This window comes from Pseudomonas sp. 14P_5.3_Bac1 (assembly GCF_025466135.1).
GTDB lineage: Bacteria > Pseudomonadota > Gammaproteobacteria > Pseudomonadales > Pseudomonadaceae > Aquipseudomonas.
The window spans coordinates 1-196,163 of the sequence record NZ_JANLOF010000082.1; the positions used below are offsets into that span (position 1 = coordinate 1).

General features: G+C 60.6%; 183 protein-coding genes, 7 tRNA genes and 2 pseudogenes. 100 read left to right on the forward strand and 92 right to left on the reverse strand.

The window, feature by feature from the left end; translation table 11 throughout:
- Positions 1–249: 249 nt before the first annotated feature.
- From NTD89_RS23595 to NTD89_RS23605, 3 genes are read left to right on the forward strand one after another with little or no spacing between them, the layout of a single operon-like run.
- Complete coding sequence (locus tag NTD89_RS23595) at positions 250–909, forward strand: paraquat-inducible protein A (RefSeq protein ID WP_145165466.1); 660 nt, start codon at positions 250–252, stop codon at positions 907–909.
- Complete coding sequence (locus NTD89_RS23600) at positions 896–1,519, forward strand: paraquat-inducible protein A (protein WP_145165468.1); 624 nt, start codon at positions 896–898, stop codon at positions 1,517–1,519. The genes NTD89_RS23595 and NTD89_RS23600 overlap by 14 nt, the downstream gene beginning before the upstream one ends.
- Positions 1,512–3,815: a PqiB family protein gene (locus tag NTD89_RS23605; RefSeq protein WP_106578504.1), complete on the forward strand. Its 2,304-nt coding sequence runs from the start codon at positions 1,512–1,514 to the stop codon at positions 3,813–3,815. The genes NTD89_RS23600 and NTD89_RS23605 overlap by 8 nt, the downstream gene beginning before the upstream one ends.
- A gap of 170 nt (positions 3,816–3,985) precedes the next feature.
- On the opposite strand, the gene mksF is transcribed toward NTD89_RS23605, so the two are convergent.
- The 3 genes from mksF to mksB are packed head-to-tail and all read right to left on the reverse strand — an operon-like array spanning position 3,986 to position 8,797.
- On the reverse strand, positions 3,986–6,826 hold the full coding sequence (gene mksF / locus NTD89_RS23610) for an Mks condensin complex protein MksF (RefSeq protein ID WP_106578505.1): 2,841 nt from the start codon (positions 6,824–6,826) through the stop codon (positions 3,986–3,988).
- On the reverse strand, positions 6,823–7,530 hold the full coding sequence (gene mksE / locus NTD89_RS23615; RefSeq protein WP_119736366.1) for an Mks condensin complex protein MksE: 708 nt from the start codon (positions 7,528–7,530) through the stop codon (positions 6,823–6,825). Before mksE ends, mksF begins: the two co-directional genes overlap by 4 nt.
- Positions 7,520–8,797, reverse strand: coding sequence for an Mks condensin complex protein MksB (gene mksB / locus NTD89_RS23620; RefSeq protein WP_145165474.1), 1,278 nt, complete (start codon positions 8,795–8,797; stop codon positions 7,520–7,522). The genes mksE and mksB overlap by 11 nt, the downstream gene beginning before the upstream one ends.
- A 187-nt stretch (positions 8,798–8,984) precedes the next feature.
- On the opposite strand from mksB, the gene NTD89_RS23625 reads away from it, so the two are divergent.
- Both NTD89_RS23625 and rimI read left to right on the forward strand, forming a co-directional pair.
- Positions 8,985–9,728 (forward strand): energy transducer TonB, encoded by a 744-nt coding sequence (locus NTD89_RS23625; protein ID WP_145165603.1) that lies wholly within the window; start codon positions 8,985–8,987, stop codon positions 9,726–9,728.
- On the forward strand, positions 9,721–10,173 hold the full coding sequence (rimI, locus tag NTD89_RS23630; RefSeq protein WP_262209982.1) for a ribosomal protein S18-alanine N-acetyltransferase: 453 nt from the start codon (positions 9,721–9,723) through the stop codon (positions 10,171–10,173). The genes NTD89_RS23625 and rimI overlap by 8 nt, the downstream gene beginning before the upstream one ends.
- 150 nt (positions 10,174–10,323) lie before the next feature.
- Here the strand turns inward: rimI and NTD89_RS23635 are convergent, their stop codons facing one another.
- Positions 10,324–10,728: a serine kinase/phosphatase gene (locus NTD89_RS23635; RefSeq protein ID WP_242195005.1), complete on the reverse strand. Its 405-nt coding sequence runs from the start codon at positions 10,726–10,728 to the stop codon at positions 10,324–10,326.
- A 139-nt stretch (positions 10,729–10,867) separates the two neighbouring features.
- Here NTD89_RS23635 and can point away from each other — a divergent pair, with 139 nt between their 5' ends.
- Complete coding sequence (gene can, locus NTD89_RS23640; protein WP_010213394.1) at positions 10,868–11,512, forward strand: carbonate dehydratase; 645 nt, start codon at positions 10,868–10,870, stop codon at positions 11,510–11,512.
- Here the strand turns inward: can and NTD89_RS23645 are convergent.
- The 4 genes from NTD89_RS23645 to NTD89_RS23660 all read right to left on the reverse strand — a co-directional run bounded on the left by NTD89_RS23645 (position 11,509) and on the right by NTD89_RS23660 (position 16,794).
- Positions 11,509–12,033 (reverse strand): SET domain-containing protein-lysine N-methyltransferase, encoded by a 525-nt coding sequence (locus tag NTD89_RS23645; RefSeq protein WP_262209984.1) that lies wholly within the window; start codon positions 12,031–12,033, stop codon positions 11,509–11,511. The genes can and NTD89_RS23645 overlap by 4 nt on opposite strands.
- Before the next feature lie 144 nt (positions 12,034–12,177).
- Positions 12,178–13,347, reverse strand: coding sequence for a hypothetical protein (locus NTD89_RS23650; protein WP_242194999.1), 1,170 nt, complete (start codon positions 13,345–13,347; stop codon positions 12,178–12,180).
- Positions 13,348–13,469: 122 nt separating this feature from the next.
- Positions 13,470–15,170 (reverse strand): acid phosphatase, encoded by a 1,701-nt coding sequence (gene acpA / locus NTD89_RS23655; RefSeq protein ID WP_262209986.1) that lies wholly within the window; start codon positions 15,168–15,170, stop codon positions 13,470–13,472.
- A 205-nt stretch (positions 15,171–15,375) separates the two neighbouring features.
- A complete protein-coding gene (locus tag NTD89_RS23660; RefSeq protein ID WP_262209987.1) occupies positions 15,376–16,794 on the reverse strand; it encodes a short-chain fatty acid transporter in 1,419 nt (472 codons plus the stop codon).
- A 185-nt stretch (positions 16,795–16,979) separates the two neighbouring features.
- Between NTD89_RS23660 and NTD89_RS23665 the strand changes: the two genes are divergently transcribed.
- Positions 16,980–18,269: an MFS transporter gene (locus NTD89_RS23665; protein ID WP_262209988.1), complete on the forward strand. Its 1,290-nt coding sequence runs from the start codon at positions 16,980–16,982 to the stop codon at positions 18,267–18,269.
- 3 nt (positions 18,270–18,272) lie between these two features.
- Here NTD89_RS23665 and NTD89_RS23670 read toward each other — a convergent pair whose 3' ends face one another.
- Entirely contained in the window at positions 18,273–19,643 is a 1,371-nt protein-coding gene (locus tag NTD89_RS23670; RefSeq protein ID WP_106578515.1) for a gluconate:H+ symporter, read from the reverse strand.
- A 216-nt stretch (positions 19,644–19,859) separates the two neighbouring features.
- On the opposite strand from NTD89_RS23670, the gene NTD89_RS23675 reads away from it, so the two are divergent.
- The 4 genes from NTD89_RS23675 (at position 19,860) to NTD89_RS23690 (ending at position 26,377) form a co-directional block, all read left to right on the forward strand.
- Positions 19,860–20,765, forward strand: a complete 906-nt coding sequence (locus NTD89_RS23675) for a cation diffusion facilitator family transporter (protein WP_106578516.1) — start codon at positions 19,860–19,862, stop codon at positions 20,763–20,765.
- A 110-nt stretch (positions 20,766–20,875) separates the two neighbouring features.
- The gene (locus tag NTD89_RS23680) at positions 20,876–22,096 is read left to right on the forward strand and encodes a TolC family protein (protein ID WP_262209990.1); all 1,221 of its coding nucleotides are present in this window, start codon (positions 20,876–20,878) and stop codon (positions 22,094–22,096) included.
- An 18-nt stretch (positions 22,097–22,114) separates the two neighbouring features.
- Positions 22,115–23,224 carry an efflux RND transporter periplasmic adaptor subunit gene (locus NTD89_RS23685; protein WP_262209991.1) on the forward strand — a complete coding sequence of 370 codons (1,110 nt, stop codon included), beginning with the start codon at positions 22,115–22,117 and terminating at the stop codon, positions 23,222–23,224.
- 18 nt (positions 23,225–23,242) lie between these two features.
- Positions 23,243–26,377, forward strand: coding sequence for a CusA/CzcA family heavy metal efflux RND transporter (locus NTD89_RS23690; protein ID WP_262209993.1), 3,135 nt, complete (start codon positions 23,243–23,245; stop codon positions 26,375–26,377).
- A gap of 252 nt (positions 26,378–26,629) precedes the next feature.
- Here the strand turns inward: NTD89_RS23690 and NTD89_RS23695 are convergent, their stop codons facing one another.
- The 3 genes from NTD89_RS23695 to NTD89_RS23705 all read right to left on the reverse strand — a co-directional run bounded on the left by NTD89_RS23695 (position 26,630) and on the right by NTD89_RS23705 (position 30,356).
- Positions 26,630–28,009, reverse strand: a complete 1,380-nt coding sequence (locus NTD89_RS23695; RefSeq protein WP_262209995.1) for a heavy metal sensor histidine kinase — start codon at positions 28,007–28,009, stop codon at positions 26,630–26,632.
- Entirely contained in the window at positions 28,006–28,680 is a 675-nt protein-coding gene (locus NTD89_RS23700) for a response regulator transcription factor PcoR (protein WP_119736387.1), read from the reverse strand. The genes NTD89_RS23695 and NTD89_RS23700 overlap by 4 nt, the downstream gene beginning before the upstream one ends.
- A gap of 356 nt (positions 28,681–29,036) precedes the next feature.
- Positions 29,037–30,356, reverse strand: a complete 1,320-nt coding sequence (locus NTD89_RS23705) for an OprD family porin (protein WP_262209997.1) — start codon at positions 30,354–30,356, stop codon at positions 29,037–29,039.
- 225 nt (positions 30,357–30,581) lie between these two features.
- Here NTD89_RS23705 and NTD89_RS23710 point away from each other — a divergent pair, with 225 nt between their 5' ends.
- The 4 genes and pseudogenes from NTD89_RS23710 (at position 30,582) to NTD89_RS23720 (ending at position 32,972) form a co-directional block, all read left to right on the forward strand.
- Complete coding sequence (locus NTD89_RS23710; RefSeq protein WP_145165503.1) at positions 30,582–30,914, forward strand: DUF2790 domain-containing protein; 333 nt, start codon at positions 30,582–30,584, stop codon at positions 30,912–30,914.
- 195 nt (positions 30,915–31,109) lie between these two features.
- A pseudogene (locus tag NTD89_RS29600) lies at positions 31,110–31,796 on the forward strand (PAS domain-containing protein); the annotation flags it as partial.
- A 108-nt stretch (positions 31,797–31,904) separates the two neighbouring features.
- Positions 31,905–32,336 (forward strand): annotated as a pseudogene (locus tag NTD89_RS29605) (methyl-accepting chemotaxis protein); the annotation flags it as partial.
- Between the two features lie 60 nt (positions 32,337–32,396).
- Positions 32,397–32,972, forward strand: a complete 576-nt coding sequence (locus NTD89_RS23720) for a flavin reductase family protein (protein ID WP_145165507.1) — start codon at positions 32,397–32,399, stop codon at positions 32,970–32,972.
- A 3-nt stretch (positions 32,973–32,975) separates the two neighbouring features.
- On the opposite strand, the gene NTD89_RS23725 is transcribed toward NTD89_RS23720, so the two are convergent.
- Positions 32,976–33,860 carry a LysR family transcriptional regulator gene (locus NTD89_RS23725; protein ID WP_262210003.1) on the reverse strand — a complete coding sequence of 295 codons (885 nt, stop codon included), beginning with the start codon at positions 33,858–33,860 and terminating at the stop codon, positions 32,976–32,978.
- 121 nt (positions 33,861–33,981) lie between these two features.
- Here NTD89_RS23725 and NTD89_RS23730 point away from each other — a divergent pair, with 121 nt between their 5' ends.
- Positions 33,982–35,325, forward strand: a complete 1,344-nt coding sequence (locus NTD89_RS23730; protein WP_410017228.1) for an MFS transporter — start codon at positions 33,982–33,984, stop codon at positions 35,323–35,325.
- A 113-nt stretch (positions 35,326–35,438) separates the two neighbouring features.
- On the opposite strand, the gene NTD89_RS23735 is transcribed toward NTD89_RS23730, so the two are convergent.
- Positions 35,439–36,248 carry an AraC family transcriptional regulator gene (locus NTD89_RS23735; protein WP_262210006.1) on the reverse strand — a complete coding sequence of 270 codons (810 nt, stop codon included), beginning with the start codon at positions 36,246–36,248 and terminating at the stop codon, positions 35,439–35,441.
- A 195-nt stretch (positions 36,249–36,443) separates the two neighbouring features.
- On the opposite strand from NTD89_RS23735, the gene NTD89_RS23740 reads away from it, so the two are divergent.
- Genes NTD89_RS23740 through ddlA form a run of 4 tightly spaced genes read left to right on the forward strand, consistent with a single transcriptional unit; the run spans position 36,444 to position 39,041 of the window.
- Positions 36,444–37,004: a DUF2975 domain-containing protein gene (locus NTD89_RS23740; RefSeq protein WP_145165513.1), complete on the forward strand. Its 561-nt coding sequence runs from the start codon at positions 36,444–36,446 to the stop codon at positions 37,002–37,004.
- 7 nt (positions 37,005–37,011) lie between these two features.
- The gene (locus tag NTD89_RS23745) at positions 37,012–37,230 is read left to right on the forward strand and encodes a helix-turn-helix domain-containing protein (protein WP_145165515.1); all 219 of its coding nucleotides are present in this window, start codon (positions 37,012–37,014) and stop codon (positions 37,228–37,230) included.
- 33 nt (positions 37,231–37,263) lie between these two features.
- Complete coding sequence (locus NTD89_RS23750; protein ID WP_242194952.1) at positions 37,264–37,902, forward strand: LysE family transporter; 639 nt, start codon at positions 37,264–37,266, stop codon at positions 37,900–37,902.
- 44 nt (positions 37,903–37,946) lie between these two features.
- Positions 37,947–39,041 carry a D-alanine--D-alanine ligase gene (ddlA, locus tag NTD89_RS23755; RefSeq protein WP_262210008.1) on the forward strand — a complete coding sequence of 365 codons (1,095 nt, stop codon included), beginning with the start codon at positions 37,947–37,949 and terminating at the stop codon, positions 39,039–39,041.
- A gap of 169 nt (positions 39,042–39,210) precedes the next feature.
- Here ddlA and pgeF (NTD89_RS23760) read toward each other — a convergent pair whose 3' ends face one another.
- The 7 genes from pgeF (NTD89_RS23760) to NTD89_RS23790 all read right to left on the reverse strand — a co-directional run bounded on the left by pgeF (NTD89_RS23760) (position 39,211) and on the right by NTD89_RS23790 (position 45,215).
- Positions 39,211–39,933 carry a peptidoglycan editing factor PgeF gene (gene pgeF, locus NTD89_RS23760; protein ID WP_262210009.1) on the reverse strand — a complete coding sequence of 241 codons (723 nt, stop codon included), beginning with the start codon at positions 39,931–39,933 and terminating at the stop codon, positions 39,211–39,213.
- A 23-nt stretch (positions 39,934–39,956) separates the two neighbouring features.
- Positions 39,957–41,786, reverse strand: coding sequence for a gamma-glutamyltransferase (gene ggt / locus NTD89_RS23765; protein ID WP_262210010.1), 1,830 nt, complete (start codon positions 41,784–41,786; stop codon positions 39,957–39,959).
- A gap of 36 nt (positions 41,787–41,822) precedes the next feature.
- Positions 41,823–42,602, reverse strand: a complete 780-nt coding sequence (locus NTD89_RS23770) for a PhzF family phenazine biosynthesis protein (RefSeq protein WP_262210011.1) — start codon at positions 42,600–42,602, stop codon at positions 41,823–41,825.
- A 95-nt stretch (positions 42,603–42,697) separates the two neighbouring features.
- Positions 42,698–43,531: a DMT family transporter gene (locus tag NTD89_RS23775; protein ID WP_262210012.1), complete on the reverse strand. Its 834-nt coding sequence runs from the start codon at positions 43,529–43,531 to the stop codon at positions 42,698–42,700.
- A complete protein-coding gene (locus NTD89_RS23780; RefSeq protein WP_262210014.1) occupies positions 43,531–44,094 on the reverse strand; it encodes a GNAT family N-acetyltransferase in 564 nt (187 codons plus the stop codon). The genes NTD89_RS23775 and NTD89_RS23780 overlap by 1 nt, the downstream gene beginning before the upstream one ends.
- 95 nt (positions 44,095–44,189) lie before the next feature.
- Positions 44,190–44,266: transfer RNA gene (locus NTD89_RS23785), tRNA-Met, on the reverse strand.
- A 397-nt stretch (positions 44,267–44,663) separates the two neighbouring features.
- Entirely contained in the window at positions 44,664–45,215 is a 552-nt protein-coding gene (locus NTD89_RS23790) for an RNA polymerase sigma factor (protein WP_106578536.1), read from the reverse strand.
- A gap of 262 nt (positions 45,216–45,477) precedes the next feature.
- Here NTD89_RS23790 and NTD89_RS23795 point away from each other — a divergent pair, with 262 nt between their 5' ends.
- Genes NTD89_RS23795 through sctU form a run of 11 tightly spaced genes read left to right on the forward strand, consistent with a single transcriptional unit; the run spans position 45,478 to position 55,587 of the window.
- Positions 45,478–46,533 (forward strand): TyeA family type III secretion system gatekeeper subunit, encoded by a 1,056-nt coding sequence (locus NTD89_RS23795; protein ID WP_178119746.1) that lies wholly within the window; start codon positions 45,478–45,480, stop codon positions 46,531–46,533.
- Entirely contained in the window at positions 46,530–48,623 is a 2,094-nt protein-coding gene (gene sctV, locus NTD89_RS23800; RefSeq protein WP_262210017.1) for a type III secretion system export apparatus subunit SctV, read from the forward strand. The genes NTD89_RS23795 and sctV overlap by 4 nt, the downstream gene beginning before the upstream one ends.
- 37 nt (positions 48,624–48,660) lie before the next feature.
- The gene (locus NTD89_RS23805; RefSeq protein WP_262210018.1) at positions 48,661–49,554 is read left to right on the forward strand and encodes an FHA domain-containing protein; all 894 of its coding nucleotides are present in this window, start codon (positions 48,661–48,663) and stop codon (positions 49,552–49,554) included.
- The gene (locus NTD89_RS23810) at positions 49,551–50,909 is read left to right on the forward strand and encodes a FliI/YscN family ATPase (RefSeq protein WP_315975618.1); all 1,359 of its coding nucleotides are present in this window, start codon (positions 49,551–49,553) and stop codon (positions 50,907–50,909) included. Before NTD89_RS23805 ends, NTD89_RS23810 begins: the two co-directional genes overlap by 4 nt.
- On the forward strand, positions 50,896–51,333 hold the full coding sequence (gene sctO / locus NTD89_RS23815) for a type III secretion system stalk subunit SctO (protein WP_262210019.1): 438 nt from the start codon (positions 50,896–50,898) through the stop codon (positions 51,331–51,333). Before NTD89_RS23810 ends, sctO begins: the two co-directional genes overlap by 14 nt.
- On the forward strand, positions 51,305–51,763 hold the full coding sequence (locus NTD89_RS23820) for a type III secretion system HrpP C-terminal domain-containing protein (protein WP_262210020.1): 459 nt from the start codon (positions 51,305–51,307) through the stop codon (positions 51,761–51,763). Before sctO ends, NTD89_RS23820 begins: the two co-directional genes overlap by 29 nt.
- The gene (locus tag NTD89_RS23825) at positions 51,760–52,773 is read left to right on the forward strand and encodes a FliM/FliN family flagellar motor switch protein (protein ID WP_262210021.1); all 1,014 of its coding nucleotides are present in this window, start codon (positions 51,760–51,762) and stop codon (positions 52,771–52,773) included. Before NTD89_RS23820 ends, NTD89_RS23825 begins: the two co-directional genes overlap by 4 nt.
- Positions 52,770–53,423, forward strand: coding sequence for a type III secretion system export apparatus subunit SctR (gene sctR, locus NTD89_RS23830; RefSeq protein WP_145165544.1), 654 nt, complete (start codon positions 52,770–52,772; stop codon positions 53,421–53,423). The genes NTD89_RS23825 and sctR overlap by 4 nt, the downstream gene beginning before the upstream one ends.
- A 7-nt stretch (positions 53,424–53,430) precedes the next feature.
- Positions 53,431–53,694 (forward strand): type III secretion system export apparatus subunit SctS, encoded by a 264-nt coding sequence (gene sctS / locus NTD89_RS23835; protein ID WP_058411467.1) that lies wholly within the window; start codon positions 53,431–53,433, stop codon positions 53,692–53,694.
- A 10-nt stretch (positions 53,695–53,704) separates the two neighbouring features.
- On the forward strand, positions 53,705–54,493 hold the full coding sequence (gene sctT / locus NTD89_RS23840; RefSeq protein ID WP_145165604.1) for a type III secretion system export apparatus subunit SctT: 789 nt from the start codon (positions 53,705–53,707) through the stop codon (positions 54,491–54,493).
- Positions 54,490–55,587 (forward strand): type III secretion system export apparatus subunit SctU, encoded by a 1,098-nt coding sequence (gene sctU / locus NTD89_RS23845; protein ID WP_262210042.1) that lies wholly within the window; start codon positions 54,490–54,492, stop codon positions 55,585–55,587. Before sctT ends, sctU begins: the two co-directional genes overlap by 4 nt.
- A 94-nt stretch (positions 55,588–55,681) precedes the next feature.
- Here sctU and hrpT read toward each other — a convergent pair whose 3' ends face one another.
- The 17 genes from hrpT to NTD89_RS23930 all read right to left on the reverse strand — a co-directional run bounded on the left by hrpT (position 55,682) and on the right by NTD89_RS23930 (position 69,563).
- A complete protein-coding gene (hrpT, locus tag NTD89_RS23850) occupies positions 55,682–55,885 on the reverse strand; it encodes an HrpT family type III secretion system protein (protein ID WP_119736448.1) in 204 nt (67 codons plus the stop codon).
- Positions 55,882–58,014, reverse strand: coding sequence for a type III secretion system outer membrane ring subunit SctC (gene sctC, locus NTD89_RS23855; RefSeq protein WP_262210043.1), 2,133 nt, complete (start codon positions 58,012–58,014; stop codon positions 55,882–55,884). The genes hrpT and sctC overlap by 4 nt, the downstream gene beginning before the upstream one ends.
- Before the next feature lie 263 nt (positions 58,015–58,277).
- Entirely contained in the window at positions 58,278–58,511 is a 234-nt protein-coding gene (locus NTD89_RS23860) for a hypothetical protein (protein WP_145165552.1), read from the reverse strand.
- A 91-nt stretch (positions 58,512–58,602) separates the two neighbouring features.
- Positions 58,603–59,208: a type III secretion system stator protein SctL gene (sctL, locus tag NTD89_RS23865; RefSeq protein ID WP_145165554.1), complete on the reverse strand. Its 606-nt coding sequence runs from the start codon at positions 59,206–59,208 to the stop codon at positions 58,603–58,605.
- The gene (locus tag NTD89_RS23870; RefSeq protein ID WP_145165556.1) at positions 59,186–59,767 is read right to left on the reverse strand and encodes a type III secretion protein; all 582 of its coding nucleotides are present in this window, start codon (positions 59,765–59,767) and stop codon (positions 59,186–59,188) included. The genes sctL and NTD89_RS23870 overlap by 23 nt, the downstream gene beginning before the upstream one ends.
- Complete coding sequence (sctJ, locus tag NTD89_RS23875; protein WP_262210044.1) at positions 59,760–60,545, reverse strand: type III secretion system inner membrane ring lipoprotein SctJ; 786 nt, start codon at positions 60,543–60,545, stop codon at positions 59,760–59,762. Before sctJ ends, NTD89_RS23870 begins: the two co-directional genes overlap by 8 nt.
- 4 nt (positions 60,546–60,549) lie before the next feature.
- Positions 60,550–60,915 (reverse strand): hypothetical protein, encoded by a 366-nt coding sequence (locus tag NTD89_RS23880; RefSeq protein WP_262210045.1) that lies wholly within the window; start codon positions 60,913–60,915, stop codon positions 60,550–60,552.
- 86 nt (positions 60,916–61,001) lie between these two features.
- Positions 61,002–61,169, reverse strand: a complete 168-nt coding sequence (locus NTD89_RS23885) for a hypothetical protein (protein WP_157986803.1) — start codon at positions 61,167–61,169, stop codon at positions 61,002–61,004.
- 259 nt (positions 61,170–61,428) lie between these two features.
- Entirely contained in the window at positions 61,429–62,343 is a 915-nt protein-coding gene (locus NTD89_RS23890) for a sigma 54-interacting transcriptional regulator (RefSeq protein ID WP_262210145.1), read from the reverse strand.
- Between the two features lie 304 nt (positions 62,344–62,647).
- A complete protein-coding gene (ychF, locus tag NTD89_RS23895; RefSeq protein ID WP_101266309.1) occupies positions 62,648–63,748 on the reverse strand; it encodes a redox-regulated ATPase YchF in 1,101 nt (366 codons plus the stop codon).
- 21 nt (positions 63,749–63,769) lie between these two features.
- Entirely contained in the window at positions 63,770–64,354 is a 585-nt protein-coding gene (gene pth / locus NTD89_RS23900) for an aminoacyl-tRNA hydrolase (RefSeq protein ID WP_262210047.1), read from the reverse strand.
- 168 nt (positions 64,355–64,522) lie between these two features.
- The gene (locus tag NTD89_RS23905; RefSeq protein ID WP_106578554.1) at positions 64,523–65,125 is read right to left on the reverse strand and encodes a 50S ribosomal protein L25/general stress protein Ctc; all 603 of its coding nucleotides are present in this window, start codon (positions 65,123–65,125) and stop codon (positions 64,523–64,525) included.
- A 138-nt stretch (positions 65,126–65,263) separates the two neighbouring features.
- Positions 65,264–66,205: a ribose-phosphate pyrophosphokinase gene (locus tag NTD89_RS23910; RefSeq protein WP_003208392.1), complete on the reverse strand. Its 942-nt coding sequence runs from the start codon at positions 66,203–66,205 to the stop codon at positions 65,264–65,266.
- 46 nt (positions 66,206–66,251) lie between these two features.
- Positions 66,252–66,326, reverse strand: a tRNA-Gln gene (locus NTD89_RS23915).
- Positions 66,327–66,362: 36 nt separating this feature from the next.
- On the reverse strand, positions 66,363–67,166 hold the full coding sequence (ispE, locus tag NTD89_RS23920; protein WP_256676513.1) for a 4-(cytidine 5'-diphospho)-2-C-methyl-D-erythritol kinase: 804 nt from the start codon (positions 67,164–67,166) through the stop codon (positions 66,363–66,365).
- 50 nt (positions 67,167–67,216) lie between these two features.
- Positions 67,217–67,834 (reverse strand): lipoprotein insertase outer membrane protein LolB, encoded by a 618-nt coding sequence (gene lolB / locus NTD89_RS23925; protein ID WP_177016585.1) that lies wholly within the window; start codon positions 67,832–67,834, stop codon positions 67,217–67,219.
- Between the two features lie 4 nt (positions 67,835–67,838).
- Positions 67,839–69,563: a tetratricopeptide repeat protein gene (locus tag NTD89_RS23930; protein WP_262210049.1), complete on the reverse strand. Its 1,725-nt coding sequence runs from the start codon at positions 69,561–69,563 to the stop codon at positions 67,839–67,841.
- Between the two features lie 182 nt (positions 69,564–69,745).
- On the opposite strand from NTD89_RS23930, the gene hemA reads away from it, so the two are divergent.
- The 6 genes from hemA (at position 69,746) to NTD89_RS23960 (ending at position 75,111) form a co-directional block, all read left to right on the forward strand.
- Complete coding sequence (gene hemA, locus NTD89_RS23935; RefSeq protein WP_106578558.1) at positions 69,746–71,035, forward strand: glutamyl-tRNA reductase; 1,290 nt, start codon at positions 69,746–69,748, stop codon at positions 71,033–71,035.
- Complete coding sequence (gene prfA, locus NTD89_RS23940) at positions 71,032–72,114, forward strand: peptide chain release factor 1 (protein WP_262210051.1); 1,083 nt, start codon at positions 71,032–71,034, stop codon at positions 72,112–72,114. The genes hemA and prfA overlap by 4 nt, the downstream gene beginning before the upstream one ends.
- A complete protein-coding gene (gene prmC / locus NTD89_RS23945; RefSeq protein WP_262210053.1) occupies positions 72,115–72,945 on the forward strand; it encodes a peptide chain release factor N(5)-glutamine methyltransferase in 831 nt (276 codons plus the stop codon).
- A complete protein-coding gene (gene moeB / locus NTD89_RS23950; RefSeq protein WP_262210054.1) occupies positions 72,939–73,694 on the forward strand; it encodes a molybdopterin-synthase adenylyltransferase MoeB in 756 nt (251 codons plus the stop codon). The genes prmC and moeB overlap by 7 nt, the downstream gene beginning before the upstream one ends.
- Entirely contained in the window at positions 73,687–74,481 is a 795-nt protein-coding gene (gene murI / locus NTD89_RS23955) for a glutamate racemase (protein WP_242194843.1), read from the forward strand. The genes moeB and murI overlap by 8 nt, the downstream gene beginning before the upstream one ends.
- Before the next feature lie 111 nt (positions 74,482–74,592).
- The gene (locus NTD89_RS23960) at positions 74,593–75,111 is read left to right on the forward strand and encodes an acyloxyacyl hydrolase (RefSeq protein WP_145165577.1); all 519 of its coding nucleotides are present in this window, start codon (positions 74,593–74,595) and stop codon (positions 75,109–75,111) included.
- 134 nt (positions 75,112–75,245) lie between these two features.
- Here NTD89_RS23960 and NTD89_RS23965 read toward each other — a convergent pair whose 3' ends face one another.
- The 12 genes from NTD89_RS23965 to NTD89_RS24020 form a co-directional block, all read right to left on the reverse strand.
- Positions 75,246–75,551 carry a YkgJ family cysteine cluster protein gene (locus NTD89_RS23965; RefSeq protein ID WP_016977069.1) on the reverse strand — a complete coding sequence of 102 codons (306 nt, stop codon included), beginning with the start codon at positions 75,549–75,551 and terminating at the stop codon, positions 75,246–75,248.
- A gap of 54 nt (positions 75,552–75,605) precedes the next feature.
- On the reverse strand, positions 75,606–76,097 hold the full coding sequence (locus tag NTD89_RS23970; RefSeq protein ID WP_145165578.1) for a DUF2878 domain-containing protein: 492 nt from the start codon (positions 76,095–76,097) through the stop codon (positions 75,606–75,608).
- A complete protein-coding gene (locus NTD89_RS23975; RefSeq protein WP_262210056.1) occupies positions 76,090–77,361 on the reverse strand; it encodes an SAM-dependent methyltransferase in 1,272 nt (423 codons plus the stop codon). The genes NTD89_RS23970 and NTD89_RS23975 overlap by 8 nt, the downstream gene beginning before the upstream one ends.
- Positions 77,348–78,157: a DUF1365 domain-containing protein gene (locus NTD89_RS23980; RefSeq protein ID WP_262210057.1), complete on the reverse strand. Its 810-nt coding sequence runs from the start codon at positions 78,155–78,157 to the stop codon at positions 77,348–77,350. The genes NTD89_RS23975 and NTD89_RS23980 overlap by 14 nt, the downstream gene beginning before the upstream one ends.
- Positions 78,154–79,401, reverse strand: coding sequence for an NAD(P)/FAD-dependent oxidoreductase (locus tag NTD89_RS23985; protein ID WP_262210058.1), 1,248 nt, complete (start codon positions 79,399–79,401; stop codon positions 78,154–78,156). The genes NTD89_RS23980 and NTD89_RS23985 overlap by 4 nt, the downstream gene beginning before the upstream one ends.
- A complete protein-coding gene (locus tag NTD89_RS23990) occupies positions 79,398–80,180 on the reverse strand; it encodes an SDR family NAD(P)-dependent oxidoreductase (protein WP_106578568.1) in 783 nt (260 codons plus the stop codon). The genes NTD89_RS23985 and NTD89_RS23990 overlap by 4 nt, the downstream gene beginning before the upstream one ends.
- A complete protein-coding gene (locus tag NTD89_RS23995) occupies positions 80,177–80,599 on the reverse strand; it encodes a nuclear transport factor 2 family protein (protein WP_262210060.1) in 423 nt (140 codons plus the stop codon). Before NTD89_RS23995 ends, NTD89_RS23990 begins: the two co-directional genes overlap by 4 nt.
- Positions 80,592–82,034 (reverse strand): deoxyribodipyrimidine photo-lyase, encoded by a 1,443-nt coding sequence (gene phrB / locus NTD89_RS24000; RefSeq protein WP_262210061.1) that lies wholly within the window; start codon positions 82,032–82,034, stop codon positions 80,592–80,594. Before phrB ends, NTD89_RS23995 begins: the two co-directional genes overlap by 8 nt.
- Complete coding sequence (locus NTD89_RS24005; protein WP_262210063.1) at positions 82,035–82,964, reverse strand: MerR family transcriptional regulator; 930 nt, start codon at positions 82,962–82,964, stop codon at positions 82,035–82,037. It abuts the gene before it with no gap.
- A gap of 17 nt (positions 82,965–82,981) precedes the next feature.
- The gene (locus NTD89_RS24010) at positions 82,982–83,941 is read right to left on the reverse strand and encodes a YbgA family protein (RefSeq protein WP_262210064.1); all 960 of its coding nucleotides are present in this window, start codon (positions 83,939–83,941) and stop codon (positions 82,982–82,984) included.
- 113 nt (positions 83,942–84,054) lie between these two features.
- A complete protein-coding gene (locus NTD89_RS24015) occupies positions 84,055–84,270 on the reverse strand; it encodes a TIGR02450 family Trp-rich protein (RefSeq protein WP_106578573.1) in 216 nt (71 codons plus the stop codon).
- Positions 84,267–85,253 carry an NAD(P)/FAD-dependent oxidoreductase gene (locus NTD89_RS24020; protein ID WP_106578574.1) on the reverse strand — a complete coding sequence of 329 codons (987 nt, stop codon included), beginning with the start codon at positions 85,251–85,253 and terminating at the stop codon, positions 84,267–84,269. The genes NTD89_RS24015 and NTD89_RS24020 overlap by 4 nt, the downstream gene beginning before the upstream one ends.
- A 211-nt stretch (positions 85,254–85,464) precedes the next feature.
- Here NTD89_RS24020 and NTD89_RS24025 point away from each other — a divergent pair, with 211 nt between their 5' ends.
- Together NTD89_RS24025 and hemH are read left to right on the forward strand one after the other, a co-directional pair.
- Complete coding sequence (locus NTD89_RS24025; protein WP_262210066.1) at positions 85,465–86,364, forward strand: TIGR01777 family oxidoreductase; 900 nt, start codon at positions 85,465–85,467, stop codon at positions 86,362–86,364.
- Between the two features lie 14 nt (positions 86,365–86,378).
- On the forward strand, positions 86,379–87,404 hold the full coding sequence (hemH, locus tag NTD89_RS24030; RefSeq protein ID WP_106578576.1) for a ferrochelatase: 1,026 nt from the start codon (positions 86,379–86,381) through the stop codon (positions 87,402–87,404).
- Positions 87,405–87,536: 132 nt separating this feature from the next.
- On the opposite strand, the gene NTD89_RS24035 is transcribed toward hemH, so the two are convergent.
- From NTD89_RS24035 to algW, 3 genes are all read right to left on the reverse strand, one after another.
- Positions 87,537–88,256, reverse strand: coding sequence for a DUF4198 domain-containing protein (locus NTD89_RS24035; protein WP_262210068.1), 720 nt, complete (start codon positions 88,254–88,256; stop codon positions 87,537–87,539).
- Between the two features lie 12 nt (positions 88,257–88,268).
- Positions 88,269–90,380, reverse strand: a complete 2,112-nt coding sequence (locus tag NTD89_RS24040) for a TonB-dependent siderophore receptor (RefSeq protein ID WP_262210070.1) — start codon at positions 90,378–90,380, stop codon at positions 88,269–88,271.
- Between the two features lie 108 nt (positions 90,381–90,488).
- A complete protein-coding gene (gene algW / locus NTD89_RS24045; RefSeq protein WP_106578579.1) occupies positions 90,489–91,643 on the reverse strand; it encodes a Do family serine endopeptidase AlgW in 1,155 nt (384 codons plus the stop codon).
- 102 nt (positions 91,644–91,745) lie between these two features.
- Here algW and NTD89_RS24050 point away from each other — a divergent pair, with 102 nt between their 5' ends.
- From NTD89_RS24050 to cysN, 3 genes are all read left to right on the forward strand, one after another.
- A complete protein-coding gene (locus NTD89_RS24050; RefSeq protein WP_262210074.1) occupies positions 91,746–92,504 on the forward strand; it encodes a Nif3-like dinuclear metal center hexameric protein in 759 nt (252 codons plus the stop codon).
- A 270-nt stretch (positions 92,505–92,774) separates the two neighbouring features.
- Positions 92,775–93,692, forward strand: a complete 918-nt coding sequence (gene cysD / locus NTD89_RS24055; protein ID WP_017137614.1) for a sulfate adenylyltransferase subunit CysD — start codon at positions 92,775–92,777, stop codon at positions 93,690–93,692.
- A 13-nt stretch (positions 93,693–93,705) separates the two neighbouring features.
- On the forward strand, positions 93,706–95,604 hold the full coding sequence (gene cysN, locus NTD89_RS24060) for a sulfate adenylyltransferase subunit CysN (protein WP_262210075.1): 1,899 nt from the start codon (positions 93,706–93,708) through the stop codon (positions 95,602–95,604).
- Positions 95,605–95,718: 114 nt separating this feature from the next.
- Here cysN and NTD89_RS24065 read toward each other — a convergent pair whose 3' ends face one another.
- The 3 genes from NTD89_RS24065 to NTD89_RS24075 form a co-directional block, all read right to left on the reverse strand.
- Positions 95,719–96,618: an acyltransferase gene (locus NTD89_RS24065; protein ID WP_262210077.1), complete on the reverse strand. Its 900-nt coding sequence runs from the start codon at positions 96,616–96,618 to the stop codon at positions 95,719–95,721.
- Complete coding sequence (gene pta, locus NTD89_RS24070) at positions 96,619–98,718, reverse strand: phosphate acetyltransferase (protein ID WP_106578583.1); 2,100 nt, start codon at positions 98,716–98,718, stop codon at positions 96,619–96,621.
- Positions 98,719–98,797: 79 nt separating this feature from the next.
- Positions 98,798–99,088: a DUF3565 domain-containing protein gene (locus tag NTD89_RS24075; protein WP_242195076.1), complete on the reverse strand. Its 291-nt coding sequence runs from the start codon at positions 99,086–99,088 to the stop codon at positions 98,798–98,800.
- On the opposite strand from NTD89_RS24075, the gene NTD89_RS24080 reads away from it, so the two are divergent.
- Positions 99,087–99,572, forward strand: a complete 486-nt coding sequence (locus NTD89_RS24080) for a peptidylprolyl isomerase (protein ID WP_003188398.1) — start codon at positions 99,087–99,089, stop codon at positions 99,570–99,572. The genes NTD89_RS24075 and NTD89_RS24080 overlap by 2 nt on opposite strands.
- Positions 99,573–99,855: 283 nt before the next feature.
- Here NTD89_RS24080 and rpsT read toward each other — a convergent pair whose 3' ends face one another.
- Positions 99,856–100,134 carry a 30S ribosomal protein S20 gene (gene rpsT / locus NTD89_RS24085; protein ID WP_003171647.1) on the reverse strand — a complete coding sequence of 93 codons (279 nt, stop codon included), beginning with the start codon at positions 100,132–100,134 and terminating at the stop codon, positions 99,856–99,858.
- 253 nt (positions 100,135–100,387) lie between these two features.
- On the opposite strand from rpsT, the gene murJ reads away from it, so the two are divergent.
- The 6 genes from murJ to ispH all read left to right on the forward strand — a co-directional run bounded on the left by murJ (position 100,388) and on the right by ispH (position 107,909).
- Positions 100,388–101,926, forward strand: a complete 1,539-nt coding sequence (murJ, locus tag NTD89_RS24090; RefSeq protein WP_145165592.1) for a murein biosynthesis integral membrane protein MurJ — start codon at positions 100,388–100,390, stop codon at positions 101,924–101,926.
- A gap of 119 nt (positions 101,927–102,045) precedes the next feature.
- Positions 102,046–102,984 (forward strand): bifunctional riboflavin kinase/FAD synthetase, encoded by a 939-nt coding sequence (gene ribF, locus NTD89_RS24095; protein ID WP_064450635.1) that lies wholly within the window; start codon positions 102,046–102,048, stop codon positions 102,982–102,984.
- Between the two features lie 14 nt (positions 102,985–102,998).
- Positions 102,999–105,830, forward strand: coding sequence for an isoleucine--tRNA ligase (gene ileS / locus NTD89_RS24100; RefSeq protein WP_262210079.1), 2,832 nt, complete (start codon positions 102,999–103,001; stop codon positions 105,828–105,830).
- On the forward strand, positions 105,823–106,332 hold the full coding sequence (gene lspA, locus NTD89_RS24105) for a signal peptidase II (RefSeq protein WP_106578588.1): 510 nt from the start codon (positions 105,823–105,825) through the stop codon (positions 106,330–106,332). The genes ileS and lspA overlap by 8 nt, the downstream gene beginning before the upstream one ends.
- A 7-nt stretch (positions 106,333–106,339) precedes the next feature.
- Positions 106,340–106,777, forward strand: a complete 438-nt coding sequence (gene fkpB / locus NTD89_RS24110) for an FKBP-type peptidyl-prolyl cis-trans isomerase (RefSeq protein WP_010213263.1) — start codon at positions 106,340–106,342, stop codon at positions 106,775–106,777.
- A 184-nt stretch (positions 106,778–106,961) separates the two neighbouring features.
- On the forward strand, positions 106,962–107,909 hold the full coding sequence (gene ispH, locus NTD89_RS24115; RefSeq protein ID WP_083360219.1) for a 4-hydroxy-3-methylbut-2-enyl diphosphate reductase: 948 nt from the start codon (positions 106,962–106,964) through the stop codon (positions 107,907–107,909).
- On the opposite strand, the gene NTD89_RS24120 is transcribed toward ispH, so the two are convergent.
- Positions 107,863–108,444, reverse strand: a complete 582-nt coding sequence (locus NTD89_RS24120; protein ID WP_262210080.1) for a GspH/FimT family pseudopilin — start codon at positions 108,442–108,444, stop codon at positions 107,863–107,865. The two genes, ispH and NTD89_RS24120, sit on opposite strands and share 47 nt — an antisense overlap.
- Before the next feature lie 206 nt (positions 108,445–108,650).
- On the opposite strand from NTD89_RS24120, the gene pilV reads away from it, so the two are divergent.
- From pilV to thiO, 5 genes are all read left to right on the forward strand, one after another.
- A complete protein-coding gene (pilV, locus tag NTD89_RS24125) occupies positions 108,651–109,136 on the forward strand; it encodes a type IV pilus modification protein PilV (RefSeq protein ID WP_262210082.1) in 486 nt (161 codons plus the stop codon).
- On the forward strand, positions 109,133–109,840 hold the full coding sequence (locus tag NTD89_RS24130; protein ID WP_262210084.1) for a PilW family protein: 708 nt from the start codon (positions 109,133–109,135) through the stop codon (positions 109,838–109,840). The genes pilV and NTD89_RS24130 overlap by 4 nt, the downstream gene beginning before the upstream one ends.
- Before the next feature lie 7 nt (positions 109,841–109,847).
- On the forward strand, positions 109,848–110,378 hold the full coding sequence (locus NTD89_RS24135; protein WP_262210086.1) for a PilX N-terminal domain-containing pilus assembly protein: 531 nt from the start codon (positions 109,848–109,850) through the stop codon (positions 110,376–110,378).
- 11 nt (positions 110,379–110,389) lie between these two features.
- Positions 110,390–110,791, forward strand: a complete 402-nt coding sequence (locus NTD89_RS24140; protein ID WP_262210088.1) for a type IV pilin protein — start codon at positions 110,390–110,392, stop codon at positions 110,789–110,791.
- 62 nt (positions 110,792–110,853) lie between these two features.
- A complete protein-coding gene (thiO, locus tag NTD89_RS24145; RefSeq protein ID WP_262210089.1) occupies positions 110,854–111,963 on the forward strand; it encodes a glycine oxidase ThiO in 1,110 nt (369 codons plus the stop codon).
- Here the strand turns inward: thiO and NTD89_RS24150 are convergent.
- Together NTD89_RS24150 and NTD89_RS24155 are read right to left on the reverse strand one after the other, a co-directional pair.
- A complete protein-coding gene (locus NTD89_RS24150) occupies positions 111,950–112,183 on the reverse strand; it encodes a PP0621 family protein (protein ID WP_092240641.1) in 234 nt (77 codons plus the stop codon). The genes thiO and NTD89_RS24150 overlap by 14 nt on opposite strands.
- Positions 112,184–112,308: 125 nt before the next feature.
- Positions 112,309–113,334, reverse strand: a complete 1,026-nt coding sequence (locus NTD89_RS24155; protein WP_106578596.1) for an outer membrane protein assembly factor BamD — start codon at positions 113,332–113,334, stop codon at positions 112,309–112,311.
- Between the two features lie 149 nt (positions 113,335–113,483).
- Here NTD89_RS24155 and rluD point away from each other — a divergent pair, with 149 nt between their 5' ends.
- The 9 genes from rluD (at position 113,484) to NTD89_RS24200 (ending at position 120,440) form a co-directional block, all read left to right on the forward strand.
- On the forward strand, positions 113,484–114,446 hold the full coding sequence (gene rluD, locus NTD89_RS24160) for a 23S rRNA pseudouridine(1911/1915/1917) synthase RluD (protein ID WP_005784662.1): 963 nt from the start codon (positions 113,484–113,486) through the stop codon (positions 114,444–114,446).
- Positions 114,443–115,168, forward strand: coding sequence for a peptidoglycan editing factor PgeF (gene pgeF, locus NTD89_RS24165; RefSeq protein WP_262210093.1), 726 nt, complete (start codon positions 114,443–114,445; stop codon positions 115,166–115,168). The genes rluD and pgeF (NTD89_RS24165) overlap by 4 nt, the downstream gene beginning before the upstream one ends.
- A gap of 170 nt (positions 115,169–115,338) precedes the next feature.
- Positions 115,339–117,903: an ATP-dependent chaperone ClpB gene (clpB, locus tag NTD89_RS24170; protein ID WP_242194788.1), complete on the forward strand. Its 2,565-nt coding sequence runs from the start codon at positions 115,339–115,341 to the stop codon at positions 117,901–117,903.
- Between the two features lie 302 nt (positions 117,904–118,205).
- Positions 118,206–118,281 (forward strand) — tRNA-Asn (locus NTD89_RS24175).
- 10 nt (positions 118,282–118,291) lie between these two features.
- Positions 118,292–118,368: transfer RNA gene (locus NTD89_RS24180), tRNA-Pro, on the forward strand.
- A 5-nt stretch (positions 118,369–118,373) separates the two neighbouring features.
- A tRNA-Lys gene (locus NTD89_RS24185) sits at positions 118,374–118,449 on the forward strand.
- Between the two features lie 94 nt (positions 118,450–118,543).
- Positions 118,544–118,620: transfer RNA gene (locus NTD89_RS24190), tRNA-Pro, on the forward strand.
- Positions 118,621–118,786: 166 nt separating this feature from the next.
- Positions 118,787–119,521: a cysteine hydrolase family protein gene (locus NTD89_RS24195; RefSeq protein ID WP_242195074.1), complete on the forward strand. Its 735-nt coding sequence runs from the start codon at positions 118,787–118,789 to the stop codon at positions 119,519–119,521.
- 31 nt (positions 119,522–119,552) lie between these two features.
- The gene (locus NTD89_RS24200; protein ID WP_178119740.1) at positions 119,553–120,440 is read left to right on the forward strand and encodes a LysR family transcriptional regulator; all 888 of its coding nucleotides are present in this window, start codon (positions 119,553–119,555) and stop codon (positions 120,438–120,440) included.
- A 59-nt stretch (positions 120,441–120,499) separates the two neighbouring features.
- Here the strand turns inward: NTD89_RS24200 and NTD89_RS24205 are convergent, their stop codons facing one another.
- From NTD89_RS24205 to NTD89_RS24215, 3 genes are all read right to left on the reverse strand, one after another.
- Positions 120,500–121,798: an NAD(P)/FAD-dependent oxidoreductase gene (locus NTD89_RS24205; protein WP_145165303.1), complete on the reverse strand. Its 1,299-nt coding sequence runs from the start codon at positions 121,796–121,798 to the stop codon at positions 120,500–120,502.
- Positions 121,799–121,858: 60 nt separating this feature from the next.
- A complete protein-coding gene (locus tag NTD89_RS24210; RefSeq protein ID WP_064450648.1) occupies positions 121,859–122,032 on the reverse strand; it encodes a DUF3094 family protein in 174 nt (57 codons plus the stop codon).
- Positions 122,033–122,121: 89 nt separating this feature from the next.
- On the reverse strand, positions 122,122–122,751 hold the full coding sequence (locus tag NTD89_RS24215; RefSeq protein WP_145165302.1) for a DUF1780 domain-containing protein: 630 nt from the start codon (positions 122,749–122,751) through the stop codon (positions 122,122–122,124).
- A 100-nt stretch (positions 122,752–122,851) separates the two neighbouring features.
- On the opposite strand from NTD89_RS24215, the gene NTD89_RS24220 reads away from it, so the two are divergent.
- The 3 genes from NTD89_RS24220 to NTD89_RS24230 all read left to right on the forward strand — a co-directional run bounded on the left by NTD89_RS24220 (position 122,852) and on the right by NTD89_RS24230 (position 124,287).
- The gene (locus tag NTD89_RS24220) at positions 122,852–123,319 is read left to right on the forward strand and encodes an FAD/FMN-containing dehydrogenase (RefSeq protein ID WP_145165300.1); all 468 of its coding nucleotides are present in this window, start codon (positions 122,852–122,854) and stop codon (positions 123,317–123,319) included.
- The gene (locus tag NTD89_RS24225; RefSeq protein WP_262210096.1) at positions 123,316–124,005 is read left to right on the forward strand and encodes an energy-coupling factor ABC transporter permease; all 690 of its coding nucleotides are present in this window, start codon (positions 123,316–123,318) and stop codon (positions 124,003–124,005) included. The genes NTD89_RS24220 and NTD89_RS24225 overlap by 4 nt, the downstream gene beginning before the upstream one ends.
- Positions 124,006–124,071: 66 nt before the next feature.
- Positions 124,072–124,287 carry a hypothetical protein gene (locus NTD89_RS24230; protein WP_003171680.1) on the forward strand — a complete coding sequence of 72 codons (216 nt, stop codon included), beginning with the start codon at positions 124,072–124,074 and terminating at the stop codon, positions 124,285–124,287.
- Here the strand turns inward: NTD89_RS24230 and yacG are convergent.
- The 4 genes from yacG to NTD89_RS24250 are packed head-to-tail and all read right to left on the reverse strand — an operon-like array spanning position 124,284 to position 127,172.
- Positions 124,284–124,484, reverse strand: coding sequence for a DNA gyrase inhibitor YacG (gene yacG, locus NTD89_RS24235; RefSeq protein WP_145165296.1), 201 nt, complete (start codon positions 124,482–124,484; stop codon positions 124,284–124,286). The two genes, NTD89_RS24230 and yacG, sit on opposite strands and share 4 nt — an antisense overlap.
- Entirely contained in the window at positions 124,481–125,104 is a 624-nt protein-coding gene (coaE, locus tag NTD89_RS24240; protein ID WP_262210097.1) for a dephospho-CoA kinase, read from the reverse strand. The genes yacG and coaE overlap by 4 nt, the downstream gene beginning before the upstream one ends.
- A complete protein-coding gene (locus tag NTD89_RS24245; RefSeq protein WP_315975620.1) occupies positions 125,101–125,967 on the reverse strand; it encodes an A24 family peptidase in 867 nt (288 codons plus the stop codon). Before NTD89_RS24245 ends, coaE begins: the two co-directional genes overlap by 4 nt.
- Complete coding sequence (locus NTD89_RS24250) at positions 125,964–127,172, reverse strand: type II secretion system F family protein (protein ID WP_262210099.1); 1,209 nt, start codon at positions 127,170–127,172, stop codon at positions 125,964–125,966. Before NTD89_RS24250 ends, NTD89_RS24245 begins: the two co-directional genes overlap by 4 nt.
- Positions 127,173–127,374: 202 nt before the next feature.
- Here NTD89_RS24250 and NTD89_RS24255 point away from each other — a divergent pair, with 202 nt between their 5' ends.
- The 3 genes from NTD89_RS24255 to NTD89_RS24265 all read left to right on the forward strand — a co-directional run bounded on the left by NTD89_RS24255 (position 127,375) and on the right by NTD89_RS24265 (position 128,403).
- Positions 127,375–127,788, forward strand: coding sequence for a pilin (locus tag NTD89_RS24255; protein WP_262210148.1), 414 nt, complete (start codon positions 127,375–127,377; stop codon positions 127,786–127,788).
- Positions 127,789–127,852: 64 nt separating this feature from the next.
- Positions 127,853–127,925 (forward strand) — tRNA-Thr (locus NTD89_RS24260).
- A gap of 172 nt (positions 127,926–128,097) precedes the next feature.
- A complete protein-coding gene (locus tag NTD89_RS24265) occupies positions 128,098–128,403 on the forward strand; it encodes a DUF6388 family protein (RefSeq protein WP_106578609.1) in 306 nt (101 codons plus the stop codon).
- A 44-nt stretch (positions 128,404–128,447) separates the two neighbouring features.
- Here NTD89_RS24265 and nadC read toward each other — a convergent pair whose 3' ends face one another.
- Positions 128,448–129,296, reverse strand: coding sequence for a carboxylating nicotinate-nucleotide diphosphorylase (gene nadC, locus NTD89_RS24270; protein ID WP_145165288.1), 849 nt, complete (start codon positions 129,294–129,296; stop codon positions 128,448–128,450).
- A 245-nt stretch (positions 129,297–129,541) separates the two neighbouring features.
- Here nadC and NTD89_RS24275 point away from each other — a divergent pair, with 245 nt between their 5' ends.
- The 5 genes from NTD89_RS24275 (at position 129,542) to NTD89_RS24295 (ending at position 135,934) form a co-directional block, all read left to right on the forward strand.
- Positions 129,542–131,698, forward strand: coding sequence for a DUF1631 domain-containing protein (locus NTD89_RS24275; protein WP_262210100.1), 2,157 nt, complete (start codon positions 129,542–129,544; stop codon positions 131,696–131,698).
- A gap of 61 nt (positions 131,699–131,759) precedes the next feature.
- The gene (ampD, locus tag NTD89_RS24280; RefSeq protein ID WP_145165284.1) at positions 131,760–132,323 is read left to right on the forward strand and encodes a 1,6-anhydro-N-acetylmuramyl-L-alanine amidase AmpD; all 564 of its coding nucleotides are present in this window, start codon (positions 131,760–131,762) and stop codon (positions 132,321–132,323) included.
- Positions 132,320–133,156 carry a regulatory signaling modulator protein AmpE gene (ampE, locus tag NTD89_RS24285; protein WP_106578613.1) on the forward strand — a complete coding sequence of 279 codons (837 nt, stop codon included), beginning with the start codon at positions 132,320–132,322 and terminating at the stop codon, positions 133,154–133,156. The genes ampD and ampE overlap by 4 nt, the downstream gene beginning before the upstream one ends.
- A gap of 1,517 nt (positions 133,157–134,673) precedes the next feature.
- Positions 134,674–135,378, forward strand: a complete 705-nt coding sequence (locus NTD89_RS29610; RefSeq protein ID WP_370004722.1) for a methyl-accepting chemotaxis protein — start codon at positions 134,674–134,676, stop codon at positions 135,376–135,378.
- Between the two features lie 127 nt (positions 135,379–135,505).
- Positions 135,506–135,934, forward strand: coding sequence for a hypothetical protein (locus tag NTD89_RS24295; protein ID WP_124416411.1), 429 nt, complete (start codon positions 135,506–135,508; stop codon positions 135,932–135,934).
- On the opposite strand, the gene NTD89_RS24300 is transcribed toward NTD89_RS24295, so the two are convergent.
- Together NTD89_RS24300 and cra are read right to left on the reverse strand one after the other, a co-directional pair.
- Entirely contained in the window at positions 135,881–136,657 is a 777-nt protein-coding gene (locus tag NTD89_RS24300) for a TatD family hydrolase (protein WP_262210105.1), read from the reverse strand. The two genes, NTD89_RS24295 and NTD89_RS24300, sit on opposite strands and share 54 nt — an antisense overlap.
- A 2-nt stretch (positions 136,658–136,659) precedes the next feature.
- Positions 136,660–137,655, reverse strand: a complete 996-nt coding sequence (cra, locus tag NTD89_RS24305; protein ID WP_145165276.1) for a catabolite repressor/activator — start codon at positions 137,653–137,655, stop codon at positions 136,660–136,662.
- A 294-nt stretch (positions 137,656–137,949) separates the two neighbouring features.
- Between cra and ptsP the strand changes: the two genes are divergently transcribed.
- The 4 genes from ptsP to NTD89_RS24325 all read left to right on the forward strand — a co-directional run bounded on the left by ptsP (position 137,950) and on the right by NTD89_RS24325 (position 145,213).
- On the forward strand, positions 137,950–140,808 hold the full coding sequence (ptsP, locus tag NTD89_RS24310) for a phosphoenolpyruvate--protein phosphotransferase (RefSeq protein WP_262210107.1): 2,859 nt from the start codon (positions 137,950–137,952) through the stop codon (positions 140,806–140,808).
- Positions 140,809–141,750: a 1-phosphofructokinase gene (gene pfkB, locus NTD89_RS24315; protein ID WP_262210108.1), complete on the forward strand. Its 942-nt coding sequence runs from the start codon at positions 140,809–140,811 to the stop codon at positions 141,748–141,750.
- Between the two features lie 11 nt (positions 141,751–141,761).
- Positions 141,762–143,477: a PTS fructose-like transporter subunit IIB gene (locus tag NTD89_RS24320; protein ID WP_262210110.1), complete on the forward strand. Its 1,716-nt coding sequence runs from the start codon at positions 141,762–141,764 to the stop codon at positions 143,475–143,477.
- A gap of 194 nt (positions 143,478–143,671) precedes the next feature.
- Positions 143,672–145,213, forward strand: coding sequence for an alkaline phosphatase D family protein (locus tag NTD89_RS24325; RefSeq protein WP_262210112.1), 1,542 nt, complete (start codon positions 143,672–143,674; stop codon positions 145,211–145,213).
- Between the two features lie 132 nt (positions 145,214–145,345).
- On the opposite strand, the gene NTD89_RS24330 is transcribed toward NTD89_RS24325, so the two are convergent.
- Together NTD89_RS24330 and NTD89_RS24335 are read right to left on the reverse strand one after the other, a co-directional pair.
- A complete protein-coding gene (locus tag NTD89_RS24330) occupies positions 145,346–147,871 on the reverse strand; it encodes a sulfite reductase flavoprotein subunit alpha (protein WP_262210113.1) in 2,526 nt (841 codons plus the stop codon).
- Between the two features lie 136 nt (positions 147,872–148,007).
- A complete protein-coding gene (locus NTD89_RS24335) occupies positions 148,008–150,293 on the reverse strand; it encodes a TonB-dependent receptor (protein ID WP_262210114.1) in 2,286 nt (761 codons plus the stop codon).
- A 207-nt stretch (positions 150,294–150,500) separates the two neighbouring features.
- On the opposite strand from NTD89_RS24335, the gene NTD89_RS24340 reads away from it, so the two are divergent.
- Positions 150,501–151,181: a Fe2+-dependent dioxygenase gene (locus NTD89_RS24340; RefSeq protein WP_262210116.1), complete on the forward strand. Its 681-nt coding sequence runs from the start codon at positions 150,501–150,503 to the stop codon at positions 151,179–151,181.
- 1 nt (position 151,182) lies between these two features.
- Positions 151,183–151,932 (forward strand): tetratricopeptide repeat protein, encoded by a 750-nt coding sequence (locus NTD89_RS24345; protein WP_262210118.1) that lies wholly within the window; start codon positions 151,183–151,185, stop codon positions 151,930–151,932.
- Between the two features lie 47 nt (positions 151,933–151,979).
- Here NTD89_RS24345 and NTD89_RS24350 read toward each other — a convergent pair whose 3' ends face one another.
- From NTD89_RS24350 to NTD89_RS24370, 5 genes are all read right to left on the reverse strand, one after another.
- Positions 151,980–153,143 carry a type III PLP-dependent enzyme gene (locus tag NTD89_RS24350; protein ID WP_053254366.1) on the reverse strand — a complete coding sequence of 388 codons (1,164 nt, stop codon included), beginning with the start codon at positions 153,141–153,143 and terminating at the stop codon, positions 151,980–151,982.
- 466 nt (positions 153,144–153,609) lie between these two features.
- Positions 153,610–154,767 carry a betaine/proline/choline family ABC transporter ATP-binding protein gene (locus NTD89_RS24355; protein WP_053131666.1) on the reverse strand — a complete coding sequence of 386 codons (1,158 nt, stop codon included), beginning with the start codon at positions 154,765–154,767 and terminating at the stop codon, positions 153,610–153,612.
- Positions 154,764–155,417: an ABC transporter permease gene (locus NTD89_RS24360; protein ID WP_027604864.1), complete on the reverse strand. Its 654-nt coding sequence runs from the start codon at positions 155,415–155,417 to the stop codon at positions 154,764–154,766. Before NTD89_RS24360 ends, NTD89_RS24355 begins: the two co-directional genes overlap by 4 nt.
- Positions 155,418–155,428: 11 nt before the next feature.
- Positions 155,429–156,325, reverse strand: coding sequence for a glycine betaine ABC transporter substrate-binding protein (locus NTD89_RS24365; RefSeq protein WP_242194740.1), 897 nt, complete (start codon positions 156,323–156,325; stop codon positions 155,429–155,431).
- A gap of 20 nt (positions 156,326–156,345) precedes the next feature.
- The gene (locus NTD89_RS24370) at positions 156,346–157,062 is read right to left on the reverse strand and encodes an ABC transporter permease (protein ID WP_025856261.1); all 717 of its coding nucleotides are present in this window, start codon (positions 157,060–157,062) and stop codon (positions 156,346–156,348) included.
- Between the two features lie 332 nt (positions 157,063–157,394).
- Between NTD89_RS24370 and NTD89_RS24375 the strand changes: the two genes are divergently transcribed.
- From NTD89_RS24375 to NTD89_RS24385, 3 genes are all read left to right on the forward strand, one after another.
- Complete coding sequence (locus NTD89_RS24375) at positions 157,395–158,978, forward strand: peptide chain release factor 3 (RefSeq protein WP_145165255.1); 1,584 nt, start codon at positions 157,395–157,397, stop codon at positions 158,976–158,978.
- A 188-nt stretch (positions 158,979–159,166) separates the two neighbouring features.
- Entirely contained in the window at positions 159,167–159,424 is a 258-nt protein-coding gene (locus tag NTD89_RS24380) for a hypothetical protein (protein ID WP_262210120.1), read from the forward strand.
- A 97-nt stretch (positions 159,425–159,521) separates the two neighbouring features.
- The gene (locus NTD89_RS24385) at positions 159,522–159,782 is read left to right on the forward strand and encodes a hypothetical protein (protein WP_106578629.1); all 261 of its coding nucleotides are present in this window, start codon (positions 159,522–159,524) and stop codon (positions 159,780–159,782) included.
- Positions 159,783–159,867: 85 nt separating this feature from the next.
- On the opposite strand, the gene NTD89_RS24390 is transcribed toward NTD89_RS24385, so the two are convergent.
- From NTD89_RS24390 to NTD89_RS24440, 11 genes are all read right to left on the reverse strand, one after another.
- Positions 159,868–161,004 (reverse strand): hypothetical protein, encoded by a 1,137-nt coding sequence (locus NTD89_RS24390; RefSeq protein WP_145165251.1) that lies wholly within the window; start codon positions 161,002–161,004, stop codon positions 159,868–159,870.
- A gap of 253 nt (positions 161,005–161,257) precedes the next feature.
- Positions 161,258–162,229, reverse strand: coding sequence for a peptide ABC transporter ATP-binding protein (locus NTD89_RS24395; protein ID WP_106578631.1), 972 nt, complete (start codon positions 162,227–162,229; stop codon positions 161,258–161,260).
- Positions 162,229–163,197 (reverse strand): ABC transporter ATP-binding protein, encoded by a 969-nt coding sequence (locus NTD89_RS24400; protein ID WP_145165249.1) that lies wholly within the window; start codon positions 163,195–163,197, stop codon positions 162,229–162,231. The genes NTD89_RS24395 and NTD89_RS24400 overlap by 1 nt, the downstream gene beginning before the upstream one ends.
- A gap of 10 nt (positions 163,198–163,207) precedes the next feature.
- The gene (locus NTD89_RS24405; protein WP_145165247.1) at positions 163,208–164,119 is read right to left on the reverse strand and encodes an ABC transporter permease subunit; all 912 of its coding nucleotides are present in this window, start codon (positions 164,117–164,119) and stop codon (positions 163,208–163,210) included.
- Between the two features lie 10 nt (positions 164,120–164,129).
- Entirely contained in the window at positions 164,130–165,140 is a 1,011-nt protein-coding gene (locus NTD89_RS24410) for an ABC transporter permease subunit (protein WP_010565541.1), read from the reverse strand.
- A gap of 76 nt (positions 165,141–165,216) precedes the next feature.
- Positions 165,217–166,815, reverse strand: a complete 1,599-nt coding sequence (locus NTD89_RS24415) for an ABC transporter substrate-binding protein (protein ID WP_145165245.1) — start codon at positions 166,813–166,815, stop codon at positions 165,217–165,219.
- A gap of 80 nt (positions 166,816–166,895) precedes the next feature.
- Positions 166,896–168,290 (reverse strand): OprD family porin, encoded by a 1,395-nt coding sequence (locus NTD89_RS24420; RefSeq protein ID WP_145165243.1) that lies wholly within the window; start codon positions 168,288–168,290, stop codon positions 166,896–166,898.
- Positions 168,291–168,460: 170 nt separating this feature from the next.
- Positions 168,461–170,005: an ABC transporter substrate-binding protein gene (locus tag NTD89_RS24425; RefSeq protein WP_370004724.1), complete on the reverse strand. Its 1,545-nt coding sequence runs from the start codon at positions 170,003–170,005 to the stop codon at positions 168,461–168,463.
- 365 nt (positions 170,006–170,370) lie between these two features.
- A complete protein-coding gene (locus NTD89_RS24430) occupies positions 170,371–171,999 on the reverse strand; it encodes an ABC transporter substrate-binding protein (protein WP_262210123.1) in 1,629 nt (542 codons plus the stop codon).
- Between the two features lie 258 nt (positions 172,000–172,257).
- Positions 172,258–173,859 carry an ABC transporter substrate-binding protein gene (locus NTD89_RS24435; RefSeq protein ID WP_262210125.1) on the reverse strand — a complete coding sequence of 534 codons (1,602 nt, stop codon included), beginning with the start codon at positions 173,857–173,859 and terminating at the stop codon, positions 172,258–172,260.
- Positions 173,860–173,949: 90 nt separating this feature from the next.
- The gene (locus tag NTD89_RS24440) at positions 173,950–174,666 is read right to left on the reverse strand and encodes an SIMPL domain-containing protein (protein WP_145165237.1); all 717 of its coding nucleotides are present in this window, start codon (positions 174,664–174,666) and stop codon (positions 173,950–173,952) included.
- Positions 174,667–174,884: 218 nt separating this feature from the next.
- On the opposite strand from NTD89_RS24440, the gene NTD89_RS24445 reads away from it, so the two are divergent.
- From NTD89_RS24445 to NTD89_RS24455, 3 genes are all read left to right on the forward strand, one after another.
- The gene (locus NTD89_RS24445) at positions 174,885–176,147 is read left to right on the forward strand and encodes an ATP-binding protein (RefSeq protein WP_106578640.1); all 1,263 of its coding nucleotides are present in this window, start codon (positions 174,885–174,887) and stop codon (positions 176,145–176,147) included.
- Positions 176,140–176,700: a response regulator transcription factor gene (locus tag NTD89_RS24450; protein WP_003171731.1), complete on the forward strand. Its 561-nt coding sequence runs from the start codon at positions 176,140–176,142 to the stop codon at positions 176,698–176,700. The genes NTD89_RS24445 and NTD89_RS24450 overlap by 8 nt, the downstream gene beginning before the upstream one ends.
- Before the next feature lie 99 nt (positions 176,701–176,799).
- The gene (locus NTD89_RS24455) at positions 176,800–178,524 is read left to right on the forward strand and encodes an ABC transporter ATP-binding protein/permease (RefSeq protein WP_262210127.1); all 1,725 of its coding nucleotides are present in this window, start codon (positions 176,800–176,802) and stop codon (positions 178,522–178,524) included.
- A 193-nt stretch (positions 178,525–178,717) separates the two neighbouring features.
- On the opposite strand, the gene NTD89_RS24460 is transcribed toward NTD89_RS24455, so the two are convergent.
- Positions 178,718–179,155, reverse strand: a complete 438-nt coding sequence (locus NTD89_RS24460) for a YhcB family protein (RefSeq protein ID WP_145165233.1) — start codon at positions 179,153–179,155, stop codon at positions 178,718–178,720.
- A gap of 147 nt (positions 179,156–179,302) precedes the next feature.
- Between NTD89_RS24460 and NTD89_RS24465 the strand changes: the two genes are divergently transcribed.
- The 3 genes from NTD89_RS24465 to zapE all read left to right on the forward strand — a co-directional run bounded on the left by NTD89_RS24465 (position 179,303) and on the right by zapE (position 182,486).
- Positions 179,303–179,932, forward strand: a complete 630-nt coding sequence (locus NTD89_RS24465; protein WP_262210129.1) for an alpha/beta hydrolase — start codon at positions 179,303–179,305, stop codon at positions 179,930–179,932.
- A 24-nt stretch (positions 179,933–179,956) separates the two neighbouring features.
- Positions 179,957–181,312, forward strand: a complete 1,356-nt coding sequence (locus NTD89_RS24470) for a tryptophan--tRNA ligase (protein ID WP_262210131.1) — start codon at positions 179,957–179,959, stop codon at positions 181,310–181,312.
- Between the two features lie 79 nt (positions 181,313–181,391).
- Entirely contained in the window at positions 181,392–182,486 is a 1,095-nt protein-coding gene (gene zapE, locus NTD89_RS24475) for a cell division protein ZapE (protein WP_145165227.1), read from the forward strand.
- Between the two features lie 129 nt (positions 182,487–182,615).
- On the opposite strand, the gene NTD89_RS24480 is transcribed toward zapE, so the two are convergent.
- The gene (locus NTD89_RS24480; RefSeq protein WP_262210149.1) at positions 182,616–183,536 is read right to left on the reverse strand and encodes a GlxA family transcriptional regulator; all 921 of its coding nucleotides are present in this window, start codon (positions 183,534–183,536) and stop codon (positions 182,616–182,618) included.
- A gap of 220 nt (positions 183,537–183,756) precedes the next feature.
- Between NTD89_RS24480 and NTD89_RS24485 the strand changes: the two genes are divergently transcribed.
- Complete coding sequence (locus tag NTD89_RS24485) at positions 183,757–184,893, forward strand: acyl-CoA dehydrogenase family protein (RefSeq protein ID WP_262210133.1); 1,137 nt, start codon at positions 183,757–183,759, stop codon at positions 184,891–184,893.
- 112 nt (positions 184,894–185,005) lie between these two features.
- Here NTD89_RS24485 and NTD89_RS24490 read toward each other — a convergent pair whose 3' ends face one another.
- Positions 185,006–186,046, reverse strand: a complete 1,041-nt coding sequence (locus tag NTD89_RS24490; RefSeq protein ID WP_242194720.1) for an NADP(H)-dependent aldo-keto reductase — start codon at positions 186,044–186,046, stop codon at positions 185,006–185,008.
- Between the two features lie 248 nt (positions 186,047–186,294).
- On the opposite strand from NTD89_RS24490, the gene rplM reads away from it, so the two are divergent.
- The 8 genes from rplM (at position 186,295) to NTD89_RS24530 (ending at position 192,094) form a co-directional block, all read left to right on the forward strand.
- Positions 186,295–186,723 carry a 50S ribosomal protein L13 gene (gene rplM, locus NTD89_RS24495; protein ID WP_003171742.1) on the forward strand — a complete coding sequence of 143 codons (429 nt, stop codon included), beginning with the start codon at positions 186,295–186,297 and terminating at the stop codon, positions 186,721–186,723.
- Positions 186,724–186,737: 14 nt separating this feature from the next.
- Positions 186,738–187,130 (forward strand): 30S ribosomal protein S9, encoded by a 393-nt coding sequence (gene rpsI, locus NTD89_RS24500; protein ID WP_003171743.1) that lies wholly within the window; start codon positions 186,738–186,740, stop codon positions 187,128–187,130.
- Positions 187,131–187,395: 265 nt separating this feature from the next.
- Complete coding sequence (gene petA / locus NTD89_RS24505; RefSeq protein ID WP_262210135.1) at positions 187,396–187,992, forward strand: ubiquinol-cytochrome c reductase iron-sulfur subunit; 597 nt, start codon at positions 187,396–187,398, stop codon at positions 187,990–187,992.
- Positions 187,992–189,203: a cytochrome b gene (locus NTD89_RS24510; RefSeq protein WP_145165219.1), complete on the forward strand. Its 1,212-nt coding sequence runs from the start codon at positions 187,992–187,994 to the stop codon at positions 189,201–189,203. The genes petA and NTD89_RS24510 overlap by 1 nt, the downstream gene beginning before the upstream one ends.
- Positions 189,203–189,982 carry a cytochrome c1 gene (locus NTD89_RS24515; RefSeq protein ID WP_145165217.1) on the forward strand — a complete coding sequence of 260 codons (780 nt, stop codon included), beginning with the start codon at positions 189,203–189,205 and terminating at the stop codon, positions 189,980–189,982. The genes NTD89_RS24510 and NTD89_RS24515 overlap by 1 nt, the downstream gene beginning before the upstream one ends.
- A 149-nt stretch (positions 189,983–190,131) precedes the next feature.
- Complete coding sequence (locus tag NTD89_RS24520; RefSeq protein ID WP_106578651.1) at positions 190,132–190,749, forward strand: glutathione S-transferase N-terminal domain-containing protein; 618 nt, start codon at positions 190,132–190,134, stop codon at positions 190,747–190,749.
- A 17-nt stretch (positions 190,750–190,766) separates the two neighbouring features.
- Positions 190,767–191,186, forward strand: coding sequence for a ClpXP protease specificity-enhancing factor (locus tag NTD89_RS24525; RefSeq protein WP_159954235.1), 420 nt, complete (start codon positions 190,767–190,769; stop codon positions 191,184–191,186).
- Positions 191,187–191,344: 158 nt separating this feature from the next.
- Positions 191,345–192,094 carry a FadR/GntR family transcriptional regulator gene (locus NTD89_RS24530; protein WP_106578653.1) on the forward strand — a complete coding sequence of 250 codons (750 nt, stop codon included), beginning with the start codon at positions 191,345–191,347 and terminating at the stop codon, positions 192,092–192,094.
- Between the two features lie 163 nt (positions 192,095–192,257).
- On the opposite strand, the gene NTD89_RS24535 is transcribed toward NTD89_RS24530, so the two are convergent.
- Positions 192,258–193,415, reverse strand: coding sequence for a phospholipase (locus NTD89_RS24535; protein ID WP_262210140.1), 1,158 nt, complete (start codon positions 193,413–193,415; stop codon positions 192,258–192,260).
- A gap of 233 nt (positions 193,416–193,648) precedes the next feature.
- Between NTD89_RS24535 and kdgD the strand changes: the two genes are divergently transcribed.
- Positions 193,649–194,560: a 5-dehydro-4-deoxyglucarate dehydratase gene (gene kdgD, locus NTD89_RS24540; protein WP_064450699.1), complete on the forward strand. Its 912-nt coding sequence runs from the start codon at positions 193,649–193,651 to the stop codon at positions 194,558–194,560.
- 54 nt (positions 194,561–194,614) lie between these two features.
- Positions 194,615–196,060, forward strand: coding sequence for an aldehyde dehydrogenase family protein (locus tag NTD89_RS24545; RefSeq protein ID WP_262210142.1), 1,446 nt, complete (start codon positions 194,615–194,617; stop codon positions 196,058–196,060).
- The last annotated feature ends 103 nt before the right edge of the window (positions 196,061–196,163 follow it).

Below are 196,163 nucleotides of genomic sequence, written 5' to 3' on the forward strand. Positions count from 1 at the left end.
GCTGGCAACGAACGCCAGCAAAACGCGCATTCTCCGAATAACGCGAACGTTCTGATATCGAGCGAAAGCCCAACCTTCTCCCCGAGATCGCCAATATCAGCGAACGCTCCATCAGCCCATTATTCGCGCCGCATGCCGCAACCGCCCCTTGACCAGTGGCTCAATCCCGGCCGACAAATTTGCACAGTTATTTCTGAACCAGACCATTAGAATAGGCACCTAACCTTTTTTAGAGTTCGAGCCCTAACTATGCCCGATCCGGTTGATACCCCAGCGGTGTCGGATTTACCCCTGGACGATCTGGTGGCATGCCATGAGTGCGACTTGCTGATGCGCAAGCCCACGCTCGCTCGAGGCGAAAAGGCTCAATGCCCACGCTGCGGTTACGAGCTCTATGCTCACCGCTACAATGTCGTTGAGCGAAGCCTCGCCTTGGTAATTGCCGCGTTATTGCTGTACATCCCTGCGAACTTTTTACCCATCATGCAGCTCAATCTACTCGGGCAGTCCTCAGAGGACACCGTTTGGAGCGGCGTTGTAGGTCTGTTCGATACCGGCATGCAAGGTGTCGCAGCAGTGGTGTTTCTGTGCAGCATGGGCATCCCATTGCTCAAATTGCTCTGCCAATTGGCTGTGCTGCTGAGCATTCGCTGGAAGATCGGCCGCAGCTATGGGTTGTTGCTCTACCGCATTTACCATCACTTGAAAGACTGGGGAATGTTGGAGGTCTACCTGATGGGCGTGCTCGTGGCGATCGTCAAACTCGCCGACATGGCCTCCATCACGGTCGGCCTGGGGCTTATCTGTTTCGTCAGTCTATTAATGGTTCAGGTGCTGCTTGAGGTGGTGATGTCGCCCCACCAGATCTGGCAAGCGTTGTCAGGAGAGGATGATCATGCGGGCGATTGATGCAGGCATTCTGATTTGTACCGAATGCCATGAGCTGAACAAGCAAGAGGCCGACACCGATGAGCAGCTCTGCACCCGTTGCGGTGCGCTGATCCACGCCCGTCGTCCCAACAGCCTTACGCGTACCTGGGCGTTACTGATCACGGCGGCGATCCTGTATATCCCCGCCAACCTGTTACCAATCATGACCGTTAACTCCCTTGGCCAGGGCGATCCAAGTACCATCATGGCCGGCGTGATCCAGCTGGTGCAGCACGGCATGTTCCCCATTGCTGCTGTGGTGTTTATTGCCAGTATTCTTGTACCGACATTCAAGCTGGTGGGCATTGGCCTGCTGTTGTTCTCGGTGCAGCGTCGCCAGCCGCTGTCCGCGCAACAACGCATTATCATGTACCGCTTTATCGAATTCATTGGCCGCTGGTCCATGCTGGATATCTTCGTGATCGCCATCCTGGTAGCGGTTGTTAACTTTGGGCGACTTGCCAGTGTCGAGGCTAATCTCGGTGCTGCAGCGTTCGCCAGTGTGGTGATCTTGACGATGCTTGCCGCAGTAACTTTTGATCCCCGACTGATTTGGGACAACACGGAGTCGGACGACGACCATGAGTGATTTGCCAAAAGCTAAAACCCGCCCGGCCTCCAACTGGTCGGCCATTTGGGTGTTGCCCCTGATAGCCCTGATCATCGGTGGTTGGCTGGGATGGCGTGCCTATTCCCAACAAGGCATCGAGATCCAGGTGCGCTTTGAAAGTGGCGAAGGCATCCAGGCCAACAAGACCGAAGTGGTCTACAAAGGCATGCCCGTGGGCAAGGTCAAGACCCTGGCCCTGGACGACGAGGGCAACAATCGCGGGGTGATCGCCACCATCGAGATGAACAAGGATGTGGAGCAATACCTCAAGACCAACACCCGTTTCTGGCTGGTCAAACCCAGTGTCAGCCTCGCCGGTATCACCGGCCTGGAAACCCTGGTCTCGGGTAACTACATCGCCGCCAGCCCTGGAGACGGCGAGCCGTCCCGCAAATTCAAGGCCCTTTCCGAAGAGCCGCCTTTATCCGACGCCAAGCCCGGCTTGCACCTGACCATCAAGGCTGATCGCCTGGGCTCGCTCAACCGTGGCAGCCCGGTGTTCTACAAGCAGATTCAGGTTGGCCAGGTCAAAAGCTACTTATTGTCCGAAGACCAGAGTACGGTCGAGATCAAGGTCTACATCGAGCCCACTTACGCCAGCCTGGTGCGCAAACATACGCGCTTTTGGAACGCCAGCGGCATCAGCATCGACGCCAACCTCTCCGGCGTGAAGGTGCGCAGCGAGTCTCTCTCGAGCATCGTTGCCGGCGGCATCGCTTTCGCTACACCCGAGAACCGCAAGGACAGCCCTCCCACCGATCCAAGCCTGCCGTTTCGCTTATACGAAGACTTCGACGCAGCGGCGGCCGGTCTCAAGGTCAAGGTCAAACTCACCGACTTCGAAGGCCTGCAGGCCGGGCGCACACCGGTCATGTACAAAGGTATTCAGGTCGGTAGCCTGAAAACCCTGAAGATTGACCCCGACCTGTCCAGCGCCAATGCCGAGCTCACCCTCGACCCGCTTGCCGAAGACTACCTGGTGCAAGACACCCAGTTCTGGGTGGTCAAACCGTCCATCTCGCTTGCCGGTATCACCGGCCTGGAAGCGCTGGTCAAAGGTAACTACATTGCCATTCGCCCTGGCGATAAAGGCAGTGCGCCGCAGCGCGAATTCGTCGCTCGGGCCAAGGCACCACCGTTGGACCTGCGTTCCCCCGGCCTGCACATGGTGTTGTTCACCGACAGCCTCGGCTCGCTGGATGTCGGCAGCCCGATCCTCTACAAACAGGTCAAGGTGGGTTCGGTACAGAGCTACCAGTTCTCGCGCAAGAACAAGCAATTGGTGATCGGTGTTCACATCGAGAAGGAATACGAAAACCTGGTTAACGGTTCGACGCGCTTCTGGAATGCCAGCGGCGTCACGCTGACGGGCGGGCTCACCGGGGGCATCCAGGTCAAGAGTGAATCCCTGGCCAGCTTGATGGCCGGCGGTATTGCCTTCGAGACCCCGGAACCGAACGTGCCGCTGAAAAAACGTATCCCGCGCTTCCGTCTGTTTGCCGATCGCGAGGCCGCCAATCAACACGGCACGCTGGTGACCATCAAGGTCGATCGCGCCGACGGCCTGCGCCCCGGCACCGCGGTACGCTTCAAAGGCCTGGACGTGGGCAAGATCGAGAGCGTCGACCTCAGTGCCGATATGCAGTCGGTGTTGCTCAGCGCGCGCATCACCCAAGTGGCCGATCGGATCGCCCGCGCCGGCAGCCAGTTCTGGGTGGTCAAGCCCGAATTGGGCCTGATGAAAACCTCGAACCTGGAAACCCTGGTCACGGGCCAGTACATCGAGGTGCAGCCATCCGCGAAAAACGCCGGCCCACAAAAGAGTTTCGTCGCGTTGGACAAGCCACCGGAGGCGGCCCGTCAGGAGGAAGGCCTGAGCCTGGTACTCAGCGCCGCACGCCGTGGCTCGTTGAAGGAAGGCGTGCCGGTCACCTACCGTGAGGTCACCGTCGGCAAAGTCACCGGCTACGAGCTGGGGCAGACCGCCGACCGCGTGCTGATCCATATCTTGATCGAGCCCAAGTACGCGCCACTGGTGCGCAGCGGCAGCCGTTTCTGGAACACCAGCGGTTTTGGTCTAGACTTCGGCCTGTTTAAAGGCGCGACAGTGCGCACTGAATCCCTGGAGACGCTGGTCGCCGGCGGTATCGCTTTCGCCACGCCAGACGGCGAGCGTATGGGCAATGCTGCCCGGCCGCAGCAGACCTTCCCGCTGTTCGACAAGTTTGAAGATGAATGGCTGACCTGGGCGCCTAAGATTTCGCTCGGCAAGTAAACCGAGGCGCGGCCATCGCGGGCAAGCCCGGCTCCCACATTCAAGCGCATTTATCCTGTAGAAATGCGCTCACCTGTGGGAGCGGGCTTGCCCGCGATGAGGCCATAACAGGCGAAAAAAAGGCCCCTGGGTGCTCACCCAGGGGCCTTTTTTAATTTCAGCTCAGTGGATCAAACCTCATCCAGCTCCGGCTCATCCGCCTGCACATTCACGGTCGCCTTCACCGCATCGTGACGACGGATGTACTTCCAGTCCGCCTCATCAATGTAGATGCCGTTCGGTCCACTGCCACCTTCCAGGTCAATCGCCACCTGGGCGGACACCTGCGGCTTCACACTGGCCAGAATCGGCACAAAACCCAGCTGCAAACTGGTTTCCAGCAGCGCCGCCTGGTTCTTCTCATCGATGTCCGCTGCCTCATCGAGGTAATACGGCAAACGCACACGCCCGGCCTGATCACGGTCCATCAAGTGCAGCAACAAGTACATGTTGGTCAGCGCCTTGATGGTCATGGTGGTGCCGTTGGATGCCGCGCCGTCGATGTCGGTGTGAATCACCGGCTGGCCATGCACCTTGGTGATCTCGAACGCCAGCTCGAACAGGTCCTTGAGGCCCAACTGGTTGTGGTTGGCGGCTACCAGGCGCGCCAGGTACTCCTTGGCTTCCTCGTTCTTGTTGTCTTGCTCGGCGCTCTGGCTGAGGTCAAACACCGACAACGTCTCGCCTTCTTCATATTGACCGGCACTGTGGATGATCTGGTCGATATGCTTGAGGGCTTCCTTGTTCGGCGCCAGCACAATGCGGAAGCTTTGCAGGTTGGACACCTGACGCTTGTTGATCTCGCGGTTGAACAAGGCCAACTGGTGTTCCAGGCTGTCGTAGTCGCTGCGGATATTGCGCAGGGTGCGCGCAATATCGGTGACGGCTGCACGGCGCGCCTTGCCCAAGGTCAGGGCTTCGTCAGTGCGGTGCGCATACGCGTTGATCAGCAGTTGCAGGCGACGTTCGACGTCATCCTCGCTGTCAAACTTGGCCACGCCTTTAAGGCGAACCTGCGCATACAAGGCTTCGATCTGGCCATCGGCGCGCAGTAAACCCTGCCAGCTGTCCTGATAGTCATTGAGCAGCGGCAGCAGGTTATCCATGGAGTCGTCGACCGGGTCCATGAACGGCGTGCCGAACGGCAAGTCCGCCGGCAACAGCTGGCGACGGCGCAGTGCGTCATCCAGGGTGCGTTGCTTGGCTTCCATGTCGCCAATCTGGCGCCCAACCAATTGCAGCTTGGCCGACAGTTGCTGCACACGCTCGGTGAAGGCGTCGCTGGAGCGCTTCAACTCATCCTGGGCGGCTTCCATTTGCGCCAGGTTTTCCAGCTTCTCGCCTTCTTCAGCGCTCAGGGTCTGAGCACGACGGAAGTCTTCCAGTGCCTTCTGCGCATCCAGCACTTGCTGGTACAGCGCTTCAGTCTGGGTCTTGCTCGCTGCGCGGTCGGAGGCCACGGCTTGCTGGGTCTTGAGTTGCTTGAGTTCTTTTTCCAGGCGCTCTTTCTGGTCGCGCAATGCCGCGCGGTCCGCCAGGGCCTGCAACGCCGGTGGCTCGATGTGCGAGATGTCGATGGACAGCCCCGGCACTTCGAAGCGCTCGCCTTTGAAGCCGTCGAGGATCTGCTCCAGGGATTTGACCCACTGGCCGTCCTCATCCAGCGTGATGCCGTGCTCGCCCAATGGCAGGCTGAACAACGAGCTGTTGAACAGGCGCATCAGACGCTCGACATCCTGCTGCGAAAACTCTTCGCGCAGTTTGGCGTAGCTGTTGTTGTCCGCGTGGTCGAGCTGCTGCTTGACCGACTTCAAGCGTTTTTCCAGATCGCGCAAGCGCTCGTCCAAATCCTCGGCGCTGAACTGCCGCGACTGCGCCAGGGCGCCCGCCAATTCATCGTGAGCATCCTTGGCCGCCAGCAGCTGCTGCTCCAGCACCTTGACGTCATCCACCAGGGCGAAGCGATGCTTGAGCACCGACAGCTCGCCCAGCCAACGCTGGATGCCGCTGATTTCGCGCTCCAGGCGCATCAGCTCCTGGGTGCCACCGCGCTGATCGTTTTGCAGCGCGTCCTGCTCATTGCGGTAATGCTCGGCCTGGATCGTCAGCTCTTCCTTGCGCGCACTGGCGTAGTCCGACCAGGTGCCCAGCAACGAATCCAGCAAGGGCGACAGGCGATGCAGTTTGCCGCGCAGAACATCGCGCTGCCGAACGCCATTGGCCAACGCCTCAACCAATGGGCCGGCCGCCACCAGCGAGTTGTAATCCTGCTCCATGCGTCGTACATCGCGGAAGGCTTCTTCGCACGCCGCGATGTAGTCCACGCTGCCGGAACGCAGGCTGTGTTCGAAGGCATCCAGGAACAATTGCTTGAGCTTGGCGGCGGTGATTTCGCGCATGTGCAGCAGGTTGATAAACAGTGCGCGGAAGGTCTTCAGGCTCTGCTCGCTGGTAGAGCGCAGTGGAATCAGGGTCAGGTCCAGCGGGATCGACGTGTGGCCGCCCACCAGCAAGCGGCGCAGTTCGTCCGGCTTGAGCTCGTAGGCTTTCAAGCCTTCGCGCTCAAGGTTGGTGAACAGCTCTTTCTGACGCAGGCAGGTGTCGTTTTTCTGGTAATGCGCCAGGTCCAGCTTGCCGGCATAGGCAAAGAACTGGTGCCCGAAACCACCGCCGGGGCCACGCCCGACCACGCCGATCACGTGCGGGCCGTGGGGCAGCGAGACTTCCACGAGGATGTAGCTGGTGTCGGTGGCAAAGTAGAAGCGCCGCGATTGCTCCAGGGTGTACTTGCCGAAACTCATGTCCGACATGCGCGCCAGAATCGGGAACTGCAGGGCGTTGATCGAGGCGGATTTACCCAGGTTGTTCGCGCCGTACACCGACAGCGGTTCTTCCAGCGGGAACAGGCCCAAACTGTAACCGGCGGTGTTCAATAGGGCGAAGCGGCGGATGCCGTAGCGTTCCTTGCTCATGCGTCGGTCTCCTGTTCTTCGGCAATGGCGCGGGCCAGGGCGTCTTCTTCGCTTTCTTCGTCAAAGTCGCTCAAGTCCAACGGGTCGTCGGTCTTGAGCAGTTTTTCATCGCTGTCTTCGTCGATGATCACCGGCGCCGGCAAAGGCAGCACGCTGTGCACACTGGCGGCGAGGTCGCGGTCCTGCTGCACCGACAGGCACACGTCGAGGAAACGGTGCATCGGCGGCAGGAAGCGATACACGCCGTTGTCTTCGCTGGCAAAACCCAATTGGGTCATGCGGCGCATGATTTTTTCTTCAAGTTCTTCCTGGGTCTGCACTTCGGCCTGGATAAACAGGTCGCGGTACTTCTCCAGCAACGACGGCAATTCGTCACGACCCAGGCTGCCGCCGTCGAGCACGGCGATCGGGTCGCGGCCCTGGTCGGCCAGGTGCTCGACAAGGATGAAGGTGAACAGCGCCAGGCGCTGGGCGGTCTTGTTCACTTGCGCGCTGGCAATCGCCGAGTCCGGCACAAAGTAATAGAAGCCGCGTGTATCGCACACCAGTTCAAAACCCAGCGCCTTGAACAGCGTGCGGTACTGGTCCTGGAAGTTCGACAGTTGCGCGTACAGCTCCGGGTCGCGGCGGCTGACGTGGTAACCCTTGAACAGCTCGCGAAAGATCGGCGCCAGCTGGGACAGTTCGGATAGATCAAGATGCATGAGGTGTACTCGCAGAATTCTCGGCCATATCAGCGCCGGCCGGGAGCAGGGCGAAGGAGCGCAGGCTGACCTGGTGCTCGTGTGTGTGGTAGTCGCGGCGTTCCAGGCGTTCGCGCTTGAAGCGTTTTTCGCGGGACAGGCGTGAGAACCAGTACAACAATTCGTCGGTGGCGCCGTCCGGTTCCTGCTCCAGCAGCCAGGTCATCAGGTCTGGCATCGGCAGCGCGTCTTCGCAGCGCTCGAGCATTTCCTTGACCGTGCGCGGTGCACGCTGGGCGTCGCCCTTGTGGGATTTGTGCGCCTTGGGGAAGCGCGCCGGTTTCGGCTCGAAATTCGCCAGCGCGTACACATAGGCTTCGACCTGGCTGGCACTGCCGAGAAAGGTGCTTTGCGGCCGAGTGAACATCGGCATCGCCGCTTGCGGCACGGCGTCCAGGCCTTTACGGCGGATGGCCGACAAGGCCAGCGCGGCGCCACGGGTCACGGCGTTGTGCCGGCGCGCTTCTTCACGCAGCGGCAGCAGCAATTCGCGCGCATGACGCAAGGTCAGTTGGGCGCTGGTCTGCATTTCGAGGATGCGCGCGTGGGTGCGCAGCAGCATGTCGTCATCGACCAGGTGGCCGAGGCGTTGTTGCTCGGTGAGCATGCGCAACAGCACGTTTTCGACCTTGCGCACGCCTTGCTCGAAGGCGCCGTCGGCGTTCACCAGCTGGATCATCGGCTCGACGTATTCGTCCCAGGTCGCCAGCACTTCGGCGTAACGCTGGCGCAACGGGATCTGCCGGTCGCTGGTCTTGGCGCGGTCGGCCACGGCGGCCAGGGCTTGCTCGTCGTTGGCGAGTTTTTTCAATACATCGCGTACGCGCATGTCCAGCAGGCGCAGCTGGCGGGCCAGGTCGTGGCCATCGCGGATGTCGAAAGCGTCCTGAATGTAGCCGGCCAGGCGCTCGAGGTGGCGCAGGTAGGCTTCGATTTCCAGGCACAGGCCAAGCCGGTGCTCCTTGCGAAGATAGGCCAGGAAGTCGTGGATCTGTGCGTTGAGCTCGAAACGGTTCGGGCTTTTGGCGACAGGCACCAGGATGTCCAGGCGAATCCACACGTCCAGCAGGCTGGTGATGTCCTGGGGCGTGCTGTCCAGTTGTTGGGCGGCCAGTTGCGCGCGCAGTTCGCCAAGGCTCAAGGTGCCTTGGTCGAAGTGTTCGCACAGTGGCTCAAGTAAGGCCCAGTGTTCGGCGAGGGCGCGCAGGACGCGCTTGGGTTCGATCATGGGAATGGCCGGCTGGTTGGCGATTAAAAGTCGCGATTGTACTGCATCAGGCGCGGGATTTATCCACAGCCGGTCAGTGCGCAGTGGGCGATTGTTACCGAACAGCGGTAGAATCCCCGCTCTTTAGTTATCCACAAGTGGCCGAGCTGTGCTTATCGAGTCCCGACGTCGCGCTTACTTGACCGCCATGCAGGTGGTCAACTGGCTGCCCCGCACCGAACTGCCGTTTGCCGCCCCGTCGCGGCCCGAGCTGCTGCAGGCGCTTGAGCCTTATGAGGCGTTTGACGTGTCGGGGGAAGAAGCGGCTGCGCCGGTGGCCGTGGTCAAGCCCACGCCCGAATCGCGCCCTGTCGTCGAGCGGGCGAAGGTCGAAGTGCCGCGCCCGGCGCCAATGGCCAAGCCAGTGGTGGCCGAAACGGTTGCGCCGGTAGCCAAGGCGCCGGTGGTGCCGCCGCCGCGCTTTGCCCTGCAATTGCTGCGCGCCGGGCGTTGCCTGCTATTGGTGGAGTTACCCACAGGCGAGCGCTTCCAGACCCGCGACCCGGCCTACATGTTGCTCAAGGACATGCTGCGCGCTGCCGGCTTGCCCGACAGCCCGCAAATCGTCGGCGACCCGGTGCGCTGGCCGCTGCTGGTGCGTGGCAACATGGACCAGGGCCCGGAAGCCGCGCGGGATTTTGTGCAAGGTTTTGTTTCGGCGCGCCTCGAAGACGAGCCATGCGTGTGCCTGTGGCTGATCGGCCTGCCCGCCGTGCGGTTTGCCGGCGAGGCGAATGCCGAGGCCTGGTACCGTGAACTGCAGGTCGAGGGTCTTGGGTCGGTGTGGGCCCTGCCGGGCCTGGAATTATTAATGGAAGAGCCACAGCGTAAGGCTGATGTATGGCAAGCCATGCGCCGGCTGATGGCGCGCTGGAAAAGTACCGATGAGTGAAGCTTTATCTTTCCGCCCAATGACCGAGGCGGACCTCGACGCTGTACTGAAGATTGAATACGCGGCGTTCAGCCATCCGTGGACCCGCGGGATTTTTCTCGACGGCTTGGGCAAGTACCAGATCTGGTTGATGTTTGAAGGTGAGCAGCAGGTAGGCCACGGCGTGGTGCAGATCATCCTCGATGAGGCGCATCTGCTGAACATTACCGTCAAGCCGGAAAACCAGGGCCGTGGCTTGGGCCTGGCGTTGCTGGAACACTTGATGTCCCGCGCCCATGCCGCCAATGCCCGGGAATGCTTCCTGGAAGTGCGCGACAGCAATACGGGGGCGTTCCGCCTGTATGAGCGTTACGGCTTCAATGAAATAGGCCGTCGGCGCGATTACTACCCTGCGGTAGGTGGCCGCGAAGATGCCGTCGTGATGGCCTGCACGCTGGTCGATTGAACACAAAACTCCCTGTGCAAGCAGGCCTCTGTGGGAGCTGGCTTGCCTGCGATAGCATCACCACGGTGTCACTGAGACACTGAGGCGCCTGTATCGCGGGCAAGCCCGGCTCCCACAGAAGGCGCTGCGTACTGTTGGGGCCGTGTTGTATCAGCGGTTACCGTCAACCGGGTCGATATCGGCCAGCTCGGCCTCATCCAGCCCATTGCCGCCACCAATCTCATCTTCATCGACGATGCTCAGATCGTAATCCGCCGGATTATCCTCGCCTTCTTCCCGCGCATCCCGCGCACCGTCCTCATGGATCAGCGTTTCCGGGCTCATATCATCATCAGTCGGCTCATGGTCCGCCGTCGAAGCGCCAGTCATGCCCGCTTCGCGCACCCGTTCGTCGGGCATCAATTGCTCGCGCTCTCCCGGCGGGATCTCATCACCGATTTCCGCGGTCGGTTCTTCCTCGTCGAAATCCAGCTCGCGTATCGAGCCCATGCGGTCTTCGTTGTCGTCAATCGGTTCCGGCTGCGTAGCGCCGTAGGGACGTCGTGATTCAGTCATGGCTAATCCTCATACTGTGGGGCTTATAGTGTGTGGACAGGCACGGCGCCCTAAAGATTCAAGCTAATTACGGCTTGGCGTGACCCGGACGAGCGGTTGTCTGTCACACAGCTGCGCATCATTCCTGAGGCTTTCCCTGATGAACGAACTACAAGACCTGCTTGATAACAACGAACGCTGGGCGGACGCGATCAAACAGGAAGATCCCGAATTCTTCGCCAAGCTTGCCCGCCAGCAAACCCCGGAGTACCTGTGGATCGGTTGCTCCGACGCCCGCGTACCGGCCAACGAGATCGTCGGCATGTTGCCGGGTGATCTGTTCGTGCACCGCAACGTCGCCAACGTGGTGCTGCACACCGACCTCAATTGCCTGTCGGTGATCCAGTACGCAGTCGACGTGCTCAAGGTCAAACACATCCTCGTCACCGGCCACTATGGCTGCGGCGGTGTGCGTGCGTCGATGCAGGACCGCCAGTTCGGCCTGATCGACGGCTGGCTGCGCACTATTCGTGATCTCTATTACGAAAACCGTGACCTGCTGGCGCAGCTGCCGACCGAAGAAGAGCGCGTCGATCGCCTTTGTGAGCTGAACGTGATTCAGCAGGTGGCCAACGTCGGCCACACTAGCATTGTGCAAAACGCCTGGCACCGTGGGCAGAGCCTGTCGATTCATGGCTGCATCTATGGCATCAAGGATGGCCGCTGGAAGAGCTTGAACACCACCATCAGTGGTTTTGAGCAGTTGCCGCCGCAATACCGCCTGCGCCCGTTGGGCGAAGCTTAAGGTCTTTTGCGTTCACGCCACCGGGCCATGAACGCCTGACCTTCGCTGTTTAACGGCTCCTGGTTGCCGGTGATCCAGCCCCGGCAGTTCAGCTCGCCGCACAAGCAAGCGAACTGCTGGGGCAGCGCGTCCTCGGTACTGGCGTAATCCAGCGTCAGCAAGGTGCCGGCGGCGATGGGCTGTACGGTCCAGAGCTCCAGGTCTGTGGTGTCGAAAAACACATTCGGGTCGCAGGAGTGCAGCAACAGGCCGCAGAACCAGCAGTCATACAAGTGGATACGGGGCGACAGCTGCAGCGTATGCGGGCGCCGCTCACCCACGGCATAGCCAGAAACCTTGGCGATGCGCACACGGCTGTCGAAGGCGATGCGCGCCTTGACCCCGGCGGGTAATCCGTTAGCGTCCTGAATGGGCAGAAATTGCTCGGTCGAAGGATAGCCCGGCTCAAAAAGCAGGGTTTTGAAAGGGTAAAGGCAGTCCTTTGTGCTGGTTTTAGCCTTATCCATGGCTTGAGTTTTCATAACTCTCCTGGCCTAGGCTGCATCGACCTACTGAGTTGTCTGACTGCCAGTCTTGCAGCGAATGTGTACGGCCCCAGACTCGCCCAAGTTGAATTCGATTTCTACTGTCAAATCTGACAGTAGAAACCGTTTCGTTTGTGCGCTTTATAGCGCTGGCGCGGTAAGAGATGCTGCCGGCACGACGCCCTTCAACTGTTTCAACTGGGCCTTGATTGCAGGCGTGGCGCATTTGGCGTTGGCCTGTTCCGGGGTCAGGTTGCGGACCGAGGTGTAAAACAACTCACAGGTCTGCTCCTTGCGTGTGACCTGCCAGGTGTTCATGCACGCCTTTAGCAACACATTCGGATCGCTGGCGGGCTTCTGTCCCATGCCGGCTTGCCAGCAGGCAGCGCTCAAATCCTGGCCCATCACCTTCAAACCGGCTTCGTCGGCTTTTTGTTCATTGCCGTCGTAGGTGGCAGGGTCTGCCGCATACCAGATGTAGCTGGGGTGGTTGGCGCCCAGCACCGACACGGGTTTGCCCTCGGTCGGGCTGATCTGCGCCAGGCCCAACACCGCCACCGTCTGACCGTATTGCTGTTTGATCCAGCTGCGCACCGGCGCACCGAACGCCACCATCGGCAATGAGCCGTTGGCGTGCAGGCTCAGTTCCTTGACCATGCGGGTCTGATAGTCGGTGAAATAGCTGTAAACCGTTTCCAGGTCCTTGCCCGCGTTGGACGGCGCGGCGATGGGGGCGATATCGATGATGGTCTGATAGGCCGGGGTTTCGGTGGCCGGGATGCCGTTGTCGGTGAGCAACGTGGCCCAGCGATCCGTGGTGGCCGATTCCAGGTAATCCTGGGCCTGGGTCAGCGAGTAATCCGGCGGGAAGTGCAGCAGCTCGATGCTTTTACGGTTTTCCAGCGCCATGCCCAGCGGCAGGAACAGGTACCAGTTGTAGGCCCATTTGCCGTCGGTGTTGAGTTTGCTGGCGCCTTGGTAGGCCAGGTCAGCGGTGTTGAGCAGCGTGGTGAGGGGCTGGCCGTAGTGGTCAGGTACGCCGCTGAAGGTCGCCACGACCTCGCCGTCATGGGTTTTCACGCTGACCTTGGCGCGGCTGTACCCGTCGCGCTGCAAGCTCTGGTTCAGGTAGTGCTCGGCGGTCTGCTCCAGCGTCCATGGCCGAAAGCAGATCACGTTGCAGTTGTTGGGAAACGCGAACACTTGGGTGACGCGTTGCGTGCTGCCCAGTGGTACTTCGATATCGGCGTGTACGAGCGCACTGGCCAGCAGTGCGACCAAGGTGAAGGACAGCCTGGTCGGTTTGAACATAGTTGGTTCCTTGTCAGCGAAAGCCCGTCTGCGCGGGGTGAAAGCCCACCTGCACACAGTAGCGGCTGACCAGGAAAACCGCGTGCTAAATCGCCAGGCGTGTCGTTATTGGATAAGAAAACCTACAGCTTGAATTGCAATGCGTTGCTCAAATCGCCCATGGGCGTCTGGCCGCGGGAGATCATCGCGTCATCGCGCTGCTTGAGGCCGTCCAGTTTCTCCAGCTGGAACACCCTGGTGATCAAGCGCAGGATCGATGCCGTGTCGTAAACCGTGTGGTCCACGGTGCCTTTGCGCGCAAACGGCGATACCACCAGCGCCGGAACCCGCGTGCCCGGGCCCCAGCGGTCGCCTTTGGGCGGTGCCACGTGGTCCCACCAGCCGCCGTTCTCGTCGACGGTCACCACCACCACCATGTTTTTCCACTGCGGGCTTTCCTGCAGCACTTTCAAGGCGCGAACGATGTGGCGATCGCCCGAGGCAACGTCGGCGTAACCGGCGTGCATGTTCAGGTTGCCCTGAGGCTTGTAGAAGCTCACGGCAGGCAGCTTGCCGGCCTGGGCGTCGGCGAAGAATTTATTGGTGCTTGCCTCATCACCCAAGCCGCCATCGCGCAGGCGTTTATCACGCTCGGCGCGGTTTTCTGGCCCTTGTTGCTTGAAGTAATTGAACGGCTGGTGGTGATACTGAAAGTTGGGGATTTTCGGAATGCCGCCCGAATCCTTGAATTGGTCGAGGGTCGCTTGCCACGCCCCGGCGTACCAGGCCCAGTCGATGTTCTTTTTCGACAGCTTGTCGCCGATGTGTTCGTGGGTCTGCGGCACCAGCACATTGGGCAGGTCGGGTTTGGAGTAATCCGGGTTTTCCGGGTCGCGAATCCAAGTCGGCCAGTACGGCGGGGCGAGGGTGTTCACGCCGTAGCCATCCGGCGTCAGTGCGCTGGGGCCAAACTGCGGTGGGCCGGTCATGGCGCTGGCGGGTGACTTGTCCAGCGGCTTGAGACGCGGGTCGGCAGGGTCATCGCTTTGCAGCGTGGCAATCTGCGCCTTGGCCACCGACTGCGCGGCGTTCGGATAAAACGGCGCCGTGGCGCTGATCAGGTACTGGTGGTTAAGAAACGAGCCACCAAATGCACCCTGAAAGAAGTTGTCGCACAGCACAAACTCCTTGGCCACATCCCACAGGCGCAAGGAATAACGGCTCTGGGCGTAATGGCCCATCACCAGGCCACCGGAATCGCCCCAGGCCACAAAGTTGTCGTTCTTGCCGCCGTTGATCTGCATCTGGTTCTGGTAGAACACGTGCCACAAATCGCGCGTGACCAGGCTCAAAGGCAGGTCTTCGGCGTTCGGGCCTTTGAGGGCGAACGGTGCGTTGGGCAGGTTTTCCTGGAATTGCACTTCGCTGGGGTAGGTCACCCCATCGACACTTTGCGGGCCGACTTGCAACACACCGCCCCAGGTTGGCGGCAGGCTGGTCAGCAGGCTGCCGTCGCGGTCGCGTTGCTGGGCATCGGCGCCGGAGAGTGCCGACAGTGGTTTTTCCACGCCGGGGAAATCAGCAAACAAATTGTTGAAGCTGCGGTTTTCGGCATAGATCACCACCACGGTTTTCACCTGGTCGTGCAAGGCCTTGTCCAGCTCTTGAGGTGTGAGCGGTCGCGTCACCGGTGTGGTCGGTGTTTCACCGGTGTTGCCGCAGGCACTCAAGGTCGCGCCGACCCCCAGCACCGCCGCGCCCCCCAGGAAACGCCGGCGGCTGGTGTCTACCGGCGGTTGGGCGATGGAATCGGGAGAAGGGCGGTCTTCGTGCTCGTCACTCATTGCTGGGAGTCCCTGCGCGGTGGTTGTTTCAAGATATTTCGCAGGACGGTAGCAATGCAATGTGACGAAAAGAAGACAGTCGGGTTAAAGCCTCAGGTCGAAATGTGGCAGCGGGCTTGCTCGCGAAAGCGCTGTGTCAGTCAACCGTTTCCGTCACTGACCCGCGCGCATTTTCGCGAGCAAGCCCGCTTCCACCCTGACCGTGTTAGGGCATGACGGGCGGCAAATACTTCAACGTCGTCCCCAACGCCCACAGCAGGAACAACACCAGCGGCGTGTGCACCAGCAACTGCACAAACGAAAAGCCGATCAAATCCCGCGCCTTGAGCCCCAATACGCCCAGCAGCGGCAGCATATAAAACGGGTTGATCAGGTTCGGCAGCGCCTCGGCTGCGTTGTAGATCTGCACTGCCCAGCCCAGGTGGTATTGCAAGTCGTTGGCCACTTGCATCACGTAAGGCGCTTCGATGATCCACTTGCCGCCGCCCGACGGAATAAAGAAGCCCAGCACCGCCGAGTACACACCCATCAACAGCGCATAGGTGTCGTGTGAAGCAATAGAGGTGAAAAAGGTTGAGATATGGTGCGCCAGGGTTTGGCCGTCGCCGCCCTTGACCACCGTCATCAGCGCCGCGATGGAGCCATACAGCGGAAACTGGATCAGCACGCCGGTGGTGGTCGGTACGGCGCGCGCCACCGCATCAAGGAAGCTGCGCGGGCGCCAGTGCAGCAGTGCGCCGACCATGATGAACAGGAAGTTGTAGGTGTTGAGCCCCGAAATCGCACTGATCGCCGGCTTGGTCGAAAACTCATGGAACAGCCAACCGGCCGCCAGCAACGCCAGCAGAATAGTCAGCAGCGGGCTATGTTCCAGCCATTCGCCCGGACGGGTGGGCGCTTGAAGCTTGGGCAGGTTGAACGCCGGGTCGACGCCACAGGCCTTTGCATCACGGGCGCTGTTCGGGCCGGGCGCGGTGGCGTAGGCGATGATCAACGAGACCACGATCAGCGCCAGCAACATCACCCCGGATTGCCACAGGAAGATCGTGTCGGTGAACGGGATCACCCCCGTAATCGACAGGATCGATGGCGGCAAGCTGGCCGGGTTGGCCTGCAACTGCGCGGCCGACGACGACAGCCCCAGCGCCCACACCGCGCCCAGGCCCAGGTAGGCCGCAGCACCGGCTGCGCGGTAATCCATGCGTAAATCCGTGCGGCGGGCCAGTGCGCGCACCAGCAACCCGCCGAACACCAGCGACAAGCCCCAGTTGAGCAGGGACGCGACCATGGAAATCAATGCGACCCAGGCCACCGCCGAACGGCCGTTTTTGGGGATACGTGCCAGGCGGTCAATCAATTTCAGCGCTGGTGGCGAACTGGCCACCACGTAACCGCCGATCACCACGAAGGCCATCTGCATGGTGAACGGGATCAGGCTCCAGAACCCGTCACCAAAGGCTTTGGCGGCTTCGGTGGGTGCGGCGCCCATGCCCAGGGTCGCCACGGCGACGATGATCACCGCGAGGGCGGCAAACACCCAGGAATCCGGAAACCAGCGCTCGGCGAAATTGGAGCAGCGCAGGGCAAATCGGGCATAGCGGCTTTCTTCGATAGCATCGGCCACGAGTCATTCCTCTTGTATTTATTATGGTGTTGGCAGTTTTACGGCATGTTCCGCTACGGCCATTGATATGGGAATGCAGTTATCTTCATCGATCCATGAGTAAAACAAATATATCTGCCGTGATTGCCATCACCGGACTCAACTCATAACCTGCACGCCATTTTGTTTGTCTGCCGAGCTTGCACATGACTGCCACCTTCTCCCCATGGGCGCAGCGTTTTTCCCGCTCCGACTACAAAACCCTGGGCCTGGCCGCCCTCGGCGGCGCCCTGGAAATCTACGATTTCATCATCTTCGTATTCTTTGCGCTGACCCTCAGCCAACTGTTTTTCCCGCCCGAAATGCCCGAGTGGCTGCGCCTGCTGCAAAGCTTCGGCATCTTCGTCACCGGCTACCTGGCGCGCCCGCTCGGCGGCATCCTGATGGCGCACTTTGCCGATCACCTGGGGCGCAAACGCGTGTTCAGCCTGAGCATCCTGATGATGGCGCTGCCGTGCCTGCTGATCGGGATCATGCCGACCTACGCGCAAATCGGCTATTTCGCGCCGCTGATCCTGCTGGTGCTGCGCGTGCTGCAAGGCGCCGCAGTGGGCGGCGAAGTGCCCAGCGCCTGGACCTTCGTCGCCGAGCACGCACCGCGTCATCACCGCGGCTACGCGCTGGGTTTCCTGCAAGCCGGCCTGACGTTCGGCTACCTGCTGGGCGCACTCACTGCCACGCTGCTGGCGCAAGTCTTCACCCCAGCCGAAATCCTCGATTACGCCTGGCGCTTCCCGTTCCTGCTCGGTGGCGTATTCGGCGTGATCGGCGTGTGGCTGCGCCGCTGGCTCAGTGAAACCCCGGTGTTCCTCGACATGCAGGCCCGCCGCCAGGCGGCCGCCGAACTGCCGCTGCGCACTGTGCTGCGCGACCATCGCGCCGTGTTGCTGCCGGCGATGATCCTCACCTGCGTACTCACCTCGGCCGTGGTGGTGCTGGTCGTCATCACCCCGACCCTGATGCAAAAAACCTTCGGCATGAGCCCCAGCCACACCTTCGCCTTGAGCGCGCTGGGCATCGTTTTTCTGAATATCGGCTGCGTCCTCGCCGGCCTGCTGGTGGACCGCATCGGCGCCTGGCGCGCGGTGCTGGTCTACAGCCTGTTGCTGCCAGTGGGGATTGCGCTGCTGTACGCGAGCCTTATCAACGGCGGCCTCTGGCTGGGCGCGGCGTACGCCGTGGCGGGCTTGAGTTGCGGCGTGGTGGGCGCGGTGCCATCGGTGATGGTCGGCCTGTTTCCAGCGCACGTGCGGGTGTCGGGGATTTCCTTCACCTACAACATTGCCTACGCGTTGTGGGCGAGTACTACGCCGTTGCTGCTGATCGCGCTGATGCCCACGCGCCCGTGGATTTGCGTGGGCTATTGCGTGGTGATGGGCGCGGTGGGGGTGGCGAGTGTGGCGCTGTTTGGCAAGCGCCACACCTTGGTTACCTGAGGCTCAGGTCAGAAAGTGCCAGAGCAACAGCGTACCGACCAGGCCGACCACGGAAACGATAGTTTGCAGCACCGACCACACCCAGATCGTCTGCTTCAACTGCAAGCCAAAGTACTCGCGCACCATCCAGAACCCGGCGTCGTTGACGTGGCAGAAGAACACAGAGCCGGCGCCAATCGCCAGCGCCACCAGTGAACTCTGCGTCGCCGCCAAACCCGCCATCATTGGCGCGAGAATGCCCGCCGTGGTTGTCGTGGCGACGGTCGCCGAACCGGTGGCCTGGCGCAGGGCCACGGCAATCAACCAGGCCAGCAGCAAATACGGCATGTGCGCGCCTTCGGCGACTTTACTGATGGTCTGGCTGACGCCGGCGTCCAGCAATGTTTGCTTGAGGCCGCCGCCGGCGCCGATGGTCAACAGCAACACGGCGATGGGCGCGAGGGCTTTGCGCAGCGTGTTGCCGACCTCGGCGCGTGGCATGCCGGCGGCCCAGCCCAGGCAGATCACGGCGGCGATGACAGCCAGGCCGAGGGCAATCAGCGGTTCACCGAGGAACTTCAAGGTCAGTGCCAGCGGGTTTTCCGGCGCCATCGCGACTTTGGCCAGGGTGCTGCCGAGCATCAAGATCACCGGCAACAAAATGATCAGCAACGACACCCCGAAACTCGGCTGGCGGGGTGCCTTGGGCGGTGCGCTGAACAGCGCGCCGATGTCGGCCGGTTCATCCACCTGCATGCGCTTGGACAGCCAGTTGCCATACAGCGGCCCCGCGAGAATCACCGCCGGCACCGCCAGGCAGAAGCCCAGCAACATGGTCAAGCCCAAGTCGGCGTGCAATGCGCTCACCGCAATCAGCGGCCCCGGGTGCGGTGGCATCAGGGCGTGCAGGGTGGTCATGCCCGCCAGCGCCGGAATGGCGATTTTCAGCAGCGGCTGATTCGAACGTTTGGCCATTACAAAGATGATCGGCACCATCATCACCAGCCCGACTTCGAAGAACAGCGGCAGGCCGATCACCATCGCCACCAATGCCATCACCCAAGGCAACGACTTGCCTTTACCCAGCCCGAGCAAGGTGGTGGCGATACGGTCGGCGGCGCCGGATTCGGCCATTAACGCACCGAGCATCGAGCCCAGGGCAATGATGATCCCTGCCTCACCGAGGATCGCCCCGGCGCCTTTGCTGAAGGCCTTGGCGACTTCTTCCGGCGGCAGCCCCGCGCCGACGCCGGCGATAAACGTGCCGATCAGAATCGATAAAAATGGCGGCAGCTTGGTCGCGCTGATCAACACAATGATGCTGGCGATGGCCAGCAGAACGCAGAACATGAGACGGGTGTCGTGAACCATCCACGCGGCAGTCGATAACTCCAAAACGGGACTCCTTATCGAACAGGTTGGCTAATTTGTTTCTTTTTGTTTCCTGCTCGAAAAGCATACCTGATAGAACTGTTGCAGCGCGTCCATGTGCGATTTTGGTGCGCGCGATATAACGGCGAGCTGTCGCGCGGATGACAAATTTGCAACCCCTGCGCGGGGATCTGGCCTATAGCTCTATGATCAACGAACCCCACCTATTGAGGAATTTTCATGAGCGCAGGACATAACCACGGTCAGGTACGCGCCGGTCACGAGCGTCTTCTATGGATCGCCCTGGGGCTGACCAGCAGCTTCATGATTGCTGAGGTGATCGGCGCGTTTATTACCGGCAGCCTGGCGCTGTTGTCCGACGCCGCGCACATGATGACCGACGCCCTGGCGCTGGCGATTTCTCTGGTGGCCATTCAGGTCGCCAAGCGCGCGGCCGACCGCAAACGCACCTTTGGCTACGCGCGTTTCGAGATCCTCGCGGCGGCGTTCAATGCGCTGCTGTTGTTTGGCGTGGCGTTTTACATTCTGTATGAGGCCTATCAACGGCTGCAGGCACCGGCTGAGATCCAGTCCACCGGCATGCTGGTGATTGCGTTTTTGGGGCTGATCGTCAACCTGATCTCGATGAAACTGCTCAGTGCCGCCAGTGGTGAAAGCCTGAATGTGAAGGGCGCTTATCTGGAGGTGTGGAGCGACATGCTCGGTTCCATCGGCGTGATGATCGCGGCGGTGGTGATCATGTTCACCGGGTGGGGCTGGGTTGACTCGGTGGTGGCGGCGGCGATTGGTTTCTGGGTGTTGCCGCGCACCTGGACCCTGCTCAAGGAAAGCATGAACGTGCTGCTGCAAGGCGTGCCGGACGGCATCGATATCGATCAGGTCGAGCAGGCCATTCGGGGTGTGCCGGGGGTAAAGGACGTGCACGACCTGCATATCTGGGCCCTGACCAGTGGCAAAAATGTGCTGAGCACGCACTTGGTGGCGGATGCTGCGCTGAACACGGAACAAAAAATCCTTAGCCAGGTGACGGAATTGCTGCACGAACAATTCGATATTTCCCACGCCACGATTCAGGTGGAAGGCGAGGGTTTTGTGCACGACGAACATGACGAGGTGCATGCCTGAGCCCGGCTAACGGATTTGTAATGTTGCGCCCACGGCCCTGATAAGTACCGAAAGCTACATTGCCCCCCGCTGGGAAATCTCAGCGACTTCATGGGCGTGGAACTTTCGTTATGGCACTTTCCGTTAGAACATTTTTGGGGGCAGCAGCGCTGTGGGTGGCCGCAGGCGCTGCCCAGGCGCAAACCCTCACTCTGGATGCAGCCCTGCAAGCCGCCTTCGCCAACAACCCTGACCTGGCCGCTGCGCAGTGGGACATCGACATTGCCCAGGGCGGTCGCCAGCAGGCCGGCTTGATCCCCAACCCGGTGGCGTCCTGGGATGCCGAAGACACCCGCCGCAACACGCGCACTACTACCCTCAAACTCAGCCAGACCCTGGAACTGGGCGGCAAACGTGGTGCACGCATTGACGTCGCGACGCGCGCCCAGGACGCCGCCGCGCTGACGCTGGAGCAGCGTCGCAATGGCCTGCGCGCCGACGTAATCGACAGTTACTACAGTGCTTTGCGTGCTCAGCAGCGCCTCGACTTGGCGCAACGTTCAATGGCGCTGGCCGAGCGTGGCCTGGTGGTCGCCAAAGGTCGCGTCACCGCCGGCAAGTCATCGCCGGTGGAAACCACGCGCGCGCAGGTGCAGGTGTCGCAGATCCGGCTGGAATTGAACCGCGCGCAAATCGGCCTCAGCGATGCCTATCGGCGCCTTGCCGCCAGCACCGGCAGCGCCACGCCTGACTTCCAGCACGTGGCCGCGCAAAGCCAATCCGCACCGCCCTTGCCGGCCGCCGCGCAATTGCTCGCGCGGCTTGAGCAAACCACCGAACTGCGCCTGGCCGACCTGCACATTATTCAAAGCGAAGCCAGCGTAGGCCTGGAAAAGGCCCAGCGGATTCCCGACCTCGATGTGTCCATCGGCAGCCAGTACGACGCCAGCGTGCGTGAACGCGTGAACCTGGTGGGCGTGTCGATGCCGATCCCGCTGTTCAACCGCAATCAGGGCAATGTGCTCGCCGCCAGCCGCCGTGCCGATCAGGCCCGCGATTTGCGCAACGCGGTCGAACTGCGCCTGCGCACCGAAACCCGCCAGGCCCTGGACCTGTGGCAAACCGCCGATACCGAAGTGCGCGCGTTCAACCAACACATCCTGCCCGCCGCCCAGAGCGCGGTGGACAGCGCCACCCGTGGCTTCGAGATGGGCAAGTTCAACTTCCTCGACGTGCTCGACGCCCAGCGCACCTTGATCGCAGCCCGCACCCAATACCTGGTGGCGACCGCTCAGGCGACCGACGCCTGGGTGCGCATCGAACGGATTTACGGCGACCTCGCCCGGTTTTGATTTTTTCTGGAGTCTTTTATGAAGCATAAACACGGTGTGGCGCTCGCCGTCGCTCTGGGCCTGATGCTGTCTGGTTTTACACGGGCCGAAGAGGAAGAAGAAGGCAAACTTGAACTCACCGAGCAGCAGATCCAGGCGGCCGGTATTCAGCTCGCCCAAGCCCAACCGCGCGCGATCAGCACGCTGCTGACGCTGCCGGGAGAAGTGCGTTTCGACGAGGACCGGACCTCACACATCGTGCCGCGTGCGGCCGGTGTGGTGGAGGCGGTGAAGGTCAACCTTGGCCAGTCGGTGAAAAAGGGCGAGTTGTTGGCCGTGATCGCCAGCCAGCAGATTTCCGACCAGCGCAGCGAGTTGGCCGCCAGCGAGCGACGCGTCGAGCTGGCGCGCACCACCTTTGAGCGCGAGCGCCAGCTGTGGAAGGACGAAATCTCCGCCGAGCAGGACTACCTGCTGGCGCGCCAGACCTTGCAGGAAGCGGAAATCGCGCTGACCAACGCGCGTCAGAAGATGACGGCACTCAGCGGCAGCGCCGTACTGACGGGCGGTAATCGCTACGAGCTGCGCGCGCCATTCGCCGGTGTGGTGGTGGAAAAACACCTGGGCGTGGGCGAAGTGGTCGGCGAAACCAGCAACGCCTTCACGCTCTCGGATTTGTCCCAGGTGTGGGTCACCTTCGGCGTGTTTCCCAAGGACCTGAACAAGGTGCGCGTCGGTAAACCGGTGAAGGTCAGCTCCTCGGAAATGGGCACTGAAGTTCAAGGCACGGTGGCCTATGTCGGCAACCTGCTCGGCGAGCAGACGCGCACCGCTACCGTGCGCGTGACCGTGCCCAACCCTGACGATGCCTGGCGCCCAGGGTTGTTTGTGACTGTGCAACTGGCCACCGACACCTACCAGGCCAAGGTCACCGTGCCGCAAACCGCCATCCAGACGGTCGAGGACAAACCCTCGGTATTCGTGCGCACGGCGGACGGTTTCATCACCCGCCACCTCGAACTGGGCGTGAGTGAAAACGGCTACGTCGAAGTGCGCCAGGGCCTTGAAGCCGGCGCGCAAGTAGCGACCGAAGGCAGCTTCATCCTCAAGTCCGAACTGGGTAAAGGCTCGGCCGAGCACGCCCATTGATCCTGCGAGTGATTCCCCATGTTTGAGCGCCTTATCCAATTCGCCATCGAGCAGCGCATCATCGTGTTGCTGGCGGTGCTGTTGATGGCCGGTGTCGGCATCGCCAGTTATCAGAAGTTGCCCATCGACGCGGTGCCCGACATCACCAATGTGCAGGTGCAGATCAACTCGGCGGCGGCCGGCTTTTCGCCGTTGGAAACCGAGCAGCGCATTACCTTTCCCATCGAAACCGCCATGGCCGGCCTGCCGGGTTTGCAGCAGACGCGTTCGTTGTCGCGCTCCGGCCTGTCCCAGGTCACGGTGATCTTCAAAGACGGCACTGACCTGTTCTTCGCCCGCCAATTGGTCAACGAGCGCCTGCAGGTGGCCCGCGAGCAATTGCCCAACGGCATCGAAACCGCGATGGGGCCGATTTCCACTGGCCTCGGGGAAATTTTCCTGTGGACCGTCGAAGCCGAAGACGGCGCGCTCAAGGAAGACGGCACGCCTTACTCGCCGACCGACCTGCGCGTGATCCAGGACTGGATCATCAAGCCACAGCTGCGCAACGTGCCGGGCGTGGCCGAGATCAACACCATCGGCGGCTTTGCCAAGGAATACCAGATCGCCCCGGACCCAAAACGCTTGGCGGCCTACAACCTGACGCTGACCGATTTGGTCACCGCGCTTGAGCGCAACAACGCCAACGTTGGCGCCGGTTACATCGAGCGCAGCGGCGAGCAGCTGTTGATTCGCGCACCGGGGCAAGTGGCGTCGATCGATGACATTGCCAACATTGTGATCACCACGTCGGACGGCACGCCGATCCGCGTGCGCAATGTGGCGCAAGTCGACATCGGCCGTGAGCTGCGCACCGGCGCCGCCACGGAAAATGGCCGTGAAGTGGTGCTGGGCACGGTGTTCATGCTGATCGGTGAAAACAGCCGCACCGTGTCCCAGGCGGTGGCGAAAAAACTCGAAGAGATCAACCGTTCGCTGCCCCAGGGCGTGGTCGCCGTTACCGTTTATGACCGCACCAACCTGGTCGAAAAAGCCATCGCCACCGTGAAGAAAAACCTCTTCGAAGGTGCGCTGCTGGTGGTCGCGGTGCTGTTTCTGTTCCTGGGTAATATCCGCGCGGCGTTGATCACCGCGATGGTGATTCCGCTGGCGATGCTGTTCACCTTTACCGGCATGTTTACCAACAAAGTCAGTGCCAACCTGATGAGCCTTGGCGCGCTGGACTTCGGGATTATTGTCGACGGCGCGGTGGTGATCGTCGAAAACGCCATTCGCCGGCTGGCCCATGCGCAGCAGCGCCATGGCCGCTTGCTCACCCGCAGCGAGCGCCTGCATGAGGTGTTCGCTGCGGCCAAGCAAGCGCGGCGCGCACTGATCTTCGGGCAACTGATCATCATGGTGGTGTACCTGCCGATCTTCGCCCTCACCGGAGTGGCCGGGAAGATGTTCCACCCCATGGCGTTCACCGTGGTCATCGCTTTGCTCGGCGCGATGATTCTGTCGGTGACCTTTGTGCCGGCCGCGATTGCGCTGTTTGTCACCGGCAAGGTCAAGGAAGAGGAAAACCTGGTGATGCGCACGGCGCGTCGGGCCTATGCGCCGGTGCTGGATTGGGTCATGACGCGCCGCCCGCTGGTGTTTGGCCTGGCGGTGCTGACCATCGTCGCTTCGGGCGTGGTGGCCAGCCGCATGGGCAGCGAATTTATCCCCAGCCTCAGTGAGGGCGACTTCGCTCAACAGGCTCTGCGTGTGCCTGGTACCAGCCTGACGCAATCGGTGCAGATGCAGCAGCAGCTGGAGAAAACCTTGATGGCCCAGGTGCCGGAAATCGAGCGAGTCTTTGCGCGCACCGGTACCGCGGAAATCGCTTCCGACCCGATGCCACCGAATATTTCCGACAGCTATGTGATGCTCAAGCCCAAGGACCAGTGGCCTGATCCAGCGAAATCCCGCGAGGCGCTGATCGAAGATATCCAGCGCGCCAGTGCGATTGTGCCGGGCAGTGCGTATGAACTGTCGCAGCCGATCCAACTGCGCTTCAACGAGTTGATTTCCGGGGTGCGCAGTGACGTGGCGGTGAAGGTATTTGGCGACGACATGGCAGTGCTCAACAAGACCGCCGCAGAGATCGCCGAGACCTTGCAAACGCTTGATGGCGCCTCGGAAGTGAAGGTGGAGCAGACCTCTGGCTTGCCGGTACTGACCATCAATATTGATCGCGACAAGGCCGCGCGGTTTGGCCTGAACGTGGGCGACGTGCAGGACACCATCGCTGTCGCCGTGGGTGGACGCCAGGCCGGCACGCTGTACGAAGGTGACCGCCGCTTCGACATGGTCGTGCGTTTATCCGATGCGCTGCGCACCGATATCGAGGGCTTGTCGCGGCTGTTGATCCCGGTGCCGGCGCTGGCCAGCAACGCCTCGGGCCAGTTGGGTTTTATTGCCTTGTCCCAGGTCGCCAGCCTGGGCCTGGTACTGGGCCCGAACCAGATCAGCCGCGAGAACGGCAAGCGCCTGGTGATTGTCAGCGCCAACGTGCGCGGGCGTGATATCGGTTCGTTCGTCGAACAGGCCGAGTCTGCCATCAGCACTCAGGTGAAGGTCCCGGCGGGTTACTGGACCACCTGGGGCGGCCAGTTCGAACAGCTGAAGGAGGCCTCCGAGCGCTTGCGTATCGTGGTGCCGGTGGCGTTGCTGCTGGTGTTCGGGCTGTTGTTCATGATGTTCAACAACCTCAAGGATGGCTTGCTGGTGTTTACCGGGATTCCGTTCGCGTTGACCGGTGGGATCATGGCGCTGTGGCTGCGCGATATTCCATTGTCGATCTCGGCGGGGGTGGGGTTTATTGCGTTGTCCGGTGTGGCAGTGCTTAACGGGCTGGTGATGATTGCCTTCATCCGCAACCTGCGCGAGGAGGGGCGTTCACTGTCGGTGGCGATCCACGAAGGGGCGCTCACACGTTTACGCCCGGTGTTGATGACTGCGCTGGTGGCGTCGCTGGGGTTTATCCCCATGGCCTTGGCCACCGGCACCGGCGCCGAGGTGCAGCGCCCGTTGGCGACGGTGGTGATCGGCGGGATTATTTCCTCTACGTTGCTGACCTTGCTGGTGCTGCCGGCGTTGTATCAGTGGGCGCACCGCAAGGAGGAATGACGCGGGTGGGGTGAGCCCGCTTACTGTGGCGAGCGGGCCTGTTGTGGCGAGCGGGCTTGCCCCGCGTTGGGTGGCGAAGCCGCCCCAAATCTTTCGCCACGGTATATCGGGGATACCGAGGTGGCCTTGATGGGGCTGCTGCGCAGCCCAACGCGGGGCAAGCCCGCTCGCCACAACAGGCCCGCTGCCACAACAACGCCGCTGCCACAACAAGTGCGCTTGGCACAACAAGCAGGCTCACCCTCAAGGGGCTTACACCCGAGGAAACACCAGGCGAAACACGGTGAAAGCGCCGGGCGAACTGCGCACGTCGGTTTGCCCCTGGTGCAGGGTCATGATCGATCGCACGATGGCCAGTCCCAGGCCGGTGCCGCCCTCCGTGCGCGCGCGGCTGCTGTCGACACGGTAGAACCGTTCGAACAGGTGCGGCAGGTGGTGCACTTCAATCCCCGGGCCTGGGTTGCTGACAGACAACGACACGCTGTTGCCGTAAGCCTCCACCCGCAACGCGATATGCGCGCCCGCCGGGCTATGGCGGATTGCATTGGACAGCAGGTTGGAGAGGGCGCGTTGAATCATCAGGCGATCGCCGTGCACCTGGGCCTCGCCACTGAGGGTCAGTTGTTTGTCTTCGGCGCTCAGGGCGAATAAATCCATGACCCGATGGGCTTCGTCCGCCAGCGATACTGCGGTAAACGAAGCTCGCGCTGCCGGGTGGCTGACCTGGGCCAGAAACAACATGTCGGAAACGATGCGTGCCAGGCGCTCCAGCTCTTCGGTGTTGGATTCCAGCACTGCTTTGTATTCGTCCGGTGGGCGTTGGCGCGACAACGTGAGCTGGGCTTTGCCCATCAAGTTGGTCAGCGGTGCACGCAATTCGTGAGCAAGGTCGTCGGAGAATTGCGAGAGTTGCTGCACCCCGGCGTCCAGGCGGTTGAGCATCACATTGAAGCCTTGCGCCAACTCGCCCAGCTCCTTGGGCAGGTTGTCGACGGACAAGCGATGAGTCAGGTCCTGGGTGGTGACTTTGGCCGCCACATGGCTGAACTGCTTAAGCGGCGCCAGCCCGCGCTGCACCGGCCACCAGGCCCCCATGCCGATCAGTATCAACAACATGGGCAAGGCGATCACGGTGGCGCGCAGGTAGGCACTGAGCAGCGCCTGATCGTCCCTGCGGTCCAGCGACAACAGCACGCGTACGCGTTCGCCACTGGCCAGGCGCATCAGGCTGGAGGCGCTGAGCACCTGGTTGCCATTGCTGTCGGCCCAATTGAGGTAGCCGAGCGTTTCTCGCGGTGTGAAGTTTGTCAGCAGCGGCTCCTGAGGCTTGGCACCGATGCTCAGCAGCACCGTTTCATCGGGCGCGGTGCCGATGATAGTGAGGTAAAAATTGTCATGGCCGATCACCAGGTCCATCAGCGAATGCGGACGTGCCCGGATGGCGTGGGCGTCGAGGCCTTGAGACAGGCTGTGCTGGATCTGTTCCATCTTGCTTTCTAGGCCTTTGCGCGCCAGTTTTTCCAGTTCGTGGGTCAGGGCCAGGTACGCCAACGTCGCCAGCAACAGCACCAGGCCTGCGCCCATGAGGCTGACCGTCAACCCCAGGCGCATCGACAAGCTGCCGGTTTTCATGGCCGTGCTTCCAGCACGTAACCCACGCCGCGAATGGTGTGGATCAGCTTGACCTCGCTCTGATCGTCCACCTTGGCCCGCAGGCGGCTGATGGAAACTTCCACGACGTTGGTGTCACAGTCGAAATTCATGTCCCACACCAGCGAAATGATCTGCGTGCGGGTCAGCACTTCACCGGTCTGGCGCATCAGCACCTGCAGCAGTGCGAACTCCTTGGTGGTCAAGTCAATGCGCCGTGTGCCGCGGTACGCGCGATGGCGGCGCGGGTCCAGTTCCAGGTCCGACACGCTGAACACTTCCGGCTGTGGGATGTGCTCGCTGCGCCGCAGCAGGGTGCGTACCCGCGCCAGCAATTCGGGAAACTCGAAGGGTTTGACCAGGTAATCATCGGCGCCCATGTCCAGGCCCTTGATCTTGTCGGCCAGCCGGCCGCGGGCGGTCAGCATCATCACGCGCTGGGTGCCGTTGCGACGCAATTGCTCCAGCACTTCCCAGCCATCCTTGCCCGGCAGGTTGACGTCAAGAATCACCAACTCATAGGCGTGCTGCTCAGCCAGGTGCAGGCCATCAATGCCATTGGACGCGCAGTCCACGACGTAGCCACTTTCATTCAGGCCTTGCTGCAGGTAGTCAGCGGTTTTTTGCTCGTCCTCAACCACAAGGATACGCATGGGGATTTACCTTTTACTGAAAGAGAAGGGTTCCATTTCCCTATGGAATCAGGTGTGTTGTGAGTAGGAAAATTCTGAAGTGTGAAGCAGCTTCAGGGTCAACTGCGGCAATGGGTCGCGACCAAGCCTGCGCCCAAAAAAAACGCCCCAGAGGGGCGTTAAAAAATCATCTCTTTCCAAAGGAGCTAAAAAAAGCTTCAGAGACGAATGTTGCTCGGTGCTGACAAGTTGAAGCGAGTATAGGAAGTTCAACTTAACGGGAAGCTGGGGCCAATGTTACAGTTTTGATAGATAGCAATTTGTGAACAGATGTTAGTCAAGCGCGAACGGATGTAAGCGCTCGGTTTGGCAATTGTTCAAAGTGCGACCAATGGGTATTCCGCAATCAGGCGAACTTCTTCCAGGTCCGACTCAAACGCACTGGAGCGCACGGTGGCCTGGCGCAAGCGCAATGACAAATCCTTCAGGCTGCCACTTTGCACCACGTACTTGGCCTCGACATCCCGCTCCCAGCGGCGTTGATCGGTCAGCGGGTTGCCGGTTGCATCGCGGCGCATGTACACCGCGTTGGCGTGGCTGTAATCGGCGCCGGTGCCCTTGGCATAACGGGTCATGAACGACAGGCCAGGTATACCGAACGCCTGCATGTCGAGGTCGTAACGGGCCATCCACGAACGCTCCCTGGGCGAATTGAAGTCGCTGTACTGGATCGAGTTATTGAGGAAAATCGAGTCCGATTGGCGCAAGTAATCGAAGTCGTCATCGCCGTTGTTGCGCTGGTGCGAGAGGGCCACGCTGTGGGCCCCGACCTTTAACCCGAGCCTGGCACTCCAGATGTTGTTGTCGAATTTGCCCAGCAGCTTTTTGCCTTCGTCCACGGCCTTGTAATAGTTGAAATCGCCGAATAACGACACGTCGTCGGTCAGTGGGTAACTGGCGGCACTGCCGACGTAGTACTGGTCCCAGGCGTCCTTCAGGCGGCTGCTGTAGAGGCTCACGTTCAGGTGTTTGTTGACGGCGTACTCTGCGCCGAAATAGCCGATCCAGGGTGAGTCGACCTTGCCCGCGTAAAAGGTCGCAAAGCCCTTGTTCATCCCGCTTTCGCTTGGCTGGCTCATGCCGCTCAGGCGTCCGCCTTGCAGGCTCAAGCCCTCAAGGCTGGTGTTCTGCGCGGTGACGCCGCGAAAGCTTTCCGGCAACAACCGCGAATCGCCGTAGGCCACCACCGGCGTGAGCGGGAACACATCGCCGGCCTTGATAACCGTGTCCAGCACGCGCAATTTCGCCGCGCCGCCGACTTTGCTGTAGCTGCCTTCGGGGTGATTGTCGCTGTCCACCGGCAGCACGCCGAACGAACCCTTGCCGCCGCTGCGACCGGTGCCCGAGTCGAGTTTCAGGCCGTACATGGCAAACGCATCCAGGCCAAAGCCTACGGTGCCTTGGGTAAAACCGGATTCGAATTTGCCGATCAAACCCTGCGCCCAGGCTTCGGAATAGCCATTGCCGGTCGGGCTGGACTGGCCCTTGCGGTCATCGCGATTGAAGTAAAAGTTGCGCGCCAGCACGGTTACGTTGCTGCCTTGGATAAAACCTTCGGGCGTGTCTTCCACCGCCACGGCTGCCAGAGGCAGTGCGGCAATCAATGAAAAGGGAAGGGTGTAGTAAGCAATATTCATGTTTCGCTCCTGGGTGTTGGCAGTTTCAGCTTCTTATAGGTAGGGGCGTTTTTATTGATCTGGCCCGGGCTGATAGTTGCAAACAGGGGATAACGGTCAGGTGGCGCGAACATTACAATTCTGGAAGCTCACGGCGATCTAACAGATAAGTAATGTTTTGGTGAACATGGCGACAGGGTTGGTTGATTAGTCTCGTGACTGAACTTATCAACCGAGGAACCTGTAATGACATTTTATAAAATTGGCTTGGGTGTATTAGCTGCAGTCCTGTCACTGGGGGCGATGGCCGAAGGCGGAGGCGACCGCACGTTTGCGCTGATGATGGAGCGTAATCAAAAAGCCATGGCGGCTTACGCGGAAAAAAACGGCCAGCCAGCACCCCAGGTACAGGCGTATCGCTATGGCATGGCGCTGGATATTGCCAAGGTCGTCAACGTTACGCCGCCGATCAGTTCGTGCAATGCCGTGCCTTCACGCATGACCTATGAAGACTCCAGCGGCAAGCTCAATACGGTGGAATACAAGGTGATGGGTGTTTGCCGAAACAACGGCAGTTAATGGATCCAAAAAACAGTTGGGCACGCCACAAGAAAGCGCTTCAGAAAACCTCGTCAGCGCCGATGCAGGTCAGATCCATCTCCCCCAAATGACCATCGGTGCCCCATGTTCAACACCCGTTTGAAGCAGGAGCTGTCGGCTCTTCGCGAAGAGTTGTCCAGCTTGCAACAGGTCAAGGAGAGCCTGGAAAGCGAAATGCTGTGCCTGACGCTGGACGCCAAAGGCCGGGTGGAGTGGGCGAATGCCAACTTCCTGCAAGAGCTGTCGTACCAGGCCTCCAACATCGTGGGGCGGCACATGGAAGAACTGGTGCCTGCGCACCTGCGCCAGGACGAATTCCAGCAGCGTTTTCACAATGCCCTGGTGCGCGGCGAACACTTCGCCGGCACCGTGCGCCTGATGCGTGGCAATGGCAAAGAGGCCTGGTTGCGCTCGATCCTGCAGCCCGTGCGCAGTTCTGACGGGCGGCTCAAGCATTTTTCGATTTACTCCAGCGACCTCACCCGCACCATCGAAGGGTCACGCGAGCATGAGAACTTGATCACCGCGCTGGTGCGTTCCACTGCGGTGATCGAGTTCGACCTCGGCGGCCATGTGCTGACCGCGAACGACCGGTTCCTCGGTGGCATGGGCTACAGCCTGGCGCAGATCCAGGGCAAACATCACCGTATGTTCTGCGAGCCGGAGGAATACAACAGCGCCGAGTATCAGGATTTCTGGAAGCGTTTGAACGCCGGTGAGTTTGTTGCGGCGCGCTTCAAACGTGTCGACAGCCATGGCCGTGTGGTATGGCTGGAGGCGACCTACAACCCGGTGCTGGACGCCAATGACCGCCTCTACAAAGTGGTCAAGTTCGCCACGGTGATCACCGACCAGGTCAACCAGGAACAGGCCGTGGCGGAGGCCGCGAACATCGCCTACAGCACCTCGCTGCAAACCGACCACAGTGCCCAGCGCGGCACCACTGTCGTGACGCAGGCGGTGGATGTCATGCGTGATCTGGCCAGGCACATGCAGCTGGCCGGTGATGGCATCGAGGCGCTCAACGCCCAGTCCCAAGTGATCGGCACCATCGTCAAGACCATCAGCGGCATCGCCGAGCAAACCAACTTGCTGGCGCTCAACGCGGCTATCGAAGCGGCGCGGGCCGGCGAGCAGGGCCGTGGCTTTGCGGTGGTGGCTGATGAAGTGCGGCAATTGGCCTCGCGTACCAGCAAGGCCACCGATGAAATTGTCGGCGTGGTGCGTCAGAACCAGGACATGGCCCGCGATGCGGTGTCCGTGATGAACGAGGGCCGTTTGCAGGCCGAGCAAGGCTTGGCCCTGGCGGCCGAGGCGGGCACGGTGATTGTGGAAATCCAGGACGGTGCACAAAAGGTGGTGAGCGCGGTCGGGCAGTTTGCCAATCAGCTGTCGAGCTGACCCGTAGGGCTTGTGCTTGAGGTATCGTAGGTTTTTTCTTGCTTGAAGAGCCGTTCCTCCATGAGCCCTACCCACCGTCGCCCCGTACCGTTGTCCAAGGCCTACCGTTTGCTCAATCACGGGCCGACCGTATTGGTGAGTGCGGCCCACGCTGGCAAGCGCAATATCATGGCCGCTGCCTGGGCCATGCCGCTTGATTTCGAACCGCCGAAGGTCGCCGTGGTGCTCGACAAGGCCACTTGGACCCGCCAACTGCTGGAAGCCGCCGGCACCTTTGTGCTGCAGGTGCCTTGTGTGGCCCAGGCCGATCTGGTGCAGACGGTCGGCAACACCACGGGCGCAGACACCGACAAATTCGCCACCTATGGCTTGCAGACATTCAACGGTGAACACACCGAAGCGCCGCTGCTGGACGGTTGCGTAGCGTGGCTGGAATGCCGCCTGCTGCCCGAGCCTCACAACCAACAGACCTACGATTTATTCCTCGGCGAAGTCGTCGCGGCCTATGCCGACGCGCGCGTGTTCAGCGACGGGCACTGGCACTTCGAAGGCCATGACGAATTGCGCACCTTGCACCATATCGCGGGCGGGAATTTCCTGAGCATCGGCGAGCCGGTGGTCGGGCGCCAGCTGTAGGCCTTACCAGCGGGCGTTTGCCAGTGCTTCGGCAAACGCCATCAGCTTGGGCGAATACTGCCGGGACGGCGGATAGACCAGTGAGATCGCGCGACTGCGCCCGGCAACGTCTTCCAGCAACGGCACCAGGCGCCCGGCGGCCACGTCGTCTCGCACCGCAAAATCCATCACCTGGGCGATGCCGAAACCACCCACCGCGCCGTCTACCAGCGCATCGCCAATGTCGAAAATAAGCCGCCCTTCGACGCTCACGTCCTGCACTTTGCCCTCCTTCATGAATTGCCAATCGACCATGCGCCCGCTGCGCAAGTTACGCACAGTGAGGCAGCTGTGGTCCTCGAGTTCTTCCACCGTTTGCGGCGTGCCCCAACGCGCCAGATAAGCGGGCGAGGCCACCGTGACCCAGCGCAACGGCGGCAGGGCACGGGCGATCAGGCGTTGATCCTGGATTTCGCCCGTGCGCAGCAATGCGTCGAAACCTTCGTCGACGATATCCACCAGGCGGTCAGTCATCACCGCTTCGATGCGCAATTGGGGATAGCGCAATGTCAGTTCGCCGATCACCGGCATCACCACCTTGCGACCGAACAACGACGGTGTGCTGATTTTCAACAGGCCGGACGGGCTGCTGCGCCGGTCGAGCATCAGCTTTTCGGTTTCAGCCAGTTCTGCCAGTAACGGCGCGCTGCGCTCGTACAGCATCTGACCGTCGGGCGTGAGGCTCACGCTGCGCGTGTTGCGTTGCAGCAAGCGCACGCCCAGCTGGCTTTCCAGGCGCGAGATTGCGCGGGATAGCCCGGACTGCGTCAGCCCCAATTCCCCGGCCGCGCGGGTAAAACTGCGCGTTTCGGCCACGCGGACCAAAAGTCGAACGGCGTTCAGATCCATGATTAAAGTCATTACTGAAAGAGTGATAGCGCTATTTATCATCTGTCAGGCATGAAAGAAACTGGCACCTCTTATTTTCGGACTGGACGCTGTGATGTCTTCCTCTCGACCCTCTGGCTGGATGCTTTTATTGCTGGCCACCGCACAACTGATCATCGCCCTGGATGCCACCATAGTGTTTGTCGCCCTGCCGCAGATTGGCGCGCACCTGGATTTTTCCGCGCAGCAATTGCAATGGGTGGTGAGCGCCTACAGCGTGGCGTTTGGTGGTTTTCTGTTGTTGGGTGGCAGGGCGACGGACTTGCTTGGCAAGCGCCGTTTTTACCGGGTGGGCCAGTCGCTGTATGCGCTGGCCTCATTGGCGGCGGTGCTCGGCGGCAGCGCGGTGTTGCTGGTGCTGGCGCGGGCGGTGCAAGGCGTGGGCGGGGCGTTGTTGTTCCCGGCCACGTTAGCGTTGATCAACACGCACTATGCCGAAGGGTCTGCACGCAATCGAGCATTTGCGGTGTGGAGCGCAGCCTCGGCAGCGGGGTTGGCACTTGGCGCATTACTGGGCGGCGCGCTGACTCAGGTGTGGGGATGGGAGGCGGTGTTTCTGGTGAATGTGCCGTTGGCGGGCGGCTGCGCGTGGGCGGCGCGTTACTGGATTCCAGCCGATGGCGAGCGTGTGCGTGGGCGCAAATTCGACATCGGCGGCGCCTTGACTGTGACTGTCGGCGGCACGCTGCTGGTGTTCGCGCTGGTGCAAGGCCCCGAGTGGGGCTGGTCGGCGCCGCAGACGCTGGCCTGCATCGCCTTGGCGCTGGTATTGCTTGGATTGTTCGCCTGGATCGAGCATCGCGGCAGCGATCCACTGATGCCGCTGCGCTTGTTCGCCTACCGCGAACTGCGCATGGCGATGGTGCTCACGGCGGTGTTCATGAGCAGCTTTGGCGTGCAGTACTACTTCCTGGCGCTGTATTACCAGCAGGTCTATGGCTACAGCGTATTGCAAGCCGGCTTGGCGTTTTTACCGGCGACCCTGGTGTGCACGTTTGGCATCTGGTTGGCAGAGCGTTCGCTGGCCAGGCTGGGGTTGCGCAACACCTTGGTCAGCGGGCAACTGGCGGGCGCGCTGGGCATTGCACTGGTGTGTTGGGCATTGCCGACGGGCGTGGGGTTTTGGTCGCTGTTGCCGGGAATCTTCATTTTGAGCATCGGACAGGGCATGACCTGGACAGCGATGTGGGTGGCGGCAGGGCTGGGTATTCGGCCAGGGGAGCAGGGCGTGGCGGCGGGGATGGCGTCTACCAGCCAGCAGATCGGCGGCGCGTTGGGCCTGGCGGTGCTGGTGTCGGTGGCGAATGCGGGCGGGATCGAGCTGGCGCTGTGGTGGAGCGCGGCAATTGCCTTGTTGGGCACGGTGGTGGCGCTGCGGCTCAAAACGCAAGCGCCCGAGCCGAATGCGATAGTGGAAACAACATAGAACCAATGTGGGAGCGGGCTTGCTCGCGAAGGCGGTGGATCAGTCACTCATAAGTCGACTGACACTGCGCTTTCGCGAGCAAGCCCGCTCCCACATTTTGATTGCGTTTCACATCAGCGCCCGAGCATCTTCACCCAGCGCGATGGCGGCATGCCGTAGGTGCTGCGAAATTGCCGGGTCATATGGCTCTGGTCGGTGAAACCGGCGGTCAGCGCCGCGTCCACCAGCGATTGGCCCTGGGCCAGCAAGCCGCGTACCAAGTCCAACCGTCGCATGGTCAGGTACCGATAGGGACTGGTGCCGAACAACAAGCGAAAATCCCGCGACAGCGCCCACCGATCACGACCGCAATGGTCGGCCATTTCATCCAGGGTGATGCTGCGGCCCAAGGCGCTGTGGATAAATTCCCGCGCGCGCTCGGCGGCGACGTAATCGAAGGATTTACGGCTGATGATCACCCCCGAGGCAGCGCTCAGTGCTTGCGCCAGGTCGTACAGCGCGTCCTGTTCCTGCATCGGGTCAATCGGGCAGTCCAGGCTTTGCAGCAACACTTCGCTGGCGCGGAACAGCCGCGGGTCAGTCGACAGGCCGTTGTGGATAAACGGCAACGGCCGGCTGCCGAGAATCTGCTGGATCAGCGCCGGCTCCACATAAATCATGCGGTACTTGAAGCCTTCCACACTGCTGGCGCGGCCGTCATGGGATTCGTCAGGGTGAATCACCATGGTCGTACCCGGCAGGCTGTGCGTCATGCAGCCACGGTAGTGGTAGCTCTGCACGCCAAACAAGGTGCGCCCGATGGCGTAGGTGTCATGGCGATGCGGGTCGAATGCAAAGCCGGCGAAATACGCTTCGATGCGGTCCAGCCCGCTGGCGTGCGGGGCGCGGTGCAACCAATCGAGGGTGGAAGTGGGTTGGCCCATGGTGACTTGTCACAAATAGAGGTGGGAAACACGTTAACCCAGTCTGGCATGTCGTGTCTGTTGAGGTCTTGAACGATTGTGCGTGCTCGGACGAAGGCTTTCAGTAGCGTAAATGTTGAATTAGGTTAATAAATGATTGTTTTACGATAATTAATCTATTATTTTTGCGACCTCACTTACTGATCGAGGTTACTTATGAATACCCAACGTCTGGCTCAGCTCAGCCAGCGCATGTCGCTGCTTACCCTCTTGCTGATGGTCGTCATGCTGGTGCTCAACACCGGCGTCTGGCTGTTTCCGGTGCTGGGTTCTTCCGCCGATGGCCTGGGCCTGAGCTTTTCCTTGAGTAACCGGATCCAGGACAGCGGCGTGCAAATTGCGCTGCTCCCCTGGTGGCAAAAACTTGGCGGAATCATTTTTTCCAGCATCCCGCTGGTGGCCTTGGTGTCGGGCTTGAACCATCTGCGCCAGCTGTTTCGCAACTATGCGCGGGGCGAGTATTTCTCCAGCGCGGCGGCGCAGCATCTGGGCAAAGTCGGTCGAGCTGTTGCATTGTGGGTACTGCTGGACTTTTTATGCGAGCCGTTGCTCGGCCTCTGGGTCTCGATGAACCAGCCGCTGGGCCAGCGATTTTTCACCTTGAGTCTGACCCCGCCGAGCTTCGTCGCGTTGTTTCTCGCTGCGTGCATTGCGGTAATCGCGCGTATCCTGTGGCAGGCCAGCGAAGTGGATTCTGAAAACCGCACTTTTGTTTGAGATCGAAATGCCCATTGTGATTGAACTGGACGTTATGCTTGCCCGGCGCAAGGTCAAATCCAAAGACCTGGCAGCCGCCATCGGGATTACCGAACAGAACCTGTCGTTGCTCAAGCAAGGCAAGGTCAAGGGCATACGGCTGGGTACGCTGGATGCGATCTGTACCTACCTGGACTGCCAGCCTGGCGACCTGTTGGTGCACACGCCTGAACCCGCGGGCGAATAGGTTTAACCACTTAAGAACAAGAGGGGTCGTCCAATGCTGTTCTCAGACTTGCCGTACGTTGCGCCGCTGCTGTCGCTGGGGCTGCTTTGGACCGTCGCGGTGGTGACGCCGGGCCCGAACTTCTTCAATACCGCCCAACTGGCGGCGAGCTGTTCGCGTCGGCATGGCGTGGTGGCGTCTGCCGGAGTAGCCACGGGCACGGTGATCTGGGGGCTGGCGGGCGGTTTGGGCATCAAGTCGCTGTTCACTGCGGCGCCCATGCTCTATCTGGCATTCAAGATCATCGGTGGCTGCTACCTGATCTACCTGGGGCTGAAACTGTTCAAGCGTTCGGCGCCAACCGCGAGCCAGACCGTGTTGCCCGACGAACCCAAGCGCTCGCTGTTCTCCGCCTGGCGCTTCGGTCTGCTGGGCAACTTGTCCAACCCCAAAGCCGCGCTGTTCGTCGCCACGGCCTTCGCGTCGACCATGCCGCCTTCACCGTCGCCGACATTGTTGGCCCTGGCGGTGATTACCATGGCCACCTTGTCGTTCAGTTGGTACACCAGCGTGGCCCTGGTGTTTTCCAGTGAGCGCATGGCCAACCTCTACAGCCGTTCACGCAAGTGGCTCGACCGGTTTGCCGGTGGGTGCTACCTGTTGTTCGGCGCACATCTGGTAGCGAATCGCTGACCGCTCATGGTAAGAAGCCTTACTTTCAACAGTGAGGCCGAGTCATGAGCAAGGTGCGGGTAGGTATTATTTTTGGTGGCCGTTCGGCCGAGCACGAGGTCTCGCTGCAGTCGGCGCGCAACATCGTCGATGCACTGGACCGCTCGCGCTTCGAGCCGGTTCTGATCGGCATCGACAAGGCCGGCCACTGGCACCTGAACGAAACCTCGAACTTCCTGATCAACCAGGAAAACCCGGCCCTGATCGCCCTCAACCAGTCCAACCGCGAACTGGCGGTGGTGCCGGGCAAGGCCAGCCAGCAAGTGGTGGAAACCTCCGGGCAGAGCCTGCTGGAACACATCGATGTGATCTTCCCTATCGTCCACGGCACCCTTGGCGAAGACGGCTGCCTGCAAGGCCTGCTGCGCATGGCGGACCTGCCTTTCGTGGGCTCCGACGTGCTCGGCTCGGCGGTGTGCATGGACAAGGACATCAGCAAACGCCTGCTGCGCGATGCCGGTATTGCCGTTACTCCGTTCATCACCCTGACGCGTCGCAACGCGGCGCGCAGCGCTTTTGATACAGCAGTGAACAAGCTTGGCTTGCCGATGTTCGTCAAACCCGCCAACCAGGGCTCCTCGGTGGGCGTGAGTAAAGTCAGCAACGAGGCCGAGTACCATGCCGCGGTCGAACTGGCCTTGGGCTTTGATGAAAAAGTGCTGGTGGAGTCCGCTGTCCAGGGGCGTGAAATTGAATGCGCCGTGTTGGGCAACGACAACCCTGTCGCCAGCGGCTGCGGCGAGATCGTGGTGGGCAGCGGTTTCTATTCCTACGACAGTAAATACATCGACGCCCAGGCCGCCCAAGTGGTGGTGCCGGCTGATATCAGCCTTGAGGCCAGTGAGCGTATTCGCCAACTCGCCATTGAAGCGTTTGAGGTTTTGGGCTGCGCCGGGTTGGCGCGAGTCGACGTGTTCCTCACCGACGATGGCGAAGTGCTGATCAACGAAATCAACTCACTGCCCGGCTTCACCCGCATCAGCATGTACCCCAAGCTGTGGCAGGCGGCGGGCATGAGTTACAGCGAATTGGTAAGCCGCTTGATTGAGCTGGCGCTGGAGCGACATGCGGGGCGCAAGGGGCTGAAGATCAGCCGCTGATTGTTGTGGGGAGCTATCTTTTGTGGCGAGCGGGCTCGCCCCGCGTTGGGCTGCGCAGCAGCCCCGTCAGGCTCACCGCATTGTGTCTGACAGGAATGAGTTGGGTGGTTTTGGGGCTGCTGCGCAGCCCAACGCGGGGCAAGCCCGCTCGCCACGACGAGCTTGCTCTTCAGGTTTTGCGGGCGATCCACGAATAGATCAGCGTCTTCGGCTCTTTAGGGTGGTGGGTTCTTCTGCGGTAGCTGGCGAAGGTCGGTGATGTGCAATACGTGCACACCTCGCTGACGTCGATCTGCTCACGCTTAAGGCCCGCCGCTTGCAACAGCATCACCCCGTAACCACTCAAGTCGAACCACGCACTTCCCGCTTGCCGCGCGTGGGGCGGTGCAATCTGCGGTGACAGCCGTGGCGTCGGTTGCTCGAAGTGCCATGGCGCCTGAGCGTCACGCCACACGTGCCCCTGATCCGCCTGAAATTGCGCGATAAACTCGGCGCTCACTTCATAACAACACGGCTTGATCGACGGCCCGATCGCCACCCGCAACTGGTCAACTGCAATGCCCTCGGCAGCCAATTGTTTCACCGCATTGGCGATGATTCCCCCTTGCAGGCCCTTCCAGCCGCCATGCACGGCGGCGACCCGTTCACCACTGTGTGCGGCGATCAGAATGGGCAGGCAGTCAGCGGTGATCACGGCGATTGGCTGAGGCGCGCGCGTGAACACGCCGTCTGCCTCAATGGTGTTGCTCACCTGCTGCGCCTGCCATTCAATCACCGAAGCACTGTGCACCTGCTTGCAGATAAACACCTCGTGCGGCCGCAATGGATCATTGATCGAACAAAAACCGTGGTCGACGCCGGGGATGGCGCCGAGATTGTTTGCCTGTTGCAAGGGGCTCTCTCCGCTCAATAAAGTCAGTCGCCGACCGCTTCGCCTTCGCGCCGAGGGTCGGCGCCGCCGCTCAGCGACGCCTTACCCTGGGCGTCCCGCGTGCGCACGATGGCCTGGATGCCGCTGGTCATATCAATCTCGCTCAGTGCATGGCCTTTGTCCCTCAGCGCCTGCTTCAACTTGGGGCTGAACATCCCAGCCTCAAGCTCGGTGGCGCCGTTACGGCTACCAAAGTTGGGCAAGCTGATGGCCGCTTGCGGGTCGAGGTTCCAGTCGAGCATCGCCACCAGGGATTTGCTCACGTACTCGATGATCTGCGAACCGCCTGGCGATCCGACGGTGGCCAGCAACTCGCCGCTCTTGCGATCGAACACCAGCGTCGGCGCCATGGCCGAGCGCGGACGTTTGCCCGGCTCGACGCGGTTGGCCACCGGCTGGCCGTTTTCTGCGGGGATGAACGAGAAGTCAGTCATCTGGTTGTTCAGCAAAAAGCCCTGAACCATCACGTGCGAACCAAACGCCGCTTCCACCGTGGTGGTCATCGACACGGCGCCGCCCAGGTCATCTACCGCCACCACCTGCGAGGTCGAAATGCGCAACGGCGAGCGGTCCGGCGCGTACGCCACCTGGATGCCCGCAGGCGTGCCCGGCTTGGCGATGCCCATGCTGCGGTCGCCGATCAGTGTGGCGCGTTTGGCCAGGTAGTCCGGGGCGATCAGGCCTGCGGTCGGCACCGGCACGAAATCGGCGTCGGCTACGTACAAACCACGGTCGGCGAAGGCCAGGCGACCGGCTTCGGCGAGCAGGTGCACGGCTTCAGGTGTGGGCTCAAGGCCGGCAGGCGATGTGCTTTTCACCGGCTTCATCGGTGCGATGGCCAAGCGCTGGTCGCGGGTTTCCAACGCCTGCAACGTACCGAGGATCTGCGCGACAGCAATCCCGCCCGATGACGGCGGTGGCATGCCGCACACCTGATAGCGCTTGTAGTCGGTGCACAGTGGCGTGCGCTCCTTGGCGGTGTAGCCCTTGAGGTCCGCCTGCGACAGGCTGCCCGCGTTGCGGTTGCCCTGGACCTTGCGCGCGATCTCATCGGCAATCGGCCCCTGGTACAACGCATCCGGCCCTTCCTTGGCGATGCGCTTGAACACGCTGGCCAGCGCCGGGTTTTTCAACAGCGTGCCGGCAGCTTTAGGTGTGCCGTCGGCATTCAGAAAATACGCCGCCATCTCGGGCGATTGCGCGATGTAACGGTCGGCAGCGATCAGCGCGTGCAGGCGCGGGGAAATCGCGAAGCCTTGCTCGGACAGGCGAATCGCCGGTTCAAACAGCTTGGCCCATTGCAGGTGGCCGGTCTTTTTGTGTGCCATCTCCAGCGCGCGCAACACGCCTGGCGTGCCAACCGAACGCCCACCAATCTGCGCCTCGGCAAAGGCCATCGGCGTGCCGTCCGCTTTAAGGAACAAGCGTTCGGTGGCGCCCGCGGGCGCCGTTTCGCGGCCGTCATACGCGTGCACGTTTTTGCCATCCCACAGCATGATGAACGCGCCGCCGCCGATGCCGGATGATTGCGGCTCCACCAGGGTCAACACCGCCTGCATCGCAATCGCGGCGTCAATGGCCGAGCCGCCCTGGCGCAGCATCTCGCGCCCGGCTTCGGCAGCCAGCGGGTTGGCGGCGGCGGCCATATGGCGCTCGGCGTGGCGGGTGGTGAGGTCGGTGCGATAACCCGAACCCAGCTCCGGCGCGGGCGGTTGTTCATTGACGGCGGTATGGCAGCCAGCCAGGGCGAGGGCGGCGGCAATCATTGACAGTTGACGGCGGGAAATCGAAAACACGCGCTGAACTCCGTTCATTTTGAGAATGATCTGTTGTCCTTGGGTTACGGCTTTTTACAGGTATATCGTGCCTTGCAGGTAGAGCACCGCGTGGCCGGAGATAATCACGCGGTCGCCCTTGAGCTCGCAACGCAGTTGCCCACGGCGCTTGCCGCCCTGTTCAGCAGTCAACTGCGACTTGCCCAAACGCTCGGCCCAGAAGGGCGCCAGCGAGGTGTGTGCGGAACCGGTGACCGGGTCTTCATTGACGCCCACGTTGGGGCCGAACCAACGGGATACAAAATCAAACCGCGTGCTTTTGGCCGTCACCGCAATCCCGCGTTTGGGCAGGCCCTTGAGGCGCGCGAAGTCCGGCGTCAGGGCGGCGACTTGAGCTTCGTCGTCGACCAGCACGAGGTAGTCGTCGGTGGCAAACACCTGGGCATGCTCAATCCCCAATGCGCTCAACATGCCGCTTGGCGGCTCGCAGCGCTGGGGCTGTTTGGCCGGGAAATCCATCGCCAGTTCGTCGCCATTGCGCGTCACGCGAAGCTCGCCGCTGCGGGTGGCAAAACGCAATACGTCGGGTGCATCCGCCAATTGGTGAATCAACACCCAGGCTGCGGCCAGCGTGGCATGGCCACACAGGTCCACTTCGACCTCCGGGGTGAACCAGCGCAACTCGTAGAAATCGCCACGAGGGACGAAGTAGGCGGTTTCGGAGAGGTTGTTTTCAGCCGCGATGTTCTGCAGTTGTTCGTCGGGCAGCCACTCGGTGAGCGGACAGACTGCCGCCGGGTTGCCGCCAAAGGGGTGTTGGCTGAAAGCATCGACTTGATAGATATCCAGTTTCATCGAGGGCACTCCGAGTAGGGAGGCTGGACACTAACAGTGGGTCTTTAAGGCGTCAAAATACAGATACGGAGTTTTTTTGAGCGCATGCGTCTTGCTCATCCCAGGCGCAACACCATCGCCCCGGCGGCAATCACGCACGCGGCCACGATGCGCACGCGCGTCAGGCGCTCTTTAAGCACCCAGGCCGAGATCACCACGCCAAACAGGATCGACGTTTCGCGCAGGGCCGAAACGGTCGCGATGGGGGCTGCGGTCATGGCCCACAGCGCCAGGCCATACGAGGCAATCGTGCCCACGCCGCCGACGACGCCCAAGCGCCAGTTACGCGCGAGGTAATCACAGAACAGCGTGCGCCGGGAAGCTAACGCCCACGTCGCCAGCGGGACGCCGGTCAGCAGGAAAATCCACAGCGTGTAGGCCACAGGCGCGCCGGACTTGCGCACGCCCAGGCCATCGATAAGGGTGTAGCCGGCGATCACGCCGGCGTTGATCAGTGCCAGCACCAGGCCTTTTCTTGGCCCTGAAGAAGGCGCCAGGGCCATGCTCAAAATGCCCAGTGAGATCACCGCAATGCCAAGCCAGGCGGATGTCGACAGTGGCTCGGCCAACACAAACACGCTCACCGTCGCGACCAGCAGCGGCGCTGTGCCGCGCATGATCGGGTAAGTCTGGCTCATGTCGGCAATGCGGTAGGTCGAGGCCACCAGTACGAAATACAGCACTTGGAGAACCACCGACGCGCCGATGAACGGCCAGCTCTCTCTTGCCGGCAGCACCAGAAGTGGGGTGGCGGCCAACGCGATCAACGAGGCGACGGAGGCGATCATGCAGGTGGTCAACAGCTTGTCGGCGCCGCCTTTGACCACGGCGTTCCAGGTGGCGTGGAGCGCGGCGCCCAAGAGGATGATGGCGAATACGCTGAGGCTCATCAGTTGCTCTGCGCGTGGTTGATCAGCGACATCAGCACGTGGTCCGCCCACACGCCGTTAATCTTGAGATAGGCCCGCGCTTGACCCTCGCGCTCAAACCCCAGCCGTTCCAGCAGGCGTGCACTGCGTGCATTTTCGGGGCGGTAGTTGGCCATGATTCGATGCAGTTTCATGGCATCGAACACATAGGCAATCGCAGCCTTCAGCGCTTCGTGCATCAGCCCCTGGCCCTGAGCCGATTCGTCCAGCGCGTAGCCCAGGTGGCAGGCTTGAAATGCACCGCGAACGATATTGGTGAAATTGCACGCGCCGATGATCTGACCGTCGCGCCGTATCAGCAGGTGCAGCGCTTCGCCGCTGGCGGTTTTCTCGGCCATGGTTTCGAGGCGTTGAGTGATGGCGTCGAGTGCAAAGAAGTCATCGTCGCGCGTGGGCTCCCAGGGTTGCAGGTAAGCGCGGTTTTGCAGCAGATAGGTGTGCAGGGCCTGAGCGTGAGACGGCTGGGCGGCTTGCAGTATCAGCCGTTCGGTGGCAATGCCGTGGGTGGGGAAGTGCGGGTTCACGTATCGCCTCCTTGTGGTTGGGGGCGAGTATGCCTGAGGGCTTTTGTTCAGGCATAAAAAAACGGCCTACCTTTCGGTAAGCCGTTTTTAGTACTTGGTGGCTACACAGGGACTTGAACCCCGGACCCCAGCATTATGAATGCTATGCTCTAACCAACTGAGCTATGTAGCCAAGTGGCGCGCATTATTCGCGTAGAACGGGAATGCGTCAAGCACTTTTATCGAAATTTTTTCTACGCTTTCAATTGTTTAACCGGAATCGTCAGTTCTGGCGACGAGTGGCTTGTCATTCGTCCGCCTGTCGGGCCGTGTGTGGGCGCAGGCTTTCAATTAAGCGATCAATCACGGTCGTGGTGATTTTCTGCAGATGCCATCCGGCGTTGATCGTGACGCTGCGAGAGGGCGCCGCAGTCGAGAACGGTAGCGCAAGCGCTGAGCATCAGGTGGGAGAGGCAGTCGGTAGGGAGTGGGGTGTTCGGGCGGTTGGTGAACGCGTCGCGGTGAATGAAAGGAGCAAAATTCGGTTGGGCAGATATCCCTGCCGCCCAACGATTACCCGCTAGAGGACCTTACGGTTGCGACGGGTTATGCGTGACGCGCTTGAGGTGTTCGCGCGCGCGTGACAAGCGCGAGCGAACGGTGCCGATGGGTATGTCCAACACGTCGGCGGTGTCCTGGTAGCTGCCGTCGGTCTCCAGTGAGGCGTACAACGTCTTGCGCATTTCTGTGGGCAGGTGGTCGATGGCGGTCAGGGTTTTCTCCAGTCGGCGGTTGATCTCGAACTGCCAATCCAGGTTCTTGGTTTCCTCCTGCCCATGCCACAGCGATTCATCGAATTCGCAGTGCACAGGCTTGGCGTACAGGCGGCGGAAGTGGTTGCGTACCAGGTTCTGAGCAATCCCGCACATCCAGGTACTGAGGCTCGCCTGACCACTGAAGCGCTCCCTGTTGCGCCAGGCTTCCAGGTAAGTCAGTTGCAGTATGTCGTCTGCATCTTCGGGGTTGAGTACGCGTTTATGAATAAAACGCCGGAGTTTTTTCTGTTGGTCGTCCGTCAGTTGGAGCATGAATTGAGGCGAGCTGCCAACCAGGTGCGCTAAAGCTTCAATTGGGATATTCACGTTTTTTTCCTCAGGGTAGACGCTATCGAAATAAGTTCGATGGAAACCCCTTTAGCACTGGGTGTGCCAAATGGAAAAGTCGCGTAAATGGCTGATTATTAAAGGTAAATATCTTGAAATGGAGAGGTATTGCGCAGTAGTTTGCAAAAAGCGCCGAGGCTTTGTGCCGGTCTTGTCAAACGTCTCGATAGTCGCGTTCTGATGGAACCGTATCGGCAGGCATTGCCACATAGGGACACACTCTTCCCGTCTTGGCATGCTTATGAAAGTCGAATCCCCTAAAGATGCGCCCTCTGCCCAGCGCCTGGATCAATCCGCCGTTGCGCCTGTTTCCACGCCCGCACCCGCGAAGGTTGATGAGCTTGCTTCGCTCTTCGACCAGGAAGTGATTGCCAACAACCGCGCTCAGCGCTCGGTGTCGATTCGCGTGCCCCCCACCGAACAGCTTGCGCAACTTTATGAGCAGTTGGGCCATCCTGCTCAGGAGTCCCTGGCGACTATTTCGCGGCGGTTCAGGCAGCAATTGCAGCAGCATCCCAGTGTCGACAAGCTGGTAGAGCTCGCCGAGGGCGACCCCGCACGTGCCTACGTGGTGCTCAAGCATCTGGAAGCCCAGGCGGACAATGATGTGCGCCCCACCGAAGCGGCCTTGGCGCGGGATGCTATTGGCATGCTGGCGGTGGGCTTTAAGGGGGAGATCCAGGCGGGCCTCAAATTCGCCACGGCGTTGATGGAGGCCGGTGGTGATCCGCAGGAGCGCCAGGCGCTGCGCGCGCTTTATTACGCCAGTGTGGCCACGCGCCAATCCCTGGCGACGATGATGCAGGCACTGTTGGGCGTATACGGCGGCGATACGTTTTCCGTCAGGCTCATCAGCATGCGCAAAGCCTTGGCTGACGACATCGCGGTCCTGGTTTCGTCAATGACCACGCCGCGATTGCGCACGTTGTTGCTGGCCCTGCAAAGCTGTGGGCAACTGAGCACCGTGTTGGCCGGTTGCCACGCGTTGATCCAGCGCCTGGGCATCGGCTACGACGCCGTCAGTCTTTTGCAGCGCCTGCTGGGGTATGCCGGCAGCGGCATCGATGCGGGCGAAATCCTGCGACTTGGGCATGATCTGGGCAGTGGCCCGAGCCCCCGGCAAGTGATTGTTCTCAACGCGCTTTACCCTCTGGTCCGGCAATTGCCTTTGGCCTTGTGGCCCGACAGTCGAACCCGCCAGGGCGCGCTGGACAGCTTTTTGGCCGTGATGGGGGAACTGGAGCGGATTGAGCGCGGCCCGATCAAGTTTGCCGGCGACCTGGGGGCGTCGGCGTGACTGCACTGTCAGCCATCAACGCTGTACTGCTCAAAATGGCACAACGTGCCGAAGTCCTGGGCGCAGTGGTGATCCTGGGCATCGTGTTTATTTTTATCGTGCCGTTGCCCACCTGGCTGGTGGACATTCTGATCGCACTCAACATTTGCATATCCTGTCTGTTGATCGTGCTCGCGCTGTATTTGCCAGGCCCCTTGGCGTTCTCGTCGTTCCCATCGATTTTGCTGCTGACCACCATGTTCCGTCTGGCGCTGTCGATCGCCACGACGCGCTTGATTCTGCTGGAACAGGACGCCGGCGACATTGTCGAGGCCTTCGGCAATTTCGTCGTGGGCGGCAATCTGGCGGTGGGGATGGTGATCTTTCTGATCCTGACCCTGGTCAACTTCCTGGTCATCACCAAGGGTTCGGAACGGGTCGCCGAGGTGGCGGCACGGTTCAGCCTGGATGCGATGCCGGGTAAACAGATGTCCATCGACAGTGACCTGCGTGCCGGGCTGATCGACGGCACGCAAGCGCGGGACAAACGTGAGCAATTGTCCCGCGAGAGCCAGTTGTTCGGTGCCATGGACGGTGCGATGAAATTCGTCAAGGGCGATGCCGTCGCCGGTTTGATCATCGTTGTGGTCAACCTGTTGGGTGGTTTCACCACGGGCATGTTTCAACACGACTTGAGCGCCGCCGAGTCGATACGGTTGTATTCGGTGCTGACCATCGGCGATGGCCTGATTGCACAGATTCCGGCGCTGCTGATCTCCCTGACCGCCGGCATGATCATCACCCGCGTGGCTCCGGATGGGCGCAAGGGGATCAGTAACATGGGCGCCGAAATTGCCCGGCAAATGACCAGCGAACCCAAGAGCTGGATGATTGCGTCGGTGGGGATGCTTGCGTTTGCAGCGGTGCCTGGCATGCCCACTCTGGTGTTTATCCTGATTTCGATGGTCACCGGCGGCCTGGGTTATTACTTGATGCGCCAGCGTCAACGACAAGAACAGCCGGCCGCCGAAGCCGCGGACGTCGTGCGCCCGGAGCAAAACGGTGATGAAGACTTGCGCGGGTTTGATCCGTCGCGACCTTACTTGCTGCAGTTTTCCCCGGTTCTGCGCGGAACCCCCGAGGTCACCGAGCTTATCCACGGGATACGCCAGGCCCGAAACACACTGGTGGCCAATATCGGTTTGACCTTGCCGCCGTTTGAAGTCGAACTGGATGACGCCCTGGCCGCCGATGAAATGCGCTTTTGTGTGCATGAAGTGCCGATGGTCAAGGCCTCGGTCGTCAACCATTTGGCCGTGGACCGCAAGGCGCTGACGGTTGAACCCGAGCACGCAATACCCGGCAAGGCCGACCGCGATGAACAGGATTGGGTGTGGTTGGCGCCTGATGATCCGCTGCTCGATGACCCGCAGCTGGAACGCTTCACCGCAACGAGCCTGATCATTGAGCGCATGAGGCAGGCGATGATGCTCAGCGGGCCGCAGTTCCTGGGGATCCAGGAGAGTAAATCGATCCTCAGTTGGCTTGAACACAACCAGCCGGAACTGGTGCAGGAACTGCAACGCATCATGCCGCTCTCGCGGTTTTCGGCGGTCCTGCAACGCCTGGCCAGCGAAGGCGTGCCGCTGCGTGCCGTGCGGCTGATTGTCGAGTCGCTGATCGAGTACGGCCAGCATGAGCGCGAGCCCGAAGCGCTGGCTGACTACGCGCGCATTGCCCTCAAGGCGCAGATTTTCCACCAGTACAGCGAGGAAGACGGCCTGCACGCCTGGCTGTTGTCGCCCCATACCGAAAACATCCTGCGCGAGGCGTTGCGTCAGACGCAGACCGGGGTTTTCTTTGCGCTTGATAACGAAAGCAGCGCCGCGTTGATCAACCTTCTCAACCAGGCCTTCACCTTACGCGCCAAAAGCAAAAGTGTGATGTTGGTGGCACAAGACCTGCGCAGCCCCTTGCGCACCCTGCTTCTGGAAGAGTTCAACCATGTGCCGGTGCTGTCCTTCGCCGAGTTGGGAAGCACCTCCAAGGTGAAAGTGCTGGGGCGTTTTGACCTGACCCAGGATGAGCTGGCGCGCGGTGCGCTGGCATGAATCGCCAGTCAGCTTCAACGCGTCGGAGCGCTCGATAATGTTTGAGTTACGGGTGCTCAATGGGCTGCGCCAGGGCGCCGCGTTGCCGCTTTTTGGCGAGCAGTGGAGCATCGGCGCTCACCCTGACGCTGACCTGATGCTGAACGATCCAGGCATCGCCGAGCAGCACGCGCGGTTGCGGCTGATCAACGCAAACTGGTCAGTGCAGGCCGAAGCCGGGCTGCTGCACGGTGATGAAGGGCAGGTGCTGGCCCAGATTGCGAGCCTGGCGCTGAATGTACCGTTTTCGGTCGGGGCTGTGCGGCTGTGTGTCACCTGGGCCGATCAGCCATGGCCCGAGGCGCCCGCCCCAGCGGCCCCGGCCCCGGCCCCTGAAGCGCCGCGGGCGCTGCAACTTTCGTCCATCTCGCACGCGCAGCAAAAGCGCCTGATCAGCGTGGCGCTGGTGGTTGCGATCATCGTCGTGGTGGTGGGCATCGCATCCACGGGTGAGCGTGAGGCCCAGGCCTCATTGATGCCTGCTGTGGTGGTCAAACACGAGTTGGCGACGCCGTTTGAGGTGCGCCAGCAGTTGCTGAAGATGCTCAATGAACGCGAATTGAGCCAACGGGTCAGCCTGCAAGTGATCAATGGCCAGGTCGCGCTCAACGGCGACGTGTCGCAGGACGATGTGGAGCTGGTGTCGCGCATGCTCAGCCGTTTTGTCGAGCTGTTCGACAGCGCGGTGCCGGTGATCAGCCGTGTGCGTGTCAGCGACGGCGCGCTGCCGTTCAAGATCGTGCAGATCGTCGGCGGCCCCAATGGCCATGTCGTCCTGGAAGAGGGCAGCCGGGTGTTTGTCGGCGATGAAGTGGACGGCCTGCGCCTGGTGCTGATCGACAACAGCAAAGTGGTGTTCGATGGCGCGCGGCGTTATGAGGTGCGCTGGTGAACGAAGAACTGAACGCACGTCTGGATGCCTGGCAGCAGCGCCAGGCCCAGGCGCTGGCCAACCTGATGCCGGTGACCCTGCGCGGTCGGGTTCAGCGCGTCAACGGCATGTTGTTGCAATGCCGGTTGCCGAGCGCGCGTATTGGCGACTTGTGCCAGGTCGAGAAATCTGCCGACGACTACATGCTGGCGGAAATCATCGGCTTCGATCAGCAGGATGCCGTGCTCAGTGCCTTGGGCAACCTTGAAGGGGTGCGCGTGGGCGCCAGTGTGCAGCGTCTGGGTGTCTCGCATCGAGTGCGCGTCAGTGATGCGTTGCTCGGCCAGGTGCTGGATGGGTTCGGCCGGCCGATTACGGGCGTTGGCCCCAATGCCTTCGCCGAGACCGACAGCCCGGATGCGAGCATGGTGCTGTGTGAGGCGCCGTTGCCGACCGAACGGCCGAGGATCCACCGGGCCCTGGCGACCGGGGTGCGCTCGATCGATGGTCTGTTGACGCTGGGCGAAGGCCAGCGCGTGGGCCTGTTTGCCGGTGCTGGCTGTGGCAAGACCACGTTGCTGGCGGAGATTGCCCGTAATGTCGAGTGCGATGTGATTGTGTTCGGCCTGATCGGTGAGCGCGGCAGGGAACTGCGCGAATTTCTCGACCATGAACTGGATGATCAGTTGCGCGCCAAGGCCGTGCTGGTGTGCGCGACATCCGACCGCTCAAGCATGGAGCGCGCCCGCGCAGCGTTCACCGCAACGGCGCTGGCTGAGGGCTATCGACGCCAAGGCAAGCGGGTGTTGCTGCTGATCGACTCCTTGACGCGTTTCGCCCGCGCGCAGCGAGAAATCGGCCTGGCCGCCGGCGAGCCCTTGGGGCGCGGGGGCTTGCCGCCTTCGGTGTACAGCTTGCTGCCGCGTTTGGTGGAACGCGCCGGGTTGACCCGCGACGGCGTCATCACCGCAATCTACACCGTGCTGATCGAACAGGACTCCATGAGTGACCCCGTGGCCGACGAGGTTCGCTCGCTGCTGGACGGCCATATTGTGCTGTCGCGCAAGCTGGCCGAGCGCGGTCACTACCCGGCGGTCGATGTGCTGGCCAGCCTGTCGCGAATTCTGAGCAATGTCGCCACCCCTGAGCACATCCAGGCGGGGACCGGGCTGCGCCGTTTGTTGTCGGCGTATCAGCAGATCGAGCTGATGCTCAAGCTGGGTGAATACCAGGCCGGCAATGATGCCCTGACCGACCTGGCGGTGGACAGCCGTGCGGCGGTGGATGGCTTTTTGCGCCAGGACTTGCGTGAGCCTTCACCGATGGCGGCGACCCTGGATCAGCTGACGGAGCTGACCGCCTATGTTCCTTTCTGAATTGGAAACTCTGAGGCGTCTGCGCAAACACCGCGCGGACCGGGCCGAGCGCGCATTGGGTGAGGCTAAAAGGCATCAGCGTGCACTGCAGTTGCACGTTGAGCAGGCGCAGCAGCGCCTTGAGGACACTCGCCTGCAGGAGGCCGAGGAAGCGGCGCAGCTATTGAGCAAGCATCAAGGGCACGTGCTCTCGTTTCAGGAACTCAAGTCGTGGAATACCCAGGAGCGCTCATTGTCCGCCAGCACGCAGCGTGAAGAGGCGCAGTTACAGACGCTACAGGGGCAGCAGGAACAACAAGTGGTGCATATCGACAGCATGCAAAAGCAGGCCAGCCAGTATTTGCGCGAGGTCGAAAAACTCTCGGAATTATCCCAGTTACTGGTGCAGGAGCGTCATGAAACGATTGCCTGTGAGCAGGTCTGAGCGGCCGCGCATTCGCGAGCCCAGGGAAGACCGTGAGAGAGGCGTTGAGGCCGTGGTGCCGTGGGTTCAGGTGCAGGTATTCGCGCAACTGTTTGCCAAGGACGACGGCCAGGGCGGTTACGTTTCCAGCCTGCCTGCGCAACGTGTGGCGACGGATAAATTGATGATCGAGGCATTGGCGGGGCAGTTGGCGCTGCGCGTTCAAGGCGCCACGCAATGGCCGTTGCTGGCGGTGCTTTACCTGCCACGGCTGGGGCGAATCAACGCCAGTGTGCTGCGGCAGTCGGGCGCGTGGAACATCGAGTTGGACGCCGAAGAACCGCGCACGGCGCATTGGCTCGCCACGGTGCAAAAACGCTATCAGAACAGGCTGACCGAGGCGTTGGGCCAGCCTGTCGATATCCACATCAACAGCACGGGGTCCGCATGATCATGTTGGCGGTCGCACCGCCCCTGGTTGAGGCGGCAAGGGTTGCGGCGTTGCAGCGGCTGGGGCGCGGATTACGCATGCCGTTTCAGGTTGGTGATCAGCAGGGCGCGTTTGTGCTCGAGCCCGGCCGCGCGCCTGAAGGGCGAAGCCCGGTGTGTTTCGAGAGTGCCGTCGGTGTACTGGGGTTCTCGGAACCCGAGGCGATGTTCAGCCTGATGGGCGAATGCCCGGTCACGCTGGCAGAAGCCGGCAATGACTCAACGTCGTGGTTCTGGGAATTGTTCCAGCATCACCTCAGCCCCCAAGTGGTGGCGTTGTTCGGTTATCTGCGCTTGCTGCCTGCACCCAAAACGCCGGGCTTTGGTTGCCGCTTCACCGTGCTGTTGGGAGCCTCCAAGGTCGACGGTTACCTGTGGCTGGCCCCGCAGAGCTTGCTGGCGATGTGTGCGGCGGGCGCTTGGCGGTCGACGGCCAGCTCATTACCCGCATCGTTTCCCTTGGCAATCGCCGTGACCGTGGGCCGTTTTAGCTTGCCTGTCGGGCAGTTGCGCAGCGTGCGTGCGGGTGACGTGCTGATGGTTGAACACGCCTTTTTTGATGTGCAGGGCCGTGGCCACTTGCCGATCGGGCGTCGCCGTCTGCAAGGGCGTATTGACGATGAATCCGGGCCGTTGTGCCTGAACCTTATTGCGATTGAGGAAGCGTCCATGGACGAGAACTTTGTAATAGAAGAATACCCGGGGCCTGAACAGGATCAGCCGGTGGAGGATATCTTTGGCCGTGAGCCCTTTGATGAATTGAGTATGGCGCTGACGGTGCGCTGTGGTGTCCTGAGCCTGACCCTGGGCGAACTGCGCAATCTTGCTCCCGGAGCGGTGCTGGGCATTACCGGGTACGCCCCGGGCATGGCCGGCCTGTATTACGGCGAGCGGCCCATTGGTCAGGGGCAATTGGTGGAAGTGGATGGGCGACTCGGCTTGCAAGTGTCTCGCGTGGTGTTTTCGCGATGATATTCCAGGGCGTCGACCCGGTTGTCCTGGCGCTGTTTTTCGGTGCGTTGTCGTTGCTGCCGATGCTGCTGATCATCTGCACCGCGTTCTTGAAGATCGTCATTGTGCTGATGATTACCCGCAACGCTATCGGCGTGCAGCAGGTGCCCCCGAGCATGGCGATCAATGGCATCGCGTTGGCCGCTACGCTGTTTATCATGGCCCCCGTGGGTTACCAGGTCGCCGAAAACCTCAAGGGCGCGCCCCTGGACATGAGCACCGTGCAGACCCTTCAACAGACGGGGCTTGTGGCCATACAGCCGCTGCGCGCGTTTATGAAACGCAACACCGATCCGGATGTGTTGACCCACATGCACGAAAACACCGCGCGCATGTGGCCGCCTGAAATGGCGCAAAGCACCCAGCGCGATGACCTGATCCTGTTGGTCCCCTCCTTTGTGCTGTCGCAGTTGCAGGCCGGGTTCGAGATCGGCTTCCTCATCTACATTCCGTTCATCGTCATCGATTTGATTGTGTCCAACCTGCTGTTGGCGCTGGGGATGCAGATGGTCTCGCCCATGACCATTTCCCTGCCGCTCAAACTGCTGTTGTTCGTCATGGTCTCCGGATGGTCGCGATTGCTCGACAGCCTTTTCCTTTCCTACCTTTGAGTGCCCCATGGAACCGATCGTACTGTTCAAGCAGGGCATGCTGCTGGTGGTGGTGTTGTCGGCACCGCCGCTGATTGTGGCGGTGATCGTCGGCGTGCTGACGTCGTTGGTGCAAGCCCTGATGCAGATACAGGATCAGACCCTGCCCTTTGGCATCAAGCTGGTTGCGGTGGGCATCACGCTGATATTGACGGGGCGCTGGATTGGCGTGGAGCTGATTCAACTGATCAACCTGATGTTCGACATGATCGCTCGCTCGGCACTGAACTGAGGGCATGCACGTGCTGCTTTATCTTGAATATCTACCCAGCCTGCTGGTGGCCATGGCGCGTATCTATCCCTGCGCGATCCTGGTGCCGGCGTTCTGTTTCCAGCATCTGCGCGGGATGCCCCGGCATGTGATCGTAATGGTCATGGCGTTCATTCCGGCTCCCGGCATCCATGCGGTACTGGCGGGCCAGGACTATTCGGCGCTGATGATCATCGGGCTGATGCTAAAGGAGGTCACCCTGGGCATTTTGCTCGGGGTTTTGCTGGCCATGCCTTTCTGGATGTTCGAGTCGGTTGGCGCGCTGCTGGATAACCAGCGTGGCGCCCTGGCGGGTGGCCAGCTCAACCCGTCATTGGGGCCGGATGCAACGCCCGTGGGGCATCTGTTCAAACAGCTGGTGATTTACTTGCTGATCGCCGTCCTGGGCTTGAGCGTGCTTACCCAAGTGATCTGGGACAGTTACCTGCTATGGCCGGCCACCGCTTGGGTGCCGCTGCCGGCAGTCAATGGTTTCAGTATTTTCTTGGGCCTGGTCGGCGATACCTTTACCCACATGATGCTCTACGCTGCGCCGTTCATTGCGGTGCTGATGTTTCTGGAGTTCGGCATCGCGCTGTTGGGGGTCTACAGCCAGCAGTTGCAGGTGAGCACGCTGGCGCCGCCGGTCAAATGCCTGGCGGGTATCGGGATTCTGTTGCTGTACTTTGCGTTGCTGCAGGACCTGATCGTTGGGCGCTTGAATGTGCTTGGCGATCTTAAACACTCGCTCGGGCTGATGTTCCAGGTCTCGACGCCATGAGTGACTCCGGTGAAAAGAAGCACCCGGCCTCCGCCAAGAAACTGCGCGATCAACGCAAGAAAGGCCAGGTTTCCCAAAGCCAGGATGTCAGCAAGCTGCTGGCGTTGACGGCCATCAGCGAGGTGGCGTTGTTCACCGCCGAAACCAGTTTGCAGCGCTTTCAGCAACTGATGGTGTTGCCAATGTCGAGTATGGCTCAGCCGTTCACGCGGGCGCTGGAGACGGTGCTGTTTGAAGGGTTGATGATGTTTTTCACGTTCGCCCTGTTGATGGCCGGATTGGCCATTGCCGCGAAGCTGATCAGCAGTTGGATGCAGTTCGGGTTCCTGTTTGCTCCCGAGACCTTGAAGCTCGATTTCAATCGGCTCAACCCCCTCAAGCAGCTCAAACAGATGTTTTCTGCGCAATCGGTCATGAATCTGTTGATGAGCATCACCAAGGCAGTGCTACTGGGCGTGATTTTGTACGTGGTGATCAAGCCGTCTTTGGGCGCGCTGATTAACCTGGCCAGCAGTGACCTGCAAACGTACATCCTGGCGCTGATCGTTCTGTTCCGTCACTTGTTGCATGCCTGCCTGGGGCTTTTGCTGGTGCTGGCGCTGATCGACCTGGCGTTGCAAAAACACTTCTTCGCCAAGCGCATGCGCATGACCCAGGTCGAGGTCGTCAAAGAGTACAAAGACATGGAGGGTGACCCGCATGTGAAGGGTCAGCGCCGTTCGCTGGCCCAGCAGCTGGCCCAGGAGGAACCGAAGGTCAAGCTGCCCAAGCTGGAAGAGGCCGACATGCTGGTGGTCAACCCGACGCATTTTGCCGTGGCGCTGTATTACCGCCCGGGTGAGACGCCGCTGCCCATGCTGGTGTGCAAAGGCACGGACGACGCGGCGCGCGACTTGATCCAACAGGCCAAGGCCGCTGAGGTGCCGGTGATTCAGTGCGTGTGGCTGGCGCGCACGCTCTACACGAACAAACTGGGCGCGAGCATCCCCCGCGACACCCTGCAGGCCGTGGCGCTGATCTATCGCACATTGCGTGAGCTGGATGATGAGGCCAAGCGCGAAACCCTGGAGTTGCCGGCGCTGGAGGTGCGCTGATCAGCGCACCGAACCTCCGCGAAGCCAGGGCCAGGTGAGCCGCCGCGCTGCTCACCTGACGGCCCGACAACAGCCGGCGTTGATCGCGGAACACTCAGCGTTCCAGCGAAATTGTCTGGTAATCCGCGCGCTCTCCGGAAGGGCCGGGCTCGACGCGCATCTGCGGTGGCCACCAGATTACCAAGGTGTCTTTGGTCGATTGCGGGCGTGAGCAAGAGTCGCCTTTGCACGTGGGAGCGCAGCCGGCGATGAGCAGCACGGTGCCGATCAGGGTGATGCACAACAGGTGGCGTTTCATGGGGCGACCCTCTTCTGAGTGGGCGTGATCAAGGAAGGGCGGGGCACGCCGATGTGTTCATCCTTCACCACCGGGCGCATGGCGATAAATACCTCGGCTTCTTCACCCGGTTTGAGCCAGGCACGTGGCCATACCGTGACGGCCAGGGTCTGCGAATTGCTGCACTCCTTTTCGTCGATGCGCACGTTGCGCTTGATCTGATTGCGCACCACCACCACCGCCACATTGAACTGCGGGCCGGCATACCACTGGCTGCGCTCGGTGTTCATGGCCAGTAGATCGCGGGTGTTGCACAAGGTGTCCAGGCCCAATGGCATCGGTGCTGCCTTGAAGGCCAGGGGCACTTGCCCGGTCACCAGATTGGCCAGAGTGCTGGTGATGTCACTGCGCTTGATGACCGGCGGGTGTTCGGCGTAACGCCTGGCCAGGGGCTTGAGCGCGGCCTGCAACTCCACTTGATCTTCCTGCGGCAAATACCGTGAAGGGTCCGCCTGATCGCCGATGACGCGTGGCGTCAGGATGAACAAGCGTTCGCGGCGATTGTTCTGGCGTTCGCTGGAGGAAAACAGCGCCTTGCCCAGCAGCGGTATGTCGCCCAGCAAGGGAACCTTGTTGCGCTTGTCGGTGCTTTCGGTGACATGAAAACCACCGACCACCAGCGAGCGTTTTTCCGCCATCACCGCCTGGGTGCTGACATTGCCCCGGCGCACGTCGGGGCCGATGCGATCCGGGTTGGATTCATCGAAGTTGCCGTCCTCGATGTCCACCATGAGGTGCACCTGATGAGTGCCACGGGTGGTAATCACCCTGGGGATCACTTGCAGGCTGGTACCGACGGTAATCGGCAGGATCGTCGCCACCTCCGTGCCTGCGGTCAGGTACTGGGTGCGGTTGAAGTCAATCACCGAGGGCTGGTTTTCCAGGGTAAGCACCGAGGGGTTGGACACCATGGTTGCCAGGCCGCGCTGCTCCAGGGCGCGTATCTTGGCAAAGAAGCGGTCACGGTTTTCGATCGACAGCTGCGATGAACTCCCAGGCGCCATTCTCATGTCGCTGCTGAAATGGCTGTTGCCCCAGTTGACCCCGAATTCGCGCAGTTGGGATCGCTCTATGTCGAGGATGATTGCGTCGATCTCCACCATTTTGCGCGCCACATCGAGCTGGGTAATCAGCTCTCGGTACATGGCCTGCCGTTCCGGGAGGTCGTAGATCAGCACGGCGTTGTTGCGCACGTCGGCCTCTACGCGGATTTTGCCTGCCGACACCGGAGCGCGCGGGGTGAGCGTGGCGCCAGAGGCCAACTGGCCTGGGTCCGCTGTCTGGCCGAACATTTGCCCGAGCATGGGATTGCTCAACCGGGGAACGTTCGGCGTGATGGGCGAGGGCTGCGAGGAGGGGCGCGGGGAAAGCGTCGACAGGGATGACGTCGCCCGAGGCTCCAATAAGCCCCGCAGCATGCTGGCGACGCCAGGGACGACTATTTTTTCGCCGCGGTAATCGATCTGGCGATCTCCCGCGTTGGCGAATTTCAGGGGGTAGCTGAGTACGCTTTGTTTTTCGTCGGGTGACTTACGCTGGCTGCTGAATTGCTTGATCTGTTCGATGTAGCGCTTGGGGCCAGAGACCAGCACCACGCCGTCATCGGGCAGTTCGCCCCAGCCGAAACGACTGTCGAGCAAGCCGATATCGGTCAAGGCCCGTTTGAGGTCGGCGACGGTCTCGGAAGAAACCTCCAGGCGCGCGGACTCTTGCAGGTCCAGGGTGCTGATATAGAGGGTGTTGTTGTACAAGTACCATTGAAAGCGGTGTTCAACGCCCAGCCTGTCGAGTAACGACTGCGGGGTATTGGCGCGTATCTTGCCATTTACGATGCCCTCCAGCAGACCGTCGACTTGCAGTTGCGTGCCAAACGTTTGAGCAAAGTCCTCCAGCACATCCCGCAGGGGCTTATGCTCGGCTTCATAGGCGTAGGCGGTGTTTTTCCATTCGGAGGGGATGGCGGCGAGGGGGCTGTGCAGCGGCGCCAACAACAAGGGCAGCGCAAGCAAACAACGCCAGTGGGCGCGTTTTGCCAGAGCCGCGGGCGAGTTTAAACGCAAGCCGGTGTGCTTGTTGATCTTGCTATACATGACAGGTTCTCTGTTTCAGTGCGAAAGCGTCGTAATGAAGTGGGCCGGATTTGCGCCCAGCCGTTGTCAGGCGCGCGGTTGCGCCGCGCCAGGTGTCACGTTGGTTGAGAGGGACTTCAAGGGTTTGCAATCAAGTGGCAGGCATTGCACCCACCAGAGAGGGCGCGTGGCGCGAACCTGGGCAAGTGCTGACTTGCGGTTCGAGCCGCCGCCTGTTCTGTTCACGACCGCCCAAGCCAACAGTCAGCGTTTGCTGCCAGCCACTAAACGACATTGATGGCCGATTTAACCGTCTCGTGTTTGTAGCTGAGGTAGGTCGAACTCACGGCAAAGTTGTTAACCAGGGCGGACTTTTCCTCAATGAGTTGTTCGAAGAGCCGCGCGCTGTCTTCGCTTGCTTCGCTGTACGGAATGTCGGCGCTGATCTGGTCGAGGTTTTTTTCGGCTTGGGATTGCTGCCTGTAGAGACTGCTGAGTACGCGTGAGTCAGTATTCATGGCGTTATCTCCAGTGGGTGTGTATCCCTGTGTGGCGGCAGATTGCTCACCAGTTCCAACAACAGGCCTGTGTGGTTAAAAAGAACAGCATTTACCCAGCAAAGGTGTCACTTGATTTGGCCAAGGGTGGAATCGCCACCAGGTTGTCGAGGGCATGCGCCCAGTTGATATGAAACCCGCCATCTTCTGTCTCAAGCAGCAGCGACTGGGCGGCGATCCCGTCTTCGACTCGAAGCGTCCAGGGCACGCTGCTGTGAAGGTTGAGCCATAGCTCGACGTGTTCACGGTCCTGCGGGTTGCACACCAGGTGCGCCTCAACGGTGGGCAGTTGCGCCTCCAGCAGTTTGTTGAGCAGTGTCGTGAGGCGTTGAACGGGCACAGTCTCCTCCAGCAGGGTTTGAATGGCCGCGTTGATGACTGAGCTTGCGACCTGCTCCAAACTCGCCAGCATTGCCTGGCGCTCTGACTCCCAGCGGTGCAGCTGGGCATTGGCGCGTTGCCAGAACTCATCGCTGGCACGTTCGAGTATCTTTTCGCATTGGGCCTGGGCCTGGCTGATGCGCGTCTGCGCTTGAGTTTCTGCGTGTTCCAACAGCTGACGGGCCTGGGTGTAGTCAGACAGCATTTCCCTGGGGATCAGGGCCGTGGGCAGTGCGTGGGCGGGGGTGTTCAGCTCAATCGTGTGGGCGCAAAACATGGTCGGGTTTCTCGCGAGGGGCGGGCGGCGCGTCATCGACAGCGGTGGAGGTTGCGCGCCAGATCGTGGCTTTCCACAGGGTATCCAGCCGTCCGTGCGTGTCCGCCAGGCGAGGATGCTGCTCCAAGGCCAGCACCCTTGGGCGGGCAAAATTCAGGCGTAGCCGCTGCCAGACATTGGGAGCGACCCACGCGCGCAGGTAGTGCAATGGGTCGTCGACGTTCACCGGTGCTGAGCCCGTGGGCAGTGCCTTGGCCAGGCGCTGGCACCACAGCAGCTGCTCTTGATTCAACCGGCTGTCGTGGGGCGCGTTGTACACCTCATTCACCAGTGTCAGTGCGAGGTCGCGTTGTTGTGCGCTGCTCAACACCCATTGGAGGAGGGCTGGAGACGTGGGAGGGGCAAGCTCGGGCGCGATGCCGAACAGGCTGCTCACGCGGCGATGATAGGCGCGTGAAAGCGCTGCGGTTTCCACAAACCCCGTTTGCGTGAGCCAGTCGATGTGGGCGTTTTTCCATGGGAACGCCCACCATTTTACCCAGCTGAGGTCGTCACTCATGGGCGTGTGCCGGCGTGCTTTCGGGGGTGAGTGTGGAGACTTTCCTGCGGCGCCAGAACAGCCAGGCGATGCCTGCTGACAGAGCGATGATCAGCGGCGCAATCAGGCTGGCGCGCCAGAAACCAAGGTCTTGCTCGGGCACCAGAAAAGGGCCGAGGTAGGTCAGCTGTTGCTGCTCGGTGTAGGCGGTGGCCGGTACAAAAATGACGGTCAGTTTTGTCGTGTTGTCTATGGCCGAGGCCATGCCCGGGATGCTGCTGGCCACCAGTCTGCGCACGCGCGGATTGATATTGTCCGGGTCCAGCCGCGGGTCGTGCTTGATGAAGACCGAGGCGGAGGCTGGCTGTACCGGCTCGCCTGGCGCGACGCGCTCAGGCAGTACCACATGCACACGCGCGACGATCACACCGTCTATGTTGGACAAGGTCGATTCCAGCTCCTGGGACAGCGCGTAGATGTAGCGTGCGCGCTCTTCCAGCGGGGTGGAGATGACGCCTTCCTTGCGAAAGATATCCCCCAGCGTCGACCGGGCCGTTTTGGGCAGCCCCGCCGCGTCCAGGGTACGCACAGCTCGGCTGATGTCACTGGCCTTGACCCGAACAGCGACCCCGTCTTTGCCTGGCACCTTCTGGGCCCGGATTTGCTTGTCTGCCAGCTCCGCGATGACTTCGTTGGCTTCCTGCTCAGAAATATTGCGATGCAGCTCTACGCTGTCACCACAACCGGACAGCATCAACGCTAATGAAAACAAGAATGGGGCGGTTAGGCGGCGGTACATGCAGCTATCCCATGCTTGAAATTTTGTCGACGCCTTTCGCGACGGCGCCGATGACCTTGACGCGTGACATCACGTCGATATGCGCTTCGGCGAGCGACTGGGGGAACTCGTTCGCGTCCTTGGTCTTTTTGTTCAGGCTCGCGTCACGAAAGCCTTTGGATACGCGTCTGGATAAAGCGTCCGACGCTGTCGCGCTCCACGCCTGAGCGGTGGACGCCACCGCAGGCACGATGCCTTTCACGGGCGGCTCGGTCTGGCTGAGTTGGGCGTTGAAAAAGTTGATGTCAGACGCCCGGTTGATCGCGCCAGGCGCCTCGGCTTGAGAGAGGATGCTGCCGTTTTCCGGTTGCCCTGGGGTGGTGATGTACATGTGAACCTCCATCGAACGTATCGAGTGTTACGTGCCTCGTGACGATGAAAAACCTCCTCGACCGGGGCAGAGGAGGTCAGTCTGACTTACGCGAATCGCAAAGACTTAATGCGGCCCGCTTTCGCGGTAGTCAGTTCTTGTTCAGCAGTCTTCTTGGCCTCTTCGACGACTTTCCTTTCTTTATCTGCGTTGATTGCGTCCAGTTGCGCCTGGTTACCCGCGCTGGAACCACCAATACCTGAGATTGAGGACATAGATCACCTTCTTGATTTCAAATGAAGTCTGATAGCGAGTGTTAGCTACCGTCACGTGTTGAGTGGCTGTGAAGTCACCCACTTATAAGTGGTGGAAGGAAATAAAGCGTTCCAGTATTTATATGTTTAAAATTATTTCTAGTGCGATTTTTTTTTTGTGAAGTCATTGTTGTAATACTTAATTGTGCACATGCGCTAAAGTGCCCAGGCAGGTGCGAATGGCTAAGTTCTGCCGCAATGTGCCAGTTACACTGCTCGGTTATAAGTCGAGTTGTTTAATTCGGTGGTAGAGCGTGCGTTTGGCGACGCCTAATTCAATTGCGGTGATATCCACGCAATGATCATTGCGCCGCAACGACTCTTCAATCAGTGCTTTTTCGATTTGTTGCAGGCGTTCCTTCAGGCTCAGTTCGCCATCGTGCGGGTTGCTCATGGGCGTGGAGAATGGTGGCAGGCCCAGCACGAACCGCTTGGCGGACGAACGTAATTCGCGAATATTGCCCAGCCAGGCGTGGCACAGCAGTTGTTGCAACAGCGGGCCGGGAACCGTCGGAGCGGGGCATTTGAAGTGCTCGGCTTCTTCCCGGACCATCTTCATGAACAGCGGAATGATGCGTTCCCGCTGGTGCCGCAAGGCCGGAAGTTCGAGGCTGACGACATTCAGGCGAAAGTACAGGTCACGCCTGAAGGTGCCTGATTCGACCATGTGGTGCAGTGACTGCTGGGCCGAGGCAATGACGCGCATGTCCACCGGGATGAAGCGGGTTGAACCCAGCCGCTCAACGCCCCGCGACTCCAGCACCCGCAGCAGTTTGGCCTGCAGGCTCAATGGCATGCTGTCGACCTCATCGAGGTACAAGGTGCCCAGGTGAGCCGCCTCGACAAAGCCGGCCCGCGATTGCATGGCGCCGGTAAAGGCGCCACTGTTGACCCCGAACAATTGGCTCTCCGCGAGGCTTTCCGGGATAGCGGCGCAGTTCACGGCAATGAAGTTACCGCGCCGCCCCGACAAGCGATGGACCCGTTGGGCCAAGGTGTCTTTCCCTGTGCCGGTTTCCCCTAATAGCAGAATGTCGATATTGAGTGACGCTGTGCTGTTAAGGGTGTTTTCAATACCTGAGGTGTCACTGATTGAGATGTCTGTTTCAACTTCCCTATGGTAGGCATCCGACATCAAGTAAGTGCTCCATTATCACTGTGCATCATTCAGGCAACGGTCGACAGGCAAAGGCCAGCAGGTCGCAAATTATAGTTTTTTTATTGTTGTTCTGAAGTAGGAACTTACGCGCAAGGCGTAGGAGAAATGAGATAGGTTTGGGGGTTATTTTGCTTGGGGGCGTAGTCAGTAAAATATTAAGGGTTAATAGGAGGAATCTTAAGTTTCGGAATGTTCGGATGAACGTCCATAAGTAGTCGCCCACAAAAAAGCCGATGCAGTGCATCGGCTTTTTGTTTGCGGCAATGACCGCAAGGTTTACTTATACGTTGAAACGGAAGTGCATGACGTCGCCATCTTTGACGATGTATTCCTTGCCTTCAAGGCGCCACTTACCGGCTTCCTTGGTGCCGGCTTCACCCTTGTACTGGATGAAGTCGTTGTAGGCGATGACTTCGGCGCGGATAAAGCCTTTTTCGAAGTCGGTGTGGATTACGCCGGCAGCCTGTGGCGCGGTGGCGCCGACTTTGACGGTCCAGGCGCGGACTTCTTCGACACCGGCGGTGAAGTAAGTCTGCAGGTGCAGCATTTCGTAGCCGGCGCGGATCACACGGTTCAAGCCAGGCTCTTCCAGGCCCAGCGCCTCGAGGAACATGTCTTTTTCTTCGCCGTCATCCAGCTCGGCAATTTCGGCTTCGATCTTGTTGCACACCGGCACCACGATCGCGCCTTCTTCCTCGGCGATGGCCTTGACCACGTCGAGCAACGGGTTGTTCTCAAAGCCGTCTTCAGCGACGTTGGCGATGTACATCACCGGCTTGGTGGTCAGCAGGTGGAAGCCTTTGATCACTGCTTTTTCATCGGCATTCATGCTCTTCATCAGGCTGCGCGCTGGCTTGCCCAGGGTGAAGTGAGCGATCAATTGCTCCAGCAGGCCTTTCTGGACCACGGCATCCTTGTCGCCGCCCTTGGCGTTACGCGCGACTTTCTGCAGTTGTTTCTCGCAGCTGTCGAGGTCGGCGAAGATCAGTTCCAGGTCGATGATCTCGATGTCGCGCTTCGGGTCGACGCTGTTGGAGACGTGAATCACGTTCTCGTCTTCAAAGCAGCGGACCACGTGGGCGATGGCATCGGTTTCACGGATGTTGGCCAGGAACTTGTTGCCCAGGCCTTCACCTTTCGACGCGCCGGCCACCAGGCCTGCGATGTCGACGAATTCCATGGTGGTCGGCAGGATGCGCTTTGGATTGACGATAGCCGCCAGCTCCTGCAAGCGCGGGTCCGGCATGGCCACGATACCGCTGTTGGGTTCGATGGTGCAGAAGGGGAAGTTCTCCGCCGCAATACCGGACTTGGTCAAGGCGTTGAACAGGGTGGATTTGCCGACGTTGGGCAGGCCGACGATGCCGCAATTGAATCCCATGGTGTTTCCCCTCGGTAAGAGTCAGGCCTTCTGGCTGTGCAGGTTTTTCATCGCACGGTTCCATTCACCGGCGAAGATATCCGGCAGCACGCCGAGGGCAAAGTCGATGCTGGCATCGAGTTTTTCCTGTTCGGCGCGTCGCGCACGACCCAGGACGAAATTTGAAACCATACTGGCAACGCCTGGGTGGCCAATGCCGAGCCGCAGACGGTAAAAATTATTCTGATTGCCCAGCTGCGCGATGATGTCGCGCAGGCCATTGTGCCCGCCATGCCCGCCGCCCAACTTGAGTTTGGCAACGCCGGGTGGCAGGTCCAGTTCGTCATGGGCCACCAGGATTTCTTCGGGTTTGATCCGGAAGAAGCCCGCAAGCGCCGCGACGGCTTGGCCGCTGCGGTTCATGTAGGTGGTGGGAATCAGCAGACGAACATCCTGACCTTGATGCGAAAAGCGTCCGGTCAGGCCAAAATATTTGCGATCGGCCACAAGGTTTACGCCTTGGGCGTGGGCGATACGCTCAACAAAAAGGGCCCCCGCGTTATGCCGGGTCTGTTCGTATTCGGCGCCTGGATTTCCCAGGCCAACGATCAGTTTAATGGCAGTCACGACAGGGGCCCTTCCTTTGGAGTTGTGGATAACATCGCCGCAACCTGCGTGCGGCGAAAGTGGACGACAAGAGATCATTTACTCAAGAGTAAACGCCGCGTTATCGCCCGCTTTCTCGCTACGTTTCGGTCCGCGATGTTTCCTCAAGCTCCGGCAATACAGAGTGAATTACTCTGCAGCGCCTTCTTCTTCAGCTTCTGGAGCAACGCGTGGAGCGTGAACGTTGGCAACAGCTTTGTCATCACCGTGAGCCAGTGCGACAAATTCAACGCCTTTAGGGGCCTTGAGGTCGGACAGGTGAACGATGGCGCCGATTTCCAGAGCCGACAGGTCGACTTCGATGAACTCAGGCAGGTCTTTCGGCAGGCAGGTCACTTCGATTTCGTTCAGGACGTGCGAGATCTCGCCGCCTTTCTTGACCGGAGCTTCTTCGCCAACGAAGTGCACTGGAACGATAGCGGTCAGTTTCTGACCGGCTACAACGCGTACAAAGTCAGCGTGCAGCACGTGGCCTTTGGCCGGGTGACGTTGCAGAGCTTTGATGATCACGTTTTGCTTGGTGCCGCCAACGTTCAGTTCGATAACGTGGCTGTAAGCAGCATCGTTTTCGAGCAGTTTGGCGATTTCTTTAGCCAGCATGCTGATGGATTCAGGGGCTTTTTCGCCACCGTAAACTACAGCTGGAACCAGGCTTGCGAGACGACGCAGGCGGCGGCTCGCACCTTTCCCCAGGTCGGAACGCAGTTCAGCATTCAAAGTAAAATCGTTCATGTTGTATCTCCAAAATAACCACATTCGCCCCAGCGTTTGCGACCAGCGCTAAAGGCGATATGGGCAAAAAAGCCCCGCCCCAACAGTATGCTGGGGCGGGGCGCTTTTCGTCAGGTTGAGGTCGCTAAGGTGTGAACCTTAACGGAACATCGCGCTGATCGATTCTTCGTTGCTGATGCGGCGAACCGCCTCGGCAACTACCGGTGCGATATCCAGTTGACGGATACGCGAACAGGCTTGAGCTGCTGCGGACAACGGGATGGTGTTAGTCACCACCAGTTCGTCCAGCATGGAGTTCTCGATGTTCTCGATCGCTCGGCCCGACAGCACAGGGTGTGTGCAGTAGGCGAAGACTTTTGCGGCACCGTGCTCTTTCAGGGCTTTCGCCGCGTGGCACAGTGTGCCGGCGGTGTCGACCATGTCATCAACCAGAATACAGGTACGCCCTTCGACATCACCGATGATATGCATCACTTCAGAGTGATTGGCTTTCTCACGGCGTTTGTCGATGATCCCGAGGTCAACGCCCAGGGATTTGGCAACGGCCCGTGCACGCACGACGCCACCAATGTCCGGGGACACGATCATCAGGTTTTCAAAGCGCTGGTCTTCGATGTCATCCACCAATACTGGGGAGCCGTAGATGTTATCTACCGGGATATCGAAGAACCCCTGAATTTGGTCAGCGTGCAGGTCAACCGTGAGAACACGGTCGATGCCTACCACGGTCAGCATGTCAGCAACGACTTTCGCGCTGATAGCCACACGTGCGGAACGCGGACGGCGATCCTGACGGGCATAACCAAAGTAAGGGATTACAGCTGTGATTCGAGTCGCTGAGGAGCGGCGGAAGGCATCAGCCATCACGACGAGTTCCATCAGGTTATCGTTGGTCGGAGCGCAGGTCGGCTGAATAATGAAGACATCTTTACCGCGGACGTTTTCATTGATCTCGGCTGTAATTTCGCCGTCGGAGAACTTACCGACAGAGATGTCACCGAGAGGGATATGCAGCTGACGTACGACACGTCGAGCCAGATCGGGGTTGGCGTTCCCCGTAAAGACCATCATCTTGGACACGCGCAGTACCTAGAGGCTGAGGGTAACCTGGATGAGTATTAGAAAATGGCAGGGGCGGCTGGATTCGAACCAACGCATGGCAGGATCAAAACCTGCTGCCTTACCGCTTGGCGACGCCCCTGTATCTGTTGCAACGAGTACCCAGTACTCGGTTCCTTTAGAGCAGACTTTGCAGCTTGCGATGCAACATCGAAACGTTGCTTCCCTTTGCTACAAACCCTGTAAGGGTCTCTGTAAGAAGGGCCGAGACTTTATCAGCTTCAGCTTTGCTTGGGAAGCCCCCAAACACACAACTTCCAGTTCCGGTTAATTTTGCTTCGGTAAATTTACCTAACAAATTCAAAGCGTTACGTACCTCTGGATAACGCCTTGCTACAACCGGTAAGCAGTCATTTCGACTGTTTCCCTTGGGAACGGGGCGCACTTTAATGGGAGGAGAGTTACGTGTCAACAGTGGATCTGAAAAAATTTCTGCTGTACTTACAGATACTTGCGGAACAAGCACGACATACCACGGCTCTTCGGGGTATTCCGGGGTGAGTTTCTCACCCACGCCCTCGGCAAAAGCGGCGTGCCCACGCACGAAAACCGGGACGTCAGCGCCCAGCGTCAGGCCCAGCGTAGCCAGGCGATCGTGGTCCCAACCCAGTTGCCACAAGTGATTGAGGCCGAGCAACGTCGTCGCGGCATTTGAGCTGCCACCACCAATGCCGCCACCCATAGGCAAAATTTTATCGATCCAGATGTCGATGCCCAGGGTGCAACCGGATTGTTCCTGAAGTTTTTTCGCGGCCTTCACAATCAGGTTGCTGTCGTGGGGCACGCCTTCGAATTCGGTGTGCAACTGAATCACGCCATCATCGCGTACGGCGAAGGTCAGTTCGTCGCCGTAGTCCAGAAATTGAAACAGCGTCTGCAGCTCGTGGTAGCCGTCTTCACGGCGACCCAGAATGTGCAGCATCAAATTGAGTTTGGCGGGGGAGGGCAGCGTCAGCGTTGTAACAGTCACGTTTATTGCCCCAGCTTGCGCGGTTGCCAGTCCTTGATCACCAGCGTGACATCAAGGTCGGTGCCATGCAGCTTAATGCGCTCGGGCAGCCAGTAACCGCTTTGTTGCACGTAGCTGAGGTACTCCACCTGCCAGCCATCCTGTTCCAGCGTGGCCAGCCGACTGTCGCCATTGAGGCTCAGGCGACTTTTGCTGTCCGGCGCGGGCAAACCGCGAACCCACCACACCAGGTGCGAAACGGGCAGCTTCCAGCCCATTTGCTGCTCCAGCAATTCTTCCGGCGACGCCGCTTCATAGCGTCCCTGGTTGGCCACTTCCAGGCTGACTTGCCCCGGGCGTCCCGTCAGGCGAGCTGCGCCGCGGCCAAGTGGGCCGGACAGGCGAATGTCGTAATAGTCCTGGCGCTGCAGCCAGAACAACGTGCCGCTGCCGGAATCTTTTGGCGCGCGAACCCCGACCTTGCCTTCGATCTGCCAGCCATCAATGCTGCTGAGCTGATCCTTGTGTTGTTTCCATTGCGCCGGGTTGCCCTGGCCTTCAACGGATTCGCGGGCGCCGAAACCCGCGCAACCGGCGAGCAGGGCGATGAAGCTGAAAACAATGACGTGGCGCAAGAACATAAGCTTAAAGGGTCTCGGATCCGGTCAGGCGCTTGATGGTGCCGCGCAGGATAGGGCTTTCGGGTTGTTCCTTGAGGAATTTTTCCCAGATTTGTCGCGCTTCGCGCTGCTTGCCATTGGCCCACAGCACTTCGCCAAGGTGGGCGGCCACTTCCTGGTCGGGGAAGCGTTCCAGTGCCTGGCGCAGCAAACGTTCGGCTTCGTCCAGGTTGCCCAGGCGGTAATTGACCCAGCCCAGGCTGTCGAGCACGGCCGGGTCTTCCGGATTTAGCTTGTGGGCTTGCTCGATCAGCACCTTGGCTTCGGCGTAGCGCGTCGTACGGTCGGACAAGGTGTAACCCAGGGCGTTCAGCGCCATGGCGTTGTCCGGGTCACGCTTGATGATCAGGCGCAGGTCTTTTTCCATCTGCGCCAGGTCATTGCGTTTTTCCGCCTGCATGGCGCGGGTGTACAGCAGATTCAAATCGTCGGGGTATTGCAGCAAGGCTTGTTGCAGCAATTTCCAGGCGCGTTCGCCCTGCTTGTTGGCCGATAAGGTTTCGGCCTGGATCAGGTACAGCTGGATCGCGTAGTCCGGTTCGGCATCGCGCGCTGCGGCCAGGCGTTTTTCCGCCTCGTCGGTGCGGCCGTTGCTCATCAGGATGTCAGCCTGGCGCAATTGGGCCGGCAGGTAGTCGTTGCCAGGGCCGACCTGAGCGTACTCAAGCAGCGCCGCCTGCGGGTCGTTGCGCTCTTCAGCGATACGGCCGAGGTTCAGGTGCGCCGAGTCCACATGGCTTTCGCGTTGGATCAGCTCTTCCAGATAGCCCTTGGCCTCGTCCCAGGCCTTGGCTTCCAGGCATACCAGGGCCAGGGAGTAGCGCAATTCATCGTCGTCCGGGTATTGCTGGACCAGATTGGCGAACTGCACCTTGGCGTCGTCCATACGGTCCTGCTCAACCAGCGTGCGCGCATAGGTCAGGCGCAGGCGCTTGTCGTCCGGATACTTCTTGATGCTCTTTTCCAGCAGAGGAATCGCTTCCTTGCCGCGATTGAGGTTCTGCAGCAGGCGCGCACGCAGCAAAATCGGTGCGATCTCGCCGTCTTCCGGCGGGTTCTGCTCCAGCAGCTTGAGTGCGGCGTCGGCTTCATCATCCTGTTGCAGCAGTAACGCCTTGCCGAAAATCAGTTGGCTGTTCTTTGGGTGTTTTTGCAGCAGGCGGTCGAAACTCTTCATCAGGCCATTGCGCGTGTCCTGGTCGGTGTCGGCAGCCGACAGCGCGAGGAAGTCGAAATGCGTGTCGCCCTTGCCCAGCAGGACTTTCTCCATATAGACCATGGAGTCGTCATAGCGCCCCGCGCGCGCCAGTTGAATGGCCGCGGCCCGCTGCGCTTCCAGGTCGTCCGGTGCGTTTCTCGCCCAGATCAGCGAGGTGTCCAGCGCAGCCTGGTCAGCGCCCAGGTATTCGGCGATGCGAAACGCGCGCTCCGAAATGCCCGGATCCTGGGTGTTGATGGCCTGGGTCACGTAGTTATCCAGGGCAATATCGAAACGATTGCGCTGGCCGGCGAGTTCCGCGGTCAGCAGGCTGTAGATCGTTTCTTCATTGAACGAGGAATAAACCTTGGGCTTTTCAGGGGCGGGGGTGCTGTCTTCAACCGGCGGCGTACCGTCCGGCGACACGGGTGCCAAGGCCTGGCAGCCGCTGAGGAAGACAAAAGCAAGGAGCAACGCGGAAGATCTATTCATATAGGAAGAGGACGACTAACCTGCGGTCGGATCATCATGACACAAGCCTTCGGCCAAACATAACCGAGTCTCAGTTGGCGCCTTTATAGGCATAAGCTACTAGGACAATAGACGACGGTGGTTGTTCTGGATCTTTCGAAGTAGGACAATTGTCGGCTTCCCGACATCATCAGCGATATTGAATGGCCTTCCTCGCACTCGGTATTAACCACAAGACTGCTTCCGTAGACGTGCGCGAGCGCGTGGCGTTTACGCCAGAGCAGTTGGTTGAGGCCTTGCAGCAGCTCTGCCGGCTCACCGACAGCCGCGAAGCTGCGATCCTTTCGACCTGCAATCGCAGTGAGCTTTATATAGAGCAGGAACATCTTTCAGCGGATGGGGTGCTGCGCTGGCTGGCCGATTATCACCATTTAAGCCTCGATGACCTGCGCGCCAGTGCGTATGTGCACGAAGAGGATGCGGCAGTTCGTCACATGATGCGCGTCGCCTCAGGGCTCGACTCGCTGGTGTTGGGCGAACCGCAGATCCTTGGCCAGATGAAATCCGCCTATGCCGTGGCCCGCGAGGCCGGCACCGTGGGGCCACTGCTGGGGCGGCTGTTCCAGGCCACTTTCAACTCGGCCAAGCAGGTGCGCACCGACACTGCCATCGGTGAAAACCCGGTGTCCGTAGCGTTTGCCGCCGTCAGCCTGGCCAAACAGATTTTCAGCGACTTGCAGCGCAGCCAGGCCTTGCTGATCGGCGCCGGTGAAACCATCACTCTGGTGGCGCGCCATCTGCACGACCTGGGTGTGAAGCGCATTGTGGTCGCCAACCGAACCCTGGAACGCGCGAGCATTCTTGCCGAGCAGTTTGGCGCCCACGCCGTGCTGCTGTCGGATATCCCGGCTGAACTGGTGCGCAGCGATATCGTCATCAGCTCCACCGCCAGCCAGTTGCCGATTCTTGGCAAAGGCGCGGTCGAGAGCGCGCTGAAGCTGCGCAAGCACAAACCGATCTTCATGGTGGATATCGCTGTTCCCCGCGACATCGAGCCAGAAGTCGGCGAGTTGGACGACGTTTACCTCTACAGCGTCGACGATCTGCACGAAGTGGTTGCCGAAAACCTCAAGAGTCGCCAGGGCGCCGCCCAGGCCGCCGAGGAAATGGTCAGCACCGGCGCCGAAGACTTCATGGTGCGCCTGCGCGAACTGGCGGCGGTCGACGTGCTCAAGGCGTATCGTCAGCAGGGCGAACGCCTGCGTGACGAGGAATTGATCAAGGCCCAGCGTCTGCTGGCCAACGGCAGCAGCGCCGAAGAGGTGCTGATGCAACTGGCGCGTGGCCTGACCAACAAGTTGCTTCACGCCCCCAGCGTTCAGTTGAAAAAGCTTACCGCCGAAGGCCGCCTTGATGCGCTGGCCATGGCCCAGGAACTCTTTGCCCTCGGTGAGGGCGCGTCAGATAGCTCTTCGGATAAAAAACCGCAATGAAAGCGTCACTGCTCAATAAACTGGACGTGCTCCAGGACCGTTTCGAAGAACTGACCGCCTTGCTCGGCGATGGCGAGGTCATCTCCGATCAGGCCAAGTTCCGCGCCTATTCCAAGGAATACGCCGAAGTTGAGCCGATTGTGGTCACCTACAAACACCTGATGAAAGTGCAGGCCGACCTCGAAGGCGCCCAGGCGCTGCTCAAGGACAGCGACCCGGACATGCGCGAAATGGCCGTGGAAGAAGTTCGCGAGGCCAAGGAAAAACTGGCTGAGCTGGAAGGCGACCTGCAGCGCATGCTGCTGCCCAAAGACCCCAACGACGGGCGCAACGTGTTCCTCGAAATCCGTGCCGGCACCGGTGGCGACGAGGCGGCGATCTTCTCTGGCGACCTGTTCCGCATGTACTCGCGCTACGCTGAGCGTCGTGGTTGGCGCGTCGAGATTCTGTCCGAGAACGAAGGCGAACACGGCGGCTATAAAGAAGTTATCGCGCGGGTTGAAGGCGATAACGTCTACGGCAAACTGAAATTCGAATCCGGGGCACACCGTGTGCAGCGGGTGCCGGCGACAGAATCCCAAGGCCGTATCCACACCTCGGCGTGCACCGTGGCCGTGTTGCCAGAGCCCGACGAGCAGGAAGCCATCGAGATCAATCCGGCGGACTTGCGTGTCGACACCTACCGCTCATCGGGCGCCGGTGGTCAGCACGTCAACAAGACCGACTCGGCGATCCGCATCACGCACTTGCCGTCGGGCATCGTGGTGGAGTGCCAGGAAGAACGTTCCCAGCACAAGAACCGTGCGCGGGCCATGTCCTGGCTGTCGGCCAAGCTCAACGACCAGCAGACCAGCGCCGCCGCTAACGCGATTGCCAGCGAGCGCAAGTTGCTGGTGGGTTCGGGCGACCGCTCCGAGCGCATCCGTACCTACAACTTTGCCCAGGGCCGGGTCACCGACCACCGGGTCAACCTCACGCTTTACTCCCTCGACGAGATTCTTGCTGGCGGTGTGGATGCAGTGATCGAACCGTTGCTCGCCGAATACCAGGCCGACCAATTGGCGGCGATAGGTGAATAAATGACCATCATTGCCAGCCTGCTGCGCGCCGCAGACCTGCCCGACTCGCCCACTGCGCGTCTGGATGTGGAGTTGTTGCTGGCTGCGGCCTTGGGTAAATCGCGCAGCTACCTGCACACCTGGCCGGAAAAAATCGTCAGCAGCGAACATGCGCTGACCTTTGCCGACTATTTGCAACGTCGTCGTGGCGGTGAGCCGGTGGCGTATATCCTCGGCCAGCAAGGCTTCTGGAAGCTGGACCTGGAGGTCGCGCCTCACACGCTGATCCCGCGTCCGGAAACCGAGCTATTGGTGGAAGCCGCGCTGGAACTGTTGCCCGCCACGCCTGCCAAGGTTCTGGACCTGGGCACCGGCAGCGGCGCCATCGCCCTGGCCCTGGCCAGCGAACGTCCGGCCTGGCAGGTCACGGCGGTTGACCGCGTGCTCGAAGCCGTGGCCCTGGCTGAACGCAATCGCCAGCGCCTGCACCTGAAAAACGCCACAGTGTTGAACAGTCATTGGTTCAGCGCCCTGCAAGATCAAACCTTCGACCTGATCATCAGCAACCCGCCGTACATTGCCGATAACGATCCCCATCTGGTGGCCGGCGACGTGCGTTTTGAACCGGCCAGCGCGCTGGTGGCGGGGCATGATGGCCTGGATGACTTGCGGTTGATCATCGCCGAATCTCCAGCCCACTTGAATGCGGCTGGCTGGCTGTTACTCGAACATGGCTACGATCAGGCGGCGGCCGTGCGTGACCTGCTGCTTGGCGCAGGCTTTGAAGAGGTGCACAGCCGCCTTGACCTCGGTGACCACGAACGCATCACCCTGGGGCGCCGGCCGTGCTGACCGACCAGGAGCTGTTGCGCTATAGCCGACAGATTCTGTTGCAACATGTCGACATCGACGGCCAATTGCGCCTGAAAAACGCCCGCGCGTTGATCATTGGCCTGGGCGGGCTGGGCGCGCCGGTGGCGCTGTACCTGGCGGCAGCCGGTGTAGGCGAGCTGCACCTGGCGGACTTTGACACTGTCGACCTGACCAATCTGCAACGTCAGATCATCCACGACACCGAGAGTGTCGGACAGACCAAGGTCGATTCGGCCCTGCGTCGTCTCGCGGCGATCAACCCTGAAGTCAAACTGCTTGCTCACCGCGCAGCGCTGGATGCCGATTCACTGGCCGCGGCGGTAGCGGCGGTGGACGTGGTGCTCGATTGCAGCGACAACTTCTCCACCCGTGAAGCGGTGAACGCGGCCTGTGTTGCCGCCGCCAAGCCGTTGATCAGCGGCGCGGCGATTCGCCTGGAAGGGCAATTGTCGGTGTTCGACCCGCGTCGCGCCGACAGCCCGTGTTACCACTGTTTATATGGGCACGGCAGCGACACCGAACTGACCTGCAGCGAAGCCGGCGTCGTCGGTCCGTTGGTTGGCGTGGTCGGCAGCCTGCAAGCACTGGAAGCCATGAAATTGCTGGCCGGTTTCGGTGAGCCGCTGGTGGGCCGCTTGTTGCTGATTGATGCGTTGACCACACGTTTTCGCGAACTGCGCGTCAAGCGCGACCCCGGTTGCAGCGTGTGCGGGACGCAGCATGGTTAAGAGCGCGCCCATCGGTGTGTTCGATTCCGGCATCGGCGGCTTGACCGTGCTGGACGAAATTCAGCAGTTATTGCCCCATGAGTCGCTGCTGTACGTGGCTGATTGCGGGCATATCCCCTACGGCGAGAAAACCCCGGCATTCATTCTTGAGCGCTCCCGGCGTGTCGCCGAATTTTTCCGCGAGCAAGGCGCCAAGGCGTTTGTGATTGCCTGCAACACGGCGACCGTCGCCGCCGTCGCCGATTTGCGCCAGGACTATCCCGACTGGCCCCTGGTAGGCATGGAGCCCGCCGTCAAACCCGCCGCCGCCGCCACTCGCAGCGGCGTGGTGGGTGTTCTCGCCACCACTGGCACCCTGCAAAGCGCCAAGTTCGCCGCTTTGCTCGATCGCTTCGCCACCGACGTGCGTGTGATCACCCAGCCATGCCCGGGCCTGGTGGAGTTGATTGAAAGCGGCGACCTCGACAGCCCCGAACTGCGCCAGATGTTGCGCGGCTATGTCGAACCGCTGCTCAGCGCCGGCTGCGACACGATCATTCTGGGCTGCACCCACTATCCCTTCCTCAAGCCGCTTCTGGCGCAGATGCTTGCCCCGAGCATCATCCTGATCGATACCGGCGCTGCCGTGGCACGCCAGCTCAAGCGTTTGCTGGGCGAGCGTGACCTGCTGGCCAGCGGCAACCCTGAGCCGGCCCGGTTCTGGACGAGCGGTAACGTCGATCATTTAAGAAATATCCTACCTACACTATGGAAACATTCCGGAGTTGTGCGAAGCTTCGACGCGTGAAAAATTCGTGAAATACCGGGGTTAGACGCTGAACTTCTGGCTATGCGCGCGCTTCTATAGCGAGTTAGCTTGTACCAAACCATACAACTTCGTTCTCAAGGACTGTTTCTTATGAAGCGCTTGTTCTGTTTGGCTGCGATTGCGGCCGCCGTGGTAGGACACTCTGTTTCGGCCCAGGCCGCTGGCCTGGAATTTGGTGTGGGGAGCACCAGCGATTCGACCATGACCTATCGGTTGGGGCTGACATCGGATTGGGATAAAAGCTGGTGGCAGAGCGATACCGGCCGGTTGACCGGCTACTGGAGCGGCGCGTACACCTACTGGGAAGGCGACAAACGTGCGGGCGCCAGCAGCCTGTCGTTCTCGCCGGTATTTGTGTATGAGTTTGCCGGGGCATCGGTAAAACCTTACATCGAGGCCGGCATCGGCGTGGCCGCGTTCTCGCGCACACGCCTGGAAGACAACAACATCGGCCAGTCCTTCCAGTTCGAAGACCGCCTGGGCTTTGGTTTGCGTTTTACCGGTGGGCATGAGGTGGGCATTCGTGCCACGCACTATTCCAACGCGGGCATCAGCAGCAATAACGATGGGGTAGAGAGCTACTCGTTGCACTACACCTTGCCGTTGTAAATCATCAGGCACCTGCTGAGTAATGTGGGAGCTGGCTTGCCTGCGATGCAGACACCTCGGTCTATCAGTTACACCGAAGTGATGCTATCGCAGGCAAGCCAGCTCGCACATTTTGATTTTCATCTACCTCAGGATCAGCGATACGCCGTCGCAATCCCTTCACGCTCGGTGAGGCATTCCGGTGCACCCATCTCGAACTCCCGGCAGATCAGCGGCCGTCGCTCGTAAATCGTGCACATCATCGTGTCCCGGTCCAGCGCCGCACACCAGCCATCATCCAGACGCAGCATCACTTCGCCGCCCCAATCGTCCGTATCGATATAGCGCTCCGGCACGCCGGTGTCGGTGATCAGCATCACTTCCAATTGGCAACAGCAGGCCGCGCACGTCGAGCAAGTGACGGCGGGTTCGGTGATTTGAGTGTGGGGGATGTTGGTCATAGGCGCGCAGTGTAAGGCAAGCGTGTCAGGTAGGTGTGAAAGCTCTGACGGACGTCAGTGCCCCAGTTGTCGGGCGATCCAGTGCAGCACCGGGAACACCAGCGCCCAAAGCAGCGCCAGGCCAATCAGGGTTGGCGCCGTGCCGTAGCCGAAACTCACGCCGGCCAATTGGCTGCCCGCGTAATAAGACAACGGCCCGCCGACCGCGCCCAACACGCTGGCGCGCCACCAGGGCTGGGCACTCCAGGCCAGGCAATGGCGTAGCGTGGTGGCGAGCAACGCCCACAGCAACACCAGCCAAAACGGGATCAGTGGCCCCGGAAAACTGAAATGAAAGACGCCAAAGGTGCGCAATGCGGTATCCACCACAGTGCCAAACAACGTGACGGCGAGGATCACCTGGCCTTCCCGCGACCATGAACTTATCCACAGCAGGTGGATGGCCAGCACTGCACCGACCACCAGCAACCATTCGCTGTCGCCCCCCAGCACACAGGCAAACCAGCCGCACTGGAACAGTACGGCGTTCGCCAGCGATTTAAGCACTGAAGCGCCCGAGCAAGGGTGGGTTGATTGCCGCAGGTTTTGCCAGCAGCAACTGCGCGGTGCCTATCGTACGTTCCATGAACCCACCTTCGCAGTAGCACAAATAGAATTCCCACAAGCGCAGGAAGTATTCGTCGTAGCCCAACTCGGCAAGGCGGCCATGGGCGCGGCGGAAGTTCTCATGCCACAGGCGCAGGGTTTTTGCGTAGTGCAGGCCGAAGTCTTCCATGTGCAGCAGGTTCATGTCGGTGTCGCGGCTGACGATGTGCAGCATGTTCTGCACGCAGGGCAGGGCGCCGCCGGGGAAAATATAGCGCTGGATGAAATCGACGCTGTTCTTGGCCTGCTCAAAACGCTGCTCGCGAATCGTGATGGCTTGCAGCAGCATCAGGCCGTCGCTCTTGAGCAAATGCGCGCACTGCTTGAAGTAGGTCGGCAGGAAGCGATGGCCCACCGCCTCGATCATCTCGATGGACACCAGCTTGTCGTATTGACCGGTCAGGTCGCGGTAGTCCTGCAACAACAGGATCACCTGGCCCTGCAGTCCCAGGGCATCGATGCGCTTTTGGGTGTAGGCAAACTGCTCTTTGGACAAGGTCGTGGTGGTGACTTTGCAGCCGTAATGCTGCGCTGCGTACAGCGCCATGCTGCCCCAGCCGGTGCCGATTTCGAGCAGATGGTCGGTGGGCTTGAGTGCGAGCTTTTGGCAGATGCGTTCCAGCTTGTTCAATTGCGCCTGTTCCAGGGTGTCATCGGGCGTCAGAAATTGCGCCGCCGAGTACATCATGGTCGGGTCGAGGAATTCTTCGAACAGGTCATTGCCCAGGTCATAGTGGGCGGCGATGTTTTTCTGCGAGCCCTTGCGCGTATTGCGGTTGAGCCAGTGCAGGCCTTGAGTGAAGGGGCGTGCCAGGCGCGCCAGGCCACCTTCCATGGCGTCTAGCACCTCCAGGTTGCTGACCATCACGCGCACCACGGCGGTCAAGTCCGGGCTGGTCCAGTAACCGTGGATAAACGCCTCGCCGGCGCCGATCGATCCGTTGGCCGCCACCAGGCCCCACACCGCCGAGTCGAGGATCTGGATTTCCCCCAGCAGGTGCGCTTCGCGGGCACCGAACACTTGGCGTTCGCCGTCCTCGATCACCACCAGTTGGCCGTGGCGCAGTTGGCTGAGTTGGCGCAGCACGGCCTTGCGCAGCAATGCGCTGGTCATGCCGTTGACGTTCAGGCGATTGGTCTTGACCGATAAGCTAGGGGATTTCATGGCGGCGATCCTTGGTATACCCGACTGCGGTGCGAGAGGCGCCATCGGCGGCCTGATGGGAAAAAATCGGTGTGCGTTTGAGCAACAGGCGCATGGCCTGCCAGTAAATGGCCAGGCACGTCTTGGCGGTCATCCACGGGAAGCGCCACAGGTAGCGATGCAGGCTGGCGCGGTTCAACGCTTCCTTGTGCAGGCTCAGCGTGGCCTCGAAAACCTTCAACTCACCTTGCCAGTCGGCCATGTGCACGCCGAGCTTGGCGGCGGGCGGGCTGAAACTCATGCGGTATTCCAGGTCGCGTGGCAAAAACGGCGACACATGGAAGGCCTTGGCCACGGCGAAGTGCTGATGCTCATCGGCGCCGAGCGCCTGGGCCGGCAGCACGTAGTGATAGCGCTCGCGCCATGGGGTGTTAGTCACTTCACACAGGATCGCGGCCAGTTGCCCATCGGCCTCGAAGCAGTAGAAGAAACTCACCGGGTTAAAAGCCAGGCCCCAACTGCGAGCCTGGCTCAGCAGGCAGATAACGCCCTGGGGCTCGCGCCCCAGCGCCTTGCCAACTTCCTGGCGCACGGCATCGCTCAAGCTCATGCCGTGGCGCGTGAATTCACGCAGGTAATCCTGCTGGCGAAAGCCAAAGGGCGCCAGGCGACCAGCGCCGGCCAGGGGCGACAGCCCGAGCACTTCGTCTTGTTCGCTCAAATCCAGGTACAGCAGGCCGATGCGGTAGCGAAAGGCGTGAGCCTTGGGCGCAAACCGGCGATGGGCGATCCAGCCGCTGTACAGGGCGCTGTTCACAGGGTTTCTCCAAAGGCTTGAGCCACGCGCAATGCGCTGACCACGCCGTCTTCGTGGAAACCATTGGCCCAGTAGGCGCCGCAAAAAAAGGTGTTGCGCGTGCCCGCCAATTCTTCCCAGCGCGCTTGGGCAGCGACCGCCGCGAGGCTGTATTGCGGGTGCGCGTAGGTGTAGCGCGCGAGGATCTTCAGCGGGTTGATCATCGGCGTCTGGTTGAGGCTGACGCAAAAGGTGGTGGCGCTGTCGATGCCTTGCAGAATGTTCATGTCGTAAGTGACGGCGGCCTGGGTTTGGGTATCGCCGGTCAGCCGATAATTCCAGCTGGCCCAGGCGAGCTTGCGGTCCGGCAGCAGGCGCGTGTCGGTGTGCAGCACCACATCGTTGTCGGCGTAAGGCAGCGCGCCGAGGATTTCCTGTTCCGCCGTGCTGGGGTCGGCCAGCAAGGCCAGGGCCTGGTCGCTGTGGCAGGCCAACACGACCCGGTCAAACGTCTCGCTGCCAGCAGCGCTGTGGATCACAACGCCCTCGTCGGTGCGCTCGACGTTATGCACCGGGCAATTGAGGCGCACCTGTTCGCGAAAGCTGCGCGTCAGCGGCTCGATGTAGCTGCTCGACCCGCCCTCGATCACGCACCACTGCGGCCGGTTGTTCACCGAGAGCAAACCGTGGTTCTTGAAAAAGCGCACAAAGAACTGCAACGGAAAGCCGAGCATGTCAGCCAGGGACATCGACCAGATCGCCGCGCCCATCGGCACGATGTAATGCCGGATAAAGCGTGGGCCGTAGCCGCCGGCTTCGAGGTAATCGCCCAGGGTCATCTCGGCGCTGATGCGTTGTTCATGCAGGTCCAGCGGCGCCTGGCGATTGAAGCGCAGAATATCGCGCAACATGCCCCAGAACCCTGGCGACAGCATATTGCGGCGTTGGGCAAACAGGCTGTTGAGGTTGTTGCCGTTGTACTCGAATCCGGCGCTTTGGTCGCATACCGAAAAACTCATTTCGGTGGGTTTGAAGCTGACGCCAATCTGCCCCAGCAAGCGAATGAAGTTGGGGTAGGTCCAGTCGTTGAACACGATAAACCCGGTGTCCACCGCGTAGCTTTGACCCTCAACCGTGACGTCGACCGTGTGGGTATGCCCGCCGATGCGCTCGCCCGCTTCGAACACAGTGATGTCGTGGCGACGGCTGAGCAGGTAAGCGCTGGTCAGCCCGGCGATGCCGCTGCCGATAATGGCGATCTTCACAGGTCGTCCTTCTTCGGTGGCGGGCTGCGCAACATGCGTTTGCCGATGATCAATTGCGCACGGTTGGGCAGCTTCGACAGCGGCCACAAGGTGGCGATAAACATGGCGGGAAAGGCGATTTCCAGCGGACGTTTTGCCAGCTTGGCGAAGATATGCCGCGCGGCCTTGTCGGCGGACCAGCTCAGGGGCATCGGGAAGTCGTTGCGTTCGGTCAGCGGTGTGTCGACAAAGCCCGGGCTGATCACGGTGACGTCGATGTTCTCGGGCGACAGGCTGATGCGCAGGGATTCGAACAGGTAGCGCAGCCCGGCCTTGGACGCACCATAGGCTTCGGCGCGGGGCATGGGCAGGTAGGTGACGGCGCTGGCCACGCCGACCAGGTGCGGCGAATGCCCGGCGCGCAACAGCGGCAGCGCGGCTTCGATGCAATAGCTGCTGGCCAGCAAGTTGGTGCGCACCACGTACTCGACAATCGATGCATCAAATTGCTTGGCATCGACATATTCACAGGTGCCGGCGTTGAGAATGACCGTATCGACGGAGCCCCAGACCACGCCGATATGCTCGCCGATCTCACGCACGGTCTGGCTGTTGGTCAGGTCGCCGGCCACCACCAGCACTTGGCCTGGATAACGTTGGGCGAGGGCTTCCAGCGGGCCTTTCGTGCGTGAGCTGAGGGCCACGTGGGCGCCGCTGTTGAGCAGCTCCACGGCCAGCGACGCGCCAATGCCACTGCTGGCGCCAGTCAGCCAATATCGGCGGGGCGGTGTAAGGCTCATCCCATTCTCCTTTTCAGCCAACTGATGACCCGACCGACTACTGGCAGGTGTTCGTAGAGCAGAGCGCCTGCATCGAAATAATCCCGGTGCCGGTACACCTTGTCGCGCCACATCAGGTGTGAGCAGCCTTCAACCCGGATCACTTTGCCGCTGTTCAGGCGCGGGTGGCAAAAACTCATCTTCCAGCGCAGGTAGCCTTCGCCTTCGGCCACCTGGTCGAAGCCGTGAAAGTCAAAACGCAGCTGGCTCACATTGCCATACAGTTCGGTGAAATAGCGGTGCAGGGCCGTCAGCCCGTGCACTTCATGCAGCGGGTCGGTGAAGGCGATGTCCTTGCTGTACAGGCTGTCGAGCAGGTGCAGGTTGTGCTTGTCCAGCGTCGCAAAGGCCTGGGCGAACCGCTGCAGGAAGTCACTCATGTTCGGCAACCCCCTGGCGCGAGGGCAGGCTGCGGAAGGCGGCCAGGGCGCGTTCGCGGGACTTTTTCAAGTCGACGATAGCGCGTGGGTAATCGGCCACGCCAAACAGGCCGCCGACCACCTCGGGGTTGTGCACTTCCTTCTTGTTCAGCGCCGCCAGTTCCGGCAGCCAGTGCTTGATAAACACGCCTTCGCTGTCGAATTTTTCCGACTGGCTCAGCGGGCTGAAAATCCGGAAATACGGCGCCGAGTCGGTGCCGGTGGAGGAGCTCCACTGCCAGCCGCCGTTGTTGGCGGCCAGGTCGCCGTCGATCAGGTGGCGCATGAAGAAGCGCTCGCCTTCGCGCCAGTCGATCAGCAGGTTCTTGGTCAGGAACATCGCGACCACCATGCGCAGGCGATTGTGCATCCAGCCGGTTTCGAGCAACTGGCGCATGGCGGCGTCGATGATCGGCAGGCCGGTGCGCGCTTGCTGCCAGGCGGCGAGGTCCTTGGGCGCATCGCGCCAGGCCACTGCTTCGGTCTCGGGACGAAACGCACGGTGGCGCGACACCCGTGGATAGCCGACCAGAATGTGCTTGTAGAACTCGCGCCAGAGCAGCTCGTTAATCCACGTGATCGCGCCGATGTCGCCGCTTTCAAACTCGCCCTGGTTGGTTTGCAAGGCGGCATGCAGGCACTGGCGTGGCGAGACCACGCCGGCGGCAAGGTAGGCGGACAGTTGGCTGGTGCCGGGTTTGGCCGGGAAGTCGCGCTCATCTTTGTAGTAGCTGATTTGTTGATCGGCGAAGGCGTCGAGGCGGCGGCGTGCTTCGTCTTCACCGGCCGGCCAGAGCGCGCGCAAGGCTTCGCTGGGCGGCTCGAACCCTTGGACCTGTGCAGGTATCGGATCGCTTTTGAGCTTGATCGGCGCCTGGGCTTTGGGTGTTGCCACCAAGCGGGGAAGGGCGCTGTGCAGGCGGCTGTAGCAGACCTTGCGGAACTGGCTGAAGACCTGGAAGTACGTGCCGCTTTTGGTCAGCACGCTGCCGGGCTGGAAGAACAATTGGTCCAGGTAGCTGTGGAACGTCACGCCCTGGGCTTCCAGAGCCTGGGCCACGGCGGCATCGCGGCGGGTTTCGTGGATGCCGTATTCCTCGTTGACGTGGACCGACTCGACCGACAGCTCCCGACACAGCGTGCCGAGTACGGCGGGCGCCTGGTCCCAGGTGGCGGTGGTGCGGATCAGCAGGGGAATGTTCAGCTCGCCGAGCGCCTGGCTCAAGTGCTGCAGGTTGCGCAGCCAGAAGTCGACTTTGCACGGTGCATCATCGTGGGCCAGCCACTGTTCGGGAGTGATCAGGTACACGGCCGCAACCGGGCCTCGCTGGCAGGCGGCGGCCAGGGCGGTGTTGTCGTGTAGGCGCAGGTCGGTGCGCAGCCAGATCAAATGCATTTAAAGAAGTCCACGCTGGATCAGAATCAAGTGGGCCGACAACGGGTCTTCGGCCACGAACAACTCAGGGGTTTCACGGGTTAATACGGCCAACTCGGCCTGGTGGATGCATACCGTTGGTCCGGCAATCAGCGTCGGGCAACCGACGCCGCCCAGCAGCTTGGTGAGTGTCGACACCTGCAGGGCCTTGCTCGAATACAGCAGCACGGCCCGCGGTTGCAGGTGCTCCACTGCTAACGCCAACTCACCGACCGGCAACGGCCAATCGAAGACTTCCACTGGGCAATCGGCGCTGCTGGCCAGCCAGGCGCTGAGCCACAGATGCGGCTCCAGCGGCAGGTCCGAGTGGTTGACCAGCAGCAGCGGGGCGCCTTGCAGCTGGCGATTGTTGTGATAGATGCGTGCACCGAACTTGCTGCGCAGCCAAGACAGGAAAAATACCCGCTCCATCTGCGCGCCGAACTGGCCTTGCCAGCGCTGCTCGAGTTCCTGGAGCAGCGGCAGCAGCAACTGTTCGCACAGGGTACGTGGCGGGTACAACGCCATGGCTTGGTTGAACGCATCGTCGACCCGGCGCTCGGCCAACGCGCTGATGGCGCCCACCAGGTTCTGGCGCAGGGCGTGCCATTCGTTTTCGACGGTGTCGGGGCTGACCTGGGCGGAGTCGATCAAGCCTTTGACCTGACTGACCGGCACACCGCGGTTGAGCCAGGTCAGGATGGTGTGGATGCGTTGCACGTGTTCGGCGCTGAACAGCCGGTGGCCCTTGGGCGTGCGCTGGGGCACGATCAGGCCGTAGCGGCGTTCCCAGGCGCGCAGGGTCACGGCGTTGACGCCGGTCTGGCGCGCCACTTCGCGAATCGGCAGCCAGCCGTCTTGGAGGGCTTGGGCGATGTCTTCGCCGGGTTCGTCTTGCAGGGCAGCTTTCATAATGTACTTTTCATGGGTCAGATCGCATTACGCAGGCTGAGGTTTTCCGGGTGCGGTTGCAGGTAAGCCTGCTGCGCGATGTAACGGTCCGGGTGTTGGCGGAAGTGGTGTTTGAGCAGGGTCAGCGGCACCACCAGCGGCACGATGCCGGTGCGGTACTGGCCGATGACGGTTTGCATTTCCTGCTTGTCGTCGGCGCTGATGGCCTGCTTGAGGTAGCCGCTGATGTGTTGCAGCACATTGGTGTGAGTGCCGCGGGTGGCGCATTTTTTCAGGCCGGTCATCAGCTCGCTGAAATAGCCGGCGGCCAATTCGTCGAGAGAGGTGTCCTTGCTCATGCTGCCCAGCAGGTGGCCGAGGCTTTTGTAATGCACCGGGCTGTGGGCCATCAGCAGGTATTTGTAGCGCGAGTGAAACGCCAGCAGGCGGTGGCGGGTCAGGCCCTCGGCCAGCAGTTGCTGCCAGCTGGCGTACACAAAGACGCGGGTCAGGAAGTTTTCCCGCAGCACCGGGTCATTCAGCCGGCCATCTTCTTCCACCGGCAGGTTGGGGTGGCGCGCGCAGAACGCCTGCGCGTAGATGCCGCGCCCGCCGCCGTCTACAGGTGTGCCGTTCTCGCGGTAGACCTTGACCCGTTCCAGGCCACACGACGGCGACTTCTGCATGAAGATGTAGCCGCACAGGTCGGTGTGTTCCAGGGCCATCTGCTGGCCGTATTCGTCCAGTGGCTGCGTAACGTTGAGATCACGGCGCACCGTGCCGACGGCCTGCGGCTGGGCAGGGTCGCCCACCAGGCGGATCGGTTCGCGGGGGATGCCCAGGCCGATGGCAACTTCGGGGCACAGCGGCACGAAGTCGAAGTAGTCAGCGAGCGTCTGGCTGCACAGCAGGGATTGTTTGTGTCCGCCATTGAAGCGCACGTTCTCGCCTAACAGGCAGGCGCTGATGGCGATCTTCGGTTTTCCGGTGGTGGACATGTTCAAACCTCTCCGAGATTCCTGTACAAACTCTTGAGTCTGTACAACTAAATCTCATCATAGGTTTGATGCTGTACAAGTACAAATATTTTGTACAAGTATTTTCGGGCAACCTACTTCCAGCCTATTCGCCAGTCTTCGGCGTTCTGCAGGGTTTGCCAGGCCAGGCGTTCAGCACGGCGAGTCATGACGGCTTGCAGCTCGATTTCCAGCACGGTGCCTTCCTCGTCACGAAACAATTCGGTGACCAGGAAGTGTTTCTCCTTGTTGCGAGGACGAGCTGCTGTCCACTTCGACAGCAGCAGTTTGGCGGGATTGATGCGGTTCATTGCAGGTGCTCGATCAAGCGTCGCGCCGCTTCCTGGCCGCTGAGCCATGCGCCTTCGACCCGACCGGACAGGCACCAGTCGCCGCACACATACAAGCCCAGGTCAGCATCGGCCAGTACCCCGAATTCATGCGCGCTGGAGGGTCGCGCGTACAGCCAGCGATGCGCCAGGCTGAAAGAAGGCGCGGGCATGGCGCTGTGCAGCAGCTCAGCGAAGGCGCCGTGCAGGTGTTCGATCACAGCTTCTTTGGGCAAGTCCAGGTGTGCCTTGCTCCACGCGCTGGTGGCGTGCAGCACCCACGTGTCGAGGGTGGTATCGCGCCCGGGTTTGCTGCGGTTGCGCGCGAGCCAGTCGAGAGGGCTGTCCTGAACGAAACAGCCTTCCATCGGCGTGTCCAGAGGTTTGTCGAAAGCCAGGGCGATGGCCCAGGTCGGGTCCATTTTCACCCCAGCAGCGGCACCCGCCAGCTTCGGCGCGGCGGCGAGCAGCGCGGTGGCCTGGGGCGCCGGCGTGGCAATCACCACGTGGCTGAACGGGCCGTGATTGCCGCCGTCGGCGTCCAGCAGGTTCCAATGCTGTTTGCCCTGGAACACTTCGGTGATGCGGCAACCGAATTCCACTGGCAAATCATCCAGCAGCGCACGGGTGATAGCACTCATGCGCGGCGTACCGACCCAGCGAATTTGCTCGTCGGGAGAGGGCGTGAGCTGACCGGACTTGAAGTTGTACAGCTGGGGTTTCCACTGCTCGGCCCAGCCGTTGCTTTGCCAGCGTTGCACCTCGTTGACGAAGCGCCGGTCGCGGGCGGTGAAGTATTGCGCACCCATGTCCAACGCGCCGGCGTCGCTGCGCTTGCTGGACATGCGGCCGCCGCTGCCGCGGCTTTTATCGAAAAGTTGTACAGCGTGCCCCGCGTCTCGTAACGCTCGGGCGGCGGAGAGACCGGCGATGCCGGTGCCGATGATCGCGATGGGAACAGTCATGGGAGGCCTCGTTTTACCGTTGGGTACAGACTACGCCGACACCAATAGCTGTACAATATTGTTTTTTGGTATAAGTTTTGGCGTACCTGTTCTTACGGCGTGGCCTATGGTTAAAGCTGAGGCTTAACCAACAGCCGCGCCCGATTGCAATTGATCCCTGCTTATAAAATAGACCAGTGATCGGCGGCGAACGTTACATGAGGAGTGTCCCATGCATATTTTGCTGACCGGCGGTACCGGCTTGATCGGTCGCCAGCTCTGCCAACACTGGCTTGCCCAAGGGCATCGCTTGACCGTCTGGAGCCGTGAACCGGACACCGTTGCCAAGTGGTGCGGTGCGCAAGTGTTGGGCGTTGGCCGCCTGCAAGACGTGATCGGCAGCGTGGATGCGGTGGTCAATCTGGCCGGCGCGCCCATTGCTGATCGGCCCTGGACCAAAAGGCGCAAGGCCCTGTTGTGGAGCAGCCGCATCAGCCTCACCGAAACGCTGTTGGCGTGGATGGAAGGCCAGGCGCAAAAACCGCAGGTGCTGATTTCCGGTTCGGCGGTCGGTTGGTACGGCGACGGCGGCGAGCGCGAATTGACCGAGGCCAGCGGCCCGGTGCAGGACGACTTCCCGAGCCAGCTGTGTATCGCCTGGGAAGAAACGGCCCTGCGCGCCGAAGCCATGGGCATCCGCGTGGTGCTGGTGCGCACCGGCCTTGTGCTGGCGGCGAAAGGCGGCTTTTTGTCGCGGTTGTTATTGCCGTTCAAGCTGGCGCTGGGCGGGCCGATCGGCGATGGTCGGCAGTGGATGCCGTGGGTTCATATCAAAGATCAAATCGCCCTGATTGATTTTCTTCTGCACAAGGCGGACGCCAGCGGTCCTTATAATGCCTGCGCGCCACACCCGGTGCGCAACCGCGAATTCGCCAAGACCCTGGGCCAGGTGCTGCACCGTCCCGCGTTCATGCCGATGCCGGCGTTTGCATTGAAGGTCGGGCTGGGTGAGTTGTCCGGGTTGTTGCTCGGCGGGCAAAAAGCCGTGCCCGAACGGCTGTTGGCGGCCGGTTTCACTTTTCAGTTCACTGAGTTGCACGCGGCCCTGGAAGACTTGTCCAGCCGCCTCTAGCCATAGGATGTTGCATGACGGATCACGCGTTGTTACTGGTCAACCTGGGTTCACCGGCCTCCACTTCGGTGGCCGATGTGCGCAGCTACCTCAATCAGTTCCTGATGGACCCTTACGTGATCGACCTGCCGTGGCCGGTGCGGCGGTTGCTGGTGTCGCTGATCCTGATCAAGCGCCCCGAGCAGTCGGCGCATGCCTACGCGTCGATCTGGTGGGACGAGGGTTCACCGCTTGTAGTCTTGAGTCGTCGTTTGCAGCAGCAAATGACCGCGCAGTGGACGCAGGGCCCGGTGGAGCTGGCGATGCGTTATGGCGAACCGTCGCTTGAAACGACGCTGACGCGCCTGGCTGCCCAGGGGATAAAGAAAGTCACCCTGGCGCCGTTGTACCCGCAGTTTGCCGACAGCACCGTGACCACCGTGATTGAAGAAGCCAAGCGTGTGGTGCGCGACAAAAAGCTCAACGTGCAGTTTTCGATCCTGCAGCCCTTTTACGATCAGCCGGAATACCTCGAGGCACTGGTTGCGAGCGCTCGGCCGTATGTCGAGCAGGACTACGATCATTTGCTCCTGAGTTTTCACGGCCTGCCCGAGCGTCATCTGAAAAAGCTCGACCCCACCGGCGGGCATTGTTTCAAGGATGCAAATTGCTGCCAGAACGCGTCGCCCGAGGTGCTTGCCACCTGCTATCGCGCGCAGTGCTTCAGCGTTGCACGGGAATTTGCCGCGCGCATGGGCCTGCCGGATGGCAAGTGGTCGGTGGCATTCCAGTCGCGCCTGGGCCGGGCGAAATGGATCGAACCCTACACCGAAGCCCGCCTGGAAGCCCTGGCCCAGCAAGGCGTGAAAAAGCTGCTGGTGATGTGCCCGGCGTTTGTTGCCGATTGCATTGAGACACTGGAAGAGATTGGTGATCGTGGGTTGGAGCAGTTCCGCGAAGCAGGGGGCGAGGAGTTGGTGTTGGTGCCGTGCCTCAATGATGACCCGCAGTGGGCTGCGGCGCTGAACACGTTGTGTGAGCGGGCGCCCTTGGCGCTGTGATCAGATTGTCGAAACGATAGAGATCAACTGTGGGAGCGGGCTTGCCCGCGAATGCGAGGTGTCAGTCAACGAATGTATTGACTGATGCAGCGCCTTCGCGAGCAAGCCCGCTCCCACAGTGTTTTTTAGGGTTTATTCGTGATGCGGTTCACCCAGGAACGTCAGCGAACTGAACAGCCCGCGCGTCGCCACATCGGCATTGTCCTTGAGCGGGATCTCCACCTGCGCCGCGATCACATTCAACCCTTCGTTACGCACCAGCACCTGGGCGCGACCGTCTTTGTCGGTCTCGGTGCTCAAGGTGTTTGGTGCATTGCGATAGTCGCCCACCAGCTTAATACCTGCCGCAGGCTTGCCATCCAATAGCACCCGCACCGGCATTGACCGGCCAGGTCCTACGGTCAGCGGATCCACTTCAGGCAGGATCAGCAGCTTGATCTGATCCAGCTTCGGCAACTTCGCCCCCGGCTGATAAATCGCCAGGCTGTACTTGAAGGTCTGGGTCGATGCAATCGCCCCCGGCACATGGCTGCGGCCCTGGTTGATCCACTTCTTGTCCGGCGTCTGCGACCACATGCCGTTATCCAGGGCGACCGCTAAAACGGCGGGCGATTTGAGCGGCTTGAGGCGTGCGTGGTCGGCAAGGCGTTCTACGCTGACCGGGATCATCCTGGCGCTGGCGTCATACGCCCAGGCGCCGCTGATTTTCTCGGCCTTGAAGGCGTTGTCCTCGGCGCCGTGGCCGTAGATCACTTCGATATTGCCGCGTCGCTGTTCGGTCCACAGGCCGTGGGCAGAAACTTGGCTGGCACACAGCAGGCCGAGCACGGCCAGGGATTTCAAGGCTTGCATGGGAGCGTCCTTTTACAGGTTGAGGGTCAGGCTGACGGTGACGTTGCGCGGCTCACCGGGCGTGACCCAGTAGTTGCTGTAGGAGCGCTCGTAGTACTTTTCGTCGAATACGTTGTTGAGGTTCAGGCCCACGGTGACGCTGTCGCTGGCTTTGTAATGCGCCAGCAGGTCGACGGTGTGGTAGGCGGGCAGTTCGAAACGACTGCCGGCCTCGCCGGAGCGGTCACCGACGTAGGTGAACGCTGCGCCCAGGTCCGAGCCGCGCAACGCGCCATTCTGGAATTCATACACGCCCAACAGGCTGGCGCTGCGCTTGGCCACGCCGAGAATTCGGCTGCCGGTGGGGATGGCTTTGTCGCCCTTGGTCACTTCGGCGTCGATGTAGGCGAAGGCGCCGATGACGCGTACGGCGTCGGTCACTTGCCCGCTCAGTTGCAGGTCTACACCCTGGCTGCGCGCCTTGCCCATGGCGCGCTGGGTGTCGGTGGCGGGATCGAGGGCGAGGACATTTTTCTTTTCGATGTGGAAGGCGGCGAGGGTGGTGCTCAGGCGATCGTCGAACAGCTCACTCTTGAGCCCTATTTCATAACCGACGCCTTCTTCTGGCTCGAAGGATTTACCGCCGGCATCCAGGCCGCTGTTCGGTTTGAACGACGTTGACGCGTTGGCGAACACGCCGACCTGCGGCGTGAGCTGGTAGAGCAAGCCGGCGCGTTGGGTCAGGGCATCGTGGGTTTGCCGGCCATTGGCGTGGTTGCGGGTGAAGTCATCGGTGCTTTGTTCGACGTGCTCGAAGCGCGCACCGAGCATGCCGCGCAGGCGGTCGGTAAAAACGATCTGGTCCTGCAGGTTTAGTGCCTGGCTCTTCACCTGTTCGAAAACGTCGGTGCCGGAGCGCGCGCCGTTGGGTTTGGTCTGGCCATAGATCGGTTTATAGATGTCGATGGGGTAGAGGCTGCCGGCAATCGCCGTCACGCGTTCTTTTTTGCGGTAGTCCTCGTACTCGCTGCCGATCAGCAGTTCATGCTGCCAACTGCCGATGTCGAACAGGCCGCGCAGTTCGAGCTGGGTAATGCTGTCATGCCAACCGGTAGAGCGTTGGCGGTAGCGGCGGTTGACGGTATGGCCGTCGGCATTCAGCGCGCGGCTTTCCGAGGCGTCGCCCCACAGGCTGCCCTGTTTATAGTGGCTGGCGAGGCGCAGTTGCCAGGCGTCGTTGAGGTGGTGTTCCACGGCGGCCTGGAGGCGGTTGTTGTGGTTGCGGATGTTGCCGTCGTTGGGCTCGCCGAGGAAGGTGGAGCGGGACATGCCATGGGGCGCGACGATGCCACGGTCGAAGGTTGAGCTGTGGCGCACGAACTCGCTTTCCACAAGCAGGCGAGTGTCCGGGTCCAATTGCCAGCTGAAAGACGGCGCGACAAATACGCGCTTGGCGTCAACGTGATCGCGAAAGCTGTGATTGTCTTCCACCGCCAGGTTTACGCGCGACAGCACGCGGCCGTCGCCGTCCAGTGGCGTGTTCACATCAAGGGCTGTGCGGTAGCGGTCCCAGCTGCCGGCACTGGTTTGCACGGTGGTGAAGGCTTGCGGCTGGGGTTTTTTGCTGACGATATTGACGGTGCCGCCGGGATCGCCACGCCCGTAGAGGCTGGCGGCGGGGCCTTTTAGCACTTCAATGCGCTCGATATTGGCCGCGTCTGGCGTGCTCGGGTAGCCACGGTTGGCGCTGAAACCATCCTGGTAGAACTGCGAAGTGGTGAAGCCGCGCACGCTGTACTCGTAAAGCGTCAGGCCGCCGAAGTTGTTTTGCTTGGACACGCCGCCGGCGAATTCCAGGGCGCGTTCGACATTGGTGCTGCCCAAGTCGTTGAGCACCGTGGCGGGAATCACGCTGATTGATTGAGGAATGTCACGCAGGGCCGTGTCAGTTTTGGTCGCGCTGGCAGAGCGGGTGGCGCGATAGCCTTTGACGGGGCCCGTGGCAGATTCATAGGCGTCGCCGGTGACGCTGATGGTGTCCAGTTCGACAGTGTTGTCTTTGGCGTAGCTGTCTTCGGCGCAGGCGGGGTCGAGCAACAATCCCAAGGCCAGACCAGCCAGTGGGGTAAATCTACGAGGCGGCATGATAGAGCGTTCCAATGTCTATATTGAAACAATATAACATGCCTAATGAGAATGGATTTCTTTTGAAATATTAGGTTACAGGAGCCCGCGAACGGGCTCCCAACCCCGTTATTCCTCTTCTTTCACCGGCGCCGGCGGTGGGCGCAGGCCGATTTCTGCCAGCAGTTTGATCTCTTTGCCGTTGCGCATTACCTGGATTGCCACCTTGTCGGTCGGCTTGATCCGCGCGACCTGGTTCATCGACTTACGGCCATCACCGGCCGGTTCGCCATCGATGCTGAGGATCACATCGCCCAGTTGCAGACCGGCTTTCTGCGCCGGGCCATCGCGGAAGATCCCGGCGACCACGATGCCCGGGCGTCCGGTCAAACCGAACGACTCAGCCAATTCCTTGGTCAGCGGCTGTACTTCGATGCCCAGCCAGCCACGGATTACCTGGCCGTGCTCGATGATCGACTTCATCACTTCCATGGCCAGCTTCACCGGGATCGCAAAACCGATGCCCTGGGAGCCGCCGGATTTGGAGAAAATCGCCGTATTGATGCCAGTCAGGTTGCCATTGGCATCCACCAACGCGCCGCCTGAGTTGCCCGGGTTGATCGCCGCGTCGGTCTGGATAAAGTCTTCGTAGCTGTTGAGCCCCAACTGATTACGCCCGGTGGCGCTGATGATGCCCATGGTCACCGTCTGGCCGACGCCAAACGGGTTGCCGATCGCCAGTGCCACGTCACCGACGCGCAGCCCTTCAGAGCGGCCGATGGTGATCGAGGGCAGGCTTTTCAAATCGATCTTCAATACCGCGAGGTCGGTTTCCGGGTCGCTGCCAACCACGCGGGCGAGGGTTTCGCGGCCGTCGCGCAGGGCCACGACAATCTGGTCGGCGCCGGTGGTCACGTGGTTGTTGGTGAGGATGTAGCCTTCGGGGCTCATGATCACGCCGGAACCCAGGCTGGATTCCATGCGGCGCTGCTTGGGGCCGTTGTCGCCGAAATAGCGGCGAAATTGCGGGTCTTCAAACAGCGGATGCGCCGGTTTGTTGATGACCTTGGTGGTGTACAGGTTGACCACGGCGGGTGCGGCGATGACCACGGCGTCCGCATAAGTCACCGGACCTTGCACCACCGAACTGGTTTGCGGTGCCTGTTGCAGGTTCACATCAAGGCTGGGTAAGCCCACCCACTGGGGATAACGCTGAATAATCAGCATCGCGATCAGCACGCCAGCCAACAATGGCCATCCAAAAAAACGCAGTGCCTTAAGCATCAAGTAAGTCCTGACAGGTTGCAGGGGGCGGGAGAGCGCCCATAATGTCGCGCATTATACGAGGCTGCGAGCGCCTCGGAACGGGATATTTAGGAGTCTTTTATGGCCGTCCCCCTTACCACCCTCGTCGAGGAAGCGGACCGCTACCTTGGCAGCGCAAAAATTGCCGATTATTGCCCCAATGGCCTGCAGGTCGAGGGCCGTCCGCAGGTGATGCGCATCGTCAGCGGCGTGACCGCAAGCCAGGCTCTGCTGGATGCCGCGGTCGAAGCCCAGGCCGACCTGGTGCTGGTGCACCACGGTTATTTCTGGAAGGGCGAAAACCCGTGCATCACCGGCATGAAACAGCGCCGCCTGAAAACCCTGCTCAAGCACGACATCAGCCTGCTCGCCTACCACCTGCCGCTGGACCTGCACGCGGACGTGGGCAATAACGTGCAACTCGCCCGCCAGCTGGACATTACCGTCGAAGGCCCGCTGGACCCGAGCAACCCCAAAGTCGTCGGCCTGGTCGGTTCCCTCGCCGAGCCCCTGTCGCCCCGCGACTTTGCCCGCCGTGTGCAGGACGTGATGGGCCGTGAACCGCTGCTGATCGAAGGCAGCGAAATGATCCGCCGCGTTGGTTGGTGCACGGGCGGCGGTCAGGGTTACATCGACGACGCGATTGCGGCAGGCGTCGACCTGTACCTGAGCGGCGAAGCTTCCGAGCAAACCTTTCACAGCGCGCGGGAAAACGACATCAGCTTTATCGCCGCCGGCCACCACGCCACCGAGCGTTATGGCGTGCAGGCGTTGGGCGAGTACCTGGCGCGGCGTTTCGCGCTGGAGCATCTGTTCATCGATTGCCCGAACCCGATCTAAGCCTCACTGCAGGCCCCTGTGGGAGCAGGCTTGCCTGCGATAGCATCACCTCAATTTACCTGACTGACCGAGGTGCCTGTATCGCAGGCAAGCCAGCTCCCACAAAAGCCAGCTCCCGCAGTTGACCGGGTTTCACGCCAAACCCAGTGGCATATTCATATACCGTTTCGATCTAGCCAGCTCCCTGAATAGAAGAAGGTGCTGTGCTAGCATGCCCCGCTCGAACACGGCCCGCTGGCCGTCCATAAGATCGTTTTTCCGTGAGTAGCCATGGTCGACAAACTGACGCATCTGAAACAGCTGGAGGCGGAAAGCATCCACATCATCCGCGAGGTCGCCGCCGAGTTCGACAACCCGGTGATGCTCTACTCGATCGGTAAAGACTCCGCCGTGATGCTTCACCTGGCGCGCAAGGCCTTCTTCCCGGGCAAGCTGCCGTTCCCGGTGATGCACGTCGACACCCGCTGGAAATTCCAGGAGATGTACAAGTTTCGCGACAAAATGGTCGAAGAGCTTGGCCTGGACCTGATCACCCACGTCAACCCGGACGGCGTGGCGCAGGGCATCAACCCGTTCACCCACGGCAGCGCCAAGCACACCGACATCATGAAAACCGAAGGCCTCAAGCAGGCATTGGACAAGCATGGTTTCGACGCAGCCTTCGGCGGTGCCCGTCGCGATGAAGAGAAATCCCGCGCCAAAGAGCGCGTGTACTCGTTCCGCGACAGCAAGCACCGTTGGGACCCGAAAAACCAGCGCCCGGAGCTGTGGAACGTCTACAACGGCAACGTCAACAAGGGCGAGTCGATCCGTGTGTTCCCGCTGTCCAACTGGACCGAGCTGGACATCTGGCAGTACATCTACCTGGAAGGCATTCCGATTGTGCCGCTGTACTTCGCCGCCGAACGCGACGTGATCGAGAAGAACGGCACGTTGATCATGATCGACGACGACCGCATCCTTGAGCACTTGTCCGACGAAGACAAAGCCCGAATCGTCAAAAAGAAAGTACGTTTCCGTACCCTGGGCTGCTACCCGTTGACGGGCGCGGTGGAGTCCGAAGCCGAGACGCTGACGGACATCATTCAGGAAATGCTCCTGACGCGAACTTCCGAGCGCCAGGGCCGGGTCATCGACCACGATGGCGCAGGCTCGATGGAAGATAAAAAACGTCAGGGTTATTTCTAAGGGGCTGTCACCAATGTCGCATCAATCTGATTTGATCAGCGAGGACATCCTCGCCTACCTGGGCCAGCACGAGCGCAAGGAAATGTTGCGCTTCCTGACCTGCGGCAACGTCGACGACGGCAAGAGCACCCTGATCGGGCGCCTGCTGCACGACTCCAAGATGATCTACGAAGATCACCTGGAAGCCATCACCCGCGATTCGAAGAAGTCCGGCACCACTGGCGATGACATCGACCTGGCCTTGCTCGTCGACGGCCTGCAGGCCGAGCGCGAGCAGGGCATCACCATCGATGTGGCCTACCGCTACTTCTCCACCGCCAAGCGCAAATTCATCATTGCCGACACCCCCGGCCATGAGCAGTACACCCGCAACATGGCCACCGGTGCCTCCACCTGTGACCTGGCGATCATTCTGATCGACGCGCGTTATGGCGTGCAGACCCAGACCCGTCGCCACAGCTTTATCGCCTCGTTGCTGGGCATCAAACATATCGTGGTGGCCATCAACAAGATGGACATCAACGGCTTCGACCAAAGCGTATTCGAGCAGATCAAGGCCGATTACCTGAAGTTTGCCGACGGTATCGCGTTCAAGCCAAGCACCCTGGCCTTCGTGCCGATGTCGGCGCTCAAGGGCGACAACGTGGTGAACAAGAGCGAGCGTTCGCCCTGGTACACCGGCCAGTCGCTGATGGAAATTCTCGAAACCGTCGAGATCGCCAACGACCGCAACTACACCGACCTGCGTTTCCCGGTGCAGTACGTCAACCGTCCGAACCTGAACTTCCGTGGTTTCGCCGGCACCCTGGCCAGCGGCATTGTGCACAAGGGCGACGAAGTCGTGGTGCTGCCGTCGGGCAAGAGCAGCCGCGTCAAATCCATCGTCACCTTCGAAGGTGAGCTGGAGCACGCAGGCCCAGGCCAGGCCGTGACCCTGACCATGGAAGACGAGATCGACATCTCCCGTGGCGACCTGTTGGTGCATGCCGACAACGTGCCGCAAGTGACCGACGCCTTCGACGCCATGCTGGTGTGGATGGCCGAAGAGCCGATGCTGCCGGGCAAGAAATACGACATCAAACGCGCGACCAGCTACGTGCCGGGTTCCATCACCAGCATTGTGCACCGCGTGGACGTGAACACCCTGGCCGAAGGCCCGGCGAGTTCGCTGCAACTGAACGAGATTGGCCGGGTCAAGGTCAGCCTCGACGCCGCCATCGCGCTGGACGGTTACGACAGTAACCGCACCACCGGTGCGTTTATCGTCATCGACCGTTTGACCAACGGCACGGTGGCCGCGGGCATGATCATCGCGCCGCCGGTCCACCATGGTGGTTCAGCGCAACACGGCAGCCTTGCTCATGTCGCCACTGAAGAGCGCGCTCTGCGCTTCGGCCAGCAGCCGGCCACCGTGTTGTTCAGCGGCCTGTCGGGCGCGGGCAAGAGCACCTTGGCCTACGCGGTTGAACGCAAGTTGTTCGACATGGGCCGTGCAGTGTTCGTACTGGATGGCCAGAACCTGCGTCACGACCTGAACAAAGGATTGCCGCAGGATCGAAGCGGCCGTACTGAAAACTGGCGTCGCGCTGCTCACGTGGCGCGCCAGTTCAACGAAGCCGGCCTGCTGACCCTGGCCGCGTTCGTTGCGCCGGATGCCGAGGGCCGCGAACAGGCCAAGGCGCTGATTGGCGCCGACCGCCTGCTCACCGTCTATGTGCAAGCGTCGCCGCTGGTGTGCGCCGAGCGTGATCCGCAAGGCCTGTACGCGGCGGGTGGGGATAACATCCCTGGCGAGTCTTTCCCGTACGACGTGCCGTTGAATGCCGATCTGGTGATCGACACCCAGGCCACGTCGCTGGAAGACAGCGTCAAGCAAGTGCTGGAGCTGTTGCGTCAGCGCGGCGCGATCTAAACCTCGCCGCCACAGAAAAGCCCGCCACCGATGACTCGGTGGCGGGCTTTTTCATGGAGTATTGAAGACAACTCGGCCAACTGTGGGAGGGGGCAAGCCCCCTCCCACAGTTGATTATTGTTTGCCTGGGTAATCGGTGTGCAGCTTGTCCAGCAACGCATCCTTGTCTTCCCACAGCTGGTTGATCCAGCCCTGAAACGCCAACCGGTACTCGCCGTCCTGCTCATAATTCTTGCCGATAAACCCGGCCGGAATCTGCACTTCTTCAAAGTGCACCACCACATCCTTCACATTCCCACACAGCAAGTCCCAGTACCCAGGGCGCCCGGCAGGGTAGTGAATAGTCACGTTGACCAGGGACTTCAACTGCTCACCCATGGCGTCCAGCACAAACGCAATGCCGCCGGCTTTAGGTTTGAGCAAGTAGCGAAACGGGGATTTCTGCTGCGCATGCTTGCCCGGCGTAAAGCGTGTGCCTTCGGCAAAGTTGAAAATGCCCACCGGGTTGTCACGAAACTTCGCACAGGTCTTGCGGGTAGTTTCCAGGTCTTTGCCTTTCTTTTCCGGGTGTTTCTCGAGGTACGCCTTGGTGTAGCGCTTCATGAACGGGAAGCCCAGCGCCCACCATGCCAGGCCAATCACCGGCACCCAGATCAGCTCCTGCTTGAGGAAGAACTTCAGCGGTCGAATCCGTCGATTGAGCACGTACTGCAGCACCATGATGTCCACCCAGCTCTGGTGGTTACTGGTCACCAGGTACGAGTGCTCGTAGTCCAGCCCTTCAAGGCCGGTCAGGTGCCAGCGCGTGCGCCGTACCAGGTTCATCCAGCCCTTGTTATTGGTGACCCAGGCTTCGTGGGTGTGGTTCATCAGCCATTCGCTGAAGCGCTTGGCAAATGGCAGCGCCTTGAACAGCGCGACGATAAACAGAAACGAGCACAACAGAATCGTGTTCAGCGCCAACAACAAGGACGCGATCACCCCGCGCACGGCGGCAGGTAGAAAATCCAGCATTTAAATATCCATAGGTCGGTTGGCGGCTTGAATCGCAGTCAGGGCGATGGTGTACACGATGTCGTCGACCTGAGCGCCGCGCGGCAGGTCGTTCACCGGTTTGCGCAGGCCTTGCAGCATCGGCCCCAGGCTTACGCAATCGGCGCTGCGCTGCACGGCCTTGTGCGTGGTGTTGCCGGTGTTCAGGTCTGGGAACACAAACACCGTGGCTTTGCCGGCGACCAGGCTGTTGGGCGCCAGTTGCCGGGCCACGGTTTCGTTGGCGGCGGCGTCGTATTGCAACGGCCCGTCGATCAGCAGCGAGCTTTGCTGTTCGTGGGCGAGCAGGGTGGCTTCGCGGACTTTTTCCACTTCCTCGCCACTGGCCGAATCGCCGCTGGAATAGCTGATCATCGCCACGCGCGGGGTGATGCCGAACGCGGCGGCCGAGTCGGCGCTTTGCAGGGCGATTTCTGCCAGTTCCGCCGCGCTCGGGTGCGGGTTCATCACACAGTCGCCGTAGACCAGCACCTGCTCCGGGAACAGCATGAAGAACACTGACGACACCAGGGTGCAGCCCGGCGCCGTTTTAATCAGCTGCAGGGCAGGGCGGATGGTGTTGGCGGTGGAGTGGATGACGCCGGAGACCAGGCCATCCACTTCATCCAGCGCGAGCATCATGGTGGCGATCACCACGGTGTCTTCCAGTTGCTGCTCGGCCATCGGTGCGTTGAGGCTCTTGCTCTTGCGCAACGCGACCATCGGTTCGACATAACGCTGGCGAATCAGGTCCGGGTCGAGAATCTCCAAGCCTTCGGGCAGCTCGATGCCGTGGGCGCGGGCCACCGCTTCCACATCCGCCGGTTTGGCCAGCAGCACGCAACGGGCAATGCCGCGCGCCTGGCAGATCGCGGCAGCTTGCACGGTCAACGGCTCGCTGCCTTCGGGCAACACGATGCGTTTGTTGGCGGCCTGGGCGCGTTGGATCAACTGGTAGCGGAACACGGCCGGCGACAGGCGCATCTCCCGTGGCGTGCCGCAGCGTTGGTGCAGCCAGCGCGCGTCGAGGTGGCTGGCGACGAAATCGGTGATGATTTCTGCGCGCTCGCGGTCATCAATCGGTATTTCTTTGTTAAGGCTGTTGAGTTGGTTGGCGGTGTCGTAGGAGCCGGTGCTCACCGACAACACCGGCAGCCCGGCCTGGAACGCGCCCCGGCACAGATCCATGATGCGCGGGTCGGGCAGGGTGTCGCTGGTCAGCAGCAGGCCGGCCAGCGGCACGCCGTTGATCGCGGCCAGGCTGACGGCGAGGATGATGTCGTCGCGATCGCCAGGGGTAACCACCAGCACGCCGGGCTTGAGCAGCTCCACGGTGTTACGCATGGTGCGCGCGCAGATGATGATTTTGGTCATGCGCCGGGTTTCGTAGTCGCCGGCATTGAGGATCTGCGCGCCCATCAGGTCGGCCACGTCGCGGGTGCGCGGCGCGTTGAGTTCGGGCTGGTACGGGATGCAGCCAAGCAGGCGGAAGTCACCGCTGCGCAACAGTGGCGAATGTTCTTTGAGGCGCGCCGAGAACGCTTCCATGCTTTCGTCGGTGCGCACTTTGTTGAGAATCACGCCCAGCACTTTCGGGTCTTTGGGGCCGCCGAACAGTTGCGCCTGCAGTTCCACGCGGCCAGAGAGCTCGGTGAGCACTTCGTTTTCCGGCGCCGAGACCAGGATCACTTCCGCATCCAGACTCTTGGCCAGGTGCAGGTTGACCCGCGCCGCATAGCTGGCGCTGCGGGTTGGCACCATGCCTTCGACGATCAGCACGTCCTTGCCCACGGCGGCTTGCTGGTAAAGGGTGATGATTTCTTCCAGCAGCTCGTCCAGCTGGCCGTCGCCGAGCATGCGCTCTACATGGGCCAGGCCCAAAGGCTGGGGCGGTTTCAGGCCGTGGGTGCGGGCCACCAGCTCGGTGGAGCGCTCGGGGCCGGTGTCGCCCGGGTGCGGCTGGGCAATGGGTTTGAAGAAACCGACTTTCAGCCCGGCCCGTTCAAGGGTACGCACCAGCCCAAGGCTGATGGAGGTCAGACCCACACCAAAATCGGTGGGCGCGATAAAAAAAGTCTGCATGCGAATTCTCTGGAGGTGCATGGCTTCGGTGGCGCTCTATGGTTGAGCGCCTACCGGGAATCAGACGCCAAGGTTATCGTTATTCGAGCGCTTGCGCACACCAGCCACACGCAAAGGGTTGGCCTATTTTTTCAAGGCGTTGCGCGGGGTCCAGTACCCAGGCGCGCGACTGCCATGGCGGTTGGTGGCGCAGGTGCTGGGTGTGGCCGCAGGACAGCTCGGCGACCCAGTGCCGGTCGTCATCCTGGTGGAATCCGAGGATGAAGGATGCCGTTGATCGGTCCCGTCTGTCCGGGTTGTGTTCGCTTTCGGGCAAATCCTTGTTTAGACTTGTCCGTTCTTCATTCTTATGCAAAAGGTCTCGCCCCATGACGATCGCCGCTAACAAGGCTGTCTCCATCGACTATACCCTGACCAACGACGCTGGTGAGGTCATCGACAGCTCCGCCGGCGGCGCGCCGCTGGTCTACCTGCAAGGCGCAGGTAACATCATCCCGGGCCTGGAAAAGGCTCTGGAAGGCAAGAACGTCGGTGACGAACTGACCGTCGCCGTAGAACCTGAAGACGCTTACGGCGAATACTCCGCCGAACTGGTCAGCACCTTGAGCCGCAGCATGTTCGAAGGCGTTGACGAGTTGGAAGTGGGCATGCAGTTCCACGCTTCCGCGCCGGACGGCCAAATGCAGATCGTCACCATCCGCGATCTGGACGGCGATGACGTGACCGTTGACGGTAACCACCCTCTGGCTGGCCAGCGCCTGAACTTCCAAGTGAAGATCGTTGCCATCCGCGACGCTTCCCAGGAAGAAGTGGCCCACGGCCACGTTCACGGTGAAGGCGGTCATCACCATTGATTGTGGTTTGATCAATAGGTAGCAAAAACGCCCCGACTGGTTCGGGGCGTTTTTTTGTGCATTGAAAATGTCCCCCAGTCCAAATGTGAGAGCGGGCTTGCCCGCGATAGCGGTGTATCAGCCAAGTATTCGGTGACTGACACGCTGTAATCGCGGGCAAGCCCGCTCCCACATTGCACTGCGCACGCCCTATATGCGGCGCAAACAAAAATGCCCCGCACCTTTCGGTGCGGGGCATTTCTTAACTGTTACGCGGCCTGGGCTACGTGGCAGTTTTTACCACTTAGGCTGCTGCAGCGACGTTCAGAGCCTTGATGTGGCCATTCAGGCGGCTCTTATGACGAGCGGCCTTGTTCTTGTGGATGATGCCTTTATCGGCCATACGGTCGATAACTGGCACGGCCAGAACGTAAGCAGCTTGGGCTTTTTCAGCGTCTTTGGTGTCGATGGCTTTAACTACATTCTTGATGTAGGTACGAACCATGGAACGCAGGCTGGCGTTGTGGCTGCGACGCTTCTCAGCCTGTTTTGCACGTTTTTTGGCGGAAGGTGTGTTGGCCACCGTCGAGCTCCTCGAAAGACTTTTTAGGAAATAGCAAACAAAATAGGCCGCGAATCATGCCGATGACTTGATGGGTTGTCAAGGGCGGCTGATGCGAACTGCTGAGTGGTCGATCTGAAGAGGCGGGTGATTTATTTCCGGCGCTTGACCTGTAAACTCGCGAGCTTTGGCTCTGTGCTGTTGCAGGCGCGCAGTATCGCATAAGTGGGCGCTTTGTTCGCCTGCTCTTTATCTATAGGCGCAAACTCTTTCAATGAATCTGCTCAAATCGTTGGCTGCCGTCAGCTCTATCACGATGATCTCCCGGGTTTTGGGGTTCGTGCGCGACACCCTGCTGGCGCGCATTTTTGGCGCCAGCATGGCCACGGATGCGTTCTTTATTGCCTTTAAACTGCCCAACCTGCTGCGACGCATCTTTGCCGAGGGGGCATTTTCCCAGGCGTTCGTGCCAATTCTGGCCGAGTACAAAAACCAGCAGGGCGAAGAAGCCACCCGCACCTTTATCGCGTACGTTTCGGGCCTGCTGACCCTGGTGCTGATGCTAGTCACCATCGCCGGCATGCTCGCCGCGCCCTGGGTGATCTGGGCCACGGCGCCGGGTTTTGCCAATACCCCGGAAAAATTCGCGCTGACCACTGATCTGCTGCGCGTGACCTTTCCTTATATATTGCTGATTTCCCTGTCGTCCCTGGCTGGGGCGATCCTCAACACCTGGAACCGCTTCTCGGTGCCAGCCTTCGTGCCGACGCTGCTGAACGTCAGCATGATTATTTTTGCGCTGTTCCTCACGCCGTACTTCGATCCGCCGGTGATGGCCCTGGGTTGGGCGGTGCTGGCGGGTGGCCTGGCGCAACTGCTGTACCAGCTGCCGCACCTGAAAAAGATCGGCATGCTCGTGCTGCCGCGCCTGAACCTCAAAGACACCGGCGTCTGGCGCGTGATGCGCAATATGTTGCCGGCGATCCTCGGGGTCTCCGTCAGTCAGATATCGCTGATCATCAACACCGCGTTCGCCTCGCTGCTGGTTTCAGGCTCAGTGTCCTGGATGTACTACGCCGACCGTCTGATGGAGCTGCCATCCGGCGTGCTCGGGGTGGCCCTGGGCACCATTTTGCTGCCAACCTTGTCGCGCACCTATGCGAGCAAGGACCGCCAGGAGTATTCGCGGATCCTCGATTGGGGCCTGCGCCTGTGCTTTATGTTGGTACTGCCGTGTTCTCTGGCCTTGGGCATCCTGGCCGAACCGCTGACCGTGTCGCTGTTTCAATACGGCCAATTCAGCGCGTTTGACGCCTCGATGACCCAGCGTGCGCTGGTCGCCTACTCCGTCGGGCTGCTCGGCATTATTGTGATCAAGGTGCTGGCGCCGGGGTTCTACGCCCAGCAAAACATCCGCACACCGGTCAAGATCGCAATCTTCACTCTGATCGTCACTCAACTGCTTAACCTGGTGTTCATCGGTCCGCTGGCTCACGCCGGCCTGGCCCTGGCCATCAGCGCTGGTGCCTGCATCAATGCCGGCCTGTTGTTTTACCAACTGCGTAAACAACAGATGTATCAGCCGCAGCCGGGCTGGGGCATGTTCGCCCTCAAGCTGCTCGTGGCGGTGGCGACCATGTCGGCCGTGTTGCTGGGCCTGATGCACTTTATGCCCGCCTGGGACCAAGGCCATATGCTGGAGCGCTTCATGCGCCTGGGCATTTTGGTGGTTGCCGGCGTGGTGGTGTACTTCGGGATGTTGCTGCTGCAAGGCTTTCGTCTGCGTGATTTCAATCGCAAGTCCCTGGGATAGAGAGTTTGCCGCGATAAAACGATGGTTTTATCGATTCGATCCATTTGGCCTGCGCTGTTGCCTGTCGTCCGGGGCCGGGTGTGGTTATAATCGACCACTTTATGAGCAAGAAGCGCGTTATGCAGCTGGTTCGAGGTCTCCACAACCTGCGCCCCGAGCATCGGGGCTGCGTCGCCACTATTGGCAACTTTGACGGTGTTCACCGTGGCCACCAGGCTATCCTGGGCCGGCTGCGTGAACGTGCGGTCGAGTTGGGCGTGCCCAGCTGCGTGGTGATTTTTGAGCCGCAGCCACGGGAATTCTTTACCCCTGAAACGGCGCCGGCACGGTTGGCTCGTTTGCGCGACAAGCTGCAGCTGCTGGCCGAAGAGGGCGTGGACCGTGTTCTTTGTCTGGCCTTCAACCAGCGTCTGCAAAGCCTCAGCGCCGCCGAGTTCGTCGACCGTATTCTGGTAGATGGCCTGGGCGTACAGCACCTGGAGGTCGGCGACGACTTCCGTTTCGGTTGCGACCGCGTCGGGGATTTCGACTTCCTGCAACACGCCGGTGTGAATCAAGGTTTTACCGTCGAAGCCGCGCAAACCGTCGAACTGGACGGCCTGCGTGTGAGCAGTACCCAGGTGCGTAACGCCCTGGCCGCTGCCGACTTCGCCTTGGCCGAGCGTTTGCTCGGTCGCCCGTTCCGCATTGCCGGGCGGGTACTGCACGGCCAGAAGCTGGCGCGCCAACTGGGCACGCCAACCGCCAATGTGCAACTCAAGCGCCGTCGTGTGCCACTCACCGGGGTTTACCTGGTGAGCGTCGACATCGACGGCCAATCGTGGCCGGGAGTCGCCAACATAGGCGTCAGGCCCACGGTTGCAGGTGATGGCAAGGCCCACTTGGAAGTTCACCTTTTGGATTTTGCCGGTGATTTATATGACCGGCGTTTGACGGTGGTTTTCCACCAGAAGCTGCGTGAAGAGCAGCGTTTCGCCTCCCTTGAGGCGTTGAAAACGGCGATCAATGCGGATGTCGCCGCCGCCCGTGCACTAGCCGCACCTAGCGCCCATCGCTAACCGAAGAGCCTTAAATGACCGACTATAAAGCCACGCTAAACCTTCCGGACACCGCCTTCCCAATGAAGGCCGGCCTGCCACAGCGCGAACCGCAGATCCTGCAGCGCTGGGACAGTATTGGCCTGTACGGAAAGTTGCGCGAAATTGGCAAGGATCGTCCGAAATTCGTCCTGCACGACGGCCCTCCTTATGCCAACGGCACGATTCACATCGGTCATGCGCTGAACAAAATTCTCAAGGACATGATCCTGCGCTCCAAAACCCTGTCGGGTTTTGACGCACCTTATGTTCCGGGCTGGGACTGCCACGGCCTGCCAATCGAGCACAAAGTCGAAGTGACCTACGGCAAGAACCTGGGCGCGGATAAAACCCGCGAACTGTGCCGTGCCTACGCCACCGAGCAGATCGAAGGGCAGAAGTCCGAATTCATCCGCCTGGGCGTGTTGGGCGAGTGGGACAACCCGTACAAAACCATGAACTTCAAGAACGAGGCCGGGGAAATCCGTGCCTTGGCTGAAATCGTCAAAGGCGGTTTCGTGTTCAAGGGCCTCAAGCCCGTGAACTGGTGCTTCGACTGCGGTTCGGCCCTGGCCGAGGCGGAAGTCGAGTACGAAGACAAGAAGTCCTCGACCATCGACGTGGCCTTCCCGATCGCAGACGACGCCAAGCTGGCCGAGGCCTTTGGCCTGGCGAGTCTGAGCAAGCCGGCTGCCATCGTGATCTGGACCACCACCCCGTGGACCATCCCGGCCAACCAGGCGCTCAACGTGCACCCTGAATTCACCTACGCCCTGGTGGACGTCGGTGACCGCCTGCTGGTGCTCGCTGAAGAAATGGTCGAAGCCTGCCTGGCGCGTTACGAGCTGCAAGGTTCGGTGATCGCCACGACGACCGGTACCGCGCTGGAACTGATCAACTTCCGCCACCCGTTCTATGACCGTCTGTCGCCGGTGTACCTGGCTGACTACGTTGAGCTGGGTTCGGGCACGGGTGTGGTTCACTCCGCACCGGCCTACGGCGTTGACGACTTTGTGACCTGCAAAGCCTACGGCATGGTCAACGACGACATCCTCAACCCGGTGCAGAGCAATGGCGTGTACGCGCCGTCGCTGGAGTTCTTCGGCGGCCAGTTCATCTTCAAGGCTAACGAGCCAATCATCGATAAGCTGCGTGAAGTCGGTTCGCTGCTGCACACCGAAACCATCAAGCACAGCTACATGCACTGCTGGCGCCACAAGACCCCGTTGATCTACCGCGCCACCGCGCAGTGGTTTATCGGCATGGACAAAGAGCCGACCAGCGGCGACACCCTGCGTGTGCGCTCGCTCAAAGCCATCGAAGACACCAAGTTCGTCCCGGCCTGGGGCCAGGCGCGCCTGCACTCGATGATCGCCAACCGCCCGGACTGGTGCATCTCCCGTCAGCGTAACTGGGGCGTGCCGATCCCGTTCTTCCTGAACAAGGAAAGCGGCGAGCTGCACCCACGTACCGTCGAACTGATGGAGGAAGTCGCCCTGCGTGTTGAGCAGGAAGGCATCGAAGCCTGGTTCAAGCTGGACGTCGCCGAGCTGCTGGGCGACGAAGCGCCGCTGTACGACAAGATCAGCGACACCCTCGACGTGTGGTTTGACTCCGGCACCACTCACTGGCACGTGCTGCGCGGTTCGCACCCGATGGGCCACGAGACCGGCCCGCGTGCCGACCTGTACCTGGAAGGTTCGGACCAACACCGCGGCTGGTTCCACTCCTCCTTGTTGACCGGCTGCGCCATCGACAACCACGCGCCATACCGCGAACTGCTGACCCACGGTTTTACCGTCGACGAGACGGGCCGCAAGATGTCCAAGTCGCTGAAAAACGTGATCGAGCCGAAGAAGATCAATGAAACCCTGGGCGCCGACATAATGCGTCTGTGGGTAGCCTCGACCGATTATTCGGGCGAAATCGCCGTGTCGGACCAGATCCTGGCCCGTAGCGCCGATGCCTACCGCCGTATCCGTAATACCGCACGCTTCCTGCTGTCGAACCTGACCGGTTTCAACCCGGCCACCGACCTGCTGCCGGCCGAGGACATGCTCGCCCTCGACCGTTGGGCAGTGGACCGTACCCTGTTGCTGCAGCGCGAGTTGCAGGAACACTACGGCGAATACCGCTTCTGGAACGTGTACTCCAAGATCCACAACTTCTGCGTGCAGGAACTGGGCGGTTTCTACCTCGACATCATCAAGGACCGCCAGTACACCACCGGCGCCAACAGCAAGGCACGCCGTTCGGCGCAGACCGCGCTGTACCACATCTCTGAAGCGCTGGTGCGCTGGATCGCGCCGATCCTGGCCTTCACCGCCGACGAGCTGTGGGAATACCTGCCGGGCGAGCGTAACGAATCGGTGATGCTCAACACTTGGTACGAAGGCCTGACCGAACTGCCGGCCGACTTCGAACTGGGCCGCGAGTACTGGGAAGGCGTGATGGCCGTCAAAGTGGCGGTGAACAAGGAGCTGGAAGTGCAGCGTGCGGCCAAGGCCGTCGGTGGCAACCTGCAAGCCGAAGTCACCCTGTTTGTCGAGGAAGGCCTGAGCGCCGACCTGGCCAAGCTGAGCAACGAACTGCGCTTCGTGCTGATCACCTCGACTGCCAGCCTGGCACCGTTTGCTCAGGCACCTGCGGACGCGGTAGCCACCGAAGTGCCGGGCCTCAAGCTTCAAGTGGTCAAGTCGGCCTTCCCTAAGTGCGCCCGTTGCTGGCACTGCCGTGAAGACGTTGGCGTGAACCCTGAGCATCCGGAAATCTGCGGTCGTTGCGTCGACAACATCAGCGGTGCTGGCGAGGTTCGCCACTATGCCTAACACCAGCCGTTTCGGACGTCTGGGCTGGCTCGTACTGAGCGTGCTGGTGCTGGTCATTGACCAGCTCAGCAAGGCTCACTTCGAAGGTGCCTTGCAGATGTACCAGCAGATCGTGGTCATCCCTGACTACTTCAGCTGGACCCTGGCCTACAACACCGGCGCTGCCTTCAGCTTTCTCGCTGACAGCTCCGGCTGGCAGCGCTGGCTGTTCGCGTTGATCGCGGTCGTGGTCAGTGCAGTCCTGGTGGTCTGGCTTAAGCGCCTGGGTCGCGATGACACCTGGCTCGCGATCGCCCTGGCCCTGGTGTTGGGCGGCGCGCTGGGCAACCTGTACGACCGCATTGCCCTGGGCCATGTGATCGACTTTATCTTGGTGCATTGGCAGAACCGCTGGTACTTCCCGGCGTTCAACTTTGCCGACAGCGCCATCACCGTCGGTGCAATCATGCTGGCGTTGGACATGTTCAAAAGCAAGAAAACCGGAGAGACCGTCAATGACTGATCAGGTATTGGCTGAGCAACGCATCGGCCAGAACACGGAAGTCACTTTGCATTTCGCACTGCGCCTGGAGAATGGCGACACGGTCGACAGCACGTTCGACAAAGCCCCGGCGACCTTCAAGGTCGGCGACGGCAACCTGCTGCCGGGTTTTGAGGCGGCGCTGTTCGGTTTCAAGGCCGGTGACAAGCGTACCCTGCAGATCCTGCCGGAAAACGCCTTTGGCCAGCCCAACCCGCAAAACGTGCAGATCATCCCGCGTTCGCAGTTCCAGGACATGGACCTGTCGGAAGGCCTGTTGGTGATCTTTAATGATGCGGCGAATACCGAGCTGCCTGGTGTGGTGAAAACCTTCGATGACGCGCAAGTGACCATCGACTTCAACCACCCGTTGGCCGGTAAAACCTTGACGTTTGACGTTGAAATCATCGACGTTAAAGCGCTCTGATCAACGACGCTGGCTCCTGTGGGGGCTGGTTTATGTGGGAGCTGGCTTGCCTGCGATAGCATCACCTCGGTGTACCTGATACACCCAGTCGTCTGCATCGCGGGCAACCCCGGCGCCCACAGGGGCTCACTCCTGTAGAGTTGAGTTGATCCAATTTCTTGCCCTGCAAGACACGAGGCACAGCATGCAAATCAAACTCGCCAACCCCCGTGGCTTCTGCGCCGGTGTGGACCGGGCGATCGAAATCGTCAATCGCGCCCTGGAAGTCTTCGGGCCGCCGATTTACGTGCGTCATGAAGTCGTCCACAACAAATTTGTGGTCGAAGACCTGCGCGCACGCGGTGCCATCTTTGTCGAAGAGCTCGATCAGGTGCCGGACGACGTTATCGTCATCTTCAGCGCGCACGGTGTTTCCCAGGCCGTGCGTACCGAGGCTGCCGGTCGCGGCCTCAAGGTATTCGACGCCACCTGCCCCCTGGTGACCAAGGTGCACATCGAAGTCGCGCGCTACAGCCGTGATGGCCGTGAATGCATCCTGATCGGCCATGCCGGCCACCCGGAAGTCGAAGGCACCATGGGCCAGTACGACGCCAGCAATGGCGGCGCGATTTACCTGGTGGAAGACGAAAAAGACGTTGCCAACTTGCAGGTGCAAAACCCCGAGCGGCTGGCCTTTGTCACGCAGACCACCTTGTCGATGGACGATACCAGCCGTGTAATCGATGCCTTGCGCACGCGATTCCCGGCCATTGGTGGCCCGCGCAAAGACGACATCTGCTATGCCACACAAAACCGTCAAGACGCGGTCAAGCAATTGGCCGATGAGTGCGATGTCGTGCTGGTGGTCGGCAGCCCCAACAGCTCCAACTCCAACCGCTTGCGCGAACTGGCCGAGCGCATGGCCACGCCGGCCTACCTGATCGACGGCGCTGAAGACATGCAGCGCAGCTGGTTCGACGGTGTCGAGCGTATCGGCATTACCGCGGGCGCGTCGGCGCCGGAAGTGCTGGTGCGCGGTGTGATCCAGCAACTGCAGGCATGGGGTGCCACCGGTGCCGATGAATTGGCTGGCCGTGAAGAGAACATCACGTTCTCCATGCCCAAGGAGCTGCGGGTTCGCTCGCTGCTCTGAGTGCCAAGGTGCCGGCGTCATTCCGGCATAACGCCTGCTCGGTGGTGTCACTGCGCAGGCTGATGCGCCCGCTGGGGGCAAGTACCACCTGAAACAGGCTTTGTGGCTGATCCGCGTCGCACACGTGCACAGTGCCTGCACGGAACCCTCCCGCTGAAAAAATCGGCTCGCCCAATCCGCTGAAGCGTACCTCGCTCTTCACGGGCCCATTGCCTACGATCGCTACCTGCCCGCTGTCCTGTCGTTCCAGCAGCACCGGATTGTTCTCGTCCAAGTGGCCGCGTCCGCTTTCGTCCAGTATCACTCGCCATCCCTGGCTCCAGTTTTCATCCCACGCGTGAATGATTACCGCACGATTGCGCGCAATGGCCTCGGTGCGGGCATAGCGCATGCCGCTGGCCAAAGCCTGCGCAGCTGTTTGTCGTTGCTGCGACTCAAGCAAGCCTCTGAAACCGGGCACTGCGAGATTTGCCAGGATGCCGCTCAGCAACAGGCTCAGCAGAAGCTCGACCAGGGTGAATCCGCGTTGCGTCATGTGTCGTCCCTCCATGGACGGGTTCACTGTTTCAGGTGACAGGCATAGGTATAGCCGCCAGTTCCTAGAGGGGAGTGATGGCCTTTATGTCCAAAGTATTTCCCTTTGTTCCGGCAGCAGCGCCAGCCGAAAACCGGCGCTAGTCTTGGGCCGCACAGCAGGTTTTTCCTGCTTTTCTCCGGCCTTCGACAGGGATGACGACGGTGATGCTTGTTTGTCCGAACCTAAAATTTGCCTGCGTCTTACCTCGCCACCAATCCGGCATGACGCTGATCGAGGTGCTGGTGGCCGTGCTGATTCTTGCGGTCGGGTTGCTGGGCGCGGCGGTGATCCAGCTCAACGCACTCAAATACACCGACAGCTCAAGGATGATCAGCCAGGCCAGTTTCATTGCCTACGACATGCTCGACCGGGTTCGCGCCAACTTGGGCGTCGACTATTCATGGAGCCGAACCGAAGGCGCGCCGCTCGGTACGGCCAGCGCCAGCGTGCGTGACCTGGACCTGCACGACTTCGAAGCAAATATCGTCGGGTTTGCCGGAGCGAGTGCAAAAGGCTCCGTCGTGGTCAGTGGCAGCGAGGTGACCGTCAGTATCAGCTGGGACGACGCCAGGGGCGCGAACCGCAGCGGCGCACGGGAAACCTTCACCCTCGCCAGTCGCATTGCCAGCGAGCCTGGGGTGGCGAAATGAATCGCTTTGCACGGGGATTCAGCCTGGTGGAGCTGTTGCTGGCGCTGTCTGTCGGGTTGGTGCTGATCCTCGGGGTCAGCCAAGTCGTCATCAGCGTTCGAGCCACCCACGCCAGCCAGCAGGCAGCCATGTTGCTGCAGGATGATGCGCGGTTTGTGCTGGGCAAGATGATTCAGGACATTCGCCAGGCGGGTGTGTTTGGCTGCCTGGCGACGGCCTCTATCGATAATGCGCCGGCGGCCTTTGATCGACCGGTCGGCTGGAGCACCTCGGGCAGCTCGAGGTCACTGACATTAGTCACCCCGGATGCAAGTGGAGAGGGTGGCAGGCCCGACTGGACGGTACTTTCCGACTGCGTGACCACGGCCCAGGCCTATGCGGGCAACTCGCCGACGCCCGCGCCTGGCCAGAGCCGGTTTGCGATACGCCAGCTCACCTACACCTTTGAAGCGGGCCAACTGAAAGTCAGTACACCGGCTGCGCCGGCCAAGGCGGTTCTGGTGGATAACGTACAGGCGTTCGACCTCAGTTTCGGTGTGGCAGCCAAGCCCGGCTCGGCTCGCGTTGCGCGCTATGACCCCGCCCCGGCCGACGAATCACTGATACGCAGCGTGCGTATCCGAATGACGCTGCGAGACCCGACGGGGCGCGTTCAGGATCAGGCCTACAGCGTCGTGGCAGCGCTGCGCAACAGGTTGGAGTAGAGCCATCATGCGCAACTTTGACGGCTTCCATCCACGGCAGACGGGCATGGTCCTCTTGATCAGCCTGGTGTTTTTGCTGGTGTTGTCACTGATTGGCCTGGCCTCGATGCAAGGGGCCGTGTCCCAGCAAAGGATTGCCAGCGGCGTCTGGCATCGCAATCAATCATTTCAAAGTGCAGAAAGCGGCCTGAGGTTGGGGGAATCAATGGTCCGTCGCGCGGGGTCGATGTTGCCGTTATGCCAGTCGATAAGCGCCTGCGCACCGCCACCGGAGTCGTTTTCTGTGGTTGGCACCGGGCAGCGTTCTGTTTCAGCGGTCAGTTGGGTTGCCTTCAAGGGCGGCCTGTACGGCATTCAGGCGCTGGGGCAGGGCACAGGGCTGACGGGTTTACCTCTGCACACATCTGCCAGGTTATACCGCGTGACGGCGGTGGGCTTCAGTGGCCAATCGCGCACGGTTCTGGAGACGGTCTATGCGCAGGTCAACGAAGCAGCAGGGGCGAGATTTCGTCGGATTTTATGGCGGCAACTTCAATAAGGAGCGTATCAATGGGCAAGGATTGCCAGGGTTTTACCTTGATCGAGTTATTGATCGCTGTCGCGATCATCGCGTTTCTGGCCGGGATCGCTTACCCGGCGTATACCGGGCATGTAAAAAAGGCCTATCGCGCAGAAATCGTTGCGTTGTTGTCCGAGCAAGTCCATTACCTGGAGCGCTTTTACACGCGCAACGGCACTTTTATTGATGCAAGCGGCGTCAGTGCGGGTAATGAACGCTATAGAATCGGCGCTGCATTGAACCCTCAGGACTTCACCCTGGTGGCCACGCCTGCCGTCGGCTCAGTCATGGCAGGCGACCCATGCGCTGAATTCAGCCTGAGCAGCTCCGGCGTGCGCAGCAACCCGGGCGCGGCACCTGGAGTGTCGCGCAAGGCGTGCTGGGGGCAATGATGAGAGTGCTGGATGAGTGGGCGCCCGGTGCGCTTTTCCCTTTTTATCGGCTGGATCAAATGATGGCTAAGCAACAGCAAGTGGTGATTGTCGGTGGCGGAGTAATCGGGTTGTTGACGGCGTACAACCTGGCCACCCAAGTGCAGGCCGTCATACTGCTGGAGCGCTCCGGGCTTGGCCAGGAGTCCTCCTGGGCCGGCGGCGGGATCGTGTCGCCGCTGTATCCGTGGCGCTATAGCCCGGCGGTCACCGCGCTGGCGCATTGGTCCCAGGATTTTTATCCGCAATTGGCCGAACGTCTGTTCGCGGCCACGGGTGTTGATCCAGAGGTTCATACCACGGGCCTTTACTGGCTGGACCTGGAAGACGAGGCCCAGGCGTTGGCCTGGGCTGCCCGCGAGGGACGGCCGCTGAGCAAAGTGGATGTGTCGGCTGCGCACGATGCCGTGCCGGTACTGGGCGGCGGGTATTCCCAGGCGATTTACATGGCGGACGTGGCCAATGTGCGCAACCCGCGCCTGGTCAAATCCCTCAAGGCGGCGCTGTTGGCGCTGCCTGGTGTGACCCTTCATGAGCAGTGCGAAGTACAGGGTTTTGTACTTGAAGGCGAAGACGTAGTGGGCGTGAATACCGCTGCGGGACCGATTCTTGGCGACCAGATAGTGTTGGCTGCGGGTGCCTGGAGCGGTGAGTTGCTTGGCAAGTTGGGCTTGGCGCTGCCGGTGGAGCCGGTCAAAGGCCAAATGATTTTGTACAAATGCGCCTCGGATTTCCTTTCGAGCATGGTCCTGGCCAAGGGGCGTTATGCGATCCCACGGCGTGATGGGCACATTCTGATCGGCAGCACGCTTGAACACGAAGGGTTCGACAAGACCCCGACCGACTCGGCGCTGGAAAGCCTCAAGGCTTCGGCTGTGGAGTTGATTCCTGCCTTGGCGGACGCCGAGGTCGTGGGGCATTGGGCCGGTTTGCGGCCCGGCTCACCGGAAGGTATCCCTTATATCGGTGAAGTCCCGGGCTTCAAAGGGTTGTGGCTCAATTGCGGGCATTACCGCAATGGCTTGGTGCTTGCGCCGGCATCCTGCCAGTTGTTTGCCGACTTGTTGCTGGGGCGTACGCCGATCATTGACCCGGCGCCTTATGCGCCCGCAGGTCGAATCAACGCTGGATAGACTTCGGCCCCTGTTCCAGGTGTGCCTGAGTGCAATACCACTCCTGGCGTGAACTCAGCGCGCGATCCTGCGGCAAGTGCACGCCGCAGTGGGCGCAGCGCACCATCAGGGCTGCGTCAGGCTCGCTGGCGCGTTGCTGCCGGGCGGCCGGGCTTTTGAATTTGCGCCAGAACCATACCGCGGCAGCAATGACGGCAATCCAGAACAGTAGACGAAGCATGATGGGCAGTTTCTCGACAAGGAATGCGCCAGTTTAGCCAAGGTCGTGGCAGGCGCACAGCGCAATAACGCCGGGCAATAAAAAAGGAGCCTCGAAAGGCTCCTTCTTGATGACGCTGAGTGCAATCAGTCGAATACGCCGAACGTCATGTAGCTGAACCACGAACGATCTTCGTTGTTGCCAAGGGCCTGCGGCTCTTGCTCTTCGATCACATCGCCATTCTCGTCATGCGGCTTGAGCTCCGACGGAATTGCTTCCTTGGCGTCCTGGAACTGTTTGATCACGTCCTGGTTGGCGCGGGTTTCGCCCGGCGGCAAGGGTGGACGGGAACTGATCAGGCCCAGGGTGTACTTGCTCAGCCACGAACGGTTGTCTGTTTCGGCAACCCGAGGCACAAACTGGCCGTCTTTCAAGCTTGGCGAGTCTGGGTAGTTGAGCTTCAGGGTTTCCAGGCTGGTGGCTGCCAATGCATCCAGGTGCAACGCCTGGTAAGCCTCGGTCATCACCGCCAGGCCGTCACCCACGGAAGGGGTTTCCTGGAAGTTCTCCACTACATAGCGCCCACGGTTGGCGGCAGCCACGTATGCCTGACGGGTCAGGTAGTAGTCAGCCACGTGAATCTCGTAGGAAGCCAGCAGGTTGCGCAGGTAGATCATGCGCTGCTTGGCGTCCGGCGCGTAGCGGCTGTTGGGGTAGCGGCTGGTCAGCTGGGCGAACTCGTTGTAGGAGTCGCGGGCAGCGCCGGGGTCACGCTTGGTCATGTCCAGCGGCAGGAAGCGCGCCAGCAGGCCCACGTCCTGGTCGAACGAGGTCAGGCCTTTCATGTAGTAGGCGTAGTCCACGTTCGGATGCTGCGGGTGCAGGCGGATAAAACGCTCGGCGGCGGATTTGGCAGCTTCCGGCTCGGCGTTCTTGTAGTTGGCGTAGATCAGCTCGAGCTGTGCCTGGTCGGCGTAGCGCCCGAACGGATAACGTGACTCCAGGGCCTTCAGCTTGGCTGTGGCACTGGTGTAGCTATTATTGTCCAAGTCTTTTTGAGCTAATTGATACAGCTCGACTTCGCTCAGGTTTTCGTCGACGACTTCCTTTGTTGACGAGCAAGCAGCAGTCATGGCGAGGATGGCGATCAGCAGCAGGTGTTTCACTTGCATGGCGGCTTGCGTCCCTATGACGGCCGCTGTCTTGGGCGGGGCCGTCCTGTTATGATGAGCGCCCCGTTGAAAGCCTCGGGGCAAAAGACGCCGTATTTAACCACAAGCGCGCAGCCGAAACCAAAGGCTGTGCCACGCCTAGTCTGAGCATGTCCGATAAAATTGAACTTCGCGCAGAGGTGCCGTCCGAATTGGGCGGCCAACGCCTCGATCAAGTCGCCGCACAATTATTCGCTGAGCACTCGCGCTCGCGCCTTTCCGCCTGGATCAAAGACGGCCGCCTGACTGTGGATGGAGCGGTTATCCGCCCGCGAGACATAGTCCATGGCGGTGCGATTCTTGAGCTGACTGCCGAGCAGGAAGCCCAGGGAGAATGGGTCGCCCAGGACATCGAGCTGGACATCGTCTATGAAGACGATGACATCCTGGTCATCAATAAACCCGCAGGCCTGGTGGTTCACCCGGCCGCCGGGCACGCTGATGGCACCTTGCTCAATGCCTTGCTGCACCACGTGCCGGACATCATCAATGTCCCGCGCTGCGGCATCGTGCACCGCCTGGACAAAGACACCACCGGCTTGATGGTGGTGGCCAAGACCATCCAGGCCCAGACGCAACTGGTCACACAGTTGCAGAGCCGTAGCGTCAGCCGCATCTACGAGTGCATCGTGATCGGCGTGGTGGTGGCGGGTGGCAAGATCAACGCCCCTATCGGTCGCCACGGCCAGCAGCGTCAGCGTATGGCGGTGATGGAAGGCGGCAAGCAGGCCGTCAGCCACTACCGTGTGCTGGAGCGTTTCCGGTCCCACACTCACGTGCGGGTCAAGCTGGAAACCGGCCGTACGCACCAGATCCGCGTGCACATGGCGCACATTAACTTCCCGTTGGTCGGAGATCCGGCCTACGGCGGTCGCTTCCGTATTCCGCCGGCGGCGAGTCAGACCATGGTTGAATCGCTGAAATCTTTCCCGCGTCAGGCGCTGCATGCACGTTTCCTGGAGCTGGATCATCCGACGAGCGGTAAGCGGATGAGCTGGGAATCGCCTCTTCCAGACGATCTGGTCTGGTTGTTGTCGCTGCTCAAGCAGGATCGCGAGGCGTTTATCGGATGAATGACTGGCTGATTCCTGACTGGCCTGCGCCGGCTCAGGTTAAAGCCTGCGTCACCACCCGTGCGGGCGGCGTCAGTCTGGCGCCGTTCGACAGCCTCAACCTGGGCGATCATGTCGAGGACAGCCTTGAAGCCGTCCTTGAGAATCGCCGTCGCCTGACCGACGCCTTTGATATTCAGCCTGCGTGGCTGCGCCAAGTTCACGGGGTGACCGTGGTCGAGGCTGACCCCTCGCGCATCGCCGAAGCCGATGGCAGCTGGACCAGCACGCCTGGTATCGCCTGCACATCCATGACTGCCGATTGCCTGCCCGCGTTGTTCTGCAACCGCGCCGGTACTCGCGTGGCGGCCGCCCATGCCGGTTGGCGTGGGCTGGCAGCGGGTGTGCTCGAAGCGGCTTTCGAAAGCCTGGGCTGCGAACCTGCCGATGTATTGGTCTGGCTGGGCCCTGCCATTGGCCCGCAAGCCTTTGAAGTCGGCCCGGAGGTGCGTGAAGCCTTCATGCAGCAGCTGCCGACGACCGCCGAAGCCTTCGTGCCAAGCCACAATCCCGCCAAGTACATGGCCGACATCTACCAGTTGGCGCGCCTGCGGCTCGCCGCACGTGGAATCACCGCTGTCTATGGTGGCGGTTATTGCACCGTGACTGACCCGCGCTTCTTTTCTTACCGTCGCAGCCCTCGCACGGGTCGATTTGCCTCCCTTATCTGGCTTGAGCGCTAGACTCACTTGACTTGGGTCAACGCTGATCCACATCCACGATAGCCCGCTTGAATCCTGCAGAATCCACCCCATCTATAGGGGTATCTGGCAGGTTTCTTCATTCAGGATGCGTTTTTCGCGAGCAAGCTCGCTCGCACATAGCTCCGGCCTGCTCAAAAGGAAGGTGACTAATGCGTATTGATCGTTTAACCAGCAAATTGCAGTTAGCTCTATCGGACTCCCAATCCCTGGCGGTCGGCCTCGACCATCCGGCCATTGAGCCTGCGCACTTGATGCAGGCGCTTCTGGAGCAGCAAGGTGGTTCTATCAAGCCCTTGCTGATGCAGGTGGGCTTTGACGTCAACAGCCTGCGTAAAGAGTTGAGCAAAGAGCTCGACCAACTGCCAAAAATCCAAAACCCTACCGGCGACGTGAACATGTCGCAGGACCTGGCGCGCCTGCTTAACCAGGCAGATCGCCTGGCTCAGCAAAAAGGTGATCAGTTCATCTCCAGCGAACTGGTGCTGCTCGCCGCGATGGACGACAACAGCAAGCTTGGCAAATTGCTGCTGGGCCAGGGCGTGAGCAAAAAGGCCTTGGAAAACGCCATCAACAACCTGCGTGGTGGCGAGGCGGTGAATGACCCCAACCACGAGGAGTCGCGCCAGGCCCTGGACAAATACACGGTCGACCTGACCAAGCGCGCCGAAGAGGGCAAGCTTGACCCAGTGATCGGCCGTGATGACGAAATTCGTCGCACCATCCAGGTGCTGCAACGCCGCACCAAGAACAACCCGGTGCTGATCGGTGAACCTGGCGTGGGTAAAACCGCGATTGCCGAAGGCCTGGCCCAGCGCATCATTAATGGTGAAGTGCCGGACGGTCTTAAAGGCAAGCGTCTGCTGTCTTTGGACATGGGCTCGCTGATCGCCGGCGCCAAGTTCCGTGGCGAGTTCGAAGAGCGCCTGAAATCCCTGCTTAATGAACTGTCGAAGCAGGAAGGGCAGATCATTCTGTTCATCGACGAACTGCACACCATGGTCGGCGCCGGTAAAGGCGAGGGCTCGATGGATGCCGGCAACATGCTCAAGCCCGCACTGGCGCGCGGTGAGCTGCATTGCGTTGGCGCCACCACGCTGAACGAGTATCGCCAGTACATCGAGAAAGACGCAGCCCTTGAGCGTCGTTTCCAGAAAGTGCTGGTGGAAGAACCCAGCGAAGAAGACACCATCGCGATCCTGCGTGGCCTGAAAGAACGCTATGAGGTCCACCACAAGGTGGCGATCACTGACGGCGCGATTATTGCGGCGGCCAAATTGAGCCATCGCTACATTACTGACCGCCAGTTGCCGGACAAGGCCATCGACTTGATCGACGAAGCGGCCAGCCGTATTCGCATGGAGATCGACTCCAAGCCGGAAGTGCTCGACCGTCTGGATCGGCGCCTGATTCAGCTGAAGGTTGAGTCCCAGGCCCTGAAGAAAGAAGAAGACGAGGCTGCGAAGAAACGCCTGGAAAAACTCCAGGAAGAAATCGTGCGTCTGGAGCGTGAATATTCAGACCTCGAGGAAATCTGGACTTCGGAAAAAGCCGAGGTGCAGGGTTCTGCGCAGATCCAGCAAAAGATCGAGCAGTCCCGTCAGGAGCTGGAAGCCGCGCGCCGTAAAGGTGACCTGAACCGCATGGCCGAGTTGCAGTACGGGGTGATCCCGGACCTGGAGCGCAGCCTGCAAATGGTCGACCAGCATGGTAAGCCCGAGAACCAGTTGCTGCGCAGCAAGGTGACCGAGGAAGAAATCGCCGAAGTCGTTTCGAAGTGGACCGGTATTCCCGTGTCGAAAATGCTCGAAGGCGAGCGCGACAAGTTGCTGAAGATGGAAAGCCTGTTGCACCAGCGCGTCATCGGCCAGGAAGAGGCCGTGGTGGCTGTGTCCAACGCGGTACGGCGTTCCCGGGCCGGCTTGTCCGACCCGAACCGTCCGAGCGGCTCGTTCATGTTCCTCGGCCCGACCGGCGTGGGTAAGACCGAGCTGTGCAAGGCTTTGGCTGAGTTCCTGTTTGATACCGAAGAGGCCATGGTGCGGATCGATATGTCCGAATTCATGGAGAAACACTCGGTGGCTCGCTTGATCGGCGCCCCACCAGGCTACGTGGGCTACGAAGAGGGTGGTTACCTGACCGAAGCCGTGCGTCGCAAGCCTTACTCGGTGATCCTGCTGGACGAGGTCGAGAAGGCCCACCCGGATGTGTTCAACATCTTGCTGCAGGTGCTGGAAGATGGCCGTTTGACGGACAGCCACGGGCGTACCGTGGATTTCCGTAATACGGTGATCGTGATGACCTCCAACCTGGGCTCGGCGCAGATTCAGGAGTTGGTGGGGGATCGCGAGGGCCAGCGCGCTGCGGTAATGGATGCACTGACCACTCATTTCCGTCCGGAATTTATCAACCGGGTCGATGAAGTGGTGATCTTCGAGCCTCTGGCGCGGGATCAGATCGCGGGCATCACCGAGATCCAGTTGGGACGTCTGCGCGGCCGCCTGGCCGAGCGCGAGCTCGATCTGGAGCTGAGCAGCGAGGCGTTGGACAAGCTGATCGCGGTGGGTTACGACCCGGTGTATGGCGCACGGCCACTGAAGCGTGCGATCCAGCGCTGGATCGAGAACCCATTGGCGCAGTTGATCCTGTCGGGCAGCTTCATGCCGGGCACCAGCGTCACGGCGACTGTGGAAAACGACGAAATCGTCTTCCACTGAGCCCAGCCTGTATGGCTATAAGAGGAGGCCTCGCATTGCGGGGCCTTTTTTTTCGATAGGGCGTTGAACTGTAAGGCAAAGGCTTGTAAAGTGCGCCCCGCAGCAACGTCAGCCCACGGGTTTCTTCTCCCCAAGAAGAAATCAGAAAGAAGCGCAAATCATTGTCTTAAAAGCAATTTAAAGGGTTGACAGGGGTTTTTAAGATTGTAGAATAGCGCGCCTCAGAGACATGAACGTAGCGATACGGACAAGCCGAAGAGAACGTTTCAACGCAGTAAAGTTACACATTTGAAATATGCAGTTCCGTGATAGCTCAGTCGGTAGAGCAAATGACTGTTAATCATTGGGTCCCAGGTTCGAGTCCTGGTCACGGAGCCAATTTCAAAACCGGGGTATAGCGCAGTCCGGTAGCGCGCCTGCTTTGGGAGCAGGATGTCAGGAGTTCGAATCCCCTTACCCCGACCATTTTTGGGTCGTTAGCTCAGTTGGTAGAGCAGTTGGCTTTTAACCAATTGGTCGTAGGTTCGAATCCCACACGACCCACCATTTTTGAGACCAGTTAACGCTGGGATCAGATCTTAAGATCAGAGGTCAAAAGCCCTGGTCGCAGAAGGCGACTGAAAGGTCGCCTTTTTTTTACCGGGGTATAGCGCAGTCCGGTAGCGCGCCTGCTTTGGGAGCAGGATGTCAGGAGTTCGAATCCCCTTACCCCGACCATATTAAAAATCCTCGTATCGAAAGATACGGGGATTTTTTTTGCCTGTTGTTTGGCCTCACTTGTGCGAATTCCAAACAGATATTGTGCTGATGGGTGCGTTGGTGCACTGGTCGCGGCCTCCTAGACTGGGCCTCGTCCATTCACTCGCCTCAAGGAATCTGCATGATGACCCTCACTCCAGCCGCTCACCCTGTCCGTTCGCTATCTGCCGTACTCAAGTCCACGCTTGTTGGCTTCGGGATGATGGTGGGCCTCGGCCATTACGCTGTCGCCGCCGAAACAGCCACACACCCGCAGCCGACCATTCGCGCGATGTTGGGGGCGAAGCCGACCGACCGTCTTGACCCGAAAACCACCGCGTTGGTGGTCATCGACTTCCAGAATGAATACTTCACCGGCCGCATGCCGATCCCTGACGGCATGAAAGCCCTGGAAAACACCCAGCGTCTGATCAAGTTTGCCGACAAGGAAAACATCCGGGTCATTCACGTGCAGCACATCGCCCCGGACGACGCGGCGGTCTTCGCCAAGAATGGCAAAACCGTCGATTTTCACCCGCTGATGAAGCCACGTGCACAAGACACGCTTGTGCAGAAGACCACGGTCAGCGTGTTTGCCAGCACCGACCTGGATGCGCAATTGAAGAAAGCCGGCGTCAAAACCCTGATTATCAGTGGCCTGATGACTCACGCCTGTGTCGCTGGCGCCGCCCGTGACGCCGCGCCGTTGGGCTATGACGTTGTGGTAGCATCCGATGCCAGTGCCACACGGGCTATTACCCGCGCCGATGGCCGTTCGGTAACCAAGGATGAGTTGCACAACTCGGCACTGGCTGAAATCGAAGACACCTTCGGTTCGGTGCTGACCACCTCGCAAATTATCGCTTTGCCGGTTAACTGATTCCCCTGACCACCTTGGGATCGCCTGCTTCATGAACCAGTTATCTGCCATGCGCGCCTTTCGGTGCATCGTCGAAGCCAAGGGTTTTTCTGCAGCCGCAGAGCGCCTGGAGACCACGCATTCGACGATATCCCGGCAATTGCAGCAATTGGAGATTGAGCTGGGCGCCCAACTGATCAACCGCAACACGCGACGCTTCAGTCTGACGGGTGCCGGGGAGCAGTACTACGCAGCGTGCGTGGATATCCTTGATCGTCTCGACGCCGCATCCCAGGCCATCGCCCATGGGCACCAACGCCCCGAAGGCCTGCTGAGAGTCAGTGTGCCGCTGGTGGTGGGCACACTGGATCTGCCGCACTGGCTACCGGGTTTTCAACGACGCTATCCGGATATTGAGCTGCAGCTGTGCTGTGATGATCAGTTCGTCGACCTGGTGGCCGACGGGTTTGATGTCGCGATACGCATTGCCAGCGCCCTGGCGGATACGTCATTGATTGCCCGCACGTTGACGATTTCCAGCCAGGTTCTGGTCGCGTCGCCGAGCTACATCGGTCGCCATGGGTTGCCCCGTTCGGCGCAGGAACTCGACAACCATCACTTGCTGACTTTCATTGGTGCGTCGTCGGATTGGCAACTGAGCGCGGCGCGTGGCGCGGTGGTTACGGTCACCCCATCGGGGCGGTTCAGCACCAACACCATCAGCGCGTTGCACGCGGCCACGTTGGCGGGGGCGGGCATTGCGTGTTTCACCCAGGCCACAGTGCACAGCGACTTGGCGCACGGTCAGCTTGTGCGAATTCTGCCCAATTATTCATTGGGCGAGCGGCACTATTACGCCCTTTATCCACAGTCCCGGCACCTGGCGCCGAAGGTGCGGGCGTTTGTCGACTATATGGCTGAGTTCTACCAGCAGCTCTAGCCCAATAAAAAATCCCCCTATCGTGTGATACGGGGATTTTTTTGCTGCCGTTCAGTCAATCAGTGCAGCTTGAGCCTTGGCTCGGTGCCGCGCCCGATCTTGCTGCCGAGCATCAGCATGGCCGTGCGGAAGAAACCGTACAACGCCATCTGGTGCATGCGGTACAGCGATACATAGAACATCCGCGCCAGCCAGCCTTCCAGCATCACGCTGCCGGTCAGGTTGCCCATCAAGTTACCCACCGCCGAGAAACGTGACAGCGAGATCAGCGAGCCGTAGTCGGTGTACTTGTAGGACGGCAGGTCCTTGCCTTCAATCCGCAGTTTCAGCGACTTGGCCAGCAACGAAGCCTGCTGGTGAGCGGCTTGTGCGCGGGGCGGTACATTGCGGTCGGTGCCTGGTTGCGGGCAGGCGGCGCAGTCGCCGAAGGCGAAGATATTTTCGTCGCGGGTGGTTTGCAGCGTCGGCAACACCTGCAATTGGTTGATGCGGTTGGTTTCCAGGCCGTCGATGTCCTTGAGGAAGCCTGGCGCGCGAATCCCGGCGGCCCACACCTTCAAGCTGGCCGGAATGACCTGGCCGCTGCTGGTGATCAGCGCGTCGGCCGTCACTTCGCTGACCGCCGAATTGGTCAGCACCGTCACCCCGAGTTTCTCCAGGGTTTTATGCACCGGCCCGCCAATTCGTTCCGGCAGCGCAGGCAATACCCGTGGGCCGGCTTCGATCAGGGTGATGTGCATGTTTTCCGGTTTGATCTTGTCCAGGCCGTACGCTGCCAGCTCGTGGGCGGCGTTATGCAGCTCGGCAGCCAGCTCAACGCCGGTGGCGCCAGCGCCGACGATGGCGACGCTGATCTGTTCAATGGTATCGGTCTGCCCGGCATGGGCGCGCAGGTAGTGGTTGAGCAACTGCTGGTGGAAACGCTCGGCCTGTTTGCGTGTGTCGAGGAACAGGCAGTGTTGCGCTGCGCCCTCGGTGCCGAAGTCATTGGTGGTGCTGCCGACTGCGATCACCAGGCTGTCATAGCCCAGCACGCGCGCAGGCACCAGTTCGCGGCCTTCTTCGTCAAGGGTGGCGGCCAGCTGAATCTTTTTCTGTTCACGGTCAAGCCCGCTCATGCGCCCCAGCTGAAACTCGAAGTGGTTCCATTTGGCTTGGGCGACGTAGTTGAGTTCGTCTTCCGAAGAGTTCAGCGAGCCGGCAGCCACTTCGTGCAGCAGTGGCTTCCAGATATGGGTCAGGTTGGTGTCCACCAGCGTGATGTTGGCGGTGCCGCGCTTGCCCAGAGTCTTACCCAGGCGGGTAGCCAACTCCAGGCCGCCGGCGCCGCCGCCGACGATAATAATACGATGGGTCATGGGGATATCTCGCAAGGCTAAAAGAAATCGGAGCAGTTACCCTCGCGAGCGCCAGGCAGCTCATAGCGTCAGGTAACTCAAAAGGCGGCTCAGCAGACCGAGCCCGATCACCGCCACCAGCACCACACCAAGGAGCAGCCACGGCCGGAAAGGCTTGCGCTCGACTCGGTTCTGGGAGAGTTGCAGGTACTCTTCGACATGCTGTTGGTCATCGGGGTTCAGGCGGCTGGTCATAAAGGCCTCGTCAGGTAGACGTTGCAAAAGGGCGCCACGTTACAGTCGGGAGATTGGCGGTATCGCCACAAGCGTAGCCTGTGCCCGCGTCACAGGCTGATGCCCACGTCGAATACTATGCTGCGGCCCAAGTTGTTGCGCAAGAAATCCGGGGCATCAGGATGAGCGAACAGCACGCGGGCAAAGGTCGGCCCGACCAGCGACAGCGAGCGCCAGCCCTGGCGCAGGTATTCGGTGGGAGGCGGGAAATGGCTGTTGAGGTCCAGCACTTCGCGCTTGAGACTGGCGAAGGCGATGAGGTCCAGCTCGCCCAGGTCAATGCCACGTTCTTTGTAGTTGTGCGCTTTTTTGCGCAGCGTCGGCGCCAGGCGCAACAGGAACTCATGGGCGGGGATACGCCGCGGCTTGGCTTCGCGCCGGACCAACTGGCTCAGGGAAAACGCGCTGCGTCGGCGCAGCAACTCGTCGCGCCATTCGTCGTTCAGGCGTCGGCCTTCATCCAGTACAAAAAACACCTCGAAACTGGCGTCGCGAAACAACACATCCGGCGGTTCTTGACCGGCGGCATGAAACTCCTCGGCCCGGTAGGGCACATTCAAGCCTTGCAGCAGGCGCTGGCAGACCCAACGCTCACGCTCCCATTTGCGGGCATTGGACAGGAACGCATTGGCTTGTTCGGCCGCTACGGTGAGCAGGCGCAAGTAATCTGAGTCATCCATATTTGCAGCTTAGCGTCCAAATGATGACCGCAGGAAGTCTTGCTTTAAACGGCCGGTGTAGACTGGCTACTCGACCCTCATCCGAATCAAGGAGTCTGCGGTGAAGTTTTTCGTGGTGCTGTTGCTGAGCCTTTTACCGTTGTGGGCCCAAGCTGTTGAGGTGGGTGAGCGCGTGGCGCCATGGACCCTGCTCGACCAGTTCGACCAGGCCTACACCCTGGATGACCAGGCGCAGATTCTGCTGGTAGCCCGCAGCATGGACGCCGCCAAGCGGGTAGATGCCGCGCTGCAAGGCCAGCCCAAGGGCTACCTCGAAGCGCGCCACGCGGTGTTCATCGCCGATATCCAGCGCATGCCCCGGCTCATCGCCAAGCTGTTCGCCGTGCCGGCGATGCAGGCCTACAACTACCGGGTCATGCTGGACCGTGATGCGCGTATCGCCCCGCGTTACCCAGGGGCTGTGGATAAAGTGCTGTGGCTGCAACTCGATAGCGGCAAGGTGATTGCGCAGCACGAATTCAGCTCCGCCGACGAGCTGCGCCAGGCACTGGAGCAGGTGAAGCCGTGATCAGTGCCGCCGTGCTGGCGCCGCAAACCCTCAGCATCGGCTGGCTGTTGTATGCGCCCGTGGTGATGTGGGCAATCCTGCGCTCGCCATGGGTCGAGCTGTTTGCCGACCGGCGGCGTCAGCATCTGCTGTTTGGTACGGTGTTCGCGCTGTTCATGTTGTGGCTGGTGCGGCGAGATTTCGATACTGGCGTTTCCTACCACTTTATCGGCATGACCGCCGTGACCCTGCTGCTCGACTGGCCTCTGGCAATCGTCGGCGGGTTGGCGGCGCAGTTCGGGCTGTTGCTGCTGGGGCGTCAGGACCTGGCCGCTGTCGGGGTCAATGGCCTGCTGCTGATCGTGTTGCCGGTACTGATCACGGAAGGCTGTGCAGTGCTGGTAGAGCGCGCCCAACCCCGCAATCCCTTTGTGTATATCTTCTGCTCGGGCTTCTTTGCCGCCGCGCTGTCGGCGCTGCTCTGCTTGCTGGCTGCGCTGGGGTTGCTGTGGTTAGACGGCCGTTTCGCGATGCCGGAGTGGCTGGAAGACTTCATCGGCTACCTGTGGCTGATCATCTTCCCCGAAGCCTTCATCAACGGCATGGTCATCAGCGCCCTGGTGGTGTTTTGCCCGGAGTGGCTTGAGACCTTCAACCGTACGCGCTACCTCTCTGCGCCATGGAACGACGACGATTCGCGGCGTTGACCCAGATCAAATCCCGGGCGGCCACACAGGCCCATGCTCTGCGAAATTTATGAAGGAGCGTGGGGCATGAGTGTGTACGAATGGGCACGGCAGGAGTTGCGCAGAAGTCAGGACGCCGCGCAGGAAATCGGTTTCGACCCAGGCTTGACCTTGCGCGCCATGCTCAGCGCCGTGGTGCAGCAGAGTAAAGGCGTACGCAGTTTCGAAGACCTGGCCGACGAGCTGCAATACCTTGCAGAGAACCTCGACGACCAGCAGGAATACGCCTTTATGCGGCCTTAGTGCTTAGGCTGAAAGTCTTCGGAGAACAGCTCGTCTTCGGCATCCGGGCTGACCGGAATCTTGTGCTCTTCCGATGCCCAGGCGCCCAGGTCGATGAGTTTGCAACGGTCCGAGCAAAACGGCCGATTGAGGTTGTCTGTTTTCCATTCCACGGGTGCACCGCAGGTTGGGCAGTCGACGGTCATAGGTTGGCTCATGATCGGCCTCCACGCAAAGTAAGGTAAAAGTGGTGCAGTCGCTCGACCTCGCTGTGCAGCCAGGCGAGGTCCTGGTCATTGACCAGTACGTCATCGGCATGGTTCAGGCGGTCTTCACGGCTGGACTGGGCCTTCAGAATCGCCTGCACCTGCTGTTCGCTGATGCCGTCGCGCTGCAGGGTACGCTGAATCTGCAGTGATTGCGGCACGTCAATCACCAGGATGCGCTGGGTCATGCTGTACTGGCCGGACTCGATCAGCAGCGGTGACACCAGGATTGCGTAAGGCGACCGCGCGCGCGCCAGGTGGCTGCGAATCTCCTCGCCGATCAGCGGGTGCAGCAAGGCTTCCAGCCAGCGGCGTTCTTGCGGGACCTCAAAGATCAGTTTGCGCAACGCGGCGCGGTCCAGTTGGCCGTCGGGTAACAGCACGCCTGCACCGAAGTGCTCGGCGATTTGCGCCAGTGCCGGGCGCCCGGGCTCAACCACCCAGCGAGCCGCATGGTCGGCGTCGACCAGGTCGATGCCCAAATCCATGAAGTGCTGGGCGGCCGCGCTTTTGCCGCTGCCGATGCCGCCGGTGAGGCCAAGAATCCAGGGTGTTGCAACAGAAGTGGTCATTTGAAACCGACAGACTGCAAATAGAAGTCGGTTATTTGACCACCCCAGAGCAATGCAATCCAGCCGGCAATCGCCAGACACGGACCAAACGGCATTGGGGCCGACGCCTGGGGCTTGCGCAAGCGCAGCAGGATCAGCCCGGCAAGCACCCCGAGCAACGAAGACATCAGCAGTGTCATCGGCAGAATCTGCCAGCCACCCCAGGCGCCGAGCAAGGCCAATAACTTGAAGTCGCCATAGCCCATGCCGTCCTTGCCGGTGATCACCTTGAACAGCCAGAACACCGTCCACAGGCTCATGTACCCAATGACCGCACCCCAGAGCGCATCCGGCAGCTTCACCAGCAAGCCAACACTGTTGAGGATCAGCCCCAGCCATAACAGCGGCAGCACCAGAACGTCGGGCAGCAGCTGATGATCCACATCGATCAGGCTCATCGCCAGCAACCCCCAGCTCAGCAGCATCACCGCACCGGCTTGCCAGCCGAAGCCGAAATGCCAGGCCACCGCCGCCGAGACCAGCGCGCCGGCAAGTTCGGTGAATGGGTAGCGGGCACTGATAGGTTCTCGGCAATGGGCACAACGGCCCTTGAGCAGCAGGTAGCTGAGCAGCGGAATATTTTCCCACGCGCGAATCGGATGATTGCACCGGGGGCAGCAGGAATGGGGGCGCATCAGGTTGTAAGCCGGGCCCGCAGGGTCAGCAGGCAATCCGAGCACTTCTTGGGCCTGGGCGCGCCATTCGCGCTCGAGCATTTTCGGCAGGCGCCACACCAGCACATTGAGGAAACTGCCGACAATCAGGCCCAGCACCAGCGCCATCCCGACAAAGAGCCACGGTTGTTCATTCAGCAACGGGTTCAAAATGCCGACCCCAGCTGGAAAACTGGCAGGTACATGGCGATCACCAGTGCGCCGACGATGCCGCCCAATACCACCATGATCAGGGGCTCCATCAGGCTGGTGAGGTTATCGACCAGGTTTTGCACATCGGCCTCGTAGTGATTGGCGACTTTTTCCAGCATGCGATCCAGGGTTCCCGACTCTTCCCCGATGGCCGTCATCTGGATTGCCATACTGGGAAACAGGCGGCTGTTGGCCATGGATTGGTGCAACTGCATGCCAGTGGATACATCGTGACGCATATGTTCGATCGCCTGTTTGAACAACCCATTTCCGACCGCCCCCGCCACGCAATCCAGCGCCTGCACCAACGGCACGCCCGCGGCGAAGGTCGTTGAGAGTGTGCGGGCGTAGCGGGCAACCGCGGTTTTTTTCAGCAGTGTGCCTGCCAGGGGCGCGTTCAACAAACCGAGGTCCAGCCAACGGCGAAAACCGGAAGATGCCCGATAGGCGTGGCGCAGCCCGATAATTGTCGCGGCCAAACCCAGTGCCACCATCCACCAGGCACGCTGCAGGAACTCGGACAAGGCAATGACACTCAGGGTGAAGCCCGGCAGTTTGCCATCGACGCCGGCGAACAGGTTCTGGAACTGCGGCACCACGTGGATTAGCAAGACCGTGCTGACCAGGCCTGCAACCACGATGACGGCGATGGGGTAGGTCATGGCCTTCTTGATGCGCGCCTTGAGCTGCTGGCTTTTCTCCAGATGGATGGCAACGCGCTCCAGCAGCGTTTCCAGGGCGCCGGCGTGCTCGCCGGCGGCAATCAGGTGGCAATACAGGTCATCGAAATAGCGCGGTTGTTTTTTCAGCGCTGTCGCCAGGTTGTTGCCGGCAGCGATTTCCTGTTTCAGGCCCTTTATCAGCTCGCGCATCAGGCGGTTGTCGAAGCCTTCGCCAATAATGTCGAACGCTTGCAACAGCGGTATGCCAGCCTTCAGTAATGTCGCCAGCTGGCGGGTGAACAGGGCAATATCGGCGGGTTTTATCGGCGGGGCGAAGCTTGGCAGGCGTGGGGTTTTCTTGCGGATTCGGCCGGGGCAAATCCCTTGCTCACGCAGTTGTGCCTTGATCAGCGCCAGGTTCTGGCCTGTGGTTTGCCCGCAGACTCTGCGTCCTTTACGGTTGATGCCTTCCCAGGCGTAGATCGTTGCAGCGTCATTCATGTCACGTTTCCGCACACAGGTCGTTGAAGATTTATAGCTTAGTCAGGTGAGGGATTCGGACAGGCTGGCGAGGAAGGATAAAATGTCAGATTGTGCGTCTTGCAGGCGATTGGTCGTGCGTGGATGAGTACACTGGCGCCGTTGCACAATGCGGGGCGCAGGACGCGCCTTGTGAGGGTTTCTATTCTGGAGAGTGAATGTGATGCGTCAGAAAGGCTTTACCTTGATCGAGCTGTTGATCGTCGTGGCAATCATCGGCATTTTGGCCACTATCGGTTTGCCCATGTATACCAAGCACCAGGCCAAGGCCAAGTTCACCGCGGGGTTGGCTGAAGTCTCCGCGCTGAAGGCAGGTTTCGAGGACACCCTCAACCAGGGCACCGTACCGACCCTGGCCTTGATCGGTGGCACCAGTCCCACCGCCAATTGCAAGATCGACGTGGCAGGCGATGTGGCCACCGGCGCAGGCTCCATCAGCTGTGAAATTCTTGATGCGCCTGCGCCCGTGCTGGGCAAGACCATCACGTTGACGCGTAGCGCCACCACGGGCTGGAAGTGCGCGACCACGGCTGAAGCGCAATACGTTGCCAAAGGCTGCGGCGCCGACGGGGCCTGACGGCCGTCGGGCGGTAGGCGAGTTAGTTGCCGCCTGCCCAATGCGGTGCTAGCTTTAGCCCACCGCCCGTGTAGCTCAGCCGGTAGAGCAGCGCACTCGTAACGCGAAGGTCGCAGGTTCGATTCCTGTCTCGGGCACAAGGCAACACTGTTGAAAAAACGCAACACTGTTTCAAAAGGCAGCACTGTTTTCAGATGATCCCAGAATGGTTCTGAAGGCCAGACGAGCCGGCATTCATGCTTGCTCTTTCGTATCTGCGCAACCTTGATGACCCAGATGCATCCCCATTCCTCGATCTAAGAGAACAACATGACCACACCAGAAATGACCCAGGAAGCGCGGCACGAAGCAGCCCTCAAAAAGTACGTTGCGGAGTCGCCGGAACTGCTGGATGAGATCAAGGACCTGAGCGCCGATGATCAAAGGGACCAGATCCAATGGTCATTTGAGGATGAGGCCGAGGCCCAGGGCCTGCAGCCATGGGAATTGACCCTCAAGTACACATCGACGCCGGAAGAGTTCGAGGCCGCACGCCTGGCCTTGCACAAGGAGGCCGCCGAGGTGCTGGGTGTCGACTGGAACGAGTATTGCGGGATGAACAATCTCGCGATCTGAAACCCTGTGCAGGCGCCGGCTTGCCGGCGCTTACATTAAAAACGTCAGATGCTCAGCCGCATCGACAAGTCCACCGCCTTCACATCCTTGGTCATCGCGCCGATGGAGATGTAGTCCACTCCGGTTTGGGCGATAGGCAGCAGCGTGGTTTCATTGATCCCGCCGCTGGCCTCCAGCTTGGCCTTGCCCGCATTCAGGCGCACGGCCTCACGCATGTCATCCAGGCTCAATTCGTCGAGCATGATGATATCGGCGCCCGCCGCCAGCGCTTCGCGCAGTTCCTCCAGGCTTTCCACTTCGATTTCCACGGGCTTGCCCGGCGCGATCTTGTGCGCGGCGGTAATCGCCTGCGCAATCCCGCCGCACGCAGCGATATGGTTTTCCTTGATCAGGAAGGCGTCATACAACCCGATGCGGTGGTTATGACAACCGCCGCATGTCACCGCGTATTTCTGCGCCAGGCGCAGGCCCGGCAGGGTTTTGCGGGTGTCCAGCAGCTTGACCTGGGTCGTGGCGACGAAATCCGCCAGGTACTGAGCGCGCGTGGCGACGCCTGACAGCATCTGCAGAAAATTCAGCGCGCAGCGTTCGCCGCTGAGCAGTGAGCGGGCAGGGCCCTCAAGGTGGAACAGCGCCTGGTTGGGGCTGACACGCTCACCGTCGGCAACCTGCCAATGCACCGCGACCCGCGGATCGAGCTGACGGAACACCGCATCGACCCAGGCCGTACCGGCGATGACGGCCGCATCGCGGGTGATGATCGTAGCCTTCGCCAGCCGTTCGGCCGGAATCAATTGCGCAGTGATGTCGCCGCTGCCGATGTCTTCCAGCAGTGCACGGCGCACGTTGGCTTCGATTTCGGCGGTGAGGTCGGCAAGACGGAGATTCGGCATAACAGGCTCCACAAACAAAGTGCCTCGGATTATAGGGGCAGCGCGCCTGTGAACCCAGACTCAACACTCATTTACAGAGCAATGGCAGAGTTCACTGGCGCAACTACCCTTATTTGCAAGATAATCCTGCGCCTTGCAATTGGCGTCATAGCTTTGACGTCCTGGTGACAACCGGTTTTCGCAGCCCCCATCGGACCTGTAGCTGATCGCTCCCCACCCCAACACCGCCGTTTCAGGAGGCCAGGATGCACAATGACGGAAAGGTGGTGCCAATCAACAAGGCGCACCCCACGCCATCGCCGCTTGCGCGCCTGCCGGTGGTGTTGCTGCAGGTTCGCGACAAGGCTGCCCAACAGTTGCAGCAAGGTCTGCAGGAACTGTTCGATAACGCCGATGACACGCTGTTCGAAATGGCCGACAAGGCCCGCAGCAATGTTGACCATCACATCTTCTTTGAAGCGATGCGTGACTTGCGCCTCAAGCGCAAAAATTTTGAGCGCGTGTTCATGGCGCAGTTGTTCGCCGCTTTCGCCAGTCTGGGCCATGCAGAGCCAGGCGAGGCGCATTTGGTGCCGGTGGTGTCGTATGAGGCGGCGCCCGGCACGTCCAGCGACGAACTGGAAAAGGCCGTTGCGCTGGAGGCCATGCTCGGCCGGGTGCGACATCGCGATGGCCTGGCGCTGGGCCAACTGACCGCGCGCTTGAGTGCATTGCTTGGCAAGCCTCTGAGCGAGTGCGACAACCCGTTGGGTCCGGCGCTGCTTTGCGAGTTCTTTTTGCGCGCGGGGCGCAGCCTGGGCGTAGAGATTCGCGTCAAGCTGATCATGCTCAAACTGTTTGAAAAGTACGTGCTCAGTGACGCCGACCAATTGTTCTGCGAAGCCAATCAGTTGCTGGTCGCCACCGGGGTTTTACCCGAACTCAAGGCGGTGCCCTCGCGCCGCCCTGGCGGGCGTGCCGCCCGTGACCAGCAGCGAGAAGGCAACCCGCCAGCCATCGACCCGCCCCTGGATGAGAACGGCCAGCAGGCCTTTGCCGCCCTGCAGGTGTTGTTGGCGGCGGTGCGAGGCAGCGTGGCGCCGACCCTGGAAGCCTGCGCCGAACCGCAACCCATTGCCTCGCGCGACCTGCTGCGCCTGCTCTCGCACCTGCAACAATATGTGCCTGAACCTGAGGCCGAAGACGATTTCGACCTGCGTAACCAGCTTGAACAACTGTTGACCCGCGTGAGCGTCAAGAGCGGCAAGTCGCGTGTGGTGGAAGGCGCCGATGAAGACGTGATCAATCTGGTCGCCTTGCTGTTCGAGTTCATCCTCAATGATCGCACCGTGCCTGATGCGTTCAAGGGCTTGATCGCGCGCTTGCAGATTCCGATGTTGAAAGTGGCGGTGCTGGACAAGAGCCTCTTCAGCCGCGCCTGCCACCCGGCGCGTCGACTGCTTAATGAAATCGCCTCGGCTGCCATGGGCTGGAGCCCGCACGAGGGCTATCAGCGCGACAGCCTGTACTTGCATATTGAGCAAGTGGTGCAGTGTTTGTTGAATGACTTCGTCGAAGACCTGACGATTTTTTCCCAACTGCTGGCGCAGTTCACTGCGTTCACCTCGGATGAACAACGCCGTAGCGCGTTGCTTGAACAACACACCCGTGAGGCCGAAGAAGGGCGCATACGCACGCAAGCCGCACGTGACCGTGTGGCCGATCTGCTCAATCGGCGCTTGCTCGGCAAGGTCTTGCCGCAATCGGTGGTGCGGTTTCTTCAGCAGGCCTGGAGCCAGGTGCTGTTGTTGGCCTGCCTCAAGCACGGCGAACAGTCGGTGCAGTGGCAGGCGGGCGTGCGCACCATGGACGAGTTGATCTGGAGTGTGGGCCTGCAGACAGACACCGAGGCCGGCCGGCACCTGCTGGAGCAACTGCCCGGGCTGCTCACGGCTTTGCGCAACGGCTTGACCAGCGCGGCGTTCGACCCTTTCAGCACCCGTGAGTTTTTTGTTCAGTTGCAGGCCATGCATGTTCAGTCGGCCGAAGGCGAGTGCATCGACGCGCTGATCAAGGTGCGTGAGCCGTTTTCGTTCAGTGTCGGGTTGCCTGATTCAATACAGCGCTTGCCGAGCGATGACCCGGACCTGCTCAAGGCTCACCAGCTGCGTGTCGGTGGCTGGTTTGAGTTCCAGCAAGACGAAAACACAGCGTTGCGCTGCAAGTTGACGGCGATCATGGCCCCGGCCAATAGCTACATTTTTGTCAGCCGTACCGGCCTCAAAGTCCTTGAAAAAAGTGCCGACCAGCTGGCCATGGCATTCAAGCGCGGGGCCTTGCGTACCTTGGACGACGGGCTGCTGTTCGACCGCGCACTGGCGTGCGTGGTGGGCAACCTGCGTCAACTCAATCGCGGCAAGTGATCGCAACCGCAGGCCTGAACGCGGCATACTGGTAACACCTCGTCTCATTCAAGGAACCCGTATGCAGTTGGACCCCACCAGCGGTTGGTGCCAGGGCATTCGCCATTGCCCTTCGCCCAACTTCAACGAGCGCCCCGCCGGCGAGATCTCACTGTTGGTGGTGCATAACATCAGCCTGCCACCGGCACAGTTTGCCACCGGCAAGGTGCATGAGTTTTTCCAGAATCGCCTGGATGTCACGCAACATCCTTACTTTGAAGGCATTGCCGACTTACGGGTGTCTGCGCATTTTCTGATTGAGCGCGACGGCAGCGTGACGCAATTTGTGTCGTGCCTGGACCGCGCCTGGCATGCCGGGGTATCGAGCTTCGAGGGGCGCGAGGTGTGTAACGACTTTTCTCTGGGAATCGAGCTGGAAGGAACGGACGAGCTACCGTTTACCGAGGCTCAATATGTTTCGCTGATTGACCTCACGCGACAGCTGCTGGCGGCTTATCCAGACATCACCCGGCAGCGTATTTGTGGTCACAGTGATATCGCACCGGGTCGCAAGACCGACCCGGGCCCGGCTTTTGATTGGACGCGCTTTCGCAGCGCCCTGCAGGATGGAGGACACGCACGATGAGTTTCCTGGTGTTGGTGTTGGCGGTCTGGATCGAGAAATTCTCGGCCTTGCGTCAGCGGTTACAACGCGACGGTGGATGGTTGCGTGAACTGGCCAAGCTGGAATCCAGCCCGCGTATGGGGAAGCGGCCCTGGCTGATTCTTGTCCTGTTGGTTTTACTGCCGGTGGCCTTGCTGGCGCTGTTGCTGTTGGTGCTGGAACCGGTGGCTTATGGCCTGCTGGCGCTGCCGGTGCATCTGCTGGTGGTGATTTACAGCCTCGGGCGCGGCGATCTGCTGGCTGGGCTTGGGCCGTTTCGCGATGCATGGCGCCGCGGTGACCTGCAGGCCGCCGAGCATGTGGCCGAACGAGACCTGAAGGTGGTGGCTGACAATGGCGAGCAACTGCTGGAGCGTGTTCAAGGCCATTTGCTGTGGCAGGCCTATCAGAGCTTTTTTGCAGTGATTTTCTGGTACTTCCTGTTGGGGCCGGTGGCGGCGTTGGCGTATCGCCTACTGGCATTGGCCAGCGAATACAGCCAGAACCCGCAGGTCGCCGAGCGTGCCGGGCAATTGCGTCACGCGTTTGACTGGGTGCCGGTGCGCCTTCTGGCGGCAAGTTTTGCCTTGGTGGGTAACTTTGTCGCGGTTGGGCGGGTGATGTTGCATGAGTTGTTGAGCTGGGACATCAGCGCTGCACAACTGGTAGAAAAAGTCGGCCTGGCGGCGGCTGAAATCCCACCGCCCGTGGTGGGGCCCGAGGGGATCAACAGCCTGGATCGGCTGTGGGAACTGCTGCTGCGCGCGGCGGTGCTGTGGTATGCCGGGTTTGCGATCTGGACCGTACTGCCGTAGCTAGCCAGACGAGCGGGTTTTTGTGGCAAGGGACTTTGCGCCCACGCCACAAAAAACCGCTCAGCGCAGGTCGTTAACCTTACGTTACAAAACTCCCTTTCAAATTGAGCTATACAGACAGAGCGCCAAATAGTGGCTATCTGCCGCTTCCCCCTGCGCCTCAATAAAAATAATAGAAAGGGAGTACACCTTTGAAGAGCTTGCTCTATCCCGCCATCGCGCTGATGAACCGTCTGAGTTTCGGCATGAAATTCAGCCTGATCAGCGTGCTGTTCCTGCTGCCGATGCTGGCCACCAATTATTTCCTGGTGCGTGATTCCTGGGCGCAATTGCAGGGCACTCGCATCGAACTGCAAAGCCTCGATCTGCTCGGCAGCAGCCTGGCGCTGCGCCGTGACCTGGAAACCCTCAATAACCAGGTGCAGATCAACGCGGTGCTGGGGCAGTCCGGCAAGGCTGGTGATCTGGAGGGCAAGATCAGTGCGTTGGAACAGAGCGTGCTGAGCCGCCTGCAAGGGCTCAATGCGATGACCGGCGACCCTGAACACACCCGTGTTTTTGATGGCAAGCGCGACGAAATGATCACCGCATTCAAGGCTCAGCAACAGGAAACCTCGCTGCTGAGCAAAAGCGCGCTGATTGGCAAATTGCTCAACAAGGCGCAGATGCTCAGCCAGATCATCGCCAGCCAGTCCGGCTTGAGCCGTGACCCTCAGGGCGATTTGCGCCAACTCAGCGAGCTGGTCACCAGCGTCACCCCGCAAGTCACCCAAACCCTGGGTGAAGGGCGGGCCATGGGCGCTTACTCCTTGGGCCAGGGTTTTCTCAATTCATCCTCCAGTACGCGCTTTGAGGAACTGCTGCAGCAATTGGAAAAACTCCAGGCCGAGTACGCCCTGAAGTTGCAGGACGCACTGGGCGCCAGCACCGCCGCGCATGCGGCGCTCGACCCTCTGGCCACGGCCAGCAGTGCGAGCCTCAAGCACGGCAGCGAGTTGTTTGAAGAGCAGGTGGTGATGGCCGAAACCCTCGATGCGCCGTGGCAGGGTTTTTATGAAAGCGTCAGCCAGTTGATGGCCCAAACCTACCAACTCAATGAAGCGACCCTGACGTTTCTTGAACAGCAACTTGAGCAGCGCCTGGCCCAAAAACGCACGCACATGATGGTGCTGGTCTCGGCGCTGGTGGCGGTGTTTGTGCTGATCTTTTATTTGTATGCCGGTTTCTACGCGTCGACCCGCACCACGTTGCGTCGCCTGGGGGCGATGATGAACCAGGTCGCGGGCGGCGACATGACCGTCAGCTTTGTTGCCCACAGCCGCGACGAACTCGGGGAGTTGGGCCAGGTATTCAACGGCACGGTGGCCAGGATTCATGACTTGATCGAGCGTGTCGGTCACACCGTCAGCCAGGTCGAGTTGCAAGCCGGGCAAGTGCAAGCCGTGTCGGCCCACAGCAACCAGGCGGTTTCCGGGCAGCGCAGCCAGATCGAGCAGGTGGCGACGGCCATGAACCAGATGTCGTCCACCGCCCAGGAAGTGGCGCGCAGTGCGGCGGCGGCGGTCAGCAGTGCCCACAGCGTCAACGACGAAACCGTCAGCGGCCGAGGCCTGGTGCAATCCCAGCAGGGCAGCATCGCGAGCCTGGCGTCGGAGATAGAGGCGTCAGTGCAGGTCATCAACCAATTGGCCACCGACAGCCAGTCGATCAGTGGTGTGCTCGAGGTGATCAAGAGCATCGCCGAACAAACCAACCTGTTGGCGCTGAATGCCGCGATTGAGGCGGCGCGCGCCGGCGAGCAGGGCCGCGGTTTTGCTGTGGTGGCCGACGAGGTGCGCACCCTGGCCCGACGCACCCAGCAGTCCACTGAAGAAATCGAACAGATGATCAGCCGCCTGCACAGCGGTGTCGGCGCGGCCGTGAAGGTCATGGGCACCAGCCATGCCATGGCCAATGGCACCGTGGGGCAGTCGGAAAAGGTCCAGCAAGCCCTGGAAAATATCCTGGGCGCCGTCGGAATGATCGTCGATCAGAACCAGCAGATTGCCGCGGCCGTGGAGCAGCAAACCGCCGTGGCCCACGATATCGACCAGAACATCGTTGCCATCAATCGTGCGGGCGAGCATGCCGCCGAGGGCGCGCATCAGACCGAAACGGCCAGTCGGCTGCTGTCGGTGCAAGTCGTCGAGTTGAAGCAATTGATCGGCGCGTTTCGTGTGTAGGGCAGGCGCGTAGGACTTGGTCTTCCTGGGCCGTGGTGCCCGTCCTGATTTCGCTGTGTGGCTTTTTTGAATGCCTGAATGGGTGAGAATTTGTTTCAACCCGTCACGGTTCAAGGGAGGCACAGCGATGGCCACTGCCATGGGGATCAAAGGGCATTGCGCCCATTGCGACATCACGTTTGAACTCAAGCCCTGGCAAGTGAATGCGATTGCCATCCACGAGCCCTTTGAATGCCCCTATTGCCAGCGCACCCTGCAGTTGATATGCCCCAGGCAGCTGCGCCAGTTCAAGGCGCTGGACCACTGGGCCATGGTGGCCCCGAGCATGGTGGTATTGACCTGCTCGGTGCTGATTGTGGCGCTGGTGGCGGAGTGGGTCGGGTTGCTCAGCGTGGTCGGGCAACTCAACGTTTCGCTGGTGGCGGTGCTGATGCACTTTCTAGTGCTGCGTTACGCCCGTCATCGGCAACGGCTGACGTTGAACTTGCAGGCGGTCAAACCGCTACCAGTTGAACAGCTCGCGCGCATTGCGTGTGCTCGTCTCGGCCAGCAGTAAAGGGCTGATCGCCATGCGTTCGGCCAAGTCGGTGCAGATGTCCGGCAGGTGCTGCGGGCTGTTGCGCTGGCCCGGGTACATGGCGGGCGCCATGTCCGGTGAATCGGTTTCCAGCACCACCGCGTCAAGGGGCAGTCGCGCGAGTACTTTGTGCATGCGCAGCGCCTGCGGCCATGTGGCGGCGCCGCCCAGGCCGAGTTTGAAACCCAGCTTGATGTACTCGCGGGCTTCCTCAAAACTGCCGGCAAACGCATGGATGATGCCGCCGCGTGGCAGGCGAATGCGCTTGAGGGTGGCGATCACTGCTGCGTGGCTGCGGCGCACGTGCAGCAAGGCCGGGAGTTGGAAGTCCACCGCCAGTTTCAGCTGCGCTTCAAACAGGCGCTGCTGGCGCTCGCGGTCCAGCTGTTCGAGAAAGTAATCCAGGCCGATTTCACCGACGGCGCACAGTTGCCGGTGGCCCTTCAAGCGCGTCAGCCAGTCGCCCAGCTCCGTCAGGTCGGCGGGGCGATGCTCATCCAGGTACACCGGGTGCAGGCCGAAGGCGGCGAACAAGCCTTCGTCTTCCTGCACCAGATCCCACAGCCGTTGCCAGTTTTGCTGATACACACCCAACACCACCATGCGCTGCACGCCGAGTTGGCGGCTGTGGGCGAGGACTTGCCGGCGATCAGGGTCGAAGTCCGGGAAGTCCAGGTGGGTATGGGTGTCGATTAGCTCCACGCTCAAGCCTCGTGAATACGCTGCTTGAAGGTCCGGCCGATGGCGTGCACGCCCGGTTGGTACTGTTCTTCTTCGATGGCGGCCAACGCCAGGCGCAGGGCGGTGTCGGCAATCAGCTGATGTTGCTGGGCCATGGCGTTGACCGGCAGCGGCAGGAAGTCCAGCAACTGGGTGTCACCAAAAGTGCCCAGGCGCAGCGGCCGGGATTTGAGCGGGAAGTCGTGCAGCGCGTCGAACACCCCTTGCAGCAGCACGTACGAAGTGGTCACCAGCGCGTCAGGCAAATGCCCCAGTTGTTGCAGAAGTTGCTCCATCAGCTGTCGGCCGCAATCTCGGCTGAAGGCCTCGCCCTGTTCGACGATGACCTCACCCGTGAAGCCTTTCAGCGCTTCATGAAAGCCGGCAGCGCGCTCCTGGCTGATGCCCAGCTCGGGACGCGCACCGATCAGCGCGATCTGCTTGGGCAACGGTTGCAGCAGGCTGCTGGTCAACTGCTGGCAGGCCTGGCGGTCATCGCTGACCACCGAGCAAAACTGCTCAGTTTCCATCACCCGGTCGATCGCAATCACTGGCAGGCCCTTGGCTTGCAGTTCGCGGTAGCTGTCATCGCTGGCCGGCAGGCAACTGGCCACAAACAGCGCATCGCAGCGCCGCGCGCGAAACAGCTGCAGCAACTGGCGCTCGCTGTCGGCCTCATCGTCGGAGCTGGCAATCAGCAACTGATAGCCGCGCGCCCGCGCGCCCTGTTCCAACAATTTGGCGATCCGTGCGTAACTGGGGTTTTCCAGGTCCGGCAGGATAAAGCCCAAGGTGCGCGTGTGCCGACTGCGCAGCCCGGCCGCCTGAGGGTTTGGGGTAAAGCCATGGGCTTCAACCACCGCGCGCACCCGCTCGACGGTTGCGCTGCTGATGCGTTGTTGCGCGGCCTTGCCATTGATGACGTAGCTTGCGGTGGTCACGGACACACCGGCCAGACGTGCGATATCACTGAGTTTCAAACCGGGATTTCCTTGTTTTTTAGAGCTTGCCCCGACATTTTGTCCAATCGTAACCGATTACTGCACACGACTATTGGCTGAGCTCAAGCGCCGAGTGGCGCTTCAAGCTTGCATAATTAGCGCGTAATCTGCCATAAATTCTAGATTAAACGTTTCAGCCAGCGTATTTTTACGACGTTCGCGACTGACTGGCTACTGCCAATTGACCACTCAGTCAGCTATTTTTGAACGCAGCCACGCTGATTTATTCAAAACAATACCTAGTGCGCCCACCGCACTAACTAGGAGAACGGCATGCTTGAGCTCACTGTAGAGCAGATATCCATGGGCCAGGTGGCTGTGGATAAATCTGCTGCCTTGCACCTGCTCGCTGACAAACTGGTGGCCGACGGCCTGGTCGCCGAGGGTTACCTCAGTGGCTTGCAAGCGCGTGAAGCCCAAGGTTCGACCTTTCTCGGCCAAGGCATTGCCATCCCTCACGGCACCCCGGAAACCCGCGACCAGGTTTTTTCCACCGGCGTACGCCTGCTGCAGTTCCCCGAAGGGGTGGACTGGGGCGATGGCCAGATCGTCTACCTGGCCATTGGCATTGCCGCCAAATCCGATGAACACCTGCGCCTGCTGCAATTGCTGACCCGCGCCCTCGGTGAAACCGATCTGGGCGAGGCGCTGCGCCGTGCCGGTTCGGCCGACGCCTTGCTGAAGCTGCTGCAAGGCGCGCCGCAGGAACTGGCGCTGGACGCGCAAATGATCAGCCTTGGCGTGTCCGCCGATGACTTCGAAGAGCTTGTCTGGCGAGGCGCACGCCTGTTGCGTCAGGCCGATTGCGTGAGCAATGGTTTTGCTGCCGTGTTGCAGCAAGTCGACGCGTTGCCGCTGGGCGATGGCCTGTGGTGGTTGCACAGCGAGCAGACGGTCAAGCGGCCGGGCCTTGCGTTCGTCACGCCGGACAAACCCATGCGTTACCTCGGCCAGCCGCTCAACGGTTTGTTTTGCCTGGCCAGCCTTGGCGAAGCGCACCAGAGTTTGCTCGAACGCCTGTGTGCGTTGCTCATTGAAGGACGCGGCCAGGAACTCGGCCGCGCCACCAGCAGCCGCGCGGTGCTCGAAGTGCTCGGCGGCGAACTGCCGCCTGACTGGCCCAGCGTGCGCGTCACCCTGGCCAACGCCCATGGTTTGCATGCGCGGCCGGCGAAGATCCTCGCGCAATTGGCGAAAAGTTTTGATGGCGATATCCGCGTGCGCCTGGTTGATGGCCCGGTGGGCGCCGTGTCGGTGAAAAGTTTGAGCAAGTTGCTGAGCCTTGGCGCCCGTCGCGGTCAGGTGTTGGAGTTTGTCGCTGAACCGACAATTGCCGGCGATGCATTGCCCGCGTTGCTCGCGGCCATAGAAGAAGGTCTGGGCGAAGAAGTCGAGCCGCTGCCGACCGTAAGTGCCCAGCCTGCCAGCGTCGAGATCGAACCGGCCATCAGCGCGCCCGCGGCCGGCAGCCAGATCCAGGCCATCGCTGCCGCGCCAGGCATTGCCATCGGGCCTGCACATATCCAGGTGCAGCAAGTCTTCGATTACCCCCTTCGCGGCGAGTCCTCGGCCATTGAGCGCCAGCGCCTGCAGAGCGCACTGGACGATGTGCGCCGCGATATCCAGGGCCTGATCGAACGCAGCCAGGCCAAAGCCATCCGCGAGATCTTCATCACCCATCAGGAGATGCTCGACGACCCGGAACTGACCGACGAAGTCGACACCCGCCTCAAGCAGGGCGAGAGCGCCGAAGCGGCGTGGATGAGCGTGATCGAGGCCGCCGCCAAACAGCAGGAGGCGCTGCAGGATGCCTTGCTCGCCGAGCGCGCCGCCGACCTGCGCGACATCGGCCGTCGGGTGCTGGCGCAATTGTGCGGCGTCGAAACCGCCCAGGAGCCGAGCGAACCCTACATTTTAGTGATGGACGAAGTCGGTCCCTCCGACGTCGCGCGCCTGGACCCGGCCCGTGTCGCCGGCATCCTCACCGCGCGTGGCGGCGCCACGGCGCACAGCGCCATCGTCGCGCGCGCCCTGGGCATTCCCGCCTTGGTAGGCGCAGGCGCGGCGGTGTTGCTGCTCGCGTCCGGCACGCCGTTGTTGCTCGATGGCCAGCGCGGTCGCCTGCATGTCGACCCCGACGCCACCACCTTGCAACGCGCCAGCGTCGAGCGCGACACCCGCGAACAGCGCCTGCAAGCGGCTTCGGCACAGCGCCACGAACCGGCGTTGACCCGTGACGGTCACGCCGTGGAAGTGTTCGCCAATATCGGTGAAAGCGCTGGCGTTGCCGGCGCGGTGGAGCAGGGCGCCGAAGGCATCGGCCTGCTGCGCACCGAGCTGATTTTCATGGCTCACCCACAAGCGCCGGATGAAGCCACTCAGGAAGCCGAATACCGCCGCGTACTCGACGGCCTTGGCGGTCGCCCGCTGGTGGTGCGCACCCTCGATGTTGGGGGTGATAAACCACTGCCGTACTGGCCGATCGCCGAGGAAGAAAACCCCTTCCTCGGTGTGCGCGGTATTCGCCTGACCTTGCAACGCCCGCAGATCATGGAAGCGCAATTGCGTGCGCTGCTGCGCTCGGCGGACAACCGACCGCTGCGCATCATGTTTCCCATGGTCGGCAGCGTCGATGAATGGCGCGCGGCCCGGGACATGACCGAGCGACTGCGTCTGGAAATCCCGGTCGCCGACTTGCAGTTGGGCATCATGATCGAAGTGCCGTCTGCCGCCTTGCTCGCGCCGGTACTGGCCAAGGAGGTCGACTTTTTCAGCGTCGGCACCAACGACCTGACCCAGTACACGCTTGCCATTGACCGTGGCCACCCAACCTTGTCGGCCCAGGCCGACGGCCTGCACCCGGCGGTGCTGCAACTGATCGACATCACCGTGCGTGCCGCCCACGCCCATGGCAAGTGGGTGGGCGTGTGCGGCGAATTGGCGGCGGACCCGCTGGCGGTGCCGGTGCTGATCGGGCTGGGGGTGGACGAGTTGAGCGTGTCGGCCCGCAGCATTCCTGAAGTGAAGGCGCGGGTACGCGAATTCAGTCTGAGCGAGGCCCAGGGCCTGGCGCAAAAAGCCCTTGCGGTGGGTTCGCCCGCGCAAGTGCGAGCCCTAGTGGAGGCCGTGTAAATGGCGAAGATTCTGACCCTGACGCTGAACCCGGCGTTGGACCTCACGGTACGCCTGGCACGCCTGGAGCCGGGTGCCGTCAACCGCAGCGAAACCCTGCTGACCCACGCTGCCGGCAAAGGTGTGAATGTCGCCCAAGTGTTGGCGGACCTTGGTCATCACGTCACCGTCGGCGGCTTTCTGGGTGAAGACAATCCGCAAGCCTTCGAGGCGTTGATTGCCCGGCGTGGTTTTGCCGATGCGTTTATTCGCGTGCCGGGCGAAACCCGCAGCAACATCAAGATCGCCGAGCAGGACGGCCGGGTCACCGACGTCAATGCGCCGGGACCGCAGGTCAGTGAGCAGGCCCAGCAGGCGTTGCTCGATCAACTGACGCGGATTGCGCCAGGGCATGACGCGGTGGTGGTCGCCGGCAGTTTGCCGCGCGGCATCAGCGCACAGTGGTTCCAGGGCTTGCTGGAACACCTGAAAAGCCTCGGTTTGAAAGTCGCCCTCGACACCAGCGGCGAAGCCTTGCGCGCCGGTTTGCAGGCGGGCCCGTGGCTGATCAAACCCAACACTGAAGAATTGGCCGAGGCCTTGGATTGCCCCACGGACTCCATCGCGCAACAGGCCCAGGCCGCCGAGCGTCTGCACGCCCAAGGCGTGGAACATGTGGTGGTGTCCCACGGTGCCGACGGCGTGAACTGGTTCAGTCCGGGTACCGCGCTGCACGCCACGCCGCCCAAGGTCAGCGTCGCCAGTACGGTGGGCGCCGGCGACTCGCTGCTGGCCGGGATGCTTCACGGTTTGCTCAGGGTTGATCTGCCGCAAACCACCTTGCGGCGCGCCACGGCAATTGCCGCGATGGCCGTCACACAGATCGGGTTTGGCATCAGCGATGACGCGCAGTTGGCGCGTCTCGAAAGCGGCGTCCATGTGCGCGCGCTGACAGAACAATAAGAGGGTTTGTGATGAAGTTAGCCATTGTTACCGCCTGCCCGAACGGCATGGTCACCAGTGTGCTGTGCGCCCGCTTGTTGGACGCCGCCGCGCAGCGCCAGGGCTTGCACACCAGCGTCGAAGTGGTGGACGTGCAGCACCCGGAACGCCAGTTGTCCCAGGCCACGCTCGATGACGCCGATTGGGTGTTGCTGGTCAGCAGCACGCCGGTGGAGATGCAGCGGTTTGTCGGCAAGCGCGTGTTCCAGAGCACGCCGGCCCAGGCGTTGGCGGATGTGGACGCAGTATTGCGTCGCGGCGCCGAAGAGGCTGAGGTCTATGTGGCGACGCAGCAGGCAGCCAAAACCGCGCCGCGTATCGTCGCGGTCACGGCCTGCCCAACCGGCGTAGCGCACACCTTTATGGCGGCTGAAGCCTTACAGCAAACCGCCAAGCGCTTGGGCTACGACTTGCAGGTCGAGACCCAGGGCTCGGTGGGCGCGCGCACGCCTTTGAGCCCGGAGGCCATCGCCAATGCCGATGTGGTGTTGCTGGCGGCCGACATTGAAGTGGCCACCGAGCGCTTCGCCGGCAAGAAGATTTACCGCTGTGGCACCGGCATTGCCCTCAAGCAATCCGAAGCCACGCTCAACAAAGCCTTGGCCGAAGGCGCGGTGGAAAGCGCGGCCGGCAGCGCGGTGGCGAAAAAATCGGAAAAGACCGGCGTGTACAAACACCTGCTCACCGGTGTGTCGTTCATGTTGCCGATGGTGGTGGCCGGCGGCTTGCTGATCGCCTTGTCGTTTGTGTTCGGCATTCATGCCTTTGAAGAAAAGGGCACCTTGGCGGCGGCACTCAAAACCGTCGGCGACCAGGCCTTCATGCTGATGGTGCCGCTGCTGGCGGGCTATATCGCCTACTCGATTGCCGACCGCCCCGGCCTCGCGCCGGGCATGATTGGCGGCCTGCTCGCGGGCACGTTGGGCGCGGGGTTTATCGGCGGGATTTTCGCCGGTTTCCTCGCCGGTTATTGCGTCAAGTTGATCACCCGCGCGGTGAAGTTGCCGCAGAGCCTGGAGGCGCTCAAGCCGATCCTGATCATTCCATTGCTGGCGAGTTTGTTCACCGGCCTTGCGATGATTTATCTGGTCGGCCCGCCGGTCGCGCGGCTGCTCACCAGCCTGACCGACTTTCTCAGCACCATGGGCACCACCAACGCGGTGCTGCTGGGCATCCTCCTGGGCGGCATGATGTGCGTCGATCTGGGTGGGCCGATCAACAAGGCGGCGTATGCGTTTTCCGTCGGCTTGCTGGCCGCTTCCAGCGGCGCGCCGATGGCCGCGACCATGGCCGCTGGCATGGTGCCGCCGATTGGCATGGGCATCGCCACGTTCCTGGCGCGGCGCAAGTTCGCCCAGACCGAGCGCGAAGCCGGCAAGGCCGCGATGATTCTGGGCCTGTGCTTTATCTCCGAAGGCGCGATTCCGTTTGCGGCCAAAGACCCGCTGCGCGTGATCCCGGCCAGCATCGCCGGTGGCGCCTTGACCGGCGCGCTGTCGATGTATTTCGGCTGCAAACTGGCGGCGCCTCATGGTGGCCTGTTTGTGCTGATCATTCCCAATGCGATGAACCATGCCCTGCTGTACTTGCTGGCGATTGTTGCCGGCAGCCTGTTGACGGGGTTGGTGTATGCGCTGATCAAGCGCCCTGAGGCGCTGGAACTCACAGTAGCTCCGGGAAAGGCCTGACACCGGCCAAAAATTTGGGAGCGGGCTTGCTCGCGAACGCAGTGTGCCAGTCAATGTATTGGTTGATTGACACTGCGCTTTCGCGGGCAAGCCCGCTCCCACATTTGGGGCTCCAGGGTTGCCGAGTCGGGTGTCACATCCGCTTCATCCCCGCGTGCTTTAGTTGACCTTTTGATACTCAAGAGGGCACCTGCATGAGCCACTTCGACCTCGGCCGTCGCCGCGTGATGCAAGCCGTCGGCGCGGGCCTGCTGCTGCCGGGCCTGGCGCCGGCGGTGATCGCGTCGGTCAAGGACCGGCCGCAACTCACCGATGGCGTGCAGTCCGGCGACCTGCTGGGCGACCGTGCGATGATCTGGAGCCGCAGCGACCGCCCGGCCAAGATGGTGGTGGAATGGGACACCCGCAGCGTGTTCAGCAACCCGCGAAAATTCATCTCGCCACTGGCCGACAGCCGCACCGACTTTACTGCCCGCGTCGAACTCACGGGGTTACCGGTCGACCAGGCGATCTTTTACCGCGTGCATTTTGAAGACGCCCAGACCGGCGTCGCCAGCGAGCCGTGGTTTGGCCACCTGCGCAGCGTGCCGCAACAACGCCGTGACATCCGTTTTGTGTGGAGCGGCGACACCGTCGGCCAGGGCTTTGGTATCAACCCGGACATTGGCGGCATGCGCATCTACGAAGCGATGCGCTTGCGCCTGCCGGACTTTTTTATCCACAGCGGCGACACCATCTACGCCGACGGCCCGGTGCCGGCGCAACTGAGCGTTGAAGACGGGCGCATCTGGCGCAACATCACCACCGAAGCCAAGAGCAAAGTCGCCGAAACCCTGGATGAATACCGCGGTAATTACCGCTACAACCTGTTCGACGAAAACGTGCGCCGCTTCAACGCCGAGGTGCCGCAGATCTGGCAATGGGACGATCACGAGGTGGTGAATAACTGGTCGCCGAGCAAGCAACTCGATGAGCGCTATCAGACCAAGGACATCAACACCCTGGTCGGCCGCGCACGTCAGGCCTGGCTGGAGTATTCACCGATGCGTCGGCAAAGCGCCGATGGCGGCGGCCGGATCTATCGCAAGCTCAGTTACGGCCCCTTGCTGGATGTGTTCGTACTGGACATGCGCAGTTACCGCGGCCCCAACGACGACAACCTGGGTGGCGAAAAACCGTTCATGGGCCGTGAGCAACTGGACTGGCTCAAGCGCGAACTCAAGGCCTCAAAAGCGCAATGGAAGGTCATCGCCGCCGACATGCCCATCGGCCTTGGCGTACCGGATGGCGAGGTCAGCCCCGGCGTGCCGCGTTGGGAAGCGATTGCCAATGGCGACCCTGGCCCGGCCCAGGGCCGTGAGCTGGAGATTGCCGAACTGTTGGGGTTTCTGCGTGCCCAGCAGGTGCGTAACCATGTGTGGCTGACGGCGGATGTGCACTACTGCGCGGCGCACCATTACCACCCCGACCGGGCAGCGTTTCAGGATTTCGAACCGTTCTGGGAGTTTGTGGCCGGGCCGTTGAATGCAGGGAGTTTTGGGCCCAACCCGCTGGATAAAACCTTTGGCCCGCAGGTGGTGTTCGAGAAGGCGCCGCCTGCGCAGAACACCTCGCCGCTGGCCGGGTTTCAGTTTTTTGGTGAGGTGCAGATTGACGGGCAGACGGCGGGGTTGACGGTGATCTTGCGGGACTTGGATGGGGTCTCGGTGTTCGAGCAAAAGCTGCAGCCTGCCTGACCTGCAATGCACTTAAACACTGTGGGAGCTGGCTTGCCTGCGATTGCATCACCCTGGTGTCACTGATACACCGAGGTGCCTGCATCGCAGGCAAGCCAGCTCCCACATTTGATCCTCGGTGTTTATGAGGGCTCAGTACACATCCCGGCGATAGCGCCCTTGCTCGATCAGGCGCTCGACTGCTTCGCTGCCCAGCACCTCATGCAGCACCTGGTCCACGCCCGTCGCCATGCCCTGCAAACTGCCGCAGACATAAATGGCCGCGCCGTCTGCCAGCCATCGACGCAGCACGTCCGCCGACTCGCGCAGGCGATCCTGTACGTAGATTTTCTCTTGCTGATCCCGGGAAAACGCCAGGTCCAGCAGGGCCAGATCCCCGCTGGCCAGCCAGCCTTGCAGCTCGTCCTGGCACAGGTAGTCGTGGGCGATATTGCGCTCGCCGAACAGCAGCCAGTTGCGCTGCTGACCAGCGGCAATGCGCGCCTTGAGCAAGCTGCGCAGGCCGGCAAGGCCAGTGCCGTTGCCCAAAAGGATCAGCGGCACTGGCGCCTCTGGCAGATGGAAACCACTGTTGCGACGCAGGCGCAGGCTGATGCTTGAGCCGAGGGCGGCGTGTTCGGTGAGCCAGCCGGAACCCAGGCCCAGGCTGCCGTCGGGGTGACGTTCCTGGCGCACGATCAGCTCCAGCACGCCGTCGCTGGCAATCGAGGCGATGGAGTATTCGCGCATGCCCAGGGGCACCAGGGCGTTCACCAATGCCTGGGCATGCAGGCCGACCAAATGCGCGCGGTTGTCCGGCAGTTGGCGGGTTGCCAGGGCTTGGTTGAGGGTTTGCGCAAGGCCCTCGATCAACACGCCGTCGCTGCCGGCCAGGCCCAGGCCGGCGAGGAAGTGTTCAATGGCCCACGGGCAATTGCGCGGCAGTATTTCCACCAGATCGCCGGCCAGCCAGGTGTGTGGCGAAGGCGGTGTGAGGCCGAGCAAGTAGATGTCCGAGCCGACGCTGTCGCGGTTGAGCAGGGTGCGTCGGGTCAGGGTCCAGTTTTCGTACTGGGCGGTCTGCCAGGCGGATGCCGGCGCATGCCCGGTGAGCTGGCCCAGCTGCTGTTGCCAGGTCAGCAGCGCTTCGGTGTCGCCGCTGTCGACTTCCACAGGCGCGAACAACGGGTTGCCGCCTTGATGGGTCAGCCAGAAATGCAGGCGCCGGGCAAAGCCGCAGAAGTGTTCGTACTGGCGGTCACCCAGGGCCAGCACCGAGTAGTTGAGGCCTTTGAGCGACAGGTCCTGGCCGAGCACGCTGCGTTCGAAACCGCGGGCGCTGTCGGGCGCTTCGCCGTCGCCGAAGGTGCTGACCACAAACAGTGCATGTTCTGACTCACACAGGTCTTGCTGGCTGACACTGCCCAACGGCTGCACCTTCACCGGCAGGCCGGCGGCCTGTAATTGCCCGGCCGTCTGCCACGCAAGCTGTTCGGCAAAGCCGCTCTGGCTGGCAAAGCCGATCAGCCACGCCGGGGCGTCGCTGTGGTTGGCGCCGAGGCCTTTGCGGGCATCGCGTACCTGGCGTTTTTTGCGGCGGCGGTCGAGGTACAGCAGCCAGCCGGTAATAAAGAACAGCGGCATGCACAGCGCACTGACGGTCAGGATGATGCGGCCTACCAGGCCGAAGTAGCTGCCGGTGTGCAGCGCGTAGACACTGGTGAGCAATTGCGACTTGAAGGTCTTGCTCGCGTAGCGGTCATGGGACTTGACCTCGCCGGTGGCCGGGTCGAGGTTGATCTGGTTCAGCGCGCGGTCATGCGGCGATGTGTTGAGCAGGTAATACACAATGGCCGGCTGCCCGGCGACGGCCGGCATGCGGATGTTGTAGGCGCTCAAGCCGGGGCCGGCGTTGGCGTAGATGCTGCTCCAGATCGCGTCGTAGTCGGCCACTGGCGCCGGGCCTTCGGGCGGCGGGCCGCGCTTGCGCATGCGTTCATTTTGCGGGGCGTCGGAGAGCAGTTTGGTCACGCCCTGGTTGTACCAGTCATACGACCAATACAGGCCGGTGAGCGCGGCCAATAGATAAAACAGCAGGCACCAGGTGCCGAACACCGAGTGCAGGTCCCAGTTGAAACTGCGGCCCTTTTTGCGCCAGTCCAGCGTCAGCCAGGCGCGCCAGCTTGCCACCTGGCGCGGCCAGCGCAGGTACAGGCCCGACAGGCAGAAGAACACCAGGATCAGCGTGCAGGCGCCAGTGATTTGCCGGCCGGTATCGCCAGCCGCCAGGAAGCGGTGCAGCTGCAAGATGAAACCGAACACGTCCTGGCCGACGGCGTCGCCCAGGTAGTTGCCGGTGTACGGGTCGAAGTAGCGCATCTGGCCACGCCGCTCGCCCGGCGGTGCGGTGAAGAACACGCGCGCGGCGTTGCCGCTGTCGCTTTCCACCCACAGCATCGACACGGTCTTGCCTTCGGTGGCCTCCAGCTTGCGCACCAGTTCGGCAGGCGGCAGCACGCCGGCTTCGCGTTTTTCGACGCTCAATACGGTCGGATTGAGCGCGCGCAGAATTTCATCCTGAAACGAGACCGCAGCCCCGGTAATCCCCATCAATGCCAGCACCAGCCCGGCGGTAATGCCGAAGAACCAGTGCAACTGGAACAGGGTTTTCTTCAACACGTCGGACCGCCTCGCTCATCTGGATATATAAGTCACGGCGCGCATTATGCCGTGGGCTAACGAGAAATCTTCTGTTTTACACGCAAAAGCCCCACGCATCCGATGCGTGGGGCTTTGGGCCTGAAGTTTGCCGCGTTTAGAAGTGGAAACTGGTGGTCAACAACGCCGTACGACCGGCCGCCTGGTTGGCGAAGTGCGCCGCGTAAGCTTTGTCGTAGTAGGTCTTGTCGGTCAGGTTTTGCACGTTCAATTGCAGGTCGACGTTCTTGGTCAGCTTGTAGCTGGCCATGGCGTCGTAGCGCGTGTAGGACGGCACGTAAACGGTGTTGGCCGCATCGCCGTAAACCTGGTCGACGTAGAACGCGCCGCCGCCGATGGTCAGCTTTGGCGTGATGTCATAGGTGGTCCACAGGCTGAAGGTGTTTTTCGGCGTGTTGGGCATTTGGTTGCCCTTGTTGGAACCGGCAGTGACGACACCCTGGCGGTTGCCGTTTTTGCCGGGGTCAACCAGCTCGCTTTTCAGGTAGCTGTAGCCGGCGAACACTTGCCATTGTTCGGTGAGCTTGCCGCTGGCGGACAGTTCGATGCCGTCCACTCGCGATTCGCCCGCGGTCTCGTAGGTGTTGGAGTCCACCAGAATGCGCGTGTTTTTCTTCTCGGTACGGAAGATCGCGCCGGTCAGGGACAGGCGGTTGTGGAACAGGTCCCACTTGGTGCCCAGTTCGTAGTTGACGGTTTCTTCGGGTTTCAGGTCGCTGGTGTTGATGCCGGTGACGAAGCCGTTGGTTTCCTGGCCTTCACCGACCATGCCGCCGGCAGGCGATGCCGAGGTGGCGTAGGAGGTGTAGATGCTGCCGTTCTCCAGCGGCTTCCAGACCAGGCCCGCCTGCCAGTTGAAGAACTGGCTGTCGTCCTTGATTTTGCTGCGCCCCGCGGCGGCGTTGGTGTTGGCTTCGGTGTCGAAGGTGTCGTAGCGCAGGCCCAGGTTCAACAGCCATTTCGGGTCCAGCTCAATGGTATCGAACACGTAGGCGGCGCGGCTGGTGGCCTTGGTGTTGGTGCCGTAGTAGTTGCGCACGACGCTGCCAGTCCAGGCGTCGTCCGGCGTCGGGTTGCTCAGTGAGGTGCACTGCCCGCCCAGGCTGCCTTTGGCCACGGTGCAGGTCGGGTTGGCGTTCGGGCTGACCGTGTAGCCGCTGACGCGGGTTTCTTCGCCGGTGAATTCCAGGCCGGTGGAGTACGAGTGCTTCATGCCCGCCAGCTGGAAATTGCCGAACAGGTCGGTCTGGTTGGTGGTGGTGTCGGTGGTCGACACTCGGGTGTTGGCACGGCGCCACACGGTGCCGAAACGGCTGACGTTGCGCTGGCTGTCGTCCGGCTGAGTGAGCACGTAGTCCTGGCCGGTGCTGCCATGGCGAAGGGTGTTTTTCAGCGTCATGTTGTCGTTCAGGTCGTGCTCGATGGAGAACGTGCTGATATCGGCGCGGGTCTTGCGGAAGTCGCGGTCCTTCAAGCCGTAGAAGTTGTTGCTGTCACCGCCATCGGTGGGTTTGTCGTGCCCGTGGGCCGTGGCGGTCGGCGAGCTGTAGCCGTAGGGAATGCCCGAGTCCGGCAGGTCGTTGCTTTCCATGTGGTAGTAGCTGAAGTTGACGCGCGTCGGCGTGCCCAGGCCGAAGGTCAGCGACGGCGCAACACCCCAGCGGTCATAGTCGATGACATCGCGGCCAGCCACGTTCTGCTCGTGGCTCATCAGGTTCAAGCGGAACGCGGCGTTGTCGAGGAACTGGCGGTTCACGTCGAGCACGTAGCGGCGGGTCTGGTCGGAGCCGTAGGTGAAACCGCCGTTGGTGAAGTCGCGCGCCTGTGGCGTTTTGCTCACCAGGTTGATGCTGCCGCCCGCCGAGCCGCGACCGCCGAACGAGGAGTTCGGGCCTTTGCTGACTTCAATCGATTCGATGTCGAAGATCTCGCGGCTCTGGCCTCCGGTGTCGCGCACGCCGTCCAGATAAGTGTCGCCCTGGGCATCAAAGCCGCGAATGAACGGACGGTCGCCCTGAGGGTTACCGCCTTCACCGGCACCGAAAGTAATGCCCGGTACAGTGCGCAAGGCGTCCTGCAACGAGGTGGCGGCGGTGTCCTTGAGCACTTGTTGCGGCACCACGGTCACCGAGCGTGGGGTGTCTACCAATGGCGCGGTGTACTTTTGCGAAGCGGCTTTTTCCACCTGGTAGGACGTGTTGTCCTGCTCCTGGCCGGTAATGCTGGTGGCGCCCAGGGAGATGCTGTTGCGCTCGCCTTTGTGTTCGGTGCTTTCGGCCGCTTGCGCCAATTGGGCGGCAGAGCTGGCGCTGAGTGCGACGCCGATGGCCGAAGCCAGCATGCGTGGTGAACTGGCTGGTGTTTTTAGCAGTGTGCGCGACATTGACGTGTCCCTTCCCCAAGGTTGTAAGGCCGCGGAATATAGGGTCAACAAGAGTTTCTATCAATTGCGATACATTACTATTCGCACTGAATTTACATTCTTTACACTTTTTGCTTACGGTTTTTACCAACTCGTTCGTCTCCCGCGTTTTACAGGGCGGATAAGAATCAATACCATTGGCGCCTCTCTGCCTTCAGGTACTGCCCCATGCTGCTGCACATTCCCGGCCTGTTCTCTCGCGCGGAGGTGCTGCGCATTCGCCAAGCCTTGGAAAGCACCGAGTGGGCCGACGGTAAAATCACCGCCGGGCATCAGTCCGCCAAAGCCAAACACAACCTGCAATTGCCCGAAGGCCACCCGCTGGCCAAGGAAATTGGCGCGGCGATGCTCGAGCGTTTGTGGAAAAACCCGCTGTTTATGTCAGCGGCGTTACCGCACAAGGTTTTCCCGCCTTTGCTCAATTGCTACACGGCCGGTGGCAGTTTCGACTTCCATATCGATAACGCCGTGCGCCAGGCGCGGGGCAGCCATGAACGGGTGCGCACGGACCTGTCGTCCACGCTGTTTTTCAGTGATCCAGAGGAATACGACGGCGGCGAGCTTGAGATCCAGGACACCTTCGGCCTGCAGCGGGTCAAACTGCCGGCCGGCGACATGGTGCTGTACCCAGGTTCGAGCCTGCACAAGGTCAACGCCGTAACCCGTGGCGCGCGTTACGCTTCGTTCTTCTGGACCCAAAGCCTGGTGCGTGAAGACAGCCAGCGCACCTTGCTGTTCGAGATGGACGGCGCCATCCAGCAACTGACCCGCGATGTTCCTGACCATCCAGCGCTGATCCAGCTCACCGGCACGTACCACAACCTGTTGCGCCGCTGGGTCGAGGTCTGACATGGGCTTTTTACTGCGCCGTGAAGAAGTGCTCAACGTCGAGCAACTGCAAAGCATGCTCGACGATTCCCCGGTGCGTGCCGCCCAGGCGATTTTGATGGCCGCCAAGGAGGGCGTGGTAGACGCCCAGGCCTTGCTGGGGCAAATCCTGCTGGAAGGGCGCGGCATTGCGCGCGATGAAGCGCTGGCGCTGCGCTGGTTCCAGATCGCCGCTAACGGCGGGCAGTTGATGGCACGCAATATGGCCGGGCGTTGCCTGGAACATGGCTGGGGCTGCGCCGTCGATGAAGCGGCAGCTGCGCGGGAGTATCGCCTGGCGGCAGAGGCCGGGTTGGATTGGGGCCAGTACAACTATGCCAACCTGCTGGCCACCGGTCGTGGTGTCGACGAAGACCGACCGCGAGCGCTGGGGTTTTATCGGCTGGCTGCAGAGCAGGGCCACGCCAAGTCGATGAACCTGCTGGGGCGTTATTTGGAAGACGGCCACTCTTGCCCGAGGGATTTTGAGGCGGCTGTCGAGTGGTATCGGCGTTCAGCCGAGGGCGGGGATTTTCGCGGGCAGTTCAGTTATGCCGCGATATTGGCTGACCGAGGCCGAATCGACGATGCATTGGCGTGGCTGCGCAAGGCGCTGGCGGGCGGCAATCTGAAGTTTTTGCGAACGGCTCACACCGCGTTGGCCGCAGCCAGTGACCCGCAGGTTCGGGCGATGGCCGAGGCCTACCAACAGCGCGCCGCGAGCCTGTCCTGACCAAAAAAAACCCATGACATGTCATGGGTTTTTTGTGTGCGAATTGCTTACACGTAGTAAGACTTCAACGGCGGGAAGCCATTGAATTCCACAGCGCTGTAGCTGGTGGTGTACGCACCGGTCGACAGCCAGTACAAACGGTCACCAATCGCCAGGTTCAGCGGCAGGCCGTACTTGTAGTTTTCGTACATGATGTCGGCGCTGTCGCAGGTAGGGCCGGCGATGACCACTTCTTCCATCTCGCCTTTCTTCTCGGTCCAGATCGGGAACTTGATGGCTTCGTCCATGGTTTCGATCAGGCCGGAGAATTTGCCCACGTCGGTGTACACCCAACGCTCGACGGCGGTGCGGGATTTACGCGCCACCAACACCACTTCGCTGACCAGGATGCCGGCGTTGGCGATCAACGAACGGCCTGGTTCCAGGATGATTTCTGGCAGGTCGTCGCCGAAATCTTCCTTGAGGAAGCGGATGATTTCTTCGGCGTAGGTTTCCAGGCTGTTGGTGCGGGTGATGTAGTTGGCCGGGAAGCCACCGCCCATGTTGATCAGCTTCAGATGAATGCCGTCTTCTTCTTTCAGGCGTTCGAAGATCACTTTGACCTTGGCGATCGCCGCGTCCCACACGCTGATGTCGCGCTGCTGCGAACCGACGTGGAAGGAGATGCCGTATGGCACCAGGCCCAGGTCACGGGCGAGGATCAGCAGGTCCATGGCCATGTCGGTCTGGCAGCCGAATTTGCGCGACAGCGGCCAGTCAGCCGTGGTCGAGCCTTCGGTGAGGATACGCACATAGACTTTCGAGCCCGGCGCGGCCTTGGCGATGTTGCGCAGGTCGGCTTCGGAGTCGGTGGAGAACAGGCGCACGCCTTTCTCGTAGAAGTAGCGGATGTCCTTGGATTTTTTGATGGTGTTGCCGTAGCTGATACGGTCGGGGCTGACGCCACGGTCCATGACCTTGTCCAGCTCGTAGATCGAGGCGATGTCGAAGCTCGAACCCTTGTCTTTCAACAGGTCGATGATCTCGACGGCAGGGTTGGCCTTGACCGCGTAATAGACTTTGGCGAATTCGAAACCGGCGCGCAGGTCATCGTAGGCCTGGCTGATCATCGCGGTGTCGATCACCACGAACGGGGTTTCTTGCTTGTCGGCGAACGCCTTCATTTTGTCAAACGTGGCGCGCGCGAAATAATCTTCGACGTTGATCGACATGCTGGGAACTCCTAAGGGCAAACTAATTTGATCAATGGGTGCAAATGAACGTCCTCCGTATCCCCACTTTGGTTCGCCTACTTCCCAAGGCATGTCGCCGAAAGCAAAAAGGCCATGGGATCACTTGCTTCCCTTGGCCTTGCTGTCTCGTCGTCAGTACTTGAGCCGGATGGATCGTTTCCAGCATGGACGTTCGGCGCGAACTTTAGGACGTGAGGGGCCATAGATCAACTAAAAATGTCGCGTTTTTGCACGCGTTCGTCGCAGGACCTCGTGCAGCTACTTATGTAACCGACCGGTGTGACGGATTGATGTTCCCCGGGAGGGCTAAATCGGCGGGATTTCAGCGAGCAAATGTGGGAGGGGGCTTGCCCCCGATAGGGGTGGATCAGTGACTGATGAAGTGACTGACACACCGTCATCGGGGGCAAGCCCCCTCCCACAGGTTGACCTGGGTTGTTTCAGATCAGGCCAGGGCGGTCTCGGCAGGGGAGACAATACTGGTCTTGCCGCCACGCGACTTACCGGAACTCAGGTACTCGGCAATCGATTCCTGAGTCACTTCACCCAGGAACACACGCTCCGCGTCCATCACCGGCAACCACGAGCGGTTGAACTCGTACATGCGCGACAACAGGATGCGCAAGTGCTCGTCATACGCCGCCGTGGCGTTGAACTCGCGCAAGTACTGGCCGCAGGTACCGGTCTGACGGTGCAGGTCGCGACGTCGTACATAACCCAGCGCCTTGTTCTCGGCACAGGTGACCACCACGTAGCGACGGTCCGTTTCGTCCATCAGCTCCAGGGCCTCGGCCACCGGAGTTTCGGGGCTCACCGACGGGGCGTTGTCCGCCGCGTCCTCGGCTTTCACCAGCAGCAGGCGCTTGAGGGTGCTGTCCTGGCCGACGAAATTGCTCACGAACTCGTCAGCCGGGTGCGCCAGCAGCGTGTCCGGGTGGTCGATCTGCAGCAGCTTGCCGGCGCGGAAGATCGCAATCTTGTCGCCCAGCTTGATCGCTTCGTCGATGTCGTGGCTGACCATGATCACGGTCTTGTTCAGCGCGCGCTGCATCTCGAAGAATTCGTTCTGGATCATCTCGCGGTTGATCGGGTCAACCGCGCCGAACGGCTCGTCCATCAGCAGCAGCGGCGCATCGGCCGCCAATGCACGGATCACGCCGATGCGCTGTTGCTGGCCGCCCGACAGTTCACGCGGGTAGCGATGCAGGTATTGCTTGGGCTCCAGCTTGATCATGCTCATCAACTCGCGGGCGCGGTCGTGGCATTTCTGCTTGTCCCAGCCGAGCAGCTTGGGCACCACCACGATGTTTTCCTCGATGGTCATGTTCGGGAACAGGCCGATCTGCTGGATCACATAGCCGATGTTGCGACGCAAGGTCACCTCATCCAGGTCGGTGGTGTCTTCGCCGTTGATCAGAATCTTGCCCGAGGTGGGCTTGATCAGGCGGTTGATCATTTTCAGCGTGGTGCTTTTGCCGCAACCCGATGGGCCGAGGAACACGCAAATCTCGCCTTCATTGACGGTCAGGCTTACGTCGTTCACGGCAGATACGGTTTTGCCGTTGCTTTGAAAAGTCTTGGTCAGGTTTTGAAGTTCGATCATTTGAGCAGTCCTTTTGGAGTCAGCGAGCGTTGCAGCCATTGCAGAAGCAGGTCGGCGAAGATGGCCAGAAGACTGACCAGCACGGCGCCAACGATCAGCATCGACATGTCGCTGCGGCTGATGGAAGCCAGAATAAGTACACCCAGGCCACCGGCGCCGATGGTGGCGGCGATGGTCATCACACCAATGTTCATCACCACGGCGGTGCGCACACCGGCAAGGATCACGGGCACGGCGATGGGCAGTTCAACCATGCGCAGGCGCTGGCCGAAGGTCATGCCGATGCCTTTGGCGGCTTCGCGGATGCCCGGTTCCACGCCCGTTAGGGCCAGGTAGGTGTTACGCATGATCGGCAGCAGCGAGTAGAGGAACACCGCGGTGATCGCCGGCATCGGCCCCAGGCCCTGGCCGAACTTGGAGTAGAACGGCAGCAGCAGGCCGAACAGCGCGATCGACGGCACGGTCAGCAGCACGGTGGCGCTGGCTTGCAGCGGGCCGGCCAGGGTCGGGAAGCGCGTCATCAGCACGCCCAGCGGCACGCCCACGACGATTGCCAGAATGACGGCAATGCCGACCAGGGTGATGTGCTGCCAGGTCAGGTGCAGGACCTGGGCCCAATCAAGATGGGAAAAGGCGTTCAGAAATTCCATGTCTTCTCCTCTTATTGGCTGATGGGATGTTGGCGCAGGAAGTCTGCGGCCACGGCGGAGGGGCTTTCATGGTCAACGTCGACCCGTGCGTTCAGCTGGCGCATGGTTGCGTCGTCGAACAGCGCGGCCAGCGGTTTCAGGTCAGCGGCCAATTGCGGGTGAGCGTCGAGATAAACCTGACGCACCACCGGCGCAGCTGTGTAGTCCGGGAAGTAGTGTTTGTCGTCTTCGAGCAGCTTCAATTTGAAGGCATTCAGGCGACCGTCGGTGGTGTAGACCAACCCGGCAAACACCTGGCCATTACGCAGCGCGGTGTAGACCAGGCCGGCGTCCATCTGCCGGGTGTTTTTGCGGGTCAGGTTCATGTCATACAGCTTGACCATGCCGGCCATGCCGTCGGAACGGTTGGCGAACTCGGTGTCCAGGGCCACCAGGCGCGTGCCTTTGGTTTTCTCGGCCAGGGCTTGGGTCAGGTCGCTGATGCTGTTGATCTGCGGGAATTCCTTGGCCACGTTTTCCGGCAACGCCAATGCGTAGGTGTTGCTGAATTTCGACGGGGAGAGCCAGACCAGGCCTTTTTTCGCATCGAGTTCTTTAACTCGGGCGTAGGACTGTTCGCTGTCGAGCTTCTCGTCCACATGGTTGTAGGCCACCAGCGACACGCCGGTGTATTCCCAGATCAGGTCAAGTTGCCCGCTTTCCTGGGCACTGCGCGCCAGGTTGCTGCCCAGGCCGCCGGTCACGCGGGTGTCGTAACCCTTGGTGCGCAGGTACTGGGAGGTGATTTCGGCGAGCAGGGTCTGTTCGGTGAACACTCGTGCGCCGATGCGGATCACTGGTTTTTCAGCGGCTTGCGCAAAACCTGCGAACAGCAGGACGCAGCTCAATATCAATGTCAGTTTTTTCATGTGAATTCCTTTGCCAAGCCTTAAGACGGACGCAACCCGCGTTCCAGCCAGAGGCGGCTGGCCATGGTCACCAGACCGTCAAGCAGCAATGCCAGCAGCGCGGTGCACGCGGCGCCGAGCAGCAGTTGCGGCTGATTGTTCAGGGCGATGCCGGGGAAGATCAGGCTGCCCAGGCTGTTGGCACCAATCAGGAACGCCAGCGGTGCGGTGCCGACGTTGATCGCCAGGGCTACGCGCACACCGCCGATGATGATCGGCACGGCGTTGGGCAATTCCACGCGAAACAGCACCTGGCGCGGCGTCATGCCGATGCCGGTGGCGGCTTCTTTCAGCGAGCCTTGAACGTTTTTGAGGCCTTCGTAGGTGTTGCGCACAATGGGCAGTAACGAGGCGAGGAACAACGCGAAGATGGCCGGGCCACTGCCGATGCCGAGGACGCCGAGGGCGATGGCCAGTACGGCCAGGGGAGGGACGGTGTTGCCGATGTTGAAGATCTGCATGAAACGTTCTGCACGCCCGACCATGTTCGGTCGGCTGAGCAGGATACCGGCGGGGATGCCTACAACGAGGGCAGCCAGCATGGAGACAAGAACGAGGATCAGGTGTGCTTGCAGGTAAAACAACAAATCGTCGCGGTACAGTTCGATCGTGTTGATGCCGATCCAGTGGACCAGCAGGGCCAGGAGAGCGACGACAACCGCTCCTCCTATCAGCCCTTTGCCATAGCGAATAGCCACAGGCGGACTCCTTTTTTTCTTTTGTCGGCGAACACATTTCCGAGCGGCAATGCCATTCCTGGCTGTCGGCGAATGAGTTCGCGAAAAGCAGCTCGCCGATACCGGCAACGCGGTATGCGATCAAGCCATGAGCGCAGCCTCGTCAGGCTAACTTGCTGATTTTTCAGCCCCTGGTACGAGTGCGGTAGCAGGGGAGTGGACGTCTCTACCTTTTAAAAGGTTCCACACTTGGCAGCATTTAGCCACCCCGAATCGGGTGAACGGTGGTCTGGCTCCCTGGGTTTGCGCTATACTCGCCGCCCTTTTTTGACTCACCTGCCAGGCGATTTCCCATGACCCACCAGGCCGCCGAAGTCGCGAAACGCCGCACTTTCGCCATTATTTCCCACCCCGATGCCGGTAAAACCACCATCACCGAGAAGCTCCTGCTGATGGGCAAGGCAATCGCAGTGGCCGGCACGGTGAAATCCCGCAAATCCGACCGCCATGCCACCTCCGACTGGATGGAAATGGAAAAACAACGGGGTATTTCCATTACCACGTCGGTCATGCAGTTCCCGTATCGCGACCACATGGTCAACCTGCTCGACACCCCGGGCCACGAAGACTTCTCCGAAGATACCTACCGCACCCTGACCGCGGTGGACTCGGCCTTGATGGTCCTCGACGGCGGTAAGGGCGTTGAGCCACGTACCATTGCGCTGATGGACGTGTGCCGCCTGCGTGACACGCCAATCGTCAGCTTCATCAACAAACTCGACCGCGATATTCGCGACCCGATCGAGTTGCTCGATGAAATCGAAGCGGTCCTGAAGATCAAGGCTGCGCCGATCACCTGGCCAATTGGTTGCTACCGCGACTTCAAGGGCGTGTACCACCTGGCCGACGACTACATCATCGTTTACACCGCTGGCCACGGCCACGAGCGCACCGATGTGAAAATCATCGAGAAGCTCGACTCCGACGAAGCCCGCGCCCACCTGGGTGACGAGTACGACCGCTTTGTTGATCAACTGGAGCTGGTGCAGGGCGCCTGCCATGAGTTCAACCAGCAGGAATTCCTCGACGGCCAGCTGACCCCGGTGTTCTTCGGTACTGCGTTGGGCAACTTCGGTGTCGACCACGTACTCGACGCCGTCGTGAACTGGGCGCCGAAGCCTCTGGCCCGGGTTGCCAATGAGCGCACCGTAGAACCGGTCGAAGAGAAATTCACCGGCTTTGTGTTCAAGATCCAGGCGAACATGGACCCCAAGCACCGCGACCGTATCGCCTTCATGCGTATCTGCTCCGGCAAATACGAAAAAGGCATGAAGATGCGCCACGTGCGCACCGGCAAGGACCTGCGCATCGGCGATGCCCTGACGTTCTTCTCCTCCGAGCGTGAACAGCTCGAAGAAGCCTACGCTGGCGACATCATCGGCTTGCACAACCACGGCACCATCCAGATCGGTGACACCTTCACCGAGGGCGAAGTGCTGGGCTTCACCGGTATCCCGCACTTCGCCCCGGAACTGTTCCGCCGCGTACGCCTGCGCGACCCGCTCAAATCCAAGCAACTGCGCCAGGGCCTGCAGCAATTGGCGGAAGAGGGCGCCACCCAGGTGTTCTTCCCCGAGCGCAGCAACGACATCATCCTCGGCGCCGTCGGCGTGCTGCAGTTCGATGTGGTCGCCAGCCGCCTCAAAGAGGAATACAAGGTCGAGTGCTCCTACGAGCCAATCACCGTGTACTCCGCGCGCTGGATCGATTGCAGCGATAAGAAGAAGCTGGAAGAGTTCTCCAACAAAGCCGTGGAAAACCTGGCAGTGGACGGCGGTGGTCACCTGACCTACCTGGCCCCGACCCGCGTGAACCTGGCATTGATGGAAGAGCGCTGGCCGGATGTGAAATTCCGTGCGACGCGTGAGCATCATTAAGGTCTGAGCGGTACAAAAAGGGCGAAGCTGTCATGGCTTCGCCCTTTTTTGTGGGCGCGCCGCTGACTCAATGTGGCAAGCCAGCTCCCACATTTGATCCTCATCTGTCAGCGGCATTGGCGAGAAGTCCGCATCCGGTCTAGCGTTTCAACTACTTCACCCAATCAGCGACGGATCAGGAGGCGACCTTGCGTATAACTCAACGCGCCATTCATGTGGTGCTGCTGGGGGCCTTGGGGCTGTCCACTGCTTTGGCTCACACCGCGGCGCTGGCGGATGCCGGAACGCCCCAGTGGAAGGACGCCGGCCCCGTCAGCAAAAAAAAGCAAAAGGAGGTCAACTCCGGCAGTTGGCAACCCCAGGCACAGCCCGCGCCAAAGGAAGACGCAGAAAACCCTTATAACGAAGGCGAGGACAGCGACACCTACGACGATGGCGACACCTGAAGCCTGGCGCAAACCCGGCATTGGGACTAGCTTCTAACCTGGCGACGGTAAAACGCTGTCGTGCAGGATTCATCTACTGACTGGACGGAAATCGACCATGAGTATTTTTCAACGTGTAGTGCTGTTGATAAAAGTGCTGGTGCTGTTGTCGTTGGGGATGTCGACGGCCTGGGCGCATAACCCGGTGCAAGGCAGTCAGACGGGCTTTTCGGCGGTGCAGACAGCGCAGGGCAAGGGACTGCAGCTGGCCAAGTCGGAAGCCGAACCAGGCGATGAGGACCAAGGCGGTTCCAAGGATGATGACGACCAGCAAGCCCCGGATGACGATGATAGCGATCAAGGTGACAGCGATACCTGATTCGGCCTGAAGCACGGCCCCTCCCGTCAGGTATGCACCGCCTGACGGGAGGGCTGTAAACACCTAACCTGCTCCCTTATAAGAATCACGCGATGTCTTTGAAATAGTCGCTGTCCACTATCTTGTCTATTGAAAGTCCCTGTCCTGGCAGGTAATCGGTGCCGCTCGCGGCGGTGAATTTAATATCGCTGCTGCCCTTGGTAATGCTGCGCTCACCTGCAGTGGACGTGCGGGTGGTGTAAACCGTATTACGCATCGCCACGTACCCGCTCAAATCATTATTCATCTTTGTAAGACGGTCATTTATCTGGCCGGGCGTGAGGTTGAGTTTCTTTTCCAGGCGCACACCCCATCGCGTCAGGCAAGTTTCTGCAAAGTGACGAACAATCTCGCCGGGTTCGGCATACACCTTGGCACCCTGGTTTCCGTCGGGGGCAGCATTACCCACCAAGGTCGCGTGGCGCCCGGGCATTGGATAGATATGAACATGGGTACTTTTATCAAAGGTGGGCACGACACATGCGAAGCCGGAAGATCGCTCGTCCCTGGCGTAAAAACCGACGTACTCTTTGACGTTGCTGCCGAGCGTTACTCGACTGCTCTGGAAGTTCAAGAGTCCCGGAACCGGGTCGACAGCGAAGATATTGACCGGCACATTCTTCAAGACGCTGTCGTTGAGCATGGCGTTGGCCAGCATGTGGCAGCTGATCCCGCCGCGGCTCCAGCCGACCAGGTTGACGCGTGTGGGAATGATGCCGTCTTTTCGGAAGGTCTTGATGATCTGCTCTTGCAACTGCTGCTGCGTTACTTTGCGCGTACCGTAATCGTAAGTGCGCCAATACCAACTGCCGGTGACTTTGACGTCTTCAATCGGAATGCCGGCTTTCTGCAATTGGGTGTAGTTTTCCTCCGTCAGTTTTTCGCGCTGCCAGGTAAACGTGCCCTTCATGATGTTAACCGCGTGAGCCACGTTTTCTTCCCAGCCGGAGCCCAGGGCGGTGCCCTTTAACTGAAGATAATTGCCAGACTCGGAGAACATCTCATCGGCCTGCAAGTTGCCGCTGCCGGGGCCGTCGATAACAATCCATTCGGCAAACTCCTTACTGACGCTTTGAGTGTTTTGCGCCAGCGTGGAAATCAACTCACCGTTCCAATAACTTGCGTGAGTATCGTCAAACTTGGTTGAGCCAGTGCCGCAGAAAAAAACAGTGAAGGTTGTCATGAGCGATTACCCGTCCATTGGATAAAGGGGTGAACTCATAACAATGCAAAAGGCCGTGGCTGGCTACTGTGAGAACTGACAGGCAGTTAGATTGGTTTCGAATACTGAAAGGGATTTGGTCATCAAAAGCGGGTGGTGACGAGCCAAAAAAAAGCCCCTCCCAACAGGCTGATGCGCAACCTGATGGGAAGGGCTTGTAGAACACCTGTCATGCCCTGGCGCTATCGCCAGGGCATTTTTTGTTGCAGCAGGCTCAGGCCACGAACTGCTCCGCGTAGTGGCAAGCCACCTGGCGGTTGTCCAGCGGCCGCAACAACGGCTCCTCGCTGCTGCAACGCGCTGTCGCATACGGGCAGCGCTTGTGGAACGCGCAGCCCGATGGCGGGTTCAGCGGGTTGGGCAGTTCGCCGACGATCTTGATCTTCGGCTTGTTCGGGTCTGGGTGGATGGTCGGGGTGGCCGACAGCAGCGCCTGGGTGTACGGGTGCAGCGGGCGGGCGTAGATGTCTTCCTTGGGGCCCACTTCCACCGGGCGGCCGAGGTACATCACCATCACGTCGTCGGCAACGTGTTGCACCACTGCCAAGTTGTGGGAAATGAACACGTAGGCGGTGTTGAATTCCTGCTGCAGGTCCATGAACAGGTTAAGCACCTGGGCCTGGATCGACACGTCGAGTGCCGAGGTCGGTTCATCGGCCACCAGCACTTTGGGTTGCAGCATCATGGCTCGGGCCAGGGCAATACGCTGGCGCTGCCCACCGGAAAACATGTGCGGGTAGCGCTGATAATGCTCAGGGCGCAGGCCCACTTGCTTCATCATCGCCTGCACTTTCTCGCGGCGCTCGGCGGCGGACAGATTGGTGTTGATCAACAGCGGCTCGCCGAGTTGATCACCGACTTTCTGCCGTGGGTTCAGCGAGGCATACGGGCTCTGGAACACCATCTGCACGTCTTTGCGCAGTTGCTTGCGCTGGGCCTTGTCGGCACCGGCGACTTCCTGGCCGGCGATTTTCAACGAGCCCGACGACGGCTCTTCAATCAGCGTCAGCGCGCGGGCCAGGGTGGATTTGCCGCAACCCGACTCACCCACCACGGCGAGGGTCTTGCCGGCTTCCAGTTCAAACGACACACCATTAAGCGCGCGTACCAGCGCGTGGCCCTTGAACAGGCCACGGGAGACTTCGTAGTGACGGGTCAGGTCGCGGGCGGTAAGAACGACGGCCATTACGCCACCTCCTGGTTCAAGGGGTAGAAGCAGCGCGCGAGGCTGTTGGTTTTCGGGTCAAGGCCAGGCCGCTGGGCACGGCAGGATTCCTGCACGTACGGGCAGCGTGGCGACAGCAGGCAACCCTGCGGGCGGTCATAACGACCGGGCACGATGCCCGGCAGCGTGGCCAGGCGCGTGGCGCCCAGGCTGTGCTCGGGGATTGCCTTGAGCAGCGCTTCGCTGTACGGGTGCGCCGGGATGTCGAACAGTTGCGGCACCTGGCCGACTTCCACGGCTTGGCCGGCGTACATCACGCACACGCGCTGGGCGGTTTCGGCCACCACGGCCAGGTCGTGGGTGATCAGCACCAGGCCCATGTTCTGCTCTTTCTGCAGGGCCAGCAGCAGCTCCATGATCTGCGCCTGAATGGTTACGTCCAAGGCCGTGGTCGGTTCGTCAGCGATCAGCAGTTTCGGCTCGCCGGCAATCGCCATGGCGATTGCGACACGCTGGCTCATACCGCCGGACAGTTGGTGCGGGTAGGCATCCATACGGCTGGCGGCACCCGGGATTTCCACTTTTTCGAGCAGTTCGATCGCACGTTTGCGCGCTTGCTTGCCGGACATTTTCAGGTGCAGGCGCAGCACTTCTTCGATCTGGAAACCCACGGTGTAGCTGGGGTTCAGCGCGGTCATCGGGTCCTGGAACACCATCGCCAGGTCTTTGCCGACGATTTGGCGGCGCTGACGGTTGCTCAGCTTGAGCATGTCCTTGCCATCGAAGTTCAGGGCGTCGGCGGTGACGATGCCGGGGTGCTCGATCAGGCCCATCAGCGCCATCATGGTCACGGATTTACCCGAGCCCGACTCGCCAACGATCGCCAGTACTTCGCCTTTGTCGACGGAAATGTCGAGGCCATCGACCACCGGCACGGCGGTCGCGTCGCCGAAGCGTACGTTGAGATTCTTGATTTCTAACAGTGACATGGGAATCTCCTCAGGCGGCATTCTTGAGTTTCGGGTCCAGCGCATCGCGCAGGCCGTCACCCATCAAGTTGATTGCCAGCACGCTGAGCAAAATGGTCAAACCCGGCAAGCTCACGACCCACCAGGCGCGTTCGATGTAGTCGCGGGCCGAAGCCAGCATGGTGCCCCACTCAGGGGTTGGCGGTTGTACGCCAAGGCCAAGGAAGCCCAGGGCCGCGGCATCGAGAATCGCCGAAGAGAAGCTCAAGGTGGCCTGTACGATCAGCGGCGCCATGCAGTTGGGCAGCACGGTGATGAACATCAGGCGTGGCAGGCCGGCGCCGGCGAGGCGGGCGGCCGTCACGTAGTCGCGGTTCAGTTCGCCCATCACCGCAGCACGGGTCAGACGCACGTAAGAGGGCAGCGACACGATCGCAATGGCGATCACGGTGTTGATCAGGCCAGGGCCGAGGATCGCGACAATGGCCACCGCCAGCAGCAGCGACGGCAGGGCCAGCATGATGTCCATCAACCGCATGATGGTTGGGCCAAGCAGGCGCGGGAAGAACCCGGCGAACAGACCCAGCAGGATGCCCGGGATCAGCGACATCACGACCGACGACAAGCCGATCAGCAAGGACAGGCGCGAACCCTGGATCAGGCGCGAGAGCAGGTCACGGCCCAGTTCGTCGGTGCCGAGCAGGAACTGCATCTGCCCGCCTTCCAGCCAGGCTGGAGGGGTGAGCAGGAAGTCACGGTATTGCTCGCTCGGGTTATGCGGCGCAACCCAAGGGGCGAAGATCGCGCAAAACACCACCAGCAACATGAACAGCAGGCCGGCGACGGCGCCTTTGTTCTTGGAAAAGGCTTGCCAGAATTCTTTGTACGGGGACGGGTACAGCAGGCTTTGATCGACTGCTACCGCGGAAGTAGGTGTGGTCATGGTCATGATCTCAGCGCTGGTGACGGATGCGTGGGTTGGCGAAGCCGTAGAGGATATCCACCACGAAGTTCACCAGAATCACCAGGCAGGCGATTAACAGGATGCCGTTTTGCACCACGGGATAGTCCCGTGCGCCAATGGCTTCGATCAGCCATTTGCCGATGCCGGGCCACGAGAAGATGGTTTCGGTCAGAACCGCACCGGCCAGCAGAGTACCCACTTGCAGGCCGACCACGGTGAGTACCGGGATCAGCGCGTTACGCAGGCCGTGTACGAACACCACGCGCGCCGGCGACAGGCCTTTGGCCTTGGCGGTACGGATGTAGTCTTCACGCAGGACTTCGAGCATCGACGAACGGGTCATCCGCGCGATAACCGCCAGCGGGATGGTGCCGAGCACGATGGCCGGCAGGATCAAGTGGTGCAGGGCGTCGAAGAACGCGTCCGGCTCGTCAGCCAGCAGCGTGTCGATCAGCATGAAGCCGGTGCGCGGCTCGATGTCGTAAAGCAGGTCGATACGCCCGGAAACCGGGGTCCAGCCCAGGCTTACCGAGAAGAACATGATCAGGATCAGGCCCCACCAGAAGATCGGCATCGAATATCCCGCCAGGGAGATGCCCATCACCCCATGGTCGAACAGGGATCCTCGTTTCAAGGCCGCGATCACCCCGGCCAACAGGCCCAGGATACCGGCGAACAACAGGGCGGCCATGGACAGTTCCAGGGTCGCAGGGAAGAGGGCGGTGAATTCGGTCCACACGCTGGTGCGCGTGCGCAGGGACTCACCGAGGTCGCCGTGGGCGAGTTTGCCTACGTAGTCCAGGTATTGCGCGTACAGCGGCTTGTTAAGGCCGAGGCGTTCCATTGCCTGTGCGTGCATCTCGGGGTCGACTCGTCGTTCGCCCATCATGACTTCGACAGGGTCGCCGGGGATCATGCGAATCAACGCAAACGTCAGCAACGTGATGCCGAAAAACGTGGGGATCAATAACCCCAATCGGCGGGCAATAAAACTAAACATCTTGTTGTGTACCTCAATCAGCCGGTTAGGCAGGTTCGGCACCGTCAATGGCGACGGTGCCGAGCGTCTTCTCTTATTACTTCACCTGGGTGGTGGCGAAGTTATTGGTCGTCAGAGGGCTTTGGGTATAACCCTCGACGTTTTTGCGCATGGCGGTGAACATTTTCGGGTAAGCCATGGGAATCCATGGTTGGTCCTTCTCGAAAACGTCCAGTGCTTGTTCATAGAGTGCAGCGCGCTGGGCCGGTTCAGCGATAGCGCGTGCCTTGTCGATCAAGTCTTGAAACTCTTTGTTACACCAGCGGGCGTAGTTTTCGCCGTTTTTGGCTGCATCGCAACTCAGGTTTGGTGTGAGGAAGTTATCCGGGTCCCCGTTATCCCCCGCCCAACCGGCGGACACCATGTCGTGCTCACCGTTTTTGGCACGCTTGAGCATTTCGCCCCATTCCATGACCTTGATGTTCACTTTCAAGCCGATCTGCGCCAGATCCGCCTGCATGCGCTGGGCGCCGAGCATCGGGTTGGGGTTGGTCGGGCCGCCGCCGTTACGGGTGAACAGGGTGAACTCGGTGCCTTCGGGTACGCCGGCTTCCTTGAGCAGGGCGCGCGCCTTGTCCAGGTCACGCGGTGGGTTTTTCAGCTTGTCGCTAAAGCCCAGCAGGGTTGGCGGGTACGGGCCGGTGGCGTCGATTGCGTTGCCTTTGCCGTACAGGGACTCGTTGTAGCCTTTTTTGTCGAACGCGATGTTGATCGCGTGGCGCACGCGCGCGTCGCTCATGTACTTGTGGGTGGTGTTCAAGGCGGTGTAGCTGGTGGTCATCGCCGCCAGTTCCGCGACTTTCAGGTTGGGATCAGCCTTGGCGCTCGGCACATCATCGGGCTTGGGATACAGCGCGATCTGGCATTCGTTGGCCTTGAGCTTTTGCAGGCGCACGTTGCTGTCGGTAGTGATGGCCAGGATCAACGGGTCAGCCGGCGGCTTGCCACGGAAGTAGTCCGGGTTGGCCTTGAAGCGCACCTGGGCGTCTTTGGCGTAACGGTTGAAGATGAACGGGCCGGTGCCGATGGGCTTGGCGTTCAGGTCATCGGTCTTGCCGGACTTGAGCAACTGGTCGGCGTATTCGGCGGAGTGAATCGAGGAAAACGCCATGGCCAGGTCGGACAGGAAGGGTGCTTCAGGACGGGTCAGGGTGAAGACCACGGTGTGGTCGTCGGTCTTCTCTACGCTCTTGAGCAGTTCCTTGAAACCCATGCTTTCAAAGTACGGGTAGCCCACGTTGGACTTGTTGTGCCACGGGTGATTCGGGTCCAGCTGGCGCTGGAAGCTCCAAAGCACGTCGTCGGCATTCATGTTGCGCGTGGGTTTGAAGTAATCGGTGGTGTGGAACTTGATGTCGTCACGCAGGTGGAACGTGTAGGTCAGGCCATCGGCGCTGATTTCCGGCAAGTCTTTGGCCAGGGCAGGCACGACTTCGGTGGTGCCGGGCTTGAAGTCCACCAGGCGGTTGAACATGGTTTCTGCCGCGGCGTCAGCGGTGACGGCGGTGGTGTACAGGACCGGGTCAAAACCTTCCGGGCTGGCTTCGGTGCAGACCACCAACGGTTTGGCCGAAACGCCGATCGCAACGCTCAATAGCGCAGCGGCAATGGCAGCTTGTAACGGGAGCATTTTCATTCAGAGCCCTCTGCAATCGAGTGAACCAGACAAGCGTAGACGGCGGGCTCGTCCTGAGCCCGCCGTCTACCTGGCGCTAATTAAAGAATGTTGAACGGGATGGTGGTGACCAGGCGGAACTCACGCAGGTTGCCGTCAGCCTGGTTGGCGCTGGCACGGTGAGTCACGTAGGTACCACGAATGGTGGTGGCCTTGAGTGCGCCGCTTTGAATCGCGTAGGAAGTACCCACGCCGTATTCCTGGTGTTTCTCGCCGTCCTGGGTCTGGATACCGTTGTAAGCAAAGCCGGCACGGCCGCCGTCGCCGGTGTAGTGAGTGCCGTCGATGCCCCAGCCGCGAGCCGAGTAGATGTTGAACTTCAGGCCTGGCACGCCGTATTCGGCCATGTTGATGCCGTAAGCGATCTGGAACGATTTCTCGTTCGGACCGTTGAAGTCGGACGTCAGGGAGTTGGCCAGGTAGATACCGTTGGTTTCGTGCAGGTAGTCGAAGTACTCGTTACCGTTCACTTCCTGGTACGAGAAGGTCAGGCTGTGAGCCTGGTGAGTCAGGCCGAGCGACAGCGAGTAAGTGTCGTTGTCGATCTTGCCCATCAACTTTTTGCCTTCGTCGACGGTTTTGTAGTAGTTCAGGCCGGTGGTCAGGCTCAGTTGCTGGCTGTCACCCAGTTCATGGGTTGCGCCGAAGTAGTACTGGTTCCAGAAGTCTTTGACTTGAGCGCCGAAGAAGCTGGTTTTCAGGCTCTTGAACGGCTGGTAGTTCACACCCGCGGTGTAGACGTGATCCGCTTCCTGGCCATTGCCGTATTCGCTGCGGAATTTCGACAGGCTCTGTTCGGTACGTGGCGACACGCGGTCGAAGTAAGCGCCCTGGAACGACAGGTTGCTGAACTCTTCGCTGTTGAGGGCAAAACCTTCAAAGCTCGACGGCAGTGCACGGTTGCCGATGGTGTCGACGATGCCGCTGCTGAAGTTCTGGCGACCGGCGGTCAAGGTGGTGTTGGACACACGGAACTTGACGTTGGCCAGGCCCAGTTTGCTCCACTGGCCTACTGCATCGCCGTCGGAGTCGGCCAGGGTACGGTTGGAACCGCCCTTGATGTCACGCTTGCTCTGGTCGAGCGCGATGACGTTGTAACCCGCTACTTCGGTTGCTACCCCAACAGTGCCTTGGGTGAAGCCCGAGGAGTAGTTAAGGATGGTGCCTTGCAGCCAGTTGGTACGGTAGGCGTCGGTGCGAGCCTCGCCGTGCTTCTGGTAAGTGAACTTGCTACCACGGAAACGCTGCTCGTTGGAAAACCAGTTACGGGTGGTACCGCCCAGGCTTTGACCGTCGATAAAGCCTTTGGCCTCGCTTTGGGCGCTGGTGCCGGCCAATGTGGTAGGGACGAAGTCCTGGCTTTGGGTTTCAGCGAAGGCGGTTGCCGTGATGCTGCTGATGGCCAGGGCCAGAAGCGCTTTGCTGCTCAGTTTCATGGGTGAAGCTCCTTTGGTTCTCTTTTTAATGCCGGTCTTTTTAGGTGAACCGGCTATTGGGTGTGTAACTCGTTCAAGCCTTTGCAAACGTTTGCTGTAGGAAATTTCGCAACAAAAGGCTGCACGTTTGCCAGGGAGCCAACGTCGCTCCCTGCAATCCGGTTATTTTTTTATGGGTTGATACTGACGCCCGAGAACACGTTGCGGCCGAAGGGGCTGACTTTGAAACCTTCGACTTTGGCGCTTAACGGCTGGTTGACCGTCGAGTGGGCGACGGGCGTGATCGGCACCTGTGCTTTAAGCAGTTGCTGCGCCTGTTTGTACAGAACAGTCCTTTGTTCGCGGTCGGTGACGACCTTGGCTTGCTTGATCAGCTTGTCGTACGCCGGGTCACACCACATGGAGTAGTTGTTCCCGCCGATGGCGTCGCAGCTGTAAAGAGTGCCCAGCCAGTTGTCCGGGTCACCGTTGTCTCCGGTCCAGCCGATCAGGCTGACGTCGTGCTCACCGTTCTTGGTGCGCTTGATGTACTCGCCCCATTCGTAGCTGACGATCTTGACCTTGAGGCCGATCTTGGCCCAATCGCTTTGCAGCATCTCGGCCATCAGCTTGGCGTTGGGGTTGTACGGACGTTGCACCGGCATCGCCCACAGGGTGATCTCGGTGCCTTCCTTGACGCCGGCGGCCTTGAGCAATTCCTTGGCTTTTTCCGGGTTGTAGGCAGCGTCCTTGATGGTGTCGTCGTAGGACCACTGGGTCGGCGGCATGGCGTTGACCGCCAGTTGGCCGGCGCCCTGGTACACGGCGTTGAGGATGCTCTGCTTGTTCACCGCCATGTCCAGCGCCTGACGCACTTCGAGCTGGTCGAAGGGTTTGTGGCGCACGTTGTAGGCGATGTAACCCAGGTTGAAGCCGGGTTTGGTCAGCAGTTGCAGGTTCGGGTCGGCCTTGAGGGCGTCGACGTCGGCCGGGCGCGGGTGCAGCGTGATCTGGCATTCGCCGGCCTTGAGCTTCTGTACCCGCACCGACGCATCGGTGTTGATGGCGAAGATCAACTGGTCCAGCTTGACCCGGCTTGGGTCCCAGTACTGTTTGTTAGCCACGTAACGGATCTGCGAGTCTTTCTGATAACGCTGGAACACAAACGGGCCAGTGCCGATCGGCTTCTGGTTGATGTCGCTGGGCTTGCCTTCCTTGAGCAACTGCTCGGCGTACTCGGCCGACAGAATCGAGGCAAAGCTCATGGCGATGTTTTGAACGAACGCAGCGTCAACCGTATTCAAGGTCATCACCACGGTGTGCGGGTCGGTTTTCTCGACCTTGGCAATGTTCTTGTTCAGGCTCATCCCGTTGAAGTATGGAAACTCGGTGGGGTAGGCCTTGCGAAACGGGTGGTCGGGGTCAAGCATGCGGTTGAAGGTGAACAGCACGTCGTCGGCGTTGAAGTCGCGCGTCGGCTTGAATTCCTTGTTGCTGTGGAATTTCACCCCTTCACGCAAATGAAAGGTGTAGGTCAGGCCGTCTTCGGAAATATCCCACTTGGTTGCCAACCCAGGTACCACATTGGTCGCGCCTTTTTCGAACTCAACCAAGCGGTTGTACAGCGGCTCGGCCGCATCGTTGTCGGTGGCGGTGGTGTACTGCGCGGTGTCAAACCCGGCCGGGCTGCCTTCAGAGCAGAACACCAGGCTCTTTTTGTCGGCGGCTTGGCCCATCGTGGCCACAGCCAGCAGGCTGGTGCCAAAAATTGCGGATAGAACAGTGGTATGGCGCATGACGATCCCGATCCTTGTTTGTAGTTGTCATCAGCGAGCAATCACCCAGGCTCGAAGCCTGGGAGACATCACTGATCCCACACACGGCAGGTGCCTTTCCGATATGGGTGCCTCTGCTGTCGTACGACGGTATGGGCCGTGGACTTCGCAGTAAATGCGCCAAAACGGATTGACCTTGTAGGCAACAGACGCACCTATCGCAGTTCGTTGCCGTAGGACGGTAACGGTCGCAAAGGTGGTCTGATTCCTACGGTCCAGGCGGATGCAATAACGGCGACGTTATGAAACGTCGCCGTTATTAATCCTTACTTGCCGCTTACGCTTACGCCATAGAAGGAGTTCAAGCCAAACGGGCTGATCTTGAAGTCCTGCACGGTGTTGCGCATGGGTTGATACACCGTCGAGTGCGCGATAGGTGTGTAAGGCAATTCATGTTTCAGGAGTTGTTGCGCCTGCTTGTACAGTTCGGTGCGCTTGGCCACATCAGTGGTCGACTTGGCCTGACTGATCAGGTCGTCGTACTGCTTGTTGGTGAACTTGGAGAAGTTGTTACCGTTCAAGGCCGAGGAGGCAAAGAGGGTACCCAACCAGTTGTCCGGGTCACCATTGTCACCGCTCCAGCCGATGATCATCGCCTGGTTCTCGCCGCCTTTGGAGCGCTTGATGTACTCGCCCCATTCGTAGCTGACGATGTTGACCTTCAGACCGATCTGTTTCCAGTCGCTCTGCAGCATCTCAGCCATCAGCTTGGCGTTCGGGTTGTACGGACGCTGAACCGGCATGGCCCACAAGGTGATCTCGGTGCCTTCCTTGATACCGGCTTCCTTGAGCAGCTCCCTGGCTTTGGCAGGGTCGTACTTGGCGTCTTTGATGGTGGTGTCATACGACCATTGGGTCGGCGGCATGGCGTTGACGGCCAGTTGGCCTGCGCCCTGATACACGGAGTCGATGATCTGCTGCTTGTTGACCGACATGTCCAGCGCCTGGCGAACCCGCAGGTCTGCCAATGGGTTTGGCGTGGTCTGGCCCTTAAGCACAGGCATGACGTTGTAAGCGATATAACCCAGGTTGAAGCCCGCCTGGTGCGGCATCTTCATGTCCTTGTCCGCTTCCAGTGGCTTGATGTCCGCTGGGCGAGGATAGGCCGTGATCTGGCACTCGTTCTTCTTGAGTTTTTGAATGCGTACCGAGGCGTCAGTGGAGATCGAGAAGATCAGGTTATCAACCTTGACGTCTTCAGGCTTCCAGTAGTCCTTGTTGCCGGTAAAGCGGATGTTGGAGTCTTTCTGGTAGCTCTTGAAGACGAACGGCCCGGTGCCGATTGGCTTCTGGTTGATGTCGCTGGCTTTGCCTTCCTTCAACAGCTGGGCAGCGTATTCGGCCGACTGGATCGACGCGAAACTCATTGCCAGGTTCTGGATGAACGCTGCGTCCACGGTGCCAAGGGTGAACTTGACGGTATGGTCATCAACTTTTTCGATGTTCTTGATGTTCTTGTCCATCTCCATGTCCGAGAAGTACGGGAACTCGGTTGGATAGGCTTTGCGGAACGGATCGTCCTTGTTGATCATGCGATTGAACGTGAACAGCACGTCATCGGCATTGAATTCACGAGTCGGCTTGAAATACGGGGTGGTGTGGAACTTGACGCCTTCACGAAGGTGGAAGGTATACGTCAGGCCATCCGGGGAAACGTCCCAACTGGTGGCCAGGCCTGGAACAACGGCGGTGCCGCCACGTTCAAATTGGCTCAGGCGGTTGAACACGGTTTCGGCCGAGGCATCGAAGTCTGTTCCGGTGGTGTACTGGCCTGGGTCAAAACCGGCCGGGCTCCCTTCGGAGCAGAACACCAGGTTAGTCGCCGCTTGGGCGAAAGGGGCTGCGGCCATAAGGCCAGCGCTAACTAAAAGCGGAAGGACTGCGTGTTTAAGCATGTTGGCCTCATGATTTGTTGTCATTTTTGGTGTTGAGGGCGACCTCGTGAGTCGGCCTGCGGATACTTATGCAGGGGCCATACCCATTGCAAGATGCTGAACCGTCGTGAAGGCCAAACAGTGGTACGAACGTACAGGAATGTCGCATTTATGAAAGTTTGTACATAAATGCATATATATAGAGGGTTTTTTCGGTGCATTTGACGCACCAAAAAAGCCCAGCCGAGGCGTCTGGCGCACTCGGTTGGGGCGCAGCTGTTACTTATCTAGACTGACACCATAAAACGGCGTCAGACCAAAAGGACTGATCTTGAAGTCCTGCACTTCTTTTCGAATAGGCTGGAAAACCGTCGAGTTTGCGATAGGCGTTATAGGTACTTGTTCCTTAAGGATTTTTTGTGCCTGTTGATACCACTTGATGCGCTGGTCGCGGTCACTGCTGACTTTGGCTTGCTGCACCAGCTTGTCGTAGGCCGGGTTACACCATTTGGCGTAGTTGCTGCCTTTGACCGCGGCACAACTGTAGAGCACGCCGAGCCAGTTATCCGGGTCGCCGTTGTCGCCGGTCCAGCCGTAAATCATCGCGTCATGTTCGCCATTTTTGGCGCGTTTGATGTATTCGCCCCATTCGTAGCTGACTATGTTGGCTTTGATACCCACCTTGTCCCAATCCTGCTGGATCATCTGCGCCGACATTCGCGCGTTTGGATTGGAGGCGCGCTGCACGGTCATCGCCCAAAGATTGATGGTGGTACCTGGTGCAACCCCTGCTTCTTTTAGTAGCGCCCGCGCCTTGGTCGGGTCGTAGGGCGCGTCCTTGATGGTGGGGTCATAAGACCACTGGGCAGGTGGCAATGCGTTCTGCGCCAATTGCCCGGCGCTCTGGTACACGGCCTTGATGATTGCCGGCTTGTCGATGGCCATATCCAGGGCCTGACGCACTTTGAGTTGGTCGAGCGGCGGGTGAGTCACGTTGTAAGCAAGAAAGCCCAGGTTGAAACCGGCCTGTTGCAGCACGCGCAGGTTTGGGTCCTGTTTCATCACCTCGATATCGGCCGGGCGTGGGTAACCGCTGACCTGGCATTCGCCGGCCTTGAGCTTCTGCAAGCGCGAAGCGGCGTCCGGAGTGATGGCAAACACCAGGTTGTCGAGCTTCACATCCTCGGGTTTCCAATACTGTTTATTGGCGACGTAACGGATCTGCGAGTCTTTCTGGTAGCGCTTGAACACAAACGGCCCGGTGCCGACGGGTTTCTGGTTGATGTCTTCAGCCTTGCCCTGTTTCAACAGCTGGGCGGCGTATTCGGCCGATTGCACCGAGGCAAAACTCATGGCCAGGTTCTGCACGAACGAGGCATCGACATTATTCAGGTTGAAACGCACGGTGTGATCGTCGAGTTTTTCGACGTTTTTGATCGTGGTGTTCAACCCCATGTCGGTGAAGTATGGCGACTCGGACGGGTAAGCCTTGCGGAACGGACTGTCGGCATCCAGCAGGCGGTTGAAGGTGAACAGCACGTCATCCGCGTTGAAGTCGCGGGTAGGGGTGAAGTAGTCGGTGGTGTGGAACTTGACGCCATCGCGCAGATGGAAGGTGTAGCTCAGGCCGTCATTGGATACATCCCAGCTTGTTGCCAGGCCGGGTTCGACTTCGGTGCCGCCACGCTTGAACTGGGTCAAGCGGTTGAACACGGTTTCGGCGGAGGCATCAAAATCGGTGCCGCTGGTGTACTGACTGGGGTCGAAGCCGGCAGGGCTGGCTTCGGAGCAGTAGACCAGGGTGCTGGCCGCCTGGGCCATCGGCATGAACGCCAGCAGGCTTGCAGCCAGGAGTAGCGGTTTGAAAGCGGTTCTTTCCATGGAAACTCCTGAAGTGGCAGGCCTATACAGCCGCCCAAACGAAAACGGCGGCAACCGAGGTTACCGCCGTTCAGGTTTGTCAGGTAGAGGTCACTGCATCTGTACTTCGATCACGCCGTCGGCGCTCATGTTGACCTGGCTGGTACCCGCTTCTACTTCAGGCGTCGGTGCCGAATCCGCCATCGCCGCTTTCATCATCATGCCGGCGCCGCGTGCGTAAGGCATCGGGTAGCCGTTGGTGTTGAAGTTCAGGTTGACGATCTTGTAGCCCTTGCCGCCCAGCGCATCGGTGGCCAGCTGCGCGCGCGCCTTGAAAGCGGCGACCGCGTCTTTAAGCAGGGCATCTTCGCTGGACTTGCGCGTAGCGTCGGCGATGGCGAAGTCCATGTTTTCCATTTTCAGGGTGTTCAGCAGATCGCCGGTGAGCTTGGACAGCGCCGGGAAATCCGCGCTTTCCAGGCGCAGTTCGGCACGCTCGCGCCAGCCGGTGATCTTCTGGTTCTTGTTGTCGTAGATCGGGTAGCTGTTGCGGCTGCCCTGGCGCAGGGTCACGCCTTTGACTTCGCGCGCTTCGCCCAAGGCTTTGTTCAAGGTGGTGGTGATTTCGGCGGCGAGCTTGGCCGGGTCGGTGTTTTGTGACTCGGTATAAAGGGTGACGATCATCTTGTCGCGAGCCACTTCCTGGCTGACTTCGGCACGCAGGGAGATCTGGTTGTAATGCAGTTCATCGGCGGCCATGGCCGGCAGGCTGGCCAGGGCGCTGGCGCTGAGAGTGAGGACAGCTGCACTGCGAGTGAAACGAGACATGGAAGCTCCTTGGGATGGTCGTGTTGGTATAACCGTGTTCGGTAAGACTGTAGACGGTGCTATCGGGTTCTTCGGGTTTACACATTCGCTACAAGTGGCGCGGTGCCGACGAACGGTCATCTGCCCGGCCTGCGTCAAAGAGCCACACGCGCCGTGCCAGCGGGTCTGCTTCGTTTATACTCCTGCCGATCCGCCTGCAGCGCTCACCGGGAGAGCTCATGCTCGCCGCCGTAAAACTGACTTCCGCCACCCGCCAGAACCTCTGGCGCCTGACGTTCATTCGTACCTTGGTACTGGCCGCACAGGCCGGCTCCGTCGGGCTCGCGTATTGGTTCGACCTGCTGCCGCTGCCGTGGCTGCAGTTGGCCGTGACCCTCGGCTTTTCCATCGTGCTGTGTGTGTTCACCGCCATTCGGCTGCGCACCACGTGGCCGGTGACCGAGCTGGAATACGCGCTGCAATTGGCCTGCGACCTGTTTATCCACAGTGTGTTGCTTTATTTCTCCGGTGGTTCCACCAACCCGTTCGTGTCTTATTACCTGGTGCCGCTGACCATTGCCGCCGTGACGTTGCCATGGCGCTATTCGGTGGTGCTGTCGGGCATCGCGCTGACGCTGTACACCTTGCTGCTGGCGCAGTTTTACCCCCTGAAGACCTTCCCTATCGCCCGGGAAAATCTGCAGATCTACGGGATGTGGCTGAGCTTTGCGCTGTCCGCTGCGGTTATCACGTTTTTCGCCGCGCGCATGGCCGAAGAGCTGCGCCGCCAGGAAGAATTGCGCGCCATTCGCCGTGAGGAAGGCCTGCGTGACCAGCAGTTGCTGGCCGTCGCCACCCAGGCCGCCGGCGCCGCCCATGAACTGGGCACACCGCTGGCAACCATGAGCGTACTGCTCAAGGAAATGACCCAGGACCATCACGACCCGGCGCTGCAAGATGACCTGAGCGTGTTGCAGGAACAGGTCAAGCAGTGCAAGCAGACCTTGCAGCAACTGGTACGCGCCGCCGAGGCCAATCGCCGCCTGGCGGTGGAGATGCAGGACGTGACCCAGTGGCTCGACGAAGCCCTGAACCGCTGGCACCTGATGCGCCCCGAAGCCAGTTACCGTTTCAACCTGCTGGGCCAGGGCAGCGTGCCGCGCATGGCGCCGCCGCCAGACCTGACGCAGGCGTTGCTCAACCTGCTGAACAACGCCGCCGATGCCTGCCCTGAAGGGTTGGGTGTGCAGCTGGACTGGGACGCGGAAAACGTGACCATCAGCATTCGTGACCACGGCGCGGGCGTGCCGCTGGCCATTGCCGAGCAGATCGGCAAACCCTTCTTTACCACCAAGGGCAAAGGCTTCGGCCTCGGCCTGTTTTTGAGCAAGGCCAGCGTGACCCGCGCGGGCGGCTCAGTGAAGCTCTATAGTCATGAGGAAGGTGGCACGCTCACCGAGCTGCGCCTGCCCCGTGTCGCACGAGGAGATATCGATGAGTGACGAGATCCAAGTCGAAGGCGAAGAACTGCCGCACCTGCTGCTGGTAGATGACGACGCCACCTTTACCCGCGTGATGGCGCGCGCCATGAGCCGCCGTGGTTTTCGCGTGAGCACCGCAGGCTCGGCCGAAGAAGGCCTGACCATCGCCCAGGCCGATTTGCCGGACTACGCCGCGCTCGACCTGAAAATGGACGGCGACTCCGGCCTGGTGCTGCTGCCCAAGTTGCTGGAACTCGACCCCGAAATGCGCGTGGTGATCCTCACCGGTTACTCGAGCATCGCCACCGCCGTCGAGGCCATCAAGCGCGGCGCCTGCAATTATTTGTGCAAGCCGGCGGACGCCGACGACGTGCTGGCCGCGCTGCTCTCCGAGCATGCCGACCTCGACACCCTGGTGCCGGAAAACCCGATGTCGGTGGACCGTCTGCAGTGGGAGCATATTCAGCGCGTGTTGACTGAACACGAAGGCAATATCTCCGCTACCGCCCGCGCCCTGGGCATGCACCGGCGTACCCTGCAACGCAAGCTGCAGAAGCGTCCGGTACGGCGCTGAACAAAGTCTGAACAATCTGCTTCAGGCCGCACGGAGCCCTGAACCGATCGTCTATGATCGGTTCAAACGCCTGTCACTTTTTCCTACCGAGCCTGAACGATGAATCAGAACGCTGAGTACTCCGCGGTCAACGATGCGGTGCGTGGGCACTTCTTTCGCCGAACCTGGGCGATGATCACGCCCTATTGGCGCAGCGAAGAGAAGGGCAAGGCCTGGTTGTTGCTGGCTGCAGTGATTGGCCTGTCGCTGTTCAGCGTGGCGATCTCCGTGTGGATCAACCACTGGTATAAAGACTTCTACAACGCGCTGGAGAAGAAGGACACCGCCGCCTTCTGGCAACTGATCGGCTATTTCGGCGGGATCGCCGCCGTAGCGATTCTCGGCGCGGTCTACCGCCTCTACCTGACCCAGATGCTGACGATCCGCTGGCGTGCCTGGCTCACCGAAAAGCATTTTGCACGTTGGCTTGCCCACAAGAATTACTACCAGCTGGAGCAGGGCGGTTACACCGATAACCCGGACCAGCGGATTTCCGAAGACCTCAACAACTTCACCTCCAGCACCTTGAGCCTTGGCCTGGGCCTGCTGCGTAACGTGGTGAGCCTGGTGTCGTTCTCGATCATCCTGTGGGGCGTGTCGGGCAGTATCGAAGTGTTTGGTTTCACCGTCCCCGGCTATATGTTCTGGTGCGCATTGGTCTACGCGGGCGTCGGTAGCTGGCTGACCCACCTGATCGGCCGTCGTTTGATCGGCCTGAGCAACCAACAACAACGCTTTGAAGCAGACCTGCGTTTCTCCATGGTGCGTGTGCGTGAGAACGCCGAGAGCATCGCCTTGTACAACGGCGAGCCGAATGAAAACCAGCGCCTGAGCGCACGCTTTGGCAAGGTCTGGCACAACTTCTGGGACATCATGAAAGTGTCCAAGCGCCTGACCTTTTTCACCGCTGGCTATAGCCAGATTGCGATCATCTTCCCCTTCATTGTCGCCGCGCCACGCTACTTCACCGGCAAGATCGAGCTGGGCGAGCTGATGCAAATCAACTCGGCGTTCGGCAACGTGCAAGAGAACTTCAGCTGGTTTATCAGCGCGTATTCGGAGCTGGCTTCATGGCGCGCGACCAGTGATCGTCTGCTCAGCTTCCATCAGGCCATGAGTGACAACGAGCAGCGTGTGCCCGCCATCGATGTGCACCCCGAGGGCGAGCGCCTGGTGGTGAAAAACCTGGGCATGGATTTGGCTGACGGTCGTCACTTGCTGACCGACGCCGACATGACCGTAGAGCCGGGCCAGCGCGTGATGCTCAGTGGGCGCTCAGGCAGCGGCAAGAGTACGCTGCTGCGCGCAATGGGCCACCTCTGGCCAGCAGGCCACGGCAGCATTCGTCTGCCGGCTGCGCGTTACCTGTTTCTGCCGCAAAAGCCTTACTTGCCCATTGGCACGCTGAAGGCTGTGTTGAGTTATCCACAAGACGACAGCGCGTACTCGGCCGAACGTTATGCACAGGTCCTGGAAACGTGCCGCCTGCCGCATCTGGTTGCGCGCCTGGACGAAGCCAATCACTGGCAACGCATGCTCTCGCCGGGTGAGCAGCAGCGCCTGGCTTTTGCTCGCGCGTTGTTGTTCGCGCCGCAGTGGCTGTACATGGATGAAGCCACCTCGGCGATGGATGAGGAAGACGAGGCCACGTTGTATCAAGCATTGATTGACGAGTTGCCGGGACTGAGCATCGTCAGCGTCGGCCATCGCAGCAGCCTCAAGCGCTTCCATGGGCGGCATGTACGGATTGACGGTGGGTTGTTGCAGGAGCAGCAACCGGCTTAAGGTCGAGCGCGGTCAATGTGGGAGCGGGCTTGCTCGCGAATACGGTCTGTCAGTTAGCGATGTGCTGACTGACCCACCGCGTTCGCGGGCAAGCCCGCTCCCACAGTGGATCTCCAGTGTTCTGGAAAGTGAAGCCCAATAAAAAGCCCGGCTGATCATCGATCAGCCGGGCTTTTTATTGCTTGCAGAAGACTTACTTCTTCAGGCCGTAATGCTCATCCAGCATGCCTGGGGCGTCCGGCGTTTTTGGCGCGTAGTCCCGTGGTGGCTCCTGGTTTTCCCGCGGAGGCGTCAGGCGCTCCCGTGGCGCGTGCGGTGCATCGGAATGCAGCGCGGCCAGCAGACGCTGGCGGGTGATGTCGTCGAGGGCCAGGCGGTTAGCGCCATCGGCGAGGTGATCCTGTACATCCTGGTAGCTCTGGGTGAGCTTCTTGACCAGGGTCGCGGTGCTGTTGAAGTGGGTAACAACCTCGTTCTGATAACTGTCAAAACGTTCCTGAATGTCATCCAGCTGACGCTGCGTGCGGTTAGGCGCGGCATTTGGCAGCAGGCGGGCAACCAGGAATCCAATGGCGACACCGGCAACCAAGGCGAGAGTCGGCAACAACCAAACTAAGAGCGAGTGTTCCACGAGTCCTTCCTCTATAAACGGCTTTGCTTTACGTTAACGGCTCGGACCTGCGCTGTATACCGCGATTAAGCTCGCAATGATGCCATGCACAGACTTTTAGCTAGACGAGTCGACCCTTTGTGAGGTCACGGAGTTCATTCCTTGCTCATGCGTGAAACCCCCGTTTTGATCGATGGCCCGGTTGGCCAATTGGAAGCCCTGTACCTGGATCACCCCGAGCCACGTGGCCTGGCGCTGATCTGCCACCCTAACCCGGTGCAGGGCGGGACCATGCTCAATAAAGTTGTCTCGACCCTGCAACGCACCGCTCGCGATGCCGGTTTGATTACTTTGCGTTTCAATTACCGTGGCGTCGGTGCCAGCGCCGGTACCCACGACATGGCCACCGGTGAAGTGGATGATGCCGAAGCGGCCGCCACCTGGCTGCGGGAAAAACACCCCGACCTGCCGATCACCCTGCTCGGGTTTTCCTTCGGTGGCTACGTGGCCGCCAGCCTCGGCGGCCGTCTGGAAGCCAAGGGTGAAAAGCTCGCGCACCTGTTCATGGTCGCCGCCGCCGTGATGCGCCTGCGTGATACCGACGTGCTGCCCCAAGGCTGCCCATTGACTCTGATCCAGCCGGAAACCGACGAAGTGGTCGACCCGCAGGTCGTCTACGATTGGTCCGCTGCCTTGAAACGCACCCATGAGCTGCTGAAAGTGGCAGAATGCGGGCACTTTTTTCATGGCAAGCTCACCGATCTCAAGGATCTGGTGCTGCCGCGCCTCTCGAATTGATAGCAGTCTGATAAGCGATTACCCATGACGACTCGTACCCGTATTCTCACCGGCATCACCACCACCGGCACGCCGCACCTGGGCAACTACGCCGGCGCGATCCGCCCGGCGATCCTCGCCAGCCAGGACGCGAATGCCGATTCCTTCTACTTCCTGGCCGACTACCACGCCCTGATCAAATGCGATGACCCGCAGCGGATCCAGCGCTCGCGTATGGAAATTGCCGCGACCTGGCTGGCCGGTGGCCTGGATGTGAACCGGGTGACGTTCTATCGCCAGTCCGACATCCCCGAAATTCCTGAACTGACCTGGCTGCTGACCTGTGTCGCCGCCAAGGGCTTGCTCAACCGCGCCCACGCCTACAAGGCCTCGGTGGATAAAAACCTGGAAACCGGCGAAGACCCGGACGCGGGCATCACCATGGGCTTGTACAGCTACCCGGTGCTGATGGCGGCGGACATCCTGATGTTCAATGCGCACAAGGTGCCGGTCGGCCGCGACCAGATCCAGCACGTGGAAATGGCCCGCGACATTGGCCAGCGTTTCAACCACCTGTTTGGCAACGGTAAAGAATTCTTCACCATGCCTGAGGCGTTGATCGAAGAAAGCGTCGCCACCTTGCCGGGCCTGGATGGCCGCAAGATGTCCAAGAGCTACGACAACACCATCCCGTTGTTCACCAGCGCCAAGGACATGAAGGAGGCGATCTCGCGGATCGTCACCGACTCGCGCGCGCCTGGCGAAGCCAAGGACCCGGACAACTCGCACCTGTTCACCCTGTTCCAGGCGTTTGCAACCAAGGCCCAGGAAGAAGAGTTCCGTGCCGAGCTGCTGCAAGGCCTGGGCTGGGGCGAGGCAAAGAGCCGTCTGTTCCAACTGCTCGACGGCCAACTGGGTGAAGCGCGCGAGCGTTATCACCAACTGATGTCGCGCCCCTCGGACATGGAAGACCTGTTGCTGATCGGTGCCCAGAAAGCCCGCGCCGTGGCGGCGCCGTTCCTGGCCGAGCTGCGTGAGGCGGTTGGCTTGCGCTCGTTCGTCAATCAGGCCGCCGCGCCGGTGGCAGCCAAGAAGAAAGCCGCCAAAGCCGCGCGCTTTGTGAGCTTTCGCGAAGACGACGGCAGCTTCCGCTTCCGCCTGCTGTCGGCCGACGGCGAGCAACTGCTGCTGTCGCGCAATTTTGCCGACGGCAAAGCGGCCGGTGCGGTGACCAAGCAACTGCAAAACGGCGACGCGCTGGATGTACGCACTGAGGCCCTGAGTTTCAGCGTATGGCTCGATGGCGCGGTGGTTGCCGACAGTGCTGCGTTCGCCGACGAAACGTCGCGCGATGCAGCCATCGCCGCGCTGCGCGTTGCGTTGACCCCAACCGAGGATTAACCCGACCAAGGGTTGATTGCCATTATCCAGGGCCGTCGTTACAGTGACGGCCCGTTTTTGTTGCCTTGCTAACGAAATTATGACGCCCCTAGAACGATATCAAGCTGATCTGAAGCGCCCTGAATTCTTCCATGACGCCGCGCAGGAAAATGCGGTGCGTCATTTGCAGCGCCTGTACGACGACCTGGTCGCGGCCTCGCAAAACAAGCCAGGGATGTTCAGCAAGCTGTTTGGCAAGAAAGACCATACGCCGGTCAAAGGCCTGTACTTCTGGGGTGGCGTGGGCCGCGGCAAGACTTACCTGGTCGACACCTTCTTCGAAGCGCTGCCGTTCAAGGAAAAGGTGCGTACGCACTTCCACCGCTTCATGAAGCGCGTGCACGAAGAAATGAAGACGCTGCCGGGCGAGAAAAACCCGCTGACCATCATCGCCAAGCGTTTCTCCGATGAGGCGCGGGTGATTTGTTTCGACGAATTCTTTGTCTCCGACATTACCGATGCGATGATCCTCGGCACCCTGATGGAAGAGCTGTTCAAGAACGGCGTGACCCTGGTTGCGACCTCGAACATCGTGCCCGATGGCTTGTACAAGGACGGCCTGCAACGCGCGCGCTTCCTGCCGGCCATCGCGCTGATCAAGCAGAACACCGAGATCGTCAACGTCGACAGCGGCGTCGACTATCGCCTGCGTCACCTTGAGCAAGCGGAGCTTTACCACTACCCGCTGAACGAGGCCGCGCTGGACAGCCTGAAAAAAAGCTTCCGCGCGCTCACGCCGGAATGCACCAAGGCGGTCGAAAACGACAAGCTGATGATCGAGAACCGCGAAATCATCGCGCTGCGCACCTGCGATGACGTGGCCTGGTTCGAGTTCCGCCAGCTGTGCGATGGCCCGCGCAGCCAGAACGACTACATCGAACTGGGCAAGATCTTCCACGCGGTGATCCTGAGCGGCGTGGAACAGATGAGCGTCACCACTGACGACATTGCGCGCCGGTTTATCAACATGGTCGACGAGTTCTACGACCGCAACGTCAAGCTGATCATCTCGGCGGAAGTCGAACTCAAGGACCTCTACACCGGCGGTCGCTTGAACTTCGAATTCCAGCGCACGCTGAGCCGCTTGCTGGAAATGCAGTCCCACGAGTTCCTGTCGCGCGGGCACAAACCCTAACAGCGACACGCATAAATGGTGGGAGGGGGCTTGCCCCCGATAGCGGTGTGTCAGGGCCAGGTGTACTGACTGACCGACTGCTATCGGGGGCAAGCCCCCTCCCACATTTTTTACGGTGTTTGACCCTGCTTAAGCGGCTTGCTGGAACTGCTGCCGGTATTGGTTCGGCGACAGCTCGGTGTGCTGGCGGAACAGCCGTGCAAAGAAGCTCGCATCGTCGTAACCCACCTCATAGCTGATGGTCTTGATGCTTTTGCGGCTGCCCGAGAGCAAGCCTTTGGCGGTCTCGATGCGCAGGCGTTGCAGGTAGTGCAGCGGCTTGTCGCCGGTGGCGGTCTGGAAACGGCGCATGAAGTTGCGGATGCTCATGCCGTGTTCGCGGGCGACGTCTTCGAAGCGGAACTTGTCGGCAAAGTGCTCTTCGAGCCAGTGCTGGATCTGCAGGATGATCACGTCCTGGTGCAGCTTCTGCCCACCAAAACCAATGCGCCCCGGTGCGTAGCTGCGTTGCACTTCGTAGAGGATGTCGCGGGCCACGGCCTGGGCGATGTTGGCGCCGCAGAAGCGTTCGATCAGGTAGATATAAAGGTCGCACGCCGAGGTGGTGCCGCCGGCGCAATACAGGTTGTCGGCGTCGGTCAGGTGCTTGTCCTGGTTGAGCTGCACCTTGGGGAAGCGTTCGCTGAAGGCATTGAAGAAACGCCAGTAGGTGGTCGCCTCCTTGCCATCGAGCAACCCGGCCTCGGCCAGCCAGAATACCCCGGTTGCCTCACCGCAGAGTACAGCGCCGCGAGCGTGTTGCTGGCGCAGCCAGGGCAGCACTTGCGGGTAGCGTGTGCATAACGCGTCGAAGTCGTCCCAGAAGGCCGGTAGCACGATGATGTCGGCGTCTTCCAGGCCGCCGTCCACCGGCATGATCACATCACTGAAGCTGCGCACCGATTGCCCGTCGGGGCTGACCAGGCGCGTTTCAAACGCCGGGATCAGGCCCAGGCCTTGTTGTTTGCCATAACGCAGGCTGGCGAGATGGAAGAAATCCTTGGCTTGCATGAGGGTGGAAGCGAATACCCGATCAATGGCCAAGATGCTGACGCGCCGCAAGGGCGTGGAGATTTGGTTAGACATAATTTCATTTATTCTTATAGGGGAAAGTGGTCACCAGACGGCTGGATCGTCTTATTTTTTGTCGCATGTGTCCAGTGTCCCGTGACGGCTTCGCGGCATAGGCTCTGTGGTCTGGCCTTTGTCCGACAATCCACGCAGGTGACCCATGATCCCCAGAACCTTGTTCAGCTCGGAGCACGAACTCTTTCGCGAGAGCGTGCGCACCTTCCTTGAAAAACACGCTGCGCCGTTCCATGGGCAATGGGAGAAACAGGGCTATATCGACCGTGCGTTGTGGAGCAAGGCGGGGGAGGCGGGGATGCTTTGCTCCCACTTGCCGGAAGAGTATGGCGGCCTGGGCGCCGACTTTCTCTACAGCGCGGTGGTGATCGAAGAGGTCAGCCGCCTGGGTTTGACGGGCATCGGTTTCTCGCTGCATTCGGACATCGTCGCGCCGTACATCCTGCATTACGGCAGCGAGGTGCTGAAGCAGAAGTACCTGCCCAAATTGATTTCCGGTGAAATGGTGACGGCCATCGCCATGACCGAGCCAGGGGCGGGTTCCGACTTGCAGGGCGTGAAGACCACCGCGGTGCTGGATGGCGATGAGTACGTGATCAACGGCTCAAAGACCTTCATCACCAATGGCTTTCTCGCCGAGCTGGTGATCGTCGTGGCCAAGACCGATCCCAAGGCCGGCGCCAAGGGCACCAGCCTGTTTCTGGTGGAAGCCGACACGCCGGGCTTCGACAAGGGCAAGCGCCTGGAGAAGGTGGGCATGAAGGCCCAGGACACCTCGGAGCTGTTTTTCCAGGACGTGCGTGTGCCCAAGGGCAACCTGCTGGGGCAGGCGGGCATGGGCTTCGCCTATTTGATGCAGGAGTTGCCGCAGGAGCGTTTGACCGTGGCGATTGCTGCGCTCTCATCGGCGGAGGCGGCGCTGCAGTGGACCTTGGAATACACCCGCGAGCGCAGGGCGTTCGGCAAGGCGATTGCCGATTTCCAGAACACCCGGTTCAAGCTGGCGGAGATGGCCACGGAGATTCAGATCGGTCGCGTGTTTGTCGACCAGTGCATGGCGTTGCACCTGGAAGGCAAGCTCGACGTGCCTACTGCAGCGATGGCCAAGTACTGGGCCACGGACCTGCAATGCAAGGTGCTCGACGAGTGTGTGCAGCTGCACGGCGGTTACGGCTTTATGTGGGAATACCCGATCGCGCGGGCCTGGGCGGATGCGCGGGTGCAGCGGATTTATGCGGGGACCAACGAAATCATGAAAGAGATTATTGCGCGAGCGCTTTGATCTTCGGTGGTGCTCAGGGCCTCATCGGGGGCAAGCCCCCTCCCACATTTTGATGTGTGAATACAGTCAAATGTGGGAGCTGGCTTGCCTGCGATAGCTACCTAAAGATCAATCAAGGCGCTGGATTCGGATGATCCTTCTGAATCGCCTCAATCCCTTCCAACACTTCTTTCGACAGTTTCAGGTCAGCGCTGGCGATGTTGCTATCCAGTTGCTCCAAAGATGTCGCGCCAATAATGTTGCTGGTCACAAACGGCTGTTGCGTCACGAACGCCAGGGCCATCTGCGCCGGGTCCAGGCCGTGTTCACGCGCCAGCGCCACATAGCGGCTGCACGCGGCTTCGGACTGCGGGTTGAAGTAGCGGCTGAAACGGCTGTATTCGGTCAGGCGTGCCTTGGCCGGGCGTGCGCCGTTCTCGTACTTGCCGCTGAGCATGCCGAACGCCAGGGGCGAATACGCCAGCAGGCCGCACTGTTCACGAATCGCCACTTCCGCCAGGCCCACCTCAAAGCTGCGGTTGAGCAGGTTGTAGGGGTTCTGGATCGACACCGCGCGGGGCCAGCCACGGGCTTCGGCCAGGGCGAGGAATTTCATGGTGCCCCACGGGGTTTCGTTGGACAGGCCGATGTGGCGGATCTTGCCGGCTTTTACCTGCTCGTCCAGCGCTTCGAGGGTTTCTTCCAGCGGGGTGAGGTCGTCTTCGTCCTTGTGCTTGTAGCTCAGTTGGCCGAAGAAGTTGGTGCTGCGTTCCGGCCAGTGCAGCTGGTAGAGGTCGATCCAGTCGGTTTGCAGGCGCTTGAGGCTGGCATCCAGTGCTTCGACAATGTGCTTGCGGTTGTGGCGCAGGTGGCCGTCGCGGATGTAGTCGATGGTGTTGCCGGGGCCGGCGATCTTGCTGGCGAGGATCCAGTCGGCACGGTCGCCGCGGCTTTTGAAGTAATTACCGATGTAACGCTCGGTGGTGGCATAGGTGTCGGCCTTGGGCGGCACCGGGTACATTTCCGCCGTGTCGAGGAAGTTGATCCCCGCGGCCTTGGCCCGTTCGATCTGCGCGAAGGCCTCTGCCTCGCTGTTCTGCTCACCCCAGGTCATGGTGCCCAAGGCTATCGCGCTTACGTTCAGATCGGTTCGGCCCAGCTGTCGATAATCCATCGGGTACTCCTTCAGGGAAAACAATCATAAAAGCAGGTTGAATTTTTTTTCGCAATCTGCATAATTGCCCACCTCTTTCTGCAGTGGAAGTGATGCGCCGCCTGCCGAAGAATCTTGCCGTTGAACGGACGCGCCGACCCGAGCCCCCGATAGCGTCTGTATCCGGCTGCCTTTGACTTGTCAAAGTACGCACTATTCAGTAAGATCCGCCGTCTAATTTACAGGGCGGCCCCTGAGGCTATTAAAGAATGACAACTTTTACTGCAAAACCGGAAACAGTTCAGCGCGACTGGTTTGTCGTCGACGCCGCTGGTCAGACCCTGGGTCGTCTGGCCACTGAAGTCGCCAGCCGTCTGCGTGGCAAGCACAAGCCTGAGTACACCCCTCACGTTGACACCGGTGACTACATCGTGATCATCAACGCTGAGCAGGTACGTGTTACCGGCAACAAAGCGCAAGACAAAATGTACTACCGTCACTCCGGTTTCCCAGGCGGTATCAAGTCTTCGAACTTTGAAGGCCTGATTTCCAAGAAGCCTGAAGCCCCGATCGAAATCGCGGTCAAAGGCATGCTGCCGAAGGGCCCACTGGGTCGCGATATGTTTCGCAAGCTGAAAGTCTATGCGGGCGCTGTACACCCTCATGCTGCTCAGCAGCCCCAAGAACTGAAGTTTTAACGGAATAGTTCATTATGTCGGCGACTCAAAATTACGGCACTGGCCGTCGCAAAACCGCAACCGCACGCGTTTTCCTGCGTCCGGGCACTGGTAACATCTCGATCAACAACCGCACTCTGGACAACTTCTTCGGTCGCGAAACTGCCCGCATGGTAGTTCGTCAGCCGCTGGAACTGACCGAGACTGTTGAAAAGTTCGACATCTACGTCACCGTTATCGGTGGCGGTGTAAGTGGTCAAGCTGGCGCAATCCGCCACGGTATCACTCGCGCTCTGATGCAGTACGACGAAACCCTGCGTGGCGCACTGCGCAAAGCTGGCTTCGTAACTCGCGATGCTCGTGAAGTTGAACGTAAGAAAGTCGGTCTGCGTAAAGCGCGTAAGCGTCCGCAGTACTCGAAGCGTTAATTCGCTTTACGTTCCACAAAAACGCCCAACTCCTCACGGAGCTGGGCGTTTTTTATTGCCTGCGATTTATGCACAAATTTCGCCGTGACAACTTGCCACATCCGTAGACCCCCTATACTACAAGGCCTGGAGAGGGAGCCCCGGGCAATTCCCTTGTCATACGTGGGGCTTTTCATTACCATTCGGCAAAATTTTTATAAGTAAAGATTCAACACTTAGTAGACGCCTGATTTAACAGGCCAAAAAGCTGATGGGAGAGGACTGAATGAGCAATGACGGCGTGAATGCAGGCCGGCGTCGCTTCTTGGTAGCAGCCACATCCGTGGTGGGTGCTGCAGGAGCGGTGGGGGCTGCGGTCCCGTTCGTGGGGTCATGGTTTCCCAGTGCCAAGGCGAAAGCCGCAGGTGCACCGGTGAAGGTGAATGTCAGCAAGATCGACGCAGGCCAGCAGATGATTGCTGAGTGGCGCGGTCAGCCGGTCTTCATCGTTCGTCGTACTGAGGAAATCCTGGGGAATCTGAAAAAAATCGAAGGTCAGCTGTCTGATCCCGACTCGAAGAATTCCGACCAACCCGCCTACGTCGATAAGGAAATCCGTTCGATCAAGCCAGAGATTCTGCTGCTGATCGGTATCTGCACCCACCTCGGCTGCTCGCCTACCTTCCGCCCTGAAGTTGCTCCTGCCGACCTGGGCAAAGACTGGGTGGGTGGTTACTTCTGCCCTTGCCATGGCTCTCATTACGACCTGGCCGGCCGCGTCTACAAGTCACAACCCGCACCACTGAACCTGCCAGTTCCGCCACATCACTACGAGACTGACAGTGTCATTGTCATTGGCGTCGACGAGGGGGAGAAAGCCTGATGAGCAAGTTCATGGATTGGGTGGATGCGCGCTTCCCCGCTACCAAAATGTGGGAAGACCATCTCAGCAAATATTACGCACCAAAAAACTTCAACTTCTTCTACTTCTTCGGCTCCCTGGCGCTGTTGGTGCTGGTCAACCAACTCGTCACCGGCGTCTGGCTGACGATGAGCTACACACCTTCGGCTGAAGAGGCCTTTGCGTCCGTTGAAGGGATCATGCGCGACGTCGAGTACGGCTCGATCCTGCGTTTGCTTCACTCCACCGGCGCCTCGGCGTTCTTCATCGTGGTCTACATGCACATGTTCCGTGGCTTGCTCTACGGCTCATACCAAAAACCCCGCGAGCTGGTGTGGGTGTTTGGCATGCTGATCTATCTGGCGCTGATGGCAGAGGCCTTCATGGGTTACCTGCTGCCGTGGGGGCAGATGTCGTACTGGGGCGCTCAGGTGATCATCTCGCTGTTCGGCGCGATCCCGGTCATCGGCAACGACCTGACCCAGTGGATCCGTGGTGACTACCTGATTTCCGGCATCACCTTGAACCGCTTCTTCGCCTTGCACGTTGTGGCCCTGCCGATCGTGATTCTCGGCCTGGTGGTGCTGCACATCCTGGCGCTGCACGAAGTGGGTTCGAACAACCCCGATGGCGTCGACATCAAGAAGCACAAAGACGAAAACGGCATCCCGCTGGACGGCATTCCGTTCCACCCGTACTACACCGTGAAAGACATTGTCGGCGTGGTGGTGTTCTTGTTCATCTTCTGCTCGATCGTGTTCTTTTTCCCGGAGATGGGCGGGTATTTCCTCGAGAAGCCTAACTTCGAACAGGCCAACGCCTTCAAAACGCCTGAGCACATTGCACCGGTCTGGTACTTCACGCCGTTCTACGCGATCTTGCGGGCGATTCCAGACAAGCTCATGGGCGTTGTTGCCATGGGCGCCTCGATTGCGCTGTTGTTTGTCCTGCCGTGGCTTGACCGCAGCCCGGTCAAATCGATGCGCTACAAGGGATGGTTGAGCCGAATCTGGCTTGTCGTGTTCTGCATCGCGTTCATGCTGCTGGGCTGGACCGGCGTCCAGGCACCGAAGCCAGCGCTGACGTTGCTGTCGCAGGTCTGCACCTTCCTGTACTTCGCCTACTTCATTCTGATGCCGTTCTACACCCGGCTCGAGAAGACCAAACCGGTTCCGGAAAGGGTGACTGGCTGATGAAAAAGTTATTCGTTGCTTTGATGCTTGCGGCACTGCCGCTACTGTCCTTCGCGGCCGAGCAGGGCCCGGAACTGGAAAAAGTCGATATCGACGTCTCTGACAAAGCTGCAATGCAAGATGGCGCGCGTACCTTCGCCAACTACTGCATGGGCTGCCACAGCGCCAAGTTCCAGCGCTATGAGCGGGTTGCCGATGACCTCGGTATCCCTCATGAGCTGATGCTGGAGAAACTGGTGTTCACTGGCGCCAAGATTGGCGACCACATGAACATCGGCATGCAGCCTGCCGACGCCAAAGCCTGGTTCGGTGCTGCACCGCCTGACCTGACCCTGGTGGCGCGCGTGCGGGGTACCGACTGGCTGTATGGCTACCTTAAATCCTTCTACGAAGACCCGGCGCGCCCTTGGGGTGTGAACAACAAAGTCTTCCCGAACGTCGGTATGCCTAACGTTCTGGTCGGCCTGCAGGGTCGCCAAGTGGTAGGATGCAAGCAGGTTCAGGTCGTCGAAGACGGCAAGAAGCAATATGATCCGTTGACCGGCACGCCTCTGACGCATGAAGCGTGTGATCAACTGACCATAGTGCCCAAGACCGGTACGCTGAACGAAGAGCAGTTCGACGAGAAGGTCAAGAATCTGGTGACCTTCCTGGCCTACTCGGCCAACCCGGTCAAACTGCAACATCAGCGCATCGGTACCTATGTATTGCTGTACCTGGCCTTCTTCTTCGTATTCGCCTATCTGCTCAAACGCGAATACTGGAAGGATGTGCATTGATCCAACCGTAAGCAATTGCTGTTAATCTTGCGCGCCCAGCGGCATCTCTGAACACGTAGCGGTCTGGTTGAACCAGGCACTGCAGAGATGCTCTCTGGGCGCGCTCGTTTTTGAGCTTTCGATAATTTCAACAAGCGAGGAGGACCGCCATGGGCGTGACCAATCGGTTGGCCTGTTACTCCGACCCCGCCGACCACTATTCCCACCGAGTACGCATCGTGCTCGCAGAGAAGGGTGTCAGCGCCGAGATCATCAGTGTGGAGGTGGGACGTCATCCGCCGAAACTGATCGAAGTGAACCCTTACGGCAGCTTGCCCACCCTGGTCGATCGTGACCTGGCGTTGTGGGAGTCAACCGTGGTGATGGAATACCTGGATGAGCGTTACCCGCATCCGCCTTTGTTGCCGGTGTACCCGGTGGCGCGTGCCAACAGCCGCCTGCTGATCCATCGGATCCAGCGTGACTGGTGCGGGCTGGTGGATGTGATTCTGGATTCACGCAGTAAAGAAGCCGTTCGGGTGCAGGCGCGCAAGGAATTGCGTGAGAGCCTGACCGGTGTTTCGCCGCTGTTCGCCGACAAACCTTTTTTCCTCAGCGAGGAACAAAGCTTGGTGGATTGCTGCCTATTACCCATACTCTGGCGCTTGCCGATCCTGGGCATTGAACTGCCACGGCCGGCCAAGCCGTTGCTTGATTACATGGAGCGCCAGTTTGCGCGTGAGGCTTTCCAGGCGAGTCTGTCTGGTGTCGAACGCGATATGCGCTAAGGCTTAAGGAGCCGCTGATGAACTCCAGTCGACCCTATTTGGTCCGCGCGCTCTATGAGTGGATTGTGGACAACGATTGCACCCCGCACATGCTGGTCAACTCCGAATTTCCCAAGGTTGACGTGCCTCAAGGCTTTGCCAGTGACGGGCAGATTGTGCTGAACGTATCACCCAGTGCCGTGCGCCACCTGCACATGGACAACGAGGCTGTCAGCTTCGAAGGGCGTTTCGGCGGCGTGCCCCATACGCTGTTCGTGCCGATTGGCGCGATTCTCGGGATCTATGCCCGCGAGAATGGCCAAGGCATGGTGTTCGATCTGGAGTCGCCTTTCGAGGACGACGAATCGATTGAAGGCGAAGACGGTGATGATGTACCACCACCGGACTCCGAGCCACCGCGTCCAAGCGGCCGGCCGAGCCTGAAAGTGGTGAAGTAAGCGGCTTTCATCCTCGGGTGAGCCTGAAAAATGCCTCGATATGCGTCGGGGCATTTTTTTGCGCGAAGGATGTAGATGAAAGTCGCGACACAACGGTGATCGTACAACCGCCATGGGCTATGATGCGGGCTCAAGTTCGCCGAGAAAGATGGTTCATCATGGAAAACGCCAACACCGCCCCTCGTCTTCCCCGCAAGCGCCGCAGCCTTGCCCAGGAATTGGTCACGGTGTTGTCTGAGCAGATCCGCGACGGTCAACTCAAACGTGGCGATAAGTTGCCCACCGAGTCGGCCATCATGGAAGCCCATGGCGTCAGCCGCACGGTCGTGCGTGAAGCCATCTCGCGTTTGCAGGCGGCGGGGCAGGTCGAAACCCGTCACGGTATCGGCACCTTTGTGTTGGATACGCCAAGCCCGAGCGGTTTCCGGATTGACCCGGCCACGGTGGTTACGCTGCGCGATGTGCTGGCGATTCTGGAGCTGCGGATCAGCCTGGAAGTGGAGTCCGCCGGCCTTGCCGCGTTACGTCGCAGCGACGAGCAACTGGCCGCCATGCGTGCGGCGCTCGATGCCCTGAATGAAAGCGCGGCCCACGCCGGCGATGCAGTGGCGTCAGACTTCGCGTTCCACCTGGAAATTGCGCTGTCCACCGGCAACCGCTACTTCACCGACATCATGACCCACCTGGGCACCAGCATCATTCCGCGTACGCGCCTGAATTCAGCGCGCCTGGCCCATGACGATCAGCAGCACTACATGGGCCGCCTGAGCCGCGAGCACGAAGAGATTTATGAGGCAATTGCCCGCCAGGATTCGGACGCTGCACGCGCCGCCATGCGCTTGCATTTGACCAACAGCCGAGAGCGACTGCGCCATGCCCACGAAGAGGCAGAAGCGCAGCGCGGTTAACCGGGCAACCGAGTGGTGTCGGGAGTAAATCGATCCAAGTGTGGGAGCGGGCTTGCCCGCGAATGCGGTGTGTCAGTCTGCACATGCATCAACTGAAAAAACGCCTTCGCGAGCAAGCCCGCTCCCACATTTTGATCTCCTTGGCCTGGAGTTTTGCGTCCACTTAATTAGCCGGCTGATTGGGCTTGTAGTCCTTGAGCAGCAGATACGTACTCCAACCCCACCAATCATTGGTCCAGTGTTTGTCGTTCAGGTCATTCACGTCCTTGCGGCGCAGCACCTTGTCGCCTTCCATCTTGAACAGCGGCGAAAAGTTATTCGCCGGGTTCTGCGCTGCGTTCAAATCCGGCACATACAGCGGCGCCTTGAAGTTGGCCGGGAAGGGCGCCACGCCGCTGATAAAGGTCTCGAAGACCTCATCGGCCGAGGCCTGTACCGCCCGTTTGACCATCGCCCGATTGTCCGCGTCGATGGCATCGAAGTAGCGTTTATCCCCATAGGCATGCCATTGATCACCCTTGGCGTTGCGCACCTTGAGCCCGAACTTGCTGTCCTCATCGTGCATGAAGCGGCTGATCAGCGAGCCCAGTTCGCCAGGCGTCACCACCGCCGCCAATTGCTTGCGCGGCACGCGCAGGTGGCCGGCGGAAAACAGGTCGGTCAAAAAGTGATCAGCAAAGCTGTTCATGGCGTAGGCCAATTCCAGTGCCTGATCGGTGCCGGTTTGATGGGCCGCGACCGCCTGTTGCAGTGCCGCCGTATGGCCAGCCAGATACGCGGATAGCGCCCATTCGCCGAAGTGGTCAGCGTTATCTGCGGCCAATTTCAGGTAGCGCCCCAGCGGAATCAATGCCGAAACGGCACTGCCGCCGCCGGTGATGCGGTTCCATTCCTCGGACAACGTATCACCCAGTGCGTCATAGGCTTCGTGCGGTTGTTTGCCGTCCTTGATCGCCTGGTTCACGGCGTTGATCTCCTTTTGCATCACCGCGAGGATTTTCCCGGCCTCTTCCCGCGAGGCTGGCAGCACCGCCAGCGAATTGAACGCTGCAGTAAAGCGCTGCACGCGATCGGCGGCGGACGCGCCGTCGCTGATCGGCTGGCCAGGAATGCCATAGAAGTCGCCCCCCAGCGCGATCACCTGGCCATAGGTGAGTGCCAGCCCGTTGGGCAGGTGCAGCTCGACCTGGTGGGCGGGAATCGCCGGGGCGTCTTTGACGAAACGCAACAGCGTGTCATCGCCGATGGCGGTGTGCTCACCGCCTTCGAAGCGCAGGGTAGGTGGGTTTTTCTCGGGGGCTGCGAGTTCAAGACCTGACATGTTAGCTCCTTGCTATGTCGTAGGAATCTTCCGTGATAACTGTATGTATATACAGTTAATCGGAGCATAGAGGATTAATTTCCTACGTCAAGAAAGTGCGTTCAAACGCAGGGCCGGATGAAGCCCGATGAATTGCAGTTGACGAATCTTTTTATAGTTGTACGATGACGTACGACATCAACAAACCAACAACAACCTTTCGACAGAAAGTCTTCACCCAGGGTGTTCGAATAATGAATCCACAAGAACTGAAGTCCATCCTCTCCCACGGTCTGCTGTCTTTCCCCGTGACCGATTTCAACGCGCAGGGTGACTTCCACCAGGCCGGCTACATCAAGCGTCTGGAATGGCTCGCCCCCTACGGCGCCACCGCCTTGTTCGCCGCCGGTGGCACTGGTGAGTTTTTCTCCCTGGCTGCCAGCGAATATTCCCAAGTGGTGAAGACCGCTGTTGATACCTGCGCCACCAGCGTGCCGATTCTCGCCGGTGTGGGTGGGTCGACCCGTCAGGCCATCGAGTACGCCCAAGAGGCTGAACGCCTCGGTGCCAAAGGCTTGCTGTTGCTGCCGCACTACCTGACCGAAGCCAGCCAGGACGGCGTCGCCGCCCACGTGGAAGCGGTGTGCAAGTCGGTCAAAATCGGCGTGGTGGTCTACAACCGCAACGTGTGCCGCCTGACTGCGCCTCTGCTGGAACGCTTGGCCGAGCGCTGCCCGAACCTGATCGGCTACAAGGACGGCCTGGGTGACATCGAGTTGATGGTGTCGATCCGCCGTCGCCTGGGTGACCGTTTCAGCTACCTCGGCGGCCTGCCGACTGCAGAGGTTTACGCCGCTGCCTACAAGGCCCTGGGCGTGCCGGTGTACTCCTCGGCGGTGTTCAACTTCATCCCGAAAACCGCGATGGACTTCTACCACGCGATTGCCAAGGACGATCACGCCACCGTCGGCAAGATCATCGACAACTTCTTCCTGCCTTACCTCGACATCCGCAACCGTAAGGCGGGTTATGCCGTGAGCATCGTCAAGGCCGGGGCAAAAATCGCCGGCTATGACGCAGGCCCTGTGCGCACGCCGCTGACCGACCTGCTGCCGGAAGAATACGAAGCCCTGGCCGCGCTGATCGACAAGCAAGGTCCGCAGTAACTTATCAACAAGGCCGCTGAGAGATCAGCGGCCTTTTGCGTCAGGAGAAGATTTGTGTCCCAAGCCAAACGTTTTGAGAACTACATCAACGGCGAGTGGGTGGCCGGTGCCGATTACTGCAACAACATCAATCCGTCGGAGTTGTCCGATGTCATCGGCGAATATGCCAAGGCTGACGTAGCTCAAGTTAACGCCGCCATCGATGCCGCCCGCGCCGCCTTCCCGGCCTGGTCGACCTCCGGCATCCAGGCTCGCCACGATGCGCTGGACAAAGTCGGCAGTGAAATCCTCGCCCGTCGTGAAGAACTCGGCACCCTGCTGGCCCGTGAAGAGGGCAAGACCCTGCCCGAAGCCATCGGCGAAGTGACCCGCGCCGGTAACATTTTCAAGTTCTTCGCCGGTGAATGCCTGCGCTTGTCCGGTGACTACGTGCCGTCCGTGCGCCCGGGCGTCAATGTGGAAGTCACCCGCGAAGCCCTGGGTGTGGTCGGCTTGATCACCCCGTGGAACTTCCCGATTGCGATCCCCGCCTGGAAAATCGCCCCGGCCCTGGCCTACGGCAACTGCGTGGTGATCAAACCGGCCGAACTGGTGCCGGGCTGCGCCTGGGCCCTGGGCGAGATCATCTCCCGCGCCGGCTTCCCCGCCGGTGTGTTCAACCTGGTGATGGGCAGCGGCCGTGTGGTTGGCGACGTATTGGTCAACAGCCCGAAAGTCGACGGCATCAGCTTTACCGGTTCGGTCGGCGTGGGCCGTCAGATCGCCGTCAGCTGCGTGTCGCGCCAGGCCAAAGTGCAGTTGGAAATGGGCGGCAAGAACCCGCAGATCATCCTCGACGACGCCGACCTCAAGCAGGCCGTCGAGCTGTCGGTACAGAGCGCGTTCTACTCCACCGGCCAGCGTTGCACCGCCTCCAGCCGCTTGATCGTCACCGCCGGTATCCACGACCAGTTCGTTGCGGCCATGGCTGAGCGCATGAAGTCGATCAAAGTCGGCCACGCGCTGAAAAGCGGCACCGACATCGGCCCGGTGGTTTCCCAGGCCCAGCTGGACCAGGACATGAAGTACATCGACATCGGCCAAAGCGAAGGTGCGCGGCTGGTCAGCGGTGGCGGCCTGGTGACCTGCGACACCGAAGGCTACTACCTGGCGCCGACGCTGTTTGCCGACAGCGAAGCCGCCATGCGCATCAGCCGTGAAGAGATCTTCGGCCCCGTGGCCAACGTGGTGCGCGTAGCGGATTACGAAGCGGCGCTGGCCATGGCCAACGACACCGAGTTCGGCCTGTCGGCGGGCATTGCCACCACCTCGCTCAAGTACGCCAACCACTTCAAGCGCCACTCCCAGGCCGGGATGGTGATGGTCAACCTGCCGACTGCCGGTGTGGATTACCACGTGCCGTTCGGTGGCCGTAAGGGCTCCTCGTATGGTTCGCGCGAGCAAGGTCGCTACGCGCAAGAGTTCTACACCGTGGTGAAGACCAGCTACATCGGGTCGTAACACGTAACACCCGTGGGAACCGGCTTGTGTGGGTGCGGGGGGGGGGGGGGGGGGGGGGGGGGGGCGGGGGGGGGTGGGGGGGGGGGGGGGCGGGGGGGGCGGC

Bases quoted from the DNA above. Each gene is read 5' to 3' on its own strand.
- NTD89_RS23595 (WP_145165466.1), top strand. From the start codon at position 250: ATGCCCGATCCGGTTGATACCCCAGCGGTGTCGGATTTACCCCTGGAC.
- NTD89_RS23600 (WP_145165468.1), top strand. From the start codon at position 896: ATGCGGGCGATTGATGCAGGCATTCTGATTTGTACCGAATGCCATGAG.
- NTD89_RS23605 (WP_106578504.1), top strand. From the start codon at position 1,512: ATGAGTGATTTGCCAAAAGCTAAAACCCGCCCGGCCTCCAACTGGTCG.
- mksF (WP_106578505.1), bottom strand. From the start codon at position 6,826: ATGAGCAAGGAACGCTACGGCATCCGCCGCTTCGCCCTATTGAACACC.
- mksE (WP_119736366.1), bottom strand. From the start codon at position 7,530: ATGCATCTTGATCTATCCGAACTGTCCCAGCTGGCGCCGATCTTTCGC.
- mksB (WP_145165474.1), bottom strand. From the start codon at position 8,797: ATGATCGAACCCAAGCGCGTCCTGCGCGCCCTCGCCGAACACTGGGCC.
- NTD89_RS23625 (WP_145165603.1), top strand. From the start codon at position 8,985: ATGCAGGTGGTCAACTGGCTGCCCCGCACCGAACTGCCGTTTGCCGCC.
- rimI (WP_262209982.1), top strand. From the start codon at position 9,721: ATGAGTGAAGCTTTATCTTTCCGCCCAATGACCGAGGCGGACCTCGAC.
- NTD89_RS23635 (WP_242195005.1), bottom strand. From the start codon at position 10,728: ATGACTGAATCACGACGTCCCTACGGCGCTACGCAGCCGGAACCGATT.
- can (WP_010213394.1), top strand. From the start codon at position 10,868: ATGAACGAACTACAAGACCTGCTTGATAACAACGAACGCTGGGCGGAC.
- NTD89_RS23645 (WP_262209984.1), bottom strand. From the start codon at position 12,033: ATGAAAACTCAAGCCATGGATAAGGCTAAAACCAGCACAAAGGACTGC.
- NTD89_RS23650 (WP_242194999.1), bottom strand. From the start codon at position 13,347: ATGTTCAAACCGACCAGGCTGTCCTTCACCTTGGTCGCACTGCTGGCC.
- acpA (WP_262209986.1), bottom strand. From the start codon at position 15,170: ATGAGTGACGAGCACGAAGACCGCCCTTCTCCCGATTCCATCGCCCAA.
- NTD89_RS23665 (WP_262209988.1), top strand. From the start codon at position 16,980: ATGACTGCCACCTTCTCCCCATGGGCGCAGCGTTTTTCCCGCTCCGAC.
- NTD89_RS23675 (WP_106578516.1), top strand. From the start codon at position 19,860: ATGAGCGCAGGACATAACCACGGTCAGGTACGCGCCGGTCACGAGCGT.
- NTD89_RS23680 (WP_262209990.1), top strand. From the start codon at position 20,876: ATGGCACTTTCCGTTAGAACATTTTTGGGGGCAGCAGCGCTGTGGGTG.
- NTD89_RS23685 (WP_262209991.1), top strand. From the start codon at position 22,115: ATGAAGCATAAACACGGTGTGGCGCTCGCCGTCGCTCTGGGCCTGATG.
- NTD89_RS23690 (WP_262209993.1), top strand. From the start codon at position 23,243: ATGTTTGAGCGCCTTATCCAATTCGCCATCGAGCAGCGCATCATCGTG.
- NTD89_RS23695 (WP_262209995.1), bottom strand. From the start codon at position 28,009: ATGAAAACCGGCAGCTTGTCGATGCGCCTGGGGTTGACGGTCAGCCTC.
- NTD89_RS23700 (WP_119736387.1), bottom strand. From the start codon at position 28,680: ATGCGTATCCTTGTGGTTGAGGACGAGCAAAAAACCGCTGACTACCTG.
- NTD89_RS23705 (WP_262209997.1), bottom strand. From the start codon at position 30,356: ATGAATATTGCTTACTACACCCTTCCCTTTTCATTGATTGCCGCACTG.
- NTD89_RS23710 (WP_145165503.1), top strand. From the start codon at position 30,582: ATGACATTTTATAAAATTGGCTTGGGTGTATTAGCTGCAGTCCTGTCA.
- NTD89_RS23720 (WP_145165507.1), top strand. From the start codon at position 32,397: ATGAGCCCTACCCACCGTCGCCCCGTACCGTTGTCCAAGGCCTACCGT.
- NTD89_RS23725 (WP_262210003.1), bottom strand. From the start codon at position 33,860: ATGGATCTGAACGCCGTTCGACTTTTGGTCCGCGTGGCCGAAACGCGC.
- NTD89_RS23730 (WP_410017228.1), top strand. From the start codon at position 33,982: ATGCTTTTATTGCTGGCCACCGCACAACTGATCATCGCCCTGGATGCC.
- NTD89_RS23735 (WP_262210006.1), bottom strand. From the start codon at position 36,248: ATGGGCCAACCCACTTCCACCCTCGATTGGTTGCACCGCGCCCCGCAC.
- NTD89_RS23740 (WP_145165513.1), top strand. From the start codon at position 36,444: ATGAATACCCAACGTCTGGCTCAGCTCAGCCAGCGCATGTCGCTGCTT.
- NTD89_RS23745 (WP_145165515.1), top strand. From the start codon at position 37,012: ATGCCCATTGTGATTGAACTGGACGTTATGCTTGCCCGGCGCAAGGTC.
- NTD89_RS23750 (WP_242194952.1), top strand. From the start codon at position 37,264: ATGCTGTTCTCAGACTTGCCGTACGTTGCGCCGCTGCTGTCGCTGGGG.
- ddlA (WP_262210008.1), top strand. From the start codon at position 37,947: ATGAGCAAGGTGCGGGTAGGTATTATTTTTGGTGGCCGTTCGGCCGAG.
- ggt (WP_262210010.1), bottom strand. From the start codon at position 41,786: ATGAACGGAGTTCAGCGCGTGTTTTCGATTTCCCGCCGTCAACTGTCA.
- NTD89_RS23770 (WP_262210011.1), bottom strand. From the start codon at position 42,602: ATGAAACTGGATATCTATCAAGTCGATGCTTTCAGCCAACACCCCTTT.
- NTD89_RS23775 (WP_262210012.1), bottom strand. From the start codon at position 43,531: ATGAGCCTCAGCGTATTCGCCATCATCCTCTTGGGCGCCGCGCTCCAC.
- NTD89_RS23795 (WP_178119746.1), top strand. From the start codon at position 45,478: ATGAAAGTCGAATCCCCTAAAGATGCGCCCTCTGCCCAGCGCCTGGAT.
- NTD89_RS23805 (WP_262210018.1), top strand. From the start codon at position 48,661: ATGTTTGAGTTACGGGTGCTCAATGGGCTGCGCCAGGGCGCCGCGTTG.
- sctO (WP_262210019.1), top strand. From the start codon at position 50,896: ATGTTCCTTTCTGAATTGGAAACTCTGAGGCGTCTGCGCAAACACCGC.
- NTD89_RS23820 (WP_262210020.1), top strand. From the start codon at position 51,305: ATGAAACGATTGCCTGTGAGCAGGTCTGAGCGGCCGCGCATTCGCGAG.
- NTD89_RS23825 (WP_262210021.1), top strand. From the start codon at position 51,760: ATGATCATGTTGGCGGTCGCACCGCCCCTGGTTGAGGCGGCAAGGGTT.
- sctR (WP_145165544.1), top strand. From the start codon at position 52,770: ATGATATTCCAGGGCGTCGACCCGGTTGTCCTGGCGCTGTTTTTCGGT.
- sctS (WP_058411467.1), top strand. From the start codon at position 53,431: ATGGAACCGATCGTACTGTTCAAGCAGGGCATGCTGCTGGTGGTGGTG.
- sctU (WP_262210042.1), top strand. From the start codon at position 54,490: ATGAGTGACTCCGGTGAAAAGAAGCACCCGGCCTCCGCCAAGAAACTG.
- hrpT (WP_119736448.1), bottom strand. From the start codon at position 55,885: ATGAAACGCCACCTGTTGTGCATCACCCTGATCGGCACCGTGCTGCTC.
- sctC (WP_262210043.1), bottom strand. From the start codon at position 58,014: ATGTATAGCAAGATCAACAAGCACACCGGCTTGCGTTTAAACTCGCCC.
- NTD89_RS23860 (WP_145165552.1), bottom strand. From the start codon at position 58,511: ATGAATACTGACTCACGCGTACTCAGCAGTCTCTACAGGCAGCAATCC.
- sctL (WP_145165554.1), bottom strand. From the start codon at position 59,208: ATGTTTTGCGCCCACACGATTGAGCTGAACACCCCCGCCCACGCACTG.
- NTD89_RS23870 (WP_145165556.1), bottom strand. From the start codon at position 59,767: ATGAGTGACGACCTCAGCTGGGTAAAATGGTGGGCGTTCCCATGGAAA.
- sctJ (WP_262210044.1), bottom strand. From the start codon at position 60,545: ATGTACCGCCGCCTAACCGCCCCATTCTTGTTTTCATTAGCGTTGATG.
- NTD89_RS23880 (WP_262210045.1), bottom strand. From the start codon at position 60,915: ATGTACATCACCACCCCAGGGCAACCGGAAAACGGCAGCATCCTCTCT.
- NTD89_RS23885 (WP_157986803.1), bottom strand. From the start codon at position 61,169: ATGTCCTCAATCTCAGGTATTGGTGGTTCCAGCGCGGGTAACCAGGCG.
- NTD89_RS23890 (WP_262210145.1), bottom strand. From the start codon at position 62,343: ATGTCGGATGCCTACCATAGGGAAGTTGAAACAGACATCTCAATCAGT.
- ychF (WP_101266309.1), bottom strand. From the start codon at position 63,748: ATGGGATTCAATTGCGGCATCGTCGGCCTGCCCAACGTCGGCAAATCC.
- NTD89_RS23905 (WP_106578554.1), bottom strand. From the start codon at position 65,125: ATGAACGATTTTACTTTGAATGCTGAACTGCGTTCCGACCTGGGGAAA.
- ispE (WP_256676513.1), bottom strand. From the start codon at position 67,166: ATGCTGCACATTCTGGGTCGCCGTGAAGACGGCTACCACGAGCTGCAG.
- lolB (WP_177016585.1), bottom strand. From the start codon at position 67,834: ATGTTCTTGCGCCACGTCATTGTTTTCAGCTTCATCGCCCTGCTCGCC.
- NTD89_RS23930 (WP_262210049.1), bottom strand. From the start codon at position 69,563: ATGAATAGATCTTCCGCGTTGCTCCTTGCTTTTGTCTTCCTCAGCGGC.
- hemA (WP_106578558.1), top strand. From the start codon at position 69,746: ATGGCCTTCCTCGCACTCGGTATTAACCACAAGACTGCTTCCGTAGAC.
- prfA (WP_262210051.1), top strand. From the start codon at position 71,032: ATGAAAGCGTCACTGCTCAATAAACTGGACGTGCTCCAGGACCGTTTC.
- prmC (WP_262210053.1), top strand. From the start codon at position 72,115: ATGACCATCATTGCCAGCCTGCTGCGCGCCGCAGACCTGCCCGACTCG.
- murI (WP_242194843.1), top strand. From the start codon at position 73,687: ATGGTTAAGAGCGCGCCCATCGGTGTGTTCGATTCCGGCATCGGCGGC.
- NTD89_RS23960 (WP_145165577.1), top strand. From the start codon at position 74,593: ATGAAGCGCTTGTTCTGTTTGGCTGCGATTGCGGCCGCCGTGGTAGGA.
- NTD89_RS23965 (WP_016977069.1), bottom strand. From the start codon at position 75,551: ATGACCAACATCCCCCACACTCAAATCACCGAACCCGCCGTCACTTGC.
- NTD89_RS23975 (WP_262210056.1), bottom strand. From the start codon at position 77,361: ATGAAATCCCCTAGCTTATCGGTCAAGACCAATCGCCTGAACGTCAAC.
- NTD89_RS23990 (WP_106578568.1), bottom strand. From the start codon at position 80,180: ATGAGCCTTACACCGCCCCGCCGATATTGGCTGACTGGCGCCAGCAGT.
- NTD89_RS23995 (WP_262210060.1), bottom strand. From the start codon at position 80,599: ATGAGTGACTTCCTGCAGCGGTTCGCCCAGGCCTTTGCGACGCTGGAC.
- phrB (WP_262210061.1), bottom strand. From the start codon at position 82,034: ATGCATTTGATCTGGCTGCGCACCGACCTGCGCCTACACGACAACACC.
- NTD89_RS24005 (WP_262210063.1), bottom strand. From the start codon at position 82,964: ATGAAAGCTGCCCTGCAAGACGAACCCGGCGAAGACATCGCCCAAGCC.
- NTD89_RS24010 (WP_262210064.1), bottom strand. From the start codon at position 83,941: ATGTCCACCACCGGAAAACCGAAGATCGCCATCAGCGCCTGCCTGTTA.
- NTD89_RS24015 (WP_106578573.1), bottom strand. From the start codon at position 84,270: ATGAACCGCATCAATCCCGCCAAACTGCTGCTGTCGAAGTGGACAGCA.
- NTD89_RS24020 (WP_106578574.1), bottom strand. From the start codon at position 85,253: ATGACTGTTCCCATCGCGATCATCGGCACCGGCATCGCCGGTCTCTCC.
- NTD89_RS24025 (WP_262210066.1), top strand. From the start codon at position 85,465: ATGCATATTTTGCTGACCGGCGGTACCGGCTTGATCGGTCGCCAGCTC.
- hemH (WP_106578576.1), top strand. From the start codon at position 86,379: ATGACGGATCACGCGTTGTTACTGGTCAACCTGGGTTCACCGGCCTCC.
- NTD89_RS24035 (WP_262210068.1), bottom strand. From the start codon at position 88,256: ATGCAAGCCTTGAAATCCCTGGCCGTGCTCGGCCTGCTGTGTGCCAGC.
- NTD89_RS24040 (WP_262210070.1), bottom strand. From the start codon at position 90,380: ATGCCGCCTCGTAGATTTACCCCACTGGCTGGTCTGGCCTTGGGATTG.
- algW (WP_106578579.1), bottom strand. From the start codon at position 91,643: ATGCTTAAGGCACTGCGTTTTTTTGGATGGCCATTGTTGGCTGGCGTG.
- NTD89_RS24050 (WP_262210074.1), top strand. From the start codon at position 91,746: ATGGCCGTCCCCCTTACCACCCTCGTCGAGGAAGCGGACCGCTACCTT.
- cysD (WP_017137614.1), top strand. From the start codon at position 92,775: ATGGTCGACAAACTGACGCATCTGAAACAGCTGGAGGCGGAAAGCATC.
- cysN (WP_262210075.1), top strand. From the start codon at position 93,706: ATGTCGCATCAATCTGATTTGATCAGCGAGGACATCCTCGCCTACCTG.
- NTD89_RS24065 (WP_262210077.1), bottom strand. From the start codon at position 96,618: ATGCTGGATTTTCTACCTGCCGCCGTGCGCGGGGTGATCGCGTCCTTG.
- pta (WP_106578583.1), bottom strand. From the start codon at position 98,718: ATGCAGACTTTTTTTATCGCGCCCACCGATTTTGGTGTGGGTCTGACC.
- NTD89_RS24080 (WP_003188398.1), top strand. From the start codon at position 99,087: ATGACGATCGCCGCTAACAAGGCTGTCTCCATCGACTATACCCTGACC.
- NTD89_RS24075 (WP_242195076.1), bottom strand. From the start codon at position 99,088: ATGGGGCGAGACCTTTTGCATAAGAATGAAGAACGGACAAGTCTAAAC.
- murJ (WP_145165592.1), top strand. From the start codon at position 100,388: ATGAATCTGCTCAAATCGTTGGCTGCCGTCAGCTCTATCACGATGATC.
- ribF (WP_064450635.1), top strand. From the start codon at position 102,046: ATGCAGCTGGTTCGAGGTCTCCACAACCTGCGCCCCGAGCATCGGGGC.
- ileS (WP_262210079.1), top strand. From the start codon at position 102,999: ATGACCGACTATAAAGCCACGCTAAACCTTCCGGACACCGCCTTCCCA.
- lspA (WP_106578588.1), top strand. From the start codon at position 105,823: ATGCCTAACACCAGCCGTTTCGGACGTCTGGGCTGGCTCGTACTGAGC.
- ispH (WP_083360219.1), top strand. From the start codon at position 106,962: ATGCAAATCAAACTCGCCAACCCCCGTGGCTTCTGCGCCGGTGTGGAC.
- NTD89_RS24120 (WP_262210080.1), bottom strand. From the start codon at position 108,444: ATGACGCAACGCGGATTCACCCTGGTCGAGCTTCTGCTGAGCCTGTTG.
- pilV (WP_262210082.1), top strand. From the start codon at position 108,651: ATGCTTGTTTGTCCGAACCTAAAATTTGCCTGCGTCTTACCTCGCCAC.
- NTD89_RS24130 (WP_262210084.1), top strand. From the start codon at position 109,133: ATGAATCGCTTTGCACGGGGATTCAGCCTGGTGGAGCTGTTGCTGGCG.
- NTD89_RS24135 (WP_262210086.1), top strand. From the start codon at position 109,848: ATGCGCAACTTTGACGGCTTCCATCCACGGCAGACGGGCATGGTCCTC.
- NTD89_RS24140 (WP_262210088.1), top strand. From the start codon at position 110,390: ATGGGCAAGGATTGCCAGGGTTTTACCTTGATCGAGTTATTGATCGCT.
- thiO (WP_262210089.1), top strand. From the start codon at position 110,854: ATGGCTAAGCAACAGCAAGTGGTGATTGTCGGTGGCGGAGTAATCGGG.
- NTD89_RS24150 (WP_092240641.1), bottom strand. From the start codon at position 112,183: ATGCTTCGTCTACTGTTCTGGATTGCCGTCATTGCTGCCGCGGTATGG.
- NTD89_RS24155 (WP_106578596.1), bottom strand. From the start codon at position 113,334: ATGCAAGTGAAACACCTGCTGCTGATCGCCATCCTCGCCATGACTGCT.
- rluD (WP_005784662.1), top strand. From the start codon at position 113,484: ATGTCCGATAAAATTGAACTTCGCGCAGAGGTGCCGTCCGAATTGGGC.
- pgeF (WP_262210093.1), top strand. From the start codon at position 114,443: ATGAATGACTGGCTGATTCCTGACTGGCCTGCGCCGGCTCAGGTTAAA.
- clpB (WP_242194788.1), top strand. From the start codon at position 115,339: ATGCGTATTGATCGTTTAACCAGCAAATTGCAGTTAGCTCTATCGGAC.
- NTD89_RS24195 (WP_242195074.1), top strand. From the start codon at position 118,787: ATGACCCTCACTCCAGCCGCTCACCCTGTCCGTTCGCTATCTGCCGTA.
- NTD89_RS24200 (WP_178119740.1), top strand. From the start codon at position 119,553: ATGAACCAGTTATCTGCCATGCGCGCCTTTCGGTGCATCGTCGAAGCC.
- NTD89_RS24205 (WP_145165303.1), bottom strand. From the start codon at position 121,798: ATGACCCATCGTATTATTATCGTCGGCGGCGGCGCCGGCGGCCTGGAG.
- NTD89_RS24210 (WP_064450648.1), bottom strand. From the start codon at position 122,032: ATGACCAGCCGCCTGAACCCCGATGACCAACAGCATGTCGAAGAGTAC.
- NTD89_RS24215 (WP_145165302.1), bottom strand. From the start codon at position 122,751: ATGGATGACTCAGATTACTTGCGCCTGCTCACCGTAGCGGCCGAACAA.
- NTD89_RS24230 (WP_003171680.1), top strand. From the start codon at position 124,072: ATGAGTGTGTACGAATGGGCACGGCAGGAGTTGCGCAGAAGTCAGGAC.
- yacG (WP_145165296.1), bottom strand. From the start codon at position 124,484: ATGAGCCAACCTATGACCGTCGACTGCCCAACCTGCGGTGCACCCGTG.
- coaE (WP_262210097.1), bottom strand. From the start codon at position 125,104: ATGACCACTTCTGTTGCAACACCCTGGATTCTTGGCCTCACCGGCGGC.
- NTD89_RS24250 (WP_262210099.1), bottom strand. From the start codon at position 127,172: ATGAATGACGCTGCAACGATCTACGCCTGGGAAGGCATCAACCGTAAA.
- NTD89_RS24255 (WP_262210148.1), top strand. From the start codon at position 127,375: ATGCGTCAGAAAGGCTTTACCTTGATCGAGCTGTTGATCGTCGTGGCA.
- NTD89_RS24265 (WP_106578609.1), top strand. From the start codon at position 128,098: ATGACCACACCAGAAATGACCCAGGAAGCGCGGCACGAAGCAGCCCTC.
- nadC (WP_145165288.1), bottom strand. From the start codon at position 129,296: ATGCCGAATCTCCGTCTTGCCGACCTCACCGCCGAAATCGAAGCCAAC.
- NTD89_RS24275 (WP_262210100.1), top strand. From the start codon at position 129,542: ATGCACAATGACGGAAAGGTGGTGCCAATCAACAAGGCGCACCCCACG.
- ampD (WP_145165284.1), top strand. From the start codon at position 131,760: ATGCAGTTGGACCCCACCAGCGGTTGGTGCCAGGGCATTCGCCATTGC.
- ampE (WP_106578613.1), top strand. From the start codon at position 132,320: ATGAGTTTCCTGGTGTTGGTGTTGGCGGTCTGGATCGAGAAATTCTCG.
- NTD89_RS29610 (WP_370004722.1), top strand. From the start codon at position 134,674: ATGTCGTCCACCGCCCAGGAAGTGGCGCGCAGTGCGGCGGCGGCGGTC.
- NTD89_RS24295 (WP_124416411.1), top strand. From the start codon at position 135,506: ATGGCCACTGCCATGGGGATCAAAGGGCATTGCGCCCATTGCGACATC.
- ptsP (WP_262210107.1), top strand. From the start codon at position 137,950: ATGCTTGAGCTCACTGTAGAGCAGATATCCATGGGCCAGGTGGCTGTG.
- pfkB (WP_262210108.1), top strand. From the start codon at position 140,809: ATGGCGAAGATTCTGACCCTGACGCTGAACCCGGCGTTGGACCTCACG.
- NTD89_RS24320 (WP_262210110.1), top strand. From the start codon at position 141,762: ATGAAGTTAGCCATTGTTACCGCCTGCCCGAACGGCATGGTCACCAGT.
- NTD89_RS24325 (WP_262210112.1), top strand. From the start codon at position 143,672: ATGAGCCACTTCGACCTCGGCCGTCGCCGCGTGATGCAAGCCGTCGGC.
- NTD89_RS24335 (WP_262210114.1), bottom strand. From the start codon at position 150,293: ATGTCGCGCACACTGCTAAAAACACCAGCCAGTTCACCACGCATGCTG.
- NTD89_RS24340 (WP_262210116.1), top strand. From the start codon at position 150,501: ATGCTGCTGCACATTCCCGGCCTGTTCTCTCGCGCGGAGGTGCTGCGC.
- NTD89_RS24345 (WP_262210118.1), top strand. From the start codon at position 151,183: ATGGGCTTTTTACTGCGCCGTGAAGAAGTGCTCAACGTCGAGCAACTG.
- NTD89_RS24350 (WP_053254366.1), bottom strand. From the start codon at position 153,143: ATGTCGATCAACGTCGAAGATTATTTCGCGCGCGCCACGTTTGACAAA.
- NTD89_RS24355 (WP_053131666.1), bottom strand. From the start codon at position 154,767: ATGATCGAACTTCAAAACCTGACCAAGACTTTTCAAAGCAACGGCAAA.
- NTD89_RS24360 (WP_027604864.1), bottom strand. From the start codon at position 155,417: ATGGAATTTCTGAACGCCTTTTCCCATCTTGATTGGGCCCAGGTCCTG.
- NTD89_RS24365 (WP_242194740.1), bottom strand. From the start codon at position 156,325: ATGAAAAAACTGACATTGATATTGAGCTGCGTCCTGCTGTTCGCAGGT.
- NTD89_RS24375 (WP_145165255.1), top strand. From the start codon at position 157,395: ATGACCCACCAGGCCGCCGAAGTCGCGAAACGCCGCACTTTCGCCATT.
- NTD89_RS24385 (WP_106578629.1), top strand. From the start codon at position 159,522: ATGAGTATTTTTCAACGTGTAGTGCTGTTGATAAAAGTGCTGGTGCTG.
- NTD89_RS24390 (WP_145165251.1), bottom strand. From the start codon at position 161,004: ATGACAACCTTCACTGTTTTTTTCTGCGGCACTGGCTCAACCAAGTTT.
- NTD89_RS24395 (WP_106578631.1), bottom strand. From the start codon at position 162,229: ATGGCCGTCGTTCTTACCGCCCGCGACCTGACCCGTCACTACGAAGTC.
- NTD89_RS24400 (WP_145165249.1), bottom strand. From the start codon at position 163,197: ATGTCACTGTTAGAAATCAAGAATCTCAACGTACGCTTCGGCGACGCG.
- NTD89_RS24405 (WP_145165247.1), bottom strand. From the start codon at position 164,119: ATGACCACACCTACTTCCGCGGTAGCAGTCGATCAAAGCCTGCTGTAC.
- NTD89_RS24410 (WP_010565541.1), bottom strand. From the start codon at position 165,140: ATGTTTAGTTTTATTGCCCGCCGATTGGGGTTATTGATCCCCACGTTT.
- NTD89_RS24415 (WP_145165245.1), bottom strand. From the start codon at position 166,815: ATGAAAATGCTCCCGTTACAAGCTGCCATTGCCGCTGCGCTATTGAGC.
- NTD89_RS24420 (WP_145165243.1), bottom strand. From the start codon at position 168,290: ATGAAACTGAGCAGCAAAGCGCTTCTGGCCCTGGCCATCAGCAGCATC.
- NTD89_RS24425 (WP_370004724.1), bottom strand. From the start codon at position 170,005: ATGGGCCAAGCCGCCGACAAAAAGAGCCTGGTGTTCTGCTCTGAAGGC.
- NTD89_RS24430 (WP_262210123.1), bottom strand. From the start codon at position 171,999: ATGCTTAAACACGCAGTCCTTCCGCTTTTAGTTAGCGCTGGCCTTATG.
- NTD89_RS24435 (WP_262210125.1), bottom strand. From the start codon at position 173,859: ATGGAAAGAACCGCTTTCAAACCGCTACTCCTGGCTGCAAGCCTGCTG.
- NTD89_RS24440 (WP_145165237.1), bottom strand. From the start codon at position 174,666: ATGTCTCGTTTCACTCGCAGTGCAGCTGTCCTCACTCTCAGCGCCAGC.
- NTD89_RS24445 (WP_106578640.1), top strand. From the start codon at position 174,885: ATGCTCGCCGCCGTAAAACTGACTTCCGCCACCCGCCAGAACCTCTGG.
- NTD89_RS24450 (WP_003171731.1), top strand. From the start codon at position 176,140: ATGAGTGACGAGATCCAAGTCGAAGGCGAAGAACTGCCGCACCTGCTG.
- NTD89_RS24455 (WP_262210127.1), top strand. From the start codon at position 176,800: ATGAATCAGAACGCTGAGTACTCCGCGGTCAACGATGCGGTGCGTGGG.
- NTD89_RS24465 (WP_262210129.1), top strand. From the start codon at position 179,303: ATGCGTGAAACCCCCGTTTTGATCGATGGCCCGGTTGGCCAATTGGAA.
- NTD89_RS24470 (WP_262210131.1), top strand. From the start codon at position 179,957: ATGACGACTCGTACCCGTATTCTCACCGGCATCACCACCACCGGCACG.
- zapE (WP_145165227.1), top strand. From the start codon at position 181,392: ATGACGCCCCTAGAACGATATCAAGCTGATCTGAAGCGCCCTGAATTC.
- NTD89_RS24480 (WP_262210149.1), bottom strand. From the start codon at position 183,536: ATGCAAGCCAAGGATTTCTTCCATCTCGCCAGCCTGCGTTATGGCAAA.
- NTD89_RS24485 (WP_262210133.1), top strand. From the start codon at position 183,757: ATGATCCCCAGAACCTTGTTCAGCTCGGAGCACGAACTCTTTCGCGAG.
- NTD89_RS24490 (WP_242194720.1), bottom strand. From the start codon at position 186,046: ATGGATTATCGACAGCTGGGCCGAACCGATCTGAACGTAAGCGCGATA.
- rplM (WP_003171742.1), top strand. From the start codon at position 186,295: ATGACAACTTTTACTGCAAAACCGGAAACAGTTCAGCGCGACTGGTTT.
- rpsI (WP_003171743.1), top strand. From the start codon at position 186,738: ATGTCGGCGACTCAAAATTACGGCACTGGCCGTCGCAAAACCGCAACC.
- petA (WP_262210135.1), top strand. From the start codon at position 187,396: ATGAGCAATGACGGCGTGAATGCAGGCCGGCGTCGCTTCTTGGTAGCA.
- NTD89_RS24510 (WP_145165219.1), top strand. From the start codon at position 187,992: ATGAGCAAGTTCATGGATTGGGTGGATGCGCGCTTCCCCGCTACCAAA.
- NTD89_RS24515 (WP_145165217.1), top strand. From the start codon at position 189,203: ATGAAAAAGTTATTCGTTGCTTTGATGCTTGCGGCACTGCCGCTACTG.
- NTD89_RS24520 (WP_106578651.1), top strand. From the start codon at position 190,132: ATGGGCGTGACCAATCGGTTGGCCTGTTACTCCGACCCCGCCGACCAC.
- NTD89_RS24525 (WP_159954235.1), top strand. From the start codon at position 190,767: ATGAACTCCAGTCGACCCTATTTGGTCCGCGCGCTCTATGAGTGGATT.
- NTD89_RS24530 (WP_106578653.1), top strand. From the start codon at position 191,345: ATGGAAAACGCCAACACCGCCCCTCGTCTTCCCCGCAAGCGCCGCAGC.
- NTD89_RS24535 (WP_262210140.1), bottom strand. From the start codon at position 193,415: ATGTCAGGTCTTGAACTCGCAGCCCCCGAGAAAAACCCACCTACCCTG.
- kdgD (WP_064450699.1), top strand. From the start codon at position 193,649: ATGAATCCACAAGAACTGAAGTCCATCCTCTCCCACGGTCTGCTGTCT.